Annotated in this window: 195 protein-coding genes, 1 tRNA gene and 1 pseudogene (1 of these 197 running past the window's edge); 86 read left to right on the forward strand and 111 right to left on the reverse strand. The window is 48.9% G+C overall.

Annotated features, from left to right (window positions below; genetic code table 11):
* Positions 1 to 78 precede the first annotated feature (78 nt).
* Entirely contained in the window at positions 79 to 354 is a 276-nt protein-coding gene (locus ICL07_RS04540) for a hypothetical protein (protein WP_188086743.1), read from the forward strand.
* 68 nt (positions 355 to 422) lie between these two features.
* Positions 423 to 2,864, forward strand: coding sequence for an outer membrane beta-barrel family protein (locus tag ICL07_RS04545; protein ID WP_188086744.1), 2,442 nt, complete (start codon positions 423 to 425; stop codon positions 2,862 to 2,864).
* Here ICL07_RS04545 and ICL07_RS04550 read toward each other — a convergent pair.
* From ICL07_RS04550 to ICL07_RS04650, 21 genes are all read right to left on the reverse strand, one after another.
* Complete coding sequence (locus tag ICL07_RS04550; RefSeq protein WP_188086745.1) at positions 2,861 to 4,300, reverse strand: NADH-quinone oxidoreductase subunit N; 1,440 nt, start codon at positions 4,298 to 4,300, stop codon at positions 2,861 to 2,863. The genes ICL07_RS04545 and ICL07_RS04550 overlap by 4 nt on opposite strands.
* Complete coding sequence (nuoM, locus tag ICL07_RS04555) at positions 4,287 to 5,738, reverse strand: NADH-quinone oxidoreductase subunit M (RefSeq protein WP_188086746.1); 1,452 nt, start codon at positions 5,736 to 5,738, stop codon at positions 4,287 to 4,289. Before nuoM ends, ICL07_RS04550 begins: the two co-directional genes overlap by 14 nt.
* Positions 5,739 to 5,762: 24 nt before the next feature.
* The gene (gene nuoL / locus ICL07_RS04560; protein WP_188086747.1) at positions 5,763 to 7,658 is read right to left on the reverse strand and encodes an NADH-quinone oxidoreductase subunit L; all 1,896 of its coding nucleotides are present in this window, start codon (positions 7,656 to 7,658) and stop codon (positions 5,763 to 5,765) included.
* A 31-nt stretch (positions 7,659 to 7,689) separates the two neighbouring features.
* Positions 7,690 to 7,998 (reverse strand): NADH-quinone oxidoreductase subunit NuoK, encoded by a 309-nt coding sequence (gene nuoK / locus ICL07_RS04565; RefSeq protein ID WP_188086748.1) that lies wholly within the window; start codon positions 7,996 to 7,998, stop codon positions 7,690 to 7,692.
* A complete protein-coding gene (gene nuoJ / locus ICL07_RS04570; RefSeq protein WP_188086749.1) occupies positions 7,995 to 8,525 on the reverse strand; it encodes an NADH-quinone oxidoreductase subunit J in 531 nt (176 codons plus the stop codon). Before nuoJ ends, nuoK begins: the two co-directional genes overlap by 4 nt.
* 11 nt (positions 8,526 to 8,536) lie before the next feature.
* The gene (gene nuoI, locus ICL07_RS04575) at positions 8,537 to 9,052 is read right to left on the reverse strand and encodes an NADH-quinone oxidoreductase subunit NuoI (RefSeq protein WP_188086750.1); all 516 of its coding nucleotides are present in this window, start codon (positions 9,050 to 9,052) and stop codon (positions 8,537 to 8,539) included.
* Between the two features lie 24 nt (positions 9,053 to 9,076).
* Positions 9,077 to 10,030 (reverse strand): NADH-quinone oxidoreductase subunit NuoH, encoded by a 954-nt coding sequence (gene nuoH, locus ICL07_RS04580; protein WP_188086751.1) that lies wholly within the window; start codon positions 10,028 to 10,030, stop codon positions 9,077 to 9,079.
* Between the two features lie 4 nt (positions 10,031 to 10,034).
* Complete coding sequence (gene nuoG, locus ICL07_RS04585; RefSeq protein ID WP_188086752.1) at positions 10,035 to 12,728, reverse strand: NADH-quinone oxidoreductase subunit NuoG; 2,694 nt, start codon at positions 12,726 to 12,728, stop codon at positions 10,035 to 10,037.
* On the reverse strand, positions 12,709 to 13,989 hold the full coding sequence (nuoF, locus tag ICL07_RS04590; RefSeq protein ID WP_188086753.1) for an NADH-quinone oxidoreductase subunit NuoF: 1,281 nt from the start codon (positions 13,987 to 13,989) through the stop codon (positions 12,709 to 12,711). The genes nuoG and nuoF overlap by 20 nt, the downstream gene beginning before the upstream one ends.
* A 16-nt stretch (positions 13,990 to 14,005) precedes the next feature.
* On the reverse strand, positions 14,006 to 14,470 hold the full coding sequence (gene nuoE, locus ICL07_RS04595) for an NADH-quinone oxidoreductase subunit NuoE (protein ID WP_188086754.1): 465 nt from the start codon (positions 14,468 to 14,470) through the stop codon (positions 14,006 to 14,008).
* Positions 14,471 to 14,569: 99 nt separating this feature from the next.
* Positions 14,570 to 16,315 carry an NADH-quinone oxidoreductase subunit C/D gene (nuoC, locus tag ICL07_RS04600; protein WP_188086755.1) on the reverse strand — a complete coding sequence of 582 codons (1,746 nt, stop codon included), beginning with the start codon at positions 16,313 to 16,315 and terminating at the stop codon, positions 14,570 to 14,572.
* 89 nt (positions 16,316 to 16,404) lie between these two features.
* The gene (locus ICL07_RS04605) at positions 16,405 to 17,043 is read right to left on the reverse strand and encodes an NADH-quinone oxidoreductase subunit B (RefSeq protein WP_188086756.1); all 639 of its coding nucleotides are present in this window, start codon (positions 17,041 to 17,043) and stop codon (positions 16,405 to 16,407) included.
* Between the two features lie 44 nt (positions 17,044 to 17,087).
* Complete coding sequence (locus ICL07_RS04610) at positions 17,088 to 17,564, reverse strand: NADH-quinone oxidoreductase subunit A (RefSeq protein WP_223151747.1); 477 nt, start codon at positions 17,562 to 17,564, stop codon at positions 17,088 to 17,090.
* A gap of 226 nt (positions 17,565 to 17,790) precedes the next feature.
* Entirely contained in the window at positions 17,791 to 18,234 is a 444-nt protein-coding gene (locus ICL07_RS04615) for a CBS domain-containing protein (protein ID WP_188086757.1), read from the reverse strand.
* Between the two features lie 238 nt (positions 18,235 to 18,472).
* Positions 18,473 to 20,170, reverse strand: a complete 1,698-nt coding sequence (locus ICL07_RS04620) for a GMC oxidoreductase (RefSeq protein ID WP_188086758.1) — start codon at positions 20,168 to 20,170, stop codon at positions 18,473 to 18,475.
* Positions 20,171 to 20,270: 100 nt separating this feature from the next.
* Entirely contained in the window at positions 20,271 to 21,968 is a 1,698-nt protein-coding gene (locus ICL07_RS04625) for a GMC oxidoreductase (protein WP_188086759.1), read from the reverse strand.
* An 82-nt stretch (positions 21,969 to 22,050) separates the two neighbouring features.
* A complete protein-coding gene (locus ICL07_RS04630; RefSeq protein WP_188086760.1) occupies positions 22,051 to 22,626 on the reverse strand; it encodes a gluconate 2-dehydrogenase subunit 3 family protein in 576 nt (191 codons plus the stop codon).
* Positions 22,627 to 22,807: 181 nt separating this feature from the next.
* Complete coding sequence (locus ICL07_RS04635) at positions 22,808 to 23,557, reverse strand: L,D-transpeptidase family protein (protein WP_188086761.1); 750 nt, start codon at positions 23,555 to 23,557, stop codon at positions 22,808 to 22,810.
* 275 nt (positions 23,558 to 23,832) lie between these two features.
* The gene (locus tag ICL07_RS04640) at positions 23,833 to 24,648 is read right to left on the reverse strand and encodes a hypothetical protein (RefSeq protein WP_188086762.1); all 816 of its coding nucleotides are present in this window, start codon (positions 24,646 to 24,648) and stop codon (positions 23,833 to 23,835) included.
* A 552-nt stretch (positions 24,649 to 25,200) separates the two neighbouring features.
* The gene (gene hppD / locus ICL07_RS04645) at positions 25,201 to 26,328 is read right to left on the reverse strand and encodes a 4-hydroxyphenylpyruvate dioxygenase (RefSeq protein ID WP_188086763.1); all 1,128 of its coding nucleotides are present in this window, start codon (positions 26,326 to 26,328) and stop codon (positions 25,201 to 25,203) included.
* Between the two features lie 64 nt (positions 26,329 to 26,392).
* Positions 26,393 to 27,550, reverse strand: a complete 1,158-nt coding sequence (locus ICL07_RS04650) for a homogentisate 1,2-dioxygenase (RefSeq protein WP_188086764.1) — start codon at positions 27,548 to 27,550, stop codon at positions 26,393 to 26,395.
* A 465-nt stretch (positions 27,551 to 28,015) separates the two neighbouring features.
* Here ICL07_RS04650 and ICL07_RS04655 point away from each other — a divergent pair, with 465 nt between their 5' ends.
* From ICL07_RS04655 to rpe, 6 genes are all read left to right on the forward strand, one after another.
* A complete protein-coding gene (locus ICL07_RS04655; protein ID WP_188086765.1) occupies positions 28,016 to 28,696 on the forward strand; it encodes a hypothetical protein in 681 nt (226 codons plus the stop codon).
* A gap of 516 nt (positions 28,697 to 29,212) precedes the next feature.
* Positions 29,213 to 31,657 carry a bifunctional aspartate kinase/homoserine dehydrogenase I gene (thrA, locus tag ICL07_RS04660; RefSeq protein ID WP_188086766.1) on the forward strand — a complete coding sequence of 815 codons (2,445 nt, stop codon included), beginning with the start codon at positions 29,213 to 29,215 and terminating at the stop codon, positions 31,655 to 31,657.
* Between the two features lie 58 nt (positions 31,658 to 31,715).
* Positions 31,716 to 32,642, forward strand: coding sequence for a homoserine kinase (locus ICL07_RS04665; protein ID WP_188086767.1), 927 nt, complete (start codon positions 31,716 to 31,718; stop codon positions 32,640 to 32,642).
* Positions 32,643 to 32,665: 23 nt separating this feature from the next.
* Positions 32,666 to 33,961 (forward strand): threonine synthase, encoded by a 1,296-nt coding sequence (gene thrC / locus ICL07_RS04670; RefSeq protein ID WP_188086768.1) that lies wholly within the window; start codon positions 32,666 to 32,668, stop codon positions 33,959 to 33,961.
* A 23-nt stretch (positions 33,962 to 33,984) separates the two neighbouring features.
* Complete coding sequence (locus ICL07_RS04675) at positions 33,985 to 34,992, forward strand: tetratricopeptide repeat protein (protein ID WP_188086769.1); 1,008 nt, start codon at positions 33,985 to 33,987, stop codon at positions 34,990 to 34,992.
* A 47-nt stretch (positions 34,993 to 35,039) separates the two neighbouring features.
* On the forward strand, positions 35,040 to 35,705 hold the full coding sequence (gene rpe / locus ICL07_RS04680) for a ribulose-phosphate 3-epimerase (protein WP_281389423.1): 666 nt from the start codon (positions 35,040 to 35,042) through the stop codon (positions 35,703 to 35,705).
* Here rpe and ICL07_RS04685 read toward each other — a convergent pair.
* Both ICL07_RS04685 and ICL07_RS04690 read right to left on the reverse strand, forming a co-directional pair.
* Complete coding sequence (locus tag ICL07_RS04685; RefSeq protein ID WP_188086770.1) at positions 35,686 to 36,075, reverse strand: response regulator; 390 nt, start codon at positions 36,073 to 36,075, stop codon at positions 35,686 to 35,688. The two genes, rpe and ICL07_RS04685, sit on opposite strands and share 20 nt — an antisense overlap.
* A gap of 8 nt (positions 36,076 to 36,083) precedes the next feature.
* A complete protein-coding gene (locus ICL07_RS04690; protein ID WP_188086771.1) occupies positions 36,084 to 38,729 on the reverse strand; it encodes a PAS domain S-box protein in 2,646 nt (881 codons plus the stop codon).
* Positions 38,730 to 39,014: 285 nt separating this feature from the next.
* On the opposite strand from ICL07_RS04690, the gene purE reads away from it, so the two are divergent.
* The 4 genes from purE to ICL07_RS04710 all read left to right on the forward strand — a co-directional run bounded on the left by purE (position 39,015) and on the right by ICL07_RS04710 (position 42,030).
* Positions 39,015 to 39,470: a 5-(carboxyamino)imidazole ribonucleotide mutase gene (gene purE / locus ICL07_RS04695; RefSeq protein WP_188086772.1), complete on the forward strand. Its 456-nt coding sequence runs from the start codon at positions 39,015 to 39,017 to the stop codon at positions 39,468 to 39,470.
* A gap of 98 nt (positions 39,471 to 39,568) precedes the next feature.
* Positions 39,569 to 40,528: a PhoH family protein gene (locus ICL07_RS04700; protein ID WP_188086773.1), complete on the forward strand. Its 960-nt coding sequence runs from the start codon at positions 39,569 to 39,571 to the stop codon at positions 40,526 to 40,528.
* A gap of 247 nt (positions 40,529 to 40,775) precedes the next feature.
* Positions 40,776 to 41,255 carry a DUF4878 domain-containing protein gene (locus ICL07_RS04705; RefSeq protein ID WP_188086774.1) on the forward strand — a complete coding sequence of 160 codons (480 nt, stop codon included), beginning with the start codon at positions 40,776 to 40,778 and terminating at the stop codon, positions 41,253 to 41,255.
* 235 nt (positions 41,256 to 41,490) lie between these two features.
* Positions 41,491 to 42,030, forward strand: coding sequence for an inorganic diphosphatase (locus ICL07_RS04710; RefSeq protein WP_223151748.1), 540 nt, complete (start codon positions 41,491 to 41,493; stop codon positions 42,028 to 42,030).
* Between the two features lie 93 nt (positions 42,031 to 42,123).
* Here the strand turns inward: ICL07_RS04710 and ICL07_RS04715 are convergent, their stop codons facing one another.
* Positions 42,124 to 42,900: a C40 family peptidase gene (locus tag ICL07_RS04715; protein WP_223151749.1), complete on the reverse strand. Its 777-nt coding sequence runs from the start codon at positions 42,898 to 42,900 to the stop codon at positions 42,124 to 42,126.
* A 91-nt stretch (positions 42,901 to 42,991) separates the two neighbouring features.
* Between ICL07_RS04715 and ICL07_RS04720 the strand changes: the two genes are divergently transcribed.
* The 4 genes from ICL07_RS04720 (at position 42,992) to ICL07_RS04735 (ending at position 45,796) form a co-directional block, all read left to right on the forward strand.
* The gene (locus tag ICL07_RS04720) at positions 42,992 to 43,561 is read left to right on the forward strand and encodes a sigma-70 family RNA polymerase sigma factor (RefSeq protein WP_188086775.1); all 570 of its coding nucleotides are present in this window, start codon (positions 42,992 to 42,994) and stop codon (positions 43,559 to 43,561) included.
* Positions 43,554 to 44,681, forward strand: coding sequence for a tetratricopeptide repeat protein (locus ICL07_RS04725; RefSeq protein WP_188086776.1), 1,128 nt, complete (start codon positions 43,554 to 43,556; stop codon positions 44,679 to 44,681). The genes ICL07_RS04720 and ICL07_RS04725 overlap by 8 nt, the downstream gene beginning before the upstream one ends.
* A 162-nt stretch (positions 44,682 to 44,843) precedes the next feature.
* Positions 44,844 to 45,425: a sigma-70 family RNA polymerase sigma factor gene (locus tag ICL07_RS04730; RefSeq protein ID WP_188086777.1), complete on the forward strand. Its 582-nt coding sequence runs from the start codon at positions 44,844 to 44,846 to the stop codon at positions 45,423 to 45,425.
* 17 nt (positions 45,426 to 45,442) lie between these two features.
* Positions 45,443 to 45,796, forward strand: a complete 354-nt coding sequence (locus ICL07_RS04735; RefSeq protein WP_188086778.1) for an anti-sigma factor family protein — start codon at positions 45,443 to 45,445, stop codon at positions 45,794 to 45,796.
* An 84-nt stretch (positions 45,797 to 45,880) separates the two neighbouring features.
* Here ICL07_RS04735 and ICL07_RS04740 read toward each other — a convergent pair whose 3' ends face one another.
* On the reverse strand, positions 45,881 to 46,360 hold the full coding sequence (locus tag ICL07_RS04740; RefSeq protein ID WP_188086779.1) for a nucleoside deaminase: 480 nt from the start codon (positions 46,358 to 46,360) through the stop codon (positions 45,881 to 45,883).
* 118 nt (positions 46,361 to 46,478) lie between these two features.
* Positions 46,479 to 49,079, reverse strand: a complete 2,601-nt coding sequence (gene clpB / locus ICL07_RS04745; RefSeq protein WP_188086780.1) for an ATP-dependent chaperone ClpB — start codon at positions 49,077 to 49,079, stop codon at positions 46,479 to 46,481.
* A 206-nt stretch (positions 49,080 to 49,285) separates the two neighbouring features.
* Here clpB and ICL07_RS04750 point away from each other — a divergent pair, with 206 nt between their 5' ends.
* On the forward strand, positions 49,286 to 51,613 hold the full coding sequence (locus ICL07_RS04750; RefSeq protein WP_188086781.1) for a PDZ domain-containing protein: 2,328 nt from the start codon (positions 49,286 to 49,288) through the stop codon (positions 51,611 to 51,613).
* 201 nt (positions 51,614 to 51,814) lie between these two features.
* Here ICL07_RS04750 and ICL07_RS04755 read toward each other — a convergent pair whose 3' ends face one another.
* Genes ICL07_RS04755 through ICL07_RS04770 form a run of 4 tightly spaced genes read right to left on the reverse strand, consistent with a single transcriptional unit; the run spans position 51,815 to position 55,884 of the window.
* Entirely contained in the window at positions 51,815 to 52,660 is an 846-nt protein-coding gene (locus ICL07_RS04755; protein WP_188086782.1) for a glycine betaine ABC transporter substrate-binding protein, read from the reverse strand.
* 8 nt (positions 52,661 to 52,668) lie between these two features.
* A complete protein-coding gene (locus ICL07_RS04760; RefSeq protein ID WP_188086783.1) occupies positions 52,669 to 53,502 on the reverse strand; it encodes an ABC transporter permease in 834 nt (277 codons plus the stop codon).
* Between the two features lie 13 nt (positions 53,503 to 53,515).
* Positions 53,516 to 54,721, reverse strand: coding sequence for a quaternary amine ABC transporter ATP-binding protein (locus tag ICL07_RS04765; protein WP_246484973.1), 1,206 nt, complete (start codon positions 54,719 to 54,721; stop codon positions 53,516 to 53,518).
* Positions 54,722 to 54,735: 14 nt separating this feature from the next.
* On the reverse strand, positions 54,736 to 55,884 hold the full coding sequence (locus ICL07_RS04770; RefSeq protein WP_188086784.1) for a hypothetical protein: 1,149 nt from the start codon (positions 55,882 to 55,884) through the stop codon (positions 54,736 to 54,738).
* 354 nt (positions 55,885 to 56,238) lie between these two features.
* Here ICL07_RS04770 and ICL07_RS04775 point away from each other — a divergent pair, with 354 nt between their 5' ends.
* Positions 56,239 to 57,534 (forward strand): OmpA family protein, encoded by a 1,296-nt coding sequence (locus ICL07_RS04775; RefSeq protein WP_188086785.1) that lies wholly within the window; start codon positions 56,239 to 56,241, stop codon positions 57,532 to 57,534.
* Between the two features lie 129 nt (positions 57,535 to 57,663).
* Here ICL07_RS04775 and ICL07_RS04780 read toward each other — a convergent pair whose 3' ends face one another.
* Both ICL07_RS04780 and ICL07_RS04785 read right to left on the reverse strand, forming a co-directional pair.
* Positions 57,664 to 59,565 carry a DUF3857 domain-containing protein gene (locus tag ICL07_RS04780; RefSeq protein WP_188086786.1) on the reverse strand — a complete coding sequence of 634 codons (1,902 nt, stop codon included), beginning with the start codon at positions 59,563 to 59,565 and terminating at the stop codon, positions 57,664 to 57,666.
* A gap of 3 nt (positions 59,566 to 59,568) precedes the next feature.
* A complete protein-coding gene (locus ICL07_RS04785; RefSeq protein ID WP_188086787.1) occupies positions 59,569 to 61,578 on the reverse strand; it encodes a transglutaminase family protein in 2,010 nt (669 codons plus the stop codon).
* A gap of 68 nt (positions 61,579 to 61,646) precedes the next feature.
* Between ICL07_RS04785 and queG the strand changes: the two genes are divergently transcribed.
* Positions 61,647 to 62,567 (forward strand): tRNA epoxyqueuosine(34) reductase QueG, encoded by a 921-nt coding sequence (gene queG / locus ICL07_RS04790; RefSeq protein ID WP_188086788.1) that lies wholly within the window; start codon positions 61,647 to 61,649, stop codon positions 62,565 to 62,567.
* On the opposite strand, the gene ICL07_RS04795 is transcribed toward queG, so the two are convergent.
* Positions 62,564 to 63,370: a DUF4350 domain-containing protein gene (locus ICL07_RS04795; RefSeq protein ID WP_188086789.1), complete on the reverse strand. Its 807-nt coding sequence runs from the start codon at positions 63,368 to 63,370 to the stop codon at positions 62,564 to 62,566. The two genes, queG and ICL07_RS04795, sit on opposite strands and share 4 nt — an antisense overlap.
* Positions 63,371 to 63,845: 475 nt before the next feature.
* Between ICL07_RS04795 and ICL07_RS04800 the strand changes: the two genes are divergently transcribed.
* Together ICL07_RS04800 and ICL07_RS04805 are read left to right on the forward strand one after the other, a co-directional pair.
* Complete coding sequence (locus tag ICL07_RS04800) at positions 63,846 to 64,391, forward strand: RBBP9/YdeN family alpha/beta hydrolase (protein ID WP_188086790.1); 546 nt, start codon at positions 63,846 to 63,848, stop codon at positions 64,389 to 64,391.
* A gap of 146 nt (positions 64,392 to 64,537) precedes the next feature.
* Entirely contained in the window at positions 64,538 to 66,382 is a 1,845-nt protein-coding gene (locus ICL07_RS04805) for an alkaline phosphatase (protein ID WP_188086791.1), read from the forward strand.
* A 99-nt stretch (positions 66,383 to 66,481) separates the two neighbouring features.
* On the opposite strand, the gene ICL07_RS04810 is transcribed toward ICL07_RS04805, so the two are convergent.
* On the reverse strand, positions 66,482 to 67,123 hold the full coding sequence (locus tag ICL07_RS04810; protein WP_188086792.1) for an NUDIX hydrolase: 642 nt from the start codon (positions 67,121 to 67,123) through the stop codon (positions 66,482 to 66,484).
* Between the two features lie 67 nt (positions 67,124 to 67,190).
* Positions 67,191 to 67,850, reverse strand: coding sequence for an HAD family hydrolase (locus ICL07_RS04815; RefSeq protein WP_188086793.1), 660 nt, complete (start codon positions 67,848 to 67,850; stop codon positions 67,191 to 67,193).
* A 77-nt stretch (positions 67,851 to 67,927) separates the two neighbouring features.
* On the opposite strand from ICL07_RS04815, the gene ICL07_RS04820 reads away from it, so the two are divergent.
* The 3 genes from ICL07_RS04820 to ICL07_RS04830 all read left to right on the forward strand — a co-directional run bounded on the left by ICL07_RS04820 (position 67,928) and on the right by ICL07_RS04830 (position 70,673).
* The gene (locus ICL07_RS04820; RefSeq protein ID WP_188086794.1) at positions 67,928 to 68,923 is read left to right on the forward strand and encodes a YncE family protein; all 996 of its coding nucleotides are present in this window, start codon (positions 67,928 to 67,930) and stop codon (positions 68,921 to 68,923) included.
* An 83-nt stretch (positions 68,924 to 69,006) separates the two neighbouring features.
* Positions 69,007 to 69,807, forward strand: coding sequence for an alpha/beta fold hydrolase (locus tag ICL07_RS04825; RefSeq protein ID WP_188086795.1), 801 nt, complete (start codon positions 69,007 to 69,009; stop codon positions 69,805 to 69,807).
* Positions 69,808 to 69,833: 26 nt separating this feature from the next.
* A complete protein-coding gene (locus ICL07_RS04830) occupies positions 69,834 to 70,673 on the forward strand; it encodes a hypothetical protein (RefSeq protein WP_188086796.1) in 840 nt (279 codons plus the stop codon).
* Positions 70,674 to 70,679: 6 nt separating this feature from the next.
* Here the strand turns inward: ICL07_RS04830 and ICL07_RS04835 are convergent, their stop codons facing one another.
* The 4 genes from ICL07_RS04835 to ICL07_RS04850 are packed head-to-tail and all read right to left on the reverse strand — an operon-like array spanning position 70,680 to position 75,220.
* Positions 70,680 to 71,783 (reverse strand): sensor histidine kinase, encoded by a 1,104-nt coding sequence (locus ICL07_RS04835; RefSeq protein ID WP_188086797.1) that lies wholly within the window; start codon positions 71,781 to 71,783, stop codon positions 70,680 to 70,682.
* Positions 71,773 to 72,360 (reverse strand): chemotaxis protein CheB, encoded by a 588-nt coding sequence (locus tag ICL07_RS04840; protein WP_246484974.1) that lies wholly within the window; start codon positions 72,358 to 72,360, stop codon positions 71,773 to 71,775. The genes ICL07_RS04835 and ICL07_RS04840 overlap by 11 nt, the downstream gene beginning before the upstream one ends.
* 3 nt (positions 72,361 to 72,363) lie before the next feature.
* A complete protein-coding gene (locus ICL07_RS04845; protein WP_188088827.1) occupies positions 72,364 to 73,182 on the reverse strand; it encodes a CheR family methyltransferase in 819 nt (272 codons plus the stop codon).
* A 25-nt stretch (positions 73,183 to 73,207) separates the two neighbouring features.
* Positions 73,208 to 75,220, reverse strand: a complete 2,013-nt coding sequence (locus ICL07_RS04850; RefSeq protein WP_188086798.1) for a response regulator — start codon at positions 75,218 to 75,220, stop codon at positions 73,208 to 73,210.
* Between the two features lie 428 nt (positions 75,221 to 75,648).
* Here ICL07_RS04850 and ICL07_RS04855 point away from each other — a divergent pair, with 428 nt between their 5' ends.
* The 7 genes from ICL07_RS04855 to ICL07_RS04885 all read left to right on the forward strand — a co-directional run bounded on the left by ICL07_RS04855 (position 75,649) and on the right by ICL07_RS04885 (position 83,986).
* The gene (locus tag ICL07_RS04855) at positions 75,649 to 76,263 is read left to right on the forward strand and encodes a TetR/AcrR family transcriptional regulator (protein WP_188086799.1); all 615 of its coding nucleotides are present in this window, start codon (positions 75,649 to 75,651) and stop codon (positions 76,261 to 76,263) included.
* A gap of 174 nt (positions 76,264 to 76,437) precedes the next feature.
* The gene (locus ICL07_RS04860) at positions 76,438 to 77,904 is read left to right on the forward strand and encodes a TolC family protein (RefSeq protein ID WP_188086800.1); all 1,467 of its coding nucleotides are present in this window, start codon (positions 76,438 to 76,440) and stop codon (positions 77,902 to 77,904) included.
* 10 nt (positions 77,905 to 77,914) lie between these two features.
* Complete coding sequence (locus tag ICL07_RS04865) at positions 77,915 to 78,964, forward strand: efflux RND transporter periplasmic adaptor subunit (protein WP_188086801.1); 1,050 nt, start codon at positions 77,915 to 77,917, stop codon at positions 78,962 to 78,964.
* Positions 78,965 to 78,975: 11 nt separating this feature from the next.
* On the forward strand, positions 78,976 to 82,101 hold the full coding sequence (locus ICL07_RS04870) for an efflux RND transporter permease subunit (RefSeq protein WP_188086802.1): 3,126 nt from the start codon (positions 78,976 to 78,978) through the stop codon (positions 82,099 to 82,101).
* A 62-nt stretch (positions 82,102 to 82,163) separates the two neighbouring features.
* Positions 82,164 to 82,667, forward strand: coding sequence for a hypothetical protein (locus tag ICL07_RS04875; protein ID WP_188086803.1), 504 nt, complete (start codon positions 82,164 to 82,166; stop codon positions 82,665 to 82,667).
* 93 nt (positions 82,668 to 82,760) lie between these two features.
* Positions 82,761 to 83,423: a hypothetical protein gene (locus ICL07_RS04880; protein ID WP_188086804.1), complete on the forward strand. Its 663-nt coding sequence runs from the start codon at positions 82,761 to 82,763 to the stop codon at positions 83,421 to 83,423.
* Between the two features lie 62 nt (positions 83,424 to 83,485).
* Positions 83,486 to 83,986 (forward strand): hypothetical protein, encoded by a 501-nt coding sequence (locus tag ICL07_RS04885; RefSeq protein ID WP_188086805.1) that lies wholly within the window; start codon positions 83,486 to 83,488, stop codon positions 83,984 to 83,986.
* On the opposite strand, the gene ICL07_RS04890 is transcribed toward ICL07_RS04885, so the two are convergent.
* Together ICL07_RS04890 and ICL07_RS04895 are read right to left on the reverse strand one after the other, a co-directional pair.
* Positions 83,983 to 84,672 (reverse strand): hypothetical protein, encoded by a 690-nt coding sequence (locus tag ICL07_RS04890; RefSeq protein ID WP_188086806.1) that lies wholly within the window; start codon positions 84,670 to 84,672, stop codon positions 83,983 to 83,985. The genes ICL07_RS04885 and ICL07_RS04890 overlap by 4 nt on opposite strands.
* A gap of 8 nt (positions 84,673 to 84,680) precedes the next feature.
* Positions 84,681 to 85,550 (reverse strand): aldose 1-epimerase family protein, encoded by an 870-nt coding sequence (locus ICL07_RS04895; RefSeq protein ID WP_188086807.1) that lies wholly within the window; start codon positions 85,548 to 85,550, stop codon positions 84,681 to 84,683.
* Between the two features lie 104 nt (positions 85,551 to 85,654).
* On the opposite strand from ICL07_RS04895, the gene ICL07_RS04900 reads away from it, so the two are divergent.
* Positions 85,655 to 86,371 carry a 3-ketoacyl-ACP reductase gene (locus ICL07_RS04900; RefSeq protein WP_188086808.1) on the forward strand — a complete coding sequence of 239 codons (717 nt, stop codon included), beginning with the start codon at positions 85,655 to 85,657 and terminating at the stop codon, positions 86,369 to 86,371.
* Positions 86,372 to 86,658: 287 nt separating this feature from the next.
* Here the strand turns inward: ICL07_RS04900 and ICL07_RS04905 are convergent, their stop codons facing one another.
* From ICL07_RS04905 to ICL07_RS04915, 3 genes are all read right to left on the reverse strand, one after another.
* A complete protein-coding gene (locus tag ICL07_RS04905) occupies positions 86,659 to 87,645 on the reverse strand; it encodes a hypothetical protein (protein ID WP_188086809.1) in 987 nt (328 codons plus the stop codon).
* A gap of 3 nt (positions 87,646 to 87,648) precedes the next feature.
* A complete protein-coding gene (locus ICL07_RS04910) occupies positions 87,649 to 88,005 on the reverse strand; it encodes a hypothetical protein (RefSeq protein WP_188086810.1) in 357 nt (118 codons plus the stop codon).
* 97 nt (positions 88,006 to 88,102) lie between these two features.
* On the reverse strand, positions 88,103 to 88,921 hold the full coding sequence (locus tag ICL07_RS04915) for an alpha/beta hydrolase (RefSeq protein ID WP_188086811.1): 819 nt from the start codon (positions 88,919 to 88,921) through the stop codon (positions 88,103 to 88,105).
* 100 nt (positions 88,922 to 89,021) lie between these two features.
* Here ICL07_RS04915 and ICL07_RS04920 point away from each other — a divergent pair, with 100 nt between their 5' ends.
* Positions 89,022 to 89,435, forward strand: coding sequence for a hypothetical protein (locus ICL07_RS04920; protein WP_246484975.1), 414 nt, complete (start codon positions 89,022 to 89,024; stop codon positions 89,433 to 89,435).
* A gap of 47 nt (positions 89,436 to 89,482) precedes the next feature.
* Here the strand turns inward: ICL07_RS04920 and ICL07_RS04925 are convergent, their stop codons facing one another.
* From ICL07_RS04925 to ICL07_RS04965, 9 genes are all read right to left on the reverse strand, one after another.
* Positions 89,483 to 90,820, reverse strand: coding sequence for a TldD/PmbA family protein (locus ICL07_RS04925; RefSeq protein ID WP_188086812.1), 1,338 nt, complete (start codon positions 90,818 to 90,820; stop codon positions 89,483 to 89,485).
* A gap of 3 nt (positions 90,821 to 90,823) precedes the next feature.
* The gene (locus ICL07_RS04930; RefSeq protein ID WP_188086813.1) at positions 90,824 to 92,458 is read right to left on the reverse strand and encodes a TldD/PmbA family protein; all 1,635 of its coding nucleotides are present in this window, start codon (positions 92,456 to 92,458) and stop codon (positions 90,824 to 90,826) included.
* A 212-nt stretch (positions 92,459 to 92,670) separates the two neighbouring features.
* Positions 92,671 to 94,005, reverse strand: coding sequence for a TldD/PmbA family protein (locus ICL07_RS04935; protein WP_188086814.1), 1,335 nt, complete (start codon positions 94,003 to 94,005; stop codon positions 92,671 to 92,673).
* 10 nt (positions 94,006 to 94,015) lie between these two features.
* Positions 94,016 to 95,653, reverse strand: coding sequence for a TldD/PmbA family protein (locus ICL07_RS04940; RefSeq protein WP_188086815.1), 1,638 nt, complete (start codon positions 95,651 to 95,653; stop codon positions 94,016 to 94,018).
* Positions 95,654 to 95,821: 168 nt separating this feature from the next.
* Entirely contained in the window at positions 95,822 to 97,261 is a 1,440-nt protein-coding gene (locus ICL07_RS04945) for a hypothetical protein (RefSeq protein ID WP_188086816.1), read from the reverse strand.
* Positions 97,258 to 99,393: a DUF4175 family protein gene (locus ICL07_RS04950; protein ID WP_188086817.1), complete on the reverse strand. Its 2,136-nt coding sequence runs from the start codon at positions 99,391 to 99,393 to the stop codon at positions 97,258 to 97,260. Before ICL07_RS04950 ends, ICL07_RS04945 begins: the two co-directional genes overlap by 4 nt.
* Entirely contained in the window at positions 99,386 to 100,714 is a 1,329-nt protein-coding gene (locus tag ICL07_RS04955) for a BatA domain-containing protein (RefSeq protein ID WP_188086818.1), read from the reverse strand. Before ICL07_RS04955 ends, ICL07_RS04950 begins: the two co-directional genes overlap by 8 nt.
* Positions 100,715 to 100,749: 35 nt before the next feature.
* Entirely contained in the window at positions 100,750 to 101,634 is an 885-nt protein-coding gene (locus ICL07_RS04960) for a DUF58 domain-containing protein (RefSeq protein ID WP_223151750.1), read from the reverse strand.
* 5 nt (positions 101,635 to 101,639) lie between these two features.
* Entirely contained in the window at positions 101,640 to 102,623 is a 984-nt protein-coding gene (locus ICL07_RS04965) for an AAA family ATPase (RefSeq protein ID WP_223151751.1), read from the reverse strand.
* A gap of 174 nt (positions 102,624 to 102,797) precedes the next feature.
* Between ICL07_RS04965 and ICL07_RS04970 the strand changes: the two genes are divergently transcribed.
* Positions 102,798 to 103,394, forward strand: a complete 597-nt coding sequence (locus ICL07_RS04970; RefSeq protein ID WP_223151752.1) for a DUF4159 domain-containing protein — start codon at positions 102,798 to 102,800, stop codon at positions 103,392 to 103,394.
* A gap of 15 nt (positions 103,395 to 103,409) precedes the next feature.
* Here the strand turns inward: ICL07_RS04970 and ICL07_RS04975 are convergent, their stop codons facing one another.
* A complete protein-coding gene (locus ICL07_RS04975; protein ID WP_188086821.1) occupies positions 103,410 to 104,441 on the reverse strand; it encodes a hypothetical protein in 1,032 nt (343 codons plus the stop codon).
* Positions 104,442 to 105,293: 852 nt separating this feature from the next.
* Between ICL07_RS04975 and ICL07_RS04980 the strand changes: the two genes are divergently transcribed.
* On the forward strand, positions 105,294 to 108,371 hold the full coding sequence (locus ICL07_RS04980) for a SusC/RagA family TonB-linked outer membrane protein (protein ID WP_188086822.1): 3,078 nt from the start codon (positions 105,294 to 105,296) through the stop codon (positions 108,369 to 108,371).
* 11 nt (positions 108,372 to 108,382) lie between these two features.
* Positions 108,383 to 109,858: a RagB/SusD family nutrient uptake outer membrane protein gene (locus tag ICL07_RS04985; protein WP_223151753.1), complete on the forward strand. Its 1,476-nt coding sequence runs from the start codon at positions 108,383 to 108,385 to the stop codon at positions 109,856 to 109,858.
* 61 nt (positions 109,859 to 109,919) lie between these two features.
* Here the strand turns inward: ICL07_RS04985 and ICL07_RS04990 are convergent, their stop codons facing one another.
* On the reverse strand, positions 109,920 to 111,077 hold the full coding sequence (locus ICL07_RS04990) for an aldose epimerase family protein (RefSeq protein ID WP_188086823.1): 1,158 nt from the start codon (positions 111,075 to 111,077) through the stop codon (positions 109,920 to 109,922).
* 184 nt (positions 111,078 to 111,261) lie between these two features.
* Here ICL07_RS04990 and pepE point away from each other — a divergent pair, with 184 nt between their 5' ends.
* Genes pepE through ICL07_RS05010 form a run of 4 tightly spaced genes read left to right on the forward strand, consistent with a single transcriptional unit; the run spans position 111,262 to position 113,305 of the window.
* A complete protein-coding gene (gene pepE, locus ICL07_RS04995; protein ID WP_188086824.1) occupies positions 111,262 to 111,969 on the forward strand; it encodes a dipeptidase PepE in 708 nt (235 codons plus the stop codon).
* Between the two features lie 42 nt (positions 111,970 to 112,011).
* Entirely contained in the window at positions 112,012 to 112,605 is a 594-nt protein-coding gene (locus tag ICL07_RS05000; protein WP_188086825.1) for a TetR/AcrR family transcriptional regulator, read from the forward strand.
* Entirely contained in the window at positions 112,602 to 112,940 is a 339-nt protein-coding gene (locus ICL07_RS05005; protein WP_188086826.1) for a hypothetical protein, read from the forward strand. Before ICL07_RS05000 ends, ICL07_RS05005 begins: the two co-directional genes overlap by 4 nt.
* A 29-nt stretch (positions 112,941 to 112,969) precedes the next feature.
* Positions 112,970 to 113,305, forward strand: a complete 336-nt coding sequence (locus ICL07_RS05010) for a hypothetical protein (RefSeq protein WP_188086827.1) — start codon at positions 112,970 to 112,972, stop codon at positions 113,303 to 113,305.
* Positions 113,306 to 113,347: 42 nt separating this feature from the next.
* Here the strand turns inward: ICL07_RS05010 and ICL07_RS05015 are convergent, their stop codons facing one another.
* Both ICL07_RS05015 and ICL07_RS05020 read right to left on the reverse strand, forming a co-directional pair.
* The gene (locus ICL07_RS05015; protein ID WP_188086828.1) at positions 113,348 to 114,676 is read right to left on the reverse strand and encodes a DEAD/DEAH box helicase; all 1,329 of its coding nucleotides are present in this window, start codon (positions 114,674 to 114,676) and stop codon (positions 113,348 to 113,350) included.
* Positions 114,677 to 114,715: 39 nt separating this feature from the next.
* Positions 114,716 to 115,636 (reverse strand): DUF6528 family protein, encoded by a 921-nt coding sequence (locus tag ICL07_RS05020; protein ID WP_188086829.1) that lies wholly within the window; start codon positions 115,634 to 115,636, stop codon positions 114,716 to 114,718.
* 39 nt (positions 115,637 to 115,675) lie between these two features.
* Here ICL07_RS05020 and ICL07_RS05025 point away from each other — a divergent pair, with 39 nt between their 5' ends.
* Positions 115,676 to 116,131, forward strand: a complete 456-nt coding sequence (locus ICL07_RS05025) for a hypothetical protein (protein ID WP_188086830.1) — start codon at positions 115,676 to 115,678, stop codon at positions 116,129 to 116,131.
* 56 nt (positions 116,132 to 116,187) lie between these two features.
* Positions 116,188 to 117,162, forward strand: a complete 975-nt coding sequence (locus tag ICL07_RS05030) for a DUF6268 family outer membrane beta-barrel protein (protein ID WP_188086831.1) — start codon at positions 116,188 to 116,190, stop codon at positions 117,160 to 117,162.
* 109 nt (positions 117,163 to 117,271) lie between these two features.
* Here ICL07_RS05030 and ICL07_RS05035 read toward each other — a convergent pair whose 3' ends face one another.
* The 3 genes from ICL07_RS05035 to ICL07_RS05045 all read right to left on the reverse strand — a co-directional run bounded on the left by ICL07_RS05035 (position 117,272) and on the right by ICL07_RS05045 (position 121,860).
* The gene (locus ICL07_RS05035) at positions 117,272 to 118,231 is read right to left on the reverse strand and encodes a lipase family protein (RefSeq protein WP_188086832.1); all 960 of its coding nucleotides are present in this window, start codon (positions 118,229 to 118,231) and stop codon (positions 117,272 to 117,274) included.
* A gap of 204 nt (positions 118,232 to 118,435) precedes the next feature.
* Positions 118,436 to 120,799: a TonB-dependent receptor gene (locus ICL07_RS05040; RefSeq protein ID WP_246484976.1), complete on the reverse strand. Its 2,364-nt coding sequence runs from the start codon at positions 120,797 to 120,799 to the stop codon at positions 118,436 to 118,438.
* Between the two features lie 233 nt (positions 120,800 to 121,032).
* Positions 121,033 to 121,860 (reverse strand): SDR family oxidoreductase, encoded by an 828-nt coding sequence (locus ICL07_RS05045; protein WP_188086834.1) that lies wholly within the window; start codon positions 121,858 to 121,860, stop codon positions 121,033 to 121,035.
* A gap of 91 nt (positions 121,861 to 121,951) precedes the next feature.
* Here ICL07_RS05045 and ICL07_RS05050 point away from each other — a divergent pair, with 91 nt between their 5' ends.
* A complete protein-coding gene (locus ICL07_RS05050) occupies positions 121,952 to 122,419 on the forward strand; it encodes a YybH family protein (RefSeq protein WP_188086835.1) in 468 nt (155 codons plus the stop codon).
* 97 nt (positions 122,420 to 122,516) lie between these two features.
* Here the strand turns inward: ICL07_RS05050 and ICL07_RS05055 are convergent, their stop codons facing one another.
* The 11 genes from ICL07_RS05055 to ICL07_RS05105 all read right to left on the reverse strand — a co-directional run bounded on the left by ICL07_RS05055 (position 122,517) and on the right by ICL07_RS05105 (position 139,613).
* Positions 122,517 to 124,022 (reverse strand): sulfatase-like hydrolase/transferase, encoded by a 1,506-nt coding sequence (locus tag ICL07_RS05055; RefSeq protein WP_188086836.1) that lies wholly within the window; start codon positions 124,020 to 124,022, stop codon positions 122,517 to 122,519.
* 12 nt (positions 124,023 to 124,034) lie between these two features.
* Positions 124,035 to 125,558, reverse strand: a complete 1,524-nt coding sequence (locus ICL07_RS05060) for a sulfatase family protein (protein WP_188086837.1) — start codon at positions 125,556 to 125,558, stop codon at positions 124,035 to 124,037.
* 10 nt (positions 125,559 to 125,568) lie between these two features.
* Positions 125,569 to 127,203 (reverse strand): RagB/SusD family nutrient uptake outer membrane protein, encoded by a 1,635-nt coding sequence (locus ICL07_RS05065; protein ID WP_188086838.1) that lies wholly within the window; start codon positions 127,201 to 127,203, stop codon positions 125,569 to 125,571.
* An 18-nt stretch (positions 127,204 to 127,221) separates the two neighbouring features.
* A complete protein-coding gene (locus ICL07_RS05070; protein ID WP_188086839.1) occupies positions 127,222 to 130,542 on the reverse strand; it encodes a TonB-dependent receptor in 3,321 nt (1,106 codons plus the stop codon).
* Positions 130,543 to 130,791: 249 nt separating this feature from the next.
* Positions 130,792 to 131,994: a FecR family protein gene (locus ICL07_RS05075; protein WP_188086840.1), complete on the reverse strand. Its 1,203-nt coding sequence runs from the start codon at positions 131,992 to 131,994 to the stop codon at positions 130,792 to 130,794.
* A 67-nt stretch (positions 131,995 to 132,061) separates the two neighbouring features.
* The gene (locus tag ICL07_RS05080; RefSeq protein WP_188086841.1) at positions 132,062 to 132,649 is read right to left on the reverse strand and encodes a sigma-70 family RNA polymerase sigma factor; all 588 of its coding nucleotides are present in this window, start codon (positions 132,647 to 132,649) and stop codon (positions 132,062 to 132,064) included.
* A gap of 159 nt (positions 132,650 to 132,808) precedes the next feature.
* Positions 132,809 to 133,864, reverse strand: a complete 1,056-nt coding sequence (locus ICL07_RS05085) for an SO2930 family diheme c-type cytochrome (RefSeq protein ID WP_188086842.1) — start codon at positions 133,862 to 133,864, stop codon at positions 132,809 to 132,811.
* Positions 133,865 to 133,890: 26 nt separating this feature from the next.
* Positions 133,891 to 135,171, reverse strand: a complete 1,281-nt coding sequence (locus ICL07_RS05090) for a parallel beta-helix domain-containing protein (protein WP_188086843.1) — start codon at positions 135,169 to 135,171, stop codon at positions 133,891 to 133,893.
* A 23-nt stretch (positions 135,172 to 135,194) separates the two neighbouring features.
* Positions 135,195 to 137,945, reverse strand: a complete 2,751-nt coding sequence (locus ICL07_RS05095; RefSeq protein ID WP_188086844.1) for a TonB-dependent receptor — start codon at positions 137,943 to 137,945, stop codon at positions 135,195 to 135,197.
* 169 nt (positions 137,946 to 138,114) lie between these two features.
* Positions 138,115 to 139,008: a LytR/AlgR family response regulator transcription factor gene (locus ICL07_RS05100; protein WP_188086845.1), complete on the reverse strand. Its 894-nt coding sequence runs from the start codon at positions 139,006 to 139,008 to the stop codon at positions 138,115 to 138,117.
* Positions 139,009 to 139,115: 107 nt separating this feature from the next.
* On the reverse strand, positions 139,116 to 139,613 hold the full coding sequence (locus ICL07_RS05105) for a hypothetical protein (protein WP_188086846.1): 498 nt from the start codon (positions 139,611 to 139,613) through the stop codon (positions 139,116 to 139,118).
* Positions 139,614 to 139,998: 385 nt separating this feature from the next.
* On the opposite strand from ICL07_RS05105, the gene ICL07_RS05110 reads away from it, so the two are divergent.
* The 4 genes from ICL07_RS05110 to ICL07_RS05125 all read left to right on the forward strand — a co-directional run bounded on the left by ICL07_RS05110 (position 139,999) and on the right by ICL07_RS05125 (position 141,562).
* Positions 139,999 to 140,217 carry a hypothetical protein gene (locus ICL07_RS05110; protein WP_188086847.1) on the forward strand — a complete coding sequence of 73 codons (219 nt, stop codon included), beginning with the start codon at positions 139,999 to 140,001 and terminating at the stop codon, positions 140,215 to 140,217.
* A 46-nt stretch (positions 140,218 to 140,263) separates the two neighbouring features.
* Positions 140,264 to 140,461 carry a hypothetical protein gene (locus tag ICL07_RS05115; protein WP_425490593.1) on the forward strand — a complete coding sequence of 66 codons (198 nt, stop codon included), beginning with the start codon at positions 140,264 to 140,266 and terminating at the stop codon, positions 140,459 to 140,461.
* A gap of 89 nt (positions 140,462 to 140,550) precedes the next feature.
* Positions 140,551 to 140,624, forward strand: a tRNA-Pro gene (locus ICL07_RS05120).
* Between the two features lie 281 nt (positions 140,625 to 140,905).
* Positions 140,906 to 141,562 carry a DNA alkylation repair protein gene (locus tag ICL07_RS05125; protein ID WP_188086848.1) on the forward strand — a complete coding sequence of 219 codons (657 nt, stop codon included), beginning with the start codon at positions 140,906 to 140,908 and terminating at the stop codon, positions 141,560 to 141,562.
* A gap of 568 nt (positions 141,563 to 142,130) precedes the next feature.
* Here the strand turns inward: ICL07_RS05125 and ICL07_RS05135 are convergent.
* On the reverse strand, positions 142,131 to 142,931 hold the full coding sequence (locus tag ICL07_RS05135; protein ID WP_246484978.1) for a helix-turn-helix domain-containing protein: 801 nt from the start codon (positions 142,929 to 142,931) through the stop codon (positions 142,131 to 142,133).
* Between the two features lie 198 nt (positions 142,932 to 143,129).
* On the opposite strand from ICL07_RS05135, the gene ICL07_RS05140 reads away from it, so the two are divergent.
* Positions 143,130 to 143,774, forward strand: a complete 645-nt coding sequence (locus tag ICL07_RS05140; protein ID WP_246484979.1) for a hypothetical protein — start codon at positions 143,130 to 143,132, stop codon at positions 143,772 to 143,774.
* Positions 143,775 to 143,928: 154 nt separating this feature from the next.
* Here ICL07_RS05140 and ICL07_RS05145 read toward each other — a convergent pair whose 3' ends face one another.
* Positions 143,929 to 145,080 (reverse strand): M23 family metallopeptidase, encoded by a 1,152-nt coding sequence (locus ICL07_RS05145; protein WP_188086851.1) that lies wholly within the window; start codon positions 145,078 to 145,080, stop codon positions 143,929 to 143,931.
* A 488-nt stretch (positions 145,081 to 145,568) separates the two neighbouring features.
* Here ICL07_RS05145 and ICL07_RS05150 point away from each other — a divergent pair, with 488 nt between their 5' ends.
* The 6 genes from ICL07_RS05150 (at position 145,569) to ICL07_RS05175 (ending at position 152,517) form a co-directional block, all read left to right on the forward strand.
* Positions 145,569 to 146,300 (forward strand): DUF2490 domain-containing protein, encoded by a 732-nt coding sequence (locus ICL07_RS05150; protein ID WP_188088833.1) that lies wholly within the window; start codon positions 145,569 to 145,571, stop codon positions 146,298 to 146,300.
* A 108-nt stretch (positions 146,301 to 146,408) separates the two neighbouring features.
* Positions 146,409 to 146,858, forward strand: a complete 450-nt coding sequence (locus ICL07_RS05155) for an SMI1/KNR4 family protein (RefSeq protein WP_188086852.1) — start codon at positions 146,409 to 146,411, stop codon at positions 146,856 to 146,858.
* Between the two features lie 43 nt (positions 146,859 to 146,901).
* Positions 146,902 to 147,507, forward strand: a complete 606-nt coding sequence (locus ICL07_RS05160; RefSeq protein ID WP_188086853.1) for a hypothetical protein — start codon at positions 146,902 to 146,904, stop codon at positions 147,505 to 147,507.
* A 108-nt stretch (positions 147,508 to 147,615) separates the two neighbouring features.
* Positions 147,616 to 149,292, forward strand: a complete 1,677-nt coding sequence (locus tag ICL07_RS05165) for an ArnT family glycosyltransferase (protein ID WP_188086854.1) — start codon at positions 147,616 to 147,618, stop codon at positions 149,290 to 149,292.
* A gap of 394 nt (positions 149,293 to 149,686) precedes the next feature.
* Positions 149,687 to 151,453, forward strand: a complete 1,767-nt coding sequence (locus tag ICL07_RS05170) for an ATP-binding response regulator (protein WP_188086855.1) — start codon at positions 149,687 to 149,689, stop codon at positions 151,451 to 151,453.
* 62 nt (positions 151,454 to 151,515) lie between these two features.
* Positions 151,516 to 152,517, forward strand: coding sequence for a terpene synthase family protein (locus ICL07_RS05175; RefSeq protein ID WP_188086856.1), 1,002 nt, complete (start codon positions 151,516 to 151,518; stop codon positions 152,515 to 152,517).
* Positions 152,518 to 152,590: 73 nt separating this feature from the next.
* Here ICL07_RS05175 and ICL07_RS32680 read toward each other — a convergent pair whose 3' ends face one another.
* Positions 152,591 to 153,454, reverse strand: coding sequence for a 2OG-Fe(II) oxygenase (locus ICL07_RS32680; protein ID WP_343070976.1), 864 nt, complete (start codon positions 153,452 to 153,454; stop codon positions 152,591 to 152,593).
* A 233-nt stretch (positions 153,455 to 153,687) separates the two neighbouring features.
* Between ICL07_RS32680 and pxpB the strand changes: the two genes are divergently transcribed.
* Genes pxpB through ICL07_RS05200 form a run of 4 tightly spaced genes read left to right on the forward strand, consistent with a single transcriptional unit; the run spans position 153,688 to position 157,286 of the window.
* A complete protein-coding gene (pxpB, locus tag ICL07_RS05185; protein ID WP_188086857.1) occupies positions 153,688 to 154,398 on the forward strand; it encodes a 5-oxoprolinase subunit PxpB in 711 nt (236 codons plus the stop codon).
* Entirely contained in the window at positions 154,395 to 155,387 is a 993-nt protein-coding gene (locus ICL07_RS05190) for a 5-oxoprolinase subunit C family protein (protein WP_188086858.1), read from the forward strand. Before pxpB ends, ICL07_RS05190 begins: the two co-directional genes overlap by 4 nt.
* Positions 155,374 to 156,114 (forward strand): 5-oxoprolinase subunit PxpA, encoded by a 741-nt coding sequence (locus tag ICL07_RS05195; protein ID WP_188086859.1) that lies wholly within the window; start codon positions 155,374 to 155,376, stop codon positions 156,112 to 156,114. Before ICL07_RS05190 ends, ICL07_RS05195 begins: the two co-directional genes overlap by 14 nt.
* Positions 156,111 to 157,286 carry an NRAMP family divalent metal transporter gene (locus ICL07_RS05200; RefSeq protein ID WP_343070977.1) on the forward strand — a complete coding sequence of 392 codons (1,176 nt, stop codon included), beginning with the start codon at positions 156,111 to 156,113 and terminating at the stop codon, positions 157,284 to 157,286. Before ICL07_RS05195 ends, ICL07_RS05200 begins: the two co-directional genes overlap by 4 nt.
* 99 nt (positions 157,287 to 157,385) lie before the next feature.
* Here the strand turns inward: ICL07_RS05200 and ICL07_RS05205 are convergent, their stop codons facing one another.
* Together ICL07_RS05205 and ICL07_RS05210 are read right to left on the reverse strand one after the other, a co-directional pair.
* Complete coding sequence (locus ICL07_RS05205) at positions 157,386 to 158,168, reverse strand: alpha/beta fold hydrolase (protein ID WP_188086860.1); 783 nt, start codon at positions 158,166 to 158,168, stop codon at positions 157,386 to 157,388.
* A gap of 8 nt (positions 158,169 to 158,176) precedes the next feature.
* Complete coding sequence (locus tag ICL07_RS05210) at positions 158,177 to 158,980, reverse strand: LuxR C-terminal-related transcriptional regulator (protein WP_188086861.1); 804 nt, start codon at positions 158,978 to 158,980, stop codon at positions 158,177 to 158,179.
* 90 nt (positions 158,981 to 159,070) lie between these two features.
* Here ICL07_RS05210 and ICL07_RS05215 point away from each other — a divergent pair, with 90 nt between their 5' ends.
* Entirely contained in the window at positions 159,071 to 160,000 is a 930-nt protein-coding gene (locus ICL07_RS05215) for a hypothetical protein (protein WP_188086862.1), read from the forward strand.
* A gap of 19 nt (positions 160,001 to 160,019) precedes the next feature.
* A complete protein-coding gene (locus tag ICL07_RS05220) occupies positions 160,020 to 161,252 on the forward strand; it encodes a hypothetical protein (protein WP_188086863.1) in 1,233 nt (410 codons plus the stop codon).
* 126 nt (positions 161,253 to 161,378) lie between these two features.
* On the opposite strand, the gene ICL07_RS05225 is transcribed toward ICL07_RS05220, so the two are convergent.
* From ICL07_RS05225 to ICL07_RS05235, 3 genes are all read right to left on the reverse strand, one after another.
* A complete protein-coding gene (locus ICL07_RS05225; RefSeq protein WP_188086864.1) occupies positions 161,379 to 162,830 on the reverse strand; it encodes a RagB/SusD family nutrient uptake outer membrane protein in 1,452 nt (483 codons plus the stop codon).
* Between the two features lie 19 nt (positions 162,831 to 162,849).
* Entirely contained in the window at positions 162,850 to 165,993 is a 3,144-nt protein-coding gene (locus ICL07_RS05230) for a SusC/RagA family TonB-linked outer membrane protein (RefSeq protein ID WP_188086865.1), read from the reverse strand.
* 511 nt (positions 165,994 to 166,504) lie between these two features.
* The gene (locus tag ICL07_RS05235; protein ID WP_188086866.1) at positions 166,505 to 168,202 is read right to left on the reverse strand and encodes a hypothetical protein; all 1,698 of its coding nucleotides are present in this window, start codon (positions 168,200 to 168,202) and stop codon (positions 166,505 to 166,507) included.
* Positions 168,203 to 168,388: 186 nt separating this feature from the next.
* Here ICL07_RS05235 and ICL07_RS05240 point away from each other — a divergent pair, with 186 nt between their 5' ends.
* Positions 168,389 to 170,749, forward strand: a complete 2,361-nt coding sequence (locus ICL07_RS05240; RefSeq protein WP_188086867.1) for an ABC transporter permease — start codon at positions 168,389 to 168,391, stop codon at positions 170,747 to 170,749.
* A gap of 46 nt (positions 170,750 to 170,795) precedes the next feature.
* Here ICL07_RS05240 and ICL07_RS05245 read toward each other — a convergent pair whose 3' ends face one another.
* Together ICL07_RS05245 and ICL07_RS05250 are read right to left on the reverse strand one after the other, a co-directional pair.
* Positions 170,796 to 172,067 (reverse strand): MutS-related protein, encoded by a 1,272-nt coding sequence (locus ICL07_RS05245; protein ID WP_188086868.1) that lies wholly within the window; start codon positions 172,065 to 172,067, stop codon positions 170,796 to 170,798.
* A 130-nt stretch (positions 172,068 to 172,197) separates the two neighbouring features.
* Entirely contained in the window at positions 172,198 to 172,773 is a 576-nt protein-coding gene (locus tag ICL07_RS05250) for a DUF4256 domain-containing protein (RefSeq protein ID WP_188086869.1), read from the reverse strand.
* A gap of 150 nt (positions 172,774 to 172,923) precedes the next feature.
* Here ICL07_RS05250 and ICL07_RS05255 point away from each other — a divergent pair, with 150 nt between their 5' ends.
* Complete coding sequence (locus ICL07_RS05255) at positions 172,924 to 175,299, forward strand: ABC transporter permease (RefSeq protein ID WP_188086870.1); 2,376 nt, start codon at positions 172,924 to 172,926, stop codon at positions 175,297 to 175,299.
* Positions 175,300 to 175,341: 42 nt separating this feature from the next.
* Here ICL07_RS05255 and ICL07_RS05260 read toward each other — a convergent pair whose 3' ends face one another.
* Positions 175,342 to 176,757, reverse strand: coding sequence for an alpha/beta hydrolase family protein (locus ICL07_RS05260; protein ID WP_188086871.1), 1,416 nt, complete (start codon positions 176,755 to 176,757; stop codon positions 175,342 to 175,344).
* A gap of 189 nt (positions 176,758 to 176,946) precedes the next feature.
* Between ICL07_RS05260 and ICL07_RS05265 the strand changes: the two genes are divergently transcribed.
* From ICL07_RS05265 to ICL07_RS05275, 3 genes are read left to right on the forward strand one after another with little or no spacing between them, the layout of a single operon-like run.
* Entirely contained in the window at positions 176,947 to 178,002 is a 1,056-nt protein-coding gene (locus ICL07_RS05265; RefSeq protein WP_188086872.1) for a sensor histidine kinase, read from the forward strand.
* Complete coding sequence (locus ICL07_RS05270; protein WP_188086873.1) at positions 177,980 to 178,666, forward strand: LytR/AlgR family response regulator transcription factor; 687 nt, start codon at positions 177,980 to 177,982, stop codon at positions 178,664 to 178,666. The genes ICL07_RS05265 and ICL07_RS05270 overlap by 23 nt, the downstream gene beginning before the upstream one ends.
* A 40-nt stretch (positions 178,667 to 178,706) precedes the next feature.
* On the forward strand, positions 178,707 to 179,657 hold the full coding sequence (locus ICL07_RS05275) for a HEAT repeat domain-containing protein (protein WP_188086874.1): 951 nt from the start codon (positions 178,707 to 178,709) through the stop codon (positions 179,655 to 179,657).
* On the opposite strand, the gene ICL07_RS05280 is transcribed toward ICL07_RS05275, so the two are convergent.
* The 12 genes from ICL07_RS05280 to ICL07_RS05335 form a co-directional block, all read right to left on the reverse strand.
* Positions 179,580 to 180,368 carry a hypothetical protein gene (locus ICL07_RS05280; protein ID WP_188086875.1) on the reverse strand — a complete coding sequence of 263 codons (789 nt, stop codon included), beginning with the start codon at positions 180,366 to 180,368 and terminating at the stop codon, positions 179,580 to 179,582. The genes ICL07_RS05275 and ICL07_RS05280 overlap by 78 nt on opposite strands.
* Before the next feature lie 163 nt (positions 180,369 to 180,531).
* Complete coding sequence (locus ICL07_RS05285) at positions 180,532 to 182,709, reverse strand: IPT/TIG domain-containing protein (protein ID WP_188086876.1); 2,178 nt, start codon at positions 182,707 to 182,709, stop codon at positions 180,532 to 180,534.
* 22 nt (positions 182,710 to 182,731) lie between these two features.
* Complete coding sequence (locus ICL07_RS05290) at positions 182,732 to 185,992, reverse strand: TonB-dependent receptor (protein ID WP_188086877.1); 3,261 nt, start codon at positions 185,990 to 185,992, stop codon at positions 182,732 to 182,734.
* A gap of 24 nt (positions 185,993 to 186,016) precedes the next feature.
* The gene (locus ICL07_RS05295) at positions 186,017 to 186,994 is read right to left on the reverse strand and encodes a fasciclin domain-containing protein (protein ID WP_188086878.1); all 978 of its coding nucleotides are present in this window, start codon (positions 186,992 to 186,994) and stop codon (positions 186,017 to 186,019) included.
* A gap of 27 nt (positions 186,995 to 187,021) precedes the next feature.
* Complete coding sequence (locus tag ICL07_RS05300; RefSeq protein WP_188086879.1) at positions 187,022 to 188,188, reverse strand: fasciclin domain-containing protein; 1,167 nt, start codon at positions 188,186 to 188,188, stop codon at positions 187,022 to 187,024.
* A gap of 11 nt (positions 188,189 to 188,199) precedes the next feature.
* Positions 188,200 to 189,225 (reverse strand): fasciclin domain-containing protein, encoded by a 1,026-nt coding sequence (locus ICL07_RS05305; RefSeq protein ID WP_188086880.1) that lies wholly within the window; start codon positions 189,223 to 189,225, stop codon positions 188,200 to 188,202.
* A 7-nt stretch (positions 189,226 to 189,232) separates the two neighbouring features.
* A complete protein-coding gene (locus ICL07_RS05310) occupies positions 189,233 to 190,402 on the reverse strand; it encodes a hypothetical protein (RefSeq protein WP_188086881.1) in 1,170 nt (389 codons plus the stop codon).
* 6 nt (positions 190,403 to 190,408) lie between these two features.
* Entirely contained in the window at positions 190,409 to 192,133 is a 1,725-nt protein-coding gene (locus tag ICL07_RS05315) for a DUF4397 domain-containing protein (protein WP_188086882.1), read from the reverse strand.
* A 25-nt stretch (positions 192,134 to 192,158) separates the two neighbouring features.
* The gene (locus tag ICL07_RS05320; RefSeq protein WP_188086883.1) at positions 192,159 to 195,596 is read right to left on the reverse strand and encodes a TonB-dependent receptor; all 3,438 of its coding nucleotides are present in this window, start codon (positions 195,594 to 195,596) and stop codon (positions 192,159 to 192,161) included.
* A gap of 222 nt (positions 195,597 to 195,818) precedes the next feature.
* Complete coding sequence (locus tag ICL07_RS05325) at positions 195,819 to 196,802, reverse strand: FecR family protein (protein ID WP_188086884.1); 984 nt, start codon at positions 196,800 to 196,802, stop codon at positions 195,819 to 195,821.
* 94 nt (positions 196,803 to 196,896) lie between these two features.
* Positions 196,897 to 197,481, reverse strand: a complete 585-nt coding sequence (locus ICL07_RS05330) for an RNA polymerase sigma-70 factor (protein ID WP_188086885.1) — start codon at positions 197,479 to 197,481, stop codon at positions 196,897 to 196,899.
* A 120-nt stretch (positions 197,482 to 197,601) separates the two neighbouring features.
* Complete coding sequence (locus tag ICL07_RS05335; RefSeq protein WP_188086886.1) at positions 197,602 to 198,540, reverse strand: polysaccharide deacetylase family protein; 939 nt, start codon at positions 198,538 to 198,540, stop codon at positions 197,602 to 197,604.
* 91 nt (positions 198,541 to 198,631) lie between these two features.
* Here ICL07_RS05335 and ICL07_RS05340 point away from each other — a divergent pair, with 91 nt between their 5' ends.
* The gene (locus ICL07_RS05340) at positions 198,632 to 199,558 is read left to right on the forward strand and encodes a 1-phosphofructokinase family hexose kinase (protein ID WP_188086887.1); all 927 of its coding nucleotides are present in this window, start codon (positions 198,632 to 198,634) and stop codon (positions 199,556 to 199,558) included.
* A 29-nt stretch (positions 199,559 to 199,587) separates the two neighbouring features.
* Here the strand turns inward: ICL07_RS05340 and ICL07_RS05345 are convergent, their stop codons facing one another.
* From ICL07_RS05345 to ICL07_RS05355, 3 genes are all read right to left on the reverse strand, one after another.
* Positions 199,588 to 200,130: a GNAT family N-acetyltransferase gene (locus ICL07_RS05345; RefSeq protein ID WP_188086888.1), complete on the reverse strand. Its 543-nt coding sequence runs from the start codon at positions 200,128 to 200,130 to the stop codon at positions 199,588 to 199,590.
* Between the two features lie 19 nt (positions 200,131 to 200,149).
* Positions 200,150 to 200,599 carry a carboxymuconolactone decarboxylase family protein gene (locus tag ICL07_RS05350; protein ID WP_188086889.1) on the reverse strand — a complete coding sequence of 150 codons (450 nt, stop codon included), beginning with the start codon at positions 200,597 to 200,599 and terminating at the stop codon, positions 200,150 to 200,152.
* Between the two features lie 65 nt (positions 200,600 to 200,664).
* Complete coding sequence (locus tag ICL07_RS05355) at positions 200,665 to 201,240, reverse strand: Crp/Fnr family transcriptional regulator (RefSeq protein ID WP_188086890.1); 576 nt, start codon at positions 201,238 to 201,240, stop codon at positions 200,665 to 200,667.
* Positions 201,241 to 201,291: 51 nt separating this feature from the next.
* Here ICL07_RS05355 and ICL07_RS05360 point away from each other — a divergent pair, with 51 nt between their 5' ends.
* On the forward strand, positions 201,292 to 202,212 hold the full coding sequence (locus ICL07_RS05360; RefSeq protein WP_188086891.1) for an ADP-ribosylglycohydrolase family protein: 921 nt from the start codon (positions 201,292 to 201,294) through the stop codon (positions 202,210 to 202,212).
* On the opposite strand, the gene ICL07_RS05365 is transcribed toward ICL07_RS05360, so the two are convergent.
* Complete coding sequence (locus ICL07_RS05365) at positions 202,209 to 202,961, reverse strand: SDR family NAD(P)-dependent oxidoreductase (RefSeq protein WP_188086892.1); 753 nt, start codon at positions 202,959 to 202,961, stop codon at positions 202,209 to 202,211. The two genes, ICL07_RS05360 and ICL07_RS05365, sit on opposite strands and share 4 nt — an antisense overlap.
* Positions 202,962 to 203,056: 95 nt before the next feature.
* On the opposite strand from ICL07_RS05365, the gene ICL07_RS05370 reads away from it, so the two are divergent.
* Entirely contained in the window at positions 203,057 to 203,422 is a 366-nt protein-coding gene (locus tag ICL07_RS05370; protein WP_188086893.1) for a winged helix-turn-helix transcriptional regulator, read from the forward strand.
* Here the strand turns inward: ICL07_RS05370 and ICL07_RS05375 are convergent, their stop codons facing one another.
* Both ICL07_RS05375 and ICL07_RS05380 read right to left on the reverse strand, forming a co-directional pair.
* Positions 203,423 to 203,923: a DUF2004 domain-containing protein gene (locus ICL07_RS05375; protein ID WP_188086894.1), complete on the reverse strand. Its 501-nt coding sequence runs from the start codon at positions 203,921 to 203,923 to the stop codon at positions 203,423 to 203,425. It abuts the gene before it with no gap.
* A gap of 57 nt (positions 203,924 to 203,980) precedes the next feature.
* Entirely contained in the window at positions 203,981 to 204,403 is a 423-nt protein-coding gene (locus tag ICL07_RS05380) for a cytochrome c (protein WP_188086895.1), read from the reverse strand.
* 81 nt (positions 204,404 to 204,484) lie between these two features.
* Between ICL07_RS05380 and ICL07_RS05385 the strand changes: the two genes are divergently transcribed.
* A complete protein-coding gene (locus ICL07_RS05385) occupies positions 204,485 to 205,396 on the forward strand; it encodes a serine hydrolase (protein ID WP_188086896.1) in 912 nt (303 codons plus the stop codon).
* A gap of 47 nt (positions 205,397 to 205,443) precedes the next feature.
* Here ICL07_RS05385 and ICL07_RS05390 read toward each other — a convergent pair whose 3' ends face one another.
* Together ICL07_RS05390 and ICL07_RS05395 are read right to left on the reverse strand one after the other, a co-directional pair.
* Positions 205,444 to 206,148: a LytR/AlgR family response regulator transcription factor gene (locus ICL07_RS05390; protein ID WP_188086897.1), complete on the reverse strand. Its 705-nt coding sequence runs from the start codon at positions 206,146 to 206,148 to the stop codon at positions 205,444 to 205,446.
* Positions 206,145 to 207,176, reverse strand: coding sequence for a sensor histidine kinase (locus ICL07_RS05395; RefSeq protein ID WP_188086898.1), 1,032 nt, complete (start codon positions 207,174 to 207,176; stop codon positions 206,145 to 206,147). Before ICL07_RS05395 ends, ICL07_RS05390 begins: the two co-directional genes overlap by 4 nt.
* Positions 207,177 to 207,405: 229 nt before the next feature.
* Here ICL07_RS05395 and ICL07_RS32595 point away from each other — a divergent pair, with 229 nt between their 5' ends.
* Complete coding sequence (locus ICL07_RS32595; RefSeq protein ID WP_281389428.1) at positions 207,406 to 207,540, forward strand: hypothetical protein; 135 nt, start codon at positions 207,406 to 207,408, stop codon at positions 207,538 to 207,540.
* 171 nt (positions 207,541 to 207,711) lie between these two features.
* On the opposite strand, the gene asnA is transcribed toward ICL07_RS32595, so the two are convergent.
* From asnA to ICL07_RS05410, 3 genes are all read right to left on the reverse strand, one after another.
* Positions 207,712 to 208,695, reverse strand: coding sequence for an aspartate--ammonia ligase (gene asnA / locus ICL07_RS05400; RefSeq protein WP_188086899.1), 984 nt, complete (start codon positions 208,693 to 208,695; stop codon positions 207,712 to 207,714).
* A 242-nt stretch (positions 208,696 to 208,937) separates the two neighbouring features.
* Positions 208,938 to 209,228 carry a hypothetical protein gene (locus ICL07_RS05405; RefSeq protein ID WP_188086900.1) on the reverse strand — a complete coding sequence of 97 codons (291 nt, stop codon included), beginning with the start codon at positions 209,226 to 209,228 and terminating at the stop codon, positions 208,938 to 208,940.
* A gap of 62 nt (positions 209,229 to 209,290) precedes the next feature.
* Entirely contained in the window at positions 209,291 to 210,214 is a 924-nt protein-coding gene (locus ICL07_RS05410; RefSeq protein WP_188086901.1) for an SRPBCC domain-containing protein, read from the reverse strand.
* A 139-nt stretch (positions 210,215 to 210,353) separates the two neighbouring features.
* Here ICL07_RS05410 and ICL07_RS05415 point away from each other — a divergent pair, with 139 nt between their 5' ends.
* Entirely contained in the window at positions 210,354 to 210,959 is a 606-nt protein-coding gene (locus tag ICL07_RS05415) for a 5'-methylthioadenosine/S-adenosylhomocysteine nucleosidase family protein (RefSeq protein WP_188086902.1), read from the forward strand.
* Positions 210,960 to 210,971: 12 nt separating this feature from the next.
* Positions 210,972 to 211,541: a thioredoxin family protein gene (locus ICL07_RS05420; protein WP_188086903.1), complete on the forward strand. Its 570-nt coding sequence runs from the start codon at positions 210,972 to 210,974 to the stop codon at positions 211,539 to 211,541.
* On the opposite strand, the gene xth is transcribed toward ICL07_RS05420, so the two are convergent.
* Complete coding sequence (gene xth / locus ICL07_RS05425) at positions 211,542 to 212,318, reverse strand: exodeoxyribonuclease III (RefSeq protein WP_188086904.1); 777 nt, start codon at positions 212,316 to 212,318, stop codon at positions 211,542 to 211,544.
* Positions 212,319 to 212,673: 355 nt separating this feature from the next.
* Between xth and ICL07_RS05430 the strand changes: the two genes are divergently transcribed.
* The 6 genes from ICL07_RS05430 (at position 212,674) to ICL07_RS05455 (ending at position 220,455) form a co-directional block, all read left to right on the forward strand.
* Positions 212,674 to 214,629, forward strand: a complete 1,956-nt coding sequence (locus ICL07_RS05430; protein WP_188086905.1) for a thiamine pyrophosphate-binding protein — start codon at positions 212,674 to 212,676, stop codon at positions 214,627 to 214,629.
* 32 nt (positions 214,630 to 214,661) lie between these two features.
* Positions 214,662 to 216,281: a flavin monoamine oxidase family protein gene (locus ICL07_RS05435; protein WP_188086906.1), complete on the forward strand. Its 1,620-nt coding sequence runs from the start codon at positions 214,662 to 214,664 to the stop codon at positions 216,279 to 216,281.
* 127 nt (positions 216,282 to 216,408) lie between these two features.
* On the forward strand, positions 216,409 to 216,870 hold the full coding sequence (locus ICL07_RS05440; RefSeq protein WP_188086907.1) for a copper resistance protein NlpE N-terminal domain-containing protein: 462 nt from the start codon (positions 216,409 to 216,411) through the stop codon (positions 216,868 to 216,870).
* Between the two features lie 267 nt (positions 216,871 to 217,137).
* On the forward strand, positions 217,138 to 218,490 hold the full coding sequence (locus ICL07_RS05445) for an MG2 domain-containing protein (protein WP_188086908.1): 1,353 nt from the start codon (positions 217,138 to 217,140) through the stop codon (positions 218,488 to 218,490).
* A gap of 106 nt (positions 218,491 to 218,596) precedes the next feature.
* Positions 218,597 to 219,577: a 3-keto-disaccharide hydrolase gene (locus ICL07_RS05450; RefSeq protein ID WP_188086909.1), complete on the forward strand. Its 981-nt coding sequence runs from the start codon at positions 218,597 to 218,599 to the stop codon at positions 219,575 to 219,577.
* A 128-nt stretch (positions 219,578 to 219,705) separates the two neighbouring features.
* Entirely contained in the window at positions 219,706 to 220,455 is a 750-nt protein-coding gene (locus ICL07_RS05455; RefSeq protein WP_188086910.1) for a metallophosphoesterase family protein, read from the forward strand.
* On the opposite strand, the gene ICL07_RS05460 is transcribed toward ICL07_RS05455, so the two are convergent.
* The 4 genes from ICL07_RS05460 to ICL07_RS05475 form a co-directional block, all read right to left on the reverse strand.
* Entirely contained in the window at positions 220,435 to 220,860 is a 426-nt protein-coding gene (locus ICL07_RS05460; protein ID WP_188086911.1) for an LIC_13387 family protein, read from the reverse strand. The genes ICL07_RS05455 and ICL07_RS05460 overlap by 21 nt on opposite strands.
* A complete protein-coding gene (locus tag ICL07_RS05465) occupies positions 220,857 to 221,558 on the reverse strand; it encodes a methyltransferase domain-containing protein (RefSeq protein ID WP_188086912.1) in 702 nt (233 codons plus the stop codon). The genes ICL07_RS05460 and ICL07_RS05465 overlap by 4 nt, the downstream gene beginning before the upstream one ends.
* A gap of 57 nt (positions 221,559 to 221,615) precedes the next feature.
* A complete protein-coding gene (locus tag ICL07_RS05470; RefSeq protein WP_188086913.1) occupies positions 221,616 to 222,185 on the reverse strand; it encodes a Crp/Fnr family transcriptional regulator in 570 nt (189 codons plus the stop codon).
* Between the two features lie 109 nt (positions 222,186 to 222,294).
* Positions 222,295 to 222,699: an NUDIX hydrolase gene (locus ICL07_RS05475; protein WP_188086914.1), complete on the reverse strand. Its 405-nt coding sequence runs from the start codon at positions 222,697 to 222,699 to the stop codon at positions 222,295 to 222,297.
* An 83-nt stretch (positions 222,700 to 222,782) separates the two neighbouring features.
* Between ICL07_RS05475 and ICL07_RS05480 the strand changes: the two genes are divergently transcribed.
* The 8 genes and pseudogenes from ICL07_RS05480 (at position 222,783) to ICL07_RS05520 (ending at position 229,580) form a co-directional block, all read left to right on the forward strand.
* The gene (locus tag ICL07_RS05480) at positions 222,783 to 223,442 is read left to right on the forward strand and encodes a GNAT family N-acetyltransferase (RefSeq protein WP_188086915.1); all 660 of its coding nucleotides are present in this window, start codon (positions 222,783 to 222,785) and stop codon (positions 223,440 to 223,442) included.
* Between the two features lie 56 nt (positions 223,443 to 223,498).
* Positions 223,499 to 225,079, forward strand: a complete 1,581-nt coding sequence (locus ICL07_RS05485; RefSeq protein WP_188086916.1) for an oleate hydratase — start codon at positions 223,499 to 223,501, stop codon at positions 225,077 to 225,079.
* 22 nt (positions 225,080 to 225,101) lie between these two features.
* Positions 225,102 to 225,998, forward strand: a complete 897-nt coding sequence (locus tag ICL07_RS05490; protein WP_188086917.1) for a 3-hydroxyacyl-CoA dehydrogenase — start codon at positions 225,102 to 225,104, stop codon at positions 225,996 to 225,998.
* 118 nt (positions 225,999 to 226,116) lie between these two features.
* The gene (locus ICL07_RS05495; RefSeq protein WP_188086918.1) at positions 226,117 to 226,242 is read left to right on the forward strand and encodes a cytochrome c oxidase subunit 2A; all 126 of its coding nucleotides are present in this window, start codon (positions 226,117 to 226,119) and stop codon (positions 226,240 to 226,242) included.
* Positions 226,243 to 226,252: 10 nt separating this feature from the next.
* On the forward strand, positions 226,253 to 226,705 hold the full coding sequence (locus tag ICL07_RS05500; RefSeq protein WP_223151755.1) for a cupredoxin domain-containing protein: 453 nt from the start codon (positions 226,253 to 226,255) through the stop codon (positions 226,703 to 226,705).
* Between the two features lie 96 nt (positions 226,706 to 226,801).
* Positions 226,802 to 228,393 (forward strand): annotated as a pseudogene (locus ICL07_RS32380) (cbb3-type cytochrome c oxidase subunit I).
* Position 228,394: 1 nt separating this feature from the next.
* Positions 228,395 to 229,054, forward strand: coding sequence for an SCO family protein (locus tag ICL07_RS05515; RefSeq protein ID WP_188086920.1), 660 nt, complete (start codon positions 228,395 to 228,397; stop codon positions 229,052 to 229,054).
* Positions 229,044 to 229,580 carry a c-type cytochrome gene (locus ICL07_RS05520; protein ID WP_188086921.1) on the forward strand — a complete coding sequence of 179 codons (537 nt, stop codon included), beginning with the start codon at positions 229,044 to 229,046 and terminating at the stop codon, positions 229,578 to 229,580. Before ICL07_RS05515 ends, ICL07_RS05520 begins: the two co-directional genes overlap by 11 nt.
* Positions 229,581 to 229,705: 125 nt before the next feature.
* Here ICL07_RS05520 and ICL07_RS05525 read toward each other — a convergent pair whose 3' ends face one another.
* A protein-coding gene (locus ICL07_RS05525) for a TlpA family protein disulfide reductase (RefSeq protein ID WP_188086922.1) crosses the window boundary here: on the reverse strand, positions 229,706 to 230,686 show its 3' portion. 249 nt of this gene lie beyond the right edge of the window; the window shows 981 of its 1,230 coding nt (coding positions 250-1,230); the start codon falls outside the window, past its right edge — the gene reads right to left on this strand; its stop codon occupies positions 229,706 to 229,708.

Genomic DNA, 230,686 nt, shown 5'->3' on the forward strand with positions numbered 1-230,686 from the left:
GCCCGGAAATTTTTTTTCGTCGCCGGTGCAACCTTTTTTCTGACAGGTCGTCTTTAAGATGTTAAAAGTGCTATGATTATGAAAAAAGCCGCCCTGTTACTGATAGTTACCTGTTGTATCGCGCTGGTCGTTGCCTCCAAGGGCCTGTTAAAAGATATGGCACCCATGCAAAGCAGTCCTCCGGATGTGCTGCCTTTATTTGTGATAACACAAGCCAATTGCCCTGCTCCAACGTCAAGCGAGGTGAATGCAACGGTTACCCCTGATAATGCGCTGATTCGGACCAGACCCATCCATGACGCATTTAAAACTATATTCAATATATACCGTACACAAAACCAGATCAGACAGTAATCAATAAGCTGTCTTCCTCATTTACTTATTGAATCGCTTCTGAGAAAAAATCTAATCTAAACGACTGTATGAAAAAATTCATCGTCGTGCTGGGGATACTCATGTCTGTTGGCATGTATTCTTTTGCACAAAAAACCACTCCTTCCGGCTCTATTTCCTTCAAAATAACAGACGCCTCCGGCAAGCCGCTTCCCTTTGCCAGCGTACTTTTACGTAAAACAAAAGACTCTGCCCAGGTAAAAGGTGAAATGTCATCCGAAGCGGGCGACGGCCGTTTTGAAAAAATCCCTTATGGCCAATATTTTCTCCAGGTATCCCAGATGGGGTATAATACCCAGTATGCCGCTAATTTTTCGGTAGATGCCTCCCATACTTCCGTTACCCTGCCTCCTATCAGCCTGCAACAGCTGTCCAAAAGCCTGCAAACGGTGAATGTGACCGCCACCAAGCCCTTTATTGAAAAAAGTGCCGGTAAAACCGTACTCAATGTAGAAAGCAGCGTGACCGCCGTTGGCAACAGCGCCCTCGATATCCTGAAAAGGGCACCGGGCGTACAGATTGACAACAACGAAAACGTAAAAATGAAAGGCCAGACCGTAACCGTGATGATCGACGGTAAACTGACTTACCTCAGCGGCGAAGACCTGACCAACCTGCTGAAAAATACACCCGGCGAATCTATCGCACAGATAGAACTACTGACCAGCCCATCAGCAAAATACGATGCCTCCGGCAATGGCGGTATCATCAACATAAAAACAAAAAAAGGAAAACTGACAGGTATTAACGGAACCGTTAACGCTACCCTGTCGCAGTCCCGCTATGGTACCTACAGTGCCAATGGCAACTTCAACTGGCGCACGCCTAAATTCAACCTGTTCGGCGACCTGGGCAGAACTGACCGCCCTTTCCAGATCACCCGCCATTATAGCAGACGTTTCAATGACAAAGGTGTGATCACCGAACAAACCCAGGATATTTTCCAGCGGAACCGATTCCAACGCAATGCGGCTAAAATAGGGTTCGATTATTTCCTGAATGATAAAAACACTATTGGCGTACTGGTAAATGGTTTTAAAAACCGGTTCAACAACCAGATATACAGCAACACCAATTTTATGAGTGCGCCCGGCGCTCCGGCCGACTCCATCGTCAACTCCTATTCCACCAACAATAACCATTTCAATAATATCGCCATCAACCTGAACTACAAAGCAGTACTGGATACGTCCGGCCGCGAATACAGTGTGGACGCCGATTACGCCCGCTTCAACAGCGACCGTTCCCTGCTGCTGAACGACAGTATGCTGGACGTTAAAAAACAACAGGTACGCAACCCTAATGGCATCCGTAACCAGGGCGGTACCCAAATCACCATTAAAAGTCTGAAAGGCGATTTCTCCTGGCCGCTGGGTAAAAACGGAAAAGTAGAAGCCGGCCTGAAAGCCAGTCTCGTTACCACCAGCAACAAACTGGCGTACGACTCCCTGCAAAATGGCACTTACCACTTTGCTCCCAGTCAGAGCAATGAATTTAAATACCAGGAAGATGTATATGCCGCCTATGCCAGCTATAAAAAACAACTGACGCCCAAAACCGGTATCCAGGCGGGGTTAAGGGTGGAAAACACCAAATCCGACGGCTACTCCGTCACCCTTAAAAGCCAGGTAGTACGCAGTTACACCGACTTCTTCCCGAACCTCACCATCGATCAGAAACTGAATGAACAAAATAAAATCAGCCTCGCCTATTCCCGCCGTATCGAACGCCCGGAATACAGTCAGCTGAACCCTTTCATGTTTTATCTTGATAAATACACTTTCTTCCGGGGCAATCCCTACCTGCGGCCGCAATACACCAACAACGTGGAACTGGCGTACACCTTCAAAGACAAGTACATTGCCACACTGGGATACAACCGCACCACTGATGTGATCAACGAGTTCCTGTACCAGGATGATAGCGCCAAAACATCCACCAGCACTTTGATGAACTATCAAAAGAGCCATGTGTACAGCCTCGCTGTGACCCTGCCTTTCCAGGTTACCAAATGGTGGAATAGCGATAACAATCTGAATGCAGCCTATAACGATTATTACTTCACCAACAACAAGAACCAAAAGGAGATGACCAATAGCTTCACCTACAGCTTTAATACCACCAATACCTTCACCCTGCCGAAGGATTTTAAGCTGGAAGTGTCCGGTTATTATAACTCTCCGTTTGTATACGCCATCTTCAAAGGCTACAGCGAGTATAACCTGAACCTGGGTATACAAAAAACATTCTGGGATAAAAAAGCCACCATTAAATTCAACTATAACAACATCCTGCGGAATGAATCCTACAGAGGGATTGCGCAGTACAGCAACCTGGCCTTGCATATCTTTAACACCTGGCAGTTCAGAACAGCCAGCCTCTACTTCAGCTACCGCTTTGGTAACAGCAGTATCAAAGCAGCCCGTGACAGGAAAACAGGTACCAGTGATGAACAGAAAAGAGCAGGTTAAACAATCATTTTCATCATCTGCTGGATCAGTTGCATCATCGCAGTGGGATATATCCCCAGTCCCACCAGCAACAGCGTCAGCAACATCAGCGTGATATTACCGGCTACAGGCAGCGAGGGTTTGATATACGTCACCTCCCCTGTAGCCAGTGACTTAAACATCATGGCAATAATGCGGATATAATAGTACAGGCCAATCACACTGTTGATCACCAGCATAAACAACAGGAACCACATATGCCCGTTGACGCCCGCCATCACGATATAAAATTTCCCGATAAAGCCCGCTGTCAGCGGAATACCGGCCAGAGACAGTAACATCGCGGTAAATACCGTCGCTACCCAGGGATAACGCCAGAACATACTTCTGTAATCATCCAGTGTTTCCGCATCCTGTATACTGCTGCTCATCACGATCAATACCCCGAAAGCCCCGATACTGGTGATAAAATAAGCCACCAGGTAAAAAGAGATCGCTTCCAGACCCGTTTGCACCCCCGACAGAAAAGCCACCAGTATATATCCCATGTGTGCAATGGAAGAATATGCCAGTATCCGTTTGATGTTCTGCTGTGTCAGCGCCAGCCAGTTGCCCACAAACATAGAAGCCACCGCTACGATTGCCAGCATCCACCAGATCATCGAGTAGTCGTTGCCGTGAATATCTACATAAAAACGGATCAGCACAACCAGCATACCGCCTTTGGAAATGGTAGCAATAAAAGCCGATACCGGTAAAGGCGCGCCTTCGTAAATATCCGGCGCCCACATGTGGAATGGCACCACTCCCAGTTTGAAACCGATGCCAATCAGCATCATACCGAATCCGGCCAGCACAGTAACGGGTATATATCCCGCCTGCCGGAGTGCAGCACCGATACCCGGGAAGTCCATATGCCCCGTAAACGCGTACACGAGCGCCATACCGAACAGCAGGAAGGCCGAAGATAAGGCCGCCAGGATCAGGTATTTAATCCCGGCTTCGTCTGACCGTTCCCGTGCCCGGAGGTAGGCAATCAATCCATATAAACTGATGCTGAGTATTTCAAGGCCCAGGAACAACGACATAAAGTGGCGGCTCACCACCAACACCAAAGCGCCGGTAGTAGCCAGCGGGAGCAAGAGATAATATTCTTCCTTACGTTCCTCCCGCTCTTCAAAATAGTTGTAGGATAACAACAGGATAATCAATCCCGATGTGAGCACCAGTCCGGTGTTGAAGAGGGAGAATTCATCCACTACCAGTAAAGGCGGCACGGTATGCGGAATATACAGCATAGCCGGGATGATGGCCGTTAACGCCATCAGGTAGGCTAACAGGGAAAACACATAGGTAATGCGGTGATTCCGTTTGAAGGCAATCAGCAACATAGAAATCACCACTGCCGTAAACAGCGTGATCAAAGGCCCCAGGCTTATGAAATCAGCGAACGACATAATCAGTTTTTTGTGAAGTATTTAAAACCGGCTGCGGATGTAATCCCAATAACAGAATCGCCGCCACCAGCGCCACGATGATCACCAGTTCCCGTTTGTTGAGGTCTGGTAATGCATACTGCTGATGACTGGGCCCGAAGAAAACCTTTTGCATGATGCGCAGCGAATAAGCGGTAGCCACTACCAGTCCGATGGTGGCAAACACCGTGATCCAGCGATCGGCCTGCCAGCTTCCCAGCAGGATCAGGAATTCTGCCACGAAGTTGCCCAGTCCCGGCAACCCCAGCGAGGCCATTACAAATATCATGGTAGCGCTGCCCATCACCGGTACTTTAGACCATAGTCCGCCCATATCCTGTATGTTGCGGGTATGAATTCTTTCATACAGCGCGCCGGCAATGATAAACAGGGCACCGGTACTGATACCGTGGGCGATCATCTGCATGACAACGCCTTCATAGGCGAGCGTGTTGAAGGAAAAAGCACCTACCAGCACAAATCCCATATGGCTAACACTCGTATAGGCGATTAGTCTTTTCAGGTCGTTTTGGGCATAAGCCAGCATCCCCCCGTAAATAATGCCCAGCACGCCAAGGAACATGATCCAGGGCGCATAATGGGCCGCCGCTTCCGGGAACAGCGGTAGTACCAGCCGGAGAATACCATAAGCGCCCGTTTTCAACAGCAGCCCGGCCAGGATAACACTGCCGGCAGTAGGCGCTTCCGTATGCGCATCCGGCAGCCAGGTATGAAAGGGTACCGCTGGCAGCTTCACCAGGAAAGCAATGAGGAAACCCAACATCAGCCAACGGGCCGTGTCCTGTTGCATGGGTGTATGCAGCAGCGAAAAATAATCGTACGTATATACGCCGGTGTTAGCCCCATGAATAAAGTACAGCGCCAGGATGGCCAGCAACATCAACAGGCCGCCAGCCTGGGTGAAAATAAAAAACTTGTTGGCTGCGTATTCCCTGCGCTCATGTCCCCAGATACCAATCAGGAAATACATCGGTATCAGCATCATCTCCCAGAAAAAATAAAAGAGAAAAAGGTCCATGGTCAAAAACACACCAGTGATGCCTGTCAGTACGAACAACAGGTTGAAATGGAAGAACCCTACCCGCTGATTGATTTCCTTCCAGGAGATCAGCACCGATAACGCACCCAGGAAAAACGTGAGTACCAGCATCAACAGCGATAGACCATCCATAGCCAGGTTAAGGCTGATTCCAAAATGCGGTACCCAATCAGCCTTGTATTGGTATATCCACTGCCCGCCGGTAGCAGCATGGGTAGCCCATATCTGGCCCACGATCACCAGGTTGACCAGCAAACTGGCCAGCGCGATACAGCGGGACCACAGCACATTCCGCGAGGCCGCTATCCAGGATAAGAGCGCACCTGCCAATGGAATGAGGATCAATAACAAGAGGATCATTATAATAACATTTAACCGTTAACGTTAGACAACCCCGTGCAACCGCCAAATCAATACCGATAAGATAGCGACCGCCCCCAACACCACACCCATGATATACCATCGGAGAATACCACTCTGCGTACGTGCCATCAGGTTATGACACATCTCCATCAACTGTGCCGTTCCGGTATATATTTTATCGATCAGATCTTTACGATTGATTTGGGAGAGATATACAAATGGCCGTACGATGAGCGCATCGTTCAAGGCGTCCATGTCCCAACCACGTTTCCAAAAGCCTTGTAACCACACCTGTCCCGGCATACTGAGAAAGTCCACCATACCCTGCGGCCTTTTGAGCACCCATACATAAGCCAGACATATACCACCCAGTGCCACTGCTGCCGAAGCCAGCTGCGACAACCATTCCATAACCACGCTGTCCTGCGCCATTTGTACAGCCGGCAATACAGGAAGCAACCAGTTGCTGAACAACGTGACATGCCCCAGGGTATGCGGCAGCTCTATGAACCCGGCTACCGTAGTGAGAACTGACAGGATATATAAAGGCACCATCATCACGGGGCCGGGTATACGATGTACCGTTGTTTTGGCCTCTCCATAAAACACCAGGAAAAACATACGGAAGGTGTACATGCCTGTCAACAAAGCGCCCAGCACCGCCGCCAGCCAATACACTTTATGTCCGCCTGCAGCGGCGAAAGACAGCCAGATGATCTGGTCTTTACTGTAGAAACCCGCTGTTATAAAAGGAATAGCGGTAAGCGAAGCACAACCAATCAGGAACACCCAGCACACTGCCGGCAGCGACTTTTTCAATCCCCCCATTTTGAACATATCCTGCTCATGATGCAAAGCCACAATCACTGCGCCTGCTGCCATGAACAATAATGCTTTAAAAAACGCATGTGTCACAAAATGGAAGATAGCCGCCGACCAGGCGCCACAACCCAATGCAAGGAACATGTATCCTATCTGGCTGATGGTAGAATAAGCCAGTACTCTTTTGATATCCGTTTGCACCAGTGCGCTTACACCCGCCATCAACAAGGTGATGGCCCCGATAACAGCCGTGGTGGTTTGTGCCGCAGGCGATAATTCAAATACTACATGCATGCGGGCAATGAGGTATACCCCCGCAGTAACCATCGTGGCCGCGTGTATCAATGCGCTCACTGGTGTGGGGCCGGCCATGGCATCGGGGAGCCAGGTTTGTAGCGGTAGCTGGGCCGACTTACCAACGGCGCCGCCCAGTAATAATAAGGCAATGAGCGTAATAGCAGGATCGCCCTTCTGCCATAACACCGGCGCTTCCTGCAACAGGCGCTGAATATTGAGCGTACCCATGTATTGAAACAACAGGAACAGCGCAATGGCCATCGCGGTATCACCTACCCTTGTCACCAGGAAAGCTTTACGGGCCGCATAATTATTGGCCGGATCTTTATACCAAAAACCAATCAGCAGATAACTGCAGAGGCCTACGCCTTCCCAGCCCAGGTATAACAACAACAGGTTGTCTGCCATTACCAGCACCAGCATAGCGCCTACAAACAGGTTCATACAGGCAAAAAAACGACCATAGTCCTCATCATCGTGCATATAACCGGTGGCATATACATGGATTAAAAATCCAACAACGGTAATCACCAGCGTAAACACTACCGACAGGGCATCCATCCGGAAATCAATACCAGCAGCAAAACCCGGCACCTGCATCCATTGCCATACGTGCTGCACCAATGGTTGTTTACCGGCAGAAGCCACCGTTGCTGCTACGATCAGCGCCACCACAGCGGACAGGCCCACACTACCGCAGCCAATAACGGTTACGGCACTACGGCTGATACGTTTCCAGCAAAGCATGAGTATGCATGCGCCGAGAAAAGGAATTGCTGGTATGAGTGCAGGCAGCATCTGATCATGTTTTTAAAGGTGATAAGGAAGATTATCCATTCATCCTGCTGGCTTCGTCACTATCCAGGGAGCGCAGCTGATGGTACAGTTGCAGTATCAGCGCCAGTCCCACCGATACCTCCGCCGCCGCCATGGCGAGGATGAACATAAACATCACCTGCCCGTCGGCCTGTCCCCAGTGGGAGGCGGCCACTACAAAAGCAAGACCGGCAGCGTTGAGCATGATCTCCACGGACAACAACATAAAGATGATGTTGCGCCGGATCAACACGCTGATGAGGCCCAGCACAAAGAGAATACCGGCCAATAGCAGGCCCGCCGTTGTAGGATGCAGGTTCATGTGTCTAAATTATTTTCAAGAAATCGATGTAAGGTCTTTTTGTGTTGCCGTCCCAGGTGGTATGCGCCTACAATACCCGCCATCAGCAGGATACCCGTGAGCTCCACCGCTATCAGGTAAGGCCCGAATAAAGCCATGCCTACCTGTTTGGGCGGCACTATCTGTATACCCGCTGCCGGTTGTTTGTTCTGTAGAATCAGGTACAACAGTTCCGCCAGCAGCACGAAACAAAACACGCCGGGTACGATCCATATCCGGGGCCGCAGCCAGGCTTTTTCATTTTCCGCCGTTTCCAGCCCGAGGTTGAGCATCATCACAAAAAAGATGATCAATACCATGATAGCCCCGGCGTAAATGATAATTTCCAGCACCGCCATAAACGGCGCACCATAAGTAAACAATACCACTGCCACTGCCAGCAGGGACACTACCAGGTACAGCAGTGCATGCATGATATGGTAACAGGTGATGACCCGTAAAGTGGCCAGCACTGCTATGAATGCGGCAATGATAAATGTGATGTCCATGGTACTTGCATTTATGGTAACAGGCTCTTGATATCTACCGGTGGTTCTTCCTGTTCTGCCTCTCCTTTGTCTTTATCCTTAATAGCGAGTCCCGCCACCCTGTAGTAGTTATAGCCCGGATACTTTCCCTGGCTGGGTATCAACAGATCATGCTTTTCATATACCAGGTTCTGACGATTATATTCCGACATTTCAAAATCGGGTAACAGCTGAATAGCGTAGGTGGGACAGGCTTCTTCACAGAAACCGCAAAAGATGCAGCGGGAGAAATTGATCCGGAAAAATTCCGGGTAACGCCGGCCGTGTTCATCTTCCGTAGCTTGCAGCGAGATACAGTCTACCGGGCAGGCTGCAGCACATAGATAACAACCTACGCAGCGCTCTTCTCCGTCCGGGTCCCGTGTGAGGGCGATGCGGCCCCGCCACCGGGCGGGCAGCGGCGCTTTGTGTTCAGGATACTGGTAAGTATCCCGTTTATGGAACATATGCAGGAACACCAGCCACATACTGCGTAATAGACTAAACATACATTTTGATATTTTGAAATTTAGTTATTCGGATATTAACCAAAGTTTGATCGCCGCTGTCACCAACAGGTTAAGCAACGATAACGGGAACAACACTTTCCAGCCATACTCCATCAGCTGATCATACCGCGGCCTCGGCATGGAAGCACGCAGCAGTATGAACAGGGAAATGAACAGGAAAGTTTTAATCACAAACCAGATAATAGGCGGCAGAAACGTTGGCCCCAGCCAGCCGCCGAAATAAAGCGTTACCACCATGGCGGAAATCAGCGTGATACCCAGGTATTCGCCGATGAAAAACATACCGAATTTCATCCCGGAATATTCCGCGTGATAACCCGCTACCAGTTCGCTTTCCGCTTCCGGTATATCAAAAGGCAGGCGGTGCGTTTCAGCGATACCCGCCACCATGAAGATGAGGAAGCCCAATAGTTGCGGTACCACAAACCATACCGTACGCTGTGCTTCTACTATTTTTTGCAGATTGAACGAATCACTCAGTACCACCACGCCCATGAGCGACAGGCCCATGAACACCTCGTAGCTGATCATCTGTGAAGCGCCTCTCATAGCGCCCAACAGCGAATATTTATTATTCGAGGCCCACCCGCCCAGCACAATGCTATATACTCCTAACGACGACATCGCCAGGAAAAACAATACCCCGATGTTCATATCTGCTACCACAATGCCCGGTGCAAAAGGGATGATCACAAAACTCATCAGCACGCTGGCCACTACCACAGCGGGTGCAAATACAAACACCACCTTGTCTGCAAACGGCGGAATCCAGTCTTCTTTAAAGAACAGTTTCAGCGTGTCCGCCAGTACAATAAACAGTCCGAAAGGACCGGCCCTGTTGGGTCCGTAGCGGTCCTGCCAGAGGGCCAGCATCCTGCGTTCCAGCCATATCAGTCCTGCGGCTGTATTTAACAGTGCGAAAAGTACGCCTCCTATGATCCACCAGGCATTTATCATAGCTTTAAATTTTAACCAGCAGCGGCGCTTCCGCCACCTGCATATGCGGCAGTCCTACCGGGATACCGGCAGCGCCTTTTTGCAGGGTATCGTTGATAACGACCGGCAACGCATACTGATGACCATTATTCATAAAATAGAGCAGATGTCCTGCTGCCACCTGAAAACGGCGGGCGTCTTCACTGTGCAGCATAATGTAGGGAGCAGGTATACGCTCGGCAATGCCTGGCGTATGAATGCTCAGTTCCTCCGATCCGAAGATGTGGTAAAGCGGCACCAATAGCAGGTGGCCCCCCACCGGTATAAACGGATCGGGAATATTAGAATAGAATTTCGTTTGACCGTTTACGTTAGGTTCCAGGAGGCGTTTACCGGGATTGCCGTCGTGCAGGGGACCACCGGTTTCTACCTGGTACTTATTAACCGACTGTACCGAATTCCAGCCTGGCGCCCAAAAGAAGGGGATCATGGAGGAAGGAGGCTCTCCCCGGTAGCCTTCCATAGTGAAGGAAAGCGCCGTATCTGAATCCTCCGCCGGTTTGGGTTCGCTCACGTTTATATTCGCCAGCATGGCAGTTCGGCCGCTGTAACGATGTGGTTCCCGGGGTATTTTTTGTCCGGCTATCCGGAAATCTGCCGGTGGTGTCAGCGTGTCTATACCCGTGAATACCGGGTATTTGGCAGCGATGGCTTTCAGCAGATCATCATAATGCATCAGGGAGCGGAGGAAAGGATCTCCGCAAACGTCCGCCAGTTGCAGCAACCAGCGCCAGCTTTCCTGGATGGGCACTTTGGGGGTGAATGCCTGCAGGAAACGCTGGGCACGTCCTTCATTGTTGACCAGCGTACCGTCTGCCTCGGCAAAAGTGCCCGCCGGCAGCACGATACCAGCCTTCTCTGTCGTGGCATTATGCAGATGGTCCAGTACGATCACCTCTTTACAATGCTGAAAAAACTGGTTGGCCGTGTGATGGTCCAGCCGGCGGTATAAATCATTTTCCAGTATCAGAACGGATGCAGCGGTACCATTCAACACTGCATCTACTGCAGATTCCAGGCGGTGCCCTCCCAACATCTCCAGTCCCATGCTGTTACATTCCGGTACCGTAAAGGAAAGCATGGCCTCCGCACCCTGCTGTTGCAGGGCCCAGGCCAGGTTGGCGGCAGCCCTGATCACCTGTTCACTACCGCCGCCATAGCCGGCGATCACCAGCGGTTTCTTCGCCCCCTTGAGTGCAGCGGCGATAGTAGCAGCAGCCTGCTTCCCTTCCTCCGACATACCGGTTACTTCCGGTAAGGTACCATCTAACAGATGACTAACAGCAAAGGCTATACGCGCAATATTATCCGGCGCAGTATGATAAACACCCGTAGCCAGTTCATCGAGTTTGGTGGCTACAACGTTGAGTATAAAAAGTGGTCCTTTTTCTTCCTGTACGGCCTCCCGTACGGCGGCATCCTGCCAGGCGGGCATATGGATGTTGTTAATGACGTTCTCCACCGGCATGCGGCGGATAGCCTGGCGGACGGACAGTGCCAGCATCGGCGCCGTATTCGTCAGGTCTTCTCCCAGTATGACCACCGCATCAGCCGCTGCAGCATCCTGCAGGGAGGCCGACCGTACAGGGCCTTCCCGCAGGAGTTTAAGCATCAGGCCGACTAATTCGTGTTCTATCTCTCCTATGCCCAGGTAAAAATTATCTTCCCCCACCAGTTCCTTCAGCACATAATTGGATTCCACAGAGGCACGCGGAGACCCAATACCGATCGTTTTTCCGGGTACCATACGATGACGTACGTGTTGTAGTACGGGGAGACCATTGGAGCCATCAGCGGGAGAATGTTTTACCAGCGGTTCCCGGATACGGTCTTTACTGTTGACGAACTCGTAGCCATAACGGCCCCGGTCGCACAGGAAATAACCGTTCACCGCGCCGTTGTAGCGGTTAGTAATTTGCCGCAGCGAGCCATAACGTTCGCCGGCAATGATATTACATCCCAGGCCGCAGCCCTGGCAAATGGATGGCGCGGTAGTCAGGTCCCATTTACGGGTATAGTGCTGTTTGAGGGTTTTATCCGTGAATACACCGGTCGGACAAACTTCTACCAGGTTACCGCTGAATTCACTCTCCAGGGTGCCGTCCTGCTGGCGACCGAAATACACATGGTTATGAGCCGCGAAAACATCCAGGTCCTTGCCTCCTGCGAAATCTTTATAAAAACGTACGCAGCGGTAACACTGAATACAGCGGTTCATTTCGTGATTGATCAACGGACCGAGATATTGGTTACGATAGGTTCGTTTGGAGAAGTGATAGTCACGGTAAGCGTGGCCCGTCATCACCGTCATATCCTGCAGGTGGCAGGAACCGCCTTCATCGCATACGGCGCAGTCGTGCGGGTGATTGGTCATAAGCCAGCCGATGACATTACCTCTGAAATCTACTGCCTCTTTATCGTTAACGGATAAACGCATACCATCTTTCACCGGCTCCATGCAGGCCATCATCAGTTTACCACGGGTATCCTTTTCATCCTTGAAAATTTTGACCGCACACTGGCGGCAGGCCCCTACCGATCCAAGGGCCGGATGCCAGCAGAAATACGGCAGGTTGAGGCCCAGCGACAAACAAGCCTCCAGCAGGTTTTTACCGTCTTTCACCTCGTAGGGTATATTATCAATGTTGATGATGGGCATAAGGGCATTTTTTTTCTTTGATGTGTTGCTCAAAATCCTCCCTGAAATATTTCAGGGCACTTTGCAGGGGTTCCATTGCTCCGGGCGCCAGTGCGCAGAACGTGTTTCCCGGTCCCAGCAGTTTAGTATGTCTTTCCAGCAGTTCCAGGTCGTTTTCTTCGCCGGTGCCGTTTTCCAGTGACCATAATATTTTCTCCGTCCAGGGCAGTCCTTCCCGGCAGGGTGTGCAGAAGCCACAGGACTCCTGTGCAAAAAAATGTTCCAGGTTGTGTACAAAGCCGACAGGGCACGTGCGGTCGTCGAGTACGACCATCGTGCCGGTACCCAGCCTGCTGCCGGCGGCAGCCACTCCTGCGAAGTCCATCTTCACATCGAGGTGAGCATCAGTCAGAAAATCAGTAGATGCGCCACCGGGCAGGGCTCCCCGGAAACGGTAGCCTTTTTGCATGCCACCGGCATATTCTTCCAACAGTTCGCGCATAGTAATACCCATTGGAAGTTCCCATGCACCGGGCTTGTTGACCCTGCCACTGACGCCATAAATTTTCGTTCCCCCGTCGGCGGTATAACTCAATGATTTAAACCAGGTTTCCCCGTTGTTGACGATATGGGAAATCCAGCTAAGGGTTTCCACATTGTTTACGATAGTAGGTCTTCCAAACAATCCACTTACCTGTGGAAACGGTGGTTTCGCACGCGGCGTGGCCCTTCGGCCCTCCAGGGAATTGAGGAGGGCGGTTTCTTCTCCACACATATACCGGCCCACGCCGGTATGCAGCTGCATTTCCAGACTGAAAGCGCTGCCCAGAATGTTTTTTCCAAGGTATCCTGCCGTATAGGCGTCTGCGATAGCCCTGCGCATTTCGCGGGCGGCATCTTTATAAGCCCATCGCAGGAATACAAATGCGTCTGTAGCCTGGATGGCATAAGCCGCTATGATCATGCCTTCCAGCAGCTGATGCGGATTCCCTTCCAGCAGCCAGCGGTCTTTGAAGGTGCCCGGTTCCATTTCATCCGCATTGGCAATAAGGTATTTGGGGCCTGGCACATTCATAGGTACGAAGCTCCATTTCACACCAGTGGCGAAACCGGCGCCACCACGACCTTTCAGGTTGGCATCCTTCACCAGTGTGCCGACCTGCGCCGGGTCCATTTCCTTCAGGGCTTTGCGCAGGGCGGTATAACCACCCACGGCCTCGTACTCCCGGAGATGCAGGGTAGCTCCGTTGTCAGGAATATGTTGTGTGAGTGGTCTTTCCATCGTATATCAGTTTGGGTTAGTCGTATTTTTCCAGTATTTGTTCCAGGTCTTCCGGCTTCAGGTCCCGGTACAGGTCATCGTCTACCATCAGCGCCGGCGCATGATCGCAGGTCCCCAGGCAAGCATTGGGCAGCAGGGTAAAGCGATCGTCAGCGGTGGTTTGCCCATAGCCAACCAGTAGTATTTCGTGCAGTCGTTGCCGTAAAGCCGTAAACCCCATCACATAACAGCTGATACTATCGCATAACAGGATCACATGGCGGCCAACGGGCTGGCGGAAGATGAGGTTGTAAAAAGTAGCCACGCTATCTACTTCCGCCGTGCTCATTTCCAGTATGGCGGCAATATCTGCCACGCTCTCATCCGATATCCAGCGCCGCTCCTGCTGCACAATTTTCAGTGCTTCAATGCAGGCAGCCTTTTTTACAGGTACCTGCCGGAGTTCGTGTGTGATTTTTTCTATTTCGATAGCGGACAACATATCATTTACGGATTTTGATATTTTGATATTTTTGTTTTGTTAGCACATGCCTTTCGTTACTGAAATATTTAAATATTAGAATGATTAAATAATCAAATTTTACCGGTCGATATCCGCCAGCACATAGTCCATTCCACCCAGTATCGATAACAGATCGGCCACCGTATAACCCTTACTGATCAACGGTATCATCTGCATATGCGGGAATGAGGGGGTGCGGATATGTGTACGGTAGGAAGCGGTATTACCATCGCTAATGAGGTAATAACTGTTCCATCCTTTGGTGGCTTCCGTACATACCATGGCCTCTCCCGGCGGAATAACCGGTCCCCAGCTGACGTTAAGAAAATGGTGTATGAGCGTTTCGATGTCGTGCATGGTATGTTGTTTCACGGGCGGGGTAGCCAACGGGTGGTGCGACTTAAAATCGCCGGCAGGCATATATTCCAGGCACTGCTGTACAATGCGGAGGCTCTGTCTCATTTCTTCCACCCGTACTACCGCGCGGTCGTAACAATCACCATTGTGGGCGACCGGGATCTCGAAAGCAAAGTTTTCGTAGCCGCCATAGGGTCTTTTCTTGCGCATATCCCATTCCAGGCCGCAGGCACGCAGCCCCGGGCCGGTAACGCCCCACTCTATGGCTTCTTCGAGCGTATAGATACCAATACCTTTTGTACGTACTTTAAAGAGATAGTTTTTCATCACCATCTTATCGTATTCGCGCAGTTTGCGCGGGAAATAGTCGATGAAGTTTTTCACCAGGGTATCCCAGCCTTTGGGCAGGTCCTGCGCTACACCGCCAATGCGGAACCAGTTGGGGTGCATGCGGCCGCCGCAGATGGCCTCGATGATTTCAAATACCCTTTCCCTGTCGGTGAACATATAGAAGACGGGCGATAGCTGGCCCAGATCCTGCGCGAAGGTGCCATACCATACTAGGTGGCTGGCTATGCGGAACAGTTCGCACAGCATAATGCGGATCACCTGCGCCCTCAGCGGTACGTCGATACCACCGAGCTTTTCCACCGCCAGCAGGTAAGCCAGGTTGTTGTTCACTCCGCCGAGGTAATCAATACGATCGGTGTAGGGAATGTAGGTGTGCCAGGACTGCCGTTCCGCCATTTTCTCCGCTCCCCGATGGTGGAAGCCGATATCCGGTACCGCGTCGATGATGTTTTCGCCATCCAGTTGCAGGATAATACGTAATACTCCATGGGTACCCGGGTGTTGGGGACCGATGTTAAGGAACATAAAATCCGCATCTTCGCTATGGCGTTTCAGTCCCCATTCTTCGGGGCGGAACTGCATAGCGTGCTGTTCGCGGTCTACTTTATCATCAAAGAGTTTAAAAGGTCCCATTTCGGTAGCGCGGGCGGGGTGTTCCTTACGGAGGGGGTAACCTTCCCAGGTACGGGGCATCAGGATACGTTGCAGGTGCGGGTGACCATTAAAGCGGATGCCAAACATATCGTATACTTCTCTTTCGTACCAGTTGGCAGCGGGCCATATATGCGTGATGGTGTCGTGGGTAGGGAATTCACCGTGGAGGCCTGTTTTCAGGCGCAGGAACTCATTTCTTTCAAAGGAAAAGAGGGTGTATACCAGGGTAAAATCGTAGGGCTTGTGGCCGTTCTGCTCTTTTTTGTACGCACGCTCATCGATGGCCGTCAGGTCATAGAGCATACGAAAGGGCATGTTTATATCGGATTTAAGGTATTGGAGGATGGCCACAACTTTCTCCCGTGGCGTCCTGATGGTGGGCGTCTCATCCCGTGTGAGCAGTGTGATGACGGCGTCTTCGCCGAAACGGGCGCTGATTTCCTCCGTAACTGTGATGGGCATGATGGTTGCTGATTCAGCTGATTATTTTGATGCTTATCGATTGTTTATCCTGGTCTTATTTTCATATATCCGTTACTGTTAGTTTTATTTTATATTTCGTCAGGTGTTTTGAATTGTGTCATTTGTTGCCTGTGATCGTGTAACCGTTCCCGTTGTGACGGCATTTCGGGGCGTATCACGCCATGGTCGCCGATTACCCAGCTGAGCGGTCTTTGTTCTTTGCCTACACTATCCTGCAGCAGTAGCAGTCCCTGCATAAAAGCGTCGGGTCTGGGCGGGCATCCCGGTACATATACATCTACCGGCAGGAATTTATCCACGCCCTGTACTACGCTGTAGATATCGTACATACCGCCTGAATTGGCGCAGGAACCCATGGAGATCACCCAGCGGGGCTCCATCATTTGTTCATGCAGGCGTTGGATAACGGGGGCCATTTTAATGAATACGGTGCCGGCGATGATCATAACATCGGCTTCACGGGGAGTACCGCGAATCACTTCCGCGCCGAAGCGGGCGAGGTCGTATTTGGGAGTCATAGCGGTAGCCATTTCCACGAAGCAGCAAGATAGTCCGAAGTGAAAGGGCCACATGGAGTTTTTCCGGCCCCATCCGAGGAGGCGTTCTACGCTGGAGAACAGCACACTTTGCTGCACTACGTCTTCCATAGACGTATTACCAGCTACTTTACCAGTGGGGTCCCCGGCTTTTGTTAACCACCATTTCATAATGCAGGTGTTACTGTTGAACAATGAGCACGGAGCATACGGTGTTACATCATGGCCTGTTGTTGTTGAAGCGGCGTAACAGCATCGTTGTGAGCCAGGCTTTCCTTTTTACGTTTCTTGTATGCGCGTAAAATTTTCCGGCCATCCGGACCGAAGTCCAGCGCACCATTCCGCCACTCGTAAATCAATACGGCCAGGAGAATAACGATAAATACGGATACGCCTGCGAAGCCTACCCATCCCACTTCCTGGTAGGCGATAGCCCAGGAAATGATCATCACTGTTTCAATGTCAAAAATGACAAACAGCATCGCAATCAGGTAGAATTGGGAAGGGAAACGAAGTCGTGCAGAGCCTGTGGAAACGATACCGGATTCATATGCTTCACCGGTAGCACGGTCTTTATGGCGCTGACCAAGCACATACGACAGCGCGAGTATGAGACTTACCAGTATCAATACAATGCCGCCATATGCTACAAATGGCCAAACAGGGATGGTATCATTAACAGCGCTTTGCAAGGTGTTCGCCCTCCCGAGCGATTACTTTAAAGTTCCGTTTATTATTACCAATCTTTTGAATCTGCTATCAGAGAATTGTGTCTTTGATCAAAACCGTTTTGGGGCAGGAAGAAAATATTGTTTCATAGTTAGTATCATAACGTCAGAAACCTCATAACGGTATAGGCTATATGCAATTTGAAATTACAAACAATCCGGCAAAAAAACAAAAATGATTTTCACTGAATCAGGTGTGCGTTCCGGATATATAACATTCCAGGCTGGTGATGATATGACGCTGGTCATCAATAATAAATTTCACCACGTCCCCAATAGAAATAAGCCCGATCAACCTTCCCTGTGCATCAGTTACCGGCAGGTGACGGATACGTTTGTCTGTCATCCTTACCATACAGTCTTCAATAGAATCATCTTCTGTAACAGTAATAGGACGTTCTGTCATAATTTCACGGATCAGTGTTTCCTTGGAAGCACGTCCTTTTAAAATAACTCTGCGGGCGTAATCCCGTTCAGAAAAAATCCCCAGGAATCTTTCATTTTCGTCTACAACAGTGAGCGCCCCCACATTACGGTCAACGAGCATTTGCAGGGCTTCAAAAACGGTGTTGTCCGGACGGATAGAGTAAACTGCATGACCCTTGCCCTGCAGGATATTACGTACTGTTCCCATGGCAAGCCAATTTTAGAAGTTAGAAAATATGAAAAACCAGTTTACCTAAGTTAAGCAATTAAACCGGTAAAATCAAGCAGTATTCCAATCGCCTTGCTGTGCACGGATTTAGCGCGAAAGGGTGAAATACGGCTGCGGAGAGGGGGTTAATTGGCCCTCGTTCCCGGATTCCTTGGGGGCTAATAAAAAATCCCCGGAGGATGAACCGCTCCGGGGATTAAAATGTGGTAATATGTTTCTATATATTTCCTTTCTTCAGTTCACTTACTGCATGATCGCAGGCCCTTGCTGTGAGCGCCATGTAGGTGATAGACGGGTTCACACAGGAAGAGGATGTCATACAGGAACCATCTGTAATGAATACGTTCTGCGCAGCATGCACCTGGTTAAAACCATTGAGCACGGAGGTTTTCGGATCTCTGCCCATTCTGGCGGTGCCCATTTCATGGATACAGTGGCCCGGAGGCGGAGCGGAATCATAACCGTGTATATTTTTCAGGCCGGCAGCTTCCAGCATTTCCTTGGCGCTCTCCTGCATGTCTTTACGCATGGCCTTTTCGTTTTCCTTGAATTCGCAGTCAATATCCAGGGTAGCCAGACCGTACTTATCTTTTTTCTCTTTGTTGAGCGATACCTTGTTTTCAAAGTATGGCAGGTGTTCACCCCAGGAGCCAATACCCATGCCCCATTTACCGAGGCCGGTTTGTGCTTCTTTCAGAGCCGCGCCGATACCGTCGAAGCTTTCGCCCCGGCCTCTGCCGGCGCCACCCTGGTAACCGAAGCCACGTACATAATCTTTCTGTTTCGTTTGATCGTTTACGTTACGGAAGCGCGGAATGTAGATACCATTGGGCCTGCGGCCTGCACCATGATACTGGTCCTCAAAACCGTCGAATTCACCGCCGGCGCCTACGCCGAAGTGGTGGTCCATCAGGTTGTGGCCCAGCTGTCCGCTATCATTACCGAAACCGTTGGGGAAGCGGTCAGACACGGAATTGAGCATGATCCAGGAAGTGCCCAGTGTAGAGGCATTCAGGAAGATAATTTTAGCGTAGTATTCCACTGTTTCCAGGGTGTGAGCGTCCATTACACGGACACCGGTCGCTTTGCTGGTGTCTTTATCGTATAATACTTCCAGCACGATGGAATCCGGGCGCAGGGTGAGATTACCCGTAGCGGCGGCGGCCGGCAGGGTCACACCATTACTGCTGAAATAGCCGGTGAAAGGACAGCCGCGTGCGCAACGGTCGCGGAACTGGCACGGGCCACGGTTGTTGAGCCCTTTGGTCAGGTGGGCAGCACGACCGATGGTCATGATACGATCGTTGAATTTTTCCTTGATACGGGCAGCCACGTGTTTTTCCAGGCAGTTCATTTCCATCGGAGGCAGGAAAATGCCGTCCGGCAGTTGTGGTAACCCTTCTGCCTGTCCGCTTACACCGATGTATTTTTCTACGTAAGCATACCAGGGAGCGATGTCTTTGTATCGGATAGGCCAGTCTACCCCGTGCCCATCTTTTGCGTTGGCTTCAAAGTCGAGATCGCTCCAGCGGTATACCTGGCGGCCCCACATCAGGGAACGGCCCCCTACATGGTATCCGCGCAACCAGTTAAAGGGCTTTACTTCGTTGTAAGGGTTCTCTTTATCGTTTACCCAGAACTGCTGGGTAGCTTCATCAAATGCATAACAGCGGCTTTGAATGGGGTGGTTTTCCCGCATTTCATTGCTTGTCTGCAGCCGGTGTTTGAACTCCCAGGGGTCCATGGTGGCGGTGGTGTAGTCCTTGATGTGTTCTACATTACGGCCTCTTTCCAGCACCAGCGTTTTCAGTCCTTTCTCCGTCAGCTCTTTGGCAGCCCAGCCTCCGCTGATACCGGAGCCAACCACGATGGCATCGTAGGTATTTTCTTTAGTGGCTTTTATATTCAGGTTCATGATAAATTTCGTTAGTACGGGGTTTCAAAATTGAAATGCAGCGATACGAATCGCTGCATTTCTTTCCCTAAATTTTACTAAATCAAAAATTTCAACGTGCTTAGATATTTCCTTTCTTCAGTTCTTTCACAGCGTAGTCAGCAGCGCGTGCGGTGAGGGCCATGTAGGTGAGGGACGGGTTTACGCAGGCCGCGGAGGTCATGCAGGCGCCGTCTGTTACGAACACGTTTTTCACTGCGTGCATCTGGTTGAAGCCGTTGAGCACGGAAGTTTTAGGATCACGTCCCATACGGGCGGTACCCATTTCATGGATAGCCATACCCGGATAAGATCCGTTGTCGTATGTTTTCACGTTTTTGAGACCGGCGGCTTCCAGCATTTCGGCAGCGTCGTTCATCATATCTACGCGCATTTTCTTTTCGTTTTCCTTGAATTCGGCATCAAATTTCAGGACAGGCTGGCCCCATGCATCTTTTACGGAAGTGTCGAGAGTTACCTGGTTGTCTTCGTAAGGCAGACATTCACCGAAACCACCCAGACCCATACTCCATTGGCCGGGTTCGGTCAGCATTTCCTTGAAGTCTTTACCCACGCCCATCTCTGCGATACCACGGCTCCATCCGCCACGGCCGGCGCCGCCCTGGTAGCCGAAACCGCGCAGGTAGTCGCGTTTATCGTTACCGATGTTGCGGTAGCGGGGTACATAGATACCGTTGGCACGGCGACCGAAGAAGTATTTGTCGTCGTAACCTTCTGCAGTACCGGAAGCGCCTGTACGGAAGTGGTGGTCCATCAGGTATTTGCCCAGTACGCCACTGTCATTGCCGAGTCCGTTGGGGAAGCGGGAAGAAGTAGAGTTGAGCATCACGAAGGTGGAGCCCAGCGTAGAACCATTAATGAAGATGATTTTCGCGTAGTATTCCACCATTTCTTTGGTGTTTTTATCGATGACCCTTACACCGGTAGCTTTGCCTTGTTTTTCGTCGTAAATAACGGAGTTTACGATGGCATCCGGGTAGAGTGTCAGGTTACCGGTGGCCATCGCTGCCGGCAAGGTAGATGACTGGGTGCTGAAATAAGCGCCGAACGGACAACCGCGGCTGCACAGGTTACGGAACTGGCAGCTGCTACGGCCGGGCAGTGGCTGGGTGATGTTAGCCACACGGCCCATGGTGATGATACGGCCTTTATATTTGCCTTCGATGGCTTTTTTCACGTCTTTTTCCACACAGTTCATTTCCATCGCTGGCATGAACTGGCCATCGGGCAGCTGAGGAAGACCTTCCTTCTGGCCGCTGATACCTGCAAATTTCTCTACATAGTCGTACCAGGGGGCAATTTCTTTATAACGGATCGGCCAGTCAACGGCGATGCCGTCTTTCAGGTTGGCTTCAAAATCAATGTCGCTCCAGCGGTAGGACTGACGGCCCCACATGATGGATTTACCACCTACGATATCCGGACGGTACCAATCGAAGCGTTTTACTTCGTTATACGGACTTTGGGAATCGTTGATCCAGTATTTTTCGTTGTGTTCACTATACGGGTAGTCGCGGCTCAGTTTAGGATGCGTTTCGCGCTGGTCTACCGTAATACGGCCCCGGTGAGGGAACTCCCAGGGATCTTTGGTGGCTGTTTCGTAGTCTTTCACGTGTTCCAGTTTCTTGCCACGGTCCAGCATTAAAACCTTCAGTCCTTTTTCGGTGAGTTCTTTGGCAGCCCAGCCACCGCTGACACCGGAGCCGATAACGATCGCATCGTAGGTGTTCTGCTCCTGTGCTTTGATATTTAAGTTCATGGGAAGTCGTTGTGGTTTGAAAGAAAGAATACCGGCCGGCAAATATGCCAGCCATTCCAGTCAGGTTTAATCAGGGTGTTGATTAAACAGCCCAGGCTTTATCTCCTTTTTTGTAAGGAATGCAGCCTTCATACTTGCCAGGTACCGGCACATAGCGTAATGCCTGTGTAGCGCCTTCTTTGGACGTAAAATAGCCCAGCAGGGTCAGTTCCTTCAGGTACTGGAAGTAATGGGTAGGATCGCCTTCTTTTTTGTCTTTCCGTTTGTTGTACTCGACTCTTTCCTTGTCGATTTGGGTCAGCAGCTCGGTACGTTGTTCCGGAGTGATGTCCATGAAGCCTTTTTTGAACTGTTTCTGGCTGGCAGCGTCAATTTTTTTCAGGCCTTCGAGGAATACCTCCTGGTCGCTTTTTTTGTAGCAGTCGTTCATCATCACTACAATAAAATCATCTACCTTGGCAGCCTTCGCACCAGGAGTACTGGTGGTGGGTATGATGGTTTCCGCTATTTCTGCCAGCAACGCTTTGGTTTCAGGCTTGTGCAGATCATAATTTTTCGGAGCGGAACCTGTGCAGCTTTCTAATGCTGATAACGTGGAAGCGGAAATGGCAGTCCCCAACAAAATCGCCACATTCCTGATTGCGTCTCTTCTGTGCATAAATAGTTAATTGATTTGACCTTCGGACAAGTTTCAAAAAAAAAATCTAAAAAACAAATAGAATAATGATGAAATACGCTTGACAGTTGCCGGATTGTTGAAAAAAACGAAGATCCGGGCAATTTATTATATGCCCGGATCTTCGTTTTGCTGGTATGACTGGTCAGGAGCGGCTCCTGCCTTACATAATATATTTACCGCGGTCGTCTACCATCACTACCGGCAGACGGTGGTGTTTCTCAAAATAATCATAAGCTGTTTTCAGCTCTACCCAGAACTGCTGGGAGGAATTGTCTGTCAGCGAGAAATTGCCCAGATAGTCCACAGAACGGCTGTTACTGAATTTCACCGGGAATACGTGCACCGGGATAAAGTCCTGCCCGGCATTTTTGGCATTTACCGCCAGGATATACACTTCATCAATAAATTCGTTGGTCAGCGGAATACAACCTACGGTGATACAATCGCCATGGATATATATTTCACCGCCTGGTTTTTTCGGATCGCTCAGGATGCGGTCGGAAAAGTTGGGATAGTTGATACCGAGCGACAGGTGGTAATTGCTGTTCGGATTAAAATCGTTGATATAATAGAACCCTTCCGGTACCTGGCGATCGCCTTCTTTTCTTTTCGGGCCCATTTTACCGGACAAAGTACATACCCGGTAAGACTTAAACAGGCGAAAAGTGTCTGCCACACTGTTTTTTACCCAGATTTCCATTTCACTGTCCAGCTTGAACGAGCGGACAAAAATGTATTTAGCCGGATAAGTGAGGCCTTTTTTCGCAAATTCCTTCTTCAGCATTTCCTCTTTTTCCCGGTATGCCTCCCCTACTTTAGGGAACATTTTTTGGTTATCCAGGAAAGACTGTTGTGCTGACAGGGTACCTACCCCCAACAACAACATAACCAAAACAACAAGTCGCTTCATATCAGATTTTCACAAAATTTTAAGAATTACGCCAGATTTATGTAGGCAAGATAAAACAATAAGAATGATAAAATGAAATATATTACCATGCTTACTTTCCTGCTGGCTATCTTCAATATATAGTGATTACTTCCTTGATAGATCAGTATTGCGGTAAAAGCCTGAAAAATCCCTCCTAACAGAAACAGTATGCCAAACAGTGTTTGTAAGCTCATAAAAAACGAAACAGTGAGTAAATATATTGTTTCTGTAAAGTTACACGAATATTACGATCCTCAGAGCTTTGTCCATTCCAGTTTAACAGTTCCTTCGTCCATACCGTTGCGGAAGGTTCCTTTTACCGGGAATTTGCTGGCATTATAGGCGTAGGTAAAAGTGTGGGTATAGGCCTGGGAAGTGCGTGCACCGTTAACACTTTCAGACAGTACGTTGTGGGTGGACATGTTCGCCGGGGTAATATCGGTGAGATAAGCCAGTTCCGGGCAGAGCTGTTGCGGGTTCTGCTGGCGGTCGTAGGTATAGGTAGCGCTGGAGGTCAGCTGGAAGCTGGAATAACCGGGTACTTTACCGTAGTTGTCCATTTGGGTTACATCCCCGTCCTTATTCCAGGTATATTCCTGGTAACCGGTGATTTCCAGTTGTCTTTTTACCGGGTTGATGGTTTGGTGGTAGCGGGCGCTTATTTTACCGGTTGCGTTGTACACGAGGGAGTCCGTCATGTAAACGGCGTTGTTGCGGTAATAGTTGATGAATTGGAGCTGACCGTTGGCCGTGTAGCTGTAGGTAGCGTTCAGGTCGCCGGTAACAGCGTTGGCGTCATCTGTGGAGAACGTCTTTACCAGGCGGCCGTTTTCATATACCGGCAGTTGTATGCTCAGCCAGGAGTCGCGGCCTGACTGGTGAAGCCGGGTAATTTTACGCAATGTTTTGTCTGCGTTGTATTCGAAGGTAGTCTTCCCTGCCGGGGAGGAGATTTTAGACAGATAAGTAGCGCCGGGGGCATTATTATCTGTCCGGAAAGCGGTGGCAAAGGTCATGGATACTGCTAACAAAGCGCAGGTTGCCAGTTGAGTTTTTAGACGGTGTATCATGGTTTATAGATTTACATGTTTAAAATTAATAATATGTTTTAAAATACGCTAATCATATTAAAAATAATTATTCATAGTAAATAATAACAATATATATTGGCATAGGTATGAACTTCATTGAGTGGCCTCAATGCGGCATTACCTGCTTACGAAAGCACCGGGATCCGATTCCGATAATAATTGGAGTAAATGAAAGCCTTGTTGGCTTAGGCTAACCCTTTATTCGCAGTATCATTATTTTCAGGCGCTTGCCTGTGTTGCATTTCATCCGGCTGGTTCACTATGACTATTCCGTTTCTTCTTTTTCCGCTTCTCCCTAATAAAGACAGTTCAATATTGGCAATAGGTGCAGTTGGCAGCGAAAAAAATTTCGCGCCCGCAAGATACAGATACGTAACAACTTTATTATCAACATTATATTATCAAAATATGAATAAAAAAACCGCACCGCAAAAAAAGCGGTGCGGTGCAGGTGGCTGAATGTTGTAGCCTTCAGCAATGTAACGGGGGTTGTAACCAAAAACCGGGCAAGTTGGGTAAGGACCCAATACCTTATAAATTCCCGCGCAGGGCCTGTTCCCTTTCGATAGATTCAAACAGGGCTTTAAAGTTCCCTTTACCGAAAGACTGGGCGCCTTTACGCTGGATAATCTCGAAAAATACGGTCGGTCTGTCCTGGATAGGCTTGGTAAAGATCTGCAACAGGTATCCTTCATCATCGCGGTCTACCAGGATGCCGAGTTTACGCAGCGGTTCAATAGACTCATCAATTGAGCCTACCCTTTCCAGCAAGGTATCATAGTAGCTGGAAGGTACTGTCAGGAATTCTACGCCACGGGCCTGCAGGTCGGAAACGGTCTGGATAATATCGTTGGTAGCGATGGCTACGTGCTGCACGCCCGGGCCACCATAGAAATCCAGGTATTCTTCGATCTGCGATTTTTTCTTTCCTTCAGCAGGTTCATTGATCGGGAATTTCACACGGCCATTGCCATTGCTCATCACCTTACTCATAAGTGCCGAGTATTCTGTGGAGATATCGGCATCGTCGAAAGAGATCAGGTTTTTGAAGCCCATGACGCGCTCGTAGAAAGATACCCAGGTATTCATTTCGTTCCAGCCTACATTGCCCACACAATGGTCTACATACTGGAGCCCAGCGTCTTTCGGGTTGTAAGCGGTTTTCCATTCTTTGTAACCGGGCAGGAACGGACCCTTATAATTTTTACGCTCTATGAACAGGTGTACGGTATCACCATAAGTTTCAATACCGCTGCGTACCACTTCGCCGAATTCATCTTTTTCCACTACTGGTTCCATGTAAGGAGTAGCGCCACGTTTAACAGTTTCCTCGAAAGCCGAGCGGGCGTCATCTACCCAGAGTGCCAGTACTTTTACGCCATCGCCGTGTTTGGCAACGTGACGGGAGATATCGTTATCCGGCAACAGGGAGGTGGTGAGTACGAAACGCAGTTTGTTTTGTACCAGCACATAGGAAACGCGGTCTCTCACGCCGGTTTCAGGACCTGCGTAAGCCACGGACTGAAAACCGAAAGCGGTCTTATAGTAGTGGGCAGCCTGTTTGGCGTTTCCTACATAAAATTCAACATAATCAGTACCGTTCAATGGCAGAAAATCTTGACCGGTCAGGTTGGAAGCGTTTGCTACTGCGGTTTCCATAATTCAGTGTTTTAGATTTTTGTTGTTAAGTTGTTTTGGTGTTTTATCTGTTGATGTACTTTTTTTATTCAGCCCAACTCATCACATAACCTTCGTCTTCGATACCCAGGGCCGCTTCGGTGATCTGCAGCGGATGGAAAGTATCCACCATCACGGCCAGCTCTTTGGTTTCTTTGGCGCCGATGCTTTTTTCTACAGCGCCCGGATGCGGGCCATGCGGAATACCGGCCGGGTGCAGCGTGATCATGCCACGGGTTACATGTTTACGGCTCATAAAATCGCCATCTACATAATACAGCACTTCATCACTGTCGATATTGCTGTGGTTATAAGGCGCCGGAATGGCCAGCGGATGGTAATCGAACAGGCGCGGACAGAAGGAGCATACTACAAAGTTGTTGCCTTCAAAGGTCTGGTGCACCGGCGGCGGCTGATGCACCCTCCCGGTGATCGGTTCAAAATCATGTATAGAGAAGGCAAACGGATATTCGCAGCCATCCCACCCTACTACATCAAACGGATGATGTTTGTAGTGAATAGGATAAATGACGCCTTTCTTTTTTACGTTGATGAGAAAATCCCCTTCCTGGTCAATTGTTTCCAGGTCTTTAGGCTGCCGGATGTCGCGTTCACAGAAAGGAGCGTGTTCCAGCAACTGTCCGTATTTGCTCAGGTAGCGCTTCGGATAACGCATAGGGCTAAACGATTCTACAATGAACAGCCTGTTGTTTTCCGTTGCGAAAGTGATCTGGTAGATAGTACCGCGGGGCACAATGAGGTAATCGCCATAACCAAATTCCAGTTGACCGTATTGTGTTTTGAGCACGCCATTGCCTTCATGCACAAAAATCATTTCATCTGCGTCCGCATTTTTATAGAAATACGTTTCCATGCTTTTGCGTGGCGCAGCCAACACAATATGCAGGTCATTATTCACCAGTACAGGTTTGCGGCTTTTCAGAAAATCGTCTTCCGATTTGATGTTAAAACCCTGGAAGCTGCGGTGTTTCAGCATTTTTTCCTCTGCCACTTTCGGCGCCACGGAATATGGCTCATCTACCTTCACAATTTCAGTCGGCGGATGGCAATGGTATAAAAGGCTGGAATTGGAAGAAAACCCTTCGGTAGAAAACAACTGTTCCGAATACAGTCCCCCGTCCGGTTTGCGGAACTGGGTATGCCGTTTATGAGGAATTTGTCCGAGTTGATGATAATGTGGCATAACGCGTATAAATTAAAAAAGATTGTTTTGGTGTATGAGATTGTCCTGGTGTATGATTGCTGCAAAAAATTTGCTGTATTGGAAAATATCACGCAGCACAATAAAGGCTGATGCTAAAAGACAAATTGCCGGTAAAACGATGTGCGCACATGCAGTAATAGCAATCAAAAAGGCCATTACAAAGTTACGCGATATAAACAGGATAAGCAGCCGGAAGGGGCTGTTTCGGAAGAGTTATGCCAAAGCCGAATCCATGGCGAGAGTGGCCATGAGAAAGTAGTAGTTAAGCTGACTGTTGCTTGTATATTTCAGTGAAATGGACAAGTGGCAATAAATTTAGTCAGCTAAAGTTAAGGATATTTTGTTTCCATCCAAGGAAATTATTGTTTTAGCACAGAAATTAGCAGTACCGAAACCGTTAACAGCATTTTTACAGCAGTTGCTTCCGCCATAATATATATCTTAGTGCCTTTAGCACATACACCCATGAAATATTTCCTGTTATTATTGTTGTTGCCCCTGTCTGCTTTGACAAATGCGCAAGCCCCTGCCGGATTCAGCGTTCCCAAAACCTATAAAAAAGTGGCCGAAGCCGCCGGTGACCTGGATAAAGACGGCAAAGATGAACAAGCCATGATTTATGATACCGATCCTGATAAGGAAGATAACTTTAAAAGGATACTGTACATCTGCCGGGTAACCGATGCAGGCTTAAGTCTCTGGACCCAAAAAGTACTGGCCATACTACCGGCGCATTCCATGCCGCAATACACCAATGTGAAAGACCTGAAGATAAACCGCAATACACTGGTGCTTAAACAGGAAGAATATCCTGGTGGCCGTAACCTGACCCAGTACACGCATATTTTCCGCTTTCAGGACAATGGCTGGTACCTGATTGGCTCCAGGACCTCATTAAACACCAATTGTTACGGCGCCCAGATCTCCGAAATCAATTTCTCCACCGGTGATGTGGTGGTGTCCTTTGTTCCTGACGGCGGTTGTGACGGAGAAGATAATCCGCAACCTAAAAAGAGCCGCAAAGAATACAAGTATAAGTTTAGCAAGCTGCCGTTACTGGATAGCCTTGATTATGGGGAGAATCAATTGCACATTCCGGGATGTAAGGAGACTATTTATTATTAAGTTATTTTATTATTTAGTTATTGGGCTGGATTGTTCTGTCAGGTGTTTGTGACAAAACAATCCGGCTTTTTTGTTTCGTTCCAGTCAGGTTTTGTCATAAAATTGTCTTTAAAACAATAAAAAACATCTCCTATAAGTTATCCAATAAAAAACAACTATCAAACAAAATCACACAAAAAAGCACAAATACTCAACACAAAACACTTTAATTAGAAATTATCTAAAACACAACCCGTAAATTAAATAATTAAGAAATCTCCTCACTGCACTTTTATTTACCGGTGGAATTATAGACTTTTGTTACACAATCGTCATAAACAATAGTGCAAGCTTTAGCTACATATCAACTCTCCTCCGCCACTCCCTCCATCCAAGGGGGATGCCTGAGCACTATTATTACGACCACCACCATTACAACCCCACTGCGGGGTTAATATACACATATCATCCAGCGACCACAGCCTGTGGTAACCACCGGAGAGACCGGAGCATCCATTCGTATAAACTTTATTCACTATGCAAGTACTTAAGTTTGGCGGCACTTCTGTCGGAAGCGCCAAAGCCATAGAACAGGTTTGTCAGATCCTGAAAAAACATAAGCCGGCCGGCCGTTATGCCATCGTTGTATCAGCATTGGGCGGCACTACGGACAAGCTTATACGCTGCGGACAACTGGCCGGCGAAGGCCAGGAACAATACAAGTCCGTATTACAGGAAATAGAAAACAGACACCTGGATACTATCCGCGAATTATTCCCCATTACCGCACAAAGCGGCATGATCAGCCAACTGAAGAAACAACTCAATTCCCTGGAAAACCTGTGCGATGGCATCTTCCAGGTAGGTGAGCTAAGCGCCCGTTCCCTGGACAAAATCATGAGCTACGGAGAACTGATCTCCTGCGTAATAGTAGCCGAAAAGCTCAAACAAACGGGCTTCTCCGCCATCTGCAAGGATAGCCGCGAACTGATTGTCACCGACAACAATTATGGCCATGCAGCGGTCAACTTCCTCACCACCAACCACCTGATAACCGAATACTTTGCCCAACATCCGGCAGACTATGTGGTATTGCCCGGTTTCGTTGCCTCCGCCCCTAACGGTGACACCACTACGCTGGGCCGCGGCGGCTCCGACTATACCGCCGCCATCATCGCCGCTGCCGTGCACGCATCAGTACTCGACATCTGGACCGACGTCAGCGGCATGATGACCGCCGACCCACGCCTGGTTTCACAAGCCATTCCCATTGCGCACATCTCTTACGAGGAAGCCATGGAACTGTCGCACTTTGGCGCCAAAGTGATTTATCCGCCTACCATTCAACCGGTGATGGATAAACGGATTCCTATCTGGATCAAAAACACCTTTTCCCCCGAAGATCACGGCACCCTTATCAAAGACAGTGTAGAACGCACTTTCCCGGTGACCGGCATCTCCGGTATCCAACATATATCGCTGCTCACCCTCGAAGGCAGCGGCATGGTCGGCATCCCCGGCTTCTCCAAAAGACTGTTCGAAGCGCTCCTACAGGAACGCATCAACGTTATTTTCATTACCCAAAGTTCTTCAGAGCACTCCATCACCGTAGGCGTTCATGAAACAGATATGCTGAAAGCCAAAACAGCGGTAGACAGCGAGTTTGCACAGGAGATACAGGACAAACGCATCGATCCGCTGCTGGTAGAAAAAGACCTCTGCATCGTTGCCGTAGTAGGCGATAAAATGAAAAACCACCACGGCACCAGCGGCAAACTATTCGGTACCCTGGGCCGCAACGGTGTGAACATACGGGCTATCGCCCAGGGCTCTACGGAGAAAAACATCTCCACCGTGATCAATAAAGGAGATCTGAAAAAAGCGCTCAACCTCATCCACGAAACCTTCTTCGAAGCGCCCCTGAAGCAGGTCAACCTGTTCATCGCCGGCGTGGGTAACGTAGGCAGCAAACTATTGGAACAACTGCAACAGCAGCAACAATACCTGCAGGACGAACTGGGACTGCAAATACGGGTCACCGGTCTCGCTAACAGTAAAAATGCACTGTTCAGCGAATACGGCATCGGGCTGAACGACTGGAAAAACCAACTGGCACAGAGCGATTCCATGGACCTGAGCGCCTTTGTAAACCGCATCAAATCTATGAACCTGCGTAACAGCGTATTCGTGGACAATACCGCCAGCGGCGACGTAGCCGCCGTTTACCATGAGTTCCTGCAACATGGTATTTCCGTGGTGACCTGCAATAAAATCGCCTGTTCATCAGACTATGCCTACTACAAACAACTGAAAGACCTGGCCCGTAAATACAATGCCTCTTTCCTTTTTGAAACCAATGTAGGAGCAGGTTTACCGGTAATCAATACCCTCAACGACCTGATCAGAAGCGGTGACAGGGTACAAAGCATTGAAGCTGTACTCTCCGGCAGCCTCAACTTCGTTTTCAACCATTTTGTGAACGGCAACAGTTTCCGGAGCGTGGTAAAAGCCGCACAGGACGAAGGTTATACCGAACCCGATCCACGTATAGACCTGAGCGGTAAAGATGTGATGCGTAAAATCCTGATACTGGCGCGGGAAAGCGGCGCCGCTATCGAAATGGACGACATTACCAATCAATCCTTCCTGCCGGAAGCCTGCCTGGATGCGCCGTCTGTAGCGCATTTCTACGACACGCTGGATGAACACGCCGACCATTTCCAACAGCTGTACCGCGATGCTGCCAGCGCCGGCAAGAGACTGAAGTTCGTGGCCCGTTACGCCGACGGACAAGCCTCTGTAGGCCTTCAATGCATAGCGCCCGACCATCCGTTCTACCAGCTGGAAGGCAAAGACAATATTGTGTTGTACACCACCAACCGTTACCAGGAACAACCGCTGATTGTAAAAGGAGCCGGCGCCGGCGCAGACGTTACCGCGTCAGGCATCTTCGCAGACATTATCCGGTCAGCCCGGTTGTAGTTAACGTGATAGTATATACGATCTGAAATGATTAAATTAATGACCGCAACCCGTTTATATGGAAAGTATTAAAGTTTTTGCCCCCGGCACTGTGGCTAATGTCGCCTGTGGGTTTGATGTTATCGGTCTGGCGATGGACGCTCCCGGCGATGAAATGATCCTGCGCCTGAGCAATCAACCGGGGATCCGCATCAGCGCCGTACATGGCGCCGACCTGCCCACCGACCCGGCTAAAAATGTAGCCAGTGTAGCGGTACAAGCCCTGCTCCAAAAATACGAACGCCCCGATATCGGTATAGAGATTGAAATCTTCAAACATATACATCCCGGCAGCGGTATCGGTTCCAGCGCGGCCAGCAGCGCCGGCGCCGTTGTAGCCGCCAATCACCTGTTAGGGGAGCCGTTTACCAAAAAACAGCTGGTGCGTTTCGCCATGGAAGGAGAACGACTGGCCTGCGGCTCCGCCCATGCCGACAACGTGGCGCCCGCCATCCTGGGCGGTTTTACACTGGTACGCAGTTATCGCCCGCTGGATATTACCACGCTGCACACACCGGGAGAACTATGGGTGACCGTTATCCATCCGCAGATAGAAGTCAAAACTTCCGATGCCCGTGAGATACTGAAACAGAAAGTACTGATGACAGATGCTATCCGCCAGTGGGGCAACGTAGGCGCCATGGTAGCCGCACTGTACCAGGAAGACTATGACCTGATCAGCCGTTCACTGGAAGATGTGATCGTAGAACCGGTGCGTTCTATTCTCATCCCCGCTTTCCAGGAACTGAAACTTAAATGCAAGGAAGCCGGCGCCCTGGGTGGCGGTATTTCCGGCTCCGGTCCGTCTGTATTCATGCTCAGCAAAGGCGAGGCTAATGCCCGCCAGGTAGCCGAAACCATGAACAGCGTATATGCGCCACTGGGAGTGGACTATAAAATATACGTGTCCCGCATCAACACCGCCGGCGTTAAAATCATTGACTAATTTTTTTTTCCAATCTACTTCGCATGCAGTATTACAGTTTACAAGATCCACAGCACAAAGCATCTTTCGAAACCGCCGTTGTACAAGGGATCGCGCCCGATAAAGGATTATACTTCCCGGAGCGGATCCCTGCACTGGACCCGGATTTCATTACTCACCTGCACACCTATACGGACCAGCAGATTGGGTACGAAGTGATCCGCCCGTTTATCGGTGAGGAGATCCCCGAAGCAGCCCTGAAGCAGATTGTAAACGATACGCTGCATTTTCCTTTTCCGATACAGAAAGTAACCGGACATACCTACGCACTGGAGCTATTCCACGGCCCTACCCTGGCGTTTAAAGACGTGGGCGCCCGTTTTATGGCGGGTTGCCTGGGTTATTTCCGTCGAGGCAGTACCCGCCCCGTTACCGTACTGGTAGCCACTTCCGGCGATACCGGCGGCGCCGTGGCCAGCGGTTTTTATAACGTTCCCGGTGTTGATGTGGTGATCCTCTACCCTTCCAAAAAAGTGAGTACCCTGCAGGAAAAACAGTTGACTACCCTGGGCGGTAATATCCACGCCCTGGAAATACAGGGAACCTTCGATGACTGCCAGCGTATGGTGAAAACCGCTTTCCTGGATGCAGATATCCAGTCGCACCGCCAGCTCACCTCCGCCAATTCCATCAACGTAGCCCGCTGGCTGCCGCAGATGTTTTATTATTTCCTGGCCTACAAACAAATGAAAGCCGCCCATCCCCGGCTGGTGTTTGCGGTGCCCAGCGGCAATTTCGGTAATATCTGCGCCGGTATGATGGCCGCCGCCATCGGTTTACCGGTATCCCATTTTGTAGCCGCCACCAATATCAATGATACCGTACCCCGGTTTATGCAAAACGGCCAGTATGAGCCGGGCAAAGCTGTGCCCACTCTATCCAACGCCATGGACGTAGCCGATCCCAGCAATTTCGTACGGGTATTGCAGTTATTCGGCAACAACCTGCCCTCCCTGAAAGAAAAGTTCACCGCCTATTCCTTTAATGATAAAGATACCGTGCGCACGATGGAACAGGTATGGAAAGAACATCACTATATGCTGGACCCTCATGGAGCCGTTGGATACCTGGGCTTACAAAAATACCTGGCCGGCGTACCGGATTTAACCGGCGTATTCCTGGAAACCGCCCACCCGGTGAAGTTTGAGGACACCGCCCCCAAAGCGTTGCAGGATGTTATCTATACACCGCCCCGGGTGATGTCTTTATACGGTAAAGAAAAAGAGGCCACCTTACTGGCGGCCGACTACGACGTTTTCAAAAAGTGGTTAATGCGCTAAGGATTGCTTAGTTTTGGCGGCGTATGAAGTATTTACCTATCCTGGTGGTCATGGCGGGCGTCGTGGCCTGCAACAACGACCATAAAAAGCCTGAACAGCAAACCAGTGCAGACTCCGCGCTGTATAGTGATATCATCCGGCCGGTGACCGATTCTATTCAACAGTATCCTGATCAGGACGCGTTGTACTATCGCCGGGCCTTGCTGTTATTCAACACCAATCCCGCCCTGGCGCGCCTGGATTTTGAAAAGGCAGCTACCCTGAAACCGGGCAATCCCGACTACTGGGCCGGCGCCGGAGAAGCCGCCTTGCTGGAAAACCACTACGACAAAGCGGAACTTTATTTCAGCAAAGCGCTGGCTAACGCTCCTACCTATACGTACCTGCAATACAAGCTGGCAACAGCTATGGTAGAGAACAAACATACCGTGCAGGCAGATAGCCTGGCCAACGTACTGGCCGGCAGTGCCGACGGAAAGGACAAGGCTTTTTACCTGAAAGCACGCATGGCGGAGGACCGGCAGGACACCACCGCAGCTATTGCGCATTTAAAAACCGCTGTTGCAGCTGCCGGCCCTCGCGCAGAATTTGAAGCCGTGATGGAACTGGCCGATTTACTGCGGGCACGTAAAACACCGGAAGCCGTGCAGTATTATACACAAGCCTGGCGCCAGGACACCCTCAACGCGGCGCCGCTCTACGATGCCGGACAAGTACAGGAAGAAATGGGCAACACCGACGCAGCCATGAATACCTACCGCAAATGTATTGTGGCTGATCCGGGATTTGCGGAGGCTTATTTGGCGATGGGCAGGATTTACAGCGCGCGGAAACAATGGAAAGACGCTTACGAAGCATACAACCTGGCCGCCAAATCAGCGCCCTCCAGCGCGCTCGCCTATTTTAACCGCGCCCGTTGCCAGGAAGAGCTGGGCAACAAACAGGAAGCACTGGCAGATTATACGAAAGCCTCCACTTTCCGTAAAGATTATAAAGAAGCCAGGGAAGCCATACAACGGTTGAGCCGCTAATGTGAATGTCCCGGGCATTGCTTACATTTATATAAAACTGATTGCTATTGGAAAACGCGCCTGTAATGATAGCGCCGTCTTTGCTGGCGGCTAATTTCCTGGAACTGGGGAAAGAAGTGGAAATGGTTAACCGCAGCGAGGCTGACTGGTTTCACCTGGATGTAATGGATGGCCGCTTTGTGCCGAATATCAGCTATGGACTGCCGGTGATTGCACAGATCAAAAAGCTGGCACGCAAGCCCTGCGATGTTCATCTGATGATAGAGGAGCCGGAGAAGTACGCCGCAGAATTTAAGAAAGCCGGTGCAGATATTCTCACCGTACATGCAGAAGCATGCGTACACCTGCATCGTAATATTCAGCAGATTAAAAGTCTGGGTATGAAAGCGGGGGTGGCGCTCAATCCACATACGCCGGTGGTAGTGCTGGAAAACGTGATCCGCGATATTGATGTAGTGTTGGTTATGAGTGTGAATCCGGGTTTCGGCGGGCAGACCTTTATCGAACAAACCTACCAGAAAATAAAACAGGTACGTCAGCTGATTAAAGACGCCCAGGCTACCGCCCTGATAGAAGTAGATGGCGGCATTGATACCGGAAATGCGGCTCAACTGGTACAGGCAGGCGCCAATGTGCTGGTGGCAGGCAGCGCGATCTTTGGCTCGGCAGACCCTGAAAAAACAATTGCCGCACTTAAGCAAGGTGCGCTATAATCTCTTTGGACAGGGGTTTGGTAAGGTAACCATTTACCACCGGGTAGTGACGGACGCGTTCTTTGTCTTTCTCATCGATAGAAGAAGTCAGTACAAAAATACGGATCGGTTTGGGCAGCTGCTCGTGAAAAACGCTGTATTCATCCAGGAATTCCCAGCCATCCATAATCGGCATGTTGAGGTCCAGCAGAATAAGGTCGGGCAGTTCGTCCTCCTTATCTGCATACTGCCGGATATGGTCCAGCACATCCTGCGCGTCTGAAAACACCCTTATATTGCTGCTTATCCCCTGCCGTTCTATCATGATTTTAGCAATTTGCTGGTGAATAGGGTCGTCGTCTACTATAAAAATCATATTGATCAGCTTCATAAAAGGGATTATTCCGGCCTAAATGTAATAATAAATTTGGTTCCATGTCCCGGTGAGCTTTCTGCCTTGATACTTCCACCCATTGCCTCTACCTGTGTCTTGGTAATGAATAAGCCGATACCTTTGGCATCCTTATTACGGTGGAAAGTTTTTCGAAAGCCAAACAGTTTGTTTCCAAACCGTTCCATATCGATACCCATACCATTATCCTGCACCGTTAGTACAATATTATCATTTTCCCGCCAGGTTTGCAGATGCAGTTCCGGCTCCCTTTCCGGTGAGCGGTAGCGGATAGCGTTGGTAATGAAGTTTTGCAGGATACTGTCGAGATACACCCGCGGATACTCTATTTGCGGCGCCTGATCAAAATTGTACGTAATCCTGATATTACTGGTTTCAATATCCACCAGCAGGATATCCTTCACTTTTTGTACCCGGTCGGCGAACAGCAGTTTTTCTTTTTCCACATTCACATCTTTCCGGATCTGCACTACCTCCACCAGGTCGTTGAGGGTTTCATCTATTTTTTTGATCACTTCATGCAACATGCCCAGGTATAATTCCCTTTCCTGTTGCGAAGACGCTTCATTATGCATTTGCATCAGGGCACGCAGGTTGGCAATCGGCGCACGCAGGTTATGAGAGGTAATATGGGCAAAGTCTTCCAGTTGTTTGTTCTGGTTGACCAGGTTTTTATTCAGGTTAGACAACTGGTCATTTGCTTTGCGCAGCTCTTTCTGCATTTTGCGGCTTTCCGTGATATCGCGCATGAAGACCGATATACCACCGTCCTGCATGGGTGTGAGCAGGAAGTCGTACCACTTGTCCTGTTTGGGGAAATAAATGCCGAAGGACTGTGATTGCTGTAGTTGTATACATTCCTGGAGCCGGGCATAGAATACGGTACCGGACAGGCGGGGGAACACTTCGAAGATATTACTGCCTCTTTCCACTTTCTGGCCGATCATTTTTTCCGCCTTCTGGTTGAGGAAATTCAGTTTACCATCCTGTTCCATAGCTGCATAACCCATATCCACCGTATCAAAGAAAAGGCTCATCAGCTCCGTGTTGCGGGTTAGCGCCTCTTCGATGGCCGATTGTTCGGTAACGTCCTGTATAACGCCGAATATGCGTGTCCGTTTGCCGTTAGCGTATCCGGGCTGGCCGATGGAGCGAACCCTTTTGGTTTGTTGTTTAGCGGAAACCAGGGTAAGTTCCGCATCAAATGGTTTGCCTGTTTCAATACACTGTTTGACCATGCCCACCAGCATTTGCTGTGATTCGGGCGTAAAGAAGCTCATAGCCTTTTCATAATTGATGGCCATGCCTGGTTCACAATCGTGTATTTTATAGGCCTCATGGGACCAGCGTACCGTTTCCGTTTCGAGGTCCATTTCCCATCCGCCGATTTTTCCGATTTCACCTGTTTGCTGCAGGAATTCCTGGTTTTTGATATTTTCCAGTTCCTGCATTTTTTTATCCGTGATATCGTTTACCAGGGCCACCACGATCATTTCCTTGTCTACCGGTTCAATTACCGGGAACACCGTCAGATCGAGGTATACTTCACGGCCCACAGTAGTCCAGCGTTCATCGTTACTGAAATCGATTTTCTTTTCCACGCGGAGGGTTTGACCTTGTTCCAGTGCCTGGAGGAATAGTTTGTCCAGTTCAAAGCGGGTCGACAATTCATCGTTCATCACGTTGAAATTGCGGCGGGCCGTAGGATGCGGGGAGTTAAAGAAAAAGCGTTGTGTTTGATTGATGCGGCGGATAAAGCCGAAGTTATCGAATTGTATATAGCCGATAGGCAGGTTTTCGATGATATTGTCGAGTAGCCGCTCACTTTTCTGGAGGCTGATTTCCGCTACTTTTTTCTCCGTGATATCATCGAGGATGAGGAAGTAGTTGGACATTCTGCTTTGGCGGTCTGTCACCGGAAAGACGGTAGCCTCGTAATACAGCGGGAACAGGCGGGTAACGTTGCCGTAGTTTTTTTCCGCGTAGTTGAGCAGGATTTCCCGTTTCAGTGTTTTGCCGGTATCGCGGGCTTCCTCAAACATGCGGGCGAGGCCATTGAGGCGATAGAACGGATCTTCCAGCCACTTATATGCCGGGTTGGAGAGGAAAGCGTGGTCGGCGCCCCATATCTGGCGTTGGCGGCTGTTCATTTCCACACAGGTACCATCAGGTTCGAACTGTTGCAGGCCTATAGGGAGATTTTCCAGTATTTGGCGGAAGTATTGTTCATCTTCCATGACCCGGAGTTCGGGCAGTTTACGGTTGGTGATATCGAGGCCGATGAGCAGGCATTGCCGGAGGCCATCGGGGCCTGTAGAAGGGTGGATAGCCGCTTCCAGCCACAGTTGGGTTTTCCCGTGCAACAGAAAACAGATTTGTTCCTGTACAGCGTCTCCGGCCAGCAGTTGTTGCCAGATCCGGGCCCACTGTGCTTCATCGGCGGGCAAGAGCAGTTCCCTGAAATAGCGGCCGGTGGCCATTTCCGGCAGTAGCTGCAAGGCGCTGGCCATACCAGGGTTCAGGGTAGTAATGCATTCAGCGGCATCTATATTCACAGACAATGCGCAGGCATTGATGGCAGCCTCCAGGTGCTGCAGATGCCGGTAATGCTGTTCCAGCATAACATCCTTCATTTAATTACTAGCGGGATTGTAAAGTCGTTGTGTATTTAAGCTCAAAATAGACATTATATAACAAAAAAGCGCTATCACAACAATAAAAGGTACACTTTTCGTTGTTGTTTTCCCGTTTTCGGGTCATCTTTCTTTAGTGGTAGTACCTGTTTCACAAGGAATTATCCACCAGTTGTGGATTTTCAGTTTTCAGATTTTGTTGTTTGATCAATATCTTCGCATTCATTTCCAGTCAGCGCTGGGCTACAAATAAACTAATTTTCACATAAAATAAAACATCAATTAATGAAAGTTCTGATTATCATGGGATCCGAGAGTGACAAACCAGTAATGGAGGAATCACAAAAATATCTCCAATACTTTGGCATTGAAGGTGAAATGGTAGTAGCTTCTGCGCATCGTAATCCGGAGCAGGTACGTGAGTTGTGTATCACCGCGAAGGAGAAAGGTTTCGGTGTAGTAATTGCGGCAGCCGGCATGGCAGCACACTTGCCGGGCGTAGTATCTGCTTTCACTTCCTTACCGGTATTGGGTGTTCCGTTGGAAGGCGGTTTACCTGGCGGTATAGATGCATTGTATTCCATTGTTCAGATGCCTTCAGGCGTACCGGTAGGTACTTTGGCAGTAGGTAAAGCAGGCGCCCGTAATGCTGCGGTATTAGCTGCGCGTATGTTTGCACTGACCAACGACGCTATTGCTGCGAAAGTGGAAGCATTTAAGCAAAATGGTTACAGAATTTAGTGATAGCTTAACAATACTGCTCTCCAGGTTGCCTTTAAATTCATATATTCGGAGTAAGAATTGTCGAATATTTTCCTGGACTTTAAATCATTGAATCATTGACTGAATCCATTATTAACTTAGATAGTATTAATCCCATTGAGTTTTTCGGTGTTAACAACGGAAAACTGGATTTGCTGAAGAAAAAATTCCCGCTGTTGAAGATCCTGTCCAGGGGTACCCAGTTAAAATTGAGTGGGGCGCCGGAAGAAGTGGCCACTGCGGAGGAAAAAATCAGTCAAATCGTCAAATATCTCGAGCGTAATGGTAATCTGACGGAGAATTACTTTGAGCAGATTCTTGGAGACGAAGAGGGCACGGTAGTAGATCATTTCAGCGACCGTAACCCCAACGAGGTGCTGGTATTTGGTCCGAATGCCCGTACAGTGCGGGCCCGTACTGCCAACCAGAAAAAGATGGTAGCACTGGCGGATAAGAATGACATTGTATTTGCCATTGGACCTGCAGGTACGGGTAAAACCTACACAGCAGTAGCGTTGGCAGTACGTGCATTAAAAAACAAAGCTGTAAAAAAAATCATTCTGACCCGTCCGGCGGTGGAAGCAGGTGAAAGCCTTGGTTTCCTGCCCGGCGATCTGAAAGAAAAGATTGATCCTTATCTGCGGCCATTATACGACGCGCTGGACGATATGATCCCTGCGGAGAAGCTGAGTTATTATATGACCAACCGGGTTATAGAAATAGCCCCACTGGCTTATATGCGTGGCCGTACCCTGGACAATTCCTTTATTATCCTGGACGAAGCCCAGAACGCCACCGACCTGCAGCTCAAAATGTTCCTGACCCGTATTGGCGCCTCTGCGAAAGCCATCATTACCGGCGACCTTACCCAGATCGACTTACCAAAGAACCAGAAATCGGGGCTTGAAAAAGCCAACCGTATTCTGCGTAACATCGATGGCATCGGTTCTGTGGAGCTGGATGAAGAAGACGTGGTACGTCACCGCCTGGTGAAGGCTATCATCCGGGCTTACGAGGGAGATAAAGACAAAGAATAATGTAGAAATTTTTTTATTTGGCTATTTTAAAAATTATAGTCTCGTAGCAGACCATTAAATTTTAAAATAGCCAAATAAAAAAATTTCTGAATATTAACGCTTTTTTAACGGTCTTTGCAGTAAGTTACCTGTTTTTTTAAGGGGATAATTCAGTTCGGAAGCCTGTGATTCAGTATTGCGGTGATAGTACTTTGCAGATTTGAATGTTTAACCCTATTTTTGTTCTGATACAATAATTATCGACCGCATGACCAATTATCGTCGAATTCTGACACTGGCAGTGATGGGAATGATGCTGTTAAGCAGCTGTAAGAAACGGGCCACCCCTCAGGAGGTAGCGCTATCATTTATGCACGCTATACAGGATTCGAACTTCGACCAGGCAAGAGATTACGCCACCAAAGAGTCTCAACAGGTAATACAGATTTACTCCATTTTTGACGGTCGCCGCAGCGATGCAGAGCGCGAAAAGATCCGGAAAGCGAAAATTGAAGTAGTAGGTGTAGAAGAAAACGGTAGTACTGCATCTGTAACCATCCAAAATTCCTCGGCCAATCAAAAAGAAATCCTTCAATTGGTACAGGAAGGAGGCCAATGGAAGATTTCCCTGACATTTGAAAGTATCATACCTAATTATATTCCACCGGCCAGCCAGGGCCTGGACTCCACCTCAATACTGCCTTCGGACACTACAGCCGGGGGCGTGGCAGTTCCTGCAGTTAAATGATTTTTGCCTTCTCCTGCGCTTTTTTGAGTAAGAAAGGGATAATTTTTAGCTATTAATGATCAGTTATCTTAATTTTGCCTTTGCATGAATGGAGGGCAGGGTAATTGATTTCCAAAGGCCAACACCGGAAATTCTGACCATATCTTCATGAAAAGTGAGGTGAATAGCATATTCACTTTTCAAACACTAATACAATATTGAACAATAAACCTTAAAAGCAGAAAAGTAGATTATTATGATGACAAATCCCTGGCACAGTGTGAGCCCCGGAACTGAGGTTCCACACGTTGTAAATGCCATTATCGAGATTCCAAAGGGATGCCGTGCCAAATATGAACTGGACAAAGAAAGCGGCCTGCTGAAGCTGGACCGCGTTTTATATTCCTCTGTATATTACCCCGCTAACTATGGCTTCATTCCACAGTCTTACTGCGATGACCATGATCCGCTGGATATTCTCGTACTGTCTCAGGTAGAATGCGTACCGATGTGTATCATCGAAGCCAAAGTAATTGGTGTGATGCAGATGGTGGACGGTGGTGAAGCGGACGATAAAATCATCGCCGTAGCTGCCAACGATATGAGTGTAAACCACATCAACGATATTTCTGAATTGCCTCCTCATTTTATCGACGAAATGAGACACTTCTTTGAAGAATACAAGCGTCTGGAGAAAAAATCCGTGATCGTGGAAGAGTTCCAGAACAAGGAAAAAGCAGAGAAGATTATTAACCAGAGCTTTGAAGACTACAGAAAGATCTTTAAACAAAGCTAGATAAAGCATTTTTTGATTTTCGATTTTTTGATTTTGGAATTTTACTGGTCGTCCACTAAATTCGAAAATCAAAAAATCGAAAATCAATGTATCTTAGAAGAAGCGTTTGATAATCCGCAACTGATGTGTTCTGACGTTTGTGTCAGCATTAATGATACCCTGGTTATCGATTGGATCGATCCTTACTTTACCCGAAGAGTGGATGATCTCATGATCATTGAGTAACAGCCCGACATGTGTAATTCGTCCTTCCGGGTTATCAAAAAATGCGAGGTCCCCCAGCCTGGCTTCCTGGAGAAAGTCGACCGTAGTGCCTTGAGTAGCTTGTTGGGACGCATCCCGGAGCAACGGAATACCGGACAGCTTAAATACATTTTGTACAAAACCGGAGCAATCCACCCCAAAGACATTCCTGCCACCCCATAGATAAGCCGTATTCAGGAATTTCATGGCATCTGCCAGCAAATGTCTGGTATTAACCGGGCTGCCTGTTGGCGGTAATATGGTGGGTTTCTCTTCCAGGGCGACCTGTACATTTCCCCATTTTGCGGAAAGGTTGGTATACCCTTTCAGGAGGCAACCAAAAGGCACCACCATCCGTTGGCCGTTGAGCAGTACCTCATTGGACCATTCCGGCAGATAATGGGTAGCGGGAGCCAGCCAGGTTTCTTCCGGCACCTCTTCCAGGTGGGACAGGGAAGCCCAGCCGGTGTAACCATCGTATTGGTTAACCACCTCCACCCAGCCGTCGGGGGCCGTGTTGATGATTTCCACTCCTTCGCCCCAGAGCAACTGGGAGATCATCTCACTTCTGTGTGCGGCGGTAGCCCTGAGAGGCGCTACAGGCACTACAACGATCGCGTATGGCATATAAATTGTATAAATCCGTTTTTTAATTCAATATTCTCGCGTCTGAATGAACTTTTTCCGCTTTTATACGTAAATATAGAGTAATAAGTTTATGCATCAACAGTTAACCAATTTATCAGATAAGGAACTGATATCCCGCGCCCGGAAACAAGACCGGGAAGCAGAAGGTGTATTGATGGACCGGTACAGTCATTTACTGGTGGCCATTACACTACCCTATCTGGATAAAGCCCCGAAGCCCGACCCCAACATCGTATTCCCCACCCTGTTGCAACGGCTGAGCGCCAGCGTAAAAACCCAAACCATCTACAAAGCCAACGAATGGATCTTACATATACAGCAGGGATATTTCACTCATCCTGACAAAAATATTCCATTCTACCCGTCACGGGATGGCAGGGACCTGTTGCATATTGAGAACAAAGTAGAAAAAGCAGGTACCAATATTATTGACCGCCAGGACCTGGCCGTAAGGCTGGAACAGGCCCTCGGACGGATGAATGCCGAAGACCGTGCATTGATAACAGAGTTCTATATTGATAATAAAAGCTTTGCCGATTTGACCGCTGCCAGGGGAACAACACGTGAAAAACTCAGAGATCAGTTGAAAGCAGCCAAAGGAAAACTTGCCAAGCTATATATGAATCAGGGTTATGTTTAGTAGTAAGCCAAACAATGAAAAAATTTTAAAGGTATTTTCCGGCATCCGTTGTCTCAGCAAAGACCAGCTGCCCCGATATATGGAAGGGCGACTGACAGACATTGAAAAACACCTGGTGGAACAACACCTGACCGACTGCGATCTGTGCTTTGGCGCCCTACAGGCCCTGGAACAGGAAAGCGGTAACGAGCGGTACCAGGATTTGACCGGAAAGCTCCAGCGTTATATACAGGATAGTATACAACCGGTTTCGCATGTCCATAAGGTAGCCCAGTATACCAAAAAGGAAAAAACCAAAGAGAGCCTGCTGGTATACTTCTGGCTGATCGCTTTCATCGCTATCGGCGTGGCCAGCGTGTACGTATTACGCGGGCATATCCGCAATCAGCCGCCACCGCCGCCGCCACGGGTAGCCGCTACCCTGCCCCCTGCCACCGATTCAGGCACAGCACCGGCTACGGCCACAGAAAGCACCAATCAACCGGTTGTGACAGCACAGCCGCCAGCTACCACAGCGGCTAAACCGGTCACTACTGCGCCTGCTGCTGCTACACCAGCCGGTAAACCAGGCGCTACCACTGCTCCCCCCAATCCACCGGCAGCACCACACCTGTCACCCGCCGACTCCATCGCCAAAGCGAAAGCAGCCGCGCTGAAAGCCCAGCAAAGGAAACAGGCGGCAGATAGTATCCGTAAAGCCCAGCTCCTGCAAAAACAACAGGATTCTCTCAAGAAAGTAAAAGAAAAAGACAAGGATAAAGACTCCGATAACAGCAAAAAAACGGAGCCAGCACCTGAACCCAAACAGGAAACGAAGGAGCCGGCCCCTCCGCCCAAAAAAGAAACCGCTCCCGTGGGTGAACCCATCAACAGCGATGAATACCTCTATAAAGCCGCGATGGTTTACCAGCAACAAGGTAACCTCGGTGAAGCAATTGACCGCTACAAACGGATTGCCTCCAACAGCTCCGGTAAATACGCGGAAATGGCCACTTATCAGCTGGCTATCTGCTACCGCAGCAAAGGGCAAATGGGTAAAGCCCGCCGGGCCTTCCGCGAAGTAATCCGCATGGACGGTAACCTGAAAGTCAATGCACAACAGGCACTCGATAGCATGTAATCAATTACGAATTTTGGGGGACTGCTTCCCGCAGCGGTTACTAAGTAAACGCACTGTTGGGTAAACCCTTAAAATTCGTAATTCGTAATTCGTAATTCGTAATTCGTAATTTTATGGAAACTTTGGCTGTCTGCATCTAACAGACAGCATTCTTTTTAGCCTGTGAATAATCCAGCGATACAACAACTGACAGACCAGGAGTTACTGCAACGGTTCAAAACTGATCAAAACAGTGAATGGATAGGTGTGCTTTTTGACCGCTATGCCCTGCTACTACTGGGTATGTGCATGAAATACCTGAAAAATGAAGAAGACGCGCGCGATGCCGTGCAACAGATCTTTCTCAAGGTGTTGTCTGACGTCAACAAACATGAGATACAGTTTTTTCGTGCCTGGATATACCAGGTTGCCAAAAACTATTGCCTGATGCAGTTGCGGCAACATCATGGGAAATACCGCGAGGAGATTACCGATAAACATGCCGGGGAACTGGCTGCAGATCCGGAAGAGAAACGGGTACACGAGGAAAAGGACTTACTGTTGCAGGATATGGAGCAAGCCCTCAATTACCTGAACCCGGAACAGAAAATCTGTGTAGAGCGTTTCTATCTGCAAAAAAAATCCTACCAGGAAATAGCCGACCAAACAGGTTTCAGCCTGTTGCAGGTAAAAAGCTATATCCAGAACGGAAAACGTAATCTCAAACTAATACTGGAAAAACAACAACGCGCAAACAAGCGTTAATTTGCATCAATACTGATATGAACAAGCATTTCAATGATATATTTGTCGCTACGGGCTGTCCTTCCCAACAGCAGCTACTGGACTATGTGCAGGGCAAGCTGTCTTCCGAAGAACAACACGAAGTGGAAATGCACCTGATGGATTGTGAATTTTGCAGTGAAGCGCTGGAAGGCCTGTCCAATATCAAAGACAAGGAGAAAATTCCAGGGTGGATCAGTGAAATGAAGTGGGACCTACTGAAGAAGTTAAGGAAAAAATACCGCACCCGCAGGAAAACAGAAAATTATATATCCCTCGCCGTGGTGATCCTCTGTATCCTGTTCCTGTTACTGGCGCTGTTCTGGGGATATCATTTTGCGGTAAAACACTAGCTATTTTTTTATTTGATTATTTAGTTATTGAATGAATAATGGAATCCATCAATAATTAAATAACTAAATAAAAAAATAGAAAAATTAATACAGGGTTTTATTATTCATCTGTTTCCACTCCCTGAATACTTTCAACGCATCTTCATCCCGCAGTTCAATCAGCGGGATTTTTTTTGCCTCATGCGGCAGTTCAATCTCGCGGTAAATAAAAGAATCGTCGAAGTTAATAGCGGCGGCATCTTCCTTGGTGTTGGCATAATACACCTTTGCCGGCCGTGCCCAATAGATAGCGCCCAGGCACATGGGGCAGGGTTCGCAGGAGGTGTAGATTTCGCAGTCTGTAAGCTGGAAAGTACCCAATTTCTTACAGGCATTGCGGATAGCCATCACTTCCGCATGAGCAGTAGGATCATTTTCACATAAGACCTGATTCCATCCTTCTCCCACAATTTCCTCCCCTTTGACAACGATAGATCCGAAGGGGCCGCCATCGCCCTGTTCCATTCCCCTGCGGGACAACGCTATCGCGTATTGCATAAATTTCCGTTCTCTTTCGCCTATCATAACACTACAATATTGATTCAATCAAATTTACCGAAAAGAAGGCATAAAAAAACCCCGCGAAGAATCGCGGGGCTTATCGTTAACTATGTATCGTCGTATTTAGAATTGCTCGTTATAATTATTTGTTTCTGATCACTACCACGCCATCGAACACATCGATCAGCACGGGCTTGGATTTATCAATGTCTCCTGCGAGTATTTTTTTACTGAGCAGGTTGATGATTTCTTTCTGTATTAATCTTTTCAGTGGCCTTGCGCCAAACTGCGGATCGTAACCCTGTACAGAAAGATATTCCAGCGCATAGTCAGAAAATTCCAATATCATGCCATTTTTCGCCACCATGTCCTTCAGTTGCTCCAACTGAATGTTAATTATTCCTTTAATTTCATCTCTCATGAGTGGCTGGAACATGATCACTTCATCCACCCTGTTAAGAAACTCGGGCCGGATGGTGGTCCGCAACAGTGTCATCACTTCTTCCTTGGTTTTATCAACGATTTCCTCGCGGTTTGTTTCGTTAATGTTTTCAAAATTTTCCTGGATGATGTGACTGCCCATGTTGCTGGTCATGATGATAATGGTGTTTTTGAAGTTCACCACGCGGCCTTTATTGTCTGTAAGACGGCCATCGTCGAGTACCTGCAACAAAATGTTAAAAGTGTCCGGGTGTGCTTTTTCGATTTCATCGAGCAGCACTACGGAATATGGTTTACGACGTACCGCTTCGGTCAGCTGTCCACCTTCATCATATCCCACATAACCCGGAGGCGCGCCCACCAGGCGGCTTACGGAGTGTTTCTCCTGGTATTCACTCATATCGATGCGGGTCATCATCTGGTCATCATCGAACAGGTATTCCGCCAGGGCTTTGGCCAGCTCTGTTTTACCTACCCCGGTAGTACCGAGGAAGATGAATGAACCGATAGGGCGGCGCGGGTCCTGCAGACCGGCGCGGCTACGGCGGATAGCGTCGGATACAGCGATGATGGCTTCTTCCTGTCCTACTACGCGGCGATGCAGTTCTTCTTCCAGGTGCAGTAATTTATCTTTTTCGCTCTGCATCATTTTAGCAACCGGGATACCGGTAGCTTTGGCTACATTCTCTGCGATATCTTCCGCATCGACTTCCTCTTTAAGAAGACGTTTATTGTGAGCGGATATTGTATTTAATTCTTCCGTGAGTTCCTGTACCTGTTGTTCCTGTTCCTTGATCTTACCGTAACGTATTTCCGCTACGCGGCCGAAGTCGCCGTTACGCTCCGCCTGTTCCGCTTCCAGCTTCAGGTTTTCGATGGCGCCTTTAGCGGCCTGGATTTTATCAACTACTTCTTTTTCCGCCTGCCATTTCGCTTTGAACGTATTCCGTTCTTCGCTGAGACGGGCTATTTCTTCACTCAGTTCCCGGAGTTTATCTTCATCATTTTCTCTTTTGATCGCTTCTTTTTCGATTTCGAGCTGACGGATCCTTCTTTCCAGTTCATCCAGTTCTTCCGGCATGGAGTTCATTTCCAGGCGCAGTTTAGCAGCGCTTTCGTCGATCAGGTCGATCGCCTTATCGGGCAGGAAACGGTCTGTGATATAGCGGTGAGAAAGTTCTACCGCTGCGATGATCGCATCGTCTTTAATGAGCACGTGGTGATGGCTTTCGTACCTTTCTTTCAGGCCGCGGAGGATGGAGATTGCATCTTCCACGCTGGGTTCGTCTACCAGGACCTTCTGGAAGCGGCGTTCCAGCGCCTTATCTTTTTCAAAATATTTCTGGTATTCATTGAGGGTGGTAGCGCCGATAGCACGGAGCTCACCACGGGCCAGGGCTGGTTTCAGGATATTGGCAGCGTCCATAGCGCCTTCCATGGCGCCTGCGCCAATCAGCGTGTGGATTTCATCAATAAAGAGGATGATTTCCCCGTCGCTGTCTGTTACTTCCTTGACCACTGCTTTCAGTCTTTCCTCAAACTCACCACGGTATTTGGCGCCGGCCATGAGTGCGCCCATGTCCAGGCCGTAAATGGTTTTTGATTTCAGGTTTTCCGGCACGTCTCCATTGAGGATACGGTGTGCCAGTCCTTCTACGATAGCGGTTTTACCTACACCGGGTTCCCCTACCAGTATCGGGTTGTTTTTAGATCTGCGGGAGAGGATATGCAGTGTTCTGCGGATTTCCTCATCGCGGCCGATTACCGGGTCCAGCTTGCCTTCACGGGCCAGCTCATTCAGGTTTTTGGCGTATTTCTGTAAAGTATTGAATTGGGTACCACCGGTTTGAGAGTTAACGGTTTCGCCCTTACGTAATTCCTTGATGGCTGCTTTCAGGCCTTTCTCCGTGAGACCGGCATCTTTCAGCAGTTTAGAGGTATCATCGCTACCACCCAGCAGGGCCAGCAGCAGATGCTCCACGCTTACAAACTCATCTTTAAACTCCTTAATGGTAGCGCCTGCACGCAGTAACGTGTTGTTAGCATCACGGCTGAGTACCTGTCCGGCTTCGCCACCCACCATTTTAGGGTACTTCTGCAGTTGCTCATTGAGTTTAGTATTGAGCAACCCGGTATTGACCGCATTCTTTTTCAGCAGGTATTCTACCGGGCTATCGTTATCTTCCAGCAGGGCTTTTAATATATGCCCTGTTTCGATGGCCTGGTTCTGATTATTGAATGCCAGTTGTTGTGCTTTTTGCAGTATTTCCTGCGATTTTATAGTGAAATTGTTCAAATTCATACAATAATTGTTTTCTCCTTTTTCTGTGATTTACAAACGTGTTTTTGTAGTAACAAACCCTACACCAATGTTGTTTTCCGGAAATTATGTCATATTACGTATAAATTTCCTGCATTTTTAGCAGAAGATAAGGTTATTAACTGTTAAAATAGCATGAGACTCTTTGAATCAACGCCGTATATTAGCGTTTCTTTAATATGTGAGCGATGAAAACAATCCGCCTATATGCGTTCCTGGTAACAGTCCTGACGGGCGCCCTGTCTGCCAGGGCCCAGGACCGCCCTTCTTCCGACACCGTTTTTGTGCCGCTCCGCGCTGGTGGCGTATATGCCACGGCTGAGCTGCAACAATCCCTCCGGGAGAAACGGCAGCAGTACCCGGATAAAACCCTGGCCGTCGTGTTCCAGGAACCGGGGACCTATTATTTCGATACTACGCTGGTCATCACGCCGGAGCTGACGAATGGCAAAGGGAGCATCATTTTTATGCCTGCGCGTATAGGCGACAACGTTACCCTCAGCGGAGGCCGGGCCGTAAAAGTAAAATGGCGGCGCTGGAAAAATGGCGTTTATAAGGCCTCGCTGGACCTGCCCTACACCTTTGACCAGTTATACGTTAACGACGAGCAGCAGGTGCGGGCACGGTATCCCAATTACGATAGCAGCGCCCGGCATTATAACGGCAGCGCCGCCGATGCGATCGGTCCCGAACGTGTGAAAACATGGCAACATCCACAAGGCGGTTATATACACGCCCTGCATAAAGGAGAATGGGGCGGTTATCACTATCGTATTACCGGGGTAAACCCGGATTATACCCTGCAACTGGAAGGCGGCTATCAGAATAACCGGCAGATGGGCATGCATGCCATCCATCGTTTCGTGGAGAATATTTTTGAAGAGCTGGACACCACCCGGGAATGGTATTACGACCAGCCGCATAAAACATTGTATTATAAACCCGTGCCCGGCACCCGGCTAAAAAAAGCCCTGGTAGTAGTTTCCCGCCTGCCGCAGGTGATTGCCCTGAAAGGCAGTGCCGACAAACCGGTACGAAACGTGACCATCAGCGGACTGCGTTTTGCGCACACCGCTCCCACGTTTATGGATACACGGGAACCGTTGCTGCGCAGCGACTGGACCATCTATCGCGGCGGTACCCTCCTGCTGGACGGTACCGAACACTGTACCATACAGGATTGTGTGTTTGACCACAACGGCGGCAACGTGGTATTTGTGAGCAACTATAACCGTCACGCTGTGATCAGTGGCTGTCATATCCACGATGCCGGTGGCAGCGGTATTTGTTTTGTTGGTAACCCTGATGCCGTACGCTCTCCCCTGTTTGAATACAATGCATCGCAGGCGCTGGCGGCCATAGATACCGTAGCGGGACCTAAAACCAGCCACTATCCGGATTCCTGCACTGCTTACAACAACCTGATATACCGTACCGGTACCATCGAAAAACAAACCGCCGGTATACAGTTGTCCATGGCCATGAATATCAGTGTGCTGCACAACACCATTTACGACGTACCCCGCGCCGGTATCAACGTGAGTGAAGGTACCTGGGGCGGACATGAGATTGCGTATAACGATGTGTTTAACACTGTGTTGGAAACAGGCGACCACGGCGCCTTTAACTCCTGGGGGCGGGACCGTTACTGGCATCCCCACCGCAAAGCGATGGACAGCCTCGCAGCCGCCCATCCGGAGCTGATACTGCTGGACGCCATTTATACCAATAAACTGCATGACAACCGCTTCCGCTGCGATCATGGCTGGGACATAGACCTGGACGATGGCTCCTCCAATTACTACATCTACAACAATGTATGCCTCAACGGTGGTCTTAAATTGCGGGAAGGTTTTTACAGGACAGTAGAGAACAACGTAATCCTCAACAACTCCTTCCATCCGCATGTATGGTTTAACAACAGCCACGACATCTTCCGGCATAATATTGTAACAGCCAGCTACAAACCTATTGGTATCCGCTTCTGGGGCGATGAGATAGACAACAACCTTTTCCCCGACAAAACCGCGCTTCCTACGGAAACGGATAAACGTTCCCTGGCAGGTGACCCTGGATTTGTGAATCCGATCGCCGGCGATTACCGGGTAAAAGCCGGTTCACCGGCAGGACGTATCCTGTTTAACAATTTCCCCATGGACAACTTCGGGGTAGTATCGCCCGCACTGCGCGCGCTGGCGAAGAAAGCGCCGTTGCCTGTACTGGCGCAGCAGCGCCTGTTGGGCACCTCCGAAATCAACTGGCTGGGCGCCCGCGTAAAAAATATTGAAACCCTGGGAGAGCGCTCCGCTGCCGGGCTACCGGACAACAATGGGGTATTCATCGTCAGCGTGCCGGAGAAATTCCCGTACCGTCTACAGGCCGGCGATGTGATCTTAAAGGCAGGAGAGACAATTGTACAAAATGTGGGGGATCTGCAAAAAGCGTATAGCCGGGGAGGTGACAGACCTATCAAATTGGTCATCTTCCGAAATCAGCAACAGCAGGAGATTTTTTGATTTACTGATGTACGGATTTTGGAATTTTGGGATTGAAAAAAGCGAAGACAGCAGCGAATGATTTTTTGATTTACTGATTTACGGATTTTGGAATTTTGGGATTGAAAAAAGCGAAGACTATAAGGGATAACTATTTGCTTCGATCTTCGCTTTTTTCAATCCCAAAATCCGTAAATCAAAAAATTCCAAAATCCGTAAATGCTACATCCATTCCTTTACCAGCGCTTCATGTTCGCTGATCCATTGTTTAACCGCCGCCTCTTCTTTACCGTCCGCATCTGCGAGGGCGTTCATGAGAGAGCTGAGTTCTTCCGTATTCAGTTTGAATTTGCGGAAGAAGTTGACAGCAGCCGTATCTTTCACAGTAAACTCACTGTTGGCAATGGTTTGAATCTTCTCAGTTTCACCGAATACTTTTTTAGGGTCTTCCAGGAAACGGAGTTGGAAGCGGGCGAACATATGGTGTGGCGCCCAGCCGGTTACCACCACGGGTGTTTTTTCATCTATATTTTTTTTCAGGATAGCCATCATCGCTGCTTCGCTGGAGGACTGCAGTTCGTATTCCAGGCCGTATTCCCGGATAGCATCTTCCGCTTTGGTCATGATACCGGCGCCGGCGTCGATACCTACTACTTTACCACCGAAAGCCGCTTTCTGTTTAGCGAGGTCTTCGATAGAACGTGCGCTTACATAATCCGGCACTACCAGGCCAATCCGGGCACTATCGAAGTTGGTATTGAGCACGGTGATCCTGTCGCCGTATGTTTCCATATAGGTTTTATGGGTGACCGGCATCCAGGTATCCATAAACACGTCGGCATCACCGCCGGCAACGGCTGCGAAGATAGGCGCCACATCGGCGTTTTTAAGGGCCACTGTATAACCTTGTTGTTCCAGGAGTACCTTTGCCAGATGGGTCATGGCTACCCCTTCCGCCCAGTTGACATAACCGATCGTAATTTTTTTACCGCTTTTTTTATCGCCCTGCTGACAGGCAGCGAAGGTCAGCGTGACCGCTGCCAGGGCAAGGAGGAAGATCTTTTTCATACGTTATATTATTTAGCGTTTTTTCTGAGTTTCTTTTTACCGAAGGATTGAGTGATACGGTCCAGGATAATGGCCAGGATCACGACAGCGATTCCGCCTTCAAAGCCCAATCCTATTTTAAGCTGGGTGATTCCTTTAAGTACAATCTCTCCAAGGCCACCGGCAGCGATCATGGCAGATACCACTACCATAGACAGGGACATCATGATGGTTTGGTTCACACCCGCCAGGATGGTAGGCAGCGCCAGCGGTAGCTCCACCTTAAACAGCAGTTGCCGTGGCGTAGCGCCAAAGGACCTGGTTGCTTCTACGATATCTTCCGGTACCTGGCTGATACCCAGCGTGGTGAGCCTTACCGCAGGCGGCATGGCAAATATGATGGTAGCGAATACACCGGGCACTTTACCCAGGCCGAAGAAAAGTACCGCAGGTATCAGGTATACAAACGCCGGCATGGTTTGCATAAAGTCGAGCAGCGGGCGCATGATGCGACCGGCTGTTTTACTTCTGGCCGCCCATATCCCCAGCGGTATCCCTATCATTAACGCAATAAAGGCCGATACCAGTATGAGGGCGAGCGTTTCCATAGTAGGCGCCCAGTAGCCCATAGCATATATCAGCGACAAGCCCAGTGCCGTCACCACACCAATGCCCCATCCTGCCCTTCTCCATGCAAGGATAGCTACCAGTGCGATGACCACATAGAAGGGAAGGAAGGTGAACAACCCCACCACCCCGTCTACCATGGTTTCCACCCCTGTTTTCACCACCTTAAAGAAAGGGCTGAAATTGTGGGTGAGCCAATTGATAAATTGTTCAATATATTTTCCGATTCTAATCATACAAAAAATTCGTTTATGCTTGTGGGTTAGCCTGGCTACCGGTTGTTTCGATAATCAGGGAAGTTTGGGAGATGAGTCCCAATAATTTATTATTCATGGGGTTGACTACCGCTACCGGTTTGTCTGTTTCTGCGATAAAGGGCAGCATCTGTTCCACCGTCGTATCGGGGTGCGCCACGGGTACATCGCGGTGGATGGCCGCTTCGATGGTTTTATCGCCCCGTTGTTTTACCTCCAGGACTTCGTGCAGGTAAACAAATCCGAGGAAATGTTTATCCACTGTTACTGCCGGTAATATTTTAAGGCCGGTAGCTCTCATTTTACGGAGGCTACCTTCCGGGCCATCCTTACGGAATACGGCCATAGTAGGTTTGGTATCCATCAGGGAAGAAGCCGTGATAATCGATTTGCGGTCCACTTTTTCCACGAAGGAGCTTACATATTCATTCGCCGGGGTAGTGAGGATTTCTTCCGGAGTGCCGATCTGTATCACTTCTCCATCTTTCATGATAGCGATACGATCGCCCAGGCGGATAGCCTCATCGAGGTCGTGGGTAATAAATACAATGGTTTTATGCATTTTCTCCTGGAGGTCCAGCAGTTCATCCTGCATTTGTGTACGGATGAGCGGGTCCAGCGCCGAGAAAGCCTCGTCCATGAGCAGTACTTCCGGGTCGTTGGCCAATGCGCGGGCCAGTCCTACCCTTTGCTGCATACCACCCGACAGTTCGGATGGCAGCATATTTTCATAGCCTTTAAGGCCTACCAGTTCGATAACGTTGCGGGCCTTATCCATTCTCTCCGCTGGCGGCGTGCCTTGCAGTTCGAGGCCGAAGGCTACGTTTTCCAATACAGAGCGGTGTGGCAGGAGTCCGAATTTCTGGAACACCATGGCTATTTCCTTACGCCGTACCTTTTGCAGTTCCGCATCCGGGAGCGCGGTGATATCAACGCCATTGAGCAGTACCTTGCCGGCACTGGGTTCAATGAGGCGGTTGAGACAACGCAGCAGGCTGGATTTACCACTACCGGACAGGCCCATGATCACAAAAAACTCCCCCTTTTCGATATCGAAGGAAGCGTTTTTCACGCCCACCGTAGCTCCGGTGTGCTCCAATATTTCCGCCTTGGATTTACCCTGTTCCAGCATGTGCAGCGCTTCTTTTTGTTCACGGCCAAAGACCAGGGTAAGATTTTCTATTTTCAGTTTAGGCATCATCGTTGTTTTAGCGTTTAGAAATAGTACCCGATATTCAGATTGAGGCGGCTATGCCATGTAGCATCGGGTGTACCTGTCGCCAGGGCTTCGTTCCATACAGGGCCCAGCCAGGGATGATTTTTACCCGAGGCCCAGTCGAGATACGTGAATATGTGACCGGCCGTGATCATACATCCCAACACATTCATTTGGGAATCATGAAATCCTTTGGCCGTTTTTTTCATATAGGAGTAGTCGTTATAAAACGTCAGTGAGCTGATAGGCCCCCAGTGTACCGGTTGTGTATATGACAGTGAGGCCGTATGCAGGAAGGCTTCCGACGCCACCTGGTAGGAAGCGCCATAGGCCGCCATACTTATATTGTCCGTCAGGTGTGCAGAATCAGCCGCGTTATACCGGTAGTACATGGATTGCAGTTTAAGGTTCCAGCGATCTTTGTTCAGATTGCTATGAACTGCTGCCGCCCAGTGGCTGCCCATATTACCGGAAGGAATGTTATACAATCCGCCCAGCATCACGGACGCGCCTATACTGTTATTTTTGTTGAGGAAATATTCCGCGCGGGCATTTCCCTGATTGACTTCCTTGTTACGCCCCGCCACATCGTAGGAATAGCGGCCGGGGTCTATTTCCGACTTATCGCCGAAATTGAGTTCTTCTGCATTTTTAAAGAAGGCCAGTTGATACAACCATTTGTTGGCGCGGCGTTCAAACTTGATTCCCATATCATAATCATCTTCCTTACCCACATAATAAGGCAGGTTAAAAAACCAGCTATGTGAGTTATAGGTCACATTACCGAAGGGTACCTGTGTAAGGCCGATATCCACATGCGTACTATCGTTGAATCGATACCGTACATATCCTTCCTTCAGAAAGCCGCCGCCAAAATCTTTGGAATAAAAGCGGTATTCAGCGTGCAGCGACAATTTTTTCCAGGAGGCATCTGCGTTGACGCGGAACATATCGAACCCGAAGTCACCGCCTCTTTTCATTTGTTCCTTTTTCCACGAGGAGAGGTTATAATTGAAGCGCAGTGCTCCGCCGATGTGGAAAGTGGGTTTGTCTGATGTTTTGGTGTCCGTACTATCCTGTGCAACAATAACCAAAGTAGGCAAGAGAAGCAATAAGCATAGCAACAACCAATGCAATGATTTAATCATAGTCATTAATTATTTAATATGTTTAAGCTGATCTATTCCTGGGCGACATAGGGGACCTATGAGCAAGCCACTGTACTGTTGACAGCGAGCGTTAGAGGAAAACCGGGTGCGAAATGGCCCGACAAATGATCAAATTTCCAATAAATATTGACCGTTATAGCGTAATGCGTTGTGCTCGGAAGGCACGTTAAACAGTCGGATTTTTGCGTTAAGCATGGCGAAGGTACGAAAAAATGGCTGAGCCGCCAAGCATTTTTTGAAATTCATCAAACAACCGTGCCACAGCGATTGTTATAAGGACGACTGAAATTCAATCTGTTCCAGCACAATTTCTTCACATTAAACCCTACAATTATGTCATTTGACTTACTTGAAAGTGCAAAAAGTATTTTTAACAGTAATGTTGTTAGTCAGGCTTCCTCACAACTGGGAGAAAGCGAAGGCGGCATACAGAAAGCATTAAGTGGGATTGTACCGGTGGTATTAACGGGGCTTTTGAACAAAGCCGGGTCTGGTGGAGATGCCGGAGGTTTGTTGAATATGATCAAAGGCGTAGCCGGCGATGCCAATCCATCCGTGGTGGCCGGAGCGTTACAAAGCGGTGGTGGCGGCCTGCTGGCCAAGGGAGGCGATTTGTTACGCAGCCTTTTTGGGGATAAAATCAGTTCTATTACAGGCATGTTATCCTCTTTTGCGGGCATCAAGGAATCTTCTGCCAGCACTTTATTACAAACGGCTGCTCCGGCCACTTTAGGTGCGGTAGGGCAATATGCGACACAGAACAACCTGACGCCTAATTCGTTCCTTTCTTTTCTGAACACCCAAAAAGACAGCATATTAAACGCCGTGCCGGGCGGGCTCAACCTGGCCGGTATACTGGGGCTCTCCAGTCTGGGAGACCTGGGTAAAAAACTGGGCGGCCTCGCTGCCGGTCTGGGTGCCGCCGGCATGGGCGCCGCTGCCGGCGCAGCCAACAGCACCGTCAACGCCGTTAAACAAAGCGGAGGCGGCCGCTGGATATGGTCTCTCCTGCTGCTATTGGTAGCCATCGTATTATTATGGTATTTAATGAAAGGTTGCGGTGGCAAGAATCCGGAAAGTACGCCTGTCAGCGACAGCATCACCACCAGCCAGCTGGCTGACTCTGCCGCCAACCATGTTACAGAAGGAGGTCCGGTAGTAAGCCGTGAAAGCATACAGGTTACCCTGCCCGACGGCAAAGTATTACAGGCTTATAAAGGCGGTATCGAAGATCAGCTGGTGACCTTCCTTAAAGATGACTCCCGCCCCGCCGGAAAAGACGTATGGTTCGATTTTGATAATCTCAATTTCAAAACCGGCAGTGCAGAACTTACTACCGAGAGTATGACACAGGTGAATAACATCGCCGCGATCCTCAAAGCATTCCCGAAAGCTAAGATCAAGATCGGCGGTTATACCGACCGTACCGGTGATAGCACCAAAAACCTGAAACTGTCGCAGGAACGCGCTACCGCCGTGGAAACAGCGCTTAAAAACGAGAAGACGGATATGAAACAACTGCTTGGTGCAGAAGGATACGGCTCCCAGTTTGCCAAAGCTGCAGCTACCGCTCCGGATGACGAGCGGAAAAAAGACAGGCATATTTCAGTGAGTGTGCGCGAAAAGTAACGCTGATAAACATGATTTTTGCTGATTTCGCTGATTAGGGGAGATTGAAGCGAAGATCATTGATATAAAAGACAAAGCGGTTGACATGTGGATGTCAACCGCTTTGTCTTTTGTGCGTTTTTGTTTTTGTTATTCTTTTACCAGCACCATCCGGTTGCGATCGGCGCGATAGATGGCGGTGCAGAATTTGGCGAACTCGTTGTATTCGGAAGCCGGGAAGGTGCCTGCGTTTCCTTCCAGTCTGCGGATATAGGTAATGGTATTGCCTTTCATGGCAGTGATGGCGCTGTAGTTCCCAAATTTTGTTTGCAGGGCAACAGGCGCCGGTACTGATTCCGCTTTATAACCCGCTGGTACGGTAATGCTGACAGAATCAACATGGGAAAAGGCGTATTTGAGTACTACGTCGGATACCCGGCTGCTGTCCTGTTCCAGTTTACCGATTTCATGATTCAGGATATTGGGACGCACAAAAATACGTTTACCCGTTACGGAGCCATAGGCGTTACTGCTAATTTCCAGTTGTTCGTCTATCTCAGGTATCAGCGAAGATTTCTCCAGGCATTCATATTTACTTACATCATAGCTGGCAAGTTCCAGGGTCCGGCGTATGCGTTCCAATTGTTTGTCTTTGCTGTAGGCATGTAATACGTCATGCAGATCATCCTGTTCTTCGCCCGTACGGGTGGTCGTCGCAGATAATTTCAGGTCCCCGTTATCCTGCATCACCGCATTTATGGTACGATGCTGGCGGTTTTGCTGCATGGTCAGCGTGGGCGTATGCACCAGTTTTCCGCCTTCTTCCGTAATCAGTAACACCGCACGATTGGAGGTAAATGAGCTTAGGTAGCCCATAGATGTAGTTGGGCTGGTACATTCCAGCCAGGTAGTATCTTTACCCGGCACGCAGAGGATCATGTGATTAAAGTAATTTTTAGGGAACTGTTCATTCACATAACGCGCCTTTGGTCCGGCGCTTACCAGTGCGCAGTATGATTTAACACCTGCTTCTTTCAGCATGGCCATCATATAATTAGACAATGCCTTACAATCACCATATCCTTTGGCAGCCACGGTTTTTGCATCGAATGTCTGCATCCCGCCAATACCCAATTGAATACTGATGTAACGATAGTTTTGCTGCAACCATTTGTACAGCACCCTTATCTTTTGTTCGTTGGTGGTTAAACCGGCGGTCAGTTCCTGTACTTTCTGCCGCATATTGTCCGGCAATTCGTCCCGGCCAGCATTGAGTGCATAAACGAACTTACCTAATCCTTCCCAGGTACTGGCATCGCCTTCGTAATCGTCCAGTTTGAAAGCGGTTGGTCCCAGCTGCACATTGGTTGACAATTGTGTAAATCCTTTTGAATAAGGTTCCGCTTTATAGGCGGGTAAGTTTTTCACTTCCCAGGTGTAGGTCACTTTTCCTTTTTCGTTCGTAGTCTGCTGCACCTTACAGCCTGTCTCCAGGAACCGTACTTTAAAATCTGCCGGTGCTGTCAGGGTAAACTTTGACTGTTCTACCGTATAGTCGTCCTGTGGTTGCGGCAACCAGGATTCGAGATAAAAGGCGCTCCGGTGTCTTTCTTCCAGCTCATACTCAATCGTATAGGGGTATATGTTATGATAAAACCGGTGCTCTTTGTAACGGGTATCTGTCATCAGGTTTCCATCGCCAACCATGCTCCGGTCTTTGATGTCGGACTGCTTCATCCGTCTTATCAGTTTTCCTTCCGCATCATATAATGCACCACTCATAGACCTTATCTCAGTCAGCTTATTATAAGCAGCCTTCATGGTAGTTTCCTCGGCGCCTGTCTGGTCCAGCACTGTGAGTACAAAGCGGCTCACTACGATTACTTCCCTGGGGCTGACAATGGTTTGATTGACTTCTTCAAACCGTTTTACAAGGTGTGCATTTTTCATGATGGAGTCCGGAATAGCCTTCACAGGGTACACCGGATCACCGGCCATCAGCCTGGTGCTGCAAAGTGTTGCCAGCACAAGAGACGACAATAATTTGTACATGGGTTATTTTTTCTTTTTTAACACAATCTGTTCTGCTTGTTTTTTCACCACCAGGTCGAAGAATGCCCGCAGATTTTCATATTCTTCCGGCGGGAAGTTGGCTTTATTCAGTTTCACCCGGGAACGTAGCTGAATGTGACTGCCATCGCTCTGGATCAGGTACTGGAAGAGCCCTTCATCTTCATTATACTTTGCCATGGATCCTTTCGGCAGCTCATCCACTACATATCCTTCCGGGACCTCCATATTGAAAGAGTAGATTTCATCAAAGACAGCATTCATTTCCACCGGGAATTTCCGTTCCGCCGACTTTAACGGATTACGGCTGGTACCTTCGGTGAACATGGGGTTTATATATATCAGGTCCTTGTTATCCAGTCTCACCTTAAAGTCGAATTTCACCATTACCGGGGTTTCCAGTGCTTTCAGGTCTTCAATCTCTTTATTGGACATTTCCAGGTCACCCGCAAACCCTTTACGGATACCTTCAAAGTATTCATCCTGACCTTTTTCCTGTACTTTTTTACGCACTGCGTAAGACTCAAAGTAGGTAAGCCTTTGCTGGAAAGAACCTTCCATCATACCATCTTTAATGGCACCGTACATCACGCTGGTGAATTTCTGTTCCCGCAGGGAATCCGCCTCAAAAGAAACACCGGAAGCCTCTTCATCCACGATACGGGCAGGTCCGTTGTAGCATTTGCCCGCCAGCCGGGCGAAGCCCAGGAATGGATCAGATGCATCCATGCTGATAACCTTATCGCCTATACGTACACTCGCAATGGTGTAGTTAAAGCGGGACATCAGCGGGTAGAACGGGTAGATATAACCATTATTCCGGGTGCTGAGGAGCACGGGGTAAGCATCCATCTTCGCGCGTTTCAGCATCGCCACCAGCAGGAGATTGATTTCAGGAACGGTACCATTTTTACTGTTGAAGATGGTTTTCAGGCTCCTGAAAATATGAACGCCGTAAGACTGGGTACAGGTAAAATTACTTCTCACCCAATGATAGATAGCAGCAGCCTTTTCCTCGTCTGTTTTAGCATCTTTTACGAGGCCATCTACCACATCGGCAAGGAAGCCGTTGTTATTGCCCAGGGCGGAGCCGAAGTTTTCGTCCTTTATCAGTTCCTCCATCAGTTTGGGCCAGGTGCTGCGTACAGGCTTAGGAGGCTGGTTGGGCCAATTGATGGAAGATAGCTGGAATTCTACCTTGTTGGTGTAGTTGTCCAGTGTAGTGATAAAATCTTCATGCCGGATAGCCTTTACGTTTTTCAGCGTCCATTTGTAAATCATTACAGACGGCGTTACCGTAAATACTTCAGAGGCCGAGGTAGCGCCGTTCCTTTCCGAGCGGAAGGTCATGGTAGTGCGGCTCGCTTCCTTGGTGAAGTCGAATTTTTCATATCCCTGCGGAATTTGTATATAATCGAAATATTCAGGTATTCCTACACTGTATTCACTATAGCGGACCGGGTATTCGCCCTGGAACTCCCAGTCACGCAGGTATTGGAAGTAAGGAGAATGAATGGTATAGGTGTATTCTATAATCGTTCCTTCCTTTACCGCCGGTATCGCGAATTTGCGGACGACATAATTTTTATCCTGTTTATCGGTGAAGATATTTTTGCTATCTATTTTGGTTTCCACCACTTCCCCGTTTTCGAGGTTATAGGCAGACGCTTTCAGGTTCTGGACTTTCTCCTCCTCGGAGCTGCCTTTATACAGGCGGACTTTCACCGTCGCCAGGTCGTAAGCGTTTTGGTCGATGATTTTAATACGGGTGTGGCGTTTGAAAGCCAGGCGGAGTCCATTTCCATCAGATTCAAAGCGGGAAGAACCGATATCCGACAAAATGATCGCGTGAGCGCCGGAATCGCCGGCCACCGGGGTTACATTAAAATCTTCCTTATCTATCTTACCATATTTGATTTTGGCGTCCTGGGCCAGGGTTGTTATGGCACACCAACAACCCAGTATAAAGGTTAATAAACCAGACTTGCGATTCATACAGGTATAGGGGGATTGAATTACTAAGATAATGGAAATTATGTATCACTATGCTTAATTTTGCAGGGATGAACAACACCTTATACATTAAACAGCTGGCGGCGGAACTGGGATTTGACCATTGCGGCATTGCCCGGGCGGAGCAGTTGGACGATGATGCGCGACGGCTGGAACAATGGCTTCATAAGGGAATGCATGGCAACATGCAATATATGGAGAACCACTTCGATAAGCGGATAGATCCCCGTAAACTGGTCGAAGGGGCGCAGTCGGTGATCACCTTATTATTTAATTATTTCCCTTCCGAGCGGCAGCGGCCGGACGCCCCTCAAATTTCCAAGTACGCCTACGGGCAGGATTATCATGAGGTAATACGGGCGAGGCTGAAAACCATGCTGTTGCGTATGCAGGAGCATATCGGTCCGGTGCAGGGACGCGGCTTTGTAGACTCTGCTCCTGTATTGGAGCGGGCCTGGGCGCGGCGCAGCGGGCTGGGATGGATCGGTAAAAATGGCAACCTGATTCACAAACAGGCCGGGTCATTCTTTTTCATTGCCACGCTGATCACGGATATACCGCTGGAATATGACGGTCCGGTGGGCGACTACTGCGGCAGCTGTACCCGTTGCCTGGATGCCTGTCCCACCGGGGCGCTGGTATCGCCGGGGGTGGTAGATGGCAGCCGTTGTATTTCCTATTTCACTATAGAGCTGAAGGAGCAGCTGATTCCGGAGAAGATGCAGGGACAGTTTGACGACTGGATGTTTGGGTGTGATACCTGCCAGGACGTGTGTCCGTGGAACCGTTTTTCCAAAGCGCATTCCGAAGCCGCCTTTACCCCTGTACCCGCTATTCTCAATTTCAGCACGCAGGATTGGGAAGACATGACAGAAGAAGCATTCCGGGAGATTTTCCGGCATTCCCCGCTCAAGCGCAGCAAATACGCCGGTATCCGCAGGAACCTGCAATTTCTGCAGACAAAACCCTAACGTTTGGCCGGCACCTGTTTTTTGAGCCAGGCTGTGAGGGCAGCGGCAGCCTGGTAGTTGTGGTATTCCGCCGGCAGCCTTTTTCCATCTACGTATTCATTATAGAACCAGGGATCGCCCACGGCAAATACAGTACCCTTCCCTACTTTGGCCACCGCCATCACCGTATAGCCGTTGTCCGTAAAAACCGCTCTGGCCGGGGATTTTATAGTAAGGGAGGATAATTCCTTGATATACACTTTTCCTACGCCCGGGAAAATCTCATGGTCGGGTGGCAGTATAAAAGCACCCTGTTCCCAGTTACGGCCCTGAACGCGGTTGCGGCTATCGCCGTTAAAATGGATACCGAATTGTTCGCTGAGCAGGTTAAAATGATCAAACTCCGCATTGAGCGAATCGTTTTGAAGCAGTACCAGCACTCCTCCGGCCTTTACCCAGTTGTAGATAACTTTAGCCGCTGCGGGAGTCATATAATTCGGCCGGGGCGATTCTTTGTCCGTGTCCGGGTCTACCATCATATAAATATCGGTGTTCCGGAGGTTGGCCGCCGTAGGGGCGTCGTGAAGCGTATCGCGCCGGACACCGAGCGAATCGAAGATATGTCCCCACAGGGAGAAACCGCCGCTTTCCTGTTCTTCCCAGGTATAATGCCAGCGGATGGTATTGCCGGCTTTATCTTTCTTATGTTCGTAATTGTAGTGATAATCCAGGGTAACCCTGGGCTGTTGGCCTTTCTGCTGGGCTTGAACGGAGCCGGCTATGACAGCGCTGCCGGCTATGGCGTATAAAAAACGTTTCATCATACATGGAATTGGGCGATAAAGTACGGATTATACCGGTGACCTCATAATACTATCGTATTAAATTATAGGCATATATTGTTAATAGTGCCCATTTGTCTTTTAACAAAATAATATCTGCTAAATACTTGACAATGGATTTAGCATCACCTACTTTTGTACTCAATTAATTGTATTCAATCAATTATATATATCCCGGCTTGCCGGAAGATAACTGATTCAACTTTTTATGGACCTGAGTGCCATAACGTGGAATTTTAGCGATAAAGGTCGAATTCTTTCGACCTTTTTTTATTCGCAAAGGCGCAAAGCAGCAAAGCACGCAAAGAATCTTGTTTTTACGGCCTGGCTTTCTATCATTAACGGGATGAAAGCCCAGGGAATAATATTGTTCCTGTTACCCGAGAGGGCGCATTTTCTGAAATGAGGCAAAAGCGCTATCTTCAGCAACCAACTTAAACTTTCACAACCATCTGTCATGGAAATAAAAGTACTGACTGCCCCCGGGCTGGGCAGTTCCGGTCCGTTGCACTGGCAAACCCTTTGGGAGCAGGCTATACCGGGTACCCGGCGAATCGAACAACGTTCGTGGGATGCGCCGGTATGTGCAGACTGGGTAGCGGCAATAGAAGCGGCGGTGGCTGAAGCCGGCCCGCAGGTAGTGATCGCAGCGCATAGTCTTGCCTGTATTGCCATGGCGCATTGGGCGCAACAAACGCGGTTGCCTATTACCGGCGCGTTGCTGGTAGCCCCTGCAGATGCAGAAAGGCCGGATTTTCCCGCTGCAGCCAGCGGCTTCTCTCCTATCCCCTTACAGGAACTTCCTTTTCGCAGTATTGTGGTAGCCAGTACCAATGACGAATATTGTAACATTACCCGCGCCTCCTTCTTTGCTAATCATTGGGGCAGCCGTTTTGTGAATGCCGGTCCCAAAGGGCATATTAATGCCAGTTCCGGAATAGGTGAATGGCTGGAAGGTCAACGGCTGCTCAAAGAACTGGTTCAAAACTGGCCTACACTGTAGTCCATTTTTTTTACAACCGATACCTAAATCGATTTTCTACAGGCATAGAGGCCAGACAATTAACATAAACATAAAATACGGGAACATCGTCAGCCATTACCTTTGCCCTTCTTTTTTCATACGTTAAGTCGTTAAAATCCAGACAATTGAAAAAAATCATTCTTTTATGCAGCGTATGGTTGTCGGTTAACACCTACGCCCAAACGAAAACCTACACCCTCGCCAATGCGCATTCCCACAACGACTATGAGCGGAAAATGCCTTTTTATCAGGCTGCGGCCCTGCAGTTTGGTTACATTGAGGCAGACATTCACCTGAAAGACGGCCAGTTGTATGTAGCGCATGATAACAAAGACATCCGGTTCAACCGAACCTTTACCTCACTATACCTGGAGCCGGTCATCCGGCAGTTTGCCCTCAACGATGGCAAAGCCTATGCAGACAACACACCATTACGCCTGTTAGTAGACATCAAAACCGCCGGCATACCTACCCTGCAGGCCTTACAAACCCTGCTGGCGCCCTATCGTCAGTATTTTGATCCGTCGGTAAATCCCCATGCGGTGCAAATCATTCTTTCCGGTAACCTGCCACCGGTAAGCGCCTGGTCTGACTTCGATAAAATGTTTTTCTTCGATGGCAGGCCGGACAGCACTTACCCTGCTGCCGTGAAACAACGCGTAGCATTGGTAAGCAACGATTTTCACCTGTACAGCAAATGGAACGGCAAAGGCACCTTTCTGCCGGCTGAACTGGAAAAAGTAAAGGAAGTCATTGCCAAAGTACATCAACAGGGCTTTCCTTTCCGCTTTTGGGGCGCCCCATCTGCCAGAACCTGTTACTATAAACTGATGGACCTCGGTGTAGATGTGATTGGTACCGATTACCCCGAAGACCTGGCCGATGTGCTTAAAAACACCGCCGCCACCACTACCGGGAATCTTCCGACCCATGCGGTTTACACTCCCACCTTCGCCTCCGATGCTACCCGCGTCAAATCAAAAAACGTGATCCTGTTCATCGGCGATGGTACCGGTCTTGCTGAGATGTTTGCCGGTTATACCGCCAACAAGGGCGCGCTCAACCTCTTCCAGATGCGGCAGCTGGGCTTATCCAAAACCGCCTCTACCGATAACTACCACACCGACTCCGCCGCCGGCGCCACCGCTCTCAGCGGAGGTACCAAAACCAATAACCGAGAAATAGGCATGGACAATACCTACCACGCCATTCCTGTTATACCGGAGATACTGGCTGCCAAAGGCATTGCCAGCGGCGTTATCGTTACCGAGGAAATTACCGGCGCTACCCCCGCCGCATTCTATGGTCACACCGCTGACCGCGATAACACCCAAACCCTTCACCAGCAGTTGATTGCCAGCAAACTGCAACTGGCCGTTGGCGGTGGTAAAGAAGATATGGCCCGTGATATCAAGGGTGACCTTCGTCAAACTCTTGCCCAATCCGGTATTCGTTTCTATGACGATCTTAACGCCTGGGATGCCGCCACACAAGGCCGTACCCTCGTGATACTCTCCGATAAAACCGTCACCTCCATGCGCGACGGTCGTGGTGCATACCTGAAAGAAGCGCTTAAAAAAGCACTACAGCAGCTCAACGCCTCCGGTAAAGGTTTCTTCCTGATGGTAGAAGGTTCCCGTATCGACCATGGCGGTCATCATAACGATCTCGACTACCTCGTCCGTGAAATGCTGGACTTCGACGATACTATCGGAGAAGCACTTCGTTTTGCCGATAAAGACAAACAAACGACCATCATCGTTACCGCCGATCACGAAACCGGCGGGCTGGCATTGATGGATGGCAACATAGCCAACGGTACCCTGCGCGGCCATTTTGCCACAAATGACCATACCGGTATCCCGGTGATGGTTTTTGCTTATGGGCCTAACAGCCAGGAGTTCCAGGGCGTGTATGAAAACAATGAGATATTTAAGAAGATATTGCGCGCAATGAACCTGAAACGGTGATGAACATGATTATCACTGCTTACGCTGATGAGCGATGATTGTTTTAACTGTGTTGAATGGGGCTGACCGAAAGGTTGGTCCCATTTTTTTGATACCACCTCAATGCTTCAGCATATAGTAATACGCCCCTCTTTTCGAGCTTATTTTCTCCTTATCGGTTTGTTTTACCAACGTGCCTGAAGCCAGCATTTTGCGGCTGAAGTTACGTTTATCGAAGGTGCGGTTATGTATAGTTTCGTATAGCTGTTGCAGTTGGGGAATGGTGAATTTGGGTGGCAGCAGTTTGAACAACAGCGGTTGAGCCGCCGACTTATAGCGGATATGTTCCAGGGCTGTTTGCAGGATACCGCGATGCGCTGTTGATAATGGCGGCAGTTCATGAAACAGGTGCCATTCCGGACGGAAGCGATGCAACGTCGACAGTTTTTCACTGCGTATATACATCAGCGTGAAATAGGCAACAGAAGCGGCACGTTCGCCGGTACTGTGTTTGAACGGACCAAAGGCGCCCAGTTGTTCCTGGTGGATTTTTTCACGGCCTGTCAGCGCCCGCTGGATGCGGGCTGCCGTTTGATCAAAATTTTCCCTGGATTGCAGACTGTCACCGGGCAAACACCACCTGTTTTTCAGGGTATTATCAGGATGCTTAACCAGTAAAAGTTTCAGGTCCTGACCGTCGAAACCGAATATGATATTTTCGACAGTTACCTGTAGGGATGACCACCCGGTATGATATTTCATAGCAGCTTAACAGTTGATGCCGGCAATTTATGCCACCCGGGCGATAATAAAAAAATTATCGCCGCAGTTACACCGTTGTTGTTATCAGCTGCTGCAATGCAGGATCAGTATAATCAGTTACGAAGGCACGGATATTATTGTAAGCGGCAAATTCTTCCCGTGTATGCATGGTCGTTAAGGCAATAGCTTCCATACCAGCGTTCAGCGCGGCCTCCACACCTTTGGGCGCATCTTCAAACACGATACAATCCGTTGGGGCTACATTTAAAGCAGCCGCACATTTGAGAAACACTTCCGGATTGGGTTTGCTGGTCTCCACATCTTCTGCGCCCACTACCGCTTTGAAGAAATGACGGAGCTGCAGGTTATCAAGTACATAACTGATATTAAAATTATTGGCCGCAGAACCGATGGCCATGGGAATATGTTGAGCGGCAGCCTCCCGGAGGAATTCCGGCAAACCGGCAATCAATGACAGGTGCGGACGAAAAGCTTCCTGGTACAATACTTCCTTTTGATGGGCGATGTCCAGCATTTCGGGCAGGGAGAAACGGTCCTTTCCGAAGATACGCATCAGCAGTTCTTCATTTTTACCATACATGTGGCCTCTTACTTCCTCGCGGCTCATGTTGGCTCCCAGCTTGTTTAACATACTATGCCAGCCATCGAGGTGATATTCCATGTCGTTGATCATGGTTCCGTTGAGATCGAAAATAAACGCTTTCATGGCCGCAAAGATAATATTCCGCCTACAGTTTCTCTCCAGAATTAAAGCAGATTTTTGGAATCCAAAAGCACCTCTATATGAAAAAACTATTGTTGCCTGCGCTGCTGGTTACCATTACCGCAGCGTCCGCGCAAACAACTTCCTGGCATGTATCTGCCACCTATCCCGTAAAAGGAGATGGTAAATGGGATTATATCGCCCTGAGCCCTGTCACCCAGCAATTGTATGTGGCACATGGCACCGAAGTGAACATCCTGGACAAAGCCAGCGGCGCGGCAGTGGGCGAAATTCCGCATACGACCGGCGTACATGGCGCCGCCTTCGCGGTTCCGTTTGGCAAAGGTTTCACCAGTAATGGCAAGCTCAATACGGTGACCGTTTTCGATCTGCATAACAACCAGGTGCTGGGAGAAATCCCTGTTGGCGGTAATCCAGATGCCATCCTGTTTGAGACCTTCTCCGACAAAGTGATTACCTGTAATGGTGCCAGCAAAGACCTCAGCGTGATCAACCCCAATACCTTAAAAGTGGTCGCTACCGTTCCCTTACAGGCGCGGCCTGAAACAGCTGTTTCCGATGGGAAAGGGCGCCTGTTTGTGAACCTGGAAGATAAAAGCCGTATTGCCGTAGCAGATATGAACAATTTCCGGGTGATCCACGAATGGCCGTTGGGCAAAGGAGAAGCACCTACCGGGCTGGCCATTGACACGGTACGTCACCGGCTCTTCGCCGGCTGCGACAATAAGGTGATGATCGTACTCGACGATCGTGACGGCAGGATCATAGCCACCTTACCGATTGGCGACGGTTGCGACGGCGTAGCCTATGACAGTGCTACCCAAACCATATTTGCCTCCAATGGTGAGGGCACCTTATCTGTTTACCAGCAACAAACAGCGGACAAATACCAGCTGGTAGCGCATGTGCCCACCGCCAAAGGGGCAAAAACGCTGACCGTAGATCCCCTTACCCATACCGTATTCCTGCCCGTGGCCGACAGGGGGGCTGCCGGTGCCGACGGGAAAGCTCCCATCAAGCCAGGCACCTTCCGGGTACTGGCCGTAAGTAAATAGTTCCGAACGGAACTATTTACTTATATTTAACCATTGTTATGAAACCAACTGTTTTCAGCTTCTCAAAAGACCAGATTTGACCAATGGATCTTAGCAAGAAACATAATATCCATTTTGCCGGTAATCCACAGGCCAGCGAGACCCTCGTTTTTGGTCATGGCTTCGGCGTAGACCAACAGTCTTTTTCCCGGATCATTCCCGCCTTTGAAGAGCGTTATCGTATTGTGCTGTATGATAATATCGGCGGCGGGCAATCGGACATATCTTCGTATAGCTATGAACGTTATGCCACCCTGGAGGGTTATGTAACAGACCTGATGGATATTATGACCTTTTCACAAGGCACTCCTACTACCTATATCGGTCATTCTGTGAGTGGTATGATAGGGCTGATGGCCGCCAACCGGCGACCGGAGCTGTTCGACAAACTGGTATTGATCGGCTCCAGTCCGCGCTACCAGGACGATCCGGCCACTTCATATACCGGTGGTTTTGACAACGCTTCCCTTCAGGCATTATTCGAAGCCATACAAACCAATTATGAAGCGTGGATCATTGGCTTTTCAGCGTTGGCCATGCGTAACAGCGACCGGCCGGCACTGGCGGAGCAGTTTGCCCGTTCGTTGCAGGCTTTGCGCCCAGACATTGCGCTGGGGGTAGCCAAGGCTATTTTCCTGCTGGACCAACGGCAGGAGTTACCGAAAGTATCGCACCCAACTTTTATACTTCAGACCGCAGACGACATCGCTGTTCCAGCAGTCGTCAGTGAATACATGGAACGGCATATTCCCGGCAGCACCAGGATTCAAATAAATGCGCAAGGCCATTTCCCGCAGATCAGCGCACCCGATGAAGTGATCCACGCATTGCAATCATTTCTATAGTTTATTCAGTTTTTAATCTTTATACCGTGAGTAAATGGGAAAGTAAAGCACTCGAATTCATTAACCAGACCAGCCGCTGGGACAAGGAGAAACATATTTCTTCCTTTCTTGCATTCAGTATCTCACTGATCAAAAACTTGTTGCAGGCTGATGTAGTATTGCAACTGGAATTTGAAAATGAGCATACCGCGAAAGTCAAAAATGCCTCCCCTAATTTTCTTGCCGGAGCGGTGGTAAACCCCGACCCGGTGCGACAACTGCTATACCGCAATGCTTTCAAAACTATTTACTGGCCTACCATTCCGGCAGATAACCCTTTAAAGGAACAGCTGCGCGACCTGCTGTGTGCCGTTGTAATGCCGGTTAACATAGAACCACATCATAGTGTGCTGGTACTGGCATGGTCTGATCCCCAGGAATTTGAGCCGGGTTTCCAGGATTGTATGGAAACCATCCGGCTGCGATTAAAAGAGATACTCAGCCAAACACAGGAGCGGCTGTATTTTCAGGGCATTGCCATCCGTTTTGCCGCCATTTTGCACAGCCTGCCGCATGCGGTCGTATTCATTAACAGTGACGGATATGCGGGTTGGGTAAATCAGAAAGCCGCGGACATCCTGGAATTGGCCGGACCCGGCGAACAGCTGCCAGCCATTCTTTCAGACGCAATGACCCACCTGCGCAATAAAGCAGTGAACACAGAAGATCTCTACAATACCTCCATACAATTGTTTGCATCACCGGAAAATGCGATTACCGGCTGGGAATGGAAGCTGGAAGGGGCCGCGCCTAAAACCTACCGGGTGTCCTGTATACCCGTTGCTTCCCAACGGATCAATGGCAGGCTCTGGATTTTCGAAGAATAGCAGCCGCTATGTTTTACGCCACAGAAAATAGAAGGTGCTGCCCTGGCCCGGTTCAGACGTTACCCATACCTTGCCTCCCTGTTCTTCCACCAGCATTTTAAAGATATTCAGGCCTATACCGGAGCCTTCTTCGTCCCCATGGTAGTCCAACCGCTCAAACAGCCGGAATACCCGGTCGGTATCCCGTTGCTGTAAACCCGGCCCGTTATCTTTGACATAAAATTCGTAGAACTCTCCCTGGTCGGCCACTCCCACCGCTATACGGCCGTCTGTTTTATCGTTGTATTTGATAGCGTTGGATAGGAGGTTCTGGAATATCCGCTGCAGTTTCAGCCTTCTGGCGGTGACAACGGGCAACGGCCCTTCCGTGTGGATGCGGATATGGGCTGGAGGGAACAACAAACGCGTGATGTCTGTGATTAACAGGTTCACATCTACGAGTTCTGCTATATCCGCGTTGTTCGTTTGGCGGGCATCGTCCAGGATGCCAACGATCATTTCCGTGAGATGATGCGTGGCACTCAGTACCGTGCTCATCTGATCTTTTATTTCGGGAGATTGTTGTATACAATCTTCTTCATTAATCATCGACAACAAGCTGATTGCTCCCGCCAACGGCGATTTCAGGTCATGTGCCACCATGTAGGTAAACCGTTCCAGCTGTTTGTTGATTTTTTCTTTTTCCGCGATGACATTTTTTAATTCCAGCCGGGAGAAATACAATTTTTCAAACACGTTGACCTTTGCCCTGGTAACGTTTACATCCAATGGTTTGGAGAGATAGTCTACCGCACCGGTAGTGAAGCCCCGTATCACATTTTGTTCATCTTTGTTGATCGCCGTTACGAAGATGATAGCGATATCGCGGGTTTTGGGATTAAGTTGTAACAGGCGGGCCACTTCAAAACCATCCATTTCAGACATTTGCACATCGAGGAGAATGAGGCCTATATCATTGTTGCGGAGCACTATTTTCAGTGCTTCATTACCCGAGGTAGCGCTGTAAAAGCGCCGGTTATCCCCTTCCAGCATCCGTTGCAGGGAAATCAGGTTCTCCATTTTATCATCTACCAGTAAAATGGAAAAATGTGGAGGAAGCTTATTGATCATGGGTGGCGCTGATTTTAAATTCCTGTAAAAAATGTACCATCGCATCCAGACTCATGGGTAATACTTCCGGACAAAGTTCCAGCGCCGCCCGGGGCATGGTATCAAATAAAGCCGACTCAGGATCCTGTACGATACCTGTTCCGCCGGCAGCGATGATGCTTTGTAATCCTTCCGCGCCGTCTTTACTGGCGCCGCTCAGCAGGATACCCAATGCCCGGGGGCCATATACCGCTGCCACACTCGCAAAACTCACATCGATGGAAGGCCGGCTGTAATGCAGTGCTTCCGCATAATCCAGCGCAAAGGCATCCTCATTTTCTACCAGCAGGTGATAATTCTGTGGCGCCAGATATATCCGGTGTGGCAGTATGGTTTCTTTATCATCCGGTTCTATGATAGGTGTTTTGAAAGACAGGAGCCTGTCCAGATCACTGACCACATTTTTGAGGCGGTGTACAATAATCATCATGGTAGCGTTGACGGAAGCCGGTAATTGCTCCAGCAACGCCGCCAGCACGGGTAAACTTCCGGCTGAGCCGCCAATAGCAATCATATCATATGGTGAGATGTTTTTCAATAGTTAGTTTTTACGTCTGAAAATTTTGTAGGCGGCGCTGACAGGCTCAAAGCGCCGGTGTTCCCCGGAGAACAGCATGGATTCCTTCAAGCCCAGTGTGAGGTATCCCAGGGGGGCCAGGCTATCGTAAAACAAGCGCAGTACCCTCTCCTGCAGTTGCCGGTTAAAATAGATAAACACGTTGCGGCAGCAGATGAGCTGAAACTCGTTAAACACCTGATCAGTGACCAGGTTATGCTGAAAAAAAACGACGTTACGGCGAAGTGTAGGATGGATAATCGCGTGTTCATGATCGGCAGTATAGTACCCGGAAAAATCTTCCATCCCCCCCATCTGCTGGTAGTTCTGGGTATAGTCTTTCATACATTTCAGTGGGATAAACGCTTTCTCCGCCTTGTCGAGATTAAGCGCATTGAGGTCCGTCGCATAAATGCGGCAGCGTTCCAGCAGACCGGCTTCGCGGAGGAGTATGATCATAGAAAATACTTCTTCTCCGGTAGCGCAGCCGGCATGCCATATTTTGATGATGGGATAGGTAGCCAGCCGTGGCAGTACCAGTTCCCGCAAAGCCCTGTAGAAAAGCGGATCGCGGAACATTTCCGTTACATTGACCGTAATGAACTGGGTCATGCGTTCAAAGAAGACAGCATCCTGTTGCAGGCGGGAGGTTAATTCCCCTACTTCCTCTATGGCAGCATGGTCCATAAAGCGCAGGAAGCGCCGCTTCAGGGAAGAGGGGGCGTAGTCACTGAAATCGTAGCCATATTGCCGGTGAATAAGGCTAACCAGTACATCCAATTCTTCGTTGTCAATGTCTTTCATCACAGGTATGGGGTCTTAATGATTTTCAGTATAACCATGTATTCAGGAGTGACAGCAGTTGATTACTGTCAACAGGTTTTGCAATGTAATCTGATGCGCCCGCGTCCAGGCACTGCTGCCGGTCGCCCGGCATGGCCTTGGCCGTAATAGCGATGACTGGCAGTTGTATCCAGCGCCGGTTTGTACGAATATGCCGGATGGCCTCAAAACCATCCATTTCCGGCATCATCATATCCATCAGCACCAGGTCCACTTTGTGGTGCTCCTGCAGCACTGCCAGGGCGTCCTTACCGTCAGCAGCCGTGAGTACATTCACCCCTTGCTCTTCCAGCAGGGCGCTGATGGAAAACACATTACGCATATCATCATCTACCAGGAGTACCTGTTTTCCTGTCAATACATTTTTAGCTTTATTTCCCATCCGGCGGGGAGCAACTACCGGGGGATTTTCTTCATTACGCAGCCTTTCCAGCTCATCTTTCAGGCGGTCTGTCGGAAATGGGGTTTTACGGATAATAGCCGCTACCTGTTTCCTTAACTGTTGTTCTTCGGAAGCAGATATATCTTCATCAATATATACAATAACAGGCGTAGGGGCTATAGTGTTCATTTCCAGTAAGGATATCAGCGAAACTTTTCCTTCTTCCAGGTGCAACCCCATATCCAGCACAATGCAGCTATATTTTCTAATGGACAATAAAGTGGCTGCAGCCGTGATATTGACCACCCTGTCATGAGGTATGTTCAATGTTTCGGAAAACATTTCCGTTCCGATGAGCAGCACCGATTGGCCGTTAGCAGCATGGTGATGGGAAGCATCTTTGTATTCGGCAGGAAGGTGTACGATGGCATTCTGTTCAGCCTGACCTGCATCGTCGCGAAGTTCCGATGACATTCCGTGCAGGGGTAGTATTATGGTAAAGGTACTGCCTTGCGGACTACTATGTTCCAGGTGTATTTCCCCTTTGAGCAGCAGCATCAGTTCCCGGCTGATGGACAGCCCCAGCCCTGTACCGCCGTATTTGCGGGTAGTGGCGCCATCGCCCTGGTGAAAAGCATCAAAAATGAGTTGCTGTTTTTCTGCAGGAATACCCGGCCCCGTATCCGTTACGCTGATACAAAGCGCATTTTCCGGTTGCATGTACCATAACAGGCGTATACAGCCATCGGCAGGCGTGAATTTAAAAGCGTTGGACAACAGGTTGCGGATGACCTGTTCCAGCCGTAGCCGGTCCGTAATAATGATAGCCGGTACATTCACGGCTACTTCCGTGGAGTATTGAATCTGTTTTTCCTGGGCCACTATCCCGAAAAGATTATCCAGGTCTTCGATGATAGCTGTGATACGTACCGGTTCCAGGTTTAACTCCACTTTACCGGCTTCTATTTTGGAGAGGTCGAGAATTTCGTTGATCAACCGTAGCAGGTCGGAGCCTGACTTATGCATGATCATTGCATACTCCACCTGACGGGGAAGCAAATTACCTTCCTTGTTTTCCTCCAGCATTTTAGCCAGTATCAACACACTATTGAGCGGCGTACGCAGCTCGTGCGACATATTAGCCAGAAATTCAGACTTATAGCGACTATTGGCTTCCAGTTCAGCAGCTTTGAGCGACAGGGCCTGACGGGCGGTTTCCAGCTCAGCGTTTTTCATCGCCATTTCCGCATTGACCTGCCGCAGCTCTTCTTCTTGTACCCGTAGTTCTTCTTCGGATGCCTGCAGAATTTCGGATTGACGGCTTAGTTCATCATTAGACTGGCGCAGTTCTTCCTGTTGACAGTATAGGGCTTCCCGTTGTTCCTGCACCTCCTGCAGTTTGGCTTTCAGTTTTTTTCTAACGATCTGCCCATAATAAAATTCTTTATAAAAAAAATACATCAACACACAACCAATACACAGGAGCAGGAAAAGTACAGGAGCAGAAACCGGTTGATCAGGGCCAGATGTGCACCAGGCAAGGAATCCGCCCAGCAACATCAGGGAGATGATGGCAGCCAGTCCCAGGTATAGTCTTTTTGCGGGAGATACTTTCATAACAACATAACAACATAACAACATGCCGTTAGGTTGAAGTAAGGTACAGTTGAAAACAGGCGCTGACCATAAACAAGATCCCCTCCCTTTTACAGCATACCGGCCGGACATGTTTCCAGCCGAAAAGAGTCCTGCAAAAACCGGGGAAGACCAATCCCTTCCAATGTGAGATGTTTACTAACGTTGAACCATATACGATTTGGGATAATTATCATTAATGACAGTCGTATCCGGGCAATCCGGTCGGCATTTTTGGTACCCGGATTAACCAGCAGATCAACAATACCGGTTATCAGCAACAGCATGATATCCAGAGGGGATTCTAAACAGTTGATTCAAAACAAGTTGCACAATCATCTCTCAAAATATTTAATTTATATTTGGAAAATAAACACTGTTCAGTATATTTGCATCGTAAACATTCCAACATGGGCATTGCAGAAAGAAAAGAGCGTGAGCGGGCTGATATGCGCAGGCGCATTGTGGACGCAGCGATGAAAATGTTTGTGGAAGAGGGTTACGAGAAAGTATCTATCCGGAATATAGCTGATAAGATAGAATACAGCCCTGCCACTATTTACCTGTATTACAAAGACAAGGATGAACTGTTATACGACGTGCAGAAAGAGGCGTTTGTCTCGCTGGCGGATCATTTTGCGCGGAGTTTAACCGCTGCGGAGCCGCTGGAAAGACTGATGCAACTGGCCTGGGCCTATATCGGTTTTTACCGGGAGAACCCGGAATTATACGATCTGATGTTTATCATCAAAGCACCGATGAATGCAGAGGGAGAAGAGGAAAAATGGAAAAACGGGGATTCTGCCTATGACGCGTTGTATCACCTGGTGGCGGAGTGCATAGAAAAGAAGTTGCTGCGCTTTCAAAATCCGACGATTGCAGCGATGTCTATCTGGGCCTTTGCCCATGGGCTTATCAGCCTGGATTTACGGTCGCGGCTGAAGGTGTGCAAGCTGCCGGAAAAAGCGCTCAATGTCAGCATTGATGATGCCATTACTGAGTACCTGGCAGCTGTAAGATGTTAACACATCCCCGGCAGTAAAACGTGCCAACACTTTGCGGCGGTAGTAAAATTAACTTCATAAAGGCCATCCGTGGCCTTTTTAAAGCGACAATATTAAACACTGTTCAGTATATAAACATTGACAACAACAGCCCTACGGGCTTATTTTTTTCAAGATAAATAAACACTGTTCATTATGTCAACATTCATCACAAAAGGAGCAATGTTAATACCCTTGCTGGTCGCAGGATTCAGCGTGATGGCACAATACGCAGGACGGGGCGTAAGCCCGGGAATAGCCCTGGCAACAGCGTCTCCCCTGCCACGGGATACCACGCGGAGCGCTGTCTCTCCGGAAAAACAAACCGGCAGTAACCAGCTGGACGAATACATTCAACAGGCATTCGTCAACAATAAAGGGCTGAAAGACCAGCGTTTTCAACTGGATAAATCATTAGCCGCCCTACAAGAAGCCAGGAGCCTTTTTGGTCCGAATGTGGCCTTCCTGGCCAGTTACACCAAATCCGGCGGTGGCCGTACCATCGACATGCCTATCGGCGACCTGCTCAACCCGGTGTACAAAAGTTTGAATCAATTGACCAGCAGTCACCAGTTTCCGCAGGTAGACAACGTGTCCGTTTTACTGAACCCCGATAACTTCTATGATGCCAAACTGAGGACCAGTCTGCCGCTGATTAACGCCGAGATCTATTACAACCAGCAGATCAAAAAAGAACAAATCACCCGGCAACAGGCGGCGGTCAACGTATACAAACGCCAACTGGTGCAGGACATCAAAACCGCCTACTTCCAGTATTACCAGGCATCACAGGCAGTCGCTATTTATCGTAACGCCCTTTCCCTTATACAGGAAAACATCCGGATCAACGAAAGCATGGTACGCAACGGTATCCGTAATAACACCGCCCTCTACCGCAGCCAGACAGAAAAAGAAAAGACAGACGCCGCCATCAGCAAGGCACAGAACGAACAACAGAATGCCCGCGCCTACTTCAACTTCCTGCTGAACCGTGACCTGGATGCCGATATTACATTGGACAGCAGTCTGCTTACCCGCCTGCAGCCTATACCCGATGGCAATATCAGCGGAAGAGAAGAACTACTGCAATACAAAAGCGCCGCTACCGCCTACCGGCTAAACGAAAAACTGCAAAAAGCCTATATCATCCCACGCCTCAGCACTTTCCTGGACCTGGGTTCCCAATCCATGGGCTTCCGTTTCGACGATAAATCACGCTACTACCTTTTTGGCGTCAACATGGAATGGACACTGTTTGGCGCACATAAGTACAAGTACCGTATTAAGCAAGCCAGCCTCGACGTACAAGCCAATGATAACGTTACCGCACAAACGACCGACGCCCTCCAATTACAATTATACCAGGCCGGCAATAACTATCGCACCGCCCTGCGTAACCTGGGCACCGCACAAAGCCAGTTATCTTTCGCAGAACGTTACTACCGCGATCAGCTGAAAGTCTACAAAGAAGGACAGCTATTGTACATCGAACTGCTCGATGCACAGAACCAGCTCACCCAGGCCCAGCTGCAAATGGCCGTTTCACAGGCGGCGGTACAAACGGCTTACGCCAGCGTAGAACGCGCACAGGCCTCCTATCATATTGAATCCGTACAACTATAAACATACTTCCATGAAACATAATTTGTTTTTACTTCCCCTCTCCCTGGTATTGTTTGCCTGCGGCCATCAACAACAAGCCGCCAACAACGCCGACAGCACCGATGTGATACCTGTTAAAGTGATGGCCCTGGAAAAAAGCGGCAGTGCAGGATCTATCCATGCCTCCGGACAGTTCACCACCGATGATGAGGTGAACCTCTCCTTCAAAACCAATGGTATCATTCACCACATCGCGGTAAAAGAAGGCGACGCTGTTCGCAGCGGACAGGTACTGGCAACGCTCAATCTCACGGAAATAGACGCCCAGGTACAACAGTCGCAACTGGCTTTGGAAAAAGCGCAACGCGATTACCAGCGTACCCTTAACCTGCACAACGACAGCGTAGCTACGCTGGAGCAGCTGCAGAACAGCAAAACCGCGCTGGATATGGCACGGCAGCAGCTGAGCACCGTGCAGTTCAACAAAAGCTATTCCGCTATCCGCGCCACCCAGGACGGCTATGTGCTGCGTAAACTGGCCAATCCCGGCCAGTATGTTACCGCCGGCACCCCAATATTACAGATCAACGGCGCCCGCACCGCGCATTGGATACTTCGTATAGGCGTTACCGATAAAGAGTGGGCACAAGTCCGCAACGGCGATAAAGCGACTGTTGAAACCCCTTCCCTTCCGGATGAAACATTCACCGGTACGGTTACACGTAAATCTGAAGGCATAGACCCCGCCAGCGGTACCTTCGTGATGGACGTACAACTCAACGGCAGCAAGCCCGCCGCCATTGCCACCGGCATGTTTGGCAGATGCCGCATCACCACAGGCGGCACCGGCGGCGGCACTGCATGGAGCATCCCTTACGCCGCCCTGCTCGACGGCAACGGTAACAACGGCTACGTATTTGTGACCAACGATAACAAAACAGCGCAGCGTATACCCGTCACCATTGCCGGTATGGAAAAAGACCAGGTGATTATCAGTCAGGGTATGGAACAGGCCCGCTCCCTGATCATCTCCGGCAGCGCCTATCTCAAAGACCAATCCCGCATCCGTATCATCCAATAATCATTACCATTATGAAAATATCCGGTTACGCCGTCAGGAACTACCAGTTCACCCTCGTGATATTCCTGATGATCATTGTGCTCGGCATTACTACCATCTTCAATATATCCCGCTCCGAAGACCCGGAGATGAAAGCGCCGCAGTTTGTAGTGGCGGTTATCTATCCCGGTACCAGTCCCAAAGACATGGAAGACCTGGTGGTAAACCCGCTTGAAAAAGACATCTACGGCCTGGCCGATATCAAACGGCTGCGTACCACTATCAGCGACGGTGTGGCGGTACTGCGCGTGGAATACAAATATTCCTCCAATGTAGATCAGAAATACCAGGAGCTGGTGCGGGAAGTGAACAACAAAAAAGCCTCGCTGCCGGCAGATATATACAGCATTGAAGTGAATAAAATGGAGCCTACCGATGTAAATGTATTACAGGTAGCACTTATTTCCGAAAACGCCTCCCGCGACAAACTGCGTTATTACGCAGAAAAATTGCAGGAAGACCTGGAAAAGGTACCCAGCCTCAAAAACGTGAAAATTCACGGTTTACCTGACCAACAAGTGCGCGTAGAACTGGAGCTGGACAAGATGGCCCAGCTGCATCTCCCCTCCGCTACCGTACTCAACGCCATACAGGGAGAGATGGCCAATATTCCCGGCGGCAGTATCGATGCAGGGGAAAAAAGTTTCAACATCAAAACCAGCGGCAACTATAAAAACATCGACGAAATCAGCAACACCATTGTAGCCGCTGCCAATGGCAAAAACATCTTCCTGAAAGATATTGCACGGGTGTACTATGGTTTTGAAGATGAGAAATATTTCACGCGGCTCAACGGGCACCGTAGTGTGAGTGTATCTGCCTCCCAAAAGCCCGGCGAGAACATCAGCAAAACACAATTGCAATATAAACCGGTGATTGAGCAGTTTAAAAAGACGCTCCCCGCTAATATAGACCTGGTACAGTATTTCGACCAGGCCGATGCGGTGAATAACCGCTTGAGCGGACTGGGAAAGGACTTTCTCATCGCCATCCTGCTCGTAGCGTTTACCCTGTTGCCGCTGGGGCAACGCCCAGCCCTCATTGTGATGATATCCATTCCCCTCTCCCTTTCCATAGGTATTGTATTGCTGCAACTTTTCGGCTACAACCTGAACCAGCTGAGCATTGTAGGACTGGTAGTGGCCCTTGGGTTGCTGGTAGACGACAGCATTGTGGTGATAGAAAACATAGAACGCTGGATGCTGGAAGGACATACCAGGATGGAAGCCACGCTGAAAGCCACTTCGCAGATAGGCATGGCCGTTATAGGTTGTACTGCCACGCTCATTATCGCCTTTATGCCGCTGGTGTTCCTGCCGGAAGGCAGTGGCGACTTTATCCGCAGCATGCCGCTGGCCGTGATCTTCAGCGTACTGGCCTCCATGATCGTATCACTCACCATCATACCGTTCCTGGCCAGCCGGCTACTAAAAGTGCATACCGGTCACCCGGAAGGCAATATCTTTATGCGACTGCTGAAAAAGCTGATCCATGGCAGTTATGCCAGGTTGCTGGACAAAGCCCTGCATCGCCCGGTATTGACGATTCTAGTGTCATTGGTACTCTTCGGCGGCTCCATGGTAGTGATGAAAGCCGTTGGCTTTGGCCTTTTCCCGGCTTCAGAGAAACCGCAGTTCCTTATCAATGTGTTAGCGCCGCCACAATCCAACCTGGCGTATACCAACCAGATTGTAACTGCCATTGAGCAGGAACTTAAACAGGAAAAAAGCATCCGTTATGTAGCCAGCAACATCGGAAAAGGCAATCCCCGCATTTATTACAACGAATCGCAGGAGAACGAGCACAGTGACTATGCCCAGCTGTTCATCCAGCTGGACCCGCATACCAGTCCGGCGGAGAAGATAGCCCTGATTGAAAAACTCCGTAAAAAATGGACTCCTTATCCCGGCGCTAAAGTAGAAGTCAAGAACTTCGAACAGGGGCCTCCTATCACGGCTCCCGTGGAAGTACGGCTATTTGGCGACAACCTCGATACTCTCCGTTCGCTGGCCGGCCGGGTGGAAAAGATGCTGGAAAAAACACCCGGCACCATTTACATCAACAATCCTGTCAGTACCCTGAAGTCGGATATCCGCATTAACATCGACCGGGAAAAAGCGCAACAGTTGGGGGTCCCCACCATCAATATTGACCGTACCGTCCGTTTAGCCGTTGCCGGTATCAACCTGGGTAAATATAACGACGAAAACGATACCGACTATGACATCCTGGTGACCAAACAAAAAAGCGGTAAGCCCACGCTGGACGCCTTCAGGGACTTGTATGTCACCAATACCGCCGGCACAGCTATACCGCTGTCGCAGGTAGCCAGCATCCAGATGGAAACTTCGCCTTTAAGCATTAAACACCAGGAGAAAAACAGGATGGTAGCGATCGGCGCCTTTGTCAAAAAAGGTTTTTTGCCGGACCGTGTTATCAACGAGGTTATCCGCCAGATGGACCAGCTGCAGCTACCCAAGGGCTATACCTATGAAATGGGGGGCGAAGTAGAGAGCAGGAAAAATTCCTTCGGTGGTTTTATGAGTATCATCATAGTGACCGTCTTCCTGTTCATTGCCGTACTGGTACTGGAGTTCAAGACATTTAAAAGCACGCTGATCGTATTATCCGTGATACCGCTGGGTATTGTGGGCGCGGCGGTTGCTTTGTGGCTGACCGGCAATTCTCTCTCCTTCATTGCCATTGTAGGATTGATAGCGCTGGCAGGTATCGAGGTAAAGAACACTATTTTGCTGGTGGACTTCACCAATCAGCTGCGGGCGCAGGGCAAACCACTGGAAGAGGCTATACGGGAAGCCGGTGAGATCCGCTTCCTGCCGATCGTACTGACCTCTCTGACTGCCATCGGCGGGTTGATACCTATTGCCATCTCCACCAATCCTATGATTGCGCCGCTGGCTATCGTATTGATAGGCGGGCTTATCAGCTCCACCTTGTTATCAAGGGTAGTAACGCCTGTGGTATATAAGCTGATGCCGCCGAAAATAATCGTTGAACAGCCGGTTCCGGCGCATCATAACGGTAATGGACATGGGTATTCGCAGTCAATTCCGGAAGAAGCCGTGCTGAATTCGTAATTCTTCCTTAAATTTGGTGCAATTACGAATACTACCACCATTTCCTCTGAAAATTTGTTCTTATGAAAAGAAACATCCTGGCGTTTATTGCAGTCATGTTGACGGTATGCATCGGTGCCCAGCAATCGCAGGCACAGTTAAAGCGATTCAGTATCGGTCCGTATGTAGAAGCTGGTTTTCCTACCGGTGATTTCAGCAACTCCCACAAGCCAGGTTTCGGCGTAGGGTTGGGTGCTGACGTGAAGCTGGTAGCCGGTTTAACCGCCGTAGGTTCCGTCGGTTTTATGTACTTCAAAGGCAAAACTGACAACAACATCAGCTATGCTTCTGCTAAAGTAATACCTGTAAGACTGGGGCTTCGTTACAACCTGGTATCTATCCTATATGTAAAAGCAGAAGGTGGTACCGTAAACTTTACCGGCGACTACAACAATGGTATGGGCGCCTTGTTTGCTCCCGGCGTGGGCATCCGTTTGCTCGGCCTGGACGTGGAAGGTAAATATGAAGCCTGGTTTAAAGACGGCACCCATGGGTTCTGGGGCCTGAAAGCCGGGTATAATTTCTAACGTTGCTATTTCTTTCATTTTATGGGGACTGGTCTTTGAAGATCAGTCCCTCTTCTTTTAAATAGTGTTAACTTCCTTTCTATCTCATTAAAGATGAAAAAAGAAATATTAAAACTTTTATCAGCAACACTGAAGGAAAGGTATAAAGGATTATCATCCGGACATATTTTCCAGCCGGATAAGATGCAAATTATATTTGAAAATGAAAGCAGTCTTGAAATCAGGTTTGATACGTTAAAAGCCGGAATTAAAGAGAAGGGTGCTTTTTTGATTAGTTATTCCCTCACCGTTAACAATACGGAATTATACCAAATCAAACAGCAAACAGGTACAAACACGCTGGAACATCCGTTGCTATACTTTGGTAAAGAAATGTATATACTCCCGGAATCCATGAGCAGGCATGACCGTTATATTGTATGTGCCAAGGTACCTGCTGAAGTGGTCATCTTCAATATCGTTGCGGATTTCGATGCGTTTGTATTGCCGCTGGCAGCGGCTCTCTGCAAGGATTACGCGTTATTACTGCCCTATTTTGATAACAAGGATTTTCTTTTATGCCTTAAAGATGCCTATGCTACGGCCTATATTGCAGCGTTCCTGTCAAATTCAGAAAAATGGACAACGGAGCAGTTGCCAGGGTTGGTAGATAAGTACGCAGAGGGTCCGCTGATGAGGTTTTATGACTATAGGAAGTCACCGGACCCGGAGCAGGACATTGCGAAAAAAATAACAGTATTTTTTGATAAAAAGTAAAAGCGGACTTTGATAAAACTAATTTGAAATTCCATTCATATCAAAAAGCAACTATCATATACATGGGAATATTTTTTAAAATCACCTGTGAATCTCAGGGAGCAAAAACGGCAGAAAAAGCTTTCATAAATAACCGCGTGTTAGATTATATTCTTAATAGTTTAAATGATTACACCTGGCAGGATCAAATCTCATCCAAACTCAGGACGCTAAATCCTCAATACAGTCATATTACACTTGGAACCATTCTTAGACTTTTTCTTTCTAAGAATATTGAAGCGGGTAATTTAAAATCATTTTCAAGATATGTAAAGAAAGATGGTAAACTAGTGATCGATCAGATGCTTGTTGCAGACAAATATGAATCTTTATCTGAGGATGCAACCAGACAGGCTATCTGTGACGAGGTTTACAATTATTTTGAGGAAGTAATTTTAAAAAACAAAGCTAAGTTTCAGGATTTTGATGCTGTTTCATTTGTTCCTTTACTGAAGAAGGGATTTCAGGATATTAAGGAGAAAAATTTACAGAATGGAGGAAATCGCCTGGAAACTCAGGGCTAAAGCCCTGAGTTAAATATAAACTTCGGTGTAAACCCGCCCTGGGTGCATCCTGGCACCGGGATGATATTATCTCCGCTCTGATCTACATGTGGCAGATTAATCACATTGGGATACCAGCTTTTTCGTATAGCCGGGTCCAGTGCTGCCAGTTCCACCAGCACATGATAGCCGCCTCTTGTTTCGATGGTAGTAAGGCAGGATGGGTTGACGTATTCCTTTATCTTTTCCAGGATAGCAGGATCTTTCGCATCCACATCGATATCCATGTAATACTTATTGCTGCAGGACTGCTGGATGATGTTCATCACTTCCTGATGTGGATTTTTGGTGTTGGCATTTGCCTGAATATGCTGCGCAAAAGTAACCAGGGAAGTAAAAGTGGCCTTCCACAGATCGCGGGGATTGATGCTGATATACAATGCCAGTGCTTCCTGCGGAATGGGTAATCCCCGTTGTGTATAGGCTCCCACCGCGCACTCGAGCTGCCGGATTTTCTCCACCATATCTTCTTTGCGGCTGGTAAAGCGTTTCAGCTGCTGTTTATCAGATTTAAAGCCATGACCTTCTTCCAGGTATTTGGTACGGGCCAGCAAGGTCAGGTAGTACTGCTCCTGTTCATTACAATCGGGGAGCCAGTCGATGAACGCTTTCAGGGCTGTTTCATCGTTGATGATCTTATAATTCATGTTATCGTCTAAAAAAAAGTGGCCGTCCAGGTACGTTCAAATAATGCGCCGGGGGCTAGTTGGTTGATGCCTTCTTTATCTGCCAGTTCACCCGTCGCCGCCACATTATCGGCGATGCCGCACCAGGGTTCAATACATACAAAATCCGCGTTTTTAGCGGCCCAGATGCCCATAAACGGAAATCCTGCGAAGGCGACCGTAAGGCCATGTGGTGTTTTATTACTCCGGATGCTGATAGCGTCGGAAGCCAGTCCCTTGAATACAAGGGCATCTTCGAGGAACAATGATTTTTTCAGGGGCAGTTGTTGCGTGTGTTCCAGCATGGGAATGGGTTGCAGCTCTACCTGTCCGCCTGCCGACAGTGGGTAACGACCAGCCGTTTCGGTGTGATTGAAGTCCAGGTAATAATCTTCATAGCCCGTTCCATCCGCCAGGGGCACCTTAAATGCCGGGTGAGCACCTACAGAGAACAGCATCGTTTTTTCATCGGTGTTTTGCACGTGGTAGGTTACTTTCAACGTATCAGCTTCCAGCACATAATGCACGCGAAAATCGAACCGGAACGGATATACGGCCATGGTAGCATCATCGTCGGTCAGTCTGAAAACCACTTCCGTTGCGGATTCCGACAGTACTTCAAATACTCTTTCACGGGCAAACCCATGCCGTCCGAGCGTATAGGAGTTACCGTTATACGTATAGGTGTTATTTTTCAGTCCGCCTACAATCGGGAACAGTACCGGGCTTTTTTTGCCCCATACGGCCGGGTCGCCACTCCAGAGGTATTCCAGTCCGTTATCCCGGCGGACGATATGTTGTAGTTCAGCGCCGGCAGCGGCCAGTGTGATAGTGAGTTGATCGTTGGAAAGAGTTACCATAAGTGTAAAGCCTTAAAAAACGAAGATAAACAAAAATTAACGCGTTCATCTGCCTGCCGTTCGTTTCATCGGGGTTATCTTTGTACTCTTAAAAGCAGTTTCATATGGAATCATTACAAGGAAAAAAAGTGCTGATCACCGGTGGCGGCAAAGGCATTGGACGTGCTGTAGCGGTAGCATTGGCAAAGGAAGGGGCAGACATTGCTTTAATAGGACGCAGCGAAGGACCCTTACAGGAAGTGGTGGAAACCATAGCCGGCATGGGGGTTAAATCGGCCTACGCTATTGCAGACGTAGGATCTATGGAGGAAGTCAACAAGGCCGTTGGCACACTGACCCAACAACTGGGCAGTATCGATATCCTGATCAACAACGCTGGTATCGCGGCTTTCGGCGGTTTTATGGATCTCACGCCCGCACAATGGGAGGATATTATCCGGGTTAACCTGCTGGGCGTATACTACGTTACCCGCGCCGTTTTACCTGATATGATCGCCCGTCAAACCGGCGATATCATTAATATATCCTCCACTGCCGGTCAACGCGGAGCGCCGCTCACCAGCGCGTATAGTGCTTCTAAATTCGGCCTGCTGGGACTTACCGAGTCACTCATGCTCGAAGTGAGGAAACATAATATCCGCGTGAGTGCGCTTACACCCAGCACCATTGCCACCGATATGGCCAAAGAACTGAACCTGACCGATGGTAATCCCGAGAAGGTGTTACAACCGGAAGACCTGGCCGAGCTGATTGTTATGCAGCTGAAGATGAATAGAAGGGTGTTGCTGAAAACGGCAGCTGTGTGGTCTACCAACCCATAATCCACAGGGCTGATAATTTCGCTGATATAACAGTGATGGACATGATTAGTGCTGATTTCGCTGATTTGGGGAGATTGGAGCGATCGATGAAGGTGGAGATAGGAGCGGATGATAACGAGAATAAAGAGTATGATAGAAGCTGGGTTTATGAAGAGGAGGAGGATTTTGGCGGATGATTGACCCGATTCTTAAAAGGCCTGATCAGAGCGAATTACATGGGATCTTAATGAAGGCTATATAGAGCCCCTGGTGAAGGTTTCACCGGGGGCTCTTTTATGATGGGTGAGTTAGTGGCTGCTGTTGAGGCGAACGATTTCTTTGGAGAGGGCGAATTTAATCCCCAATACCGCGAGGATATTGTCCATTTTGTCAAAGTTTTTACCGAAGGCGGCTACGGCATAAAAGCTGTCGCTGATCATGAAGTTGGACACGAAAGCGAGGCGGTCGTAGCGCTGACCGTTTTTAAGATCGTGGCGGTTCACGTATTCGGCCGTAAGGTCGAAGCGGCCTTTCTGGTAGTTGGCTGCCAGGCCATAATCCAGCAGCTGGCTATTATAGGGGAAGGAGCCGATGCTTACATCCTGGCTGTTCCACATATAGCGGCCTACCGCGATAAAGTCGAGCGGAAATTTATCGGGCGCCCAGCGGACGTTGGTCCATATACCGGAGCGGGAAGCGGCCAGGTCGCTGAAACGGTTGCCCGCAGCGCTGCCGGCCAGGGCGCCGGCCAGTTCCACGATAACGAGGCCCCTGTTACGCTGTATATCGAACATACTCCGCAGTTCAGCGTTCTTTTGGGCCAATGCCACCGTATCCAGTTGTGACGGATCTTCCACGGCCAGTAAGGCTTCTATTTCCTTCTTTTTCTGCAGCATCGCTTCCCGGTTGCGGCGGTAATAGTACCGGAATACCTGCGTACGGAAACCCGCCGACAGGCTGGTCGTGGTATCCGTTCTGAACGTGGCTGCTGACACGTTGAAGGTTTGCAGAATGGGGAAACGGTTGTTGAGATAACGTTCAAAAGTGAGGTTGGGCTTATTGGTCAGCCAATAAGGCGTGACCTCCACAGCCCCACCCTGCCACAGGTTGATCAGGCTTATCCCAAATGCTTTGGGGTTGACAGGCTTATCAATAGCTGCCGGGGCTTTGTCGGCCAGGATTAGCCCGGGCGACGAAGGCATGGTCATGTCGGATATCTTCAGGGAATCCTTTAACTGGGCATAGCCAGGATGGGCCACTACCAGGAGCAGCACCCACCAGAATAATTGCTTCATGGTTTACTTAAAATTAAAGTCCAGTAAAAAAGACATAATATCTCCGTCCGTCTTCACTTCATCCTGGTAAAGGATAACAGAAGGGGTACAGGAGCTGAAAGCGTAGGTAACGACAATCCCGTTGGTCAGGCTGTTGGTGTCCAGTACATTGGTGGTCACCTTCAGTGTTTTTCCTTTCAGGTCGGCAGCTGTACCCAGGCGGAGATTACGGATATCTCCCTTGGCGAGGGCATTGTCATCTTTGTCGAATCGTACCACGCTGGCGCCTATCTGGGCATTGCCGATGGTAATGTTGAGGATAACGTCCGATCCGGGGTTAACCGTGAGGTCGGCACTCTCCTTTCGTTTTCTGATGGACATAGGATATTCAATTACGAATTAGAAATTACAAATTTGGGGGCGTCCTTTTGAGGGCTGTTATAACAAAGGTAAATGATCACTACGCAGAGTATTTGCATTACCGTAAAGCGCTTAACCATCCTGCTACAAAAAGCAATACTTCCTGGCGATTGATTTCGTTGTGCAGTTCGTGGTAGTCGCCGGGCCATTCGCGGTAGGTGAGCAAACCGGCGGGCGCTCTTTCCGCAAAAATCCGGGAACCTTCCACGGCGGTGAAGCTGTCATCGCTACCATGAATCAGCAGGGAGCGGGTTTTCAGGTTAGCCGCATGTTCCAGGCACCACAACCCGTTGTGCACCATATCATGGGCCAGGCGGACACTCATTTTATCGTGGCGGAGGGTATTCTGACGGAATTTTTCGACCGCATCGGGGTCGCGGGATATTTTATTGATATCCAGTCCCTGGTTTAAACGCAGATTGGGGACTATGCGGTTCAGCACCCGGAGCAGACCACGGAGGAAACTGCCGGGGTGTTTGGCTACTATCAGCGCCGGTGCTGAAATTACCGCTCCCAGTACCGCAGGGTTTCTATGCAGCAGGAAGCCTGTTAACAGACCGCCACCCATACTATGCCCGTATACTATGACCGGTAGCTGGTATAATTCTTTTACATAAGCCAGGAAAGCTGCTTCATAGTCGAACATGTATTCGAAGCCGGGCGTAACGCCCCGTTTCCCGTCACTTTTACCGTGGCCATAATGATCTATGCCCAGTACAGCATATCCTTCCCCGTTAAAAAAGCGGGCTACATGATCGTACCGGCTTACGTCTTCCCCTATACCATGGATGAGGATCATGACACGGTTAAAATGCTCAGGGACCCAGCTAACAGCGTGAAAACGCGTATTCCGGAATGACCAGAAAAATTCGTTCATGTTAACGAATATAAACATTATTCCCACGCAAAATTTCGTGCGGGTTGTTAAGTCGTTTTTATATTTTTGCGATCTTATCAACTTTAATCTGACATACAGCATGAGTCAAGATGACAAAGCCGCGCCGGTGTATACCATCCCCCTGACGTACCGGAAAATGGAAAACCTGCATATCGTATTCTGGTTGTTGAAAGATATCAGCTGGTGTATGATCTGGAAACCATTAGGGGTGGCCATGATCTTTCCTACCCTGATTATTTCTCTCGTGATCGCCTGGCGAACGAGGCAGTTTGTGTCGGAGTTATGCCATAATGTGGCGATTTCGTTATGGATTACCGCCAACTCCTACTGGATGATCAGCGAGTTCTTCCACTTCGATGCTCAGGTGATATGGGGAGCCATTACGTATAAACACGTAGCCCTGATACCGTTTATTTCCGGGTTGCTGATACTCGCCTATTACTATATCTGGTATCAGCCAAGACATAAAGATACCGCAGAAATTCTGTCATAAAAAAAGCGAAGGGTTAACCCTTCGCTTTTTTTATGACAGGTGTTTTATCAGATGGCATCTGACAAAGATGTAAAGGTAAAATCACGCAGTTTCATAGGCGGCAGAATCGCGCTCTGCCCACTTTCACCACTCACCGCTCTTTCCGGTATGCCCAGGGCTTCCACGTTGTTCAGCATGATCACCGGGCTTTCATTGAAGCGGAAATTTTTCACCGGATGTTTGATCGCCCCGTTTTCGATGTAGAAAGTTCCGTCGCGGGTAAGGCCTGTAAACAACAACGTTTGCGGATCTACGGGGCGGATGTACCACAGGCGGGTAACCAGGATACCTTTTTCCGTGCTTTTGATCAGTTCTTCCAGGGAAGCGTTGCCACCTTCCATGATAAACCCATCCGGGCCGGGAATGGCTTTCACATTATCTTTCTGCGCCCAGTAGCGGGAGTAGAACATATTTTTTACCGTTCCTTTATCGATCCACGTGATTTTTTCCTGTGGCCGGCCATCGTTGTTATAATAGGCTGTAGGCATATCCGGATGCCAGGGATCAGAGTAGATGGTCACCTGTTCATCCATGAGTTTATCGCCCAGTTTGGTTTTACCGCCGGCTTTGCTGAGGAAACTCCGGCCTTCTTCCGCACTGCGTGCATCCATGCTATTAATGAGCTGTTCTATCAGTACGATAGAAGCCGCCGGTTCCAGGATCACCGTGTACTTACCCGGTTCTATGGCTTTAGCGCCTTTAGAGCCGGTTGCTTTTTGCGCAGCGATGCTGGTATCTTTGGACACGTCCAGTTTCCGGACGTCGTTGTATGCTTTGGAGGCATAACCGGAGCCGGTACCGTCTTCCGAGCGGACGGTAATGCTGAAATTGACCTGTGTAGAATCGTGGTAGGCGAAGAGGCCTTTGGAGTTCATAATAGCAGAGAAGCCCGTATTGTTCTCCAGGTAACCTGCCGCCACCAGTTTATTTTGTTTGGTGATGGCGAGGCTTTTGGCCACTGCATCTGCACGGAATGCAGGATCGATGGCGGCGGTATCCTTGTTATAACAATCGGCGGCAGCCGCGTATTGCTGCGGTCCCAACACCGGCATATATTCCGGGTTTTCCGGCGCCAGGCGGGCCAGTTCTTCTGCTCTTCTGACTACTTTTTCGAGCGAGGCATCATCAAATTCATTGATGGTGGCGGTGCCCAGTTTTTTCCCGAAGGCGGCATTTACCACCAGCATGTTTTTGCTATTAGCGCCACTGGTAGACACTTCATTACGTGCATAACGCACATTACCGGAGTCACCACCGAAAATAGACACTTCGCACTCGTCTGCTTTTGAATAGGCAAGCACTTTTTTCAATAATGCCTGTGCTGCATCTTTACTGAGTATCGGCATATATTAAATTTTTCTAGCTGTATTAATAACGTTTACGCCATTGAAGCGGGCGGTTGCTGAACCATGGGATACGGCGCTTACCTGCGAAGGCTGGCCTTTTCCGTCGAAGAAGGAACCACCGAGGCGGTAGTCTCTCTTATCAGCGATGGCTTTACAGGAGTTCCAGAATTCCTGGGTATTGCTTTGGTAGGCTACGTCTTTGAGCATGCCAACGATCTCTCCGTTTTTGATCTCGTAGTAGAGCTGACCGCCGAACTGGAAGTTGTAACGTTGCTGATCGATGGAGAAAGAGCCATTACCTGCGATGAAGATGCCTTTTTCCACATTTTTGATCATTTCAGCAGGTGTGAGAGAAGCAGCACCCGGTTGCAGCGACACGTTGGCCATACGCTGAAACTGCACATCTGACCAGCTTTGCGAATAACAGCAGCCCTGCGATTGTTTCAGGCCGATGATATGCGCCTGATCGCGGATAGCCTGATAATTGACCAGCACACCGTCTTTGATCAGGTCCCATTTCTGGGTACCGACGCCTTCGTCGTCGTAGCCCACCGCACCGAGGGAGCCCGGTTGTGTTTTATCTGCCACGATGTTGACCAGGGGACTGCCGAACTGGAATTTTTTGCTTTCCCATTTGTCGAGGGTAAGGAAGCTGGTGCCGGCGAAGTTGGCTTCGTAGCCCAATACGCGGTCCAGTTCAGTGGGGTGCCCTACCGATTCGTGAATGGTCAGCCACAGGTGAGATGGGTCCAGTATGAGGTCGTACTTGCCCGGTTCTACTGATTTGGCTTTTAACTTCTCTCCTACCTGTACGCCACCCAGACGGGCATCTTCCAGCATATCATAACGGTCGCGGTACAACGTAGTTACTCCTTTGATCTTATCTGATTCACGGGGGATCATGTATTCGTATCCCATACCGCGTGGGGCGCTGAGGGCGTCACGGGTTTCAAATTTTCCGGTGGTCTTGTCGATTTTGGTGATCTGGAAAGTGGGCCAGATGCGGTGTACATCCTGATCGATGTAAGATCCGTCGGAGGAAGCGAAATACTTCTGTTCATTCACAAGGAACATAAAGGAGCCTACGTAGTCAGCGCCGCCTTTCATCGCAGCATCGTTGACAGAGAGGAGCAGGTCTGCTTTTTCTTTGACAGGTACTTCAAATGCATTTTTTTCGATGGGGGTTTTCCAGCTCACTTCTCCGTAACCTTTTTGTGGGGCCAGTTGTACGGGGGTGGTGATGAGCCGGGCATTTTCTTTGGCGATGGCCACCGCCATAGCAGCGGTGCGGGCGATGCTGTCCCTGTCCATCTGATCGGTAGAAGCAAAGCCCCAGCTACCGTTGGCCAGCACACGGATACCGATGCCGTAGGATTCTGTGTTAACCACATTTTCTACTTTGTCTTCCCGGGTGATGATAAACTGGTTGAGGTAACGTCCTATACGTACATCCGTATAGGAAGCGCCTTTGCTGCGGGCAGCGTTGAGGGCTACATCGGCAAGTTCTTTTTTCTTTGCCACGTCGATGGTATACCAGGGGGATTCCAGCGGAACGGCTTTTCCGATGATCGGAATCTGGGACAGCAGTCCTGCGCCCAATCCGAGGCCTGTGTAATGGAGGAATTCTCGTCTTTTCATTATAGCAGGATTAAGAGATGTTCTTGAATGTTGCAAAAAAGAAGGAGGTATTACTATGTGTTGTGTTGTTACATGGGCAGCGGTTTGGCGTTAAGAATCAGGTTGAGGGTTGTTATTAAAAAGAGATGGATGTCCCGTTCGCTGTCGTCATTATTTTAAAGATAACAAGTTACAGCGAACAAAACATCCATCAATTCCATCAAGATAATCTTCTATATAGCGTCTGAAAGGGACGTAAAGGTAAAGTCCCGTATTTTCATCGGCGGAATGAGGTAACTACGGTAAGATTCTATACTGATACTCCGTTCTGTTTTCCCGAGTGCTTCCACATTGTTGAGCATAATTACCGGGCTTTCATTAAAGCGGAGGTTTTTGATCGGGTATTTGATCTCACCGTTTTCGATATAAAAAGTTCCGTCCCGGGTAAGGCCTGTCAACAGTAGTGTTTGTGCATCTACCAGGCGGATATACCAAAGGCGGGACACGAGGATACCTTTCTCTGTGCTTTTGATCAGTTCTTCCAGGGAAGCGTTACCGCCTTCCATGATAATATTGGAAGGCATGGGTACCGGTTGCACCCCTTTATTTTTAGCCCAGTACTGGGAGTAGGCCAGGTTTTTCACCACCCCTTTATCGATCCAGGTAGTTCTTTCCAGCGGGAATCCTTCGCGGTTCCAGGTACTGGCTGGTAAATCAGGATAGAAAGGATCGGAGAAGATGGTCACTTTTTCGTCCATGAGTTGTTCCCCGATGCGGTTACCGCCGCCGGGTTTACTCATAAAGCTGCGGCCTTCGTCCGCGTTGCGGGCATCGAGGCCACGGAACATGTTTTCCAGCATATAGGTAGCTGCCACCGGTTCCAGGATGACGGTGTATTTACCCGGTTCAATCGCTTTAGCGCCTGCGGAGCTGTTGGCTTTGGTCGCCGCTATTTTAGTAGCCGAAAGTGTATCCAGTTTGCTGACATCGTTGTAGCCACGTGCTGCGAAACCGGAGCCGGTACCGGCACTGTTACGGGTAGTGATGGTAAAGATCACATTGGTATCCGTATCGTAGGCAAAGAGACCTTTGGAATTGAGGATAGCGGAGAAGCTGGTGGTATTTTCAATAAAGCCGGCCGCTTCCAGGTTAGCCTCTTTTGCCACCTGGATACTTTTCGCCACCGCATCGGCGCGGGTATCCGGTGTGATAGCGGCAGTTGCCGGCACATAGGTTTTAGATTCCTTAAAATCTGCCGGGCCGCGCAGCGGCATATATTCCGGATTTTCCGGCGCGAGGCGGGCCAGTTCTTCCGCGCGACGCACTACCCTTTCGAGGGCGGCATCAGTAAACTCGTTGATAGTAGCGGTACCGGAACGTTTACCAAAGGAAGACGTTACAGATAAGGTGATATTATCGATATCGCCGGCAGTGGAGATGGCATTGCGCGCATAGCGGATATTACCGCCTTCTTCCCCACGGAGCGACACTTCGCATTCATCTGCTTTAGAGTGCGCCAGCACTTTCTGCAGTAATGCTTTTGCTTCTTCTTTTTTTAATATAGCCATTTGCGTTAGATCAGATTTTTCTTGCTGTGTTAATAACATTTACACCATTGAACCGGGTTGTGGAGCTGCCATGGGACACGGCATTGGACTGGCCTGGTTGTCCCTTGCCATCGTTGAAGGCGCCGCCGAGACGGTAGTCGCTCTTATCTGCGATAGCAGTGCAGCTGTTCCAGAACTCCTGCGTATTGGCCTGATAGGCCACATCTTTCAGCATGCCGGCAATTTTTCCGTTTTTGATTTCGTAGAATGTTTGTCCGCCGAACTGGAAATTATACCGTTGCTGATCGATGGAGAAAGAGCCGTCGCCAATGATGTAGATGCCTTTTTCCACGTTTTTGATCATATCGTCCACGCTGAGTTTTTCTTTGCCGGGTTGCAGCGACACGTTAGGCATACGCTGGAACTGTACATCGGACCAGCTTTGCGCGTAGCAGCAGCCCTGTGAGTGGTCCAGGCCGATGATGTGCGCCTGATCGCGGATAGCCTGGTAGTTGACCAGCACACCGTCTTTGATGAGGTCCCACTTTCCGCATTGCACGCCTTCATCGTCATAGCCTACGGCGCCGAGGGAACCAGGCTGTAATTTATCTGCCACCACATTCACCAGTTTGCTGCCAAACTGGAAATTGCGGGACTTCCATTTATCGAGGGTGAGGAAGCTGGTACCGGCATAGTTGGCTTCGTAGCCCAGTACGCGGTCCAGTTCTGTAGGGTGTGCTACCGATTCGTGGATGGTGAGCCAGAGATGGGAAGGATCGAGTACCAGGTCGTATTTACCCGGTTCTACCGATTTGGCTTTCAATTTCTGGTCAACATCTGCGGTGGCATTTTTTACGTCTTCCAGGATATCGTATCTGTCTTTATAACGCGTTACGATACCATTCACTTTATTATCTGCCGTGGGCGTGAGGTATTCATATCCCATTCCTACCGGAGAGCTGAGTGATTTACGGGTTTCAAATTTACCGCTGCCGCGGTCTATTTTGGTGACCGTAAAGGTGGGGAACAGGCGATGGATATCCTGATCGATATAGGAGCCGTCGGTAGACGCAAAATATTTCTGTTCATTGATCGCCAGGATAGCGGAGTTGACAAAGTTGGCGCCGCCTTGCATGGCAATGTTGTTCACATTCAGCAGGAGGTCTACCTTGTCTTTCACCGGAACAGTAAACGCGCTTTGTACGATGGGCGTTTTCCAGGATACTTCGCCATATCCTTTTTGCGGAGCCAGCTGTACCGGTGCAGCGGTTACCCGGGAATTGGCTTTAGCTACTGCTACCGCTCTTTCCGCGGCTTTAGCCACCGCTTCTTTGGTGACTACGTTGGTAGCAGCAAATCCCCAGCAACCGTTGGCGATCACGCGGATGCCTACGCCAAAGGATTCCGCGTTGGCGATGTTCTGCACGCGGGCTTCGCGGGTAACAACAAACTGGTTGAGATACCTGCCTATGCGGACATCCGCATAGGTAGCGCCTTTACTGCGGGCCGTGTTAAGGGCCACATCTGCCAGTTGTTTTTTGGTTTTTACGTCCATACCATCATTCAAAAAGCGTGATGGGTCGACGGGTGTGCCGAAAGCGGAAAAATTCGGCAGGACGAGCGCTCCCAGTCCCATGGCGGAAAGCTGGATAAAATCTTTACGTTTCAATAGAAAGTCCTCCGGTTTAGTTTGGTTTAGATTTTAGTTGACAGTGGGTATCTATAATTCCATGCACCATTCGTAGCATGGTGATGCAATTCTCATGAGCATAAAACCTTGTAACCCTTTTACAGAATCCTAAGCTAATTTTTTTTTCTTACTTTTTTTAGCCACTCGTCACATTTTCTTTTCCCACCATAAAAAGATGAGGGACAACAACAGCGGGAGCAGCCACCAGGCCGGGGAGAGCCGCACGGACATTGTTTGCGGGGAAAGCGTTTGTTTTGCCGGAGTGACAGTGGCAGACAGGTTCCGCCAGTCTTCCGCCCCGAAAATATACAGCCAGGAAGTGGTGGTACCGGTGGCGATTTGTTGCCAGCCGTGTTTTACCGGCCACCAGGTGCCGGTATAGCGGTATGACAGCCAGGGATGTTGTGCCGGTGCGAGGGTAATACCTCCTGCCTGAAGCACCGGCGAGACGGTGGTTTCCAGCTGTATGTCCACCGGCTGGCATACCCGAACAATGGCCGGCGTGGCGGTGATTTTCTCCGTAGCCGTTTTCCGGCGGGCGGCGGCCTCCAGGAGGGTGGACCAGTATTGCTGATAGGCATCGTTATGCCCTTCCAACTGCCAGCTATAGGTGTTCCCCAATTGTGTACGGAGCAGTTTACCCGCACCTGCCAGCGACACCGTTACATAGGCGCGATGCAGGCTGTCCGTTACCAGGGCTAATTGCCCCTCCCCTGCCGGCAGGTAATGCCCCGGATCTGTTGACAAGGCTGGTAACCGCCGCCCGGAGCCAAGTTGCAGCGATACAGACCGCAGCTGTGTTCCGGCACTGTCTGCTTTCAGGATCAATCCGATGCCTGCGTCTTCCAGCCGGGAGCGGGTGTTTTTGTCGATAGCGCCGGCATGTGCGATCACGAGGTCAAATTTATTCAGGAGAGCAGGCGTCAGCACATCGAGGGACTGCTGCGGGAAGTTGGAAAAACGGAGCAGGTATTTATTTTTCGCTACCAGGGTGCGCATCGCCACTGCATGCCCTTGCTGCACCAGCCAGTCGGCCAGGAAACGGTTTTCAAAATCGGGCGATTGTGCCAGGAAAAGCACTGACAGCGGCATTGCCGGTGTGACTTCCAGCGGCAAAGGTTGTTGTTCCAGTGTATCCGTTCCCGATATAGCGGTGATACGGTATACAGCCCTGCCCTGGTGTAAAGGTAATGCCTTCAGGGAGAAAGCAGTGTCGTGTTGAGGCGTAATGGTGACCGAATCCAATACCGTATCGAAACCTGCCAGTCGCAGGGTGACGGGCTTGCCGGTAGTATTCCGGTAGCTTCCCTGTACCGTCCATTCCTTGCCGGCGGATATATTCCGGGGCCAGTCGCAGGCCACGATTCCGGTAGCCGGGATTGTAGTTGTTGCTATCGCTGCCGGCGGCTGCACCATACGGGTAACATATACCGGCCATCCAACGACTACCAGGCTCACCACGGCTATAACGGTAGCCACTATACGTATTGCCAACCGGTCCTTTTTCGGACGGCGGATTTCCTGTGTGATTAACCACACAGCGGCAGCCATACCGGCAACCAACAACATATAGTTCCAGCTGGTCATGGCGTACCGGTTTTAAGGTTATGGAAATAATGCTGCGGCAGTGAAGGTGCTACCGGCGCCAATGCCGGCTGTGGTTGCAAAGGCGGCGCTTTTAATATTTTTTGCAGGCCCTGTTGTGCAGTACGTATATCCTTTTCCGTGCCTTTATGCAGCTGTATGCGGCGCATGGCTTCCAATGCAGGCAGGTATACCGCCGGCGTGGTGGCAGCCTGTGTAGCGAGCACCCGCAACGCATCCTGAAGGATGACTGCGCCGGTGACTGTATCCCCTGTTTTCCTCGCGTCGAGCACTGATAAGGCCTGGCGCACCGTTAGCAGTTCGTCCTGGTAGCTGCGGGTTTCCTTTTTAGTGGCAGGCTGAATTTTGTCCTGTTCGCCGGTCAACCGTTTCTCCGGCTTCAGGGGCGTTGTTTTAATGCCCGTTTTCGCCACGTATACCCTGGATTGCTGCTGGAGGTCTTTCAGCAGGCGTAACGCCTTGTAAGCAAATGGTAAGGCTTCCTGCGGCTTATATAAACGCAGTTGTAATTCCGATTTCCACATTTCCGTGAGGGTAGCCCTCAGTTGTTTTTTTATTTCCGGATCGAAGAAGGTAGCATCTTCCGCGTTATCATGTTTATCGGTAAACTCATCGAGGACTTTGGCTGCGTTACCAAAATCTTTAGGGTCTTCGGCGCCATGTTCCGCCTGCCCGTGGTGATCGTGGTCATGGTCCTCATGTCCCGTCTCGGCCGCCACGCGGGGATCGCCGATGTTGGACTCCGATTCTTCACCCAGGAATTTGCCATAGCGCAGGCGCAGCAGCTTCTGATCTGTTCCCAGTTCATTACTGCGGCTGTTGAATTTCGCCGGACCTATGCTATCTTTTTCGCGGAGCAGTTGTTCCGCGTCAAGGATGATCTGGCGCTGGCTACGGAAGTATTCCGGTTTAAAGGCCACGCCGGTGACCATGCCTTCCATACTGAATAGTTGCGCGGTATCAGGCAGCGTTACGATATATACATCGGAGCGGTTTTCCTGGCGGCGGGTATCGGTCACGCGTATATGAAAATAGAGTTCATCCCCGGGCTTCAGTCCCATCGCTGTCAGGTTGAGTGTTTTAGCCACCTGGTACTGGGTTGATTGCCCGCTGAAGCTGTTATCGAAAGACTGCTCCTGGTCTTTAAAACGTACCGCTTCCCCGTTACCGCTGGCGATGGTCAACGAGATACGCGCATCGCGGATACCATAATCATCTGTTAAAGTGGCCTGTACATTGACTTTGGCAGACTGCCCGAATTCGATGGTGGTATAAGGCTGCGGGCTGGTGACCCGGATCACCGGCAGCTGGTCCGGTATCAGTTGCAGCTGGTATAGTTCAGACAACTGGCCGTTCAGCGCCACCTGGTAAAAGCCGGACTTATGCGGTGTTCGTGTAGCCGTCCAGGTAGTATGTGCGGCGTCTGGTTGTAGCGGCAGCCGGGTACTGTCGTTAAACAACAGCGCCAGTTGTGTGACGGCGCTGTTGGTATGTATTTCCCATTTGATGGCGGAGCTGTCCGGAGTGGTAATGTTAAAGGTCGACTGCGTGCGGGCCGGGCGGCGCATATAAACAGGTGGTTGTAATGTAACCTGTACGTTGTTGATACCGGGTAATACCTTTTCCGGATGAGCCGTTTTCCCTGCCGGTGTTTGCAGGGTGACCGCCGTAGTGCTGACCTGCACACTTAACCAATGCCAGGCGCAGGAAAACAACACCATAAAAAGAGCCGTCCATGCAGCCTGCCAGAGCGGGCGGTAAAACCGGGCAGGTAGTTGCAGCCCTTCCAGCACCGGGGTAATTTTATCTACCTGTAAATTCTCCAGTAAATTACGGTCAGTCGCTGGCTTCAACACCAATGCCGTGCTGTCTTCCAGCTCCGGAAAAGCCTGGTTCAGATAACGGGTCACTTCTTCCTCCGGCAGCTGCCAGGGCCGGTGCCACCATAACTGCGCTATACATCCCAATACCCATCCGATGAGTGCCGGAATGATGCCAAACAGCGCCAGCGGCGCCGCGACCGCAATGGAAAGCAGGGCATACCGCAATAGCTGACTGCGCACCCACCGGGTACGAATGTCTGCTATTTTCCTATGTCCGTTTCCGTTATTCACGCGTGAAAGCTGTTTTAGATGAAAGATATCGTTCTATACAAAACACCCCGAAAAGGATGATCCAGGTTATTTTCTCCAAAGAAGTTTCCTGTTGAGGTACCCCCCAGTGCTTTACCGCTGCTTTTTCTACCGGCAGTACCAGTTGCCGGGTGTCTATGCTGCGGCGATCGTGTTGTTTTCCGGAGGCTACAGGATACATGAGTTCCAGCAGTTTTTCCGGGAACTGCCCGCTCCAGGGCAGTTCGTTCCATGCCGGGTTCAGGTGTGTGTACAAAGTGGTGCCGGTTAATAATGGTGTGCCGTAACCATCCCGCCAGATGGCGCCGCTGGTATCTGCTAGCGGCAGGCGTTGAAAGACGCGGATACCAGTACCGGCGATGGTGGATGATTGTTGTAATGGTTTACCTGTAGCGTAACGGATGATCCGGCCGGCTTTTACGTGCGTAGGCACCTGGCTGTCGGACAGCCACCAGAGCCAATCCTGCGTTGCAGGCACGGCGGTTGATTGTTTCACGAGACGCAGGCTTGTTTTCCGGCGGGTATATTGTTGTACCGCCTTCAACGCCGCCTCAAGGTAGCGGGCATCTTCCGGATATTTATCGGTAAAAATGGTATAAGTCAGGGTGGAGGTATCCGTGCCAGGCAGGGTATCGTGCCAACTAAAAGTAGTACCGGCGGAAGTACTGCTCCCCTGTCGGATACGCAAACTATCTCCATCCGTTAAATACGTATAGTCGTTCCAGTTATTAACTGAATCAGCAGGCGTCATGGTTTGCCAATGCAGCGGCAGGGCCACGGCAGGCATGGGACCGGAAAAACGGGCGAGGCGGTTGCCGGTGAACAAATACACCGGCAGATCGGCCGGTACTTTTTGTGAAAGTGATTGCACCAGTTCCCAGTAAGAGCCGGTAGCGGTATCCGGCGGAAGGTCGGCCGGTTGCCGCAGGCGGGCAAAACCGGTATCCGGCGAATGTAATTGAAAACCGGCTTGTAACAGGGAATCGATTTGTTTAGTAAAAGCAGGATAGGCTGCTTTCTCCGTTACCACCCATCCTTTCACCGTACGGGTGGTGAGGGGTTGGCGCCATACCGGTTGAGATAACAACAGCGCCAGCAGGATGATGAGCAAACAGCGCAGCAACAACAGCCACCAGTCGGATATCCGCCAGCTGCGGGCATGTCGTACCGAAGCGGCGGTGAGTAATTGCACGCTGCTGATCTTCAGCACCTTACCCGGACGACGATGCCACAAATGAATAAACACCGGAACGGCTATTCCGGCGGCGAGTGTCATCCATATGGGTTGTAGCAGGTGCAGCAAAACCTATTTTCTTATTTTTTTATTTGGTTATTTTTTTATTTTTTTATTTTATTACGCTGGTTCAGAAAATCGCGCAGGGCCGTATCCAGCGGCGCCTGCAGAAGCAGTTGCCGGTAGTAGATACGTTTCTGCAACAGTTGTGTACGCAGGTGGTTGTTGTATTGTTCGAGTTTTGAGGGATAGTCAGTATCCGCGATGCCTGTCAGCTCCAGCCGCTGGCCGGTTTCCAGGTCTTCCACCGCATCGTAGCCCCGGAAATCACCGCCGCGTTCTTTTTCTCCCAGCAGGTGGAATACCAGTATTTCATGGCCCAATGCCGATAGGGTTTGCAGTAAGGCGGTGATTTCACCGGACTGTTCATAATAATCGGTGATAAAAACGAGCAGTTGCCGGTTATGCGGACCGCTGAACAAATCGCGGTAATGGGCAGGTTCGGTGAAAGTACCGCCAGGCTGGATTTTCTCCAGCTGGTAATACAATCGTGCCATATGCTGCGCTTCCCTTCTGGCAGTCATGTTAAAAAGACTGCCGTGATGCAATACCGCCAGGCCGGCGGCATCGCCCTGCAGGTGGGCCAGGTAGGCCAACGAAGCAGCAAGGTAGCGGGCGTAGTTTATTTTAGAAATACCATCTTCCGTATGGAGCATGGAATTGCTCGCGTCTACCAGGAAACTGATATCGATGCTGGTTTCCATTTCCGATTCGCGGATGTAGTACCTGTCGGAGCGGGCATACATTTTCCAGTCGAGCCAGCGCAGGTCATCTCCCGGCTGATAGCTGCGGTACTGGCTGAATTCCAGTCCCGCACCCTTCACCCTGCTGGCGTGCATACCCGCCATAAAGCCATCCACCGCTGTTTTAGCAGCGAGGGGCAGGTCTTTGATGGCCAGTAATATTTTCGGGTCCAGCAGGTTACTCATAACAATCAGGATAAGCGGGTGGCTGTACGGGCGACTTGTTGCAACAGTGTTTCCGTTACTTTATCAGGATGTACTCCTTCCGCTTCCGCGCGGAAGTTCATGAGAATACGATGTCTTAAAACGGGATAGGCCATAGCGGTAATATCTTCCGAGGTGACCGCATAGCGGCCCTGCAGGAGCGCATGTGCCTTAGCCGTGAGGATGAGTGCCTGACCCGCTCTGGGACCGGCGCCCCAGCGGACCCATTCCTTTACAAAATCCACCGCGGAAGTATCCGGCCGGGTGCTGCGTACGATGCGGCTCACCCATGCCACGAGGTCCGCATCAATCGACACTTCCCTTACCAGTTGTTGCAATTGCCGGATGTCGTTGGCATCCAGCACCGGTTGCACCTGTACCTTATTAGTGCCTGTAGTTCCTGCCAGGATAGCCGTTTCCTCCTGTTCAGACGGATACCCGATTTTCACGTACAGCAGGAAACGGTCCAGCTGCGCTTCCGGCAACGGATAAGTACCGGACTGTTCAATCGGGTTCTGCGTAGCGAGAATAAAAAACGGTCTGTCCAGCGCGTAGGTTTGGCCGGCATAGGTGACTTCGAATTCCTGCATCGCCTCCAGCAGTGCGGACTGTGTTTTAGGCGGGGTGCGATTGATTTCATCTGCCAGGATAATATTGGCAAACAGGGGACCTTTATTGAATTTAAAAAATCTTTTGCCGGTGACATGATCTTCTTCCAGTACTTCAGTGCCCACGATATCCGTTGGCATGAGGTCCGGTGTAAACTGAATGCGGCGGAACGACAGGTGCAGCGCTTGTGAGAGCGTGCGTACCATCAGTGTTTTGGCGAGTCCGGGCACCCCTTCCAGGAGGCAGTGACCTCCGGCCAGCATGGCTACCAAAATCTCGTCCAGCACGGTTTCCTGGCCCACGATGACTTTTCTGATTTCCTGTTTGAGCAACGGCAATTTTTCCAGCAATTGTATACCCATTTGATTTCGTTCTGATTTTGGCATCGGGTGATTAAATTCTCAGCAGGTAGTTCTCCAGCAAAATAACCAAATAATAAATTAGTAAATAACGAAATAAAAATATGAAATTGAAGAAAATTTAGATTGACGGCAACAGCCAATGATAAACGCATGCAAGGGAATACATTTACATTTGTGAGATTAAGGTACCGGTCGGGCGACTGGGATACTGATCAGCGGATGCCTTCCAACCTGCTCAATTCACTCATAGAATATACCACCATCCCGGTGGCGATGCAGGAGAAGGTGATAGATCTCAGTAGCAGCGAGTTGTTTCAATACCCGTTCTGTTACCTGAGTGGTCATAAGCTGGTACAGTTTGATAGTGCCGAAGCGGCTAACTTTAAACAGTATGTTAACCGGGGCGGCTTTGTTTTTGTGGATGATTGTAATCACGATATCGACGGACTGTTTGCCCGTTCCTTTGAAACCCAGATGGCACAATTGTTTGGCCAGCATGCCTTAAAAAAGATTCCTGTCTCCCACCCTATCTATAATAGTTTCTTTCATTTTGAGAAAGGTCCGCCTAACACATCCTTTGAGCTCAACGGCTGGGGTGACGACCTGGTACATGATTACCTGAAGGCCATTGAAGTCAATGGCCGTATCGGTGTGTTATACAGCAACAAGGACTATGGCTGTGAATGGGATTATGATTTCCGGAACAAACGATTTCTGGCGGAGGATAATACGAAGTTCGGGGTGAATATTATTGTGTACGCATTACAGTAACGGTGATGGATATGATTACTGCTGATTAGCGGAGACCGGAGCAGATACATTAACATGGCTGGTGTCTACTATCACCGGTGGACTAAATGGTGGTTGCTTTTTTCGTTTATCCTTATCAGGTAGATGATCGGCTATCTCTTCTCTTTGCTCCAGGGGAATAACTGATCTGCCGCAGAAAAAGACGGCGGCCACCAACAACGGATCATGTATTTTATCCCTTAATTCGGAGGAGAAAAACTCATCATCACCCTTCATCGTGACAATGGGACTATATAACGGCATAGCATATACGCCACCCTGTTTTAGCACATAGTCTTCCATAAAACCGGGGGATATTCCGGCTGCCACTGCTTCAGGAGAATTATTTCGCTGGTAAAGCCGTTCAATGCTATATTTTACGGAGGCATAGTAGCCACAGAATCCAATGATGGTTACCAATGACAATCCCGCACCAGACATAAAAGCCATCCGGCAGTTATTATCTTTCCAGATTGAGTATCTGATGATTCTCCAATTGTAATAGGAGAGCAACAATGGGACAAATGCCATCAATGGAAGTCCAAACAGCCAAAAAAAGATAATACCCAATACATACACCGGTGACAAATAAATTACCAGGTATAGTGGTACCCATGCGGTAAGTCCCAGTACCAGCGCCAGCAGCTCCCGAACCCGCGGAGGCATTTCATCAATATAAGCCAGTAAGAAGGTGTTAATCCATATCAGTAACAAAGTACCTGTATACCACGGAGTCGGCATGCCCAAAACAGGTTCCGTTGCGTTTACCCAGAGGGCTGAAATCATGTACATGCATAGCCATACTGCCACTATCTTTCGCCTGAGCGGACTATCCCGCGCTACACATTTCAGTATCATAGCAATGAGCACCCAAATAAAACAAACCACATAAAAGAAAATCACCAATTTCTTCACTTCGCTTTCATCCGGGAGTGCATAACCTAAAAAAGAGACAGCCACATAACAGGCAAGTATAAACTGGCCGAGGCGAAACATCACGAGCGATGCGCCTGAAGGGGAATCATTCATATGGTAAAGTTGTGATGTCAAAGTTATGGAAAGTACTTTGTATTTCAAAGTGAATTTAAAACAAGATGTTTTCAGGATGACTTTTTCGTTTTGGGAAGAGTAATGGTAATGCCTTGTATAGATGTATTGTCATAGGAAGACATTGTATGATGGAAGTACTTGATAAGAATTGAATGTTAAGCATGATGATCATCCATAACCTGGTTTGGTTCCCGACATGTGAGGGGAATGGGACCATCTTAGCATGCCGGGGGCTAAAGCTATAGCCTGGTGGCTTACCACAAGGAATTTTGAAAAAAACGGTTACCAGGAAAATTATAAAAAAATCGCACCACCCATTATGAACATATCCGGCACAGTACGCGACCATGCTTTAAAGCTGACAACAGCTTTCAGGATTTTCACTGAACATATTCAACAAAAGCGGAGATCAGCAACAACAAGACAACCTTTTCTGAATAGAGGGTATGCCATACCCGGCACGTTTAAAAGGGATGTACAGACCGCTATAAGTCTGATTGTCAGCGGAGCTGTATTTTTTAAACCAACTGTTAATAGATAATTAACACGCATCCCGTAACGAAGAAAAAACTATACGCTTAATTTACATAATTCATTAACTTGTCTAAAATAAATAGTATCGACCAAAAGAGAAAAACCAACAACTGTATTTTCCATTAACATTTTGTGCTTTCATGTTTAAAAAGATGTTTAAGCCAAAATCCCTAGCTAAATCGATATAGCTAGGCAGGATATCATATGTCGGGAATCAACAAATGCCAGCATCAGCATACATCAGGCGAATCATTACTTGTCCATCAAAGTTTTTTTTAACGCTCATTTCAATTCACTATGAAGTTTTCCTTTCTTAGAAAAACGGGCTTTCTGCTGGTCTTTCTCTGCATTATTGCTGCAGTGGCCTTTGCACAAAGAACGATTACCGGTAAAGTAACCGGCGCCACTGATGGTCAGGGGCTGCCGGGCGTAACCATCACCGTACCCGGCACCAATGCAGGCACCAGCACCGATGCCAACGGCGTATATAAGTTAGCGTTACCCGCCACCGCCCGTACACTCAATTTTTCATTTATCGGCTACGAAGCTCAATCTGTTACCATCGGCAGCAAAGAGGTGATCAACATCTCCCTGCAATCTACCAGCAAAGGACTAGGCGAAGTAGTGGTGGTAGGTTACGGCGTACAAACCCGCCGTGACGTAACCGGCACCATCGCCTCCCTGAAAGGCGCCGACATCAAGAACCTCCCCGTGAGCGATGCCGCCCAGGCCATGCAGGGCCGCGTGACCGGCGTGGACATCGTTCGCTCCGACGGAAAACCCGGCAGCACCCCCAGTATTCGTATACGCGGTACCGGTACTATCAACAACTCCGAACCTCTCGTGATCATCGATGGCGTACCAGCCAGCGGCCTGAGTGATATCAACCCCAATGATATCGCTTCCATGGAAGTACTGAAAGACGCGTCATCTTCCGCTATCTATGGTACCCGTGCGGCAAACGGCGTGATCATCATCACCAGTAAAAAAGGCAACTTCGGTGAGAAACTGCGTGCATCCGTGAACGTATATAAAGGCGTATCCAATGCCATCAAGTATATTCCACTGCTGACAGCCCCCGACCTGGCCATGCTGAAAAAAGAGCGTTATACCAACGACGGTAAACAAATAGATCCGATCTGGAATGACCCGTACTATTCCACTCAACGGACCGACTGGCAACGCGCCCTCTTCGGCTCCGGTCAGATCACCAACGCCGATGTGAGTCTCCGTGGCGGCAGCAACAGCTCCAACTACCTCTTCAGCGCCGGTTACTACAATGAAAAAGGTATCATCACCAACTCCAGTTTTAAACGTTATACCGTTCGTATCAACTCCGAACACAAACTGGGTAAACGTTTTAAAATAGGCGAAAACCTGCAGCTGACCTACCGGCAGAATGACGGTTTTGATGCCGGCTCCATCTACTCCTCACAGACTGGCCTGGTATTCAGCGCGCTGCGTTTCAACCCGGCTATCCCGGTATTCAACCCCGATGGCAGCTACGGCTCCTCTAAAGCCAGCAATGAACTCGGCGATATCAACAACCCGGTATTTACCGCGCAAACTACCAGCGGCTGGGGCAAAACCTACCGCATGCTGGCCAATGTATATGCAGAACTGGAAATCGCCCAGGGCCTTACCCTTCGCGGTAACTTCGGTTATGATGGCAGCATCTACAACCAATCCAGCTTCGTACCCAAAGTACTGGACCAGACACGTACCCGCGACCATGCCGAACTGTGGAACCGCAGCGAATCCAATAGCTCCGAGCTGAGCGAAATATTTCTGACCTACAACAAATACTTTAAACAACACCATGTAACCTTCACCGGCGGTTATTCCCAACAGATCGCCAAAGGCTATTATTTCAGAGCAGACCGCTGGGGCTTTACAGACGAATCCCCCGACGTAAGGGTGCTGGACAACGGTAACGACATCCACGATGCGACCGGCAACTTCAACCCGCAGAATGCCATCGCTTCCGGCTTTGTAAGAGGTTTCTATGGTTTCAAGGATAAATACCTGCTCACCGTTACCTTCCGTGTGGACGGATCTTCCCGCTTTGCTCCTGACAGACGCTGGGGCTACTTCCCCGCTTTCTCCGCAGGATGGCGCATTTCCGATGAAGCATTTTTCAAAGACAATGTTAAGTTTGTCAGCAACCTGAAAGTGACCGGCGGCTGGGGCCAGCTGGGTAACCAGAACGTACGCGACTTCCAGTACCTCTCTCCCGTGACCAAAGACAGACGCTACAACTTCGGTGAAAGTCCGTATGTAGGCGTGTGGAACTCCCGTCTCGCCAACCCAAACATCACCTGGGAAAAAGCCGAGATGACCAACATCAGCCTGGAAGCCGGTTTCTTTGAAAACAGGCTGAGCACCGTGATCACCTGGTTCAACAAAAACACCAAAGACATGCTGGTACCCGCCGCAGCCATGGACCTGCATGGCACTTCTGCTATCCCCGATCAGAACATCGGTCAGCTGAACAACAAGGGTTGGGAAGTGGAAGTGAGCTACCAGGGCGGTAACGACAAGTTCCGTTACAACCTCTCTGCCAACGCATCGTTTATCAAAAACACGGTTACCCGTTTGTATGAAGCCGGTAGCTATATCTCTTCCACCAACTACGGCCGCCAAAACCAGGAGATATCCCGCACTTACGAAGGACAGCCGCTGGCATCTTTCTATGGCTGGAAAACTAATGGCATCTATCAAACACAACAGGAAATCGACAACGATCCTAATATCGCCAAAGATCCTAACCGGGAGAATATCAAACCGGGCGATGTACGTTTCCTCGATATTAACGGCGACGGTGTTGTCAATGACCTCGACCGCACCAACCTGGGCGATCCCAATCCCCGTGTAGTATATGGTTTCCAGGCAGGAGCGCAGTACAAAGGATTTGACCTGAGCCTGTCCTTCGCCGGCGTAGGTGGTGTAAAACTGTACAACGCCGATAAGATGCAGGGCATGGACCCCACCTATCCGTACAACATGTACGCAGAAGCACTCCAGCGCTGGCATGGCCCAGGTACCAGCAACAGCGTACCACGTATGAGCCTTTCCAGCGACAACAGCAACAACCGTACTTCCGACCGTTTTGTGGAAAAAGGAGATTATCTCTCCCTGCGTAATATCGCGCTCGGCTATACGATTCCTGCTAAAGTATGGGGCCGTACCGGCATCTCCGATCTGAGGGTATACGTAGCAGCACAGAACCTGTTCTTCCTCACTTCCTATTCCGGACTAACACCGCAGCTGGGTTATAACGACGCCACGCAGGATGGTAACAAACAACGTGGTGTAGATGTGGCGGCCTATCCGCAGGCAAGGACCTTTACTTTTGGCGCTACGCTCAACTTCTAAAACTGACGATCATGCAATCAATGAAACATATACTGTTGGCCGGCTTTACCGCCGCCCTCTTTTTATCCGGCTGCAAAAGCGTGCTGGACGTGCAGCCACAGGGGAACTTCACCAGTGATAACTACTGGCGTAACCAGGACCAGGCCGTAGACGGTATCACCGGTATTTACAACATCCTGCTGGAAGAAGATTTTACCGGCTTCAACGAGTTCGTCTTCGATAACTGTTCCGATGACCAGGTACGCGGCGGCGACCATGACTACGACGATGCCATCGAAGCCTTCACCTACGATGCCTCCACGCCTACCGTGCGTGCCGGCTGGAGATGGAAATATGAAATGATCAACCGCGCCAACACTGCGCTGATCAATATTCCGAAGATCAGTAACATCGACGCCGCCATTAAAAAACGTTGCCTCGGAGAAGCCCATTTCCTCCGCGCCTACGCTTACTGGAGGCTGTTGCTGGTATACGGCGAAGTACCGATCATTACGGAAGATGATGTCATCAAAGTGAACTATAACAAACCTAAAGTGAGCGCTGATGAATTACGTAAACAGATAGAGGCCGACCTGTTGCTGGCAGCCGACGAATTGCAGGAAACCAACGGCGATACCGATAAAGGCCGCGCCAGCAAAGGCACTGCATGGGGGCTGCTCTGTAAGCTATACATGGAATGGGGACAGCTGGACAAAGCGATCGCCGTTGGCAACAAAGTTATCACCAATGCCAATTACGCCCTGGCGCCTAAATACGCTGATAATTTCAGTGTAGCCACCGGTAATAATTCCGAAATGTTGTTCGCCGTGCAAACGCTTGACGGGTATGGTTATTCTGACTTCGTGACGTATCATGCCCCCCGCAAATGGAATGGCTGGAGTTTCTTTTATCCCACCAAAGGGCTGGTAGATGAATTTGAAACAGGCGATCCCCGCAAGGATATTTGCATTATGGCACCCGGCGATAAAGTGAATGTTGGCACCAGCATAGAAACCGTGACCGCAGACCTTTCCTGGTCAGGTTACCACTACAAAAAGTTCTGTGCCTGGAAACCTTCCGGTGGTTTGAACTATTCCTTAAAAACACCGTTGATGCGCAGCGCGGATATTTACCTGCTTGTTGCTGAAGCGAAGATCCGGTTGAATGGTCCGGGCGCCGGTGATGCAGAGATACAGGCTATCCGTACCCGCGCATCTGCTTTGTTGCCAGCCGTACACAATGCCGGTATGAAAGAGTTGATGCATGAACGCCGTGTAGAGCTGTGTGGTGAAAACGAAAGGCAACAGGATTTGCTGAGATGGGATAAAGCCAAACTGATCGACATCGTAGCGATCAACAATCAGCCTAAGCTGGCGTATGATGGCACTGTGATGAGCAGAGGTGGTTCACCGCGTAAGTTTATGCGGCCTAAACATTACTATTTCCCGATGCCACAGCAGGAAGTAGACAAGAGCAAAGGTATACTGGTACAGAATCCTAACTACTAAAGCACTTATTATCCAAAAGAAAAACGGTGTTGCAGCAAATGGCCGCAACACCGTTTTTTTATTATTTGGTGGAGAATTTATACACCGTTGTTTGTTGATAGGTTTCTCCCGGTTTGAGTATCACATTGGGAAAATCGGCCTGGTTAGGCGAGTTGGGAAAGTGTTGTGCTTCCAGGCAAAGGCCGGCATGTTGCACGTATTTTTGTCCGCCGCGGGTATTGGACAACGTACCATCCAGGAAATTACCTGAATAAAACTGTACCCCTGGTTCCGTCGTCATCATTTCCATAAAACGGCCGCTGGCAGGATCATACAGGGTAGCCACCGTTTCCAGGTTACCGGCAGCTTTATCGAGCACGAAGTTATGGTCGTAACCACCTTTCACCGCAGCGATATCCTTTCCTACTTTTTTAGGCGCCGTAAAATCCATCATGGTACCTTTCACCGGTTGCAGTTGGCCGGTAGGGATCAGTTGATCATTTACCGGCGTATAGCGGCTGGCTTTCAGTTGCAGCTCCTGGCCCAGAATAGTGCTGTCTTTTCCACCGGAGAGATTGAAGTAGCTGTGATTGGTGAGGTTCACCGGTGTTGCTTTATCGGACGTAGCCGTATAGTGAATTTTAAGCGCATTGTCCGGTGTGAGGCTGTATACCACCGTAGCCTTCATATTGCCCGGGTAGCCTTCTTCACCGTCTTTGCTGGTATATTCCAGTTGCAGGGAACTATCGCCCGCCTGCGCAGCAGACCAGACTACTTTATCGAAGCCTTTCAAACCGCCGTGCAACGTATTGCCGTGATCGTTAGCTGCCAGCGTGTATTCCTTACCGTCCAGTTTAAACTTAGCACTAGCAATACGGTTAGCATACCGTCCTATCAGGGCGCCGAAGTAAGGCTGACCTTTTTGCTGGTAACCGTTGAGTGAGTCGTAGGATAATACCACATTGGCTTTCTGACCTTGCTTATCCGGTGTGATGATATCCGTGATAATACCGCCGTAGTTCAGGATTTTCACTTCCATGCCGGCAGCGTTGCGGAGTGTGTACTGTAACACTTCCTGGCCGTCCGATTGTCCGTAGCTGTGTGCCGTGGTAGCCGTAACGGCAGTAGTATCCGTGCCTGTTTTGCCCTCTTCTTTCGGAGCGGTATTGCCATTACAGGCGCCCAACAGCGTTGCGCCTGAGATCATAAGGGTTGAAAGCCCCCTGAGATTGATTTCCATAACGTATGATAAGGTTAAGTGAATAGTATCGTTAAATATCGTGATAATTAGGGAAAAGAAGAAATTTACCGGTATTGTTAATTGTTTATCAACGGGGATGTATTAACAAAAGCGAGGTTAGGGTGAGTGGCTTCTGTTTTTCTCCGTTCGAAGTCTTAATTTTGGCCGCTGAGAAAACATTCATATGAAACATATTGTACTGGCCAGTACTTCTACCCTCTATGGAGAAGCTTACCTGGCGTATTTGCAGCCGGTGATGAAGACATTATTCGCTGGTGTTACAGAAATTATTTTTGTGCCCTTTGCCCGTCCGGGTGGAATTTCGCATGATGAATACACGGCAAAGGCCGCAGCGGCCTTTGCGCCTTTACAGATACAGGTGAAAGGATTGCATACTTTTAGTGATCCTGTAGCTGCTATCGGAGCGGCGCAAGGTTTCTTTACCGGTGGCGGCAATACTTTCCTGCTGGTAAAAGAACTGCTGGAACGCGGATTGATGGCGCCGTTGAAAGCTGCCGTAGAGGCGGGCCGTCCGTATATGGGTTGCAGTGCCGGCAGTAATATCGGCGGTGTTTCCATGCAAACGACCAATGATATGCCGATTGTGCATCCACCCGGTTTTGAAACCATGGGACTGGTGCCTTTTAACCTGAATCCTCATTACCTGGACCCTATCCCTGACCTGCCGCATATGGGCGAAACCCGTGAAACCCGTATCCGGGAGTTTCATACCCAACATGCCACACCGGTAGTAGGCCTGCGTGAAGGCGGCTGGATCGTTGTAGCCGGCGATAACATTACGCTGGAGGGTACTCCTACCGCGCGTATTTTTGAAGCCGGAAAGGCCCCTTATGAAGTAGATCCGGGTAGCAGCCTGAATTTTCTCCGTTAAATAAATAAAACGAACGGTTATTCGCTTTATCTTTAGAGCGTTATGCGTGTAAAAGACGAACAAAAGGCGGTCCTGATACGGGAGAAGGCCATCGAAATGATCGTGCGCGAAGGTTTCGATGGCCTTAGTATGCACAAGCTCGCCAAAGCAGTGGGCATCTCGGTTTCCACGATATACATCTACTTCAAAAACCGCGAGGAGATGCTGAACCAGCTGTATATCGATGCCATGGCCCTGTTTTCCAGGGAGACGATGCGGGGTTTCGATCCTGACATGGACTTTGAAGCGGGCCTGTGGCTGCAATGGCAGAACCGTTACCGTTTTATCCGGCAATACCCTTTGTACTACCAGTTTTCAGAGCAATTCCGCAACTCGCCGCTGATATACCAGACCGACAACCGCATAGATGATTTCCGGCACTCGATGCGGCAATTTCATGCCAATGCCCTGCGCCGTAAACAGATTCCGGACCTGCCTGTAGAAATTTACTGGGCACTGGCTTACGGCCCTTTTTATATTCTCGCAGGTTTTCATCTGCAAAACGCCGCACTGGCCGGCAAACCGTTCAAACTGCATGAAACATTGCTGAAACAAACTTTTGACCGCGCTATTTTATCTTTAAAACCCATTGTATGACCACCACATTATACCGTCCTGTAGGCGAAGCAGAACTGCTGCTGATCGAACAATCCGGCTGGAAACGATTTCCTCCCCGGTTACCCGAGCAACCTATCTTTTATCCCGTGATGAATGAAGCCTATGCCGTGCAAATTACCACGGAATGGAACGTTCCTGCTTACGGTAAGGGATATGTGACCCGTTTTGAAGTCAATACCGAATTTTTGAAAGCCTACCCGGTGCAGAATGTAGGCGGCATTATCCACGACGAACTCTGGATACCTGCTGAAGACCTGGAAGCGATGAATGATAACATTGTGGGAGCGATTGAGGTAACACACCGGTACGAGTAAGGCTATTCATTATCCAAACAATTCATTGTATGACCACCACTTTATACCGTCTTATAGAAGCAACAGAACTGCAGCTCATCGAACAATCAGGCTGGAAACGATTTCCTCCCCGGTTGACCAGCGTAATATATTTTCACCCCACGCTGACTGAAGCCTATGCCTTAGAGATCGCTAAGGAATGGTTTACTCCGCCATATAGCCAGGGATATGTGATCCGTTTTGAAATGAATACCGAATTTCTGAAAGCTTATCCGCCGCGAAAGGCATTCAGTAATCCCAACGAATACTGGATACCAATTGAAGACATGGGAGCCGTGAATGAACAGCTTTCAGGCTTGATAGCGGTAATACACCGGAATGAGTAATATTGAAACAATAAGGCCGGAAGTGATTCCGGCCTCTCTTCATTACTTCGCTATTTCTATTTTTACTTTCTTATTCTTCAGCCGTTCGTCCTTGATCAGTTGCAGCGTATGTGAGGCTTTGGATTTCACGATGGCTGCAAAAGAGAAGAAGTCCTTCACATCTATCAGGCCCACATCTTCTTTTTTGAGCATTCCTTTTTTCGTGAGGAAGCCCACAATATCTATTTTATTCACCTTATCCTTTTTGCCTACGGAGATGTACAGCGTAGTCCATTTAGGCTTTTGCGGTAAAACAGCTTCCTGTGGCAGTTCGATGGTTTCCACCTCTTCGGTCACATAAGGCATCAGTTTTTCATCCGGCGCCAGGATGACGATAGCGGTGCCGCTGGCTTCCATTCTGGCGGTACGGCCATTACGGTGTGTCCAGCTGTCTTCCGTATGCGGCAGGTGGAAATGGACGATATAGCGGATATTGGGGATATCCAGTCCGCGGGCGGCCAGGTCGGTAGTGACCAGTACGTTGACGGTACCGTTGCGGAATTTGCACAGGGCACTGTCGCGGTCGCGCTGCTCCATAGCGCCGTGGTAAAATTCGTTGAGTATTCCTTTTTCCCGCAGCATGGTGCTGGTACGTTCTACCGCATCGCGGTGGTTACAGAACACGATGGTAGAGCGGTTTCCGAGGTGGCAGATGAGGCGGAAGAGGGTATCTACCTTATCGTTTTCCGGGGACAGTACCTGTTTGTAAGCCAGACGGGCCTGGGGAGTACCGTCTTCCGGGAGGAAATTCAGTTTCTCAGGCTTGTTGAGCTGTACAAAATCGGGGATTTCCACCGCTTCGGTAGCGGAGGTCAGTATCCTTTTGTTGATATTCTGCAGAGATTCAACGATAAACGCCACTTCTTCCTGGAAGCCCAGTTCGAGGGTTTTATCAAATTCATCAAGCACCAGTGTCTGGATAGTGTCTGTGGTGATATTGCCTCTGCGGATATGGTCACCGATACGGCCGGGAGTGCCTACGATGAGGGCTGGTGGCTGTATCAGGTTGTTTTCCTCGGTTTCCCGGAGGTGGCCCCCGTAGGTAGCTGTGATTTTATGGCCGGTGCCCATCAGTTTAAACACTTTTTCTATCTGTAGTGCCAGTTCACGGGAGGGCACTACAATCATAGCCTGTGTTTTTTTCAGGGCCGGGTCCAGCCGGTCGAGGACGGGCAACATAAATGCGAGGGTTTTACCGGAGCCGGTGGCCGACAGGAGGATCACGTCCTGTTCCTGTTGGTTGGCCGCCACGGACGCTTCCTGCATTTCGTTGAGCGCTTCAATCTTGAGATTGGAAAGAATATTTCCTAATGAGTATGTTCCTTTTTGCATTTGCAGGCAAAAGTACGAAAATAAAAATTGGGGCCGTTGTTAGCGGACCGGTTCGCTAAAAAGGTCGGGTAATACCCAGCGGGCCTTGTATATTTTAAGGCCGGCCTGCATAAATACCCGCTTTCCCTGTGCGTCCAGGACTTCGTCTGTCCACCAGGAGACTTTAGGCTTGCAGACGATCACCGGGAAACCTGCCGGACCGGAAGATACGCTCTTGATATTGGCCTGGATAGTGGGCGCGGGCGACAGTTTCCGCGTATTTACATCAAACCTGTACACATGGGTGGTGTTGGTGAGCCACAAACTGTTTTCACCATAAACCGGGTAGAGATCGTGGGCTTCAGTACCGGGCAGCAGCATACTGGTATCCCGCAGCAGGTCGGGCGCCTGGCGGTCGTTGTTGTAACGGTATGCGATCATACTATCCATGGCGGCGGTCCACAGCCGTTGACGGGCAGCATCCCATACTACATTATGCCCGAAAGCCACCTGTATCTTTTTCGTATAGCCATTGGCATTATATCCGGTGGTATCTGTTTTAAACACCATCAGGTAGTTACCGGTACTGGAGGCGCTGACGATATTACCATCCGGTAAAATGGCCGCCGAGTGGGTATTACCGCCGGCATAGCCATAGAAGACCGTCTTTTTATCCGCGATACGGATCAGGGCTACTCCCCCGCCGGAAGCGGTAGTGAGGATATATTTACCATTATTTACCGCTTTCACTTCGCTGGGGTTGTTGAACCATTTGACATGTTCCGGTTGCACTCCACACAGGGCGGGCTTCCATTCCCAGATAATTTTTCCGGAGGATACATCAGCGATCACGACACGATGTTCCGCCTGTTCAGCCAGCACTATGCAACGTTGACAGTTGTTGACAGCCGTATCCGGCGAGGCTATACACATCTTCCCCCCAAAAAATAATATAAGGACAACAGCGATAAATTTATTCATTGTTCTAGTTTAGATTTTTAAAATTTGTTACTTTAGGTTATGAAGACACTACCTTATTACTTACTGCTGGCAGCTATCGTTACGTCCTGCGGACAGGCCGGCAACCAAACTAATAAAAATACCGACAGTTTAAAAATTGACGTGACCAGCGGTGACGCCTGTTTTTTGAGAACGACGGGAAAAGACAGTATATCGTTGCAATTGCACATACAGGACAGCAGCGTTACCGGCGATCTTAGTTATCGCTATTTTGAAAAAGATAAAAACAACGGTACCCTTAGTGGCAGTATCCACAACCATATTATCAGAGCGCAATACACGTTTATGAGTGAAGGTACCCAGAGCATCCGCCCGGTGGTATTCCGTTTGCAGGACGACAAGGCCTACGAAGCTGTACCTGACAGCATCAACCCGGAAGGCATCCCTGTTTTCCCTGGAGAGGAGGCCGCGCTCAAATTTGACACAACGCCTCTTTTAAAAATTCCCTGTAAGTAAATAGGGGTAGATATAAAGTGAAGTGTCGATATCGAAACCGATTTTATTTTTTCGATATGGTACACTTTCTTTCCAGCATTCAGACACGGCTCACGCAGCAGCCGGTACGTATTAACCTTGCATACTGGCTGCTGCCGGTCCTTTTACTGATAGCCGGCACCACCAAAGCACAGCTGGGCGCCAGTAGTCTGAATGCCCCGGGCATTGCTATCAATGCCGATTATCAGCCTTCCAGCCATTATATACGTCCGGAAGATTCCCTCAAAATGCCTGCTACGACTGTACAGCGCCGTCTTAGCCTGGGCGCGGGTTTTTGTTTATCTCAAAGAATAGATACTGCCACCGGCAAAATACGGGCATGGAACCTCGGCGTGATGGGCAGTTACACCAGTTTCTCCAACAAGGATTACGAAGGAGCCATATTTCCGAAAGAACTGCTGGGAGCATCCATAGGGTTGCAACACATACGTACGCTCAACAACAAATGGAGCCTGATGGCGATGATATCCGCAGGGTTGTTTACCGATATGGAAAAAATAGATTACAACGATGTGTTTCTCAACGGTGGTGTGATCTTTATCCGCAAAATAAACCCCAAATTAAACCTGGGCTTGGGTGCCGCACTCACCAACAGCTTCGGTACACCGATGATATTACCCGCCCTGCTGGTACAGTGGCGTACAGGAAACCGCTTCAAGGTGGATATCAACTTCCCCGAAAACATCAGCGTCAGCAGTGCGCTCAGCAAATACGACGATCTGGCGCTCGCTTTCCGCTTCAACGGTGGCGCTTATGACGTGGAAAACGGAAAAGACGGTAAACGCCTGATGGGATACCAGGAAATGAGTCTGGGCCTGGAAAACACGCTGCATCTCACGAAGAAAATAGATTTTAACCTGGCCGGCGGTACTGTGTTGTTGCGTTCTGTAACGTTTAAGGATAAGAAACTATCCGATATCTTCTCTGAAAAGCCGCAACACCGGTTGGCAACGAACCTGTTTGTAAGCGCGGGTATACGCTGCCGGTTCTAGGCCCCATGGCTAAAGCCATGGGTTAAGATGTTTGTCTTGCGTGAATAATAAAATTCTCTTTTAAAAAAGGACCGGCGGGGCCATCATCAGATGGGCCGCCGGTTTTTTATCAGGCTTTACAATTACCCTTATTAAAATTGAGGATATCCGGGTTGTCAATTCCATTCAATCTATCCAGTGTATACTGGTAAACCGGCAACTGGTGAGCGCATCCCGCTCCGGGTTTTACCTGCGGATATTTTGAAGAATCAATCTGGTAACCACCGGCTACCGGAACATAGATATTGGGGCCGTTCAGGGGGAATTGCGGAAGACTGGGAACACCATCCGGCAGATTATGTATGCGGTAGTTTACCTTTACGCTGTCGTTGTACGTAGCGGCAAATGCGGCGTTGCCGGATAGCGGCGACGCGTAGGTATACACGCACAGATCCATTCCCTGACCTTTGCCTACTGCCAAAGCAGCAGCAAGATAGGTAGCCAGTGACGCTCCCAGGCTATGGCCGTTCACCACGGTCCGTACCTTCATCACATCAGGCATCAGCGCTGTGGGATCAGCCGCCAGTAACGGCAATAAAAGCGGTATCACCTGTAAAGGAGAGTCCGGAGGAGAAACGACCAGGCCGGATTCATACAAATCATAAAAACCGGCTGGAACCACCGCATTGTTATTAAACTCCTTAAAGGCCGTAGGCACAAAAAAGCTGTCCGCAATGGCTTCCAGTAAATTTTCCGTACCACGGATAGCCACCACGTACTCCTTCGTAGTTTTGTTTTGCGCTATAAAACCATAATAGACCAGGTCAAGACCTGCTCCGGGAGCGATGATGTCATTCATCTGAATATTGTACAACAGGTTGTAGTTGGTGAAAAAGTCCTGGTCCACCAACGACTGGAAGGCTGTATTGTCACAAATATCCTGATACGCCTGTAAGGAAGGATTCAGCTGGGTAGCCTTGTCTTTCTGTAACACCGCCTGTTTGAAGAGAATATCTGCCAGGTTGGTGATTTTGGCGTACTTAACGGCCTCTGACAGAGAAACGGCTAAAGATTGAACTTCGGTTTCCATGGAATAATGGTTTTGAGGGTGAAAAAAGGAAATGATACTTTGAGGTGTTGTTAAATATAATCCGGATTAATTAGTTATCCTAATTTAATGCATTTTATTCTTTTCCAAACATTATGAGTTCCCACAAACAAAAAAAAGATCGCAGGAGATAACCTCCTGCGATCTTTTTTTGTTGTGACTTTTACTATTTATAATAAATATCCACTAGAATTTATAGGAAACAGTACCCACGAACTGGGTTGGCGGAATCGGGTTGATGCTGTAGTTTTCGTGTATGTAGTAGTTATAGGTATTGGTGACGTTAGACACTTTACCCATGACTGCAAAACGTTTGAAAGTATAACCGGCGCTGAGGTCCAGGGTAGTGTAACCCGGAACGGAGATCAAACGGTTTAAAGGACCGGCAGGAGGCGCTTTCTGTCCTACTGTATTATTCCAACCGGCATAACGCTGACCGATATAATAGAAACCTGCACCTACTTTCAGGCCTTTGATAGCTGATTTTTGGAAAGTATAGAAAGCGCTGGCGTTAGCAGTATGGTTAGGGTTACCCACCAGGCGTTGACCAGGGATCACAGAGCCTTTGGAGTCAGGCGTTTTTTCCACGGTCATGCTGTTATAGCTGTAACCACCAATAACGTCCAATCCTGGCAGCGGATGACCAGCAATGTCCACTTCTACGCCCTGGCTGAGGGTTTCACCGATCATCATTTTGATGTTGGTATCTGTGTTGATACTAGTCCCATCAGCTTTGAAAGGTGCTGTTTGTGCGTAGTTATTATTGCGGATACGGTATCCTGTTACATTTACAGACAGCAGACCTTTAAAGAAATCATTTTTAACACCTACTTCATACTGATTGATAATAGATGGTCTCAGGTTGTCGCCATATATATCCTGACCGGTATTGGGTGTAAAGGAAGTTGAATAGCTGGCAAACAAAGCCGTAGTAGCAATTGGTTTATAAACGATACCGAAGCGGGGAGATACGGCGTTGTCATATTTACCTTTACCTACCGTTTTGGAACCATCTTTAAAGCTGTAGCTAACTGTTGCTTCATTTTGCAGATAAGATACGCGAACACCAGCCAATACTTTCAGTTTCTCGGAGATGCTCACCAGATCCTGGATATAAGCACCCAGCCTGTTAATAGGCACGTTATTCACGCTTTGCAATGTAGCCTCCGGCATATCTGTACGACGGGTATATTTTGCCGGATCATATACGCTGATACTGTCATAAATACCTGCTGTTTTAGGAAGTACAGAAGGTACACCGTAAGTATAAGTACCCGTTACGTAACGGTCTGCATCTACTCCGGCCAACACGGTATGTTCGACTGCACCGGTTTTGAATTTACCGGTCAGGTCTATCTGCGCAGCATAATAATCTTCATTAGTAGCGTTTCTACCCAGCGGGCGCCTCCAGATACCCAGTGTATCGAACTGAATTCTTTCAATGGAATAATAGTCGCGGGTATATTTTGAATAAGACACCAGTCCGTTAATAGACCAGTTGTCGTTGAATTTATGTTTGATGTTCGCAGAAGCGGTAGATTGCTGGGTATGGGCATACTGCCAGAGGGCACCGTAAAAAGTATTACGGGATGCTTTGTTGATGATGGTATCGGCAATGGACCCCAGGCCGAAGTCCGGTGTAAAATCATGTTTCAGGTAATCGCCCTGTACCAGCAGTTCGGTACGGTCGCTCAGTTTGAAGAGCAGGGATGGATTTACATAATATCTTTTGGAGTGTACCTGGTCACGGTAGCTGTCTGCCGTTTCAAAGGTACCGTTTACGCGGTAGGCGATTTTGGAAGAGATAGGGCCGTAAACATCGAAAGCTGGTTTCAGCAGGCCGTAGCTGCCGGCTCTCAGACTTACTTCTCCACCGAAGTTAAATTTAGGTTGTTTGGTCACCATGTTCATCACAGCACCGGGAGCTACGTTACCATACAGAATGGCAGCGCTGCCTTTAAGGATTTCCACTCTTTCGAGGGAGCTCATTTCGGGCATGGCGCCGGAGTTTACACGGGTACCGTTTTTAAACATATTAGTGCTGGAGAAACCATAACCGCGGGCGTTGAAAGTTTCCTGGGTACCGGCGCGCTGGGAGGCCATGTATACGCCGTTCACGTTTTTCACCACATCGCTGAGGCGTTGTGCCTGCTGATCTTCCAGCACTTCATGACCGATGATGGCCACGCTCTGGGGGAGGTCCATTACCGGCACCGGCAGTTTACCGATGGATACCGGTTTGCGGTTGATGGTGCGGGTGCGGGTACCGTCTACTACTACTTCATTCAGTTGGCTGGCCGTATTCTGAAGGTCCAGGTGGATCTCCGTGGCCTGGTCAGGTCCGACAGTGATTGTTTTTTGGATAGTCTGACAACCGGTGCAGGTGATCACGAGTGTGTACACGCCCGGTTTGATGTTTTTAACGGTAAAAGTCCCGTCCTCATTGGTAAGGGTGCCTTTTTTGGTGTCTTTCAGTCCAATCGTCACAAATGCTGCAGGTTCGCCATCGGCTGTATTGATTTTACCTTTGATAACGCCGTTCTGTGCCATCACAGCAACATTTATCAAAACAAAAACAATCAGGAAGTATATTTTTTTCAACGCTCTAAATTTTGCGCAAAGGAACGCCGGGATCGCTTTTTTTAATGAACGAATCGGGAAAAGCATTTACGCAAAGCGGAAAAACCTGCACCAGATTATTTTACTGCATTGATATTTAATTATTTATATATTATTTAAATACCTGACGCCCGTAACAGATGCCAGGTATTTTCCGGATTGGATCATTGTTCGTTCCAGATTCCGGTTGCGGCAGTGGCGTGGGCATAGTTCCCAAAATCGCGGGGCGTTCTTTTAAGAGCCCGTTGCACGCCATTGCCCAAACTCTCATTACGACCGTCGAGCACTTCGGTAAAAAGGTAGGATATCAGCCAGATATGGTCTTCGGGGATACCATATTGCCTTAACATGTCGATATACTCTCCCATGGGAACATGCTGGTACTCGATGGAACGGCCGGTGGCCTGCGCCACTTCGGCAACCGCTTCCGCGAAAGTGAGCAAACGGGGACCAGTCAATTCATACAGTTCACCGGCATGGCCATCTTCCGTTAGCGCGGCCACTGCAACGTCTGCGATATCATCGGCATCAATAAAAGGCTCGCGCATCCCACCGGCAGGAAGGGCCACAAAGCCAGCCTGTAAAGGCTCCAACAGGTACCCTTCGCTAAAGTTCTGGCTAAACCAGGCACAGCGAAGGATGGTCCATTCCAACCCGGAATCCATCACGATTTCTTCACAAGCCTGGGCTTCCGGTTCACCACGACCGGAAAGCAGCACGACCCGCTTTACACCACCGGCCACCATTACCTGTGTAAAGGTGCGGATCGTGTCTACCGCCCCTGGCACCGCCAGGTCGGGATAATAACTCAGGTATACGGTGGCAACACCTTCCAATGCTGGTTTCCAGGTAGCAGGCGCTTCCCAGTCGAACGCCGGAGAACCGGAACGGGAACCTACCCTGTAAACCCGGTTTTTTGCTTCCAGTAATTGTGCGATCCTTCTGCCGGTTTTACCGGTACCACCTAATATTAATACGGTTGTCTGTTGCATGGTTCGTTTGTTTTTATATGTCAAAACTAGCACCCTGCACATCCGGAAAATAGAACAAAACCGACACCGCCTTTTTTTGTACCTTCTGTACATGAAAACTATTATACCCCTGTTACTAATGGCCATCCTGGCCTTCGGCTGTCAACCAACAGATAACATGGTCAGCGCGGCCGATAAAAAAGCCCTGCTCAAAACAACGCAAGCTATCCGCGATGGCTTCGCCCGTGGCGATGTACCAGCCATCCTGGCCCTGCATCATCCGGAAGTCATCAAATATTTTGGCGGGAAAAATGTGGTCATCGGCCGGGAGGCCATGAAAAAAGGATTAACAGAAATGTTCGCTCATTCAAAAATGGAATTTGTGGACCATGAGCTGGAAAGCCTGGTGTTTCATGATAATACCGCCGTGGAGACCAGCATATTCACCATCAAGGTAACCCATAAAAATGGCGCCCCTCCTACCCTGGCGCATGGCCGGGCCATGGTGGTATATGTGAAGTATAAAGACAGCCCGACTGGCTGGGCTTCTATCAGAGAGATGGCGCAGGAAGCACCATGAAATATTCAGGGATTTTTTGATTTACGATTTTTTGATTTGACGCAAACCAGGCTTCCTTAAATCAAAAAATCCTAAATCAAAAAATCCTTAAATGACTTTATTCTCCCAATGCTGTAGCCGGCAGCCGGGTAAAATAAAAGATACCGTTATTCAGTCGTCCATCGCAGGCTTTGGTGAGCGCCTGTTTGAGCGAATCGACCTTTTGCGGGTATTGGGCGGCCAGATCTTTTTTTTCCTGTTTATCTGTAGGAAGATGATATAGCTGGAAAACCTGTTTGTTGTTCAACAGATAGGTACGCAGTTTCCAGCCATCATGCGTAACCAGTGCCGGCCCCATAAACGAAGAAAACACCACCTGGTCACGAGGCTTAAACGGTTTCCCGAGTAAAGAAGGCAGATAAGAGCGACCATCTTTCTGATCAGGTACTTTTACCTTCAGCAAATCTGCCATGGTGCTTAGCAGGTCGTAGTTGGCTACCAGCTGGCGGTTTACCGTTCCTGCCGGCACTTTGCCAGGCCAATAACAAATAAAGGGTACCCGCACACCACCTTCCCAGTTGGTTTCCTTCAGCCCCGCCAATCCGCTGTTACCATTAAACACGTCCGCTCCCCCATCACTATAAAAAGGCGTGGTGATATTATCATACTTCGGTTGTTTGCCTTCGTAGTACAACCAATGCCCGTTGTCTGATCCGAAAATGATCAGCGTGTTTTTACTGAGGCCCAGTGAATCTATCAGGTGCGTAAACCTACCCACATTATCATCCACCATTTTGATCATGGACGCATACATTTTCTGATGCGTTGTTAACCGGGGATTGTTGGCAAACAGCGGATCGATGGCAGGCACGGACACCGGACCATGCGGCAGATTGGTAGGGTAATACAGGAAAAAAGGTTTGTCTTTATTGCTGACAATAAACTGCTGCGCCTTTTCCATGAACAGGTTTTCCGCGTACTGTGGTTTATCCTTCCCCTGTAACGCAGCGCTGTCCAGGTAAGAATCCGGGCGGGTATTGCCTGCAATACGTACCGGTTCACCGTTTTCAAACATCACCATGGGATAGAACCCATGGCACATGCGATGATCGAGGTAGCCGTAATAATAATCCCATCCATGGGCGGCCATTTGTTTACGCGAGGTAGCAAAACCCCATTCCAGTTTACCTACCTCCCCCGTTACATAACCGGCTTTCTTAAATACCTGCGGCAGCACCATTCCAGGCTGTTCGGACTGCTCAAAATGTTCCAGGCGGGCATCTACCTCTGGCAACGTAAGCTGCCCTTTCAGGTAGTTAATGTAGATACCAGCGCGGTTGAGTGCAAATTTCCCTTTCCGTACATCGCTGTAACCGGTGAGCATACTGGCTCTGGCGGGTGCGCAGTACATGCTGCCATAGATATTTTCGAAGCGCATGCCACCGCGTGCCAGGAAATCGATGTTCGGCGTGGGAACAATCTGCTGACCGTAGCTCGACAACATGCCCCGCCCCATATCATCGGTATAAATAAAGATCACATTGGGCCGGGATGTTTTCCCGGGCTGCGCCTGTACGGCGACAGTTACCAGGAAAGCACTCAGGCATAACAAATATCTCTTCATGGAGCATCATTTTTAACGGCTGCGGCCGCCGGACTTAATCGTTTCGAGCATAGCTGCCATTTCCTTCACCATTTCAGGATGAGCAGCAGCCATGTTTTGCTTTTCCGCCAGGTCGTTTTTCAGGTTGTACAGCTGAGGAACGGTATCCAGACCGGATTCGATATTCACCGCCTGCAACAGTTTAGGGCCGCCCTGCGGCGCAATGTACTTCCAGTCGCCTTTTACAAGGGCTAATGTATTAGCCTGTTCCACCATGCTGCTGCGGCCTTGCTGCGATTTACCCAGCAGGGTACTCAGGATATTCCAGCTATCCGGCGCATCGTTTTCCTGCAGCGGTTGCCGGAGCATGGCAGCGAAAGAAGCTAACAGATCGACCTGGCTCACCAGTGCACCGGATACGCCGGGTTTCACGGTACCGGGCCAGCGCAGGATGAAAGGCACGCGGGTGCCGCCTTCCAGGATGCTGTATTTACCGCCGCGCATAACGCCGGCCGGTTGGTGACCGTTTTGTTGCGTAACGGCGCCGTCAACATAACCATCGTCGAGTACAGGACCGTTATCGCTGCTGAACACCACGATGGTATTTTTAGCGAGGCCCAGGTAATCGAGCGTTTTCATGATTTCGCCGACAGACCAGTCCAGCTGCATGATCACATCCCCACGGTATCCCAGTTCACTTCTTCCCTTAAAACGGGTATCCGGCATACGGGGTACGTGGATATCACTCAAAGACAGATACAGGAAAAAAGGTTGTTTGCGGTGTTCTTCGATGAAGTGTTGCGCCTGGTTAATAAAATCACCTGCCAATGATTCGTCTGTCCAGCGGGCTCGCTGACCGCCGGTCATCCAGCCGATGCGGCCGATGCCGTTCACGATGGTCTGGTCGTGCCCCTGACCGGGAGAGGAATGCATTTTGAGCAATTCCGGATTTTCTTTGCCGGTGGGTTCGTTGCCGATTTTATGATGATAGTTGACGTGTATGGTATCCTCCGGATCAAGTGCTACTACGCGGTGGTTTTCTACATATACGGTAGGCACCCTGTCGGCCGTAGCGGGGAAAAAGAAAGCATAGTCGAAACCCGTTTCCAGCGGACCGGGTTTAAGTTCGCCGTTCCAGTCCGGTTCCCCTTGTGTTCCCAGTCCCAGGTGCCATTTACCGATGCAGGCCGTACGATAGCCCGCCCGCTGGAACACTTTGCCCAGTGTGGTTCGGTTTGTCGGTACAATCAGTGCTGCGTTGCCGGGGAGAATATTGGTCCCTTTTTTCCGCCAGGCATATTCACCGGTGAGAATGGAATAACGGGAAGGGGTACACGTAGCTGCCGTAGCATGCCCGTTTGTAAAACGGATACCCTGTGATGCCAGTTGATCGATATACGGGGTTTTCACACGGGTAGCGCCATTACAGCCCACATCGCCATAACCCAGATCATCCGCATAGATGACGATCACATTGGGTTGTTGTCCTTTCTGTTGCCCTTTCACTGCTGCATGGGCTATACCCATGAGCGCAGCGGTAAAGAGTATTTTTTTCATGTAATGCATATTATCTCAGATTAGGGTTTATGTCCTGTTCAGATTGCGGGATGGGCCATTTTTCATCGGTACCGGCACGGAAAGCCTTGGTGGTAACGAACCAGCGGCTGTATGGATCTACCGTACTACCGTTTTTACGCAGGTTGACCGCACCGGGGAAAGCAGCTCCGTAGAAGCTACCGTTCAGCACCTGTGCAATGGTACCCCATCGCAGCAGGTCCCAGTAGCGAAGCCCTTCACAGGCCAGTTCATTTCTGCGTTCCCGGCGCAGGATCACCCGCAGGGCGGTGGGATCTATGACCGTTACCGGCGGCATGCCTACCGAAGCGCGGGCCCTCACCTGGTTAATGGTAGCATCCAGCAAACCCTGGTCGATGGCCTCGCCGGCTTCCAGTTTGGCTTCCAGGTAACTGAGCAGTATTTCCGCGTAACGGATCACCGGTACATCGATGCCGGAGTTCTGAAGGTCTCCGGAGAAATTATCCGGCAGGAACTTACGGATACAGTAGCCGGTACGCGTAGCCTGACGGGTAAGTGTCAGCTGATCTACCGATTTGGTAGAATCCGGATGCGTGATGTACAGGCGGCCGTTGAATGTTTGCATGTTGTACAGGATCGTATATCCCAGGCGCGGATCCCTGTTGGCGCCCACATCTTTCGGGTTATAACGGGGATCAGTAAACGAAAACGGCGTACCATCCTTAAACTCATAACTTTCTGCGAGGCTACCCAGTGGGTTTACCAGGTGCCATCCACTGTTGACAGCCGGGAAGAAATGTTGTAACATTCCGTTGGGCACCAGGTTAGGCACATATTGGATGGCAAAAACCAGCTCTTTGCTGCTTTCGTTGGTACCATCGAAAAGACTTTTGTAATTGGCATCGATGATGTTGTCGTTAAAGTCGATGATCGTTTTGTAGGTAGCAGCAGCATCGCCGTATTTTTTTTCTGCCAACTGCATACGGCCCAGGAAAGCCAGGGCAGCCTGTTTGCTGGCGCGGCCCTTTTCGGAAGCCGGGAGGTCTTTAAAGCGGGGCAGATCAGCAGCAGCGGCGGTGAGCTCAGCCATGACAAAATTCACGATCTCTGCTTTGGTCGCTTTTTTCACCGTATTGGCTTCATCCACGGTCAGCGTTTTGGTGGTGAGTGGTACGCTGCCAAAATACTGGGAAAAATAAAAGTAGATAGCAGCCCTGATAAAGCGGGCTTCCGCTGTCATTCTTTTGATTTTATCGGGAGATGCCGGCACTTTGTTCACATTCTCCAGGAAGTAGTTGCAGCGGGCGATGCGCAGGTAGCCGGTATTCCAGTAGATACCCACCTGCCCGTTGGTGGCCGTTAACCCGCCACTGGTAAGTTTATTCACATCCGAGTTATCCCCTCGACGGTCATAAAGATTATCGGTAGACATATCCAGTAACAGGAGGCCGTAGTAGGACCACCAGTCGGACATGGTTGTTTCGGTCCCACCGGCGATATTACCCCGGTATACCGCTGCCAGCGCCAGCATGGCGTCGCCCTCCGATTTCCAGAAGTTTTCGTTGGAGAACTGCGACAGCGGCGCTTTATCCAGTTTTTTACTGCAACCTGTGCCCAGTAGCAACAACAGGCATGCCGCGATGATATATTTATAATGAATTTGCATTGATCTCACTTTTGATGATTAGAAACTAACATTCAGGCCCAGCGTGTAGTTACGCAGAATAGGGTAATAAGCTCCTCCGGAATTAACTTCCGGGTCCCATCCCTTACGGTAACCACTAAACGTAATCAAGTTCTCCGCGGCCAGGCTTACCCGTAACCCCTCGATGCCCAAACGGCGGGTAGTAGCTGTAGACAGTGTATACCCCAGCTGCATATTTTTGATACGGAGGTAAGATGCATTCAGCAGCCAATAAGAGGACAGCACTGTGTTGCCCGTACCGGTATTGGGTATTAACTCCATCCGCGGGTATTTGGCGTTAGGGTCAGGGTTCTCCGGTGTCCAGCGTTCATCAAACTGCCAGCGTTGTACGGTAGCGGTGTTGTTGAGCGCAAAACCCGCATAACCATCCAGGCGTCCTTTTACGCCTGTCACCCCTTGCATCAGTACGCTGAGGTCAAATCCGTGGTAACGGGCGCCCAGGTTCAATCCGAACGTATACCGGGGAATATTGCTGCCCAGCACTACCCTATCATAGGCCGGTGTGATTTTGCCATCCGGTTTTCCATCGGGACCGCTGATATCTTTATAACGGATATCACCCGGTTTTTTCTGGGAACCCAGGACAGATTGATCGGCCCAGGAAGCAGCTTCATTGGCATCTGAAAAAAGTCCATCTGCTACATACCCGTAATAAGCATTTACGGGATAACCAATAAACAATGGCGTGTTGGCATTACCTACCAATCCGTTGGGCTGTACCACATTACCTACGCCTACATCCAGCACCTTATTGTTGATGATACTGAAGTTACCGTCAATGCTATACCCGAACTTACCGATGGTATTATGATGACCCAGGGTAAATTCCCAACCGGTATTTTTCAGTTTACCGGAATTTTTCACGCCCACATTAAATCCTAATACCTTGGATACGCTGCCTCCGGGGCTTACCAGGATGTCGTAAGTATATTTATCAAAGTAAGTCGCACTACCTGTCAGTAATCCGTGTAATAAAGTGAAGTCCACACCTACATCCGTAGAACGGGTAGATTCCCAGCGAAGCGTGGGATCAGCCAGATCCACCAGTGTTACGCCGGTAGCTACCTGATCACCGAAACTATAGTTGTATCTGGTACCTGCGGTCATGATGTTTTGCCAGCCATAATTGGCGATATTCTGGTTACCCAATGTACCGCGGGAGGCTTTCAGTTTCAGTTCATCCACCCAGGTCACATTGTTCTTCATAAAAGGTTCTTCCGAGATGCGCCATCCCACCGCCATAGCCGGGAAGAAAGCATATTTTTTCGTAGCCGGGAAACGGGAAGAACCATCATAACGCAATACGCCCTCCGCGAAGTATTTACTGTTGAAGTTGTATTGCAGGCGGCCAAAGAAAGAAGACAGCGCCCAGGAAGCAGCGCCACCGTCGTTGGTTTGCCCGTCAGCAGATCCCAGGTTGATAGATGTCAGGGAATTGCCGGGGAAGTTCCGGCGGAAAGCGGACAAGCTATCTCCATTAAATTCTTCAAAAGAATAACCAGCCAGCAGGTTAAAACTGTGTTTATCGAACCGTTTATTGTATTCCGCGAGCGCCTGCATGGTTTTATAATTGGAGTTGTAGGTATTCTGCGTTAAAGTAGACGGTGCTAATGTGGTATTGGTATTAATGTATTGTGTAGCGAGGAACCGTTTGTTATCGCCATAGTTAATATATCCGCCTCCGATAGCAGAGAGTTTCAGGCCCTCAACTACGTTCCAGTCCAGCCGCAGGTTACCATTCAGGTCGATGCCTTTTTGTTTGAAGAAAGATTCGCTTTCCAGGTTGGACACCGGCGTGCCTTTACCGTTGATACCCGCGCCCCAGTCTCCATTGCTCATATGAATAGGATAAATGGGGGAATACCGTACCACTTGCCCAATCATGTCCAGCATGGAGTTAAAGTCCAGGGTAGCCGGTGGCGCCGGTTCATTGGTAGTAGCCAGCGAAGAAGCGATACGGGTGGTCAGCTTTAGTTTGCTGTTGATATTGGTGAGCAGGTTAAGGCGTACATTGTAACGGTCGTAGTTATTTTTTTTCACGATACCGTTCTGCCGCAGGTAGCCGAAAGACAGCTGGTACTGGTTTACCTTATTACCATTAGCCAGGGAGATATTGTGGCCTGTTTGTATACCAAAGGGTTTAAAGAACTCTCCGTAGAAATTGGAATTGGGGTAGTTGTCCGGGTTGCTGCCATCTTTAAACATTTGTATTTCCGCAGGGGAGTAAGAGCCCGGTACCGCCTCGTTCATGGCCTGAGCGTACTCCCAGGAGTTGACAGATTGTGGTAAGGCCGTTGGTTTCTGCGTACCCAGGTAGCCGTTATAATTCAGTTTCAGTTTACCCGTGGCACCGCCGGATTTGGTGGTCACCAGTATCACCCCGTTGGCCGCTCTGGCGCCATAGATCGCTGCAGAAGATGCATCTTTCAGTACAGATACCGCTTCCACATCGTTGGGGTTTACGTCGTTAAAGGAGTTGACAGGCATGCCATCCACCAGGACCAGCGCCGCAGGCGTGGCGCCGAAGGAACCTACCCCACGTACCTGTATTTCACCGGCAGCATTGCCCGGCCTTCCGGAGCGTTGTATCACCGTTACACCGGGCATTTGACCGGTGAGCGCGTTGGACAACTGCGGTACGGTTCTGTTATTGACTTTCTCCGCATTGATTTGTGATACCGATCCGATGAGTTGTGATTTTTTCTGGGTACCGTAGCCTACCACCACTACTTCGCTGATAGCGCTGGCTTCGGGGTGCAATATCACATCCAGGGTGTTGGCATTTCCTACCTGTACCGTATAGGGCTTATATCCCAGGATGCTGAACTTCAGCGTTTCGCCGGCGGTAGCATTCAGCACATAAGCGCCTTTTGCGTCGGTAACAGCACCACGGGTAGTACCCACTACACCCACCGATACGCCTGGAATGGGGTTGCCTTGTTCATCCTTTACCGTGCCACGGATATCGTTGGTTGCCGTGGCTCTAACAGCCGGTGTAGCCGGCGGCTCCGGTTTCCTGGAGATAACGATCATTTTGTCTTCGATCGTAAACGTAAATGGCTGTCCTTTCAGGCAGGCATTCAGTACCTCCGGTACGCTGGCTTTGCGGAAATCGGCATCGATGGCCGATGATGTTTTCAACTCCCGGTAGTCGTAAAAGAACCGGTAGTTACTTTGGTGTTCGATAGCCCTGAAGATTTTCTCCAGTGACATTTGTTTTCCCGAGAGGCTTATTTCCTGGGAATAGCCGATGGCATTTACCTGTAAAAAGACCACCAGTAATAGTGCTGTCAATTTCATAATAAGCAGACTTTTACTTACTAAAAGCCCCTTTGGTGGCGAAGCTTTTGCATAACGAAGGGAATGCATACATTTGTCGTGTTAGGGAATTAAATAATCAGTTGATCTTAGCGGATACATTGGTTGATAATCTCCCGGCAATAATCCACCAGGGGCGGGTCCAAGCGCTCCTGGTTTTTTATTGCCGGGCAGTTCATTGTTCACGGACTTTTATTCATAAACTGCCTGTTTGGTTGATCGGTTTATATTTTACGAGATGACAATAATTTTTCTTCCCTCCACCCTGAACCGCACATGACTTAGTTCCAGCAGTCGCAGTACTTTCGACAGTTTTTCCCGGCGGCTGATGGAGCCTACGAATTCCCTGGCTGTAGGCGTGCCTTCATAGATGACTTCCACATCGTACCAGCGGGCAATCTGCCGCATCACGGTTTGTATATCGGCTTTATCGAAAAAGAAATAACCGTTTTTCCAGGCCAGCACTTCCTCCACATTAGCCGGCACCACTTTAAAGGACTGGCCGTTGTGTTCCAGTATGCCCTGGTCCCCCGGGCGGATCACCGTATTGGCATTACCTTTCACCAGTTTCACCGAACCTTCCGTGAGCGTGGTTTTCACCGTTTGTTCATCGTTGTAGCCGGCCACATTAAAATGGGTGCCCAGTACTTCCACGCTCATATCGCCCGTTTTTACGCGAAAGGGGCATTTATGGGTACCGCCGCCTTTATTGGGTACCGTGATACCGGCGATTTCAAAATAGGCTTCCCCGTTCAGTTCTACTTCCCGGCCATCTTCCCGGAAACTCACGGGAAAACGCAGGGAGGAAGCCGCATTGAGCCATACCTTGCTGCCATCGGGCAGTATCACCTGGTATTGACCACCACGGGGCGTTGTAATGGTATTATACATTACCTTACCAGTTGTAGCAGCGCCTTCTCCTGCATAAGCCAGTTCACCGTTATTAAGTTTGATGACCTTCACGGCTCCCTGTTGGCAGATGGTGCCGTTTTGCGCATCGTCCAGCACTACGGTATGGCCGTTCGCCAGCGTGAGTACCGCTTTGTTGCCTCCGGGTGCAATGTCCTGACGTGCCAGCTGGTCTGCCTGCCCGCCTGCGGGCGTTGTAGTATGGTGACCGGCAAAGTACCATCCCGCAGACAAGGCACCCACCAATACCGCAGCAGCGGCGGCATAGCGCCACCAGCGGACCACCTTCCGGGGTTCCGTTTCCAGCGCGGCGATCTTTTCGCGGACCTGGGCCAGCAGCTGCCTGTCCGGCTTCGGGGTAGCCGGCGCCCGTAATACCACCTGTTCGTAACGGTCCATCATTGCGCGGAACTGTTCTTCCGGCAAGGCGGACATATATTGCGATAACGCCTGCTGCTCTTCGTCCGACAGCGTAGCGCCGCCGGCAAATTTTTCCAATAAGGCCGTAATTTGATCCTGTTCCATAGTGCTGTTAATAGTAAGACTGACAGGCTTCCCAAAAGGACACCTGCGAAACACCTATTTTTTTAAATTATTTCAGGGAGTTAAAAATGAGCGCCAGCAACACGGCATCGAGGCCGGCGTGTTTTTTCAGGTAGGTTTTTACCTCCTTCACCGCTTCGTACAATTGCTTTTTTACGGCGAACTTGGAGATATTCAGCTCTATAGCGATGTCATCCAGGGAAAGGCCGCCTTCATTGCGGAGCATGAAGATACGGCGGCGCTGTGGTGTAAGGCCGGCAATAGCCCTGCGGGCCATTTCATGATATTCGTTGAACTGTACTTTTTCCTGTACGTCGGCATGCGCTTCTTCCTGGCGCTGTAGCAGTACCTCCCGGGCTTTCGACTGCCGTGCAGCCGCCATGCGGAGGTCGTACAGCCTGTTTTTGGCCATCATAAAAAGATAGGCCTGTAACGATTGTACCGTTACCAGTGTTTCTTTCCGTAACCACAGTTTTACAAAAATATCCTGGACAACTTCATCCGTATCCTGCCGGGAAAAGCCTGTCAACGGGAAGACAAAAAGGTACAGCTTTGGTTGATAATGTTCATACAGCCAGGTAAATGCATCTTCATCTCCCGCCGCCAGCCGCTCACAAATGACAATTTCTGATGACACGCTATTCATGTAGCTTCGATCATTGTTCCGCGTAAAGCTAAGGAGTTGGCAGCAAAGAATAACAGGAGAGCCCGGAGAAATTTTGCTCGGGGGTTCATGACAGATAAAAAAGGCAGCCGGGTTTTCTCCGGCTGCCTTCCACTATTGCTTGTATTTACCTTAATCAACAGGCTTCATCTGCGCAATCCATTGCGAGATAAGCGCCACTCCTTCCTTGTGAATGACCGTGCGGGCCAGTTCCGGCATAGCGGTACCGGGTTCCGTACTGTTCATGCGATGTACGAGGATAGAGTGTAACGGATCACGGGGCACCACGTCGTAATCGAGCCCTCCGGCGCCGCCGCCGGCGGATACCGGTTGCTTCATGATACCAAGATGATCATCCTTGGTTTGTTCATATTCGAGGAACAGGCCTGTGTTAAAGGCATCGCCGCCTTTGATATGGCAATGGGCGCAGTTTACATCGAGGTAAGCGCGGGCACGCTGATTAACGGTGAAGTGTACACTATCCTTCCAGTCGGGCAGTTGCGGGATATTCTCCGTGGGCAGTCCTTGCAGCAGGCCTGCGGAGGCCCACTGCTGCAGCTGTCCGGCTGGTTGACCGGCCAGCGTGAAGTTCAGGTTACGCGCTTTCGGGCCTATTGGCGTGAGCACGCTGTTGTTGATATGACAACGTTTACAATCGTTGGTATTGGGCATCTGATATACGGTAGATATTTTTTCTCCGCTATCGTCCAGCAGGGTGACCGGAATTTTTTTACCCAGTATCCATTTTACCGCTTCGGTTTGTTGATCGTTCCAGAGGTAGTTCATCACCTTCCAGCTTTTATCTGCCGGGTCTTTGAACAGCAGGCGGGTTTCTATCATCACCTTTTTGTGTTCAGGACTGGTATATGCGAAATTTTTGATGATGAACGTGGAGTCCGGAAAATCCAGTGGTCCATGATCCGTGTAATGGGCCGTCTTTCCTTCGGGCAGTACGACGAAGCGGTCTTTCACCGAATAATCCGTAAACAGCGGTGTAGACAGTTCATAGTGCACCACGCCTTTGCGGGGCGTGAGCGTTTTCAGTTCACCGGTAAAAAAACCATAGTCAGACAGTTTTTCCTTAAACTGAAACCCGGTATTTTTCTGCCCGGCAGGTTGCTGCTGGCAGCTGTTGAGCCAGGCCAGCAGCGAAACAAACATCCATAACAGCAAACAAGGCTTCCTCATCTCTCTAAAAAAATTAAACATAAAAATTACTTACACAAAAACGGTGTTACATCAGTATCCGGGCGCCATGCTTTGGTGCCCATTTGCAGGGCGTGCACATTCACAAACAGGTTGGACTGTTTTTGGTTGATACACAGTGAATCGGGGTTGGCGGCAGTACCTTTCGTGAGCACGTTGCTGGTAATACCGTCGTAGGTAATGAAAGGCAGGCGGGCATTTTTACGGGCGGGGTCCTGTGCGTTGAGTTGTTGCTCCAGGGCCACCAGTATTTTACCGGTATGGTGTTCATACACTGCCGGCGGGAAACTGTCGCCTACCTGCATTTCATTGTCATGGATGCGAATGTTCTTAGGTATAGGGTCATAGTGATCGTTTATTTTAGCGCCTGCATTGGTATCAATAAAAAATCCGGATACCACAGAGATGGCGCTGGAATTGTTATTGATGATACGGTTGTTATACAGTTCAATATCGGAAGCGGCCAGTATTACCACTCCACTGCCGGGAGCGGCATTTCCCACGCCCCAGGTATTACCGAAACTGCCTGATTTGGCGAAGTTACGTTCGTTGTTATCGTGGAAATGGTTGTTATAGGCTTTCACATGCCCACCGCGCCGGGAAAGGTCCGGCAGATCGAAGATGAGGAAACCGGCGGTGTTACCATAAAAATCGTTGTCGTATACCTGTGCGTTGGCTGTATTTTCAATTTCGCAACCGGCCACGTTTTTATAGGCTTTACAATTGCGCACGATGGCGGTGTCGGTTTGTCCGACGTAGATGCCCGCATCGGAAGCGCCTTGTGCATAGCAGTTTTCTATCAGTACGTTTTTACACATCACCGGGTAGATGGCGTAGCCGCCGCTGGTGGAATCGGACTTGGACCAGATAGCATGCAGCTGGGTGATGACCACCTTTTCACTTTTATTTATTTTGATGAGATCTCCTTTGGAGTCTTTCAGCGTCATACCGTGAATGGAGAACCCTTTTACATCCGTTACCCGGATGCCTTCGCCACCCTGGCTTTGGCCGGAGAAGTCCAGTATTGTTTTTTCGGGGCCTTCACCTTCGATACGGATATGATTCACCTGCGCGATACTGAGATTATCGAACTTATAGGTGCCTTCTTTCAGGAAGATGCTGCTGCTGTCTTTCAGTGTGAGAAAGGCTTCCGCGATTTTGATTTCATCGCCGGGGCCGAAGGTTTGTTTTATTTTGTAGCCGTCCTTATCGCCCTGCGACGAGTGGCATGCCATCAGCAGGCCTGCCAGGGCGAGGGCCAGCATAGGATATCTGTTGTACCGTTTCATATGATTTCCTTGTTTATAAATGATTAAAATACGTTGTATGCGAAGCTGGCATAGTACATCCCCCCTATTGCCGGGCTACCGAAGCCGTTGCGGTAATAGGTATTGGTAATATTGGTACCTCCCAGTTTGATCCTGCAATGTGCCTGTAACAAACGATAACTGATCTGTGCATCTACTACGGCCGAGGCTGGCACTATGCCACTACCGAATCCTATCTGATAGAAATAACCCGGCCGGTAGCGGAAAGTTGTACTGAATGCAAACCGTTCTTTATTGCCAAAACCGGTATTTCCGAAGTCTATATTGAATTTATAATTGGGCGTATTAAAATTATTGACCTGGCTGTTGTTCCTGTTTTTGAGGAAGTCGGACGAGAAATTGACTTTGGCCATAAAGTTACGCGACATATCTACACTTACGCTGGCAGCGTAGCCGTAGGTGTTTACTTTTTCCGACCCGTTGTAGGCGATGTTGTAGGCCATATAGGTATTATGGTTTTTGAAAGCCGTCAGGTCGTCGGTACCGGGCGTATTGGCTACGTTGACATAGCCGATGAAGTTTTTCCAGGTGGAGTAGTAACCGAGTACATCTATCAGTACCCGTTTAGCGATGAGCGAGGAATAACCTAACTCGAACGCATCAACGGACTGCGGTTTAATATCATTGAGGGCAAATTTTTGCAGATCGGCTGTATTGTTGCTCTGCTGGTATTTGGTAACGCTTTCCAGCGTATAGGCCGGGTAGCGGTCGAACTGGTACACGCCGTTGAGCAAGCGTGAAGAGCCACCGGAAGCGAAGCTGTTGTAGTCGATGGGCGTACTTTGCAGGGCCTGGATATTGGAAGGGAAACTATAGGCGTTCTGGTAAGAGAAGCGGATAAAACTTTCGCGGTTCACCTCTCCTACTGCCGATACCCTGGTAGTGATACGGGGTTTTTCAAAAAGGGTGTTTTTATCATAACGGAAAGCGGCGCTGAGGCTCAGTTTATCTTTCAGTACTTTTTTAGTGGCATGTACGTAGGCGCTGTATTCTGCCACATCGATGGGGCCGTCGTTATCCGGGAAGAGCGTGCCTTTGGAATCGAGACGGTACAGCCGGTAGTTGAGACCAGCAATCAGTTCTGCTACTTTGACCAGGTGGGTGAAGTTATACTGTCCTTCTACATTATACAGTTTGCTTTTATCGAGGAACAGCGTACCACCTTTGGAGGTAGGCAGGGAAGCGATACTGTCTTTCAGGTGCTGAAACAGGGGACTGGAAGCATCCGGGCGGCCCTGGTCGGCAAACGTTCTGGCGATGTTACTGGCGTCGAGGTAACTTTTACCGCCGGCCATGGCTTCGAGGAGGGCGCCGGTATATTGTGGATACCAGCCGTCGCCGGTGTTGCCGTCGTAGCTGGGTTTCCAGGCTTCGTTGATCAGTTGCGCCGTAGGACTGGCGATGATGGTATTACCGGAATTTTCCTGGGTGGTGTATCCGCGCAGGAACCAGTGTTCCGCTTTCAGTTCCGCGCGGTACTGGCCCAGCTGGAAGTTGGTGAGCGCATAACGGGTATCGTTGCTGTACACTGCATTGCCTTTACCGAAGGTACCCGACACGATAGCTTCCAGCCGGGGCCGTATCTTATACCGCAACTCTACGTTGGCTTTTAATAATTTGGCGTCGTTGCTCAGGTAGCCGTATTCGGGGTAGCCGGTACGGGCCACATAGTGACTGCCTTCTGCCAGCAGGGGGTTGATGAGGGGCGCCAGTTCAGGTGTTTGTTGCAGCGCTCCCTGCAGGAACTGGTTGAGGTCCTGGGAGGTTTTGCTGCCGTACATATTCACCCCGTTATAGTTGGGGTCTGAAAGCGGGCCGCCGGGACCATTGGTATTAGTCGTATCAGTGGCCATCCATTCTTTGGCCTGGATATACTGCACATTGATCTTAAAGGCGAACTTATCGCTTACTTTTTTGGCCCAGCGGACGGTCCAGTCGTAGTAAGGCGACGGTCCAAAAGGATCATTGGATTTGCCTTTACTGACATGGTTTACGCCCTGGGTGATCTGGGCGCTGAGGCCTTGGTATTTAAACGGGTCTTTGCCGGTCATGACGAGGGTGCCATTGAGGCCGCGGGAGCCATACAGGGCGGATGAAGCGCCTGACAGCACCTCAAGATTGTCCACATCCAGCTCCGTGAGGCCGATAGCTGTTCCCAGCGGGAAATTGAGGCCGGGCGCCTGGTTGTCCATACCATCCACGATCTGGGTGAAATTGGTGTTGCCACTGGTGTTGAAACCACGGGTGGTGATAGTGGTGAAGGTGAGGCTGGAGGTAGTGACATCCACTCCTTTAAGACCCTGTATCATATTAAAATAGCTGGGTTGGGGGGAGTTAATAATTTCTTTGGTACTGATCCGCTCAATCGTTACCGGGGATTCAATCTTTTTCTGGGTAAAGCGGCTGGCAGAGACTACGACTTCCCGTCCCAGTACAGACACGGGACTGAGTTCTATTTTCAGGGCGCCGGCGCCGGAAACGGTTACTTCTTTCGTTTCAAATCCCAGGGAAGAAAAAATCAGAGTAACGGGGTATTGTTTTCGGGCAGAGAAGCGGAAATTGCCCTGGTCGTTGGTGTAATCGCCATAGGGTGATTCTTTCATGGTCACTGAAACGGCGGGTACCACCTCTTTGGTGTCCGCATTGCGCACGTTACCCGAGACCGTGATCTGGGCCTGCGACAGATGGATAAAACCCATCCAGCAAATAATGGTTGACAATAGAACTTTGAACATCAGGGTGGAATTTAGACAGGTTGATTACGACGATATTAATAAAAACGTCGCTGGGAACATGCCTATAGCAGCGGGTTTGGGGCGAAATGGGCTGCATATGGGGCGAAATAAACGATTTACGGATTTACAGATTTTGGGATTTACGGATTTTAGGGATTCGGGTTCATCATCAGCCGAAGGCTGATTGAAAAACCGGCAGGTAAGTTCCAGACACCGGTACGGGGGTGTCTTCCATTCCTTCGATCTGCAAAAAATAACCTTTTGTATTTTTCTTAAAAAGTACCACTTTCGACAGGTTCACCAGGTAAGAGCGATGTGCTCTGGCAAAACCGTTGGCCGTGAGTTGCGTTTCCATATTTTTAAGGGAAACCCGGATCAGTTCTTTACTGATAGCAGTACCGTTGCGATAGAACACCTGCACGTAATTATCTTCCGCCCTGATCATGAGTAACTTGGCCGGGTGCACCGACAGCGCAGTCTTTCCTTGTTCATCTTTGATCTGCAGGCAGGCATCCGGAGCGGCGACGGGTATACTGGCTACCGGCGCCTGTGATACCTTGTCTTCCAATGATTTCAACTGTTTATATTTCTCCCGGGAGAAAAACCAGAGCAGGGAAATCATATAAGGTAAGGGCATGATGAGCGCGGTATATCGCAGGGTATTGACAAATTCGCCCCAGGTAAAGTAAAAGGTATCGGTAAGCAATACATCTACCGCCGTAACGATGGTTGTTACCAGCACAATTTCGCCCAGCAGCCAGAACAGGTAGGTAGCGTTGGTAAGCCGGCGCCGCCACTTCCAGCCGGCCAGCAGGAACTGTGAGATGGTGAGCCCCAATATACCGCAACCGGTGAAGATACCGAAAAACACCACCAGGTGCAGATGCTGGCCTTCATACCACATATTGATATTAAAGGGCAGGAAAATGTACATAAAGAAAAAGCTGAACACACTACAGAAGGTGATCAGTTCAACTCTGTTGCGCACAGGGTCCAATAGGCTGAAGCGGGGCTGTTCCGCCGCAAATTTCGCTATCAGCGGAAGTGTTGGCAAGCTTTTCATACCACAGTGGATTTACGGTAATTAAGATACGGTATTTCGAGCAAAGCAGCAAAGCAGTGCGAAGGGGCAAAGATTTTTTTTCACGCAAAAGCGCAAGGCAGCGGGAATTAAAAAACCGGGGTTTCTCCAGCCTTCAGTTCCTTTCCTTTTTGTTGCAGTGCGCGGGTGAAGACCTCTTCCGGCAGTGACTGAAAACCTTTAGGCGCTTTATGTGCCGGGCCTTCGTAGATGCCCACAAAACGTTTATGATAGGTACGCCGGCTCACGGGGTCGGTCATACGAAAATACTGCGGGAACCATCCTTTCACGGGTCGCATATCTTTGGCAGGTGTTTGCCGGCCGGCCAGGATCTGCGCCAGTGTTATCTTTTCCACCGCAGCCGGTGCAAAAAAATACACCCGTTTACCTTTCAGTGCCGCACCCGCTTTAAACACGCCCGCATGATGCCATTCCGTAGCAAACGGCGTTAATTCCGCCGCCGTAATTTTTTCGTTGAATTTTTTAGACAACCACTTCGCTACCTCACCTGCTTTCAGCAGGCCTTTCTCTTCCGCATCCTGGTAGTTCTCCGATTTTCCCTGCCGCAGGTATTGGCTCATTTTCATAGCGGCAAGGTACAATTTATTTCATGGGATAAGATGCCCGGTAGCGGTTATCACCTGGAATATGGGTATCACGATCAGCATCATTTTATCAAGGTATTTAAACAATTTACCGGGAAAGCGCCGGGCAGTTTCTGCAGGCAACACCAAATTTGCTACAGTAGGGGATTACAACTTTTATCTACAAAATAGATCTCCTTTCCATTGGATTTGTTTCTTCCGAAATCCATTACATAAGTATTATACATTTGATAGTCGCACAACCTAAAACTCACATCGGTGGATGGTTTTGCCATTCTTAACGACAATACCTACAAACGCACTTAGAGACTTAACTGTTAGCAGCACGGTACCTGCGTAGCACAACGATATACCTATATTCTGTCACATGAAACTCCACTTCTGGAGCCAGGACGTATATACCTATTCCCCTTTTGAAAACGGCATTGAAGTGCTGAACTTCCGGCCTAGCCAGCCTGGTAAGGATTTATGGATTTATGGCTTTATCAGGCTGAACAAAGACAACTCCCTGTTACTGGCCTCTCTTCGGGCCGAAGTCGCATATCCGGCAAAGTCCGTCGAAGACCAAAATATTCTTCTCCGGTGAAAACCTGGAGCGGTTTCCCAAATACCGCGACTACTGTGCAGACATCGTGGATGTATCAGCAGGCTTCGATGAGATAGACCGTCCCGGTTATGTCCGGTTTCCGTTGTGGCTCATGTTTTTATTCCAGCCTGATAGCGACTATGCCGCTATCAGCGCCAGGATGGAGGAAATCAACCGGAACATCAAAAGTGTGATGCAGGATAAGGTGCAAAAAGGGGTAACGCAAAAACGGGTCATGGTTTAAGATACAAATCTCGTATTTTTTAATGTTTCGGGTTAAAAATTTGGATTTTTACGAAAATCATGTTTATTTTGTGGCCCCGAACAAAATTACGGGATGTAGCGCAGCCCGGTAGCGCGCTTCGTTCGGGACGAAGAGGCCGCTGGTTCGAATCCAGTCATCCCGACTTGACAGGACAAAGTGGAAAAAGCTCCATTTTGTCCTGTTTTATTTTCGCCAAAAGTCTTGTCCGGCGTATATATTATTAAGTGGCTTTTTTATTTTGACGTTTCCGCGTTAACTCCCTTCAATCTAAATTCCTGAACCCGACAGTTAAAAATTTGTAGTATTTCCCAAAAGCGTGTAATTTAACTGTAACAGCGATGCTGTTTTAGGTCCTCTTTATAAATAGGATAGAATTGTTATTCAAGGTCAGCATTTATTTGTCCCGAAAAACAAAAGATTGATATGAAACGCTCTTCACAAGCAGAAAACATCCTGTCTCAAATCAATACTGAAACTAAGCTGGGAGACCTACGAAAAATTGCGGGTGAGATTAAAAAAGATCACGAATTGGCTTTGGAACTTTGGTCAACAGGTCAATTTTTACCACGACAGTTGGCAATTTTGATTATGGACAAAAAACAACTTTCGCAAAAACTCATTGACAATTTAGATAACGACATCAGGCAACATAATGAAGATGAAAAACTTCAACTAATTGACTGGTTAATGGCAAACCAACTTTCCAAAGACAAAAAGACAATTTCATTGATGGAAACTTGGGAAAACAGCCAGTCTTCACTACAAAGAAGAGTTTTTTGGTATTATCAGGCTCGTTTACGTTGGGTTGGGCAAACACCACCGCCAAACAGTGAAGAATTGCTTTCTAAAATTGAAACCCGCATTGAAAAGGAAGTGCCGGAAGTACAATGGGCAATGAATTTCACTGCGGCTCAAATCGGAATTTTTGAAGAAAAATATCGTTCAAGATGCGTTGCACTTGGAGAACGTACAGGGCTGTATAAAGATGAAATAGTTGCTAAAAATTGTACCCCTAATTATTTACCCCAATTAATAGCCATTCAAGTAGATAAGCTGAAAAATAAAACGAGTAAAGCATAGATTTCATGAAGCGTCCTAAGACGAAAGACGCTTCCAATTGCTAAAGACATAACGGTGAATAGCTTTTAGTCCAATAAACATTGGGATGGACACCACAAGGGCAAGAGGTGCTTTAGCTTTGAAGGTGGTAGTGCGGGTAATTCGGCAACCGCCCTGATTGTTATCGGTAATCTCGAACTGTTCTAAAATAGATTCGATACAAGAACCAAAGTATAAGTCAGTTTTCACCAATTGGAACGACAGTTTATGTTCAGGGGCCCACTCAGTGATGCGCTGTTGAATCGTACCTTTATCAGACACACATTCCCGGGTACTTCCTACTCCCCCCTCGCTGTCAGGCAGTCTACACTCCAGTGGTTTTGGCAGTCCACATAACAAGTAACAGGGTTGCCTGGCATCCATTTTTGAGTTGAAAAGCAAAGGCCAAAGCTTTGCAGCGCTCACGTTATAATTGTATGTAGTCTGAACGACCATGCTATGTGTTATTTACGAAAAAAGGGTTTCAGCTTCAGCCTATCCAAGCGTAATATAATTATAAACTGATCAGTTTTGGACGGAAAGATTTTTCTTAAGCGCTAATTTCAAGTTTATATCCTTTGCCGCGTACAACTACAATTTTGATGTTCGGATCAGGTTCCAGTTTTTTCCTGAGCTTTGATATGAACATATCCAAACTACGTCCAACTATAACACCTTCATCTTCCCATATCTCTTTTTGCAGCCTGCTTCTCTCAATTATCTCATTTTGAGACTTTGCGAAAATGCTGAGTACACGGGCTTCAGTTCCGGTCAGGTCTGTAGTTGTACCGTCTATTACCAGCTTCCGGTTCTTCGTATCGAACAACACCGTTCCCAAAGTAATCATGTTCGTATGCTGATCATCCACCGGTAAAACTTTTCGCGGTTTAACAGGTCTGAAGAAAATAAAACCGATAACTGCCAAACAGAACAAGCCTCCCCTCAGCAAATATCTATTCTTTGCGGTAGTGATACCGGGCGGTTTAAATTTAATGTTGATGATGTAACATGCTACGGGCTGCTTTCTTCCTAAACAGGCTATAATATCATCCTTCTTATTTTTTGATATAGCATATCCATAAGCTACACTGGCATCGGCACAGTTAAGTACGTTGACAACATAATCTGTTGTGAACGGGGCCTGGGCCAACAAACGCTGAGTAGTACTTACCAGGGAATCGGGTTGAAAAGTAAGTTCTTTCTCAAACCTTATCCGGTATTCATTGTCACCGGATTTTTCTACCGGCAGTACCCTTGACGTACTGTCACCCGACTGTAAGAGCAGTTCATGTCCGATTCTGCGGAGTAAAACTTCCCTTCTGGCGATGTCAAAATCGTCGCTTCCTTTCATGCTGAAAGCCACACAGATTACGGAGATAAACGAAAGCAATATCAATCCGACCAGGTATTTGCGTTTCCCCGAGAGGAGAATTCGGCTATCCGACATGCTATTTACAGTTTATTTACAAAGGTTACATTATTATTTACAATCCAGATTTCCAGGCTGAAAAGCAGGAAGTTAATTTCGTTGACATCAATTTTTTAAGCTATGAAAAATAAAAAAAATGCCTTAAACGGATCTGATTTATCTGGAGATAAATCTATGTTAATTAAACCTGCCAAAAATATGAAAAAAGTCATTTATGCGCTGATCTTACCGCTAATGGTGGTAAGCGGACTGGCATTTGCCAATCGCGAATTCAAAAATGAACCTTCTAAAAAATCAGCCTCCAAACCACTCTCTGCTGCAGCGATGAAAGCCGAAAGGGAAAGATGGGAGACTACCCCTGAAGGTATCAGGTACAAAAAATGGGAAGCGTCTCCCGAGGGTAAAAAAGTGCTTGCCGGGGCTGCTAACATAGGGAAGTATATAAGTACTTTTACCGACATGGAGGCTGTTGTAACTTCTCTTTCTCTTCCGCCAGGCTCACAATTAGGCTTTGGTGTGATGGCCAGGATTAATGGAGACGACTATATTCTTAGTTTTGGGACGGAAAAGTCTGACAAGAATTTTTTGAGCTTTAAAAGTGAATTTCAGTCGTTACATAGCCTGAAAGTTAACGACAAGATAATTATAAGAAGCCATAGTGTATTGCACGCGCCCAAGTATTCCTATCCAATAATATCGGGCGACTATGTAGAACGGGATAGTAAAATACTTTATAAACGCGCCCCTCGCAAAGACGGTTGCTGAGTACGTAATTCAAACCATAAAACAGTGAGGCCGATAGTAAAACAGGAACCCGCTCTAAGGGCGGGTTCCTGTTTTAAATATTTCCTATTCTTCTGTTTTCTATTGATTTTAAAGGTATTGAGATTTGAATCTATTTGTTATTTAAGACTTATCATCAATTATCTCCCACGTCGAATTTTATGACGGAATTTGATTCCGGGCGTTCTGCAGTAATCATCAATGGAGCAGCATCTTTTACCGGCATCCAGCGATCCTTGCCAAATCTGCTAAAATCAACATATCTGCCCAGAACCGTAAAACGTTCAAATACAAAAGGAATCCCCTCCGCACCCAGCGCTGAATGCTGATCTGCAACATGGAAGTGAAGATGCGGACCGGTAGTCTGACCAGTAAACCCGACAGCAGCAATGACATCTCCCTTTTTTACGCGTTGGCCGGGTACCACTTTGATGCTGCCTGGTTGCAGATGTTCGTAAAATGCGATACAGTTATTTCCTATATCCATTGCAATATAGTTTCCTGTCGCCTTCTCAGCGGGGTGTGCAGGGTGGTTTGACAACGTGTTACTTTCCCGAAAATCATCCCTGGTGGTTGATATAACCCCATCACTCACCGCCAATACCGCTGCTCCATAGCCGTACCAATTTTTCACCACATCATTATCTCCGTTTGCATAGTGCCCCAATTTATCAAGCTTAATGAAATCTATGGCAAAACGCCCCGGAATCCGGGCCTTCCCACCAACAGTATAAATTACCCTGCGATGCCCACGGCTCCAGGAAGGATCGTAAACTGCCACCCAGGGGCCACCATTTAAAGGCGCTCCAAGAACTACCGGCGGTTTCTCTGATAAGCGAATGGGTGCGCCCTGAACCGAAAAGGGGACCTTTTTATTACCCTGGGATAATGCGAAACCAAGACGATGTATCAGTTGCGCATTACTTGTATCATTTTGCCATTCAAGATAGACTACCCTTGAATTACCTGGTGCAATTATATTCTCTTTATCGTTTAATTGTAACCCCAGCCTGCTAAGCCTATTTATCAAATCATCCTTGCTAAAGGAAACAACAACTGTAGAATCAACCACATTCAATACTTCCATCTTTTCCAGGCTGATAGAATCATTGGAGAAATTAGTCAACTGAAGCTCATAGTAAACAGTAGGTTTTCCGTTTATCATTACAGTACCAGGTATAAAAGGAATACGCATATCGATAGATTGCCGGTATTCCTGGCTAAAACCGGACTTAATACCTGCGATAACTATAATGAGGAAGTATAATAATCTGCGGACTATTGCCATGCTTTACTTTTTAGATGCCAGCCTGACTTAAATTTAAGTAAAAAGATGTGAAGTCAGATTATTTTACCCAAATGATCTGTATACGTAGCCACACAGACATTGAGCCATGCCCCGGTTGATGAAGCTCTCCGCAAAATCATTCATTTGTGACTAAAGTTACAGTCTATAGGAAACAGACAGCGTAAATTTATGTAACGTACAAAAACAGTAAAAAATGAAGAATTATCTGAGGAATTGGAATTTTATGCGGATGTTTCGATTGGCATTGGGCATCATCCTTATTGTACAGGGCATTATCCTTAAAGAATGGCTGTTCGCAGGTTTGGGTGGGTTGTTCTCACTAATACAGTTGATGAATACAGGTTGCTGTGGCACATCGGGTTGTAGTATCTCCATTCCGGGAAGCAATAAAAAGACAGAAGGAACATCGTGTGAAAAAGTTCGCTAAACAATTCCGGAGAGAAAGATTGTCGTATTCATCAACGTTTATGCCCCGGTTTAAAAGATGGCTGATAATAGCAATATGGATTGCTTTTCCCTCAACTTTAACTGCACAGAATCATCACAATGCCTGGTTACGCGGCACATTGGGCGTTCCTTTGTCAGAAAAGTTAAAGACGGATATTGAATTTCAGCACAGGCGGCAAAATGGCTTTCAAAACATGAATATGCTGGATCAGAACCTGATGTTTAGCATCAGGCCGTGGATACACTATCAGTATCGTTCCAACTTAAAGTTTTCCGCTTCGCCGTTCTCCTATTTTTCCCATTACCGTATTATTCAGGACAAGGCAGATAATGAGGTAACGGCCAACAGCGAAGTCAGGGTCTCAATAGCGGAAGAATTACAACATAAAATTTCCAGGCACATTTACCTCCTTAACAGAAATGCTTTGGAATACCGTATTTTTAATAGCCCCCAACCCAATATCACCAGGTTTCGCACGCGCTTCGGCGGACAGTATGAATTAACCGGGCACGTTAAACTAGCCCTGTTCGATGAATTCTTTATAAACCTGGCGGGAACTTCCGCCGGACATATTCCCGACCATAACAGGACCGGTTTTAATATTGAATACAATGTTTCACCACAGCTGAAATTTGACCTCGGCTATATTTACCTTGTAAGGTTCTCTGTTCCCACGGCGGCCGGTAATATCAGGTCGCACGAAAATAATATATTCCTGCATCTCACCTACCAACTGAAAAATAACAAATAGAAGCACTATTTTTGGCATATTCAAGCCATTCCTCAGCGGTTTTAATGGAGTAAGCCATCTTCTCTGAAGTATTGGGTGATGAATACTGCTAAAACATAACCTCAAAAAATGGAAATAATAGCATACCAAAACGGTTCTAAAGAAAGCGTTTCAGCATTGGAAAAGCGCTACAAAACCAAGCTACCTCAGGACTATAAAGCCTTTTTAACCACCAGCAACGGAGCGATCATTAATAACGCATACCTGTATGTAAGAGACCTGAAAGAATATATGCTGATGGGTAACTTTTTTGGTACAGGTATCGACAAGCCCTTTGCTGACATTGTTAAAATTAACGAGGAATACAACGATGATATTCCTGAAAGCTCCTTGCTGATCGGGAGTGATGCCGGAAGCGGGTTGCTGTTATTGGTGAATGATGGAGAAAATGACGGGATCTGGTACTATGACCATACTTACTTTTTCAAACAATCAACGGATGAATTAAACACCTATTTTATTTGCGAGACTTTTACAGCGTTCATGGAAATGCTTAAGGAAACAAAACTTCCCGGGTAGTAATCGCTGATATTCGCCAACATTAAAACCTATTCTCCCGTATATGACAACAAAAATATTCCTATCAACAGCTTTAGTACTCCTGCTTGCTTCCTGCAAAGACAACACTACACAGGAAACGCCCCAACCAGAAACACCCAAGGCATTCAAAGAAAAAAGCTCTTATGAAATTGTCTCAAAAGGACCACGAGCCGGCGATTTAGTTGATGTCCTTTACGAGGAACTACTCAGCAAAGACACTGGGTTGCACATGCTGGAAGCCCAAATAAATGATCTTAATCGCAGCAAAAACGACTCCGTTAAATCATTCAACAGGTTTCACGGGAGAATGCAATCCTATTTTGAATCTACAGACACCCATGTTTCCGAAATCAGGGACTCACTATTGAGAGACAAAATAAAACTCATCATCGCCAGCCACCTGGCAAAGTACGATGCTCGCGTTGCCCGGCACCATGAACTACTGAAAGTGCTGGCCGCTAAGGATATCAACATTTCAGACCTCCATACCGCTTTGAAAATTGTAAAAACCTTGCCTGTTATCGAAAAATACCAGCAGACCAACCTGCCAGCTATCCAACAGATTGAGGGATATATTAAACAACAGGACCAGGCTATCCATCTGGCGGATACGCTTTTGAAAAAATAACAACCCGAAGGGTTCGTTTGGATACCAGGCCAAACAAACGTGCCGGATTTGCAAATGATAGTTTATGAACATATATTTGTTTAATACAATCATTTACATATAGTACATATGCGTACACCCAAACTATCCACCATTCTCATATTGGCAGTGATTGCGGCCCTTTTTTTCATTCCTTTCCTGGGGCGTGTGCATTTGTTCGATTGGGATGAAATCAACTTTGCCGAGTGTTCCAGGGAAATGCTCAAACTGGACGATTATACCCGGATTTATGTCAACTTTAAGCCATTCTGGGAAAAACCACCTATGTTTTTCTGGATGCAAAGTCTGTCCATGAAGATATTCGGGATCAATGAATTTGCAGCAAGGTTTCCCAATGCCATTTGTGGCATCGTGACCCTGATTGTGCTTTTCGTATGTGGTACCCGGTTATATGACCGGAAATTCGGCATCCTCTGGGCGCTGGCTTTCGGCGGGTCTCTTTTCCCTAATATGTACTTTAAGTCCGGTATCATTGACCCTTGGTTTAACCTGTTTACCTTCCTGGCCCTTTACTATTTTATATTGTATCACTGGAAACGGAATGGATTTGATAAAGAAGACCTGAACAAAAAACCAGTGTTTTACGCCGTTTGGTCGGGTATTTTTATGGGATTGGCCATTCTCACCAAAGGGCAGGTAGCCCTGATGGTGTTCCTGCTGGTACTGGGTGTATACTTCCTCTACAACCGGTTCAGGATATTTTTCAACTGGGGGCATGCCCTGCTGTTCCTCCTCGTTACGGCATTGGTTACCTTAACCTGGTATGGATATGAAACGGCTAAAAACGGTCCCTGGTTTATTACTGAGTTCCTGAAGTACCAATACCGCCTCTTTACCACCCATGATGCGGGACAGGCAGGATTCTTCGGGTATCACTACATTGTGCTGCTCATCGGTTGTTTCCCGGCTTCTCTTTTTGCCATTCCGGCCTTCTTCAAAGGCCACTATAGCAGCCGGTATGATAAAGATTTTAAGATGTGGATGATTATGTTGTTCTGGGTGGTGACGGTCCTGTTTACCATTGTACAGTCGCGTATTATCCACTACTCTTCCCTGGCCTGGTTCCCGATTACTTTCCTGGCTGCGTATTCCTTTTATAAATGGGACCGGAAGGAAATGGACTACAAAAAATATGTGGGTGCACTCACCACTATCCTGGGAACAATTATTGCCATAGTGCTGCTGGCCGTTACGCTGATAGCCTTAAATATCAAACGGCTGATCCCGTATGTACACGACACCTTTGCACAGGCCAACATGGCTGCCGATGTACACTGGAGCGGACTGGAAGGCTCCGTGGGTATTTTAATGGTGGTGACGATCATCGTGGGATTAAGACAGCTGCGCAAACGTGCCTTTATCAATGCCGCCACCACTTACTTTGTGGGAACAGGCCTGGTTATCTTTATGGCAGCAGCGATCATCGTTCCGAAAGTAGAAAAGTATTCACAAGCCGCGGCAATTGAATTCTTTGAGCAGCGACAGGGAGAAGATTGTTATGTCACCTGCCTGGGGTACTGGAGCTACGCGCCTTTCTTCTACACACACAAAGAAAAACCGGCGAATCAAAACTCCTATGAAGAATCCTGGCTGTTGAGCGGCGATATTGATAAACCTACCTACTTTGTTACCAAAGTAGACCGGGTGGATGATTACAAACAATACAATCTACAGGAACTTTATCGTAAAAATGGATTTGTGTTCCTGAAGAGAGAAGTGCCGGGTAAGTCTACCGTTACACCGTAACTGCCATTATATCGTGCTTACCATTTTAGCCGCTCTGTATACACGGGGCGGCTTTTTTGTGCGTCCCCACAACAACCTATCTTGTTCATGTTACATAAAAAATACAATACTATATAAAATAATAAATATAAATCACTTACAAATAAAAATTCATACTGTCATTGTGTTAAAAAAATTGTATTTTAGATCAACTGTATTTATGTATCTCAAATAACCTTTTTCAAACAACTGTTTATTAGGTATTACTAATTCCACTTTTGGAAAGGACTATCATTACCGGAGGTTAAAAACTCAAATGACCTGCAACACTTCGCTCTCTGTTAGTACCGGTAATATCTATCAGGATATTTGAGAGGCATCATTCAATTTTCTGCAACCCTAACAGAACGACCCAATGATAAAACCACTGATAAATAACGCTCCTAACAAGGAGGCGTTTATTTTAGCACCTGAAGCGAGTAAAGCCATCGGGCGCATCATCAATATTCTTTCTTATTCTACCTCCGCCCTGGCAGCCATCATGGCCACGCTACTATATGGTATGTCGGGTCAAAAAATAATAATCTACTCCGGCCTGGCGGAAAGTATTTTATTTCTCATCGTACCCCTGCTGAAATACCGGAATAAGCTGTTTGCGGCGGTCACGCTCTGCTTTGCTCTGCAATCTTTTGCCGTTCTTTACTTCGGGTTAATATTAACCCCCGCTGCTCCCATTTGGGCCATGGGTCTTTTTCTTAGCTTAATTGCCTTATTAATATTCAGCGAAAAACGAGTAAAAATAGCAGCCTTATTTTTCGTCGTATCGATTATACTCACGTTAGAACTAAATTATCAGTTTAAATTCATCCAGCCAATTGCCTTATCCTATCAATATGAGGAGATTCTCCGGAGGCTGGTTATAGGAACGGTATTGTTTCTTAACTCCATCATGATTTACTTCTACATGAAACAGCTTCACGCAAAGCAAAAGGCAATTGACATCAACACAGCCGCATTGCAGAAAGCCAGAGAAGAATTACAAAATTACACTTCATTTGTAACGCATGAGATGCGTAGCTCCCTGAACGTTATCTATGGTATCACCGAACATTATAAACCATCTATACAACACCACCAACCAGATGAGGCCCTGGTAATGGAAGTAAAACATTTCCAGTTGCTTAGGCTGGCCACCGGAGAACTACTGGATCTTGTAGGGAATGTGCTCAACTGGAGCGAGATTGAATCTGGCGCCAACAGGGTTTTGGTAAATGAAGCCTTCCATCTGGAACAGTTCATCACGGAGTTGACAGAGTTTTTCACGGAGCAAGCCGTTCAGCGGAATGTCACCTTTACCACTCTTAAGCAACCTGATCTACCGCAGACAATCATTGCAGATGCATCCAAACTGAAGCGCCTGGCCGGAAACCTGCTGACGAATGCTATCAAATTCACCCAGGAAAAAACAACGGTGAAATTGATGGTTGGCTTTAAAGCCAACATACTGGAGTTGAAAATTTGTGATCAAGGGAAAGGTTTAACGGAAGAACAACAGGCCGATATCTTCAAACCTTTTTATAAAGGTCCGAATAAATACTATGAAGGGAATGGTCTGGGACTGCCTATTACCAAAGCATTAATTGAAAAGATGGGTGGAGAAATTACGGTCACCAGTAAAGTAAACGAAGGCACAACTTTTACCGTACAGCTTCCCGTGAAGGTAACCTCCCTCCCTGCTTTCGGGCAGAAAAAATCTGAAGAGAGCTTGTTGATGCAGATTTCAGGGATTTCTGCCTTGTATATAGAAGATGAAATACTGAGCCGGTCCATCATGAAAATGCATCTGAAACAGCTGGGAATAACGCACTATGAAGCAGACAGCTTTCCCCAGGCACAACAGATTATTCAGGAAAACATACCGGACATTATTCTGTTGGATGGTTCATTACCACAGACAAGTGCTATCGAGGTGCTGGAGCAGCTCAAAACTGTAAAATCCGCGGCAAATATTCCGGTCATCATCGTTTCCGGAACGGCCACACCGGATTTCGTAGCTGGTACCTTAAAAGCCGGTGCAAAAGACTATCTGTTAAAACCTGTTTCTCCTTCGGTGCTCAAAAAAGCTATTGAGAAAATTTTAAATCAGGAAAAAAACAAGCATACATACATAAATCCATTGTAAATCCTACCGCGGTGTAATAACTTACTGTAGGTATATTTTTATCTACTGTAAAAAAATAAGTTATGAGAACGCAAAAAATTCCGGAGCTGCTAGCTCCATTCCCCCCGCTTGTCAACCAATTTGCTGAACAGTCAAAGGAAAACACCCGGAAGTGGGTCCGGAAATTCAGGCTACACGAAGGGAGCGACTACGACGCCTACCTGAAAGACAACCTAACTTACATGACTGCCCGCTTTTATCCAACCGCTTCCCAGGAGCGGTTTTTTATTGCCGACCAGTTTAATACATTGTTATTTGCGATGGATGATCGTATGGACCACCAGGATAACAAAGACCTGATTATTAGCAGCAGAGAGCGGTTTAGCAAATTCATTGATGCCTGTCTGCTTATTATGAAAGGGGAGTATGATGCCCCGCTTCCGCCAACAGGGCACCTTGCAGCCCTGAATGATGTATGGAGCAAGGTAAAAACCATCAGTACACCGGCCTGGCAGGCGAAATTCACCGCAGGTATCAGGAAGATGTTTGATGCTGCCTTATGGGCGCACGATAATTTTTCCGCACGGCAAATACCTTCTGTTGCCGGTTTCTATACGATGCGTCCCTTCCTGGGAGCCGCCCATACTTCTTCCGACATGATTGAAATCATAGAGCAGGTTTACATCCCTAACACAATCCTTGAGCTTCCCTATTTTCAGGAGATAACCAGGTTATGTCAAATAACGGTTTGTCTTGCCAATGATATGTTTTCGGTGATGAAAGAAATCGGGCATCAGGACTATCATAACATGGTGTTGATTATGATGCGGGAACACGATATCAACCTAAAGCAGGCGATGAAACAAACCCGCCGGCTCTATACCGCCGATATGAGGCAGTTTCTCCGGTTGATGAGCATTCATTCACATCAATTGTTTACCGGCTATGAAACGGAAATACAGCGATACAAACAATGCCTGCAGGCAATCATGAGGGGCAATATTGACTGGAGCACGAAAGAAACCAACCGGTATCCCAATTTTGTGTATGGAGTGCAAAAACGTGTTAAAAGAAATGAAATCTAAATAACGCGGCTAAACAACTACTACCTGTCTTCACTGGAAAGACAGGTAGTAGCTATCTTTAAATAACCTGCTGTTACTTCTTTTTACGGGAGAAGAACCGTAATACGTTACTGATCACTTTATCGTTTGATCCCAGCATGCCTTTGATTTCCGTATAAACAGCCACCATAGTATTATCCAGCTTCACCATCCATTTTTTCTTCTCTTCACCCGGACGCACCATGTAATGGGTTGCTCTGCGGAAAGGCTGTGCCTCTTCGGTATAATAATACAGCGCGATAGATCTCCGGTGCCGGTCTTCCGGGCAGGTAGTAGGTTCCGGGTGACCGTGATAGGAATCGGCGTCTGTATTAAAGATCACGCAACGATTAAAAACGGGCAGCACTTTCTTTTCACAAGCTTTCATCTGTGTATCCCACAGTTCCAGCTTACCACCCCATTCCTCCACCCAGTCCGGATTGAGATACACGAGCACATTTACCCGGCGTTGCCAGTGGCGGTGGTGCGGATGTACCGTAAAATCGGCATGGATGTTCAGATAGCCTCCCCGCTTGGATTGATGGATGCCGCCGCCTTCGAGCAGGTCGTCTTTCATCAACCCTTTTATGCCGGTCAGTTCACTGAGAAACTCCAGGAATTCCGGGGAATTCAATTCATTGATAGTCCGCTTGATGGTAGGCGGCAACAAATCGAGTTTATTCAATCCCGCTTTGTTTTCATTGTAGTGAACATAGTTGATCCATCCCTCTTCTTCATTTAATTTATCAAATTCCCTGGCGCATGTACTCAATACATCCGGGTTCAGGAAATTTTCTAAAACAATGTGGGGGTAAGGACTGGCTCCCTGGTAATCTTTGCTTAACGCAGGAAGTTGACTGTTCCAATGATCGTAATCGAATAACTGCGTGTTTTCGGCAATTTCAGTGATAGTTTTCACTTATTGAGTTTTTGGGCATGACTTTTCAAAGGAAGCATAAATATAGCGCAAATATTATTCGCTGCAATAAGGGGATGGTTAATTTAATTTTGCGCCGGTATAAACAACCGTCCGCCGGGGGTATACCGGCGTCGACTATCCGTTGTCAGTGCATTGGGAAGCAAGAGTCCGGCAGTTCCACCACTAAAAAGGGGGCGGCGTTTTTTCCGCGCTAAAAGCACTATCTTGTTACGATGAATCCCGACTATGTCATACACCCGCTTGGAGACCGTGCTGTTACCCTCAGATGGGAGCAGAAAATAGACCCGGCGATACACCAGGAAGTGATGCGCATCTACCATCACCTCCGCGTTCCGTCATCTCCCTATATCCTTGACCTGATACCGGCATATGCGGCTTTAACGATTGTGTATGATACGGCACAGATCAGGCGCTACGAGCGCATCTCCGGATTACGATGGATAACAGGCTATATCCGGGAGAAAACAACATCGCGGGAAAGCATCTCTTTCCCCGCTCCCCGGGAGCTGCAAATCCCGGTATGTTACGATCCTTCACTGGGGCTGGATATAACAGAGATGGCCGCATCCCGGCATGTCACCATCGCGGATATCATCACCTGGCATACACAAACCATATACACCGTATATCTGACCGGTTTCCTGCCGGGATTTCCTTATATGGGAGAAGTCTGCCCGGCGCTGGCAACACCGCGCAAAGCACAACCACGGCTAAAGGTACCCGCCGGCAGCGTGGGTATCGCAGGCCTGCAAACGGGCATCTATCCGCTGGCATCACCCGGCGGCTGGAATATCATCGGACAAACGCCGTTGCGGATGTTTGATGCCCGCCACAGCGATCCCTGTTATTGCCGGCCGGGGGACCGTGTGCAGTTCATACCAATAACACTGGACGTTTTCAAACAGATACAACAGGAGCAATGAGCATAGTAGTATTACATCAGGGCCTCCTGGATACGATACAGGACAAAGGCAGGTATGGTTTTCAACACCTGGGCATTAACCCGGGCGGCGTCATGGACCGTATAGCCATGTCTGTAGCAAACGCGCTTACCGGTAACCCGGCTGATGAAGCGTTGCTGGAATTACATTTCCCCGCAGGTAAATACCTGTTTGAAACGCCTGCCCTGATAGCTTTATCAGGCGCCGATTTCAGCGCTGCTGTCAACGGCGAGGCCTTACCGTTACATCAGCCACGTTATGTTCCCGCAGGCGCCATCCTAACTTTTAACAAGCTAGCTACAGGCGCCCGTTGTTACCTGGCCGTTCGCCATGGCTTTTCACTGACACCCTGGCTTGGCAGCTACAGCACCCATCTTAAAGCAGCGCAGGGAGGCTTTGAAGGCAGGGCCCTCCGGAAAGGGGATAAACTCGCCGTCCGCCTACCGCTGCCGCCTACCGGTAAAGCACAAACGGACTTATTCCCCTGGAAAGCCGCCACCGGTCATCTGTATAATAAGCAGGACACCATCCGTATATTACCGGGTATTTGTTGGGATATGCTGGACGACTCTTCCCAACAACAACTCCTCACCGGCAGTTTCCGGGTAAGTCAACATAGCGACCGGATGGGATTCCGGTTAAGCGGTACATCCCTGCATACCCGTAGCAAAGTTGAACAGCTGTCTTCCGGCATCTGCAAAGGCGCTATACAGCTACTCCCCGACGGCCAGCTGATCATCCTGATGGCCGACCATCAGACCACGGGCGGTTACCCGGTAGTGGCCCATGTTATTACCGCCGATATGCCCGCGCTGGCTCAATATCAACCGGGGCAAATTTTGCAGTTCAGTACTATCGGCCAGGAAGCGGCGGAAGAAATGTTATTTCAACAGGAAAGAGCCATCCGCTACCTGCAACATGCCTGTCAGTTACGTTTGGAAAAATGGTTACCACCATATGAATTATATTGATCTTAACTGCGACATGGGCGAAGGGCTGGACAACGACGCCGCCATTATGCCCTTTATCAGCAGCGCCAACATCGCCTGTGGCTATCATGCCGGTAATGCTGATACGATGAAAAAAACCGTGCTGCTGGCTATGGAACATTCCGTCGCCATCGGCGCACATCCCGGATTTGCAGATCCCGAAAACTTCGGACGCCGGGAACTACAACTCACAGATGCCGCGCTGTACGACCTGGTGACCACACAGATATATGCGCTGCAAACCGTTTGCCGCGCCTATGGAGCACCGTTGTATCATGTAAAACCACATGGCGCCCTGTATAATATGGCAGCCCGTACCCCCGCGATGGCGAAGATCATTGCCAAAGCAGTGAAGGATGTTGACAACCGCTTACGCCTGTTCGGCCTGAGTAACAGCCTGCTGATCAGTGAAGCCGCAGCCGCCGGACTGAAAACCGTCAGCGAAGTATTTGCCGACAGAACCTACCAGGATGACGGCTCACTGACCGCCCGCTCACAACCGGGCGCCATGATTGAAAGCGAAACGCTGGCCGTTGAGCAGGTATTGCAGATGGTCACCCGACAAACCGTGACTGCCCAATCCGGAAAAATTATTCCCCTGAAAGCGGAAACCATCTGCCTCCACGGCGATGGCGCCCACGCCCTGGAATATGCCCGTGCCATACATACCGCCTTGCTTCATCATCATTTAACGATCCAACATCCGTGAGTAAACAGAAATCTACCGCCATTATGGGCGCCGCTTTCCTGATGGCTACCTCCGCTATCGGACCGGGCTTCCTTACCCAGACCACCGTTTTCACCTGGCAGCTGGGCGCAGCTTTCGGCTTTGTGGTACTGATATCCATCTTACTGGATATCGGCGCGCAGCTCAATATATGGCGGGTACTGGCCATCACGGAACGCCGCGCACAGGACCTGGCTAATGATCTGCTGCCCGGACTGGGCTACCTGCTGGCAGCGCTGGTAGTACTCGGCGGACTGGCCTTCAACATCGGTAATATAGGCGGGTGCGGACTGGGTATACAGGTGATCACCGGTATAGATCCCACCTATGGCGCCTTACTCAGTTGCGCCATTGCCTTGTTTGTTTTCTGGATAAAGGAAATGGGTTATATGCTCGACCAGTTTACCCGCTGGCTGGGGTTATTGATGGTATTGCTGACCATCTACATTGCCGTCAGCTCCCACCCTCCCCTTGGAGATGCCATCCGGCAAACGTTTTGGCCTTCCGTGATAGATACCAAAGCCATCGTGACCCTGGTAGGCGGTACCGTTGGCGGCTATATCAGTTTTGCCGGCGCCCACCGGCTGCTGGATGCCGGTATCAGCGGCACCGGGCAATTAAAGCTGGTCAACAGGAGCGCTGTCAGTGGTATCATCATCACCGGTATTATGCGTACCGTGCTATTCCTGGCCACCCTGGGCGTAGTAGCCAAAGGTTTTACCCTGGACAGCAACAATCCGCCGGCTTCCGTATTTCGTATAGTCGCCGGTATGGCTGGCTACCGGTTTTTCGGCGTGGTGATGTGGAGCGCTGCGATTACCTCCGTAGTAGGCGCCGCCTATACCTCTGTATCTTTTCTTAAAACGTTCCATCCGCTGGTGCCGAAATACGAACGCTGGATTATCTCTTTCTTTATCATTTTCTCCACCATCATTTTTATTTTCATTGGAAACCCGGTACGGCTCTTAATTACAGCCGGTGCATTCAACGGGCTTATCTTACCCGTAGCCCTGGCGGTGATATTAATTGCCTCACTCAAAAAGAAACTGATGGGCGACTACCGGTATCCGGTATGGATGCAGGTAGCAGGATGGTGCGTGGTGCTGATCATGGGTTGGCTGAGCGCTGTTACCCTGGTAGCGTGGCTGAAATAACGGCGGCCGGCAAAGTATCAGAACAAAACCCTGGTTGGTAATTACCCGGTACTATTCCAATTGACAAGGCCACAAATGGTTGTTTGTACCTTGGTGTTTTTAGTCTTCGTTAAATGCTTCTTTGGCAAAAGCAGCCAGCAGCCGGTTAAATTCTTCCGGTTGATCGAGGCTGGTGAGGTGACCTGCGGCAGGTAGCGTATGTACGCCTCCCCGCCATTTCCCTGGCAACACCGTATCAAGATAGCTATTATCGATGATGCGCTCCTCGCTGCCATACACAAATGCCACAGGAATGCCCGCCTCTTCCACCTGAAGGATCTGGTTACTCCATTCACCTCTGCCCAGGGAGGCCGCCAGACCGGACCTGAATGCAGGATCAGTTTTCCGGTAGTCTGCCGTAAGCACTTGCAGTGTTTCAGTGGCCGGCACTGCCACCAGGCCGGATACATATCCCTGCAGCCGTTCTTCAGGAGGGGTAGCTTCAAACAGAACAGCCGCGTGTTCAAATGGAATCATGACAGTAGCCGGTGTTATTGCTCCTCCCAAAAGGCAACCGCCGGCGATGAATAGTCCTTTACAGCCTTTTAGCTGTGGCAGCGCTTCCGCCGCAACACTTCCGGCCAGGGATATAGTGACAAGGATGTACTCGTCCAACTTCAGCTGTTGCAAGGTATCCGCCAATACGTTGCCCAATAGGGGCAAACTATATACATCAGCCGGACCGGATGCACCGTGTCCGGGGAAATCAATGCAGATACGGGTATATTGCTCCAGTAAGGGATCATTCACCTGCTTATCCCAGGTGCGATGCGAACCACAGGCCTGGTGAAGGAATACGAGCGTCCTGGGGCCGTTTCCTTTTGTTGAAATCGATAATTGCATATGGGAGATTAAATAAGACCACGTTTGCAGGCAAAAGCCACCAGCTCCGCCACATTTTTAGTACTGGTTTTCTTCAGCATATTTTTCCGGTGGTTGGCAATGGTATTTTCCGCAATATTGAGACGGTCCGCTATCTGTTTACTGCACCAGCCATCAGCCATGTATTGCAGAATTTGCTGTTCCCTGACAGAAAGTAGCCTGTCTTCCTCACGGGGGTAATAGGTATGGGCTTCCAGCAAATCACAACCGGCAGTACTGGTTTTTTCAATAGTATGGTGCATTAAAAAATCTTTCTTAAAAGGTGTTATGTTCATCACCATCCCGATGCTGTACAAAGGCAGGCCAGTATCGGGGGAAGTGAGATAAGAGCCCCGCTGGTAAATGGGTATATAGCGCCCGCTGCGATGCCGTACCCTGAAGTTATAGGAAAACACAAACCGGTGATGGTCTTCCACCGGCTGCGAACGCAGAAATGCCATATTGGTGCTGAACACATGTTCGTTGTACACTTTGAAATCTTCGGGGTGATATATGTCCAGCAATTTGGGGATTCCGCCTTCCAGGAAGGCTTCAGATGGTTCGCCTACCAGTTCACGGGTAGCGCTGGTCATCAGCCGGTAGCTGGCCTGCGTGTAGTCAATTGCGTAAAATAAAGGTTGGGTGTGAAGGATGCCGGCACCAAGGCTGTCGAACCCCGAAACGGCAGCACGGACCTGCTGTTCATTGATTTTTTCATTTTCACGGCAAATACTTTGCAGGTGCCCTTCATACGTTTGTTCGAACTGGCCTCCCCGGTAATTTTTTTTGCTCATAGGTGATGGTTGAAATATTCAGCAATAGCTATAAATGGCTATTGTCCTCTGCTCACAACGACGCTATTTTTGTGCTGACAGAAAAAAACCATGAAAAAGTTACTACTTTTTATTCTTATCTGTGCATTATTTTATTGGCCTGAGCAGGTATTATCCCAGGGCAAAGCGACACTAGCCAAAGATGCGCGGCCGGAAAAATATGTGCCGCCCAAGGGAGGTAAGTCTTCCCAAAAAACCTATTCCTCCCCCGCATATTCCAACACCACTCCCCAACCGGCTACTGTAGCTACACCGCCACCGCCCAAACCGGTCAAGATAGCCATCCCTGCCCCTACCACAGCAAACAGGCCAGCCATAGCTCTCCCTCCGCCCCCATTTCCCAAACCTGTTTTTACACAGGCCGATGGCGACCAGTTCTCTTCCGGATTTAGCAGCGGCCTGCAACAAAGCACTGGTAAAAGCCAGGCACTCGATCAGCAGTTGTCTGACCTGGCAGATGAAAAGGCGCAACAGGAAACTGATTTGAAGGAAACAGCTAAAAATGGCTTTCTCAAAGCCCTGGAAAGGGAAAAAGAGAAAAACAAAACGGTTAATTGCGGCGGCGGCGGAGACTACCAGGTGGTGCTATTCGACGATTCCCTGCTAACAGTACAGTATACGCTCTCCACTAAAGACAGCAGGTCCTGTACCTACGTCAATACCTCGAAAGAAGTAATTCTATTTTGTGGATACTATTACCAGGCGACGTGCACTATTACCAACAAAAGAGGCCGGCGCCTGCTGCTGAGGGGTTATGTGATGGGCAGTCCCGGTCTTAATGCTAAAACACATATTAGTCCGCATGGGGAAACCGGCCATTGTTTTGGATTTGACCGGGACGGATCTACCTTCTGGAACAACTTTTATATCTCCTGGAATGGTGAGCTACCTCCCGGAGAAACCATCAGCACAGGCAACTTCTGGACGGAAATACGGGGTGAGCGGCCAGCCTGGGAGCTTTCCTATTCCATCATTAAATAATTCAAACCTGGTATCTATCATGAAAAAACATTTATTACTGGCACTTACATTCACAGCCGGAAGCCTGCCGCTGTGGGCCCAGCTATCATATAACGATGTTGGCCGTGCCGCCGGAATGTTCGCCGGTGAAATATCCAATTCTATCAAAGAAGGGCAGACCAATAAAATGCTGCGTCAGAAACAATCCCTGCAATTGCTCCAGGGGGCAGTGAAAGAGTTGGGCGAAGCGCGTTACGATAATGCCTTCGGACAAGCGGAGCAGGCTATGATACAATACCCTAAATATTCTCTCTCTTACCTGGTGATGGCCTACACTGCATTACAAAATGATGATTATGTCAATAGCAACCGTATGTTGCAACTCTATCACAAATACAACCGGAAAGCCTATAACCGCAACCTCAATCTCACCGTGCCAGGTGAGTTCGTACAAATGGTAAAGGAAAAAAATGAAAAAGGTTTCGCTTCTCTCTCCCAGGAAAGTAAAACCAAACAATACAGTAAGGAACCATGGCTCAATAACAGCCTCGTTATCAAACTGACTGCGTCTGCGCTCTTTCTTTCGGATGAGGCTTCACGGTATACGGGGTATGGCACTCAAAAATATGACGCCATACCAGAAATTATCAGCGATAATACCCTCAGCCTGTTATACACACGTAATTTCTGGTTTAGCCGCGGCCGCTCGCTACCCTTTACCAACAATAATTTTGGCCTTTCCCTCACAGGCGGAGTTGATGTCAACCTGGATTTTCCCAACACCTATTTTCCCGGCAGTTACAAGGCGCATATAACACCTGGCCTGTTTATGAACAAAGTATATTTTTCACCCGGTCAGCTGCGGTACCAACGTCCGTTGGGATACCAGCAACGCAACGACAATACAGACATTGCCTCTGCAGGCGTCATATTCAGCCCTGAAGTCCGTTGGTACCTTGGTGTGTTAAACGCCTATGCTACCGACATGCGGCAGTTATCACAGGCTACGCGCTCCAGCGGTAAATTCGGCTTCGGCTACCTGCTTTTCCGCCTGGGTCACGAACTGTACGCCGGCTATAAGGCGAATGCTTCCAATGGTCAGGACTACTATAAAGAAGAGAGAGTTGAGTTTATGTTTGGTTTCAGCGGTTACGCCGGTAAACGACGAACAACGGAATTTGGGTTTATTGCAGGTCCCGGCGGTATTAACAACCCGTTTGCCGATGGCGATTATTGGCGGGTAGGGCTTTCTATATCCAAAAGAATATTATAACCCCAAATAAGAAGAGGAGAACAAGGCGCTTGATAAGAGCGCCTTGTTATTACGCGTATTATCCACGATAAAAAATCCCTGGCAACTTTCGTCACCAGGGATATTTATCATATCTAAATCCATCCGTTAGTTATAACCCTTATTCTGTTCCAGGTGGCTGATATCGAGCTCACGCTGTGGAATAGGCAATACGTTGTGCGTGTCATTGGGTTGCAGTACAATTGGTTTCCAGTGATCCGCAGCGTCTCTTGTCAGTGTTTTCTTACGTCTGATGATATCGAAGAAGCGGAATCCTTCGCCGAACAGTTCTTTGCGGCGTTCGTTTTCTATCTCCGTTTTCAGCGCGTCACCGGTATTCACTGATTTTACAGCACCGGTAATCGCTCTTTTCTGCACCTCAAATAACGCCGTCTGTGCCGCTGCATCATTATTCAGTTCAGATTCGGCTTCTGCTTCAACCAGGTACATTTCGGCAGAACGGATCAATGGCATATCCAGGTCCAGTGTGCTTCTGTAGTAGAATTTATTCATCAGGTAACCGTCGCGGGAAAATACAATATCATCCCGTTGCAGCGCATCCCCTTTACCATTGGCCACTTTGCCTACGTTTACATAGAACTGTTTTTTACGGATATCGTTGTCCGCAAAAAGGGTCAGGAATGATTTGGATGCACGGAAAGTGCTGTAACCGATATCATACGGTTCCTGGAAGGATGCCAGCATCAGGAAGCCGGTGTTATCATCCGTACGGTAGTTCAGTCCCCAGATCCATTCGGGTGTTTTGTCCACAAAACCTTTCAGCAATGTAGTTCCCGGCTCCAGTGGGAAACCGGCGCGTGCTTTTTTAGCGTAGGCGCTGGCTTCTGCCCATTTGCCCATATCCAGGTACAGGCGTGCCTGTAACGCATACACAGCGTTGAGCGTAATACGGTAGCTGTTGGTGCGTTTATTGGACAGGCTTTGTTCCGCGAACTTCAGGTCATCCAGCATGAAAGCGTAGATATCCTTTACAGAAGAACGGGTTGGTGTAGGATCGTCTGCTTTCAGTGGTTTGTCCACTTTAGGGATACCGACACCATCAGGATTTACGGCATAGGGTTGTGCGTATAGGCGTACCAGTTGGTGATTGGCCCATGCTCTCAATGTACGGGCTTCTGCGAGGTAGTCCGTTTTAACGTCTTCTGCAATAGGCGCTTTAGGTATGTTGGTGATAGCCTGGTTACAGCTGGAAATCATTTCAAAAGCTCTCTTCCAGAATATAAAGGAAAGGGCGCCGGTACCACCGTTTGCCACTTCCGTAAACTGGTATTCCGTTACAAAACGGTTATAGTTACCCGCCAGTACGATCAGTTCGTCACCACCTTTCACATCTGCCGTGAGGAAGATGTGGTTGGTAAACTGGCTGGGCTGCATCAGGTCATATAACCCGATCATTGCAGCGTTTACACGTGAAGGTGAGCTAAACGCGCCGGACGATTCAATAGAGACCGCCGGGAACGTATCGAGGTAAGATTTCTTACAGCCAGAGAACGCAAGTCCCGCTGCAAGCATATATGTGATATATAAATTCTTCTTCATGATTGACTTTTTACAAGGTTTAGAATCCGATGTTAACGCCTACAGTAAATGTTTTTACGTTAGGGATATCATTTCCGTAAAAACCATCCACTTCCACTTCAGGGTCCATGCCTTTATGTTTGGCCCATGTAAACAGGTTTTCTGCGGCCACATAAATTCTTGCACGCTGGATATGCGCGCTGTACAACAGGGATTTAGGCAGGCTGTAACCCAGGTTCACTGTTTTCAGGCGCATGTAGGAACCATCGAACAGGAAACGGGAAGAAGTGCTGGAGCCCAGATCTGTATTTCCCTGCATAAAACGTGGAACATCAGTCATGTCATTTGGTTTCTGCCATGCACGGGCGGCCACATCTCTGGCGATGTTGGTGCCAGGGTTAGCACCGTCGTTGGAGAGGGCCTGAAGATAAGAATCATAGATCTTGTTGCCATAGTTGAAGAACAACATCGCGCTCAGGTCAAATCCTTTGTAGGTAGCTTTAAGATTGAAACCGCCATAGAATTTAGGCAGGGAGCTACCCATCTGATAGCGGCTGGCCTGTGTGTATTGTTTGGTAGTAGTACGTTTGCCGGTCAGATTACCATTGTTATCCGTTTCGTTCATATACCACATGGGTCTTCCATCAACAGGATCTACCCCTGCATAATCCGGCAGGAAGAACTGATAACGGTTTCCACCTACTTTCCAGAGTTTGCTGCCGGTTGGCGCAATCATAGAGTCGATGCCGGTCAGATAAACAATTTTGTTACGGTTGCTGGTGAAGTTAGCGCCCAGGTCCAGGGTGAAATCGTTTTTACGGATCACATTGGCCTCTACGGAAGCTTCAAACCCGGTGTTATTCAGTTTAGCCAGGTTTGTTTTCACTGATTCAAAGCCGGTGGTCATGGACAGTGGTTTATCAAACAGCAGTCCATCAGAACCACGACGATAGTACCCTGCTTCCACGCGGATTCTGTTGATAAAATAGGCTTCGATACCCACATCTGTGGTGATAGCACGTTCCCAACGGAGAACAGGGTTACCCAGCTGTGTATATTTCGTACCTGCCTGACCGTTGTAGTTGGCGCCGGCATCGTACAGGTCCAGGCGGTCATAACGACCGATATTGTCAGCACCGCTCAAACCGTGGCTGCCTTTAATTTTCAGTTCATTCAACCAGCCTGCGGTACTGCTCATGAAGTTCTCACGGGAGATCAGCCAGGCACCACCTACAGACCAGAATATACCATATCTTTTCTGCTCTCCGAAGATAGAAGAGCCATCTGTACGGAGGCTTCCGGAGAGAATATATTTACCGTCGAAATCGTAGTTAACCCTGGAGAAATAAGAGTTGAATTTTTTCTCCGTACGGTCTGATGTGGGGTTGGAAGCAGTAGAGCCAGCACCCAGTTCAGAGATACCTTCAAACGGGAAACCGGTAGAACCTGCTGTGAGGTTGGTATAAACATATTTAAATGCTTCCTGCCCCGCCAGTACGTTCACGTGATGTTTATTAAAACGGTTATCAAATATCAGTGTATTAACGATCGTTGTTCTGGTATCTCTTGGCGCGTATTTGTTGCTACGGCCGTTCACTGCTTTACCATCTCCATTGAGGGGGTTGTAGTAGCGGCTTTCGCGCAGGTCAACCGCATCGGCGCCCACCTGTGATTTAAAGGTGAAATGCTGCAGGAAATTAACTTCCGCATAAGCAGAGAGGATAGCTCTCAGTGTTTTAACGTTGTAGATATTGGATTTGCTCAAACCAACCGGGTTATAATCCTTCATCACCGGGTTGATATAGTTATAAGCCAAACCACCGGCAGGATCTGCGATTGGATTACCGCTGGCATCGCGCTGGTAGAGGGAATATACCGGAGCTACCCTGTCAGCGAAGAAAATCGGGTTCGCAGAACCGGTTGATCCCGGAGGGGTGTTTTGTTCTGTAGAAGAGAAAGTAGTGAACACGCCAAACTTCAGGAAGTCCGTTGCCCTTGTTTCCAGGTTCAGTTTAGTATTATAACGTTTGAAGTCGGATGCCAGTACTACCCCTTTCTGATCAAAGTAACCAGCAGAAAAATAGTAATTGGTTTTATCCGTACCACCGGAAACGTTGATACCATAATCCTGGGTAAGGCCGGTTCTGGTTACCGCATTTCTCCAGTCGGTGTCATAATATTTGGTAGTACCGGGTGTCAGGTTACCGTTCGCATCATAAGGAGTGGTGCTGCTGAACGGATTGGCCTGTAAAACGGCGATCGTACCTGCGTTGGCTTTAGTAGCTGCATCAGCAGCAGTAGCGCCGCCGGCTATTTCTTTCCGGTAGCGGGCATCCCACCAGTATTTGAAGTATTCCTCTCCTGTCAGGAAATCGTGCCTGTCGACAGCGATACCGGCCCAGCCATTGCTACCGGTCACGTTTACACTGATACGGCCTGCTTTACCTTTTTTGGTGGTGATCAATACAACGCCATTAGCTGCGCGGGAGCCATAGAGTGCAGCAGCAGAGGCATCTTTCAGCACCGTTACATTTTCAATATCCTTAGGATCGAGAGTGGCCAGTACGTCGGCAGTAGCTGTAGCCTGTGTAAAGTCGCCCGTAGTAACGGCGATACCATCTACTACATATAAAGGGCTGCCGTTGGCGTTAGCGTTGGTGCTGGTACCGAAGCCGCCCACACCACGGATACGGATAGTAGTAGCACCACCCGGCTGGCCGGACACGCTTTGTACCGTTACACCGGAAACATTGCCCTGCAACGCTTTTTCAAAAGAGGTAACCGGTCTTTCTGCCAGTACTTCCGCTTTCACTACTGCAGCAGATCCTGTAAAGGTTGCTTTTTTCTGTGTGCCGTAAGCTACGACCAGTACTTCATCCAGTACTTTATCATTTTGTTTCAATACTACACGGACATCAGTCTTGTCACCCAATGTCACTTCCTGTTCTTCATAACCAACGAATGAAAAACGAAGCACCCGTTGTTGCCCCTGTACCGATACAGTGAAGGCGCCGGATGCATTAGTAACGGTGCCGATAGCTGTACCTTTAACCTGTACAGTTACTCCAGGCAATGCATGCCCGTCTTTTGCGTCGGTTACCGAACCGGTGATGGTCCTGTTTTGAGCCTGCAGCCCGGCTATTCCGGAGCATAGCAGTGCCAATAGAAGTAGAACTCCTCTCATGGTGATGGATTTTGGTTTAGATAAATAGATTCCTCTGCTCATCCGGGAGGATGAGTCAAATGCTCACGTTTATATTTTCTCTAAGCTGAATTGCTTTTGGTAGTACAGACAAAGCCCTCTCCGCTGCTTTCATGGAAAGCAGTCAACAAAAACCAACTACAGTATTACCTTAAATGTTTTTTTTAATCGATCGTTGTTTGAAATTCATGTTTAGCTTCAACAATTACACAAAAGGTCAGGGAAATCTAAGCAGGCCCTTATTTTGGTCAATTTCATTTACTTTCTCTCATATAGCAAAGCTGGCTTATTAAACAGCTACTCTTCTCAAAATGCTCTTGATAAAATGTTCCCATTTACGAATGCAAGATAAGTTAACAAAATCATAAATTCAAAATATATTTATCGAGCAGTAAATATTTAAAGGATGAAAACCCGGATCGGAAAAAGCCGGGAAAGATAGCAGCAATCGCCTTTTCGGGCAAGACATACGTGGAATGAATAATGCATCTGGTCAGGGAATATTGATTCTTTGTTGGCACAGCAATTTCCCGGTTTTATCAAACAGGCAAAGCCAATAGCTGTCACTTTTCAGCGGAAGATGAACAGCTGTACTTGCGGGGTAAGATGCGTAAACCGGTACCAGTCCATTGATCCGGCCGCTTTCTTTATATTCCTGCCATGAATAAACCAACAATAACATGTCAACCGGCGCAGATATAATGGGAACATTCCAAGGGGTAGGCACTATATTGTCATCAACCAGGTTATTCGGGTAATGCACCTGCAAATCATAGCGCAATGGTCTTTTATTGACCGGAATCATATGCCGGCATAAAATATAAGGCATGGAATTGTCTATACCGGTATATCTCACCCTGTTGGCGTTATCACTGTCAATGCTATACGGGTTAATACCTGACATCCGTTGGAAATATACGGCCATGGGAACAACAGCTGCATTGTCCACTTGTTTGAAAATATGATCATGCCCTGCCAATACGATTAGTTTACCGGTGTCTGTTGTATTTTTCAGTTTCTGTGTGATGTTAAATGCTTGTACAGAATCCCTGTGGTTCCATTCGCTAACTCCGGAAGTATCTTCATAGTTAATGAGCGTAAAACCTTCGGCAAGTGCTATCCTGATAAGATTTCCGTAATTGGGCTCACAGGTATAATATCCATTTTCAATAGCACCTGCCGTTACACTATCCCTACCGAGTGCTTCCAGTGCCAGTTTATTATATCCCAGTTTTTTTAACCCCGGCAACAGGCTTGCCAGGAATATCCTTGTTCTTACGTCTACATGTGATTCGTTAAAAAAAAGCGCCTTCTGCGTAACTGCCTGCTCCAATATATACGCCCCGGCAGCTGTAATATTAAAACCGATGCTGTCTTTCAGCGAAACGGTCCTTACCGGTAAACGTTGTGTTGTATACTCCCCGGCTTTCTGTGCATTTCCAACCAAAGTATACTTGGTGGCCAGGCATTGCAGCAACATATCCCTTTCGTTATCGGTCAGTGCTTTATCCAGGTAACCCTCCAGAGTAGCAATATCGCTTGCTGTAGTGACATAAACATTTTTATCCGGCCCCCGTGCATCTTTATCTATGTCAAAAAAATTAATACCCATGACCGGTATCTGTAACTGCAGCGATCGAGCGATCTCACGCGCGGCTGCGACAAATTTTTTCCTTGCCTCCTCTTTATCGGCCCGGGTGTTCAAATGAAAAACCAGTGAATATTGTTTTGTTTTATAAAAATCATACATCGCTGTTAAACCTGAACCGGTATCATAAAAGACCTGCTCAAACAACCGGGTATCTTCTGCCGGCAAGGAATCCGATAAATACATTCCATTTTTATTTGCATCCAAACCTCCCCCCTTCAACAGGTACACCTCCACGCCCGAAGAAGCAGTTCCCATTAAAAGGATAGTGTCTTCCATCTTCAGTGCCTGATGCAAAGATTTCCCGAAGTATTTCCCGGATTTGTCGGTTACTTTATAAAAAGTAAAGTTGTCACCAAATGTTAACTGTAGCCCCTCCTTCCTAACCCTGACCAAATGATGCCCATCAAAAGTGGGGATGATATTTTGTTTATCTGCCGTTACTTTTACGGGTAACTTACACGCGGCTGTCAACAACATCAGTAAAGTACATTTCAATAAATTCGCCGGATAAGGGATAACGGGAAATCTGGATATTTTCATAAAACAAACATTTGGACTACGCTGTAATTTAAACAATAATTACTTATAACTAAGAATTTAGTTGATGTTCATATTCGTACAGCCAGCTGTGTCAAAAGCGGACATTTCAATACCTGCAAATAGAGCATAACAGATTAACAATCAAAAAATTACTATACTGGCACTTTTTTCGAGGCCCGCTACGCTATGTTCAAAAACTACTTCCACATCGCCTTCCGCAACCTCACCCGGAACAAAGGTTTTTCACTGATCAATATCAGCGGTCTAGCCATCGGTATGGCTACTGCCATATTGATTTTACTTTGGGTGAAGGACGAAGCCGGCTTTGACCGTTTCCACAGCAAACTTGACCGGCTGTACCAGGTATGGTCCAATGATAGTATTCAGAACAAGATCAGGTCGATGACGATGACACCGGAAATCATGGCGCCCACGCTGAAAACGGATTATCCGGAAATAGAAGAAGTATCCCGTGTACGCTGGACCCGCAACCTGCTGGGTACTCCTCAGCAGGACAAACGCCTGATGGCCGCCGGTGCAGTGGTAGACCCCGGCTTTCTTTCGATGTTCTCTTTCCCGCTGGTTAACGGGAACGCACAAACGGTATTAAAAGACCCCAACAATATTGTTATCACAACACAACTGGCCCACAAATTTTTTCAGCAGGAAAACCCCGTTGGAAAAATCATTGAGCTGGGTAATACACCCTACACCGTATCCGGTGTGCTGCAGCGCCTACCCGACAATACACAGTTCAGCTTCATAGAATACCTCGTTTCCTATGAAAGGGAAACCCTCGCCGGTAATATCGACAAAGACTGGAGTAACTTCTCTATTCCTACTTTTGTATTACTACGTTCTCATACCGACGCCACCGCCCTTAGCAATAAGTTAACGCATATCATACGGCAACACACCCGGGAAGCATCCACTACAGAATTTCTCTACCCTGTCAGCCAGTTACGGCTATACGGTCATTTTGAGAATGGCGTGGCGGTAGGTGGCCGTATCACCACGGTGCGCACCTTTTTCCTGGTCGGTATCGTGGTGCTGCTGATAGCCTGTATTAATTTCATGAACCTGTCCACCGCCCGCAGCGGTAAAAGAGCAAAGGAAGTAGGCGTACGCAAAGCCATCGGGGCACAAAAACAGGCACTCATTTTTCAGTTCCTGATAGAATCCATTTCATTGGCATTTATCGCCGGCATACTGGCCTGGGGTATCGTGATGATGGCCCTGCCGTTCTTTAACCAGTTCACCGGCAAACAACTGCAGCTGGAGTACGGTAATCCGTTTTATTGGCTCTCCGGCATCGGCTTTATTCTATTGACAGGCATCCTGGCAGGTAGTTATCCGGCGTTCTTTATGTCTGGATTCAAACCCATTTCCGCACTCAAGGGAAGCGACAAAAGTGTCCGTACACTGGTGACCCCACGCCGGGTATTGGTGGTACTGCAATTTACATGTGCCATCATCCTGATTATCTGCACCTTCGTGGTGATCCAACAAATCAGGTTGGGCGAAGAGCGGAAAACCGGTATCGACATGAACAACCTGGTACATGTATTTTCCAATGATGAAATGGATAAGCATTTCCACCTGATCAAACAAGCATTGATCAGTTCGGGTTATGCCACCTCCGTATCCAAAGTATCTTCTCCCCTGTCAGAAAACTGGGGATATGGACTGAGCCTGCGCTGGCAGGGCAAACCGGAAGACATGAAAGTACAGGTGAACCGGTACACCACCGGCGGAGACCTCGTTAAAACAGCGGGCATGCAGCTCATACAAGGCCGGGATATCGATGTCAAAAAATACCCGACGGATTCAACTGCCTGCCTGATCAATGAAACAGCCGTAAAAGTAATGGGCTTTAAAGACCCTATAGGGCAGGAAATTTTTGATGATCCCGACAGCTGGCATGTGGTGGGCGTAGTACAGGATTTCGTCCAGGAATCGCCTTACAGGCCCGTCAACCCGATCGTCATTAAAGGGCCTAAATACGAAGGGGGTACTATCCTGATCAGGTTAAATGAGCAGCGACCCCTGGTAGCAGATATTGCCGGTATGGAAGAAGTGTTTAAAAAATATAATCCCGCCTTCCCGCTGGAATACAAGTTTGCAGCCGATGCCTATGCAGGCAAATTCGGGAACGAGCAATTCACCGGTAAACTGGCTGCACTGTTTGCTATACTCACTATTTTCATATCCTGCCTGGGATTATTTGGCCTGGCCGCCTTCATGGCTGAAAGCCGTTTTAAGGAAATCGGTATACGTAAGGTACTCGGCGCTTCCGTAAGTCATATCGTCCTGCTGTTGTCCAAAGACTTTCTGCAGCTGGTGATCATTGCGGTGGTGATCGCCTCCCCCATTGCTTATTGGATCAGTCATCAGTGGCTGCAGTCTTTTTATTACCGGATCAATCCGGGCATCTGGATGTTTTTGGCAGCAGGTATGCTGGCGGTGGTGATTGCCCTGTTAACCATTAGTTCGCAAGCCATTAAAGCGGCCCTGACCGATCCGGTAAAAAGTATCAAGCTGGAGTAGGGAGCTATCAGCGATAATTTCAAACAGAGACAGGAAAAGGCGGACGTTATTCTATAATTCCGCCCAGTAGTTGATGCAAGCCCTCTTTTTCAAAGAGTAATTTTCCGAACTTCAACTGCGACCATCCTTTTTTGAGTACATAGGTATACCGGGGCATTCCGGCTTCCATCATAGCTTCCAGCTGGTAAGCGGCAAAACAGTCCTGCGGCAGCAGTTCATCGAGCTGATACAGATGCGTGGAAATCATAAAAAACGATCCTTTAAAATTAGCCAATCCTTTCACAGCAGTACAGGTGATATCAATCGCATCGTCGATATTGGTCCCACAAAACAGTTCATCAAAAACAGCAAAACATCTCTTGCCTTCGGTGGCCTGTTGTAGTATATTTTTCAGGTTGATGATTTCCTGCATAAAATGACTATACCCGCTTTTGATATCGTCTGTCACATTCACAGCAATCAGGAAGGCCTCGTAAAACGGAATCTCGCATTTGGATGCCGGAACCGCGAAACCCAGATGCGCCAGCAGTACACAAATGCTGACCGCTTTCAGCACAGTAGATTTACCGGACATATTAGGACCTGTCAGCAGCACTACCTCGTTACCGGCGGTGAAATTATTACGAACAGGTTGTTTGAGTGTGGGGTGATAAAAATCTTCCAGCAAAAAGGCGCCGGTGGTAAATACCGGGAAAACAAAATTCCCCAGCCGGATACCTTTAGCTACTGACCAATAGGCTTCATATTCAAACATGGACTGCCAGAAAGCGAACATCTCGCCCACTGTATCCCTTTTCACCAGCCACTTCAGTAAATGCAGCGTATCATTGATGGATAAGGTAGTACCCCGTTTCACCTGTACCGCCAGTTGTTCTACTTCCATTCCGTTCAGCAGCGCCATGATCCTGTCTATACACACCTGGAATGCAGGAGGAAATTTAATCTGGCTGGCCTGTTGAAAATACAGTGTATACAGACGGTCCAGTAACAAAACCACCTGTGCGCAACCACCTTTGATCCGGTGTTTATCCTTGCTGAGCATTAACGTGATCCGGTCGGGACCTTCTTCTCCGTAATGATTTTTCAGGGTGGTGGTAAACTGGTAAACTTCTTCAAAATCGTACCGCTGGTAGCTGAACTTTTCCAGTACAGACCAGTGTTCGGCAAAGGTGCGCAGCAGTTGCTGCCGGGCCACTACATCTTCATAGGTCAGGCGGGACCTGTCAAACAACCCTTTCAGAAATGCCTGTGCGCCGGCATTATTGGTATAATCAAACAAAGCTATAATTTCCTTGTCAGTATAGGCCTTCTCTGTCATTATCTTAAACGCTTTCGTTAACGGAACGGAAAAGCAAAAACCAAGCCTATATGCTTTACCGTTAGTAAAGTCCTAAAAAACCAAACCGCCCGGGGCTGTCCCGGGCGGTTTTATCTAGCAGCAGTATTATCTAAACTTTCAGCGAGCCCCTGAATCCTCTCACCGCATAATAGGAAGAAGCGCCGTTATGGTACAGGAAAACATGATCATAACGCCGGTCGCAGAAAAGCGCTCCACCCAGTTTTCGGATAGGCGCAGGCGTAGCCACCCAGCTCGATGTTTTCAGGTCAAATTTTCCCAGTTCCTGCAATGACCGGTATTCTTCTTCCGTGAGCAACGCAATCCCCATGGCATCAGCCATGTCTACCGCGCTGTCTGCCGGCTTATGCTCCTTCCTGGAGTCCAGCGCTTCCCGGTCGTAACAAATGTTCCGTCGCCCCGCCGGCGTTTCCGGTGAACAATCATAAAAGATATATTCATCTGTTTTTTTATCATACCCTACAACGTCTGGTTCGCCACCGGTTTCTTCCATGATCTGTAACGACCATAGCTTTGCGCTGTCGGCTTTCAGCTTCTTTTCAACCGCAGCCCAGTCGAGGCCTTTATGCCGGGCCATATTCTTTTCAAAACGTGTTTGCAGGGTGTGTAGCAGGGTAGCCTGTTCCGCTGCTGACAACTTTGGTTTTTCAGCACTACTTTTACGCATGCTTCAAAGATAATAACCCTGTTGAAAACCGGACAGATTTGTTTTAAAACCGAACAATATATAATAATATTTAAAATTTAATGTTTTGATATTTAACACCTTAATTTATGGCATATTATTCAGGCGGGTTTCCTGATCAATTCCTTTAATATGTTGCGCAACTACTTTAAAACAGCCTGGCGTACGCTGATCAACAACAAGGTATACAGCCTGCTGAACGTATTCGGACTGGCACTCGGTATGGCGGTAGCGCTGTTGATCGGTTTGTGGGTACACTACCAGTATTCTTTCGACCGTTTTCTGCCGGGTTATCAGCATACGCAGCAGATAATGTACAGGACCGTTTATAACGGCGACATCCTCACCCAGCGGTCTACCGCCTATCCGTTGGCGGAAGTATTGAAAAAAGAGATACCGGGTATCCAGCATGTGACTCAGACAGACTGGGTATCGTGGCATGGCCTGGTAGCCGGTGATAAAAAACTATACCTGGGCGGTTTAACGGCCAGCACCGATTTTCTGAAAGTATTTCAATACCCTTTGTTAAGCGGAAACCCGGGCGAAGTACTGAACGATATGCATTCCATTGTGCTCACTGCCTCCACCGCCAAATCACTGTTTGGTGATAAAGATCCGATTAACCAGGTAGTGCGTATAGACAACCAGACAGATCTAAAGGTAACGGGTATACTAAAAGACGTTCCGGATAATTCCTCTTTGCGCTTCAGCTATATCGTACCGTTGGAGTATATGATAAAAGTGCTGCACTGGGGTACCCAATGGGGCAATAACAGCCTGCAGACATTTGTGTCCCTGCAGCCCAATGTATCCTTCGACCAGGTGTCTGCCAATATCAAACCGATCTTAAAAAAATACAGTCAGGATGAATACAGTATCGCTAAAAGCGAGGTATTCATGCAGCCGGTGAAAGACATTCACCTGTATGGCAACTTTAAAAATGGCGTGGTTGCCGGCGGATTGATCGACTATGTGAAGATGTTCAGCCTGATAGGCTTGCTGGTACTGCTGATTGCCTGCATCAATTTTATCAATCTTTCTACGGCGCGTTCTGAAAAACGGGCACGGGAAGTGGGTATACGAAAAGCGATCGGCTCCCATCGCCGCGACCTGATCCTGCAATTCCTGATGGAATCCCTGATGGTGACGTTTATCGCTTTTATACTGGCGATCCTGATGGTGCAACTGGCCATGCCGGCGTTTAACAGTCTCACGGGCAGCGCTATCCACATCCCTTATAACAACGCCATTTTCTGGTGCATACTCGCAGGTTATATATTACTGACAGCGCTGCTGGCGGGCGCCAGACCGGCCTTCTATCTCTCTTCTTTCCAACCGGTGAAAGTATTGAAAGGTCGCCTTCAGGCAGGCGCCACGGCGGCACTTCCCAGAAGGGCATTGGTAGTATTGCAGTTCAGCTGCTCCGTAGCCCTGATGATCAGCACCATCATTATCTACCAGCAAATACAACACGCCAAAAACAGACCTACCGGTTATGATACCAATCGCCTCCTGATGACCAATAACAGTCCGGACCTGAACCAGGGTTACCCCGCGCTAAAAAATGATTTGCTTCAAAGTGGCGTAGTGGCCAGTGTTACCAAGTCTTCCTGTCCGGTTACCGAAATATGGGTCACCAATAACATCCGCGAATGGCCGGGCAAACAACCGGGCGAATCGCTGGAACTGGGCACCATCGCCGTATCCGACGCTGATTACTTTAAAACGATGGGAATCCCTATTGTCGCCGGCAATAATTTCTCCGGCAACCTGGGCGCCGATACGCTCAACGTTATCATGAATGAAGCCGCCATCAAACGGATGCGGTTGAAAGACCCCGTTAACCAGATCATACGATGGAGTGATCCTGTGGTAACCCTGCGGATCATCGGTGTAGCGAAAGACGCCCTGATGGGCTCCCCTTATTCATCCGTACCCCCCTGCATGTTCCTGTATAATCCGGAATGGGCCGATATCATCACTTACCGCCTGGCTCCCGGTGTCTCAACTGACAAAGCCATTAATACACTGACGGCCATCTTCACTAAACACAATCCATCTTATGCCTTTGGGTATAGGTTTGTGGACCAGACTTATGCTGATAAGTTTGGATTTGAAACCCTGGTTGGCAAGCTGGCAGGTTTATTCTCCGCCTTAGCAGTGCTCATTTCCTGCCTGGGCCTCTTTGGCCTGGCTGCTTACATGGCAGAGCGACGCACCAAGGAAATCGGTATCCGTAAAGTAATGGGCGCCTCTATTGCACAGGTATGGCTGTTGCTCTCCAGAGAATTTGTGCTACTGGTACTGTTAAGCTGCATAGTAGCCGCTCCGGTTACCTGCTACCTGTTGCAAAGATGGCTGCAGCAATATGAATACCGTATCCATATTGGCGCCGGGGTATTACTCTGTACAGCATTAGCGGCAATTGTGATTACCATTATTACCGTAAGTTTCCAATCCATCAAAGCTGCGCTGGCTAACCCGGTGAACAGTTTAAGAGCAGAATAAAATTCGTGTAGTGACGGCCGTTATAAGCGGCCGCCACTATGTTTACTGCACCTTATTTTTGATCCACGCGGCCACATAGGCCAGTACATCCGGCGCTATGGTTTCTTCAATATCAGGATACTCTGAAAGCAGCCCTGTTTTCGCATTTTGGAACAAATGATTTTTCCCTTCAAACGCTTTGATGGTCACCTGTTGATTACCACCCGCTTTCAACGCTTTTTCAATACGTTTCAGCTCTTTGGGCAGCACCTGTACGTCTTTACTGCCGTTGATCGCCAGCACCGGGCATTTAACCCGCTTTAACACGCCTGCCTGGTTACGGAGCAGATCTGCCCGCCGGGGCCCGGATAAAAATTGAAGGAATTCTTCCACATGCAGCGGCTGCGTGAGCTCCATAATTTCCCGGTCACGGGCAGAGAGTTGGGCGATCTCCTTATCCAACGGCAGCAAGGCGGCGGCTATCCTTATTTTCGCGACACTGTCATTCGGCTCCGATTTTATTATGGAAAACACATCATGTATCAGTCTTGCATTTATTTTGATAGCCGCTGGTGTAGCGCCGCTTCTCTCGCCCATCACGGCAACTGCTTCTTTAACGGCGGTCTCCATATCAGAGGCGGTGCCAGCCATCAGCACCGCATAAGCCACTTCCGGCGAAAGCGCTGCGATAGGGGCAATATCGCCTCCCAGGCTATGACCAATCAGTCCGATGCCACGGGACAGGATCTCTTTGCGGGTATGGAGGTATTGTACACCGGCAAGGGCGTCCGCCGCCAGGTCTTCATTGGTAGCCGATTCATAATCGCCGGTACTTTTGCCTACGCCCCGGTCATCTGCCCGCAGCACTGCAATACCCGCCCGGGTGAGGTAATCCGCCAGCACGAGGAAAACCTTATGGGTGAAAATGGTTTCGTTGCGGTCATTGGCGCCGGAGCCGGAAATAAGTACCACCGCTGGAAACGGACCTTTACCCGCGGGTAAACTCAGTGTGCCCGCCAACGTTACACCCGCAGCGGTATTGGGGAATAAGATATCTTCCTCCTGATAAGGCAACGGGGGAACTGGCTCCTGCGGCCGCTTTAACTTGGCTACCGGTAATGAAGCCCGTTTACCCAGGTTCAGGGTAAACTTGCGTTTGTCATTCATCAGGAAAAAACCGCTGATAGTACTGTCATTGACCAGGCTGCCTTCGAAGCGGGTACTCATGGCAGGGATGTCCATTTCCAGCCGGCCGCCGGTAGCCACCAGGTGTTCCGTGGCTACATCAAATACTTTCTGGTTAAGAATATGTATGCGCGACTGCAGCTGCCCCTGTGCATTGGCAGTTATTTCAAAGGCTACCTCCGGCGGTTCTTCCCCCATGAGTTTCAGGGTGCCTATCCAGAATCCCTTCAGGTCCTGCGCCTTCAGGGAAAAATTAATAACCAGGAGCATTAACAGAAAGTAATACCGTTTCATATGTTGTTTTTTGCGCAAACTTAGCATCCCTGCCAACACCGGCTAACGGGAATACATCAACGCAGTATCCTGCTGTTTGTAGCCGCTTGTTTATCTTTCCAACGCAGTTCAAATAAAATAACCGGCAGTTCATCAACTCTTTTTTCCCGGACAACGGAATAACTTTACTTTCATAACAAAACACCGCACTTGAAAAGAAAACACTTTGAAATCATTATTCATGTTTTCATCTGGGTCAGCGCCTACCTGCTCTTCGCGCTGCTTGCCGATACCATAGGCGTTTTCAGCAGCAGGCAGCACACCCTTTTTTATCCGCTGACCATCGGCACATTGATCAACGCAGCGATGTTTTATACCGCTGCCCTGGTGATTATCCCTCGCGGAGCCGCACTAAAAAAAACGAAACTGCTCGTATTCAGGCTACTGCTGCTGTATATGGGCGCCACGCTGATAAAATCCTTCATTGATTTTTTCTTTTTTGATAGTATCGTGTCTACCCAAAAAGAACCTTTTGAAGAACAGGTAGTCATCAATGTAGTTTTCGACTTTATACTGATAACGATGGCCATGGCTTATGGTTTTACACTTACCTGGCTGAAAAGGGAAAAACAACAACAGGCAACCCGGCAGGAAAAGTTAGCAGCAGAATTAAACTTCCTCAAAGCGCAGATTAATCCGCACTTCCTTTTTAACACCCTCAATACTGCTTATGCCAGCGCCTCGCTTTATGGTGACACCCGCACCGCCGGCATCATTGACAGACTTAGTTATCTCATCCGGTATATGTTGTATGAAAGCAATGAAGACCGGGTACTACTACAACAGGAAATCAGGTATATAGAGCATTATATTGAGCTGCAACAGCATCGGATATCCGATGAAATCAAAGCCGATATCCGCTTTCTCCACACCATAGACGCGCCGCAGTATATCGCGCCTTTGTTATTACTGCCCTTTGTGGAGAATGCCTTTAAACACGGTATCCGGCTGGACGAGCCTTCCTATATCGATATACAGTTAACGGTAGCAAAAGATATTTTATCTTTCTCTGTAAAAAACAGTAACGGAGGAACACCGGTGACCGTTATCCCCCAGGTAGGCGGCGTAGGCCTCACCAATGTAAAAAAAAGGTTGTCGTTGCTGTATCCTGCCGGCCATCAATTGCGCATCAACAACCACCCTCCTCATTTTGATATCCGGCTGGAAATAAATTTAAATAGCTATGAAATGTATAGTGGTGGATGACGAACCCTTAGCCCTGGCGCTGACATTACAGTACGTCGAACAGACACCGTTGTTGCAGCTGGCCGGCAGTTTCACCAATCCTTATAAGGCAATGGACTACCTGCTGCGCGAAGAAGTTCAGCTGTTATTCCTGGATATCAACATGCCCGGCTTGTCGGGTATACACCTGCTGGCATCCCTGCCAACGCCGCCCATGGTGGTTTTTACCACGGCCCATCCGGAATTTGGTGCAGAAAGTTACGAATACAATGCGGTGGACTACCTGCTGAAGCCGATCAACTATCCCCGCTTTCTGAAAGCGGTTAACAAAGCCATTGCCACCGCTCATACGAAATCTCCGGGCAGCGCCGCGGAAGATGAGCTGGTCATCAAAAGCGGTGCCCGGTGGCACCGGGTACAGGCAGACGATATTCTCTACGTGGAAGCAGCCGGTAACTACATGCGGTTTCATCTGCGGGACAAAAAACTGCTGACCCTGATGACCATGAGCGAACTAATGGAACTATTGCCGGCACAGCATTTCATCAGAATCCACAAGTCGTATGTTATCTCGTTGCGCCATATTACCATGTACGAAAAGAACATGGTCACCCTGCAACAGCTGTGCCTTCCGGTAGGCCTTACTTACCGGCAACAGTTCCTGGAGCGGCTGAACCGGAAATAATTTTCTATATTTAGCCCTTCATCAATGCTTTTCATCCATTATGGACCAATATCTGATTGAACTGATTGACCGCATGAACGACACCAGCGATATGCCGCTCCCACAGGGCGTAAGCAGTAGCAAGTCCATTTCATTTATCGCCCTGAGAGAAGCGGAAAAAATACAGGATGCACGCTATGTTCCCCAGTTGATAGATTTTATCAATATAGAAAAAGACCTGAAAAAACGGCACAGGGCTTATTTCACGCTGGCGCATATTGCCAAAAATACCGACAACGAAACCGCGATGGTTTTCCTGATAAGCCGGGTGGACAAGGAAAAGGATAAATACGTCCTGTCGGCGCTGCTGGAAGGTATTGCCGATCTGAAGAAACCGGCGGGCACCAATCTCACACCGTTGATAACCGCCACTAAAAATAAAGCCTGGGATGTACGGCAGAGCGCCATCAAATCGCTGGCACATTCCGCAGAGAAAACCGCCGAAACTGCGCTGCTGGAGGTGATTCACACCAGCAAAAACGAATATGACCTGATATATGCCAACATGGCCTTGTCCAGCTCCGGCACCCCGGAGAGCCTGCCTTCCCTGGTAAAATTGCTGGAACACAAAAGACAGGACGTATCCGGTACCGCGCTGAGCGCTATTCTCAAACTAGGTGATGCATCTTACCTTCCCCTGTTCCTCGAGCAATTAGAGAAAGGCAAGAATAAATTTACCGCCCTCTATGGCGTTATTAAACATGGCGGCGAAGCCGTCGTCCCAAACCTCGTTCACCGCGTGCGACAACTGGTGGCTAAACAACGGGCCATCGAAGCGATGAATACCGCCGGTCAAACGGAGATCATGGTGGCATTGGAATTCCTGGTACAATATGCTGCCGGCAACCAGGAGATCAGGAAACTATACGAGTTGCTAACCGGTAAAAAGAGTGCGTTGCTCTGGGATAGAGAAAAACAATGGCTGCAAAAGTTTCAGCAGCATTTTAAATAAACATCTATTTTTCAAATCTATTAACAGGAGAAGGAGGATGGTCTGCCATCTCCCTTCTCCTGTTAACGCCAGTTCGCTGCTATCATACCATCTGGATGTTACTTTTCCTTCCATCAACAGTTGATAAATATATGCTCCCCGCTGATGGTGCCACTTCCGGGAGATGACAAAGCCTGCGCGCAGTGTCTTTATTTCCGGCCCCGGAATGGTAGTTACCTGTTGTCCGATCCTGAAAGCGTTTTCATCACGGATTTCCTCCTGGTAGAACTTCTCCCCCACACGCCAGCAAACTTTTTCGGGCACATGAGCCGTCAACAGGCTCATTACCCGGATATAGAACTGATGCCGGTAGCTGAGAGCAGTAGCCTTTGAAACTGTCTTTTGCATCAACTGTTTTTGTTGGAAGATGCTGAAGTTTACTTCATCCCCGGCGGTAACAGTCCACTGTAGCGTTATTTTCCCCATAGCATGCGGAAGATCGTGTGTCCAGCTTTCTCCCTCCGGAGAATCGAGGGAATGCATCATGAAATCCATGAATCCGATCATGGTATTGAGCGGTATTGCATTTTTTTCATCCCACACCATTACGTCCCCGAATCCCACCGATAGCTCACAAAGGCACCAAAGCCTGGATTTAGGCGTCCAGGAAACATAATCTGTATTAGGAATGTTATTGCTGAAAGTAACGATCTGTATGTTTTCAAACATCATATTTCACAGGAGGATCAGTAGCTAAAATAGATAATTCCATCTATTCTATTGTGATAAATACGCCTCTATTGCACCAATGCCGTTTTGCAATCCAATGGTCTTGATACATAAAAAGACCTGTTTGTCCAAAGACAAACAGGTCTTTCCAGTTGTGTTATAATTATTACCGCAGCGTTATTTTCCTGATCTGACGTAAATAATCTTCCACGATGTAGATATTACCCTGTTTATCTACTGCCATAGATCCCGCCTGAACAGGTGAAATAAGGGCTTCCTGGAGGGTACCGTCCTTATTACCGCTATGCCACGGCTCATAGGTGCCACCGGAACCGGTGATGGTGCTGATAGTGCCATCTGCTATTGAAATACTCCTGACAGAAAAGTTGTTTCCATCTATAACATAGATTTGTCCGCTTACCGGGTCATAGGTTAATGTGCCCGGGCCATCCATTTTACCGACACCGCGTGGCCCATCCTCGTAACCTGACTGGAAGAAGGTACCCGCAAAATGTTCTGCCTGACCGGTAACGATGTTATACCGGTATATGGCGCCGCCATCGGAGTTGGTCCAGTAGATATACCCGTTCACCACGGTAAACTGCGACGAGAACCCACCTCTCGACATCTGTTTGACCTGTGAACCATCGGCGGCGATACGGAAGGTACCACTGTACTCAGAGCCGACGTATACGTTGCCCGCAGGGTCCAACGCAATATAACGCGCCGGATTATCCAAACCGGAATAGAACGTTGTTACAATACCGGCTTGCGTAATTTTCCGTACGCTGTTGTTCCAGCCATCTGCGACAAACAGGTTGTCATTCGCGTCGAAGGCCAGGCCACAGATACCGTTGAATTTCGCGGCAGAACCCATACCATCCGTATTACCGGAGTTATCACCACCCGCGAACAAGGTTCCACCGGAGCCGTCCGGATTGATCCGGTAGATTTTGTTACCGGCGGCTACATATATATACCCCCTGCTATCAATCGCCATACCTCGCTGGTTGGTTTCTACCATAGGTCCTTTGTAGAACAGGCTCACACCCGCCCTGCGAAAAACCGGTCCGGTAGCAGATAAACTGCCGGTGCGTATTTGCAATGTTCCGGTAGTAATACCTGCCGGGATAGTAGCGGTCAATACGCTGTCCGATGCAGTGTTGACAACCAGCGCCAGTCCGTTGATCGTTACCTGGTTATTGGTGGCGATAGGATCAAAACCAGTACCGCTGATTTTGATAATCGTTCCTGCGAGACCGTTATCCGGCAACAACTGCGATATACCCAGGGCCTGCACCGCATACTGCGGTCCGTTGACAGCCTGTCCGTTGACTACCACCCGGAGCGTGCCGGTCGTAGTACCAGGCAGTACGCTGACCACCAGCTGGCTTTTGGTTGCACTCAGTATAGTCGTGGCCGTACCATTGATGTACACGGAATCTTCATCCGTGATATCGCTGAAGTCTGTACCCTGGATGGTGATGGTGCTGCCTACCGGTCCGCTGAGCGGTGCTACCGTTTTAATAGCAGGCACCGGCACCTGTGTAAACAATGGTCCTGTGGTTTTCTGCCCGTTGACGGTCAATGATACCGGGCCTGTTTTCACATTATCCGGCGCCACTACGATCATAGACGTAGCAGTTGCACTGATAACGGTAGCGGCTACTCCGTTGAACGCCACCTGGTTATTGACCAGCGTCTGGTCAAAACCAGTACCGGTAAGCGTTACTTTAGTACCGGCGCCACCTTTGGCAGGTTTTATCTGTGTAATGGACTGATAGACGAATGATGGTCCACTGGCATGTGCACCGTTCACTTTCACTTCTACGGCGCCTGCACCCGCATCTGCAGGCACGATGGCTACCAGCAAAGTATCATTGGAATTGGCAATCACGGCAGAATGACCGTTGATGGTTACTTCCGCCGGCCCATCGGTAGCGGTAAAACCCGCCCCTGAAATGTAGATATTCGTACCTGCGGGACCGTTAGCCGGAGCGATGTTATGTATACTCAAAGCCTGATAGGTATAGGTCCCCCCTTGTGCATTACGGTCACCATTTTTCACTGTAAGCGGACCAGTGGTCCCTTTCTCCGGCGCCTGTACCACCAGCATTGAATCGTTGGCACTAAGCACCCTGGCAGCAGTGCCGTTAAAAGCCACCTCGTTGCTTTCCAGCGTACGGCTGAAACCTGTTCCACGTATAGTCACCACCGTGCCGGCGTTACCGCTGCTGGGTAAAAAGCCTGTCACCGACAATGGTACCGCCGCCTCTTTATGGTCTTTTCTACAGGCCGCCAGGAAGAACACCGTACATGCCAGAAAATATATAAAATGTTTCATCACTGTATGTTGATATGATTACTTAAAATGAATATCTCATCCCCAACTGCAATTGGTAGCGGGAGTTAAAGAAGTCAACTGCATAAGGCTTACCCGGATCGGCAAACATATACACCGGATAATTCTCCTTGCTCTGACGTCCAGGATAAAAAGGCGTCAGCCCTACACTCGCGGTGGAGTTAAAGGTGTTGGGAGAAAAGTATACCCGCCCCCATTCCTTGTTCAACAGGTTAGTCAGGTTCATCACATCCAGGGTAAACGTCAGGAAACTGCTACCCGGACGATCAGAGAAATGATATTCCTGTCCAAAGTGAAAATCAGCCTGTGTATTCCAGGGCGTACGACCGGCATTTCTTTCGGTAAAATCACCGCGACGAGTACGCAGGTACGCATTACCATCTACATAACGGTTGAATGCTTCTGCTTGCGCAGCGGCTGTCACCGCATTACCGGCGCCATCGGTATAATCCTGGAAATAACGGGCCGCATCCGCCGCCCGTGGGATGTACACCAGGCTTACCTGTTGCGGCAGCCCCTGGATACTGTTGTTCACAATACCATAGGTAAACGGAGAACCGGATTGCGCACTCACAAACAAGGAGAAACTGCTGGTCCATTTTTTATCCCAGGTTTTGCGGTAATCTACATGCACCACTATCCTGTGACGGATGTCAAAATTGGAATAAGCCAGGCCGGGATTGTTAGGATTCAGCGCCTGGTTCAACTGCCAGTTACTTTCCATAGAGTTACGGATACCATTGGATATATCTTTGGATTCTCCATAAGTGTAAGACACGCCCGCATTTAAGCCGAAAGCATAATTGCGGTTCACACTACCGGTAAGACTGTAACGATATCCTTTATTGGTATTGCTCAATTCGTAGGCATTCGCAAAACGCGGATCTACGCTGCCGTTAAATACAGGCTGCGCCTGATTTACATCATATCCGTAATAACGCGGATCATCTTTGATATTCACCTGTCTGAACATCACATCTTTCAGGCTCCTGGTGTAGATGCCTTCCACGGTGAACTTATAACCTGACGGGGTGGTATAGTCGGCAGCCAGACTGGTACGCAGCACTTTCGGCATTACAAAATTGTTATCCACTACATCGACCTGTGTTTTACCACTGTTTTTATTATTCAATACAGCGCCGTTCTGTCCAATGAATCCACCGATGCCGTTACTTCCGCCTCTCAAAGGATCTGTACCTTTTACGAAAGCCTGTTGGTCTGCTTTCTGATCAAAAGCGCCATAGGTATCACCGTTGTTGTAATAAGCGTACGCCAGCCATGCCAACGGAATTCTGCCGGTAAACATACCGACACCGCCGCGCAGGACCAGCCGTTGATCACCCGTCCAGTCGTAGCGGAAACCGAGGCGGGGAGAAAGCTGTACCCGGTTAAAATAACTATTCCTGATCTGGTTCAGCGGGGTGTAGTAATACGTTGTTCCCAGGAAACCGTCCTGCAGTGCTGTTTGTGTTTTTTCACTCAGCTCCGGCTTCACGGGCAACAACGTATAGTCAGCACGGATACCCGGCGTAATTTTCAGTTTGTCGGTCAGCTGAATTTCATCCTGTGCATAGGCGCTTAACAGATCGAGGTTAAAAGCCTGCGGATGCGCCATAATGTATTCCCTGCTGTTATCGGTGTAGTTATAGCTGCCCCGTACTCTCCAGGGATTGTTGTTCAGGTAGTCGTTGATGCTGAGATAATCTACGCGCCCATTCCAGCTGTTAACAAAACCGTATTTGATATGATACAGCTCATTATGTGTACCGAAGAGAAACGTGTGTTTGCCTTTATAGAGCGTTACGTTGTCCGTGATTTCCCAGGTACGTTGCTGCATATTAAAAATAGCCGCTTCCCTGTCGGTTCCCAGGTAAATGGTAGTTCCCGGTGTACGGCCCATGATCTGTACCTGCGGCAGCGCCGGATCGGATTGCGGATCACGTTTGTCATTTACAACGGTGTATCCTACAATCAGGCTGTTCGCCAGTTGGGTACTGAAGCGGGATTTTAATTCTGCTACCGTAGAAGTCTGGTTATTCGTTTGTTTATAAGCCATGCTGGTGAAACGAAAATCAGCCTGGTCCCGGTCCATCATCATGGCTTCGGAGAGGATGGTATTATTACGGACAGACAGCTGATGAATGGCGTTGATGTTCCAGTCGAGGCGATTAAAAAACTTCCGGGAGCTGCTGTTAGCGCTGTAAGCACCGCCGGTACCGGGATCGAAGGCGTTACCATAACGTTGCAGGGTAGCATTGCGGATATCCTGTTCGTCTTTCACGCTCAGTATCTGCGCGGTTTCCGCCTGGCCTGCCAGCAGTTGCGCCGGATCGCGGCGACCGGTAAATTCTTCATTGGTAAAAAAGAACAGTTTGTCTTTGATAATAGGGAAACCCAACCGGACACCGGTTTGATAATCATAAAAATCATTATTCATTTTACCGAGAGCGCCTGCCTTGTCTTTTCCCGTGATAGCGGCGTTGCGGCCAAAAGCATATACGGAGCCGGTGAAGGTATTGGTACCGCTGCGGGTAACCGCATTGATACTACCGCCGGTGAAGTTACCGATCTTCACATCAAAGGGGGCCAGGTACACCTGCATATCTTCGATCGCATCCATCGATACCGGGTTGGTATGCGTACTGGCGCCCGGCATACCGGAAGTACCGGTGACACCGCCATTAGAAGGACTGAAGCCGATCGCATCGTTATTGATGGCGCCATCGAGGGTAACGTTATTGTAGCGGAAGTTCGTACCCCCGAAAGAGTTATCTTTCGATGCCTGGGGTACCAGCCGGGTCATATCCTGTAGGCTACGGTTGATGGTAGGCATGTTCTTCAGCTGTGCGCTGCTGATGTTCTGTCCTGCGCCATAGGTATTGGCTTTGGCCTGTTTGTTACCTTTCACCACCACTTCGGACAATTGTTTCTGATTATCCTCCAACACCAGCACCAGCTGCAAAGGTTCTCCCAATCTGATTTGCAGTCCTTCCCTTACCTGGGTACCCATGCCCATCATGGAAGCCTGCACCGTATAAGGGCCGCCTATACGCAGTCCTGCGAGATGATAACGGCCATCATTACCTGCCACAGTACCATAACGTGTGCCCGTTGGCGTATGTACCGCCTGCACCGTTACACCGGGCACGGGTTGGCCCTTTCCGTCCAATATACGCCCGTCAAGCCTCCCGCTGGTTTCCTGCGCCTGCAACTGCGTGACCAGCAGCATACACAACAAGCTAAAAAGTATATGTAATTTTTTCATTTTCGGTTCATTTTAAGTAACGCATCATAAATTTTCGGTCAGCACCTGGTCTATAATATGCAATACCCCGTTGTTGGTCAGCACATTTGACTTCAGTACCTGCGCCGGTTGCAGGTTACCCGCTCCGGTGATGGTAATGTTATAGTCATTGCCGTAGTTTTGCAGGTTCACCGTGGTACTGCTGCTGTTCAGCATATTCTGCCGGGTCTGATTACTGTCGTCGGTAATGAGTACATAGTCATAGACAAACCGACGGGTAGCCATCATATGGAACTGCAGTATATTTTTCAGTATAGCCGGGTCCGTTTGTACGATACTATCGGTGGTGGGGAAACCTGCTGCGATAAAGGCAGCATTACTGGGTGCAAACACGGTGAGAGGCCCATCTCCCTTCAGCAGCTCTTTCAGGCCGGCCCGTTGCAGGGCGGCGTTGAAATAAGTCAGCGTAGGCTCGGCAGCGATAGCATCGCTCAATTTATCCTGTACCAGCGGATTCAGTACGGTATTGATCACCTGTATCAAACCATTGCTGGCCGGCAGGTTCAACGCGGTTACACGGGTGCCGTTCACTACGATGACGGTATCCTCTCCATGTACCCAGTGTGTAACAAACAGCGAAGTACCGGAGGCGGTAACAACAGGCTGATTAAAACGGAACGGCAATTTGTCCAGCTGCCATTGTCCGGGCAGGGTATGGTATTTCACCAGGTTAGTTAACACCATGCCTTTTTCTTTGGCTACATCTTCCGTGGTATTGTAACCGCTTTTCTGAAAGGCGTTATCATCCGGAATCAACACGGTATAAGGACCTTTTCCCAGAAAGGTATTACCATAATTGGTAACGGTCAGGGCTGTATTAAAAAAGGAAAAGTTGAACTTGTTATCCTGGATTACATACAGGATGTTATTATTGTCCTTGTTGGGCCCGGATGGCTGGTTATCATCCTTCTTACAGGAGAACAACAGCGCAGTCATCATCCCAAACAATATATATTTCTTCATCTTATTAAAAATATTTTTGGGTGAACCTTAAGGCATCAACAGGCCGTCATCTATCACATGAATAACACCGTTGCGGAACAGCAAATCGGTGGTGACCAGCTTACGCGCCGGCAGCGCCGAGTTCAGCTGTTTTACCATGATACTGCCACCGGTGTTGGCAAAGGAAAGCCGGATATACTGCGGCGGCTCATGCATCTGCGAGCCTGCCCTGATCATAAAGCCTGGTAACAGTGAATTATCGGTCAGGTCATTGGAGAACAGCACCAACGGCACGTTTACGCGCATGGCACTATTAAAATCCAGGTGATTGGCCGACAGAACAGAATCCAGCGAAGTAGTAGGACTCACGTAAAACATATGATCGTCATAGTAGGAGTAGTCTACCGGGTAACTTAACGCCCTTTGCCGGAGATCGTCCACCGTATTAAAGCCTGCTTGTTGAAACGCATGATTGGTAGGCGCAAACAATGTGAACGATTTGTTCTCCGGTGTGTTCATCAGCAACCTGGTCACCATCGGCGTTTTCCAGGTAGCCTGATAAATACTGTCGCTGATGCGGAACGCCTCCAGGAGATAACTGAATTCAGGTTTGCTTTTCAGGTAGTCGATCATATCCTGTTCCGGTTTGTTCAATACAGCATCCAACACATAGATAGTACCATTAGTGGCTTCCAGTGCTTTCAGCGTATAAGGCTGACCGTTTACCATCAGCTTCCCGCCATGGTATCCCAGGTAATGGTAATAGATATAGGGATCGTTGGCATAGAAACCCGGCAGATCGCTGCGTTTCAACAGCGTACGCATACTGTTGTTGCCGATCAGGTTCTTTAACCCGTCACCGGATACCCAGGTTTCCAGGGTATGATAAAACAGCAGGGTATCTAACTGTGCTACCGGCATGTTATTCACTTTATCGAGGGTGATACCTGCTTTGGCAAACCCTTCATCAGTAGGCGCCAACAGCGTATAGGCCTGCCAGCCACCTTCCAGGATCACGGAGTCCATGTTGGCCTTTTTCCAGATAGCCTTGAATACAGTGAGATTGGTACTATCGAGCAGTTCACGGATTTTACGGGTGGGACCGGCATATTCCAGCGGCTTGCCCACCGGTGTTACCTGAGCATCTTTCAACCGGCAGGCGGAGAGAAACAGCAGTGACAACGCAAACGTATATATGAAATAATTTCGCTTCATCAGTTCCGGTTTTATTGGATTAAAAGTGAGTCAGGATACAACAGGATATTGTTCAGCCGGTTCACGACCCCGTTGGTAGTCATGATATCCTGGCCTTTCGCCCCGTCTGCGATATTGATACCGTTGTTGGGACTGTGATAGTTCCACTTCTCACCAGGTGCATATACATTGAAAGTACTGCCTGGATTCAGGGTATAACCATCTCCCAGGTCGACACGCGCACTGGTAGCACCTATCACCCACAGATCATTCATCAGGATATGATGCGGTTGTAACCTCAGCGTATACACGCTAAAAGCCAGCGGTTTATAACGGGATAGATCTATCCTGGCAATACTATCCGGCGTAAGCTGACAATTACGGAAAGCCTCGTTCACCGGTGCATACACGGTAAAAGGCCCTTCCGTTTTCAGGGCATCCCATTGATTGGTTTTTTTCAGCAAGGCCACAAAAATGGACAATGTGGTATCCGCTGCCAGTATTTCCTGCGTATTTTTTTCCGTGTATTTGGGCACCGCTTTCAGCACATGAACTACCCCGTTTTTCATAGCCAGGTTACGCTTACCAGGTTCGTATACAATGCTGCCGTTAAAGGCGGTGGGAAAAGCATCAGCGTTAGCGCCAATGGTTCCCACGGAAACATAGCTCAACATACCACCCAGACAGGTATAACGATTATCCAGCTGCGTAGGAATAACGGAAGTGTATAAACGATCGCTGAACATCAGGTTTTTCAGGGCGATGCGGAGACTGTCCGTATTCATGCGGTTAAAATCCTCCGGTTTGTTGATCCCCAGAGCATTATATGCTTTGTTATCCGGCGCCCAGACGGTAAAGGGTCCATCGGTATTGAGGCTATCGAGCAGGCCTGTTTTCTGCAAGGCTGCCGAAAACAGGCTCAGATCGTAGTTGTTGTGTATAAAATCTCCTATGGTACGAATGCCGGAAACCCGATCGTCCGGGGTGACATCGATCTTCTTACAGGCAAAAGCCAGTAAGGTCAACAGGAAGATATAACAGGGAATATATCGCTTCATGATTTGTTTATTTATAGATAGGCGGATCATAACGGCGTTGCAGGGTAGTGATATACATATTGCCATTCACATATTCCACGGTATTCACCGTTGCAAACGACCGCGGGTTATAAATACCGGAGTATACAGAAATGACCATACCGGAACGTACATCGCCACCGAGGTTAAATATAGCCACCGGCGCTTCGGGCCCTAATGCAAAAGAAGTGTAGGTGCCTTTACTGTCGTCGGTAAGACCACCAATCAGCTCCGGCGCCATACCCGGTACAAGGAAATTGAACAACTGACCGGAAGTACCGGCGTAGATATGACTGGCCGTGGAATCCGGGAACAGCGGGAAACTGCTGTAAGGATGTACCACCGGCTCCTGCGAACGGATAACGTTGGTCATAAACGCATTCACATATCCTTTGATTTCCTTGCGGTCTTTTGCATACAGCGAGTAGAAAATGTTCATGGTATCCCGCATACTCATGTTATTGGCGCTACCAGAGATAGCCACATAGGTATTCGCATATCCTTCGGAACTGAGGTTGTAAAAATTCGTATATACCAGCGAATCGGACAAGGGTATTTTGGTAAATATTTCCTTGCGGAGATAAATACCTGTCTTTCTTGTATACACCGACCGTTCCAGGATATTCATGGTATAAATTTCTCCCTGCTCCAGGTTGATGGTGGTATCTACCAGCACCGCTTTCCTGGAGTTGACCGGCAGCGTATAAAAGGGATCGCTGCTGCGGGGCCTGGTGAGGAACATAAAACGGTGCATACCACTTTTTACCATACCGTAACCGGAGAGATCGTAGCCGTTGACAATAGGCCCAACCGGAATTTTAGCCGTACCGGGAAATTCCTTTTGCCACAAAGCGGTGTTACCGGCATCGGGATACGGTCTGGCAAGCGGTCCTCTGGGCCCCATAAAATCGAAGGTCACGTCTGCACTCACGGGAATACCGGAAGCATCCAGCACCGGGTCTATCAGCATGGTCAGGAAAGGCGGCGGTGCGTCTTTATTATCGATGGTGACGTTGTAGGTAAGACAATTGAACACACGGAGATAGGCCGGTGAACTTACATCCGGGAAATCCGATTTACGGCAACCCGCTGTCAGCATACAAACCAATGCGATCAGTCCTCCTAAAAAATGAATGTTATTTTTATATACCTGCTTCATGGTTCATTATTGGTTATGCTTGATGATAATCATTCTGGCGGCGGCTTCTCCGGGATTTTTCGGATGCAGACTACCGGTTAACGCTACCGTATACACGCCCGTTTCATAGGGGGGCAGGCCACTGGTATACAATTCCGGGCGGGCAATAAAATCAGTGCCCGACAGTTGCGGCACTTCCTGTACCCAGTCGCCCGGCAGTACGCCCGGCTGGGAGGCGTATACCGCCAGTTTGTTAATACCGGTTAAGGGAGAAAAGAGCATATACGGTTGATCGGTGATCACCTGTCCCCTTTGGATATGCTGACTGGCGGTGCCGCTATACGTCAGGAAACCGGTCAGCAGCGCGCCGTTGGCGCCTGTAAACGTTACCTCCGGTATATCGGTGGAAAGATTCAGGAAACGTACCTTTAACGGCATGGAATAGGAATATTGATCGTTGCTGCCGTCATCACCTTTGGGATTATTGCCGAGATAGAAATTACCACTCAGGTTGTTGGCGATCAATTTCAGTACCGGCTGGCCGTTTTCACCGGGATATACCCAGGCGGTATAGTTATCGCTACCCTGTATACGTAGCGTTTGTTCCGCCAGTTTTTTACCACTGGCATCGGTGAGCTGCACCAGGTGGGTACCGTTGATCAGCGTTTTATAACCGGTCGCTTTACCAAAAGCCAGCGCCCCTTCCTGCAAAGGCATATTATCAGCACTCACGGAAACGGATACACCGGGGATTACACTCACCGCCTGTAAACGGCCATAGGTAATATTCAGTGCTTCTTTGTTATCCGCAATAATGCGATAGCTGTTCAATCCCACAGGAGAAGCGCTATTACTACCGGCATCGAGCGCACTAAAACTCATACTGGCGCATACCATGATGGTATACACGCCTCCCGGCTGGAAAGTACGTATAGGCGCATAGGTGAGTTTGGTATCCACCACCGGGTTCTGGCCGGTGGTCATCGTGCCGGTGGTGCGACCTACCTGGCTTAATAGTTCCTCTGCATTCACTCTCACGGCCGGCAGCACCTTACCATCGCTGGTCATCACCTTAAACTGGCAGGTACCATAAGGCAATTCGATATAATCAGAATATTTCCCGGAGGCTATATCGCTGGTAGTGGTACTTACTTTGGTCCCATCTGCCCATACCAGGGTCATATCACCTTCAAGAGAAGCGGCGTCCGGTGAGGAACTGAGATTCAACAACCTTATTTTAAAATGTTCCGGATTGGCTGGTGGTGAGATAGAGCGGGGAATAGCAAACAGTGAGTCCTCCGTTAGTATGGTATTCCCACCATGTGCGCCATACAACACGTTATAAAAATCAGTCGGGTTATTAACATCTTCACGGATGTCAAACTCCTTCGGATAAACCAGTTCTGTATGACCATACATCATACCGGCAATTTTGATATGGGTACTACCATCCTGTCTGATAAATTTTTGCGGGATGGTATAACTCGCTCCCAAGCGGCCATTCTGAAAATACAAAGTAGGTTTTGCCCCGATATAATATCCTTCAATGTTGGGTTGCGTAAAACTGGTCAACGGCGTATCGTTGATGATCAGTTCTGTGGCCGTCCGCCCCATATTCATCAGCCGGACAGTAGATCCCGTCAGTGGCGGCTGTTGCGGCAGCTCCTGGAACAGGTAGTCCGCCTTGTCTTTCTTACAGGCCCATAGTCCCGCCAAGAGCAGTGTGACGAAAAAATATTTTACAGCTTGCATGATGTTCATTTTGCGTTCATTCCCTTTAGAAAATGTTATAATTCAGTCCCAGCATAAACTCGGTGCCTCTGTAATAACTGCGGCGGATATACGTATTACCGTAATATTTACCACCGGTACCGGGATTGGCATACACCTCTCTCCAGGCCGGGTTGAGGATGTTCTTCGCATATCCTTTCAGTTGCAGTCTTTTGGTGAGATACTGGCTGAACACAAAATCCAGTACCGGAGCGGGTCTGCTGTACAGGTCCGGCTCACCGGTGAGATTAATCTGGATCAGCCGCTCCCCTACTTCGTTGAACGTCAGCGTGAGGTCGGTACGGGTACGGGGATTATTGTAGTTCAGGTAAGCGTTGATGGAATAAGGGGCCTGTTCAAACAGCGGGCTGTTGGACGGAGCGCGGCGGTCTACAATCCTGGAATCGTTCAGGCGTTCGGGTGATTTTTTGATTTCACTCTGTGCCAGCAACAGGTTGGAGCCGAGGTAGAAATTTTTAAGCGGCGCCCACCAGCGTCCCAGGTGCTTCACTACTTCCAGCTCTATCCCATATACACGACCGCGGTTAGGGTCATTTTCAAAGCGGATAGCCGGGAATTCCGGGAAACGTGCGTCCAGACCGGCGGAATTCTGAGTATACACTTTTGTCAGCTGATGATCGATCTGTTTGTAAAAGGCAGAAGCTGCGATAACTTCACCAGGATGGGGGAACCATTCCCAACGGAAATCGTAGTTGGTGGTAGACTGGTTCACCAGTTTGGGATTACCCACTACCAGCGCAAACTGGAACGGATCAAATTCAAACACATTGGTGATTTCACGCAGCTCCGGCCTTGCCAGCGTGGTGCTGTACCCTAAGCGGAAATTCATGTTTTCCTGCAGGGTATAGGTCAGGTTCAGGGAGTAATAGGGCTTATAATCTGTTTTATAAACGGAATAAGGTTGGGTGAATACCAGCTTCACGGTTTGCCCATCCTTGTTCGGCGTAGTCAGCGCGGGGTCCAGGAATACGCCGGCAGTATCTACCGCTGTCCGGATATCCGTTAATTCGAAACGCGCACCGCCGGTCAACCGGAGGTTATCCAGCAGATGCAGGTCCAGCATACCATAGAAAGCGCGTGTTTCAAAAGAGCCTTTATAGTTATTGGGGGATTTCTGTGCGTTATACAGGAAACCACCCACAGCAGGCTGTCCTTCTCCGATAGGACCAGCAGGCGTTTTAATACCGATCTGATCATATCCTACCAGGTGATCGAGGTTGCCATGCACAGTATATAGCGCCTGGTTGCCGGTAGACGAGAAATTGGAGCCGGGTAATGATAACACATTCTCCATAAAACTACGATCGCGGAACAGGTAGTTCACACCGCCTTTAAACTCCTGGCGTTTACCGAACAATGGGAAAGGAAGGGTCAGGTCCGCTTTGTAGTTGTAGTTGGTTTCTTTCAGGCTACGATAGCGGCGGCCGTTAGGATCGGCCTGGATAATACCGTAAGGACCGTAACCATTCACATAACCGGATACCAGGGAATAATATACCGGCGTACCCGTATAGTCGACGGAGTTAGGCAGACTGCCCGGGACACCAATCGTTCCACCGCCGACAGGCTGATAGGCAGCCAGGTTCACGAAGCGGTAGTCAGGATCTTCCTGGCTGGAAGTGGAAGTCGCCATATTGTAACTCAACCTGGGCGCATATTCGCCGCCGGTCAGCTTATGTTCTCCCTGCAGGTTAAAGGTATTAAGGGTACGGTAGCTGCGTTTCAGTGAATACACGATGTTGCTCACGTCTCCTGCCAGACCGGTATACTCATAAGCGCCATACAGATTGGTCGCCTGTACTTCCGCTCCCCTGCTGCCCATGTACTGCATACTGATTTCATGACGGGGATTAAAGCGGTAGGTAAGTCCACCTAAAAATCCATAGTTGAGCGTGGAGGTACCGGTATTTTCCTTGTAGGAGATATACTTTCCCAGGTTGATATTATTAGGCGTAATATAGTTAGGAATGATACGGGTACTGTTCACCTGGTTGTTACCCGTCAGTACGCCCTGGTAGATGCTCCACTGCGTGAGGTCTCCGCCGTGGATATCAGTAGCACGCTGATAGTAGTTAACGCCGGCAATCACTCCCAGTTTATGTTTCTTAAACAGGTTGAAGCTATTTCCGTAGGTCACGGAATAAATCTGGTTCATTTTGGCCGGTGCATAACGGGTAGTGAGTACCGGATCAAAGCCGTGCATAATGTTGTTGATGCGATTCACTTCCTGTTTCATCTGCGGATCGTTACCACTGTTGGCGATCATGGACTGCACCTGTGAAAATCCACCGGGGTATTGATTTCCCAACGCAATAAAATCTTTTGACAGGCCGGCTTGTTTTACTTTCTGCCCGAAAAAACCTGGGTCCGCATTATTAAAACTGTTGAGGGTGCCGCCTATTCCGATGTTGGAGTTAAAGCCGGTCTGTGCAATAATACTCAGCACCGCAGTATCAGGAACAGAGCGTGTTTTCAGTTCGATGATACCGGCAGCGGCATCTGCCGGTTTATCCGGCGTGTAGGTTTTATAGATGGTAATATTGTCCAGCAGCGCTGCAGGTACCAGGTCCAGCGGAATAGCGCTGCGGTCGGGATCAGAAGAAGCGAGGCGGACGCCGTTGAGTTGTCCGATCACACTTCTGTCGCCCAGGCCACGGATCGCCACATATTTATCGTCCGTGATGGTAACCCCGGAAACACGCTGCAATGCCTGTGTAGTGGTGATACTGGCAGTCTTCTCGATATTGGCAGCCGAGATAGCATCCTGTACAATGGCCGAGGCTTTTCTTTCTGCCAGCACAGAAGCTTCGGTATTGGTTTTACGGCGGGCCTGTACCTGCACTTCATTCAACTGTGTACGGGACGCTTTCATGGCAATTTGCAATGAAGCAGTACCAGCCGCCACTTTTATTTCCTGTGGCTGATAACCGATATAGGAGACTACCAATACCGCTCCTTCATCCGGGATGCTGATACTGAACTGACCATTGCCATCTGTGATAACGCCGGTGCTATGGCCTTTAATACGGATACCTACACCGGGTAGTGGCGTACCGCTGTTTTTGTCGGTCACCACACCTTTAACCGGCGGTGGAATGGCGCTCAGGGGCACAACGGTAATTTTATTATCGCTATACACCTGCGCCACCAATCCGGCCGGGGCAAGTAATTTATCCAGGATCTCGAGCAGCGGGGCATCATCGGTATGGATAGATACCTGCCGGGCGTTGTCTACTTTAGCATCATTAAAATAGATCCGTACGCCGGATCTGGCGGATAGCTGTTCCAGTGCCGTTCGCAGCGGCATCTTCCTGAAATCGGCCGAGAGACGGATCCGTTCCACGGACTGCCCTTTTGTACTCACGCTGGCCATCAGGTTAGTTGTAACGATGGAAGCCACCATTACATAAAAGGAGATACGCATAACCCATTTAAAATAAGCACAGGGTTTCCCCAGGAAAAAATTCATACTTTTACCTTGTTAATTAGTTAATCCTTCGGGTTAGTTAATGACAGCGACGCGATGATGCGGTTTCTCAGGCCTGGTATCATCAGCATCGCACCTTAAACCGGGTACGCTTGCGTGACCGGTTTTTTCTTTTACCGTGTTATGTAAATCTTTCCGCCATCATATTGTTTTTAAGGATCAGGAAATAATGATCATACCATTTGCCTGCCGGTTGAAATGCAGGCCGTATACTTTGTTTAATATTTTCAGGATATCATCGAGTGATTGGGAATGGTCAAAGATGCCGCTGATCTCCATATTTTTCAGCTGCGCTTTTTTAAAGGAGAAAATAACGCCATAGCGGTTTTGCAGGGATATGGCCACTTCCGACAGGAAGTCTTTTTCAAAAGTAAGGCTGCCGTTCTTCCATGACATTTTTGTTTGCGCGTGCACTGCTCTTACCTGTTGTGTGCCGGCATCTTCATTGATGCGCAGTTCCTGATCGGCTGTCAGGTAAGCAATACGGCTACTGTCGGCCGATTTAAATACGGCTACCTTTCCGGAAGCCACGGTTACTTTATATATCTGCGGCGCGGCATAGGCGCGGATACTGAAGGCAGTTCCCAGTACCCTGGTGCGGTAACCACCGCTCTCAATGATAAAAGGATGTCCCGGATCGGGGTGAATATTAAAATAAGCTTCTCCCTGAAGGTATACCGTACGGTCGTCGGTAAACGCTTCCGGATAACGCAGGTGGCTGTTGGCATTGAGCCATACAACGGAACTATCTGTCAGCGTGATTTTAGTCAGTTGTCCTCCCAGCGTACGCAGGTCCAGCATACGGGCTACCGGTTTACGTGTTTTTATCACGGACTGGTACCACCACCCACCACCGGCTACCAGCGCTGCTGATATAACGGAAGCGGCAATACGCCATCGCATCATGCGGGAAATGCGGCGGGGCGCCACCTCTGCAACAAGCCCGGATACAACAGGTATTTCCAGCTGCGCCTGTACTGCTGTAAAAATACGCTGCCCCAGCTCCTGCCGGTCGCCCGTTTGCTCCGCGCCGGGCGTATGCAGCTGTTCGAACCAGTTATTTAGCCGGATGGTTTCTTCCGGCGTAGCTTTTCCGTTGAGATACTGATCTATCAGCCTGTTTAATTCATTCCTGTCCTGCATGGAAGTATTATTATCAGCGCGGTTTATACCGGCTTTCAATCATACTTACCGCAAACAGGCATTTACACCTATTCCGGTCTACGTTAAATTAATGTTACCTGCGGAGCGACAAGAGGATCAGCAAAGCGATATAATCTTTCAGGTTAACCCGCATAATACGGAGCGCTTTTACCAGGTGGTTGTTAACGGTTTTGGGAGAGATATTGAGCATTTCAGCGATCTGCTGTGTATTAAAGCCTTGTATCCGGCTCATGGTAAATACTTCCCGGCATTTATCCGGCAGTTCGGCGATACGTTGTTGAACGACAGTATTCAGCTCATTAAAGGACAGCTGTTCGGTGGTATTATGGGTGATTTCCTGTACCGGTACCTGTTGCAGGTATTTATGGTGAGATAATTGTTTCCGGTAGGTATTGAGTATTCTGTTTTGGGTAACGCCATACAGCCAGGCGCCTATAGGTTTGGCAGGGTCCAGCTCTTCCCGCTGCAGCCACAGCGCAACAAACACTTCCTGGGTAATTTCTTCCGCCAGCGCCTTTACGCCCAGCTTGTAACAGGCCAGGTCGTACTGTTTTTCCCAATAGAAATCATACAGCGCGCGGAAGGCTTTTTCATCGCCCTGCCGCAGCCTTTCTACCAGCAGCCCTTCTCCCGGAAGTTCACCCTTTTCGATTGCCATATGATACTTTTCATTCCAAAAGTAATCAGCCGCCGGTAAGATAGCATATAAAATAATTGTTAAGACATCTCCCTGCCTTCCCCGTTCATCAAAATTTCCCGGAAGAACCAGGGTGAGGGGTTATTCCCTCACCGCTGTTTTATCTTTTAAAATCATACGAGCTATTTCATCCTTGCGTTTAAACCGTACGCCATCGTGTTGTTGTATATAACGAATGATGTCGTGTGCGGCTTTCACCAGTTGCGGCGTACCGCCGATGCGGTCATGAAAACTAATGGACAGCTGCCGGCGCCGGGAGTTACTTTCTGTATACAGCTGATCAAACTCCATTTTCACCTGTGCAACAAACTGATCGGCAGAGAAATTTTTACCTTCTATCAGCAGAATATCATTGCAACGGAGGGTGTAAGGTACCACGGCAAAGTCTTTTTCATTCACCTGTATTACAAAAGGTTCATCTCTGCTGAGATCATCAATATGATAGATAAAACCCAGCTCCTGTAATATTTTCAGGGTATTCTCCCCTCTCCGCAGCCAGTTGGCGTTGTAGCCGACGGGCGTTATACCGGTCACCTGTTGAATGGCATCAGCGCCATCTTTGATGAACTTCTTTTCCTCTTCGTAGGAAAGGTTATACTGTGAACTCCAGTTCATACCATGAGCGGCAGCCTCATGGCCACGGTCAACGATCTCCTTCGCCAGCTGCGGATGCCGGAGCACAGCGGTGCCTACCATGTGCGACGTTACTTTGATACCCAGCTTATCCCAGTTGTCGAGCATCCTGGGGATACCTTCCTTGTAGCCGTACTCATACCAGGTGGTTGCCGGCAGATCACGGTATCCTTTTATCATGTTTTGCGGAAAAGGGCTTTCTGCATGATCCGGTTGCCCGCCTGCCTCAAATTGCATGGACACCGAAACCACGAGCCGGGAACCATCTGCCCAGCGGGAAGGCGTTTGCCGGTTAGTGGCTGGCTGACTGTAAAGCTTTGAAAAAGGTAAAACGCTCAAAGCGCCGGCGGCGCCGGCTTGTTTAATAAAGTTTCTGCGAGTGCTCATATAATCGGACGGTTTATCGACACAAATGTCGTCCGGGGAAATCCCATAAATTTGTACTTACGATTGAAAAATCAGTAAAAGTTGAGGATGTATGAAACGAATTGTCACGATTACATTCAACCCGGCGATTGACAAAAGCACCACTGTGCCCGCCTTGCTTCCGGATAAAAAAATAAAATGCGCCGTACCGGCTTTTCAGCCGGGAGGTGGCGGTATCAACGTTGCGCGGGCAATTGTAAAGCTGGGGGCTGCAGCCACTGCGGTATACCTGGCCGGTGGGCATACCGGGGCATTCTTTCATGATCTGCTGGAAGCAGAGCAGGTGGAATCCATCCGGATTCCTATCAAAGGTATTACCCGGGAAAACCTGATTCTGTATGACGCCTCCACCAGGGAACAATTTCTGCTTGATATGCCCGGCCCCACCGTTGCAGCGGAAGAATGGCAACATTTCCGGCAACAACTGGAAACGCTCACCCGTGATGCCGCTTTTGTGGTAGCCAGCGGCAGCCTCCCTCCCGGCATCCCGCCGGATGCATTCAGCGTTACAGGCAGCATAGCCCGGAAAAACGGGGCCGCTTTTGTGGTAGATACTTCCGGCGAACCACTAAAACTGGCCGCCCATAGTGGTGTTTACTTCATAAAACCCAACCTGGGCGAACTGGCTTCGTTAACAGGCAAAACAAAGCTGACCGGACGGGAAGTAGTTCATGCTGCGCAGGAAGTACTGCGACAGGAAGGGTGCGAATTTCTGGTTGTATCGCTCGGCGCTGCGGGAGCAATGGTGGTCACGCCAAAATATGTTCATCGGATACAGGCGCCGGTGGTAAAAAAGCTCGGCACTGTAGGCGCAGGAGATAGTATGGTAGCGGGTATCATCACTAAACTGGCAGCGGGAGAAGATATTTTACCGGCAGTCAAATACGGTGTAGCCTGTGGTACAGCTGCCACGATGAACACCGGCACTACTTTATGCAAAAAGGAAGATGCAGATTTGTTATACCGTAGCATGGAATAAATAATAAAGCGCAGTATTGCTGCGCTTTATTATTGATATTCGTTTTCCAGTATACCGTATACATACGCGTCATGCCATCCGTCTTCCAATGGCAACACCCGTCGTTTAACACCTTCCCTCGTCATGCCTGCCTTTTCCATTACTTTCCAGGAACCGGTATTATGAATGCTGCAACCACTTTCAATGCGATGCAGCTGCAGCTGCCGGAATCCAAACGACATGATCCCTTTCAGTGCTTCCGTTGCAAAACCTTTTCCCCAGCAGGAGGGCAATAGTTTGTACCATACCTCTCCCTTGCGGTATTTCTCCGGCCCGAGGTCCAGTGAAATGATACCCAGGAAGGTATTGTCCTGTTGATGAATGATGGCAGCGGTATAATCTTCCCTCCGGGGAGCGGTAACCTGTTTTGCCCATCCATGGACTAACTGTCGCGTAGCATCTTCATTTTTCGGATAGCCGCTGGGGTTATACCGGATAGTCTCCGGCAGCATATATAACCGATGTAACGCCGGCTGGTCGCTTTCCAGGAAATCGCGGAGTAATAGTCTCTCTGTCCGGATATTTAGTTGCATAGGGTAATTTATAGCTTTTTCAGCTATTTACCAGCGGCACTTCCATGCGGGTGCTCACCCCTATTCTTGTTAAAGCATTCATGGAGATGATAGCCAGGATCAGGTGGGAAATATAGGTCTCATCAAAATGCAGCAACGCCTGTTGATACGTTTCTTCACTCAGGCCGTGTTGATGAATCAGTGTTATTTCTTCCGTCATCAGCAGTATCACTTTTTCCTGTTCCGTAAAAAGTCCCGCTTCCCGCCAGCCGCTGAGGGAAAACAAACGCTGGACATTCTCGCCGTTTTGCAGGGCATGGCGGCTGTGCATATCCATACAGTAAGCGCAACCGTTGATCTGGGCGGTACGGATATCGATCAGGTCTTTGTGCGCAGCTTTCAGCGGACTGTTGGATAAATACGTATCCATACCCAGCAGTGTTTTGTAACCTTCGGGTATTAGTTTTTTCATATTGAGACGTTGACTCATGGCTGTTATCTTTTTTGTTACAGCACAAAACTACACCGCCTTGTTTTCCTAAAAATTAAACTGGCTTAAGAAATACGCCTGGCCCTGAGTTCACTGAGGTATTCGGGGGTAAGGCCCAGGTAAGAGGCCAGCAGATGTTGCGGTACGCGTTGTACAAATTCGGGGAACTGGCGGCTGAAATGGAGGTACAGCTCCTCCTTGGAAAAATCCCACTGGTAGCGGATACGATATTGGGTGGCGGCATGCGCCCGCTGGTGTACCAGCCGGAGATACCGTTCCATTTTCGGGTGAGCGGCGAGCATCGCTTCCTTATCTTCCCCACTGATAGCCAGTATTTCTGACTTTTCCACGGCCTGTATATAAAACTCAGACGGGGTTTGAAACAGCAACGAAGTATAGTCCGATATCCACCAGTTTTCGATGGCAAACTGGGTGGTACGTTCCACGCCTCTGTCATCAATAAAAAAAAGCCGCAGGCATCCTTTCAGCACAAAATAGTCCTGTTTACAAACAGCGCCTTCCTGTAACAGGTTGGCCTTTCTAGCCGGTGCGAGCGTTTTGAAAAAAGAGAGGATAGCAGTCAGTTCATCATCACTGATAGTTATAAACTTACGGACGTGTTGTTGAAAGGTGGTGGACATGGTATACCAAAAGTACCGCAAAAATCGACAAAAGCCTTATCTTCCGTAACGATGAAAACAACACCTATGAAGCTGGCCCAGCGTTCCCTGTGGGGCTTATCTATCGGAGATGCCTTCGGTGAAACATTTTTTGGTAAAGAAGCCGCAGTGCTGGAACGCATTGCTAACCGGGCCCTACAACCGGGAGAATGGTTATTTACGGACGATACCGTACAAGGAATAGGCGTCGTAAATACCCTGCATGCCTGTGGTCATATCGACCAGGACTACCTGGCGCAGGAGCTGGCATGCAACTATCAGCTGGATGACTACCGCGGATATGGTGGCACCGCACATTCCATCATGAAAAGTATTGCCGCCGGAGAACCGTGGCAGACAGTCAGCAAAGCAGTATTTGACGGAATGGGATCGGCAGGCAATGGAGCAGCAATGCGTTCAGGGCCTATTGGCGCCTGGTTTGCCGGTCAACCGGCGATGACGGTAAGGCAGGCACAACTGGCGGCCGAAGTAACCCATGCGCACCAGGAAGCTATTGCCGGCGCCATCGCTGTTGCGCTGGCAGCCTGTATCTGTGCTGAAGCCCGGGTAAACGCAACTGCATTGTCAGCTACCACTTTCTTTGATTTTGTATATCATCACCTTCCCGAAAGTGATCTCAAATATAAAATCAGAAAAGCAGCCACTTTACCTGTGAGCTATGATATACGGACCGTTGTATCCATACTCGGCAACGGTACCTTACTAACCGCCGCCGACACGGTACCTTTTGCGTTATGGTGTGCGGCCCATCATCTCTCCGATTATGAACATGCCCTGTGGACAGCTATCAGCGGCCTGGGGGACCGCGATACCATTGCCGCTATTGTTGGCAGCATCGTAGTGCTGTATGCGGATGATAACACAGTCCCTGAGGAGTGGATAACTCATACCGAAAAAACGGAAACGTCCGTATTCTATAAAAGTACCCCCTAAAACGCCGCGTAACGCAGTCCTCCGTCTACCGTCACCATGGTACCGGTTACATATTTAGCCCGGGGTGATACCAGGAAAGTTACCATATCGGCAATATCCTGGACTTCTCCAAAATCACCCAGCGGAATTTCACGGGTAGCAAATTTTTCTCTTTCTTCACCCGGGAAAAGCGGGCGGATATTTTCCGTGTCAATCAGTCCCGGTTGCAGGTTATTAACGCGGATACCGTATTTCCCCAATTCCCCGGCCAGCTGTTTAGACCATACCACCATCGCGGCTTTAGCCACAGAGGAAGCATTAATGGTACGTAACTCAAACGTGCTGGCCACATTCAGAATCACCCCTTCCCGGCGTGCTGTCATTTGTGGCAGCAGCAGCTGTGTGAGCTGACGCACGCGGTCGAAATGCAGCAAAAATGAAGCGGTCCAGTCTTCATCCGCTCCGATCACCGGCAATGCAACGCTTCTACCGGCATTATTGATAAGAATATCAACCTGTGCCAATCCGGCTATAGCCGCTTCGGCTATCTTCTGCGGTGCATCTGCCGTCATAAAATCCTGCGCCAGTATTACCGGTTCCACGCCGCCCGCTGCCAGTACCTCTTCCCGGAGGCTGGCCAGTAATGATTCATTTCTTCCGGTCGCCAATACCTTAACGCCTTCCAACGCCAACTCTTTGGTAATAGCTCTTCCCATACCCTGACTGGCGCCTGTTACCACGGCTGTTTTTCCTTTTAAACAGAGATCCATAACTGTTGTTTTAAATTTCTTTGTAAAAGTAGAATGGAGCCGTTAATTTTATATCATGTACAATCAATTGTGTGGTACATACAAACATGTAAGTAATGGCAACACGGAAGCTGAATTCTACCTATAGCCGCAATGAACAATGCATGATCGGCTGCGATCTTACCTTCGCTATTTCCATGCTGGGCGGCAGATGGAAACTCCTGATACTCGACAAGCTCGCCCAACGCAAAATGCGTTTCAGCGAGCTGAAGAAAGAATTTTCGTATATCACTGAACGTATGCTTACGTTACAGCTGAAAGCTATGGAACAGGACGGTCTGATAACCAGGACCGTTTACGCGGAAGTACCACCACGCGTGGAATACGAGCTAACCGATATGGCAAGGGAACTGGAGCCTATTTTGAATCAGCTGAGCAGCTGGGGCAACAGACAACGGCGATTGACCCGGCAACAGGTGTAGTTAACTTTCTGTAGTGATATAATCTATTCCCCGCTGATCATTCCATTGCACCACTATCAGCAGGTCCTGGAACTCGTCGTCAATTTTAATACCGTAGTCAAAAGTAGCAAATTGAGGGGCTCCGTATGCTCCATCCGGATAAAACCCTACACGTTTCAATTGAATCCTGGATAATAGCGCGGCAGCTTTCTCTTCGTCGCTTCCTGCCTCTCCGACCAGCCCGGCAAGTTCTTCCGCTGTCAATTCTTCCATCCAAAAACGGGTGTACTCATAAGTGGAACTGTCTGCTATCTGGTAATCTTCCTGAATAGCCGTTAAACATTGCTGCTCTAATGCATCCAAATCCTGCAGATACTGCTTGATAAGTTCCGCGCGCTCAGCATCGATCGAAGTTTTATCAAAGTTTATATCAAGTGATACACCGGTGTCTGTATCAGCGTCATAACGCTCTTCCAGCTGTTGCAGGTTAATTTCTCCGAAGTAAGGTAATGAAAATTGCATGTGTGTTTTTTAAAAGGGTGAACAAACGTTCTATTCAACCACTAATGTAAATCTTTTTTATTTTCTATTCGTTGCCACCCGTATATATACAATAAGGCTTCTTATTTCCGTTAAAGTCATGCTATCTCTGAAATGATGATTGTAATTAAGTCCCCAATACTGTCCTATTTCGATAGCATAGGTATCCCCTGCCTTTTTCAGCGCTTTGCTGTCCTGCACATAACGGATAAAATACAGAGTAGATGGAGCGGGCATCCTGTCAAACAAGTGGGAAAACATATAATTATCAGCCATCTTTTTCTCCGGTGGCGTGTGACAGGAAGAACAATAGCGGCGAAATAAACCTCTACCCTGCTGATACCCTGCTGCCAGTTTGATAACAATACTATCTGCCTTTACCGGTACTGGTGAAGCCTGACGACAAGATATACACCCTATCAGGCTCATCAGAGTGAACACAAAAAGAATATATAGACGCATAGGGCATTGGATGATGCACTAAGGTACTTTTATTCCTCCGCTTTTCTTTATATCTTTTCCGGGAACATTTTATCTTTTCCTATGCGCAGATTCACTATCCTGGCATTACTACTTTGCCCGGTCATGGCTTTTTCCCAACTGAAGAAAAAACCGGATGCCCGGCTGCAACAAGGTTTGCAGCAGATTGTCGACAAATTCAAAGGTACCGCAGGCATATATGTACAGCAGCTGGAGACCGGTGAATGGGCTGCAATCAACGCTGATACACTTTTCCCCACCGCCAGTATTGTAAAGATCCCCTTGCTGGTAGGTCTGTTTGACAAATTGGACAAAGGCGAACTGGGCTATCATCAAACATTGTATTACCGCGATTCCGCCAAAACAGGCGGGTCGGGACTGATGCAGTTCTTCAAAGACAGCTCCGAAACGGAAGTCAGCATCCTGGCAGCGCTCATGATGGCTTACAGCGATAACACTACTTCCCTCTGGAATCAGCAGCTGGCAGGCGGTGGCGCCGCTGTCAATACCCTGATGGAAAAATATGGTTTAAAGGATACCCGCGTAAACTCCCGTACACCCGGACGGGAAGAAAACCGGAAAATATATGGCTGGGGACAAACCACTCCCCGCGAAATGGCTACGCTGGTAGCAAAAATTTTCCGGGGAGAAGTGATCAGCCGTCAGTCCAGTGAACGGATGTACCGGCTGATGACCAAAGGCTATTACGATGAACAGGCGCTTACCCAGATACCGCCCTATGTGCAAGCCGCCGCCAAAACCGGCTCTGTCAACGAATCCCGCTCGGAGGTAGTGCTGGTCAACGCACCTCATGGTAACTATGTATTTTATATCGGCACTAAAAATATCCAGGACCAGCGCTGGGCGGCTGATAATGAAGCGGTGGAAATGATCCGCAGCATCTCCGCTTTCCTGTGGAAACATTTTGAGCCGCATAGCAAGTGGACCCCTGTTTTCCGGAAAGAGAAATATTAACAGGAAAGCCCCGGCATCTCGCCCGGGGCTTTCCTGTTTAAAGAGATTTATCTTTTAATCAGATGTTTATCGATCAACTGCATCAGTTCATCTTTATAAATTTTACTGACAGGAATCTTATGTGCACCTATGGTGATTTCATTGCCGGAAAGGGACTGTATTTTATTCACTGCTACAATAAATGATTTCTGTATGCGTAAAAACTTTCCCGGTGGCAGCTGTTCTTCTACAGACTTCAGGGTAGTCAGTGTCAGGAACTTGCCCTGCCGGGTGTAGATAGTTACATAGTTTTGCGAACCTTCTATATAGAGAATATCATCATAATTTATTTTCTCATAACTGTTATTGCTTTTGATGAAGAAAAAATCCACTTCCGGCGTAGCCGCCTGTTTAACGCTAAATACCTCCCGCGCGCGGTTCACTGACCGCAGAAAACGTTCCGGTGTGATGGGTTTCACCAGGTAATCCAGCACATTCAGTTCAAAACCTTCCAGTGCAAAATGGGGATAAGCGGTGGTGATGATTACCAGTGGCGGAGCGGTAAGTCCCTTCAGGAAATCAATCCCGCGTACCCGCGGCATTTCAATATCCAGGAACATCAGGTCCACTTTTTCTTTTCCCAATACCTGACTGGCTTCCATGGCATTGCCACAAACCGTTACGAGGTCCAGGAAACCCGTTTCCCGGAGCAGCAGTTCCAACCCTTCTCTGGCTAAAGGCTCATCGTCAACAATAATACATTGCAGGTTCATATATTTTTTATCGTCAGTATTATTTTATAAATAGTATCCCCCGGAATGATCTCTAAATGATAATGGCCCTTATAAATCAGCTCCAGCCGCCGCTTTACATTTTCCAAACCGATGCCACCGGCGCCATTGGCAAGCGGACGGTTGAGCACCGGCTCTACGCTGTTCTCCACCGTCAGCAGGAAAGTACCGTCCTGATGATCCAGGTGTATCCGGATATGGTTCGTTTGCTGCGTATAGGTAGATACGTACTTAAAGGCATTTTCCACAAAAGGAATCACCAGCAATGGCGCTATCGCAAAATGCCGGACGTTTTCACCGACCCGGTAGTCCAGCTGCAAGGCGTTGCCTTTACGAATTTTCTCCAGCTGCACATAGTTATTGAGATACGCCACTTCCCGGTCCACAGGAATAGTTTCGGTATTGCATTCGTATAGCTGGTACCGTAGCATGTCTGCGAAAGTAGCCAGCGTACTGGCAGCCATTTCCTGGTCCTTGCGGATCAATACATAAATGCTGTTGATCGCGTTGAAAAGGAAATGCGGATTCATTTGCGATTTCAGGAAACGTAATTCGTTTTCCGCCCGCGCCTTTTCTGCTTCCCGGTGATGACGGTCCGCTTCCAGCTTATCTTTTACGGCCTTCGCCGCTATAAAGAAAAAACAAACATAAAAATTGGTGATGGCAATAAAGAAGGAGAAATAAAGCACACTACCCAGTTTCACATGGGGATGATCTCCCTGTATGAGGGTAGTCATCAACCAGGATATCAGCAGGGAGATAACTATCAACAGTGCCACGGAGCTAAGTCCGAACGTCCAGTAACGTTTGCTGTAAAAGAAACGGGGCATCAGCCAATATAAAATAGTATATACCAGTATCCCCTGACCAATCAGCCAAAACCCGTTGTTACGCAGGGATTCCCATACGCCAACATGATAGCTGTTCATCGTGGCATAGGTCCATATTATCAGACTAACTACCCAAAAGAGAATATGTACTCCTTTATATTTGGTGAAAAACGATCGCATAAGGCAACAAGGTAACAAGGCTTCTTTAAGTTAACAATACTTATTGACGAAAACAGGCTGACAGAGGATCAAATGCGGTTCCGGTCCGTTACCGGTCGACAGCAGGCGCCTTCTGTCCGGAAACCGTTATTTCGTCCTTTGGAACCGGCTTCTTGTCAAATTGATTTTTATACTGAAGACAGAATATTTCTCTTTGTACCGGCATTCAACCACCTAAATCAACTACAATATGTTACCGTTCTTTAAATACGTCCCCGTGCGCATCCTGGTGCTGGTCTGCGTTTATATCGCCTTCAATACGCCGGAAAGCCATGCACAGCATTATTCCTTTGCCGTTAAAAAAGAAGGAAAGGCCTCCCGGTGAATACCCGCCAGCCAGCGGATGATACTGTGTGGCATGTACCACAAACCGGCCTGGTTCTTAAACGAAGCAGATAATTTCCTGCGTTGGTTGAATTAAAAAACGACAGCCGTCTCTCTAACGGAGACGGCTGTCTGTTTTCTAATATCCTGGTTGATGGATGGCAGGAAGTAATTATAATTGGCTTTCCGGCCAGATGCCGGATTGCACATCAGATATATGTTTACGTTGTAAAAGGAACATGCAGAGGCGTGACTGGCCAATGCCGCCACCTATACTCAACGGGTATACGCCGTTCAGTACATTGCTGTGAAACAGCAATTCACTTCTTTGCCGGCAGTCTTTCAGCGCCAGTTGTTCCCGCAGTGAAGATGCATCTACACGAATGCCCATGGAAGACAGTTCCAGCGCACTGTTCATAGCCGGGTTCCAGAGAATCAGGTCACCATTCAAACCAAAGAAACCTTCTTCGTTGGCCGTAGACCAGTCGTCATAGTCCGGGGCACGGTCATCATGTACCGCCTGATCAGACAGGGGGCCACCGATACCCATGATAAACACAGCGCCATATTCTTTGGCGATACGGTTTTCCCTTTCTTTGGGCGTAAGGCCGGGGTAACGTTTCAACAATGATTCACTATCAATAAAATACACGGAAGAAGGTAAGTCCAGGGTACGTTCATGTGCTTCTTCCAGCATAGCATTGGTATCCAGGATAGCCTGGTAGATTTGTTCTACCGTGTCTTTCAGGTAGCTGATGCGGCGGTGTTCTGCCAGGATACGTTTTTCCCAGTCCCATTGGTCAACGTAGAAGCTGTGAATCGGCGACACCACTTCATCCGGACGGATAGCCCGCATGTCGGTGACGATGCCTTGTTCCGGCTCCAGGCCCAATTCAAAAAGGCGGGCGCGTTTCCATTTCGCCAGTGACTGAACAATTTCCACCGGATAGGGGACATTTTTCAGGTTGAATTTTACTGGTTTTTCAACGCCGTTCAGGTCGTCATTAAATCCGGTACCGGATTGAACGAACAAAGGGGCTGACACCTTGGTCAGCGATAACCGTCGGCCTAATTGTGCCGGGAAAAAATCCTTGATGAGGGATATTCCCTTCTCCAAATGGAGGATATCGTTTGTTTTTGCAGTTACAGTGATCATCTTGTTAGTTAGTATAAGATTGCTTTGGATATATTTCAACATTTAATGCAAAACTATAAATATTCGCTAACAAAACATCGCACTTAGAAATATTTTTTCAATAAAATATGGATATAGTTAATGAAAAACCATAAAAACTATGCAGATTTTGCAATTTTACTATACAGATCTTGTTAATATTATTTAATATTATTATTATCAATCAGATAAATAATTAAAAATAATATAATATTTAAGATTTACTACATATTCGCCTCCAGCCACTTCTTCAGCGTTTCCCGTTCCCCTTCGGTCAGTTTTACATCGTTACCCAGGGGCATACGGCCTTTTACAAACACCTGTTTATAGATGTCTTTTGCATTCCGGTCCATATTCCTTTCTTTAAAAATGCGGAAAGGATTATTACGGACATGGCAGCTATTACATTTGGTTTGCAGCACCAGCAGGGCTTTTTCTTTATCGTCTTCGGGGGTGGTGGCGATAGCGGCATGGGTGGCGCTTAACAGCGTAAGGAGCAGGATCAGGTGTTTCATCTTCTTTTTTCTCCAAAATTACCTGCCCTTAGCGCCGGAAAATAGAACAAAACCGACAGGGGTTAAGCAGTCTGTTCACACAGCTTTTTAATCAGTCCCAACGCAATAGTCCAGTAAAATTTGATATGTTGATGAGTGGCGTATTTACCGGTATTCGTCTGGGTGAAGTCCAGAACAGTAGCAGCCCCGGTGCCGGTCAGCCGGAAGGTGATCACACCGTATTCCCCTGGTTCATCCGGCCGTTCGGACAAAGTACTCCAATGGGTATAAGCCAGCACCTGCTCCGGCTCCAGTGTTACGATTATTCCTTTGTGTTCATAGGGAAGACCATGCAAGTCGCCCCGGAATACCAACGGACTACCTGTTTTCCAATCGGAATAAACCTGTACGGGCGTATCCATCATCCATAAGCTAATCTTATCCGGCTGCGTAAGCATCTCCCATACTTTTCCGGCCGATGCCTGTATCTGTACCGATAAATGCACCGTGTTGCCGGCAAACAGGGCAGCATCGATCCTTTTTTTCTGGCGCAGGTGGTGTTGCAGATGCACTTCCGCAAAACGCAGCCACTCCGCCGCCGTAAAATACCCAAAACCGGGATGCTGTGTTTTACCCCTCGCGTCGTTCAACTGCATCGCCATTACCTGGTCCCGTATAGATAACAACCCTTCCTTTAAGACATCCAGGCTTTCCGGTTGCGGAATCACCGTATTGGTGGCCGGGCCAGCAATCTGAATATCCGGGAAGCCGTTGGCCAGTATCTGCCGGCCTTCCTCCGTCATCTCCTGGTCGTGATGGTCATCGCCCGACAGGGCCATAGCGACTTGTTCCAGGTACCAGCCGGTATCATCGATAATATGCACATATACCTGGCCCAGGGACCAGGCCGCAGCCGATGTTGGCCTGCACATCATCTCCAAAGAATAATCATCCAGGAACGCCACCCATTGGTCCAGGGCATGCGTTAATTGTTGTTGCGGGTTCATATAACTTCCAAAGTAGGAAATGTAAGGCAATAAACCGGTATCCCACAGGTTACCACCCCTCAAAACGCCGCTCCGGTAGCAAAGTTTACCGTAACTTTGCGGCGATTAAACATTACTAACCCAACCGTAGTATACACGTATGATTCAAGGACCACCAGCGCCAACACAGCATATCACCCAACTGTTGAACCAGCGGCCTCTTTTTGTTTTTGCACTCAGTTCAGAAGCAGCGGAGGAATTTAATCATGATAATATCCTGATCGCCGGAATCGGGAAGGTGAATGCCACTTTTAACCTGACTAAAAGACTACAGGAAGAAAGACCCGGCCTGATCGTCAACCTGGGTTCCGCCGGCAGTAACACCTTTAAACGCGGTGAAATCGTTTGCTGCACCCGGTTTATTCAACGGGACATGGATGTTACCGGCCTGGGCTATCGCAAATATGAAACGCCTTTCTCCAACCTGGAACCAGTGCTGGAGTACGGCCTTTCGTTAGATGGCCTCCAGCAGGGGATCTGCGGTACCGGCGACAATTTTGAAACCGGCCATGTAACGGCCGATTACAATGTCATCGACATGGAAGCCTATTCCCTGGCGATGGTGGCGATGAAAGAGAATATACCTTTTTTGTGCCTGAAATATATCACGGATGGCGCCGATGGCGCCGCAGCAGAAGAATGGCTTGTACAGGTTCACAACACTGCCGTCGCTTTCCGAAAAATTATTTCCGGCCTGCAATCATAAAAAATGTGAAAGATGAATTTTACAGACTATCTGCAGTTGTTTGAAAACATCCTGCAAGAAACCAACCCAAAAGCACCCTATAACAATCCCGACTATCTCAACTATACCAAACTCAACTGGTCGAGACAACAACGCTGGCTGAAAACCGGTGTTATCAACGCCGCCGTGACCACAGCGGCGAAAAACATCACCGTCCCTCAGCAATGGGTGATCATCACTGAACCCTGGTGTGGCGATGCGGCACATATCGTACCGTTCCTGTCTAAAATAGCGGCGATCAACCCATTGATACAACTGGATATACAGCTCCGCGATGCACCGCCCTTCCTCATAGAACAATACCTGACCAACGGCGGTAAGTCTATCCCTAAACTGATAATCCGTGACAACGACGGCCAGGATATGGCGGTATGGGGCCCCCGTCCGGCTGGCGCCCAGGTGTTGTACGATCAGCTGAAAGCGGAAAACGCAGATTTTGAGCGCGTGAAAATTGAGCTGCAACAGTGGTACAACCAGGATAAAGGTCAAAGCCTCCAGGCAGAACTGCTGGAAGTACTCACACAGGTAGCCAGCATAGCCTGATCACGCGCTTTTTAGTTCTATCCATACCGGAGCATGATCGCTGGATTTGTCCCAGCCCCGCACGTGGCGGTCTACCCCTGCTGCTGTGAGACGTTTATCCACTTCAGGGCTCAGCAGGAAATGATCTATCCGCAGGCCGGCATCCCTTCCATAGGCATTACGGAAGTAATCCCAGAAAGTGTAGATTTTCTCATCAGGATGCAGCTTGCGGATGGCATCTGTCCATCCCTGTGCCACCAACGTATGAAAGGCTTCCCTTACCTCGGGCCGGAAAAGGGCATCATCTACCCAACGCTCCGGCTTATATACATCTATATCCGCAGGCATAACATTATAATCTCCCGTGAGGATAACCGGCGTCTTTTGTGACAGCAACTCTTTGGCATGGTCTGTCAGCCGTTTGAACCAGCTGAGCTTATAATCGAACTTCGGTCCCGGTGCAGGATTGCCATTAGGCAAATAAAGGCATCCAATCAACACGCCGTTGATAGCCGCTTCCATATAACGACTGTGTACATCCTCCTCATCTCCCGGCAATGTTCTCCTGATTTCCTGCGGCATCCCTACCTTCGACAGGATAGCGATGCCGTTCCAGCTCTTCTGGCCATGCCAGATGACATCATAGCCCGCTTCTTTGATGGCCAGCTCCGGAAATTTCTCCTGCGGCGCTTTCAACTCCTGCAAACACGCCACATCGGGCGCTGATTCCTTTAACCAGCGCAACAATACCGGCAGCCGGGCGTTAATACCGTTGACATTATAAGTAGCTATTTTCATGGGACCTGGTCTTGGTTATTTATCCAAGTTAATAAAAAAAATATCAACATTTTCGGCGCATTGAACACTCCTGCTACTCACCTGCGCCATTATCAGCATAAAAAATTGGTCGTTGAAAAAATCATTATTATCTTAGTAATCTTTAATGATTAGGAAAACTAACTATCCATAAAAAACCTTTCACCCTCAAAATAAGACATTCAGCAAAGGCAGTTACTATCACCAGGACCGGCATTTTCCTAAACCTACATTTCATGATTTGTATAGGCAACATTGTTTTTTTGTTCCCGACAGAACTATCAGGCGTACCTGATAAGATCTGTCTATTCCATCACTCCAAAACATTTTCCCATTTATGGCAAAGACCCCTGCAAATGTGCAACGCTGGACACGGGACTACGTGTTCGACATTCTGAAAGACCTGGGTATCCATTATATTTTTGGCGTCCCGGGCACCAATGAAATCCCCATTATTGACGGCACCAGTTATGAAGCCAATGGCGTCCGTTACATAGAATGTCTGCATGAAAACATCGCCATCGGCGCCGCGATGGGCTCCGCCCGGATGACCGGCAAACCCGGCGTATTGGTGGTACATGTTACGCCGGGTATTGCACATAGTATCGGTAACCTCTTCAACGCCTACCGCTCGGAGATGCCGCTGGTGATTCTTTGCTGCCAGCAACAGAATGAACTCGTTACCCAGGAACCTTTATTGGCCTCTAACCTGGTGGAACTGGCCCGCGAATATACCAAATGGGCGCATGAAGTACGCACCCCGGCGGAGATACCGCTGGTACTGCAACGTGCTTTTAAAGAAGCCATGGCGCCCCCTAATGGTCCCGTATTCGTATCCATTCCGTGGGACTTCACCATGGTCGCCATCAAAGATACCGACAAGGTAAAAGGTGTTACCCGTATCTCTCCTCATTTCACCGGCGACGAGGCTAGCATCCGCCAGGCTGCCGACCTGCTGGCGGCCTGCAAAAGTCCCGTGATCGTTGCCGGCGATGCCGTAGGTTACGCCGATGCCTGGGAAGAAATGAAGGAACTGGCTGCACTGATCGGCGCACCGGTAGTACTACAAACTTTCAGCAGCGTCGCCAACTTCCCCAACGACGACTACCACTGGCAGGGCGAACTACCCGGTACCCAGGGCGGTATCCAGGACGTATTTAAAAAACATGATCTGGCCTTTCTCATAGGCTTCGGCGCACAAGCCCAGCTGGCTGTTTTTAAATATGCAGACGGCCCGCTTTTCCCAGAACACCTCAAGCAGATTTATCTTACCAATAACACCTGGGACATCGGCAAAAACTACTACGGTGAAGCCGCCATCTTTGGTGATATCAAAACCACGCTGCCCATCCTGAATAAATACATCAAAGCCAAACCACCACAAGGCGCGGCCGCACGTAATGAACAGATGCGGGCGCTCGATGCGGAACGCACCGAAAAATGGAACAACTACCTGCAAATGGCTATGGGCGAGAAAAAGATATGGAGCGTGGTGATCGCCAAAGCCTTAAAAGACGCCATCGAAAGACGCGGCCTGACAGACAAATATGTATATGTTCATGAAGCCGTGTCCGACAGTGCACCCTTCCAATATTATCTGCCTTTTGGCCCCAAGGGATCCAAACCGATCAGCTATTACTGTGTAGCCGGCGGCTCGCTCGGCTGGTCTATGCCGGCATCTATCGGTATTAAGCTGGAACAACAAACCGTACAAGGAATTACGCCTCAACTGGTCATCAACGCAGTTGGTGACGGGTCTGCCCTTTTTTATCCGCAAACCTGGTGGACTGCCGCACATGAAAAGCTGCCCATCCTTTATATCATCACTAATAATCATGAATATCATACCCTGCAGGTAGGACTGCAACAAGTGGTATCCGCCTATGGAGAAGCTCCCGGATATCAATGGCATCCCAAAACCATGGACCCCTCCTATCTCCGGCTGGAAGCGCCGGTAATCGATTATGTCAGCCTCGCCAAAGCATTCGGCGGTCAAACCGGCGAACTCGTGAGAAAACCCGGCGATGTAATGGATGCCATTGAAAAAGCAATAGAACATGTGCTGGCACAAAAAACCTCGTACATACTGGATATGCGTATAGCACAGGATACGCCTGCCACCCCGACAGACACCTCAAAAATTGCACGGGATGCTGTCATTAACCAGCATTACTTTATGCAACCGCCGCTGGATGTATTTCATAGCGACGGCGTAGCAGCGCTGGCCAAGTCGGCTGCCGGCAGTAAAAATGGCAATGGACACGTACCTGTCAACATGCCCGCTCTTTTTTGACTACTCACTATAACCTGCTAAACAAACACCCCATGACAAACGAAAAACTGGATATCGCCATCATCGGTGGCGGCGTTTCCGGCGTCTACAGCGGCTGGAAACTCAAACAACAACATGGCGACTCCAAGAAGATCGCACTCTATGAAGGCTCCGACCATATCGGCGGACGGCTGCTCTCCTTAAGACCTCCCGGCTCCGACAATATGGTGGCCGAATTAGGAGGCATGCGCATCCTGGAAGCAGTACAGCCCCGTATTAAAGACCTCATCGGTAAACTGAACCACGAGCTACCGGAAGCAGAAAAGATAAAACTGTTCGACTTCCCCGTTGACAAGCCCCAGAACATCGCCTACTTGCGGGGTACACATCTCCGGTTGGATGACTTCCAACATGACCTTGCTAAAGTACCGTATAAACTCCCGCCGGGAGACGACAAAGGTCCTGGCGCTATCATCGTCAACGCTATCGAAAAAATTGTTCCAGGTATCCTCGAGGCCACCGAAGAAGAACGCCGCAAAATGGTACAAACAGCCGAGTATGACGGCGTACCATTGTACCAATGGGGCTTCTGGAACCTGCTGTATATGGTGATCACCAGCGAAGAATACCAGTTCTGCCTGGATGCAGGCGGTTATAATACCACGCTGGTGAACTGGAACGCCGCCGATGCTATTCCCTGGTACCTGTCGGATTTCGGTGTTGACGCGAAATACAAAGGTTTCACCAACGGTTTCCAACAGGTACCCATTACACTGGCGAAATTCTTCGAAAACCTCGGCGGCACCATCCATCTCAACAAAAAACTGCGGGGCTTTGAATGGAAAGAGGGTTACTTCGAGCTTGACTTCGGTAGTGAAACAGTACTCGCCAAAGAGCTGATACTCGCCATGCCTCGCCGCGCGCTGGATCTGCTGACACCTGCCAGCCCGAAGTTACAGGAGATACATTCCCTTATTGCCAGTGTTACCGGCAGACCGCTGTTTAAACTTTTCACTACCTACGACGAACCGTGGTGGGCGCATTTACCAACGTCTAAAAATTACGATCACATAAAGGAGGGTCGTACTGTGACCGATATCCCGGTACGTCAGACTTACTACTGGCCCGATGAACACGGTAACCCGATCAAAGAAGGCAAATCCATGCTGCTGGCCAGTTACGATGATGGCGACAACACCGGTTACTGGGATGGCCTGCGTCCACAACGTAGTCTCGCCTGGCGTATCGGCCGGGTCCAAGCCTACACCGACACGTTTGAAGGCGCCGATGATAACCTGGGCATTCCTAAAGGCGTCGCTATGTTTGGCCTCAACCAGGAATGGCAACAATATGAAGCACCCCGCCGGATGGTGAATGAAATATCCAGACAATTGGCGCAGGTCCACAACATTCCTGCCACACCCGAAGTTAAAAGCGCCGCTTTCCGTGACTGGGGCGAAGATCCTTTCGGCGGTGGATGGAACAGCTGGAACATCGGCGTGAAAAGCTGGGAAGTAAGGGAAAAGATTGCCCATCCGATCCCTGACTGCCCGCTGTATATCTGTGGCGAAGCCTATTCCGACGCCCAGGGATGGGTGGAAGGCGCTTTACAGACAGCAGATATTATGCTGAAAAAAATGGGCACATTCAAACATGCAGCCGTTGTCATGTAATTTTCCCTATCCGTTCTACCCCAACAGCCATCCACTATTCACAGGATGGCTGTTGTGTTTTATAACAGCTTCCACCCCAACCAAACAAACCACGACATACAGCTGTTAAAACACCCAAAACAACCGTATGAAAAAAACACACCTTCCCGCTCTGATCTGTTTGATAGTCTCCGCTGCGCTTCTGAGTTGCAATAGCGGCAACACCTCCCGGCAAAAACAAATGCCCGATTCTATGTCCGTTACACCCGCGCCAGCCCCTGAAACAGCGGCCTTTAACGCGGGTACATTTAAAGGCACCATTCCCGGAGGCGCCCAAAAACGGGATGTTTCCATTACTTTCAATACCGACTCCACCTTCAACATGAAGGAATCCTATCTTTCCAAAGAAGGCAAACCCGAACATGCCATGGAAACTACCGGTAAATGGAGCTATAATAGTCAATCCAAAGATATCATCCTCGCATATAAAAATCTCGCTGACCGGGGAACAACTTTCTCCATTATCGATGACAATACCATTCAGTTGCATGACCGCTCCATGCAGACCGAACAGACTGGTGGCCCGGAGTATAATTTACGCCGTGAATAACAGTGGTGACCATGATTACCGCTGATTGGGCCGATGAGCGATGATCTTATTTTTGATAGTGGGACTGACTTTCCCGTCAGTCCCACTTTTTTTAGGGAAGCGGCCGCTGACAGACCTGTTAAGCTCCTGTTAATCGCTGATTTTTAGGGAGATCAGGAGATATAAAAATAGGTACTGTTGTAGTATTGCAGTAACATGCCGGGACCTGTTGTTACCGTAGCACCCCCGGCTCACCCATATTGTTGACTACAACTAACCAATTGCACGATGAAAAACACTTTTACACTGCTGATAGCAACATTCTTCTGCTGCCACTCCCTAGCGCAAAACAGGGATATCAATTCCACCGGGCTGTATATCCATACGGACAAACAAATCTATACGCCCACAGAAAAAATATGGTTTACCGGTTATCTGCTGAATATCCAGGCGACGGATACGATCCCTTATCATACGCTTTTTGTAACGTTGATTGATCCCAATACCCACCAACCGGTGCTGCATGATTGTTTTGCGTTTGACCGTGGTGTTTGCAAAGGCTTGCTGGCATTGCCCGACAGCGTGCAACCAGGAGATTATTCACTGGTAGCCTATACCAACAACTATATTACCGATAATCATGAACAGGAATTCCAGCAATGGATATCTGTCCGTAAACCCAACCATCCGCCTTTTAAAGTAAAGAAAACACCTGCAGATACCACGCGAACGGCTAAACTAAAAATACCAGACTCCAATATCAGCGTACGCCTGGATACTGATTCTTCAGACTACCACCGCCGCGGAACGGTTACCTGCCGGGTAATGCTGACAGATACCTCCGGCAAAGCCATACAGGGCCTGTTCTCGGTTGCCTGCGTCTGCGAAAGAAGACTACGCCCACAAAGCACCTGGGATATCTGCCACTATTATTTCATTGACCAGTACCGGCTTCCATCATCGGTCGACCTTACCACCGCACAACAGCAACTGAACCCGGTTACCGGCGTTGTGACCAAAGGAAAGAAAAAAATAAAAAAACCGGTATCGATGTTGTTGATGAAAAACAATGAAATGATCACGCTCAAAACCAATAAAGACGGAATCTTCAGTCTCAACTCCTACCAACTGATTTCTACTCCCGGTCAACCGGATGCCATCCTCAGCGTAGTGAAAGGCAACCAGTCCGAGTTTAAAATCAATTTTCTGAACGATATAGGCCGCGTGAATGAACAACTGGGTAGCATCGACTACCCCTATACCCAGGAAAATATAGAAGACAGCTGCATCTTTACCCAGGAAGAGCGGACAGCGTTTGCAACCCGAACGCCATCCAAACCAGCTACCACCAAACCTGCTCTCTCTAAACCCAAAGCGCCGGCGCCACCAGCTGAACCTACCTATGTAAAAAAAATTAAACCGGTGTACCAGCCACCTGAATTTCAACAGGCAAGCGACTCCTCCGCTATGCCCAACTACAACACCACCCTGTACTGGAACCACCTGCTGAACACTGATAAGGATGGCCGCGCCTATTTTTCTTTCAGGGCCGATGACCTCCCCGGCGTGTTTGTATGCGTGATCCAGGGCATCTCTACCATGGGCGTCTTCAGCAAACACCTGCGATTTGAGGTGAAATAGCTATCATGTTCAACACATATAAAACAACCACCATTTGTAAAAAGGCGAATAAACACTATCTTGTTCTGCTGAAAAATTTCACGAATCAGCTAAAAACAAGATACATATGCGCAGAAAAATCCTGGTACTCGGCATGACCGGCTTATTATGCCTGGGAGCCATCGCTCCGGCACTGGCATCCGGCCGCCCGCAACCCGGTACCACACAGGCGCCTGCAGATGCCAAAGCTCTGATAGGCCGCTGGGACATCACCATCGACGAAAACGGTAAACCTGCTCCGTCCTGGCTGGAAGTAAAACTCTCCGGCTTCCGTACCCTCGTAGGATATTTTGTAGGCAGCTCCGGCAGCGCCCGGCCTGTTGCCAAAGTCAACTTCGACAACGGAAAATTCAGCTTCTCCATTCCGCCACAATGGGAAAGCGGCAACCAGGACTTCCTCATTGAAGGCGAACTGACCGACGCCGGTATCCAGGGAACCATCACCACCAGCGAAGGCAAAAAATACAACTGGAAAGGCGTAAAAGCACCTTACCTGAAAAGAACCGCCGCTCCGGCCTGGGGTAAACCCATCGCCCTGTTCAACGGCAAAGACCTCACCGGCTGGAAAGCGGTAGGCGGCAAAGAAAACCAATGGGTAGTAAAGGACGGCGTGCTCACCAGCCCCCACTCCGGCGCGAACCTCATTTCTGAGCAAAAATTCACCGATTTCAAACTGCACGTTGAATTCAAATACCAGAAAGGCAGCAACAGCGGTGTATACCTGAGAGGCCGTCATGAAGTACAGATCGAAGACAGCAGCCCGGATACCCACCCGTCCAGCGTACTGTTCAGCGGCGTTTATGGCTTCCTGGCCCCCAGCGAAATCAATGCCCTCGGACCGGATAAATGGCAGACCTACGACATCACTCTCGTTGGACGTATGGTGACCATCGTAGTAAATGGTAAAACGGTGATCAACAACCAGGAAATCCCCGGTATCACCGGCGGCGCACTGGATAGCAACGAAGGAGAACCCGGACCTATTTACTTCCAGGGCGACCATGGCCCGATTGAATTCAGAAAAATCGTGATTACACCCGCTAAATAAATAGTCGTTTTATCCATAGAACTGGCAGGCCTAAAAAAAGCCTGCCAGTTGTTTTTTACTATATTTTCGGGGTTTAATACCACTATTCTCCCTCTACCCTTCCTACCTTTGCCCCTTAAATCAGGAAGATGAAAATAGCGATCATTAGTGATATCCATGGAAACCTGCCTGCGCTGGAAGCTGTGCTGGACGATATTTCCCGCTACGGAGCGGACCAGCTGTATTGCCTGGGCGACCTTACCGACGCCGCTCCCTGGCACAATGAAGTGATACAACGCATCCGTTCCCTGCGTATTCCCACCATCATGGGCAATCACGATGAACGCATCGCTTACGACATCCCCGTACGACCACTCGCCAAACACAGTCCCGAAGAACAGGCTGCCAGACTGGCCGCTATTGAATTCACCCGGCAAACCATTACGCCGGATAATAAACAGTTTCTTCGCACACTGCCCTCCCGGCTATCGCTTCATTTTGGATATTACCACCTGCTACTGGCACACGGCAGCCCCGAAAGCAATGAAACCTATCTGTATGCCGATCATCCGGAAGCAGCCCTGCTGGAGATAATGAAGCAGACAAACGCCAATGTCCTCATCGTTGGACATACCCACCTCACCTACATCCGGCCTATTGACAACGAGCAAAAAATGGTGATCAACACCGGTTCCGCCGGTCGCAGTAAAGAACCCGACAGACTGGCCAGCTACCTGCAACTGGAGATCAATAACCCGCACACCACTACGCTGACGTCGCTGTTAAACGTGACGATACGAAAAGTAGCATATGATATGGCACTCACTTTAAAGGGCATACGTAACAGCCCTATTCCGGATTTTTATGCTGATTTCCTTTCAGCAGGCGTTATTGCATAGGATCAGTATAGCCGCTACAGCGTAACAGGCAAAGACTATCATCAGCAGTATCTTCACCGCCTTCATCCAGTATCTGACAGCTACCCATACATAAAATGCGGTGGTTACTACTGTCAATAACAGCAGGAACCAGGAAGACTTTAGGAGATCCGGCTGTTGGAGTGCCAGGTAAAAATTAATAATGCCGATAAACATGGTACCGGCACTATGCGTGGCATTGAAGCCAATCCAGGATTTCCACGTATTGAGTTCGTCAGAGATCCGTAGTGAGGAAGACTGCATATCCTTTATCAATTGTTCATCCCCTGGATGTAATTTAGTGGTACCCAGGGTGGCCCGTAAGTGGCTCGTACCCATTAAGCTGATAATGACCGATCCGGCGATCCATAGATATTGTGCTATCATACTGATTGTTTTATTTTTCTTCCTGCAATAAATACCACACTTCCGATGACATGACTTTGCACCTCCAACGCAGGCTGATTAAACAATGCCAGTGTTTGAGCAATAGAGTATACATTTCCGAATTCACGTACCTTCCGCAACGATGACATAAAAGCGCGGCTGATCTTCGTTTCGCCGGTCATGGAATAAAAGTAAAACCTGCCGCCGGGCTTTAATACGCTGAGGACTTTATCTACAAATTCCTGTTTATTATCGAACAGGTGGATGGTACCAAAACTGCAAACAGTATCGAAAGTATTATCCGGAAAGGGTAACCGGAATGCATCTCCCTGCAACAGCTGTATATTGGCCGGTAATAGGCCGCTGCCGGCCCAAAGCCTTGCCCTGGCTATCTTCAGCATCTCCAGCGAACGGTCCAGCAAAATACAGTCGTTGTTGGTTGACCGGTACAGCTGCGCCGTTTGCGCCAGCCCGCCGCAACCGACATCCAATACGGTACCGGCCGTACGTAAAATTGCACGGGAAGCGAATTCCTGGTAATCCTGGCGGGAAGCATCCCAGAAAAAACGATTGAACCAGCGGGTGCTGACCAGCCGTTCATAATAACCGGCCTTAAAATCGTAGGACGCACCTGAAGGCTGCTCCAGGCAGGTGCAGATACCTCTTGTTATTTCCCTGAATGGGTTTGTATGGCTCACTTCAGCTAGTTTCCGGCAAAGGTAGCAGACAATTCCTCCGGGGTAGATGAACCTGGGTTAAGAAATTCGTTTCCGGATACGGCTAAGTGCCTGTGGGGTGATACCGATATAGGAAGCCAGGTGTTTCAGGGGAACATACCGAAACAACTGCGGCGCTTTGCTGAGTAAGTCCAGATACCGCTCTTCAGCCGTCCGGGTAAGTAACGATAATTCCCTTTCAGACTTAAACAACAGCATTTGCTGGGTGGCCAGCCGGCCAATCCGCTCCACGACCGGCAAACGGTCGAACAGCTTTTGTAAATCATCATAATGAATACGCCATACATGCGTTTCCGTGAGAGTTTCCCCGTAATAACGGGAAGGCGTACGGGTATAAAAAGAACTGTACACACACATGAACCAGCCATCGAAACCAAATCCTACGGTAGTCTCATCCCCATTGGCAGCTTCCACATAAAAACGGGTAACACCACTATCCACAAAACAAAGGTAGTTTTCCATCTCTCCGGCCTGCAGGTAGAATGTTTTCGCCGGATAGGTTTTCGCTTCAAAACAGGAAGAAAAAATATGCCAGTCTTCATCGGAGATATTGACCTGCTGGCGGAGATATTGAAGCATGCGTTGCATGAGGGTATATGATTAGTCTGCTGTAAACTTAAAACAAAAGCGTATCCGGAGTTGAGTACCCTCCATCCCTTTTATTGCAAAATAAAGGGATGGGAGGCCGGGTATCCGCTTAATCTACCAGCCCATCCTGTTGCAATTTTTCAAAAGCCAGCAACACACCGCGTACCTGGTGAGGTTCCTGGCGGTAGGTATCCAGATTGAAAAAACGGATGGCCCCTATTTCCGCAGAAGGCTGGGGTGTTTGCCGCAGCTGGTGCAGGAAACAGTCCTGCCGCATCAGCAAATCCTTTTCACCGAAGGCAGGTGCGGTGATATGATAATACCATTGCAGGCTGTCGGCCGCAAGGTCCATATTCAGTTCTTCCCGTATTTCACGTTGCAATGCTTCCAATGGCGTTTCACCCGCATCCACTTTACCGCCGGGCAGGTACCAGGCCCCCTTATTTTTGCTGAAGGCGAGCAACAGCTCGCGGTTTTCTACGACAATCAGGCCAGCACAATTGATATAATTCATCTCACAAAAATAAACAAAACCTCCTTTCCTGCTATCCTCCTGCTATTTTTAGCAGCCGAAAATACGTACCTTTAGTACACCTCATGACAACGACCGAAACATATCATCAAGCAGCTGCCGATGTAGTGGAAACATGGCTGAAAGGCTGGTCACTGGCGCGAAAACTACCCCTCCCCTTAGCCGACCACGGCGGATTCCGGGTGGAGGTAGGCTGGCCCGACCAACAACGGCGATATGTTTTCCCCACCTTATGTCCTGGGTTATTTCACTTCGCCAACACTATCGTTGAACCCGCCGTTTTCCTGAAAGTATGCGCACCCGCAGCCTTGTTGCGACCGGTATTACCACCACGCTGGATCATACAGCGCCCCGGCTTTATGATGACGCGCATGCTGCCTGCCCGGCAGCCCCGGTTACAACTACCCGAAGGTTATACCTTGTCTGTAGAACCCGCTCCCGCCGGCCTTTCTGCGGTGATATACGCCGCCAACAAAGAAATAGCCGCCAGCGGCAGCCTCGCTATCGTGGACGACTATATTATTTTTGACCAGATCGCTACAACGCCCGCACACCAGCGCCGGGGATTGGGCCGCGCCGTGATGACCACTCTCGCCAAAGAAGCAGTCTCGCGGGGCAGAAAAAAGGCGATACTGGTGGCCACGCCCGCCGGAAAAGCGTTGTATGAAACGCTCGGCTGGAAAATGTACTCGTTATATACCACTGCAGTAATCCCGCACGCCTAATACAACAAAACAACCACCCGGTTGTTAACTCTTCACACGCTAAAAACAGATTGATCATGCACGATAACAAACACGCCTATTTGGTAGGAGGAGGCCTGGCATCCCTGGCTGCCGCCGTTTACCTGATTGAAGACGCCGGTTTCAAAGGAGAAAATATTCATATCATAGAAGCCTTACCGATAATAGGCGGCAGCAACGATGGCGCCGGGGCTAAACAGGAAGGCTTCGTATGCCGCGGCGGCCGGATGCTCAACGAAGAAACCTATGAGAATTTCTGGGAACTGACCAGCCGGATTCCATCTCTCGAACTACCCAATATCTCCGTAAAAGATGAAATACTGGCCTTTGACCATGCCAACCCCACCCATGCCAGAGCCAGGCTCATTGACAAATACGGAAAGATACTCGATGTACATTCTATGGGCTTCGACCATGACGACCGGATGAAGATGCTCAAACTCTTTTTCACGGATGAAAATGAACTGGACCACATGACCATCCGCGAGTGGTTTGATGATCACTTCTTCACCACCAATTTCTGGTATATGTGGCAAACTACTTTTGCCTGGCAGGAATGGTCCAGTCTCTATGAATTTAAAAGATATATGAACCGTATGATACTGGAATTTTCCCGGATAGATACCCTCGAAGGCGTTACCCGGACACCGTATAACCAGTACGAGTCCGTGATACTGCCTATCAAAAAACACCTGGATAAATTCGGGGTGGACTATTCGCTGAAGAGAACCGTCACCGACCTGGTTTTCAAAGAAGGAAACGGTATCACGGTAACGGGCATACGTTATCAGGATGCGGACGGGCAGGAAGGTGATATTACCTTACAAGACGGTGATCTGTGCTTTTTCACCAACGGCTGCATCACCGACAATTCCAACAACGGTGATTATAAAACGCCGGCCCGTTACCTGCCGGACAATCCGCCTTCTTTTGCGCTATGGAAAAGAATTGCGCTTAAAAAACCTCGGCTGGGTAATCCCGACCCTTTCTTCGGCAAGCCCGATGAAACCAAATGGTATTCTTTTACCGCTACGTTCCGGGGAAATAAAATGCTGCAACTCATCGAAAATTTTTCCGGTAACAAACCCGGTAGCGGCGCGCTGATGACTTTCCGCGACTCTTCCTGGCGCATGTCTATTGTGGTGGCTGCACAGCCGCATTTTAAAGCCCAGGGAACGGATACGACCATTTTCTGGGGTTACGGTCTTTATCCGGATAATACCGGCGATTTTGTGAAGAAACGCATGATTGACTGCACGGGTGAAGAAATTCTCACAGAGCTGATTCACCATCTGCATTTTGAACAACATGAAAACGACATTAAAGAAAGTGTGATCAATGTGATCCCCGTCATGATGCCCTATATCGATGCCCTTTTTCAGCCCCATGCCAAATCAGACCGGCCACCGGTAGTACCCAAAGGCTCCACTAACCTGGCCATGATCAGTCAGTTTGTGGAGATCCCGCACGACATGGTGTTTACAGAAGAATACTCTGTAAGAGCCGCCCGCACGGCTGTATACACGTTGTTGAGCCTGGATAGGGAAGTGGCGCCGGTAACGGCGTATAACCGCCGCCCGGACGTATTGGCAAAAGCGGTACATACAGCCTATCGTTAAACAAATAAACTCATATAAAACTATGACAATTCAGACAGTTACAGTCGCCGGCAGCGGCGTATTAGGCGCCCAGATTGCGTTTCAGACAGCAGTACACCAGTTCCAGGTCCATGTGTACGACATCAGCGATGCCGTGCTGGAAAAAGCCAAAGCCACTTTTCAGCAGCTGGCTGCTGACTATCAGCGCGATCTCCATCTCGAAAAAGCAGATACCGATGCTGCGCTGGGCCGTATCCGTTATTTCACCGATCTGGCCGCAGCAGTGAAAAATATCGATTTGCTGATAGAAGCCATCCCGGAGAATCCGGCCATCAAAACGGCCTTTTATCAACAGCTGGCTGCCGTAGCCGATCCACATACCATCTTCGCTACCAATTCCTCTACCATGCTGCCCAGCCAGTTCGCCGCAGCAACCGGCAGACCGGACCGCTTCGTGGCGCTCCATTTCGCCAATGAAATATGGAAACACAATACCGCGGAGATTATGGGGCATCCTGGCACGGATAAGGCCACCTTTGACACCGTAGTGGCCTTTGCGAAGTCCATCGGTATGGTTGCTCTTCCTTTACACAAAGAACAACCGGGATATATCGTCAATTCCCTGTTGGTACCTTTGCTGGATGCCGCTACCAGCTTGCTGGTTAAAGGAGTGGCAGATGTGGAAACGATCGACAAAACCTGGATGGTGGCCACCGGCGCCCCGCTCGGCCCATTCGGCATCCTCGATGTGGTAGGGCTCACTACCGCCTATAACATCACCAACATGGCCGCCGAAAAAACGAAGGACCCGGAAAAAATAAAGGCAGCCGCTTATCTCAAAAGTAATTTCATTGACAAAGGAAAATTAGGCACCGCCACCGGCGAAGGTTTCTACCAATACCCTAACCCGGCATATCAACGGCCGGAATTCCTGCAATAACAAATAGTGGAAGCCCGGGACACAAAGCCCGGGCTTCGTATAAAAATAGCCTTCTGCACAGCAAACATTTCCGGCGTTTTTTTGTATAACAAGATGATATCTCTCAAAATCCTGTTTTATGCAAAACTCCAACAACCCGGAAAAATTCGTTCCCCGTGGTGCCATTGCTTTCTTTGCACTGCTGGTCGTGCTGGGACTGATAATATGGTTCGGTATCTATTTCCTCATGCTTTCCAGGATATAAACTGTTTCCTATGATTGACAAATTTGAGCGAAACGTCATCATTACGGCATTACTGTTATCCGGCCTTTTTATCTTTTCCCTGTTTTATGCGCTGGGCGCTAAAAAGGCTGATGTAACGGAATGCCTTCCCTACGACAAGTCATACGAAACCGCCAGGGTGAACCAGATCGACAAATCCACCTACCAGATCTTTTATGTAGCCCGTATGTGGAGCTTTGAACCGGCCATCGCCTATATCCCCGTAGGCAGCGAAGTAGATCTCTTCCTCACCTCACAGGATGTGGTACACGGTTTTGACATCTACAACAAAAACGTAAACCTGATGGGCGTTCCCGGCGGCGTTGCCAAAACCACCGTAACGTTTGACCAGCCCGGCGTATATAAGATTGTATGTCATGAATATTGTGGTACCGGGCATCAGAACATGCAGGCAGAAATAATCGTCAACTATCCCAAAAAATAAATCGCGATGAATGTAAGCAGGTACCTTAAGAACATCATACTTATAGAACTGTTTGTTCCGGTATTGTTACTGACCATTGGTATTTATCACGGGCTGATGCAGGTGATTTACCGGGCCGGCGTGATCCATCAGGCCTCTGTGGCTAAACTGGACTATTACCAGGGCCTCACGCTGCATGGTGTGATCAACGCCATTGTGCTCACCACCTTTTTTGCCGTAGCTTTCGGTCATGCTACCATTGCCTTTTTCCTGAAACAGGAACCAGGTCGAAAAGCCTCGCTGTTATCGTTGTTGCTGATGGTAGTGGGTACCGGGATGGCTGCAGCTGCCATGCTGTCGGGCAAAGCCTCTGTATTATACACGTTTTATCCGCCGTTAAAGGCGCATCCGGCGTTTTACATCGGCACCGCCATGCTCATTGTAGGTTCCTGGGTAGCCTACTGGGATTGGGCCGTGATATATGTACGCTGGAAAAAAGAGCACTCCCATGAAAACACGCCGCTGGCGGTGATAGGCACGCTGGTAAACTTCACCATCTGGTTCGTATGTACGCTGGCGGTAGCTTATGAGGTATTGATATTACTGGTGCCCTGGAGCCTGGGATGGACTGCCGGCGTAAACGTAATGCTGGCCCGCACCCTGTTCTGGTTCTTCGGACATGCACTGGTATATTTCTGGCTATTACCCGCCTATATTATGTTTTACACCATGCTGCCCAAACTGGCCGGGGTAAACTATATTCCGGTACGGCAGGGCGCATCGCCTTTTTCCTGTTTTTATTGTTTTCCATTCCAATCGGCGTACATCACCAGTTTGGCGAACCCTCCATTGGACGGGGCATTAAACTGACACAATCACTCCTTACTTTCGCCGTGGCTATTCCCAGTTTCATCACCGCCTTTACCATCGCCGCTTCGCTGGAACATGCCGCCTGGCTGAGGGGTGGCAGAGGATTATATCAATGGGTATGGAAACTGCCTTTCTTTCGCAAAGACGTGTTTCTTTTCGGGTACCTGATCAACGGACTTATTCTCTTCATCTTCGGCGGACTGACAGGCCTCGTAAACGCATCCTATTCACTGAACAATACTGTACACAATACAGCCTTTATACCCGGACATTTTCACCTCACCGTAGCCGGCCCGGTATTCCTGGCCATCCTGGGCATGTCGATTTTCCTGGTATCGCAGCTCACCGGTAAAAAGATATACCTGCCGGCTATCAATACCATTATACCTTATCTCTGGACCGTAGGGGTGTTGATTTTTTCTGCCGGACTGATGTGGGGCGGATTGATGGGAGAACCCCGGCGGACCAATATGGGCCTCACCTATCTTAATCCCGCCAGCGAACAGTACCACCCGTACTGGGTAATTTCCAGTATGCTGGGACTGGCAGGCGGTGGTATTATGTTTACCGCCGGTGCACTGTATTTCGTTGTTTTCTTCGGCACTTTCCTGCGTAAACGAAGTGCAGCTCCCATGATCGATTTCCCGGTGAGCGAGAGCCTGCACGAAGAAAAAAGGATACCGTTGTTCGACACCTTCCGGCCATGGCTGTTAGTGATGGGCTTCATTATCCTGATGGCCTACCTGCCTGCTATTTCCGATGCGCTGAACAACACCGGCAGAAAGGCGCCGCCTTATCTGCCTACAGATCCCACCCCTATCGTGACCAAAAAACCATGATATGTATCAACGTTTCCGGCATATACTGTATTCCTGGAAAGTGGCCGTACTGGCGCTTATCTGCATGCCTTTGCTGGCTTACAGCCTGGTACGGTGGACGGAAGACCGTTATAGCCGGCTACCCTGGTTCGGTCCCAACAACACCCCGGTAAACGGTCCGCAACAAGCCGCCGTCCTACCGGTATTTGTTTTCACCAATCAATACGGCCATACGGTCACGAATACACGATTGCAACAACAGATCACAGTGGCCAATTACTTTTTCACGTCCTGCCCTGTGGTATGCCCGGCGATGATGAAACAGCTGCAACGGGTACGGACCGCCTTCCCTCATGATAGCAGCGTGTGCCTGGTCTCCCTAACGGTAGACCCTATACGCGACAGCAGCGCTGCCCTGTTACGTTACAGCCAGCGCCTGGCTTTACCGGCGCAGGGCTGGGAACTGCTGACCGGCGATAAACCATCGCTTTACCGCTTCGCCCGCAAAGGACTTTACATCACGGCTACCGATGGCGACGGCGGACCGGATGATTTCATTCATAGTGAAAATATCGTACTGCTCGACCGGCGACAACATATCCGGGGTTATTACAATGGTACGTCTGCGACAGCCACCGATCAGCTGATAGCAGACATCAAAAAACTACAACATGAACGGTAAACTGATCAGCGTTATAGTATTACTTTGTTGCTGCCTGCAAGCCACCGCAGCAGATCCTGCAACAGGTAAGAAACTGTTCCAGGCACGCTGCGCCTCCTGCCATAACGTAAATAAAAAACTCACCGGTCCAGCCCTCGCAGGTGTAGATCAACGGCGCAGTGAAGACTGGATCATCCGGTTTGTGAAGGCTTCCCAAAGTATGATCAAAGCCGGCGATAAAACAGCCTTGGAAGTATATAACGCCAATAACCAGGTGGCCATGCCAGACCATCCGGACCTGAGCGACGACATGATCCGCGATATCCTCGCCTTTGTAAAGGAAGAAGCCAGTAAAGCTCCCCAGGCCGATGAAGCTCCCTTCTCCAGGCCAGGGCAAAAAGAGCCCAACCTGATGCCACTCAGCATCTATAACCTGCCTTTTATGGTCGCTTATATTGTACTGGTAATGATTGTTATTATCCTGCTCGTATTCCTCGTGAATGTAAAAGGTTACGAGCATCATATGGAAGAAAAGAAGAAGGAATAAAAAAGGCCCCGCAGCAGAAGCTGCAGGGCCGAACGATTACAAACCAAACACCGGTTAAAGTCGTTCGTCCGGTATTGCACCGGGGGTAATCATCAGGTCTCTTTTATTGGTTGGTTGTTGATTGATCAGAAGCCCATCATCGGTACAGCTGCGGCCTTTTTAGGAGCTGCCTGGCTGCCTTTGGCAATAATATCTTTGATCTTTTTCTCAGTATCATCGCCATAACCGGTAAAACGCTCTACGATCTTACCTTCGCGGTCTACCAGGTAGAGGGTGGGAATACCGGAGAACTGGAATTGTTCCATGGTTTTATCTTTGTTGTCGCTCAACAGTTGCTCCCAGGGCATGCTTTCATCTGCCATTGCTTTTTTCCAGGCTTTCTGATCTGTGTCGATGGAAATGCTCACTACTTCAAAACCTTTTTCTTTATACTCGCTGTACAGTTCCTTTACTTTAGGAATAGCCTGACGGCAGGGACCACACCAGCTGGCCCAGAAATCTACCAACAGATATTTGCCTTTGTATTTTTCCAGTCCTTCGGTAGTACCGGTTGCACTGGGGTATTTTACGGAAGGCATCGGTTCACCGGTTTTCAGCTTCATAGCCTGTGCTCTGTTGGTGATGATGGTTTGCTTCAGCTGCTGTGCTTCGGTGAGCCAGGGATAACGTTTGATCAGCGTTTCCAGCATACCCATCGCTTTTTCGTAGTCTTTGGTATTTTCTGTACCCGCCATGCCACGCAGCGCATACACCAGTACCGGGCGGTCAACAAAAGAGCGGATCAGCACTTCTTCCCTGATCTTGTAGTCATCCCGCATAGGATTGTAGCGCTTTGTATTTTTCATATAGGCGAACCAGGTAGTATCCGTCGCTTTTTTCGCCCAGTACTCCATGTTGTATTCGTCAATCATACGGCGGTAACTCAATTCTCCATTGAGTGTCATCATATTGATGAAATTGTTGTCATAAGATCCTTCCACATAGTTATAATGTGGAATTTTCACTTTGTGCTTAGCGGTATCATAACCTCTCATCGCCACTTTTACGTCAGCATCGCTCCAGAAGCTGGCGCGGTCCCAATGCAATGCATCAATGATGTATACCCC

Origin of the sequence: Chitinophaga qingshengii (assembly GCF_014529935.1) — a bacterium.
Classification (GTDB): domain Bacteria; phylum Bacteroidota; class Bacteroidia; order Chitinophagales; family Chitinophagaceae; genus Chitinophaga; species Chitinophaga qingshengii.

What these genes read in the sequence shown, in the direction of transcription:
- ICL07_RS05065 (WP_188086838.1), bottom strand. Translation starts at nt 127,203, where the DNA reads ATGCAAATTCATTATAAATATATCATCGCGGCATGCCTGTTGTTGCTA.
- nuoC (WP_188086755.1), bottom strand. Translation starts at nt 16,315, where the DNA reads ATGCCCATCACAGTTACGGAGGAAATCAGCGCCCGTTTCGGCGAAGAC.
- ICL07_RS05385 (WP_188086896.1), top strand. Translation starts at nt 204,485, where the DNA reads ATGCGCAGATTCACTATCCTGGCATTACTACTTTGCCCGGTCATGGCT.
- ICL07_RS05350 (WP_188086889.1), bottom strand. Translation starts at nt 200,599, where the DNA reads ATGAGTCAACGTCTCAATATGAAAAAACTAATACCCGAAGGTTACAAA.
- ICL07_RS05140 (WP_246484979.1), top strand. Translation starts at nt 143,130, where the DNA reads ATGAAAAATAAAAAAAATGCCTTAAACGGATCTGATTTATCTGGAGAT.
- ICL07_RS05040 (WP_246484976.1), bottom strand. Translation starts at nt 120,799, where the DNA reads ATGGCACAGAACGGCGTTATCAAAGGTAAAATCAATACAGCCGATGGC.
- ICL07_RS05325 (WP_188086884.1), bottom strand. Translation starts at nt 196,802, where the DNA reads ATGCAGGACAGGAATGAATTAAACAGGCTGATAGATCAGTATCTCAAC.
- ICL07_RS05500 (WP_223151755.1), top strand. Translation starts at nt 226,253, where the DNA reads ATGATTGACAAATTTGAGCGAAACGTCATCATTACGGCATTACTGTTA.
- xth (WP_188086904.1), bottom strand. Translation starts at nt 212,318, where the DNA reads ATGAAAATAGCTACTTATAATGTCAACGGTATTAACGCCCGGCTGCCG.
- thrC (WP_188086768.1), top strand. Translation starts at nt 32,666, where the DNA reads ATGCAGTATTACAGTTTACAAGATCCACAGCACAAAGCATCTTTCGAA.
- ICL07_RS05365 (WP_188086892.1), bottom strand. Translation starts at nt 202,961, where the DNA reads ATGGATCTCTGTTTAAAAGGAAAAACAGCCGTGGTAACAGGCGCCAGT.
- nuoJ (WP_188086749.1), bottom strand. Translation starts at nt 8,525, where the DNA reads ATGGACATCACATTTATCATTGCCGCATTCATAGCAGTGCTGGCCACT.
- ICL07_RS05110 (WP_188086847.1), top strand. Translation starts at nt 139,999, where the DNA reads ATGAAACTCCACTTCTGGAGCCAGGACGTATATACCTATTCCCCTTTT.
- ICL07_RS05415 (WP_188086902.1), top strand. Translation starts at nt 210,354, where the DNA reads ATGATTCAAGGACCACCAGCGCCAACACAGCATATCACCCAACTGTTG.
- ICL07_RS05160 (WP_188086853.1), top strand. Translation starts at nt 146,902, where the DNA reads ATGACAACAAAAATATTCCTATCAACAGCTTTAGTACTCCTGCTTGCT.
- ICL07_RS05165 (WP_188086854.1), top strand. Translation starts at nt 147,616, where the DNA reads ATGCGTACACCCAAACTATCCACCATTCTCATATTGGCAGTGATTGCG.
- ICL07_RS05045 (WP_188086834.1), bottom strand. Translation starts at nt 121,860, where the DNA reads ATGCAACAGACAACCGTATTAATATTAGGTGGTACCGGTAAAACCGGC.
- ICL07_RS05375 (WP_188086894.1), bottom strand. Translation starts at nt 203,923, where the DNA reads ATGCAATTTTCATTACCTTACTTCGGAGAAATTAACCTGCAACAGCTG.
- ICL07_RS04540 (WP_188086743.1), top strand. Translation starts at nt 79, where the DNA reads ATGAAAAAAGCCGCCCTGTTACTGATAGTTACCTGTTGTATCGCGCTG.
- ICL07_RS05335 (WP_188086886.1), bottom strand. Translation starts at nt 198,540, where the DNA reads ATGAGCACTCGCAGAAACTTTATTAAACAAGCCGGCGCCGCCGGCGCT.
- ICL07_RS04930 (WP_188086813.1), bottom strand. Translation starts at nt 92,458, where the DNA reads ATGAAAAGACGAGAATTCCTCCATTACACAGGCCTCGGATTGGGCGCA.
- ICL07_RS04715 (WP_223151749.1), bottom strand. Translation starts at nt 42,900, where the DNA reads ATGCCATACGCGATCGTTGTAGTGCCTGTAGCGCCTCTCAGGGCTACC.
- ICL07_RS05190 (WP_188086858.1), top strand. Translation starts at nt 154,395, where the DNA reads ATGAGCATAGTAGTATTACATCAGGGCCTCCTGGATACGATACAGGAC.
- ICL07_RS05485 (WP_188086916.1), top strand. Translation starts at nt 223,499, where the DNA reads ATGCACGATAACAAACACGCCTATTTGGTAGGAGGAGGCCTGGCATCC.
- ICL07_RS04675 (WP_188086769.1), top strand. Translation starts at nt 33,985, where the DNA reads ATGAAGTATTTACCTATCCTGGTGGTCATGGCGGGCGTCGTGGCCTGC.
- ICL07_RS04850 (WP_188086798.1), bottom strand. Translation starts at nt 75,220, where the DNA reads ATGAAAGTATCTCCCGCAAAAAGACTATACCTGGGACTGGCTGCCATC.
- pxpB (WP_188086857.1), top strand. Translation starts at nt 153,688, where the DNA reads ATGAATCCCGACTATGTCATACACCCGCTTGGAGACCGTGCTGTTACC.
- ICL07_RS04800 (WP_188086790.1), top strand. Translation starts at nt 63,846, where the DNA reads ATGGAAATAAAAGTACTGACTGCCCCCGGGCTGGGCAGTTCCGGTCCG.
- ICL07_RS04980 (WP_188086822.1), top strand. Translation starts at nt 105,294, where the DNA reads ATGAAGTTTTCCTTTCTTAGAAAAACGGGCTTTCTGCTGGTCTTTCTC.
- ICL07_RS04795 (WP_188086789.1), bottom strand. Translation starts at nt 63,370, where the DNA reads ATGATGAAACGTTTTTTATACGCCATAGCCGGCAGCGCTGTCATAGCC.
- ICL07_RS04870 (WP_188086802.1), top strand. Translation starts at nt 78,976, where the DNA reads ATGAAAATATCCGGTTACGCCGTCAGGAACTACCAGTTCACCCTCGTG.
- ICL07_RS05070 (WP_188086839.1), bottom strand. Translation starts at nt 130,542, where the DNA reads ATGAAATTGACAGCACTATTACTGGTGGTCTTTTTACAGGTAAATGCC.
- ICL07_RS05225 (WP_188086864.1), bottom strand. Translation starts at nt 162,830, where the DNA reads ATGAAGAAGAATTTATATATCACATATATGCTTGCAGCGGGACTTGCG.
- ICL07_RS04815 (WP_188086793.1), bottom strand. Translation starts at nt 67,850, where the DNA reads ATGAAAGCGTTTATTTTCGATCTCAACGGAACCATGATCAACGACATG.
- ICL07_RS05235 (WP_188086866.1), bottom strand. Translation starts at nt 168,202, where the DNA reads ATGAAAATATCCAGATTTCCCGTTATCCCTTATCCGGCGAATTTATTG.
- ICL07_RS04665 (WP_188086767.1), top strand. Translation starts at nt 31,716, where the DNA reads ATGGAAAGTATTAAAGTTTTTGCCCCCGGCACTGTGGCTAATGTCGCC.
- nuoM (WP_188086746.1), bottom strand. Translation starts at nt 5,738, where the DNA reads ATGATCCTCTTGTTATTGATCCTCATTCCATTGGCAGGTGCGCTCTTA.
- ICL07_RS04820 (WP_188086794.1), top strand. Translation starts at nt 67,928, where the DNA reads ATGAAAAAACTATTGTTGCCTGCGCTGCTGGTTACCATTACCGCAGCG.
- ICL07_RS05380 (WP_188086895.1), bottom strand. Translation starts at nt 204,403, where the DNA reads ATGCGTCTATATATTCTTTTTGTGTTCACTCTGATGAGCCTGATAGGG.
- nuoH (WP_188086751.1), bottom strand. Translation starts at nt 10,030, where the DNA reads ATGATAAATGCCTGGTGGATCATAGGAGGCGTACTTTTCGCACTGTTA.
- ICL07_RS04690 (WP_188086771.1), bottom strand. Translation starts at nt 38,729, where the DNA reads ATGAAGGATGTTATGCTGGAACAGCATTACCGGCATCTGCAGCACCTG.
- ICL07_RS05330 (WP_188086885.1), bottom strand. Translation starts at nt 197,481, where the DNA reads ATGGCAATCGAAAAGGGTGAACTTCCGGGAGAAGGGCTGCTGGTAGAA.
- ICL07_RS04865 (WP_188086801.1), top strand. Translation starts at nt 77,915, where the DNA reads ATGAAACATAATTTGTTTTTACTTCCCCTCTCCCTGGTATTGTTTGCC.
- ICL07_RS04760 (WP_188086783.1), bottom strand. Translation starts at nt 53,502, where the DNA reads ATGATTAGAATCGGAAAATATATTGAACAATTTATCAATTGGCTCACC.
- ICL07_RS04810 (WP_188086792.1), bottom strand. Translation starts at nt 67,123, where the DNA reads ATGAAATATCATACCGGGTGGTCATCCCTACAGGTAACTGTCGAAAAT.
- ICL07_RS05430 (WP_188086905.1), top strand. Translation starts at nt 212,674, where the DNA reads ATGGCAAAGACCCCTGCAAATGTGCAACGCTGGACACGGGACTACGTG.
- ICL07_RS05455 (WP_188086910.1), top strand. Translation starts at nt 219,706, where the DNA reads ATGAAAATAGCGATCATTAGTGATATCCATGGAAACCTGCCTGCGCTG.
- ICL07_RS05475 (WP_188086914.1), bottom strand. Translation starts at nt 222,699, where the DNA reads ATGAATTATATCAATTGTGCTGGCCTGATTGTCGTAGAAAACCGCGAG.
- ICL07_RS04630 (WP_188086760.1), bottom strand. Translation starts at nt 22,626, where the DNA reads ATGCACAGAAGAGACGCAATCAGGAATGTGGCGATTTTGTTGGGGACT.
- ICL07_RS04705 (WP_188086774.1), top strand. Translation starts at nt 40,776, where the DNA reads ATGACCAATTATCGTCGAATTCTGACACTGGCAGTGATGGGAATGATG.
- ICL07_RS05270 (WP_188086873.1), top strand. Translation starts at nt 177,980, where the DNA reads ATGAAATGTATAGTGGTGGATGACGAACCCTTAGCCCTGGCGCTGACA.
- ICL07_RS05000 (WP_188086825.1), top strand. Translation starts at nt 112,012, where the DNA reads ATGCGTGTAAAAGACGAACAAAAGGCGGTCCTGATACGGGAGAAGGCC.
- ICL07_RS05410 (WP_188086901.1), bottom strand. Translation starts at nt 210,214, where the DNA reads ATGAACCCGCAACAACAATTAACGCATGCCCTGGACCAATGGGTGGCG.
- ICL07_RS05075 (WP_188086840.1), bottom strand. Translation starts at nt 131,994, where the DNA reads ATGGAACAGGATCAAATTACGGCCTTATTGGAAAAATTTGCCGGCGGC.
- ICL07_RS04925 (WP_188086812.1), bottom strand. Translation starts at nt 90,820, where the DNA reads ATGCCGATACTCAGTAAAGATGCAGCACAGGCATTATTGAAAAAAGTG.
- ICL07_RS05240 (WP_188086867.1), top strand. Translation starts at nt 168,389, where the DNA reads ATGTTCAAAAACTACTTCCACATCGCCTTCCGCAACCTCACCCGGAAC.
- ICL07_RS05310 (WP_188086881.1), bottom strand. Translation starts at nt 190,402, where the DNA reads ATGAAGCAGGTATATAAAAATAACATTCATTTTTTAGGAGGACTGATC.
- ICL07_RS04775 (WP_188086785.1), top strand. Translation starts at nt 56,239, where the DNA reads ATGTCATTTGACTTACTTGAAAGTGCAAAAAGTATTTTTAACAGTAAT.
- ICL07_RS04920 (WP_246484975.1), top strand. Translation starts at nt 89,022, where the DNA reads ATGAGTCAAGATGACAAAGCCGCGCCGGTGTATACCATCCCCCTGACG.
- ICL07_RS04945 (WP_188086816.1), bottom strand. Translation starts at nt 97,261, where the DNA reads ATGACCAGCTGGAACTATATGTTGTTGGTTGCCGGTATGGCTGCCGCT.
- ICL07_RS05315 (WP_188086882.1), bottom strand. Translation starts at nt 192,133, where the DNA reads ATGCAAGCTGTAAAATATTTTTTCGTCACACTGCTCTTGGCGGGACTA.
- ICL07_RS05470 (WP_188086913.1), bottom strand. Translation starts at nt 222,185, where the DNA reads ATGCAACGCATGCTTCAATATCTCCGCCAGCAGGTCAATATCTCCGAT.
- ICL07_RS04880 (WP_188086804.1), top strand. Translation starts at nt 82,761, where the DNA reads ATGAAAAAAGAAATATTAAAACTTTTATCAGCAACACTGAAGGAAAGG.
- ICL07_RS32595 (WP_281389428.1), top strand. Translation starts at nt 207,406, where the DNA reads ATGTTACCGTTCTTTAAATACGTCCCCGTGCGCATCCTGGTGCTGGTC.
- ICL07_RS05105 (WP_188086846.1), bottom strand. Translation starts at nt 139,613, where the DNA reads ATGAAAATGAGCCAATACCTGCGGCAGGGAAAATCGGAGAACTACCAG.
- ICL07_RS05145 (WP_188086851.1), bottom strand. Translation starts at nt 145,080, where the DNA reads ATGGCAATAGTCCGCAGATTATTATACTTCCTCATTATAGTTATCGCA.
- clpB (WP_188086780.1), bottom strand. Translation starts at nt 49,079, where the DNA reads ATGAATTTGAACAATTTCACTATAAAATCGCAGGAAATACTGCAAAAA.
- ICL07_RS04685 (WP_188086770.1), bottom strand. Translation starts at nt 36,075, where the DNA reads ATGAAGCTGATCAATATGATTTTTATAGTAGACGACGACCCTATTCAC.
- ICL07_RS05095 (WP_188086844.1), bottom strand. Translation starts at nt 137,945, where the DNA reads ATGTTCAAAGTTCTATTGTCAACCATTATTTGCTGGATGGGTTTTATC.
- ICL07_RS04755 (WP_188086782.1), bottom strand. Translation starts at nt 52,660, where the DNA reads ATGAAAAAGATCTTCCTCCTTGCCCTGGCAGCGGTCACGCTGACCTTC.
- ICL07_RS04990 (WP_188086823.1), bottom strand. Translation starts at nt 111,077, where the DNA reads ATGGAAATCAATCTCAGGGGGCTTTCAACCCTTATGATCTCAGGCGCA.
- ICL07_RS04605 (WP_188086756.1), bottom strand. Translation starts at nt 17,043, where the DNA reads ATGAAATGGTGGTTAACAAAAGCCGGGGACCCCACTGGTAAAGTAGCT.
- ICL07_RS05260 (WP_188086871.1), bottom strand. Translation starts at nt 176,757, where the DNA reads ATGAAACGGTATTACTTTCTGTTAATGCTCCTGGTTATTAATTTTTCC.
- ICL07_RS04860 (WP_188086800.1), top strand. Translation starts at nt 76,438, where the DNA reads ATGTCAACATTCATCACAAAAGGAGCAATGTTAATACCCTTGCTGGTC.
- ICL07_RS04935 (WP_188086814.1), bottom strand. Translation starts at nt 94,005, where the DNA reads ATGGCTATATTAAAAAAAGAAGAAGCAAAAGCATTACTGCAGAAAGTG.
- ICL07_RS05135 (WP_246484978.1), bottom strand. Translation starts at nt 142,931, where the DNA reads ATGAAAGGAAGCGACGATTTTGACATCGCCAGAAGGGAAGTTTTACTC.
- ICL07_RS05215 (WP_188086862.1), top strand. Translation starts at nt 159,071, where the DNA reads ATGAAAAAGTTACTACTTTTTATTCTTATCTGTGCATTATTTTATTGG.
- ICL07_RS05320 (WP_188086883.1), bottom strand. Translation starts at nt 195,596, where the DNA reads ATGCGTATCTCCTTTTATGTAATGGTGGCTTCCATCGTTACAACTAAC.
- ICL07_RS04765 (WP_246484973.1), bottom strand. Translation starts at nt 54,721, where the DNA reads ATGATGCCTAAACTGAAAATAGAAAATCTTACCCTGGTCTTTGGCCGT.
- ICL07_RS05295 (WP_188086878.1), bottom strand. Translation starts at nt 186,994, where the DNA reads ATGAAGAAATATATATTGTTTGGGATGATGACTGCGCTGTTGTTCTCC.
- ICL07_RS05030 (WP_188086831.1), top strand. Translation starts at nt 116,188, where the DNA reads ATGGTACACTTTCTTTCCAGCATTCAGACACGGCTCACGCAGCAGCCG.
- ICL07_RS05100 (WP_188086845.1), bottom strand. Translation starts at nt 139,008, where the DNA reads ATGAAAAGCTTGCCAACACTTCCGCTGATAGCGAAATTTGCGGCGGAA.
- hppD (WP_188086763.1), bottom strand. Translation starts at nt 26,328, where the DNA reads ATGGAAACCGCAGTAGCAAACGCTTCCAACCTGACCGGTCAAGATTTT.
- ICL07_RS05360 (WP_188086891.1), top strand. Translation starts at nt 201,292, where the DNA reads ATGAAAACAACACCTATGAAGCTGGCCCAGCGTTCCCTGTGGGGCTTA.
- ICL07_RS05290 (WP_188086877.1), bottom strand. Translation starts at nt 185,992, where the DNA reads ATGAAAAAATTACATATACTTTTTAGCTTGTTGTGTATGCTGCTGGTC.
- ICL07_RS04910 (WP_188086810.1), bottom strand. Translation starts at nt 88,005, where the DNA reads ATGTCCATCAGAAAACGAAAGGAGAGTGCCGACCTCACGGTTAACCCC.
- ICL07_RS05010 (WP_188086827.1), top strand. Translation starts at nt 112,970, where the DNA reads ATGACCACCACTTTATACCGTCTTATAGAAGCAACAGAACTGCAGCTC.
- ICL07_RS05340 (WP_188086887.1), top strand. Translation starts at nt 198,632, where the DNA reads ATGAAACGAATTGTCACGATTACATTCAACCCGGCGATTGACAAAAGC.
- ICL07_RS04855 (WP_188086799.1), top strand. Translation starts at nt 75,649, where the DNA reads ATGGGCATTGCAGAAAGAAAAGAGCGTGAGCGGGCTGATATGCGCAGG.
- ICL07_RS04975 (WP_188086821.1), bottom strand. Translation starts at nt 104,441, where the DNA reads ATGAATGATTCCCCTTCAGGCGCATCGCTCGTGATGTTTCGCCTCGGC.
- ICL07_RS05355 (WP_188086890.1), bottom strand. Translation starts at nt 201,240, where the DNA reads ATGTCCACCACCTTTCAACAACACGTCCGTAAGTTTATAACTATCAGT.
- ICL07_RS04625 (WP_188086759.1), bottom strand. Translation starts at nt 21,968, where the DNA reads ATGAACTTAAATATCAAAGCACAGGAGCAGAACACCTACGATGCGATC.
- ICL07_RS04985 (WP_223151753.1), top strand. Translation starts at nt 108,383, where the DNA reads ATGCAATCAATGAAACATATACTGTTGGCCGGCTTTACCGCCGCCCTC.
- ICL07_RS04640 (WP_188086762.1), bottom strand. Translation starts at nt 24,648, where the DNA reads ATGATACACCGTCTAAAAACTCAACTGGCAACCTGCGCTTTGTTAGCA.
- ICL07_RS04875 (WP_188086803.1), top strand. Translation starts at nt 82,164, where the DNA reads ATGAAAAGAAACATCCTGGCGTTTATTGCAGTCATGTTGACGGTATGC.
- ICL07_RS05220 (WP_188086863.1), top strand. Translation starts at nt 160,020, where the DNA reads ATGAAAAAACATTTATTACTGGCACTTACATTCACAGCCGGAAGCCTG.
- ICL07_RS05280 (WP_188086875.1), bottom strand. Translation starts at nt 180,368, where the DNA reads ATGATGTTTGAAAACATACAGATCGTTACTTTCAGCAATAACATTCCT.
- nuoL (WP_188086747.1), bottom strand. Translation starts at nt 7,658, where the DNA reads ATGCTGCCTGCACTCATACCAGCAATTCCTTTTCTCGGCGCATGCATA.
- ICL07_RS05210 (WP_188086861.1), bottom strand. Translation starts at nt 158,980, where the DNA reads ATGAGCAAAAAAAATTACCGGGGAGGCCAGTTCGAACAAACGTATGAA.
- ICL07_RS04780 (WP_188086786.1), bottom strand. Translation starts at nt 59,565, where the DNA reads ATGTACAAATTATTGTCGTCTCTTGTGCTGGCAACACTTTGCAGCACC.
- ICL07_RS05390 (WP_188086897.1), bottom strand. Translation starts at nt 206,148, where the DNA reads ATGAACCTGCAATGTATTATTGTTGACGATGAGCCTTTAGCCAGAGAA.
- thrA (WP_188086766.1), top strand. Translation starts at nt 29,213, where the DNA reads ATGCAAGTACTTAAGTTTGGCGGCACTTCTGTCGGAAGCGCCAAAGCC.
- ICL07_RS04895 (WP_188086807.1), bottom strand. Translation starts at nt 85,550, where the DNA reads ATGGTAACTCTTTCCAACGATCAACTCACTATCACACTGGCCGCTGCC.
- ICL07_RS05445 (WP_188086908.1), top strand. Translation starts at nt 217,138, where the DNA reads ATGAAAAACACTTTTACACTGCTGATAGCAACATTCTTCTGCTGCCAC.
- ICL07_RS05345 (WP_188086888.1), bottom strand. Translation starts at nt 200,130, where the DNA reads ATGCAACTAAATATCCGGACAGAGAGACTATTACTCCGCGATTTCCTG.
- ICL07_RS05460 (WP_188086911.1), bottom strand. Translation starts at nt 220,860, where the DNA reads ATGATAGCACAATATCTATGGATCGCCGGATCGGTCATTATCAGCTTA.
- ICL07_RS05155 (WP_188086852.1), top strand. Translation starts at nt 146,409, where the DNA reads ATGGAAATAATAGCATACCAAAACGGTTCTAAAGAAAGCGTTTCAGCA.
- ICL07_RS04545 (WP_188086744.1), top strand. Translation starts at nt 423, where the DNA reads ATGAAAAAATTCATCGTCGTGCTGGGGATACTCATGTCTGTTGGCATG.
- ICL07_RS05450 (WP_188086909.1), top strand. Translation starts at nt 218,597, where the DNA reads ATGCGCAGAAAAATCCTGGTACTCGGCATGACCGGCTTATTATGCCTG.
- ICL07_RS05005 (WP_188086826.1), top strand. Translation starts at nt 112,602, where the DNA reads ATGACCACCACATTATACCGTCCTGTAGGCGAAGCAGAACTGCTGCTG.
- asnA (WP_188086899.1), bottom strand. Translation starts at nt 208,695, where the DNA reads ATGATCACTGTAACTGCAAAAACAAACGATATCCTCCATTTGGAGAAG.
- pepE (WP_188086824.1), top strand. Translation starts at nt 111,262, where the DNA reads ATGAAACATATTGTACTGGCCAGTACTTCTACCCTCTATGGAGAAGCT.
- ICL07_RS05055 (WP_188086836.1), bottom strand. Translation starts at nt 124,022, where the DNA reads ATGAAGAGATATTTGTTATGCCTGAGTGCTTTCCTGGTAACTGTCGCC.
- ICL07_RS05275 (WP_188086874.1), top strand. Translation starts at nt 178,707, where the DNA reads ATGGACCAATATCTGATTGAACTGATTGACCGCATGAACGACACCAGC.
- ICL07_RS05395 (WP_188086898.1), bottom strand. Translation starts at nt 207,176, where the DNA reads ATGCGATCGTTTTTCACCAAATATAAAGGAGTACATATTCTCTTTTGG.
- ICL07_RS04710 (WP_223151748.1), top strand. Translation starts at nt 41,491, where the DNA reads ATGATGACAAATCCCTGGCACAGTGTGAGCCCCGGAACTGAGGTTCCA.
- nuoE (WP_188086754.1), bottom strand. Translation starts at nt 14,470, where the DNA reads ATGTTGTCCGCTATCGAAATAGAAAAAATCACACACGAACTCCGGCAG.
- purE (WP_188086772.1), top strand. Translation starts at nt 39,015, where the DNA reads ATGAAAGTTCTGATTATCATGGGATCCGAGAGTGACAAACCAGTAATG.
- ICL07_RS04915 (WP_188086811.1), bottom strand. Translation starts at nt 88,921, where the DNA reads ATGAACGAATTTTTCTGGTCATTCCGGAATACGCGTTTTCACGCTGTT.
- ICL07_RS04725 (WP_188086776.1), top strand. Translation starts at nt 43,554, where the DNA reads ATGTTTAGTAGTAAGCCAAACAATGAAAAAATTTTAAAGGTATTTTCC.
- ICL07_RS04620 (WP_188086758.1), bottom strand. Translation starts at nt 20,170, where the DNA reads ATGAACCTGAATATAAAAGCCACTAAAGAAAATACCTACGATGCCATC.
- ICL07_RS04750 (WP_188086781.1), top strand. Translation starts at nt 49,286, where the DNA reads ATGAAAACAATCCGCCTATATGCGTTCCTGGTAACAGTCCTGACGGGC.
- ICL07_RS05440 (WP_188086907.1), top strand. Translation starts at nt 216,409, where the DNA reads ATGAAAAAAACACACCTTCCCGCTCTGATCTGTTTGATAGTCTCCGCT.
- ICL07_RS04960 (WP_223151750.1), bottom strand. Translation starts at nt 101,634, where the DNA reads ATGAGTAACCTGCTGGACCCGAAAATATTACTGGCCATCAAAGACCTG.
- ICL07_RS05060 (WP_188086837.1), bottom strand. Translation starts at nt 125,558, where the DNA reads ATGAAAAAAATACTCTTTACCGCTGCGCTCATGGGTATAGCCCATGCA.
- ICL07_RS04885 (WP_188086805.1), top strand. Translation starts at nt 83,486, where the DNA reads ATGGGAATATTTTTTAAAATCACCTGTGAATCTCAGGGAGCAAAAACG.
- ICL07_RS04635 (WP_188086761.1), bottom strand. Translation starts at nt 23,557, where the DNA reads ATGAAGCGACTTGTTGTTTTGGTTATGTTGTTGTTGGGGGTAGGTACC.
- nuoG (WP_188086752.1), bottom strand. Translation starts at nt 12,728, where the DNA reads ATGCCCATCATCAACATTGATAATATACCCTACGAGGTGAAAGACGGT.
- ICL07_RS04890 (WP_188086806.1), bottom strand. Translation starts at nt 84,672, where the DNA reads ATGAATTATAAGATCATCAACGATGAAACAGCCCTGAAAGCGTTCATC.
- ICL07_RS05025 (WP_188086830.1), top strand. Translation starts at nt 115,676, where the DNA reads ATGAAGACACTACCTTATTACTTACTGCTGGCAGCTATCGTTACGTCC.
- nuoK (WP_188086748.1), bottom strand. Translation starts at nt 7,998, where the DNA reads ATGAACCTGCATCCTACAACGGCGGGCCTGCTATTGGCCGGTATTCTC.
- ICL07_RS04735 (WP_188086778.1), top strand. Translation starts at nt 45,443, where the DNA reads ATGAACAAGCATTTCAATGATATATTTGTCGCTACGGGCTGTCCTTCC.
- ICL07_RS05490 (WP_188086917.1), top strand. Translation starts at nt 225,102, where the DNA reads ATGACAATTCAGACAGTTACAGTCGCCGGCAGCGGCGTATTAGGCGCC.
- ICL07_RS05035 (WP_188086832.1), bottom strand. Translation starts at nt 118,231, where the DNA reads ATGGAAACCGAAGTTCAATCTTTAGCCGTTTCTCTGTCAGAGGCCGTT.
- ICL07_RS04650 (WP_188086764.1), bottom strand. Translation starts at nt 27,550, where the DNA reads ATGCCACATTATCATCAACTCGGACAAATTCCTCATAAACGGCATACC.
- ICL07_RS05285 (WP_188086876.1), bottom strand. Translation starts at nt 182,709, where the DNA reads ATGAAACATTTTATATATTTTCTGGCATGTACGGTGTTCTTCCTGGCG.
- ICL07_RS04845 (WP_188088827.1), bottom strand. Translation starts at nt 73,182, where the DNA reads ATGAAAGACATTGACAACGAAGAATTGGATGTACTGGTTAGCCTTATT.
- ICL07_RS05305 (WP_188086880.1), bottom strand. Translation starts at nt 189,225, where the DNA reads ATGAAGCGATATATTCCCTGTTATATCTTCCTGTTGACCTTACTGGCT.
- ICL07_RS05370 (WP_188086893.1), top strand. Translation starts at nt 203,057, where the DNA reads ATGGCAACACGGAAGCTGAATTCTACCTATAGCCGCAATGAACAATGC.
- ICL07_RS05205 (WP_188086860.1), bottom strand. Translation starts at nt 158,168, where the DNA reads ATGCAATTATCGATTTCAACAAAAGGAAACGGCCCCAGGACGCTCGTA.
- ICL07_RS05255 (WP_188086870.1), top strand. Translation starts at nt 172,924, where the DNA reads ATGTTGCGCAACTACTTTAAAACAGCCTGGCGTACGCTGATCAACAAC.
- queG (WP_188086788.1), top strand. Translation starts at nt 61,647, where the DNA reads ATGAACAACACCTTATACATTAAACAGCTGGCGGCGGAACTGGGATTT.
- ICL07_RS04720 (WP_188086775.1), top strand. Translation starts at nt 42,992, where the DNA reads ATGCATCAACAGTTAACCAATTTATCAGATAAGGAACTGATATCCCGC.
- ICL07_RS05250 (WP_188086869.1), bottom strand. Translation starts at nt 172,773, where the DNA reads ATGCGTAAAAGTAGTGCTGAAAAACCAAAGTTGTCAGCAGCGGAACAG.
- ICL07_RS04785 (WP_188086787.1), bottom strand. Translation starts at nt 61,578, where the DNA reads ATGAATCGCAAGTCTGGTTTATTAACCTTTATACTGGGTTGTTGGTGT.
- ICL07_RS05420 (WP_188086903.1), top strand. Translation starts at nt 210,972, where the DNA reads ATGAATTTTACAGACTATCTGCAGTTGTTTGAAAACATCCTGCAAGAA.
- ICL07_RS05195 (WP_188086859.1), top strand. Translation starts at nt 155,374, where the DNA reads ATGAATTATATTGATCTTAACTGCGACATGGGCGAAGGGCTGGACAAC.
- ICL07_RS05015 (WP_188086828.1), bottom strand. Translation starts at nt 114,676, where the DNA reads ATGCAAAAAGGAACATACTCATTAGGAAATATTCTTTCCAATCTCAAG.
- ICL07_RS05480 (WP_188086915.1), top strand. Translation starts at nt 222,783, where the DNA reads ATGACAACGACCGAAACATATCATCAAGCAGCTGCCGATGTAGTGGAA.
- ICL07_RS05090 (WP_188086843.1), bottom strand. Translation starts at nt 135,171, where the DNA reads ATGAAACGGTACAACAGATATCCTATGCTGGCCCTCGCCCTGGCAGGC.
- ICL07_RS04965 (WP_223151751.1), bottom strand. Translation starts at nt 102,623, where the DNA reads ATGGGTATACAATTGCTGGAAAAATTGCCGTTGCTCAAACAGGAAATC.
- ICL07_RS04900 (WP_188086808.1), top strand. Translation starts at nt 85,655, where the DNA reads ATGGAATCATTACAAGGAAAAAAAGTGCTGATCACCGGTGGCGGCAAA.
- ICL07_RS05085 (WP_188086842.1), bottom strand. Translation starts at nt 133,864, where the DNA reads ATGAGGAAGCCTTGTTTGCTGTTATGGATGTTTGTTTCGCTGCTGGCC.
- ICL07_RS05520 (WP_188086921.1), top strand. Translation starts at nt 229,044, where the DNA reads ATGAACGGTAAACTGATCAGCGTTATAGTATTACTTTGTTGCTGCCTG.
- ICL07_RS05020 (WP_188086829.1), bottom strand. Translation starts at nt 115,636, where the DNA reads ATGAATAAATTTATCGCTGTTGTCCTTATATTATTTTTTGGGGGGAAG.
- ICL07_RS04550 (WP_188086745.1), bottom strand. Translation starts at nt 4,300, where the DNA reads ATGTCGTTCGCTGATTTCATAAGCCTGGGGCCTTTGATCACGCTGTTT.
- ICL07_RS05150 (WP_188088833.1), top strand. Translation starts at nt 145,569, where the DNA reads ATGCCCCGGTTTAAAAGATGGCTGATAATAGCAATATGGATTGCTTTT.
- ICL07_RS05405 (WP_188086900.1), bottom strand. Translation starts at nt 209,228, where the DNA reads ATGAAACACCTGATCCTGCTCCTTACGCTGTTAAGCGCCACCCATGCC.
- ICL07_RS05495 (WP_188086918.1), top strand. Translation starts at nt 226,117, where the DNA reads ATGCAAAACTCCAACAACCCGGAAAAATTCGTTCCCCGTGGTGCCATT.
- ICL07_RS04905 (WP_188086809.1), bottom strand. Translation starts at nt 87,645, where the DNA reads ATGAAGCAATTATTCTGGTGGGTGCTGCTCCTGGTAGTGGCCCATCCT.
- ICL07_RS04770 (WP_188086784.1), bottom strand. Translation starts at nt 55,884, where the DNA reads ATGATTAAATCATTGCATTGGTTGTTGCTATGCTTATTGCTTCTCTTG.
- ICL07_RS05050 (WP_188086835.1), top strand. Translation starts at nt 121,952, where the DNA reads ATGAAAACTATTATACCCCTGTTACTAATGGCCATCCTGGCCTTCGGC.
- ICL07_RS05230 (WP_188086865.1), bottom strand. Translation starts at nt 165,993, where the DNA reads ATGAGAGGAGTTCTACTTCTATTGGCACTGCTATGCTCCGGAATAGCC.
- ICL07_RS04740 (WP_188086779.1), bottom strand. Translation starts at nt 46,360, where the DNA reads ATGATAGGCGAAAGAGAACGGAAATTTATGCAATACGCGATAGCGTTG.
- ICL07_RS05125 (WP_188086848.1), top strand. Translation starts at nt 140,906, where the DNA reads ATGAAACGCTCTTCACAAGCAGAAAACATCCTGTCTCAAATCAATACT.
- ICL07_RS05170 (WP_188086855.1), top strand. Translation starts at nt 149,687, where the DNA reads ATGATAAAACCACTGATAAATAACGCTCCTAACAAGGAGGCGTTTATT.
- nuoF (WP_188086753.1), bottom strand. Translation starts at nt 13,989, where the DNA reads ATGGAAAGACCACTCACACAACATATTCCTGACAACGGAGCTACCCTG.
- nuoI (WP_188086750.1), bottom strand. Translation starts at nt 9,052, where the DNA reads ATGTTTAGTCTATTACGCAGTATGTGGCTGGTGTTCCTGCATATGTTC.
- ICL07_RS05175 (WP_188086856.1), top strand. Translation starts at nt 151,516, where the DNA reads ATGAGAACGCAAAAAATTCCGGAGCTGCTAGCTCCATTCCCCCCGCTT.
- ICL07_RS05245 (WP_188086868.1), bottom strand. Translation starts at nt 172,067, where the DNA reads ATGACAGAGAAGGCCTATACTGACAAGGAAATTATAGCTTTGTTTGAT.
- ICL07_RS04835 (WP_188086797.1), bottom strand. Translation starts at nt 71,783, where the DNA reads ATGATCAATAAGCTTCCTCCACATTTTTCCATTTTACTGGTAGATGAT.
- ICL07_RS04825 (WP_188086795.1), top strand. Translation starts at nt 69,007, where the DNA reads ATGGATCTTAGCAAGAAACATAATATCCATTTTGCCGGTAATCCACAG.
- ICL07_RS04615 (WP_188086757.1), bottom strand. Translation starts at nt 18,234, where the DNA reads ATGGGAACAGTACGTAATATCCTGCAGGGCAAGGGTCATGCAGTTTAC.
- ICL07_RS05435 (WP_188086906.1), top strand. Translation starts at nt 214,662, where the DNA reads ATGACAAACGAAAAACTGGATATCGCCATCATCGGTGGCGGCGTTTCC.
- ICL07_RS05515 (WP_188086920.1), top strand. Translation starts at nt 228,395, where the DNA reads ATGTATCAACGTTTCCGGCATATACTGTATTCCTGGAAAGTGGCCGTA.
- ICL07_RS05300 (WP_188086879.1), bottom strand. Translation starts at nt 188,188, where the DNA reads ATGAAGCGAAATTATTTCATATATACGTTTGCGTTGTCACTGCTGTTT.